At 64.4% G+C, this 226,452-nt stretch carries 220 protein-coding genes, 1 pseudogene and 1 riboswitch (2 of these 222 running past the window's edge); of the genes and pseudogenes, 97 read left to right on the plus strand and 124 right to left on the minus strand.

What is annotated here, in order from left to right; all coding sequences use genetic code 11:
• On the minus strand, positions 1-601 hold the start of the coding sequence (cphA, locus tag R2669_RS03545) for a cyanophycin synthetase (protein ID WP_316898588.1). The gene continues 1,967 nt to the left of window position 1, outside the view; 601 of the gene's 2,568 nt are visible here — the first part of the coding sequence; it begins with the start codon at positions 599-601; its stop codon lies beyond the left edge, outside the window.
• 53 nt (positions 602-654) lie between these two features.
• Positions 655-3,315: a cyanophycin synthetase gene (gene cphA / locus R2669_RS03550; RefSeq protein ID WP_316898590.1), complete on the minus strand. Its 2,661-nt coding sequence runs from the start codon at positions 3,313-3,315 to the stop codon at positions 655-657.
• A gap of 289 nt (positions 3,316-3,604) precedes the next feature.
• Between cphA (R2669_RS03550) and R2669_RS03555 the strand changes: the two genes are divergently transcribed.
• Positions 3,605-5,911, plus strand: coding sequence for a cyanophycin metabolism-associated ABC transporter (locus R2669_RS03555; RefSeq protein WP_430708759.1), 2,307 nt, complete (start codon positions 3,605-3,607; stop codon positions 5,909-5,911).
• A gap of 23 nt (positions 5,912-5,934) precedes the next feature.
• Positions 5,935-6,405, plus strand: a complete 471-nt coding sequence (locus R2669_RS03560) for a cyanophycin metabolism-associated DUF1854 family protein (protein ID WP_316898591.1) — start codon at positions 5,935-5,937, stop codon at positions 6,403-6,405.
• 38 nt (positions 6,406-6,443) lie between these two features.
• Here R2669_RS03560 and R2669_RS03565 read toward each other — a convergent pair whose 3' ends face one another.
• Complete coding sequence (locus R2669_RS03565; protein ID WP_316898593.1) at positions 6,444-7,586, minus strand: serine hydrolase domain-containing protein; 1,143 nt, start codon at positions 7,584-7,586, stop codon at positions 6,444-6,446.
• A 206-nt stretch (positions 7,587-7,792) separates the two neighbouring features.
• Between R2669_RS03565 and R2669_RS03570 the strand changes: the two genes are divergently transcribed.
• On the plus strand, positions 7,793-9,406 hold the full coding sequence (locus tag R2669_RS03570) for an OpgD/OpgG family glucan biosynthesis protein (protein ID WP_316898595.1): 1,614 nt from the start codon (positions 7,793-7,795) through the stop codon (positions 9,404-9,406).
• Positions 9,407-9,455: 49 nt separating this feature from the next.
• Here the strand turns inward: R2669_RS03570 and R2669_RS03575 are convergent, their stop codons facing one another.
• Together R2669_RS03575 and blaOXA are read right to left on the minus strand one after the other, a co-directional pair.
• Positions 9,456-9,899: a hypothetical protein gene (locus R2669_RS03575; protein ID WP_316898597.1), complete on the minus strand. Its 444-nt coding sequence runs from the start codon at positions 9,897-9,899 to the stop codon at positions 9,456-9,458.
• A 171-nt stretch (positions 9,900-10,070) separates the two neighbouring features.
• Positions 10,071-10,886 carry an OXA-60 family carbapenem-hydrolyzing class D beta-lactamase gene (gene blaOXA / locus R2669_RS03580; protein ID WP_316898599.1) on the minus strand — a complete coding sequence of 272 codons (816 nt, stop codon included), beginning with the start codon at positions 10,884-10,886 and terminating at the stop codon, positions 10,071-10,073.
• A gap of 192 nt (positions 10,887-11,078) precedes the next feature.
• Here blaOXA and R2669_RS03585 point away from each other — a divergent pair, with 192 nt between their 5' ends.
• Positions 11,079-12,677 carry a hypothetical protein gene (locus R2669_RS03585; RefSeq protein WP_316898601.1) on the plus strand — a complete coding sequence of 533 codons (1,599 nt, stop codon included), beginning with the start codon at positions 11,079-11,081 and terminating at the stop codon, positions 12,675-12,677.
• A 24-nt stretch (positions 12,678-12,701) separates the two neighbouring features.
• Here R2669_RS03585 and R2669_RS03590 read toward each other — a convergent pair whose 3' ends face one another.
• Genes R2669_RS03590 through R2669_RS03600 form a run of 3 tightly spaced genes read right to left on the minus strand, consistent with a single transcriptional unit; the run spans position 12,702 to position 14,268 of the window.
• A complete protein-coding gene (locus R2669_RS03590) occupies positions 12,702-13,328 on the minus strand; it encodes an FMN-dependent NADH-azoreductase (RefSeq protein ID WP_316898603.1) in 627 nt (208 codons plus the stop codon).
• Entirely contained in the window at positions 13,325-13,774 is a 450-nt protein-coding gene (locus tag R2669_RS03595) for a GNAT family N-acetyltransferase (RefSeq protein ID WP_316898604.1), read from the minus strand. Before R2669_RS03595 ends, R2669_RS03590 begins: the two co-directional genes overlap by 4 nt.
• A complete protein-coding gene (locus R2669_RS03600; protein ID WP_316898607.1) occupies positions 13,771-14,268 on the minus strand; it encodes a carboxymuconolactone decarboxylase family protein in 498 nt (165 codons plus the stop codon). Before R2669_RS03600 ends, R2669_RS03595 begins: the two co-directional genes overlap by 4 nt.
• A 77-nt stretch (positions 14,269-14,345) precedes the next feature.
• On the opposite strand from R2669_RS03600, the gene R2669_RS03605 reads away from it, so the two are divergent.
• From R2669_RS03605 to R2669_RS03615, 3 genes are all read left to right on the plus strand, one after another.
• Complete coding sequence (locus R2669_RS03605; RefSeq protein ID WP_316898609.1) at positions 14,346-14,864, plus strand: MarR family winged helix-turn-helix transcriptional regulator; 519 nt, start codon at positions 14,346-14,348, stop codon at positions 14,862-14,864.
• Positions 14,865-14,969: 105 nt separating this feature from the next.
• The gene (locus R2669_RS03610; protein WP_316898610.1) at positions 14,970-15,638 is read left to right on the plus strand and encodes a PadR family transcriptional regulator; all 669 of its coding nucleotides are present in this window, start codon (positions 14,970-14,972) and stop codon (positions 15,636-15,638) included.
• A 98-nt stretch (positions 15,639-15,736) separates the two neighbouring features.
• On the plus strand, positions 15,737-16,558 hold the full coding sequence (locus tag R2669_RS03615; RefSeq protein WP_147215696.1) for a siderophore-interacting protein: 822 nt from the start codon (positions 15,737-15,739) through the stop codon (positions 16,556-16,558).
• A gap of 13 nt (positions 16,559-16,571) precedes the next feature.
• Here R2669_RS03615 and R2669_RS03620 read toward each other — a convergent pair whose 3' ends face one another.
• A complete protein-coding gene (locus R2669_RS03620) occupies positions 16,572-16,823 on the minus strand; it encodes a hypothetical protein (protein ID WP_316891509.1) in 252 nt (83 codons plus the stop codon).
• A gap of 218 nt (positions 16,824-17,041) precedes the next feature.
• Here R2669_RS03620 and R2669_RS03625 point away from each other — a divergent pair, with 218 nt between their 5' ends.
• Positions 17,042-18,631 (plus strand): methyl-accepting chemotaxis protein, encoded by a 1,590-nt coding sequence (locus R2669_RS03625; RefSeq protein WP_316898611.1) that lies wholly within the window; start codon positions 17,042-17,044, stop codon positions 18,629-18,631.
• A 21-nt stretch (positions 18,632-18,652) separates the two neighbouring features.
• Here the strand turns inward: R2669_RS03625 and R2669_RS03630 are convergent, their stop codons facing one another.
• Entirely contained in the window at positions 18,653-22,204 is a 3,552-nt protein-coding gene (locus tag R2669_RS03630) for a bifunctional diguanylate cyclase/phosphodiesterase (protein ID WP_316898612.1), read from the minus strand.
• 685 nt (positions 22,205-22,889) lie between these two features.
• Here R2669_RS03630 and R2669_RS03635 point away from each other — a divergent pair.
• From R2669_RS03635 to R2669_RS03650, 4 genes are all read left to right on the plus strand, one after another.
• Positions 22,890-23,198: a FeoA family protein gene (locus tag R2669_RS03635; protein ID WP_316898613.1), complete on the plus strand. Its 309-nt coding sequence runs from the start codon at positions 22,890-22,892 to the stop codon at positions 23,196-23,198.
• A gap of 46 nt (positions 23,199-23,244) precedes the next feature.
• Positions 23,245-25,110: a ferrous iron transport protein B gene (gene feoB / locus R2669_RS03640; RefSeq protein WP_316898614.1), complete on the plus strand. Its 1,866-nt coding sequence runs from the start codon at positions 23,245-23,247 to the stop codon at positions 25,108-25,110.
• Positions 25,107-25,427 (plus strand): DUF6587 family protein, encoded by a 321-nt coding sequence (locus tag R2669_RS03645; RefSeq protein ID WP_316898615.1) that lies wholly within the window; start codon positions 25,107-25,109, stop codon positions 25,425-25,427. Before feoB ends, R2669_RS03645 begins: the two co-directional genes overlap by 4 nt.
• A 106-nt stretch (positions 25,428-25,533) precedes the next feature.
• Positions 25,534-25,839: a hypothetical protein gene (locus R2669_RS03650; protein WP_004627974.1), complete on the plus strand. Its 306-nt coding sequence runs from the start codon at positions 25,534-25,536 to the stop codon at positions 25,837-25,839.
• 9 nt (positions 25,840-25,848) lie between these two features.
• Here the strand turns inward: R2669_RS03650 and R2669_RS03655 are convergent, their stop codons facing one another.
• The 4 genes from R2669_RS03655 to R2669_RS03670 form a co-directional block, all read right to left on the minus strand.
• Positions 25,849-26,100: a hypothetical protein gene (locus R2669_RS03655; protein WP_316899068.1), complete on the minus strand. Its 252-nt coding sequence runs from the start codon at positions 26,098-26,100 to the stop codon at positions 25,849-25,851.
• A gap of 96 nt (positions 26,101-26,196) precedes the next feature.
• A complete protein-coding gene (gene fur / locus R2669_RS03660; protein ID WP_147216807.1) occupies positions 26,197-26,652 on the minus strand; it encodes a ferric iron uptake transcriptional regulator in 456 nt (151 codons plus the stop codon).
• Positions 26,653-27,098: 446 nt separating this feature from the next.
• Positions 27,099-28,352 (minus strand): CynX/NimT family MFS transporter, encoded by a 1,254-nt coding sequence (locus tag R2669_RS03665; RefSeq protein WP_316898617.1) that lies wholly within the window; start codon positions 28,350-28,352, stop codon positions 27,099-27,101.
• Positions 28,331-28,786, minus strand: a complete 456-nt coding sequence (locus R2669_RS03670) for a nucleoside deaminase (RefSeq protein WP_316891514.1) — start codon at positions 28,784-28,786, stop codon at positions 28,331-28,333. Before R2669_RS03670 ends, R2669_RS03665 begins: the two co-directional genes overlap by 22 nt.
• Positions 28,787-28,881: 95 nt before the next feature.
• Here R2669_RS03670 and R2669_RS03675 point away from each other — a divergent pair, with 95 nt between their 5' ends.
• The gene (locus R2669_RS03675) at positions 28,882-29,769 is read left to right on the plus strand and encodes a LysR family transcriptional regulator (protein ID WP_316898619.1); all 888 of its coding nucleotides are present in this window, start codon (positions 28,882-28,884) and stop codon (positions 29,767-29,769) included.
• Between the two features lie 77 nt (positions 29,770-29,846).
• Here R2669_RS03675 and ahpF read toward each other — a convergent pair whose 3' ends face one another.
• Together ahpF and ahpC are read right to left on the minus strand one after the other, a co-directional pair.
• Positions 29,847-31,421 carry an alkyl hydroperoxide reductase subunit F gene (ahpF, locus tag R2669_RS03680; protein WP_316898621.1) on the minus strand — a complete coding sequence of 525 codons (1,575 nt, stop codon included), beginning with the start codon at positions 31,419-31,421 and terminating at the stop codon, positions 29,847-29,849.
• 124 nt (positions 31,422-31,545) lie between these two features.
• Positions 31,546-32,109: an alkyl hydroperoxide reductase subunit C gene (gene ahpC / locus R2669_RS03685; protein ID WP_004627987.1), complete on the minus strand. Its 564-nt coding sequence runs from the start codon at positions 32,107-32,109 to the stop codon at positions 31,546-31,548.
• A 399-nt stretch (positions 32,110-32,508) separates the two neighbouring features.
• On the opposite strand from ahpC, the gene glgA reads away from it, so the two are divergent.
• The 12 genes from glgA (at position 32,509) to R2669_RS03745 (ending at position 58,596) form a co-directional block, all read left to right on the plus strand.
• Positions 32,509-34,140: a glycogen synthase GlgA gene (glgA, locus tag R2669_RS03690; protein ID WP_316876954.1), complete on the plus strand. Its 1,632-nt coding sequence runs from the start codon at positions 32,509-32,511 to the stop codon at positions 34,138-34,140.
• 31 nt (positions 34,141-34,171) lie between these two features.
• A complete protein-coding gene (locus R2669_RS03695; RefSeq protein WP_316898622.1) occupies positions 34,172-37,762 on the plus strand; it encodes a maltotransferase domain-containing protein in 3,591 nt (1,196 codons plus the stop codon).
• Positions 37,759-41,253: a maltose alpha-D-glucosyltransferase gene (gene treS, locus R2669_RS03700; protein ID WP_316898623.1), complete on the plus strand. Its 3,495-nt coding sequence runs from the start codon at positions 37,759-37,761 to the stop codon at positions 41,251-41,253. The genes R2669_RS03695 and treS overlap by 4 nt, the downstream gene beginning before the upstream one ends.
• Positions 41,250-43,556, plus strand: coding sequence for a 1,4-alpha-glucan branching protein GlgB (glgB, locus tag R2669_RS03705; protein ID WP_316898625.1), 2,307 nt, complete (start codon positions 41,250-41,252; stop codon positions 43,554-43,556). Before treS ends, glgB begins: the two co-directional genes overlap by 4 nt.
• Before the next feature lie 906 nt (positions 43,557-44,462).
• Entirely contained in the window at positions 44,463-46,763 is a 2,301-nt protein-coding gene (gene glgX / locus R2669_RS03710) for a glycogen debranching protein GlgX (protein WP_316898627.1), read from the plus strand.
• Complete coding sequence (gene treZ, locus R2669_RS03715) at positions 46,760-48,601, plus strand: malto-oligosyltrehalose trehalohydrolase (protein ID WP_316898629.1); 1,842 nt, start codon at positions 46,760-46,762, stop codon at positions 48,599-48,601. The genes glgX and treZ overlap by 4 nt, the downstream gene beginning before the upstream one ends.
• Positions 48,602-48,647: 46 nt before the next feature.
• On the plus strand, positions 48,648-50,930 hold the full coding sequence (malQ, locus tag R2669_RS03720) for a 4-alpha-glucanotransferase (protein ID WP_316898630.1): 2,283 nt from the start codon (positions 48,648-48,650) through the stop codon (positions 50,928-50,930).
• A complete protein-coding gene (gene treY, locus R2669_RS03725) occupies positions 50,927-53,758 on the plus strand; it encodes a malto-oligosyltrehalose synthase (RefSeq protein ID WP_316898632.1) in 2,832 nt (943 codons plus the stop codon). The genes malQ and treY overlap by 4 nt, the downstream gene beginning before the upstream one ends.
• A 132-nt stretch (positions 53,759-53,890) precedes the next feature.
• Complete coding sequence (locus tag R2669_RS03730) at positions 53,891-55,138, plus strand: MFS transporter (RefSeq protein ID WP_206273151.1); 1,248 nt, start codon at positions 53,891-53,893, stop codon at positions 55,136-55,138.
• A gap of 55 nt (positions 55,139-55,193) precedes the next feature.
• On the plus strand, positions 55,194-56,114 hold the full coding sequence (locus tag R2669_RS03735; RefSeq protein ID WP_316898634.1) for an amidohydrolase family protein: 921 nt from the start codon (positions 55,194-55,196) through the stop codon (positions 56,112-56,114).
• A 119-nt stretch (positions 56,115-56,233) separates the two neighbouring features.
• Entirely contained in the window at positions 56,234-56,986 is a 753-nt protein-coding gene (locus tag R2669_RS03740; RefSeq protein ID WP_316898635.1) for a class I SAM-dependent methyltransferase, read from the plus strand.
• A 224-nt stretch (positions 56,987-57,210) separates the two neighbouring features.
• Entirely contained in the window at positions 57,211-58,596 is a 1,386-nt protein-coding gene (locus R2669_RS03745) for a sensor histidine kinase (RefSeq protein ID WP_316898637.1), read from the plus strand.
• 19 nt (positions 58,597-58,615) lie between these two features.
• On the opposite strand, the gene R2669_RS03750 is transcribed toward R2669_RS03745, so the two are convergent.
• Together R2669_RS03750 and R2669_RS03755 are read right to left on the minus strand one after the other, a co-directional pair.
• Positions 58,616-59,122, minus strand: coding sequence for an acyl-CoA thioesterase (locus tag R2669_RS03750; RefSeq protein ID WP_316898639.1), 507 nt, complete (start codon positions 59,120-59,122; stop codon positions 58,616-58,618).
• 131 nt (positions 59,123-59,253) lie between these two features.
• Positions 59,254-60,903 carry a diguanylate cyclase domain-containing protein gene (locus tag R2669_RS03755; protein ID WP_316898641.1) on the minus strand — a complete coding sequence of 550 codons (1,650 nt, stop codon included), beginning with the start codon at positions 60,901-60,903 and terminating at the stop codon, positions 59,254-59,256.
• Between the two features lie 315 nt (positions 60,904-61,218).
• On the opposite strand from R2669_RS03755, the gene R2669_RS03760 reads away from it, so the two are divergent.
• From R2669_RS03760 to R2669_RS03775, 4 genes are read left to right on the plus strand one after another with little or no spacing between them, the layout of a single operon-like run.
• Positions 61,219-62,106, plus strand: a complete 888-nt coding sequence (locus R2669_RS03760; RefSeq protein ID WP_147216047.1) for an ABC transporter substrate-binding protein — start codon at positions 61,219-61,221, stop codon at positions 62,104-62,106.
• Between the two features lie 53 nt (positions 62,107-62,159).
• The gene (locus R2669_RS03765; RefSeq protein WP_316899070.1) at positions 62,160-62,870 is read left to right on the plus strand and encodes an amino acid ABC transporter permease; all 711 of its coding nucleotides are present in this window, start codon (positions 62,160-62,162) and stop codon (positions 62,868-62,870) included.
• Entirely contained in the window at positions 62,867-63,640 is a 774-nt protein-coding gene (locus R2669_RS03770; RefSeq protein WP_316891530.1) for an amino acid ABC transporter permease, read from the plus strand. The genes R2669_RS03765 and R2669_RS03770 overlap by 4 nt, the downstream gene beginning before the upstream one ends.
• 47 nt (positions 63,641-63,687) lie before the next feature.
• Entirely contained in the window at positions 63,688-65,169 is a 1,482-nt protein-coding gene (locus R2669_RS03775) for an AMP nucleosidase (protein ID WP_092975103.1), read from the plus strand.
• Positions 65,170-65,194: 25 nt separating this feature from the next.
• Here R2669_RS03775 and R2669_RS03780 read toward each other — a convergent pair whose 3' ends face one another.
• Entirely contained in the window at positions 65,195-66,112 is a 918-nt protein-coding gene (locus R2669_RS03780; protein ID WP_316891531.1) for a LysR family transcriptional regulator, read from the minus strand.
• A 206-nt stretch (positions 66,113-66,318) separates the two neighbouring features.
• Here R2669_RS03780 and R2669_RS03785 point away from each other — a divergent pair, with 206 nt between their 5' ends.
• Positions 66,319-67,812, plus strand: a complete 1,494-nt coding sequence (locus R2669_RS03785) for a M20/M25/M40 family metallo-hydrolase (protein ID WP_430708760.1) — start codon at positions 66,319-66,321, stop codon at positions 67,810-67,812.
• Between the two features lie 30 nt (positions 67,813-67,842).
• Here the strand turns inward: R2669_RS03785 and R2669_RS03790 are convergent, their stop codons facing one another.
• From R2669_RS03790 to R2669_RS03840, 11 genes are all read right to left on the minus strand, one after another.
• Positions 67,843-69,369, minus strand: a complete 1,527-nt coding sequence (locus tag R2669_RS03790; RefSeq protein ID WP_316898645.1) for a carotenoid oxygenase family protein — start codon at positions 69,367-69,369, stop codon at positions 67,843-67,845.
• 19 nt (positions 69,370-69,388) lie between these two features.
• Positions 69,389-69,829, minus strand: a complete 441-nt coding sequence (locus R2669_RS03795; protein ID WP_316898646.1) for a DUF2141 domain-containing protein — start codon at positions 69,827-69,829, stop codon at positions 69,389-69,391.
• A gap of 224 nt (positions 69,830-70,053) precedes the next feature.
• Positions 70,054-70,275, minus strand: a complete 222-nt coding sequence (locus tag R2669_RS03800; RefSeq protein WP_147216024.1) for a hypothetical protein — start codon at positions 70,273-70,275, stop codon at positions 70,054-70,056.
• 97 nt (positions 70,276-70,372) lie between these two features.
• On the minus strand, positions 70,373-71,164 hold the full coding sequence (locus tag R2669_RS03805; RefSeq protein ID WP_316898648.1) for a phytanoyl-CoA dioxygenase family protein: 792 nt from the start codon (positions 71,162-71,164) through the stop codon (positions 70,373-70,375).
• 125 nt (positions 71,165-71,289) lie between these two features.
• Positions 71,290-72,564 (minus strand): glycosyl transferase family 90, encoded by a 1,275-nt coding sequence (locus R2669_RS03810; RefSeq protein WP_316898651.1) that lies wholly within the window; start codon positions 72,562-72,564, stop codon positions 71,290-71,292.
• A 117-nt stretch (positions 72,565-72,681) separates the two neighbouring features.
• The gene (locus R2669_RS03815) at positions 72,682-73,002 is read right to left on the minus strand and encodes a copper-binding protein (RefSeq protein WP_316898653.1); all 321 of its coding nucleotides are present in this window, start codon (positions 73,000-73,002) and stop codon (positions 72,682-72,684) included.
• Between the two features lie 36 nt (positions 73,003-73,038).
• Positions 73,039-73,527, minus strand: a complete 489-nt coding sequence (locus R2669_RS03820; protein ID WP_316898655.1) for a cupredoxin domain-containing protein — start codon at positions 73,525-73,527, stop codon at positions 73,039-73,041.
• Between the two features lie 41 nt (positions 73,528-73,568).
• The gene (locus tag R2669_RS03825; RefSeq protein ID WP_316898656.1) at positions 73,569-74,867 is read right to left on the minus strand and encodes a multicopper oxidase family protein; all 1,299 of its coding nucleotides are present in this window, start codon (positions 74,865-74,867) and stop codon (positions 73,569-73,571) included.
• A 2-nt stretch (positions 74,868-74,869) separates the two neighbouring features.
• Entirely contained in the window at positions 74,870-76,279 is a 1,410-nt protein-coding gene (locus R2669_RS03830) for a TolC family protein (protein ID WP_316898658.1), read from the minus strand.
• Positions 76,280-76,287: 8 nt separating this feature from the next.
• Positions 76,288-76,635: a hypothetical protein gene (locus R2669_RS03835; RefSeq protein WP_316898659.1), complete on the minus strand. Its 348-nt coding sequence runs from the start codon at positions 76,633-76,635 to the stop codon at positions 76,288-76,290.
• 96 nt (positions 76,636-76,731) lie between these two features.
• Entirely contained in the window at positions 76,732-77,049 is a 318-nt protein-coding gene (locus R2669_RS03840) for a hypothetical protein (protein WP_316891540.1), read from the minus strand.
• 251 nt (positions 77,050-77,300) lie between these two features.
• On the opposite strand from R2669_RS03840, the gene R2669_RS03845 reads away from it, so the two are divergent.
• Positions 77,301-77,804, plus strand: a complete 504-nt coding sequence (locus R2669_RS03845) for an acyl-CoA thioesterase (protein WP_316898661.1) — start codon at positions 77,301-77,303, stop codon at positions 77,802-77,804.
• A gap of 141 nt (positions 77,805-77,945) precedes the next feature.
• On the opposite strand, the gene R2669_RS03850 is transcribed toward R2669_RS03845, so the two are convergent.
• The 5 genes from R2669_RS03850 to R2669_RS03870 form a co-directional block, all read right to left on the minus strand.
• Complete coding sequence (locus R2669_RS03850) at positions 77,946-78,755, minus strand: alpha/beta fold hydrolase (protein WP_316898663.1); 810 nt, start codon at positions 78,753-78,755, stop codon at positions 77,946-77,948.
• 13 nt (positions 78,756-78,768) lie between these two features.
• Positions 78,769-79,101 (minus strand): hypothetical protein, encoded by a 333-nt coding sequence (locus tag R2669_RS03855; RefSeq protein WP_316876984.1) that lies wholly within the window; start codon positions 79,099-79,101, stop codon positions 78,769-78,771.
• Positions 79,102-79,232: 131 nt separating this feature from the next.
• Positions 79,233-79,628, minus strand: a complete 396-nt coding sequence (locus R2669_RS03860; protein ID WP_316898665.1) for a carboxymuconolactone decarboxylase family protein — start codon at positions 79,626-79,628, stop codon at positions 79,233-79,235.
• Positions 79,629-79,659: 31 nt separating this feature from the next.
• Complete coding sequence (locus R2669_RS03865; RefSeq protein ID WP_316898667.1) at positions 79,660-80,442, minus strand: sulfite exporter TauE/SafE family protein; 783 nt, start codon at positions 80,440-80,442, stop codon at positions 79,660-79,662.
• 109 nt (positions 80,443-80,551) lie between these two features.
• Positions 80,552-81,328 (minus strand): NAD(P)H-dependent oxidoreductase, encoded by a 777-nt coding sequence (locus R2669_RS03870; RefSeq protein ID WP_316890133.1) that lies wholly within the window; start codon positions 81,326-81,328, stop codon positions 80,552-80,554.
• Positions 81,329-81,415: 87 nt separating this feature from the next.
• Between R2669_RS03870 and R2669_RS03875 the strand changes: the two genes are divergently transcribed.
• The gene (locus R2669_RS03875) at positions 81,416-82,309 is read left to right on the plus strand and encodes a LysR family transcriptional regulator (RefSeq protein ID WP_316898669.1); all 894 of its coding nucleotides are present in this window, start codon (positions 81,416-81,418) and stop codon (positions 82,307-82,309) included.
• Between the two features lie 23 nt (positions 82,310-82,332).
• Here R2669_RS03875 and R2669_RS03880 read toward each other — a convergent pair whose 3' ends face one another.
• Positions 82,333-82,788 carry a hypothetical protein gene (locus tag R2669_RS03880; RefSeq protein ID WP_147215080.1) on the minus strand — a complete coding sequence of 152 codons (456 nt, stop codon included), beginning with the start codon at positions 82,786-82,788 and terminating at the stop codon, positions 82,333-82,335.
• A gap of 313 nt (positions 82,789-83,101) precedes the next feature.
• Positions 83,102-83,182: riboswitch (cyclic di-GMP riboswitch) on the plus strand.
• Between the two features lie 62 nt (positions 83,183-83,244).
• Between R2669_RS03880 and R2669_RS03885 the strand changes: the two genes are divergently transcribed.
• Positions 83,245-84,099 carry a spherulation-specific family 4 protein gene (locus tag R2669_RS03885; protein ID WP_316898671.1) on the plus strand — a complete coding sequence of 285 codons (855 nt, stop codon included), beginning with the start codon at positions 83,245-83,247 and terminating at the stop codon, positions 84,097-84,099.
• Between the two features lie 123 nt (positions 84,100-84,222).
• Positions 84,223-85,305: a calcium:cation antiporter gene (locus R2669_RS03890; RefSeq protein WP_147215077.1), complete on the plus strand. Its 1,083-nt coding sequence runs from the start codon at positions 84,223-84,225 to the stop codon at positions 85,303-85,305.
• 72 nt (positions 85,306-85,377) lie between these two features.
• Here R2669_RS03890 and R2669_RS03895 read toward each other — a convergent pair whose 3' ends face one another.
• On the minus strand, positions 85,378-86,757 hold the full coding sequence (locus R2669_RS03895) for an FAD-containing oxidoreductase (protein ID WP_316898673.1): 1,380 nt from the start codon (positions 86,755-86,757) through the stop codon (positions 85,378-85,380).
• 165 nt (positions 86,758-86,922) lie between these two features.
• Positions 86,923-87,357 carry a hypothetical protein gene (locus tag R2669_RS03900; RefSeq protein WP_316898675.1) on the minus strand — a complete coding sequence of 145 codons (435 nt, stop codon included), beginning with the start codon at positions 87,355-87,357 and terminating at the stop codon, positions 86,923-86,925.
• 197 nt (positions 87,358-87,554) lie between these two features.
• On the opposite strand from R2669_RS03900, the gene R2669_RS03905 reads away from it, so the two are divergent.
• Positions 87,555-88,064, plus strand: coding sequence for a DUF1697 domain-containing protein (locus R2669_RS03905; RefSeq protein ID WP_316898676.1), 510 nt, complete (start codon positions 87,555-87,557; stop codon positions 88,062-88,064).
• Positions 88,065-88,080: 16 nt separating this feature from the next.
• Here R2669_RS03905 and R2669_RS03910 read toward each other — a convergent pair whose 3' ends face one another.
• Together R2669_RS03910 and R2669_RS03915 are read right to left on the minus strand one after the other, a co-directional pair.
• Positions 88,081-88,941, minus strand: coding sequence for a c-type cytochrome (locus R2669_RS03910; protein WP_316898678.1), 861 nt, complete (start codon positions 88,939-88,941; stop codon positions 88,081-88,083).
• Between the two features lie 91 nt (positions 88,942-89,032).
• Entirely contained in the window at positions 89,033-90,370 is a 1,338-nt protein-coding gene (locus R2669_RS03915) for an aminotransferase-like domain-containing protein (RefSeq protein ID WP_316898680.1), read from the minus strand.
• 86 nt (positions 90,371-90,456) lie between these two features.
• Here R2669_RS03915 and R2669_RS03920 point away from each other — a divergent pair, with 86 nt between their 5' ends.
• Together R2669_RS03920 and R2669_RS03925 are read left to right on the plus strand one after the other, a co-directional pair.
• Positions 90,457-91,059, plus strand: a complete 603-nt coding sequence (locus R2669_RS03920) for a DJ-1/PfpI family protein (RefSeq protein WP_102065820.1) — start codon at positions 90,457-90,459, stop codon at positions 91,057-91,059.
• Between the two features lie 74 nt (positions 91,060-91,133).
• Positions 91,134-91,601, plus strand: coding sequence for a lysozyme inhibitor LprI family protein (locus R2669_RS03925; RefSeq protein ID WP_316898682.1), 468 nt, complete (start codon positions 91,134-91,136; stop codon positions 91,599-91,601).
• Positions 91,602-91,606: 5 nt separating this feature from the next.
• Here the strand turns inward: R2669_RS03925 and R2669_RS03930 are convergent, their stop codons facing one another.
• Together R2669_RS03930 and R2669_RS03935 are read right to left on the minus strand one after the other, a co-directional pair.
• On the minus strand, positions 91,607-92,398 hold the full coding sequence (locus R2669_RS03930) for a 5'-methylthioadenosine/adenosylhomocysteine nucleosidase (protein ID WP_316898684.1): 792 nt from the start codon (positions 92,396-92,398) through the stop codon (positions 91,607-91,609).
• Positions 92,399-92,481: 83 nt separating this feature from the next.
• A complete protein-coding gene (locus R2669_RS03935) occupies positions 92,482-93,168 on the minus strand; it encodes a DJ-1/PfpI family protein (protein ID WP_316898686.1) in 687 nt (228 codons plus the stop codon).
• Between the two features lie 100 nt (positions 93,169-93,268).
• Between R2669_RS03935 and R2669_RS03940 the strand changes: the two genes are divergently transcribed.
• The 5 genes from R2669_RS03940 (at position 93,269) to R2669_RS03960 (ending at position 97,588) form a co-directional block, all read left to right on the plus strand.
• A complete protein-coding gene (locus R2669_RS03940; RefSeq protein WP_316898688.1) occupies positions 93,269-94,204 on the plus strand; it encodes a GlxA family transcriptional regulator in 936 nt (311 codons plus the stop codon).
• Between the two features lie 140 nt (positions 94,205-94,344).
• Positions 94,345-94,503, plus strand: a complete 159-nt coding sequence (locus R2669_RS03945; protein WP_186829213.1) for a hypothetical protein — start codon at positions 94,345-94,347, stop codon at positions 94,501-94,503.
• Positions 94,504-94,508: 5 nt separating this feature from the next.
• Positions 94,509-95,432 carry an SIR2 family protein gene (locus R2669_RS03950; protein WP_316898690.1) on the plus strand — a complete coding sequence of 308 codons (924 nt, stop codon included), beginning with the start codon at positions 94,509-94,511 and terminating at the stop codon, positions 95,430-95,432.
• Positions 95,429-96,361 (plus strand): DUF72 domain-containing protein, encoded by a 933-nt coding sequence (locus tag R2669_RS03955; protein ID WP_316898692.1) that lies wholly within the window; start codon positions 95,429-95,431, stop codon positions 96,359-96,361. The genes R2669_RS03950 and R2669_RS03955 overlap by 4 nt, the downstream gene beginning before the upstream one ends.
• Positions 96,362-96,649: 288 nt before the next feature.
• Positions 96,650-97,588, plus strand: coding sequence for an SOS response-associated peptidase family protein (locus R2669_RS03960; RefSeq protein ID WP_316898694.1), 939 nt, complete (start codon positions 96,650-96,652; stop codon positions 97,586-97,588).
• On the opposite strand, the gene R2669_RS03965 is transcribed toward R2669_RS03960, so the two are convergent.
• Genes R2669_RS03965 through R2669_RS03975 form a run of 3 tightly spaced genes read right to left on the minus strand, consistent with a single transcriptional unit; the run spans position 97,589 to position 98,818 of the window.
• Positions 97,589-97,867 carry a hypothetical protein gene (locus tag R2669_RS03965; protein WP_316898696.1) on the minus strand — a complete coding sequence of 93 codons (279 nt, stop codon included), beginning with the start codon at positions 97,865-97,867 and terminating at the stop codon, positions 97,589-97,591.
• Positions 97,864-98,277: a hypothetical protein gene (locus R2669_RS03970; RefSeq protein WP_316898698.1), complete on the minus strand. Its 414-nt coding sequence runs from the start codon at positions 98,275-98,277 to the stop codon at positions 97,864-97,866. The genes R2669_RS03965 and R2669_RS03970 overlap by 4 nt, the downstream gene beginning before the upstream one ends.
• Positions 98,261-98,818 carry a hypothetical protein gene (locus R2669_RS03975; protein ID WP_316898700.1) on the minus strand — a complete coding sequence of 186 codons (558 nt, stop codon included), beginning with the start codon at positions 98,816-98,818 and terminating at the stop codon, positions 98,261-98,263. Before R2669_RS03975 ends, R2669_RS03970 begins: the two co-directional genes overlap by 17 nt.
• Positions 98,819-98,886: 68 nt before the next feature.
• Between R2669_RS03975 and R2669_RS03980 the strand changes: the two genes are divergently transcribed.
• The gene (locus R2669_RS03980; protein ID WP_316898701.1) at positions 98,887-99,135 is read left to right on the plus strand and encodes a hypothetical protein; all 249 of its coding nucleotides are present in this window, start codon (positions 98,887-98,889) and stop codon (positions 99,133-99,135) included.
• A gap of 5 nt (positions 99,136-99,140) precedes the next feature.
• Here the strand turns inward: R2669_RS03980 and R2669_RS03985 are convergent, their stop codons facing one another.
• Both R2669_RS03985 and R2669_RS03990 read right to left on the minus strand, forming a co-directional pair.
• Positions 99,141-99,686 carry a glycoside hydrolase family 19 protein gene (locus R2669_RS03985; RefSeq protein ID WP_316898702.1) on the minus strand — a complete coding sequence of 182 codons (546 nt, stop codon included), beginning with the start codon at positions 99,684-99,686 and terminating at the stop codon, positions 99,141-99,143.
• Complete coding sequence (locus R2669_RS03990) at positions 99,679-99,864, minus strand: hypothetical protein (protein WP_316898703.1); 186 nt, start codon at positions 99,862-99,864, stop codon at positions 99,679-99,681. The genes R2669_RS03985 and R2669_RS03990 overlap by 8 nt, the downstream gene beginning before the upstream one ends.
• Here R2669_RS03990 and R2669_RS03995 point away from each other — a divergent pair.
• Entirely contained in the window at positions 99,842-101,413 is a 1,572-nt protein-coding gene (locus R2669_RS03995) for an acyltransferase family protein (RefSeq protein ID WP_316898705.1), read from the plus strand. The genes R2669_RS03990 and R2669_RS03995 overlap by 23 nt on opposite strands.
• A gap of 12 nt (positions 101,414-101,425) precedes the next feature.
• Here the strand turns inward: R2669_RS03995 and R2669_RS04000 are convergent, their stop codons facing one another.
• From R2669_RS04000 to R2669_RS04125, 26 genes are all read right to left on the minus strand, one after another.
• On the minus strand, positions 101,426-101,998 hold the full coding sequence (locus tag R2669_RS04000; RefSeq protein WP_316898707.1) for a DUF4376 domain-containing protein: 573 nt from the start codon (positions 101,996-101,998) through the stop codon (positions 101,426-101,428).
• The gene (locus R2669_RS04005; RefSeq protein WP_316898709.1) at positions 101,999-103,240 is read right to left on the minus strand and encodes a hypothetical protein; all 1,242 of its coding nucleotides are present in this window, start codon (positions 103,238-103,240) and stop codon (positions 101,999-102,001) included.
• A gap of 60 nt (positions 103,241-103,300) precedes the next feature.
• Positions 103,301-103,960, minus strand: a complete 660-nt coding sequence (locus R2669_RS04010; protein WP_316898710.1) for a DUF2612 domain-containing protein — start codon at positions 103,958-103,960, stop codon at positions 103,301-103,303.
• 1 nt (position 103,961) lies between these two features.
• Positions 103,962-105,152, minus strand: a complete 1,191-nt coding sequence (locus R2669_RS04015; protein ID WP_316898711.1) for a baseplate J/gp47 family protein — start codon at positions 105,150-105,152, stop codon at positions 103,962-103,964.
• Positions 105,149-105,502, minus strand: a complete 354-nt coding sequence (locus R2669_RS04020; protein WP_316890164.1) for a contractile injection system sheath initiator — start codon at positions 105,500-105,502, stop codon at positions 105,149-105,151. The genes R2669_RS04015 and R2669_RS04020 overlap by 4 nt, the downstream gene beginning before the upstream one ends.
• Positions 105,503-105,510: 8 nt before the next feature.
• Entirely contained in the window at positions 105,511-106,143 is a 633-nt protein-coding gene (locus R2669_RS04025; RefSeq protein ID WP_316898713.1) for a Gp138 family membrane-puncturing spike protein, read from the minus strand.
• A 76-nt stretch (positions 106,144-106,219) separates the two neighbouring features.
• The gene (locus R2669_RS04030; RefSeq protein ID WP_316898714.1) at positions 106,220-107,143 is read right to left on the minus strand and encodes a phage protein; all 924 of its coding nucleotides are present in this window, start codon (positions 107,141-107,143) and stop codon (positions 106,220-106,222) included.
• Positions 107,140-107,451, minus strand: coding sequence for a phage baseplate plug family protein (locus tag R2669_RS04035; RefSeq protein WP_316898716.1), 312 nt, complete (start codon positions 107,449-107,451; stop codon positions 107,140-107,142). The genes R2669_RS04030 and R2669_RS04035 overlap by 4 nt, the downstream gene beginning before the upstream one ends.
• Complete coding sequence (locus R2669_RS04040; protein WP_316898718.1) at positions 107,451-108,065, minus strand: phage baseplate protein; 615 nt, start codon at positions 108,063-108,065, stop codon at positions 107,451-107,453. Before R2669_RS04040 ends, R2669_RS04035 begins: the two co-directional genes overlap by 1 nt.
• Positions 108,062-109,957, minus strand: coding sequence for a hypothetical protein (locus R2669_RS04045; RefSeq protein ID WP_316898719.1), 1,896 nt, complete (start codon positions 109,955-109,957; stop codon positions 108,062-108,064). Before R2669_RS04045 ends, R2669_RS04040 begins: the two co-directional genes overlap by 4 nt.
• Entirely contained in the window at positions 109,947-110,081 is a 135-nt protein-coding gene (locus R2669_RS04050) for a DUF6889 family protein (protein ID WP_316890171.1), read from the minus strand. The genes R2669_RS04045 and R2669_RS04050 overlap by 11 nt, the downstream gene beginning before the upstream one ends.
• A gap of 56 nt (positions 110,082-110,137) precedes the next feature.
• Entirely contained in the window at positions 110,138-110,584 is a 447-nt protein-coding gene (locus R2669_RS04055) for a phage tail assembly chaperone (RefSeq protein ID WP_316898721.1), read from the minus strand.
• A gap of 12 nt (positions 110,585-110,596) precedes the next feature.
• Positions 110,597-111,037, minus strand: coding sequence for a phage structural protein (locus tag R2669_RS04060; protein ID WP_303678316.1), 441 nt, complete (start codon positions 111,035-111,037; stop codon positions 110,597-110,599).
• An 8-nt stretch (positions 111,038-111,045) separates the two neighbouring features.
• Positions 111,046-112,863 carry a DUF3383 domain-containing protein gene (locus tag R2669_RS04065; RefSeq protein ID WP_316898723.1) on the minus strand — a complete coding sequence of 606 codons (1,818 nt, stop codon included), beginning with the start codon at positions 112,861-112,863 and terminating at the stop codon, positions 111,046-111,048.
• Positions 112,864-112,923: 60 nt separating this feature from the next.
• Positions 112,924-113,505: a phage neck terminator protein gene (locus R2669_RS04070; RefSeq protein ID WP_316898725.1), complete on the minus strand. Its 582-nt coding sequence runs from the start codon at positions 113,503-113,505 to the stop codon at positions 112,924-112,926.
• Positions 113,506-113,508: 3 nt separating this feature from the next.
• Complete coding sequence (locus R2669_RS04075; protein ID WP_316898726.1) at positions 113,509-113,880, minus strand: hypothetical protein; 372 nt, start codon at positions 113,878-113,880, stop codon at positions 113,509-113,511.
• Complete coding sequence (locus tag R2669_RS04080) at positions 113,880-114,413, minus strand: hypothetical protein (protein WP_012762633.1); 534 nt, start codon at positions 114,411-114,413, stop codon at positions 113,880-113,882. The genes R2669_RS04075 and R2669_RS04080 overlap by 1 nt, the downstream gene beginning before the upstream one ends.
• Entirely contained in the window at positions 114,410-114,793 is a 384-nt protein-coding gene (locus tag R2669_RS04085) for a DUF4054 domain-containing protein (RefSeq protein ID WP_316898727.1), read from the minus strand. Before R2669_RS04085 ends, R2669_RS04080 begins: the two co-directional genes overlap by 4 nt.
• A gap of 37 nt (positions 114,794-114,830) precedes the next feature.
• On the minus strand, positions 114,831-115,175 hold the full coding sequence (locus R2669_RS04090; RefSeq protein ID WP_316898729.1) for an STY1053 family phage-associated protein: 345 nt from the start codon (positions 115,173-115,175) through the stop codon (positions 114,831-114,833).
• Between the two features lie 10 nt (positions 115,176-115,185).
• Positions 115,186-116,223, minus strand: a complete 1,038-nt coding sequence (locus R2669_RS04095) for a DUF2184 domain-containing protein (RefSeq protein ID WP_316898731.1) — start codon at positions 116,221-116,223, stop codon at positions 115,186-115,188.
• 13 nt (positions 116,224-116,236) lie between these two features.
• Positions 116,237-116,725, minus strand: coding sequence for a structural cement protein Gp24 (locus tag R2669_RS04100; protein ID WP_316898732.1), 489 nt, complete (start codon positions 116,723-116,725; stop codon positions 116,237-116,239).
• Positions 116,726-116,737: 12 nt separating this feature from the next.
• Positions 116,738-118,030 (minus strand): DUF2213 domain-containing protein, encoded by a 1,293-nt coding sequence (locus R2669_RS04105; protein WP_316898733.1) that lies wholly within the window; start codon positions 118,028-118,030, stop codon positions 116,738-116,740.
• A 2-nt stretch (positions 118,031-118,032) separates the two neighbouring features.
• Positions 118,033-118,665 (minus strand): phage head morphogenesis protein, encoded by a 633-nt coding sequence (locus R2669_RS04110; RefSeq protein WP_316899071.1) that lies wholly within the window; start codon positions 118,663-118,665, stop codon positions 118,033-118,035.
• Positions 118,616-120,187 carry a DUF1073 domain-containing protein gene (locus R2669_RS04115; protein ID WP_316898734.1) on the minus strand — a complete coding sequence of 524 codons (1,572 nt, stop codon included), beginning with the start codon at positions 120,185-120,187 and terminating at the stop codon, positions 118,616-118,618. The genes R2669_RS04110 and R2669_RS04115 overlap by 50 nt, the downstream gene beginning before the upstream one ends.
• Positions 120,184-121,593, minus strand: a complete 1,410-nt coding sequence (locus R2669_RS04120) for a PBSX family phage terminase large subunit (protein ID WP_316898736.1) — start codon at positions 121,591-121,593, stop codon at positions 120,184-120,186. The genes R2669_RS04115 and R2669_RS04120 overlap by 4 nt, the downstream gene beginning before the upstream one ends.
• Complete coding sequence (locus R2669_RS04125) at positions 121,562-122,194, minus strand: hypothetical protein (RefSeq protein ID WP_316898738.1); 633 nt, start codon at positions 122,192-122,194, stop codon at positions 121,562-121,564. Before R2669_RS04125 ends, R2669_RS04120 begins: the two co-directional genes overlap by 32 nt.
• Before the next feature lie 312 nt (positions 122,195-122,506).
• On the opposite strand from R2669_RS04125, the gene R2669_RS04130 reads away from it, so the two are divergent.
• Positions 122,507-122,686: a hypothetical protein gene (locus R2669_RS04130; protein WP_316898740.1), complete on the plus strand. Its 180-nt coding sequence runs from the start codon at positions 122,507-122,509 to the stop codon at positions 122,684-122,686.
• An 80-nt stretch (positions 122,687-122,766) separates the two neighbouring features.
• On the opposite strand, the gene R2669_RS04135 is transcribed toward R2669_RS04130, so the two are convergent.
• The 14 genes from R2669_RS04135 to R2669_RS04200 form a co-directional block, all read right to left on the minus strand.
• A complete protein-coding gene (locus R2669_RS04135; RefSeq protein ID WP_316898742.1) occupies positions 122,767-122,940 on the minus strand; it encodes a hypothetical protein in 174 nt (57 codons plus the stop codon).
• A 286-nt stretch (positions 122,941-123,226) separates the two neighbouring features.
• A complete protein-coding gene (locus tag R2669_RS04140) occupies positions 123,227-123,607 on the minus strand; it encodes a phage protein NinX family protein (RefSeq protein WP_316898744.1) in 381 nt (126 codons plus the stop codon).
• Positions 123,604-124,029 carry a hypothetical protein gene (locus R2669_RS04145; RefSeq protein WP_316898746.1) on the minus strand — a complete coding sequence of 142 codons (426 nt, stop codon included), beginning with the start codon at positions 124,027-124,029 and terminating at the stop codon, positions 123,604-123,606. The genes R2669_RS04140 and R2669_RS04145 overlap by 4 nt, the downstream gene beginning before the upstream one ends.
• An 11-nt stretch (positions 124,030-124,040) precedes the next feature.
• On the minus strand, positions 124,041-124,343 hold the full coding sequence (locus R2669_RS04150; RefSeq protein WP_119447613.1) for a nuclease domain-containing protein: 303 nt from the start codon (positions 124,341-124,343) through the stop codon (positions 124,041-124,043).
• Entirely contained in the window at positions 124,340-124,858 is a 519-nt protein-coding gene (locus R2669_RS04155) for a DUF1367 family protein (RefSeq protein ID WP_316898748.1), read from the minus strand. Before R2669_RS04155 ends, R2669_RS04150 begins: the two co-directional genes overlap by 4 nt.
• Positions 124,855-125,265 carry a hypothetical protein gene (locus R2669_RS04160; protein WP_316898749.1) on the minus strand — a complete coding sequence of 137 codons (411 nt, stop codon included), beginning with the start codon at positions 125,263-125,265 and terminating at the stop codon, positions 124,855-124,857. The genes R2669_RS04155 and R2669_RS04160 overlap by 4 nt, the downstream gene beginning before the upstream one ends.
• Complete coding sequence (locus tag R2669_RS04165) at positions 125,262-125,642, minus strand: hypothetical protein (protein WP_316898751.1); 381 nt, start codon at positions 125,640-125,642, stop codon at positions 125,262-125,264. The genes R2669_RS04160 and R2669_RS04165 overlap by 4 nt, the downstream gene beginning before the upstream one ends.
• A 217-nt stretch (positions 125,643-125,859) precedes the next feature.
• The gene (locus tag R2669_RS04170) at positions 125,860-126,072 is read right to left on the minus strand and encodes a hypothetical protein (RefSeq protein WP_316898753.1); all 213 of its coding nucleotides are present in this window, start codon (positions 126,070-126,072) and stop codon (positions 125,860-125,862) included.
• The gene (locus R2669_RS04175; protein ID WP_316898754.1) at positions 126,069-126,386 is read right to left on the minus strand and encodes a hypothetical protein; all 318 of its coding nucleotides are present in this window, start codon (positions 126,384-126,386) and stop codon (positions 126,069-126,071) included. The genes R2669_RS04170 and R2669_RS04175 overlap by 4 nt, the downstream gene beginning before the upstream one ends.
• Positions 126,383-127,426 carry a hypothetical protein gene (locus tag R2669_RS04180; protein ID WP_316898756.1) on the minus strand — a complete coding sequence of 348 codons (1,044 nt, stop codon included), beginning with the start codon at positions 127,424-127,426 and terminating at the stop codon, positions 126,383-126,385. Before R2669_RS04180 ends, R2669_RS04175 begins: the two co-directional genes overlap by 4 nt.
• Before the next feature lie 2 nt (positions 127,427-127,428).
• Positions 127,429-128,520 carry a DNA-methyltransferase gene (locus R2669_RS04185; RefSeq protein ID WP_316898757.1) on the minus strand — a complete coding sequence of 364 codons (1,092 nt, stop codon included), beginning with the start codon at positions 128,518-128,520 and terminating at the stop codon, positions 127,429-127,431.
• The gene (locus R2669_RS04190) at positions 128,517-128,810 is read right to left on the minus strand and encodes a MarR family transcriptional regulator (protein WP_316898759.1); all 294 of its coding nucleotides are present in this window, start codon (positions 128,808-128,810) and stop codon (positions 128,517-128,519) included. The genes R2669_RS04185 and R2669_RS04190 overlap by 4 nt, the downstream gene beginning before the upstream one ends.
• A complete protein-coding gene (locus tag R2669_RS04195; protein WP_316898761.1) occupies positions 128,810-129,163 on the minus strand; it encodes a transcriptional regulator in 354 nt (117 codons plus the stop codon). The genes R2669_RS04190 and R2669_RS04195 overlap by 1 nt, the downstream gene beginning before the upstream one ends.
• Before the next feature lie 168 nt (positions 129,164-129,331).
• A complete protein-coding gene (locus R2669_RS04200; protein ID WP_316898763.1) occupies positions 129,332-129,610 on the minus strand; it encodes a hypothetical protein in 279 nt (92 codons plus the stop codon).
• 73 nt (positions 129,611-129,683) lie between these two features.
• Here R2669_RS04200 and R2669_RS04205 point away from each other — a divergent pair, with 73 nt between their 5' ends.
• The 21 genes from R2669_RS04205 to R2669_RS04305 all read left to right on the plus strand — a co-directional run bounded on the left by R2669_RS04205 (position 129,684) and on the right by R2669_RS04305 (position 141,265).
• On the plus strand, positions 129,684-130,490 hold the full coding sequence (locus R2669_RS04205; protein WP_316898765.1) for a LexA family transcriptional regulator: 807 nt from the start codon (positions 129,684-129,686) through the stop codon (positions 130,488-130,490).
• Positions 130,491-130,506: 16 nt separating this feature from the next.
• The gene (locus R2669_RS04210; RefSeq protein WP_316898767.1) at positions 130,507-131,040 is read left to right on the plus strand and encodes a hypothetical protein; all 534 of its coding nucleotides are present in this window, start codon (positions 130,507-130,509) and stop codon (positions 131,038-131,040) included.
• A gap of 193 nt (positions 131,041-131,233) precedes the next feature.
• The gene (locus tag R2669_RS04215) at positions 131,234-131,437 is read left to right on the plus strand and encodes a hypothetical protein (RefSeq protein ID WP_316898768.1); all 204 of its coding nucleotides are present in this window, start codon (positions 131,234-131,236) and stop codon (positions 131,435-131,437) included.
• Between the two features lie 10 nt (positions 131,438-131,447).
• The gene (locus tag R2669_RS04220; protein WP_316898770.1) at positions 131,448-131,771 is read left to right on the plus strand and encodes a hypothetical protein; all 324 of its coding nucleotides are present in this window, start codon (positions 131,448-131,450) and stop codon (positions 131,769-131,771) included.
• A gap of 7 nt (positions 131,772-131,778) precedes the next feature.
• Positions 131,779-131,949 (plus strand): hypothetical protein, encoded by a 171-nt coding sequence (locus R2669_RS04225; RefSeq protein WP_316898772.1) that lies wholly within the window; start codon positions 131,779-131,781, stop codon positions 131,947-131,949.
• A gap of 24 nt (positions 131,950-131,973) precedes the next feature.
• Complete coding sequence (locus tag R2669_RS04230) at positions 131,974-132,663, plus strand: SGNH/GDSL hydrolase family protein (RefSeq protein ID WP_316898774.1); 690 nt, start codon at positions 131,974-131,976, stop codon at positions 132,661-132,663.
• A 248-nt stretch (positions 132,664-132,911) separates the two neighbouring features.
• Positions 132,912-133,118, plus strand: a complete 207-nt coding sequence (locus R2669_RS04235; protein ID WP_316898776.1) for a hypothetical protein — start codon at positions 132,912-132,914, stop codon at positions 133,116-133,118.
• A 9-nt stretch (positions 133,119-133,127) separates the two neighbouring features.
• Positions 133,128-133,337, plus strand: a complete 210-nt coding sequence (locus R2669_RS04240) for a hypothetical protein (protein WP_316898778.1) — start codon at positions 133,128-133,130, stop codon at positions 133,335-133,337.
• A gap of 112 nt (positions 133,338-133,449) precedes the next feature.
• Positions 133,450-133,641, plus strand: coding sequence for a hypothetical protein (locus R2669_RS04245; protein WP_316898779.1), 192 nt, complete (start codon positions 133,450-133,452; stop codon positions 133,639-133,641).
• A 19-nt stretch (positions 133,642-133,660) separates the two neighbouring features.
• Positions 133,661-134,785, plus strand: a complete 1,125-nt coding sequence (locus tag R2669_RS04250) for a coiled-coil domain-containing protein (RefSeq protein ID WP_316898781.1) — start codon at positions 133,661-133,663, stop codon at positions 134,783-134,785.
• 45 nt (positions 134,786-134,830) lie between these two features.
• Positions 134,831-135,631 carry a hypothetical protein gene (locus R2669_RS04255; protein ID WP_316898782.1) on the plus strand — a complete coding sequence of 267 codons (801 nt, stop codon included), beginning with the start codon at positions 134,831-134,833 and terminating at the stop codon, positions 135,629-135,631.
• Complete coding sequence (locus tag R2669_RS04260; protein WP_316898784.1) at positions 135,624-136,241, plus strand: lambda exonuclease family protein; 618 nt, start codon at positions 135,624-135,626, stop codon at positions 136,239-136,241. Before R2669_RS04255 ends, R2669_RS04260 begins: the two co-directional genes overlap by 8 nt.
• A 2-nt stretch (positions 136,242-136,243) precedes the next feature.
• A complete protein-coding gene (locus tag R2669_RS04265) occupies positions 136,244-136,654 on the plus strand; it encodes a hypothetical protein (protein WP_316898786.1) in 411 nt (136 codons plus the stop codon).
• A gap of 9 nt (positions 136,655-136,663) precedes the next feature.
• Positions 136,664-136,960, plus strand: coding sequence for a hypothetical protein (locus R2669_RS04270; RefSeq protein WP_316898787.1), 297 nt, complete (start codon positions 136,664-136,666; stop codon positions 136,958-136,960).
• 1 nt (position 136,961) lies between these two features.
• Positions 136,962-137,432 carry a DUF551 domain-containing protein gene (locus R2669_RS04275; RefSeq protein ID WP_316898789.1) on the plus strand — a complete coding sequence of 157 codons (471 nt, stop codon included), beginning with the start codon at positions 136,962-136,964 and terminating at the stop codon, positions 137,430-137,432.
• Positions 137,426-138,787, plus strand: a complete 1,362-nt coding sequence (locus tag R2669_RS04280) for a hypothetical protein (protein ID WP_316898791.1) — start codon at positions 137,426-137,428, stop codon at positions 138,785-138,787. The genes R2669_RS04275 and R2669_RS04280 overlap by 7 nt, the downstream gene beginning before the upstream one ends.
• The gene (locus R2669_RS04285) at positions 138,787-139,308 is read left to right on the plus strand and encodes a DNA N-6-adenine-methyltransferase (RefSeq protein ID WP_316898793.1); all 522 of its coding nucleotides are present in this window, start codon (positions 138,787-138,789) and stop codon (positions 139,306-139,308) included. The genes R2669_RS04280 and R2669_RS04285 overlap by 1 nt, the downstream gene beginning before the upstream one ends.
• Before the next feature lie 243 nt (positions 139,309-139,551).
• Positions 139,552-139,836 carry a hypothetical protein gene (locus R2669_RS04290; protein ID WP_316898795.1) on the plus strand — a complete coding sequence of 95 codons (285 nt, stop codon included), beginning with the start codon at positions 139,552-139,554 and terminating at the stop codon, positions 139,834-139,836.
• A complete protein-coding gene (locus R2669_RS04295) occupies positions 139,833-139,985 on the plus strand; it encodes a hypothetical protein (protein ID WP_316898797.1) in 153 nt (50 codons plus the stop codon). Before R2669_RS04290 ends, R2669_RS04295 begins: the two co-directional genes overlap by 4 nt.
• Entirely contained in the window at positions 139,982-140,179 is a 198-nt protein-coding gene (locus tag R2669_RS04300) for an excisionase (RefSeq protein WP_316890244.1), read from the plus strand. The genes R2669_RS04295 and R2669_RS04300 overlap by 4 nt, the downstream gene beginning before the upstream one ends.
• Before the next feature lie 3 nt (positions 140,180-140,182).
• Positions 140,183-141,265: a tyrosine-type recombinase/integrase gene (locus R2669_RS04305; RefSeq protein WP_316898799.1), complete on the plus strand. Its 1,083-nt coding sequence runs from the start codon at positions 140,183-140,185 to the stop codon at positions 141,263-141,265.
• A 180-nt stretch (positions 141,266-141,445) separates the two neighbouring features.
• Here R2669_RS04305 and R2669_RS04310 read toward each other — a convergent pair whose 3' ends face one another.
• Positions 141,446-141,931, minus strand: a complete 486-nt coding sequence (locus R2669_RS04310) for a winged helix-turn-helix transcriptional regulator (protein WP_186829212.1) — start codon at positions 141,929-141,931, stop codon at positions 141,446-141,448.
• A gap of 115 nt (positions 141,932-142,046) precedes the next feature.
• Here R2669_RS04310 and R2669_RS04315 point away from each other — a divergent pair, with 115 nt between their 5' ends.
• Positions 142,047-142,961, plus strand: a complete 915-nt coding sequence (locus R2669_RS04315; RefSeq protein ID WP_316898801.1) for an alpha/beta fold hydrolase — start codon at positions 142,047-142,049, stop codon at positions 142,959-142,961.
• Positions 142,962-143,051: 90 nt separating this feature from the next.
• On the opposite strand, the gene R2669_RS04320 is transcribed toward R2669_RS04315, so the two are convergent.
• Positions 143,052-144,392: a sensor histidine kinase gene (locus R2669_RS04320; protein ID WP_316898802.1), complete on the minus strand. Its 1,341-nt coding sequence runs from the start codon at positions 144,390-144,392 to the stop codon at positions 143,052-143,054.
• Complete coding sequence (locus R2669_RS04325; protein WP_027679497.1) at positions 144,389-145,132, minus strand: response regulator; 744 nt, start codon at positions 145,130-145,132, stop codon at positions 144,389-144,391. Before R2669_RS04325 ends, R2669_RS04320 begins: the two co-directional genes overlap by 4 nt.
• Before the next feature lie 208 nt (positions 145,133-145,340).
• Between R2669_RS04325 and R2669_RS04330 the strand changes: the two genes are divergently transcribed.
• The 3 genes from R2669_RS04330 (at position 145,341) to R2669_RS04340 (ending at position 148,384) form a co-directional block, all read left to right on the plus strand.
• Positions 145,341-147,110, plus strand: a complete 1,770-nt coding sequence (locus R2669_RS04330) for a cytochrome c biogenesis protein DipZ (RefSeq protein WP_316898804.1) — start codon at positions 145,341-145,343, stop codon at positions 147,108-147,110.
• Positions 147,111-147,317: 207 nt separating this feature from the next.
• Positions 147,318-147,734 carry an organic hydroperoxide resistance protein gene (locus R2669_RS04335; RefSeq protein ID WP_316898806.1) on the plus strand — a complete coding sequence of 139 codons (417 nt, stop codon included), beginning with the start codon at positions 147,318-147,320 and terminating at the stop codon, positions 147,732-147,734.
• Between the two features lie 95 nt (positions 147,735-147,829).
• Positions 147,830-148,384: a thioredoxin family protein gene (locus R2669_RS04340; protein ID WP_316890250.1), complete on the plus strand. Its 555-nt coding sequence runs from the start codon at positions 147,830-147,832 to the stop codon at positions 148,382-148,384.
• 34 nt (positions 148,385-148,418) lie between these two features.
• Here R2669_RS04340 and R2669_RS04345 read toward each other — a convergent pair whose 3' ends face one another.
• Positions 148,419-149,222 carry an enoyl-CoA hydratase gene (locus tag R2669_RS04345; protein ID WP_316898808.1) on the minus strand — a complete coding sequence of 268 codons (804 nt, stop codon included), beginning with the start codon at positions 149,220-149,222 and terminating at the stop codon, positions 148,419-148,421.
• A gap of 276 nt (positions 149,223-149,498) precedes the next feature.
• Here R2669_RS04345 and R2669_RS04350 point away from each other — a divergent pair, with 276 nt between their 5' ends.
• A complete protein-coding gene (locus R2669_RS04350; RefSeq protein WP_316898811.1) occupies positions 149,499-150,425 on the plus strand; it encodes an MASE4 domain-containing protein in 927 nt (308 codons plus the stop codon).
• Between the two features lie 57 nt (positions 150,426-150,482).
• Here the strand turns inward: R2669_RS04350 and R2669_RS04355 are convergent, their stop codons facing one another.
• Both R2669_RS04355 and R2669_RS04360 read right to left on the minus strand, forming a co-directional pair.
• On the minus strand, positions 150,483-151,271 hold the full coding sequence (locus tag R2669_RS04355) for a hypothetical protein (protein WP_316898812.1): 789 nt from the start codon (positions 151,269-151,271) through the stop codon (positions 150,483-150,485).
• Positions 151,272-151,334: 63 nt separating this feature from the next.
• On the minus strand, positions 151,335-152,594 hold the full coding sequence (locus R2669_RS04360) for a glycosyl hydrolase family 28 protein (RefSeq protein WP_316875476.1): 1,260 nt from the start codon (positions 152,592-152,594) through the stop codon (positions 151,335-151,337).
• A 280-nt stretch (positions 152,595-152,874) separates the two neighbouring features.
• Here R2669_RS04360 and R2669_RS04365 point away from each other — a divergent pair, with 280 nt between their 5' ends.
• The 6 genes from R2669_RS04365 to R2669_RS04390 all read left to right on the plus strand — a co-directional run bounded on the left by R2669_RS04365 (position 152,875) and on the right by R2669_RS04390 (position 156,672).
• Positions 152,875-152,997 (plus strand): hypothetical protein, encoded by a 123-nt coding sequence (locus R2669_RS04365; protein WP_316898814.1) that lies wholly within the window; start codon positions 152,875-152,877, stop codon positions 152,995-152,997.
• 148 nt (positions 152,998-153,145) lie between these two features.
• Positions 153,146-153,496, plus strand: a complete 351-nt coding sequence (locus R2669_RS04370) for a hypothetical protein (protein WP_316898816.1) — start codon at positions 153,146-153,148, stop codon at positions 153,494-153,496.
• A gap of 138 nt (positions 153,497-153,634) precedes the next feature.
• Positions 153,635-154,786, plus strand: a complete 1,152-nt coding sequence (locus tag R2669_RS04375) for an ABC transporter substrate-binding protein (RefSeq protein ID WP_316898817.1) — start codon at positions 153,635-153,637, stop codon at positions 154,784-154,786.
• 140 nt (positions 154,787-154,926) lie between these two features.
• Positions 154,927-155,391 (plus strand): GNAT family N-acetyltransferase, encoded by a 465-nt coding sequence (locus R2669_RS04380; protein WP_316898819.1) that lies wholly within the window; start codon positions 154,927-154,929, stop codon positions 155,389-155,391.
• A 54-nt stretch (positions 155,392-155,445) separates the two neighbouring features.
• Positions 155,446-155,907: an MEKHLA domain-containing protein gene (locus tag R2669_RS04385; protein ID WP_147217547.1), complete on the plus strand. Its 462-nt coding sequence runs from the start codon at positions 155,446-155,448 to the stop codon at positions 155,905-155,907.
• Between the two features lie 165 nt (positions 155,908-156,072).
• Entirely contained in the window at positions 156,073-156,672 is a 600-nt protein-coding gene (locus R2669_RS04390) for a hypothetical protein (protein WP_316898822.1), read from the plus strand.
• Positions 156,673-156,687: 15 nt separating this feature from the next.
• Here the strand turns inward: R2669_RS04390 and R2669_RS04395 are convergent, their stop codons facing one another.
• On the minus strand, positions 156,688-158,856 hold the full coding sequence (locus tag R2669_RS04395; protein ID WP_316898824.1) for a PTS sugar transporter subunit IIC/EAL domain-containing protein: 2,169 nt from the start codon (positions 158,854-158,856) through the stop codon (positions 156,688-156,690).
• A 288-nt stretch (positions 158,857-159,144) separates the two neighbouring features.
• On the opposite strand from R2669_RS04395, the gene R2669_RS04400 reads away from it, so the two are divergent.
• The gene (locus tag R2669_RS04400; protein ID WP_316898825.1) at positions 159,145-160,215 is read left to right on the plus strand and encodes an FUSC family protein; all 1,071 of its coding nucleotides are present in this window, start codon (positions 159,145-159,147) and stop codon (positions 160,213-160,215) included.
• An 82-nt stretch (positions 160,216-160,297) separates the two neighbouring features.
• Here R2669_RS04400 and R2669_RS04405 read toward each other — a convergent pair whose 3' ends face one another.
• Both R2669_RS04405 and R2669_RS04410 read right to left on the minus strand, forming a co-directional pair.
• Positions 160,298-162,589, minus strand: coding sequence for a LamG-like jellyroll fold domain-containing protein (locus R2669_RS04405; protein ID WP_316898827.1), 2,292 nt, complete (start codon positions 162,587-162,589; stop codon positions 160,298-160,300).
• Positions 162,590-162,798: 209 nt separating this feature from the next.
• A complete protein-coding gene (locus R2669_RS04410; RefSeq protein WP_316898829.1) occupies positions 162,799-163,344 on the minus strand; it encodes a hypothetical protein in 546 nt (181 codons plus the stop codon).
• Positions 163,345-163,734: 390 nt separating this feature from the next.
• Here R2669_RS04410 and R2669_RS04415 point away from each other — a divergent pair, with 390 nt between their 5' ends.
• On the plus strand, positions 163,735-165,531 hold the full coding sequence (locus R2669_RS04415) for a rhamnogalacturonan lyase B N-terminal domain-containing protein (protein ID WP_316898831.1): 1,797 nt from the start codon (positions 163,735-163,737) through the stop codon (positions 165,529-165,531).
• Positions 165,532-165,584: 53 nt separating this feature from the next.
• Here R2669_RS04415 and R2669_RS04420 read toward each other — a convergent pair whose 3' ends face one another.
• Entirely contained in the window at positions 165,585-167,435 is a 1,851-nt protein-coding gene (locus R2669_RS04420) for an HrpF/NolX family T3SS translocon protein (protein ID WP_316898833.1), read from the minus strand.
• A gap of 824 nt (positions 167,436-168,259) precedes the next feature.
• On the opposite strand from R2669_RS04420, the gene R2669_RS04425 reads away from it, so the two are divergent.
• From R2669_RS04425 to R2669_RS04435, 3 genes are all read left to right on the plus strand, one after another.
• The gene (locus R2669_RS04425) at positions 168,260-169,477 is read left to right on the plus strand and encodes a YopJ family acetyltransferase (protein WP_261797217.1); all 1,218 of its coding nucleotides are present in this window, start codon (positions 168,260-168,262) and stop codon (positions 169,475-169,477) included.
• Between the two features lie 195 nt (positions 169,478-169,672).
• Positions 169,673-171,244, plus strand: coding sequence for a XopAC/AvrAC family type III secretion system effector (gene xopAC / locus R2669_RS04430; RefSeq protein WP_316899072.1), 1,572 nt, complete (start codon positions 169,673-169,675; stop codon positions 171,242-171,244).
• A 184-nt stretch (positions 171,245-171,428) separates the two neighbouring features.
• On the plus strand, positions 171,429-172,247 hold the full coding sequence (locus R2669_RS04435) for a hypothetical protein (protein WP_147217529.1): 819 nt from the start codon (positions 171,429-171,431) through the stop codon (positions 172,245-172,247).
• Positions 172,248-172,342: 95 nt separating this feature from the next.
• On the opposite strand, the gene R2669_RS04440 is transcribed toward R2669_RS04435, so the two are convergent.
• Both R2669_RS04440 and R2669_RS04445 read right to left on the minus strand, forming a co-directional pair.
• Positions 172,343-173,083 (minus strand): response regulator transcription factor, encoded by a 741-nt coding sequence (locus R2669_RS04440; RefSeq protein WP_316898835.1) that lies wholly within the window; start codon positions 173,081-173,083, stop codon positions 172,343-172,345.
• A gap of 251 nt (positions 173,084-173,334) precedes the next feature.
• The gene (locus tag R2669_RS04445) at positions 173,335-174,354 is read right to left on the minus strand and encodes a response regulator transcription factor (RefSeq protein ID WP_316898837.1); all 1,020 of its coding nucleotides are present in this window, start codon (positions 174,352-174,354) and stop codon (positions 173,335-173,337) included.
• Between the two features lie 345 nt (positions 174,355-174,699).
• On the opposite strand from R2669_RS04445, the gene R2669_RS04450 reads away from it, so the two are divergent.
• The gene (locus R2669_RS04450) at positions 174,700-175,173 is read left to right on the plus strand and encodes a helix-turn-helix domain-containing protein (RefSeq protein WP_147217525.1); all 474 of its coding nucleotides are present in this window, start codon (positions 174,700-174,702) and stop codon (positions 175,171-175,173) included.
• Between the two features lie 215 nt (positions 175,174-175,388).
• On the opposite strand, the gene R2669_RS04455 is transcribed toward R2669_RS04450, so the two are convergent.
• From R2669_RS04455 to R2669_RS04480, 6 genes are all read right to left on the minus strand, one after another.
• A complete protein-coding gene (locus R2669_RS04455) occupies positions 175,389-176,639 on the minus strand; it encodes an EAL and HDOD domain-containing protein (RefSeq protein WP_316898840.1) in 1,251 nt (416 codons plus the stop codon).
• 8 nt (positions 176,640-176,647) lie between these two features.
• Positions 176,648-177,166, minus strand: coding sequence for a GAF domain-containing protein (locus R2669_RS04460; RefSeq protein ID WP_316898842.1), 519 nt, complete (start codon positions 177,164-177,166; stop codon positions 176,648-176,650).
• Between the two features lie 26 nt (positions 177,167-177,192).
• A complete protein-coding gene (locus tag R2669_RS04465; RefSeq protein WP_316898844.1) occupies positions 177,193-178,746 on the minus strand; it encodes a methyl-accepting chemotaxis protein in 1,554 nt (517 codons plus the stop codon).
• Positions 178,747-179,933: 1,187 nt separating this feature from the next.
• Positions 179,934-180,218 (minus strand): hypothetical protein, encoded by a 285-nt coding sequence (locus R2669_RS04470; RefSeq protein ID WP_147219033.1) that lies wholly within the window; start codon positions 180,216-180,218, stop codon positions 179,934-179,936.
• Positions 180,219-180,629: 411 nt separating this feature from the next.
• A complete protein-coding gene (locus R2669_RS04475) occupies positions 180,630-182,081 on the minus strand; it encodes a P-loop ATPase, Sll1717 family (RefSeq protein ID WP_316898845.1) in 1,452 nt (483 codons plus the stop codon).
• 194 nt (positions 182,082-182,275) lie between these two features.
• Positions 182,276-183,250, minus strand: coding sequence for a restriction endonuclease (locus tag R2669_RS04480; RefSeq protein ID WP_316898846.1), 975 nt, complete (start codon positions 183,248-183,250; stop codon positions 182,276-182,278).
• A gap of 331 nt (positions 183,251-183,581) precedes the next feature.
• Here R2669_RS04480 and R2669_RS04485 point away from each other — a divergent pair, with 331 nt between their 5' ends.
• From R2669_RS04485 to R2669_RS04495, 3 genes are all read left to right on the plus strand, one after another.
• On the plus strand, positions 183,582-184,064 hold the full coding sequence (locus R2669_RS04485; protein WP_316898847.1) for a YcxB family protein: 483 nt from the start codon (positions 183,582-183,584) through the stop codon (positions 184,062-184,064).
• 27 nt (positions 184,065-184,091) lie between these two features.
• Positions 184,092-184,502, plus strand: coding sequence for a hypothetical protein (locus R2669_RS04490; RefSeq protein WP_316898849.1), 411 nt, complete (start codon positions 184,092-184,094; stop codon positions 184,500-184,502).
• A gap of 181 nt (positions 184,503-184,683) precedes the next feature.
• Entirely contained in the window at positions 184,684-185,946 is a 1,263-nt protein-coding gene (locus R2669_RS04495; RefSeq protein WP_316898851.1) for a surface-adhesin E family protein, read from the plus strand.
• Positions 185,947-186,217: 271 nt separating this feature from the next.
• Here R2669_RS04495 and R2669_RS04500 read toward each other — a convergent pair whose 3' ends face one another.
• Positions 186,218-187,045, minus strand: a complete 828-nt coding sequence (locus R2669_RS04500; protein ID WP_316890954.1) for a YopT-type cysteine protease domain-containing protein — start codon at positions 187,043-187,045, stop codon at positions 186,218-186,220.
• Positions 187,046-187,313: 268 nt separating this feature from the next.
• On the opposite strand from R2669_RS04500, the gene xopJ reads away from it, so the two are divergent.
• Positions 187,314-188,366: a YopJ family type III secretion system effector XopJ gene (gene xopJ, locus R2669_RS04505; RefSeq protein ID WP_147219047.1), complete on the plus strand. Its 1,053-nt coding sequence runs from the start codon at positions 187,314-187,316 to the stop codon at positions 188,364-188,366.
• 593 nt (positions 188,367-188,959) lie between these two features.
• A complete protein-coding gene (locus tag R2669_RS04510) occupies positions 188,960-189,811 on the plus strand; it encodes a DUF2242 domain-containing protein (RefSeq protein WP_316898853.1) in 852 nt (283 codons plus the stop codon).
• A gap of 113 nt (positions 189,812-189,924) precedes the next feature.
• Here R2669_RS04510 and R2669_RS04515 read toward each other — a convergent pair whose 3' ends face one another.
• A complete protein-coding gene (locus tag R2669_RS04515) occupies positions 189,925-190,668 on the minus strand; it encodes a response regulator transcription factor (RefSeq protein ID WP_316898855.1) in 744 nt (247 codons plus the stop codon).
• Positions 190,669-190,885: 217 nt separating this feature from the next.
• A pseudogene (locus tag R2669_RS04520) lies at positions 190,886-190,992 on the minus strand (transposase); the annotation flags it as partial.
• Between the two features lie 621 nt (positions 190,993-191,613).
• Between R2669_RS04520 and R2669_RS04525 the strand changes: the two are divergent.
• Positions 191,614-193,029 carry a hypothetical protein gene (locus R2669_RS04525; protein ID WP_147218937.1) on the plus strand — a complete coding sequence of 472 codons (1,416 nt, stop codon included), beginning with the start codon at positions 191,614-191,616 and terminating at the stop codon, positions 193,027-193,029.
• 298 nt (positions 193,030-193,327) lie between these two features.
• On the opposite strand, the gene R2669_RS04530 is transcribed toward R2669_RS04525, so the two are convergent.
• A complete protein-coding gene (locus R2669_RS04530; protein ID WP_316898857.1) occupies positions 193,328-194,242 on the minus strand; it encodes a LysR family transcriptional regulator in 915 nt (304 codons plus the stop codon).
• Between the two features lie 149 nt (positions 194,243-194,391).
• Here R2669_RS04530 and R2669_RS04535 point away from each other — a divergent pair, with 149 nt between their 5' ends.
• Positions 194,392-194,790 (plus strand): RidA family protein, encoded by a 399-nt coding sequence (locus R2669_RS04535; RefSeq protein ID WP_316898860.1) that lies wholly within the window; start codon positions 194,392-194,394, stop codon positions 194,788-194,790.
• A gap of 165 nt (positions 194,791-194,955) precedes the next feature.
• Positions 194,956-195,435, plus strand: a complete 480-nt coding sequence (locus R2669_RS04540; protein WP_316875530.1) for a VOC family protein — start codon at positions 194,956-194,958, stop codon at positions 195,433-195,435.
• Positions 195,436-195,543: 108 nt separating this feature from the next.
• On the opposite strand, the gene R2669_RS04545 is transcribed toward R2669_RS04540, so the two are convergent.
• The 5 genes from R2669_RS04545 to R2669_RS04565 form a co-directional block, all read right to left on the minus strand.
• Complete coding sequence (locus tag R2669_RS04545; RefSeq protein WP_316890289.1) at positions 195,544-196,017, minus strand: DUF4019 domain-containing protein; 474 nt, start codon at positions 196,015-196,017, stop codon at positions 195,544-195,546.
• Positions 196,018-196,044: 27 nt separating this feature from the next.
• Positions 196,045-196,434, minus strand: coding sequence for an outer membrane protein assembly factor BamE (locus R2669_RS04550; protein WP_316898862.1), 390 nt, complete (start codon positions 196,432-196,434; stop codon positions 196,045-196,047).
• Between the two features lie 52 nt (positions 196,435-196,486).
• Positions 196,487-200,674, minus strand: a complete 4,188-nt coding sequence (locus R2669_RS04555) for a YadA-like family protein (RefSeq protein ID WP_316898864.1) — start codon at positions 200,672-200,674, stop codon at positions 196,487-196,489.
• 891 nt (positions 200,675-201,565) lie between these two features.
• The gene (locus R2669_RS04560; protein WP_316898866.1) at positions 201,566-202,876 is read right to left on the minus strand and encodes a chloride channel protein; all 1,311 of its coding nucleotides are present in this window, start codon (positions 202,874-202,876) and stop codon (positions 201,566-201,568) included.
• Positions 202,877-202,946: 70 nt separating this feature from the next.
• Positions 202,947-204,494 (minus strand): FAD-dependent oxidoreductase, encoded by a 1,548-nt coding sequence (locus R2669_RS04565; protein ID WP_316898868.1) that lies wholly within the window; start codon positions 204,492-204,494, stop codon positions 202,947-202,949.
• Between the two features lie 324 nt (positions 204,495-204,818).
• Here R2669_RS04565 and R2669_RS04570 point away from each other — a divergent pair, with 324 nt between their 5' ends.
• Positions 204,819-205,388 carry a cysteine hydrolase family protein gene (locus R2669_RS04570; RefSeq protein ID WP_316898870.1) on the plus strand — a complete coding sequence of 190 codons (570 nt, stop codon included), beginning with the start codon at positions 204,819-204,821 and terminating at the stop codon, positions 205,386-205,388.
• 25 nt (positions 205,389-205,413) lie between these two features.
• Here R2669_RS04570 and R2669_RS04575 read toward each other — a convergent pair whose 3' ends face one another.
• The 3 genes from R2669_RS04575 to prpR all read right to left on the minus strand — a co-directional run bounded on the left by R2669_RS04575 (position 205,414) and on the right by prpR (position 209,738).
• Positions 205,414-206,760, minus strand: a complete 1,347-nt coding sequence (locus R2669_RS04575) for a GGDEF domain-containing protein (RefSeq protein ID WP_316898872.1) — start codon at positions 206,758-206,760, stop codon at positions 205,414-205,416.
• A gap of 221 nt (positions 206,761-206,981) precedes the next feature.
• Entirely contained in the window at positions 206,982-207,680 is a 699-nt protein-coding gene (locus tag R2669_RS04580) for an HD-GYP domain-containing protein (protein WP_316898874.1), read from the minus strand.
• Between the two features lie 111 nt (positions 207,681-207,791).
• Positions 207,792-209,738 carry a propionate catabolism operon regulatory protein PrpR gene (gene prpR, locus R2669_RS04585; RefSeq protein ID WP_316898875.1) on the minus strand — a complete coding sequence of 649 codons (1,947 nt, stop codon included), beginning with the start codon at positions 209,736-209,738 and terminating at the stop codon, positions 207,792-207,794.
• A 195-nt stretch (positions 209,739-209,933) separates the two neighbouring features.
• On the opposite strand from prpR, the gene prpB reads away from it, so the two are divergent.
• From prpB to prpF, 4 genes are all read left to right on the plus strand, one after another.
• Entirely contained in the window at positions 209,934-210,830 is an 897-nt protein-coding gene (gene prpB, locus R2669_RS04590) for a methylisocitrate lyase (RefSeq protein ID WP_316898877.1), read from the plus strand.
• Between the two features lie 46 nt (positions 210,831-210,876).
• Positions 210,877-212,046: a bifunctional 2-methylcitrate synthase/citrate synthase gene (gene prpC, locus R2669_RS04595; RefSeq protein WP_065859522.1), complete on the plus strand. Its 1,170-nt coding sequence runs from the start codon at positions 210,877-210,879 to the stop codon at positions 212,044-212,046.
• 260 nt (positions 212,047-212,306) lie between these two features.
• Positions 212,307-214,904 (plus strand): Fe/S-dependent 2-methylisocitrate dehydratase AcnD, encoded by a 2,598-nt coding sequence (gene acnD, locus R2669_RS04600; protein ID WP_316898879.1) that lies wholly within the window; start codon positions 212,307-212,309, stop codon positions 214,902-214,904.
• On the plus strand, positions 214,901-216,085 hold the full coding sequence (gene prpF, locus R2669_RS04605) for a 2-methylaconitate cis-trans isomerase PrpF (protein WP_316898880.1): 1,185 nt from the start codon (positions 214,901-214,903) through the stop codon (positions 216,083-216,085). Before acnD ends, prpF begins: the two co-directional genes overlap by 4 nt.
• Before the next feature lie 91 nt (positions 216,086-216,176).
• Here the strand turns inward: prpF and R2669_RS04610 are convergent, their stop codons facing one another.
• The 7 genes from R2669_RS04610 to R2669_RS04640 all read right to left on the minus strand — a co-directional run bounded on the left by R2669_RS04610 (position 216,177) and on the right by R2669_RS04640 (position 225,180).
• A complete protein-coding gene (locus R2669_RS04610) occupies positions 216,177-217,295 on the minus strand; it encodes a collagen-like triple helix repeat-containing protein (RefSeq protein ID WP_316898882.1) in 1,119 nt (372 codons plus the stop codon).
• A 304-nt stretch (positions 217,296-217,599) separates the two neighbouring features.
• Complete coding sequence (locus R2669_RS04615) at positions 217,600-219,171, minus strand: SulP family inorganic anion transporter (RefSeq protein ID WP_316899074.1); 1,572 nt, start codon at positions 219,169-219,171, stop codon at positions 217,600-217,602.
• Between the two features lie 124 nt (positions 219,172-219,295).
• Positions 219,296-219,940 (minus strand): carbonic anhydrase, encoded by a 645-nt coding sequence (locus R2669_RS04620; protein ID WP_316898884.1) that lies wholly within the window; start codon positions 219,938-219,940, stop codon positions 219,296-219,298.
• Between the two features lie 384 nt (positions 219,941-220,324).
• Positions 220,325-222,361: a transglutaminase TgpA family protein gene (locus tag R2669_RS04625; protein WP_316898886.1), complete on the minus strand. Its 2,037-nt coding sequence runs from the start codon at positions 222,359-222,361 to the stop codon at positions 220,325-220,327.
• A complete protein-coding gene (locus R2669_RS04630) occupies positions 222,358-223,434 on the minus strand; it encodes a DUF58 domain-containing protein (RefSeq protein WP_316898888.1) in 1,077 nt (358 codons plus the stop codon). The genes R2669_RS04625 and R2669_RS04630 overlap by 4 nt, the downstream gene beginning before the upstream one ends.
• A gap of 12 nt (positions 223,435-223,446) precedes the next feature.
• Positions 223,447-224,409 carry an AAA family ATPase gene (locus R2669_RS04635; RefSeq protein ID WP_316898890.1) on the minus strand — a complete coding sequence of 321 codons (963 nt, stop codon included), beginning with the start codon at positions 224,407-224,409 and terminating at the stop codon, positions 223,447-223,449.
• A gap of 93 nt (positions 224,410-224,502) precedes the next feature.
• Positions 224,503-225,180 (minus strand): TetR/AcrR family transcriptional regulator, encoded by a 678-nt coding sequence (locus tag R2669_RS04640; protein WP_316890309.1) that lies wholly within the window; start codon positions 225,178-225,180, stop codon positions 224,503-224,505.
• A gap of 176 nt (positions 225,181-225,356) precedes the next feature.
• Between R2669_RS04640 and R2669_RS04645 the strand changes: the two genes are divergently transcribed.
• Positions 225,357-226,452, plus strand: partial view of an MFS transporter gene (locus R2669_RS04645; RefSeq protein WP_316898891.1) — the 5' portion only. Its footprint extends 203 nt past the window's final position; only the first 1,096 of its 1,299 coding nucleotides appear in the window; it begins with the start codon at positions 225,357-225,359; its stop codon lies beyond the right edge, outside the window.

Genomic DNA, 226,452 nt, shown 5'->3' on the forward strand with positions numbered 1-226,452 from the left:
TGGATTCGGCCACGGCGCTGGTCATGTCGGTTTCGGCGGCCTGGATGCGGCGCTGCTTGCTGCCCCAGCCGAACTGCACCATCGAGCCCTGCGTGAGGCGGCGGTACGGAATGCCCCGCGCCACGGCGGCGTAGACGATGGAACCGGTGCTCGGCCCCAGGCGCACGTCTTCGTCCAGCTCGCGCAGGCGGTGCAGCGCATCGTCCAGATCGAACGGCTGGTCGTCGCGCGCGGCCAGGCAAAGCTGGCCGGCCAGCTCGAATGCAAGTCGGCCCACTTCTTCTTCGCTGTATTCCACAACGACCTGGTAGGTGCCGGGTTCGAGTGTGGGCTCGGTGTGGCTGAACGTCACCGGGCAACCGGCCGCAGCTTGCAGGCCCAGGGCAGCGGCTTCCAGCGCGTGCGCAATCGATGGCGCATCGGCTTCGTCATCTGGGCGCATCGGGCCAATTGCCGGAAAGCGCGCGCGCAGGCGGTCTTCAAAACCGGGCAGCTCGGCCAGCAGTTGGGATTGGTCCGAGCAGGCCACGATGGCCTCGATGGCCGTATGGCGGCACCAGAGATTTGGGCCGCGCAAGGCCCGGATACGAGAGACTTCCATGCAATCAGCTTTCCGTTGTGCTTTGGGCGTTCTTTCTGACTCAGGCCCGATCGTCAGGTCTTGGATTCGGTGCGGCCCATCCACTGGTGAACCTGCTCGACGGTGCCCTCGATGGCGCATTCGTCGCATTGCAGAACCAGCAAGTCGCCTGCGTGGAGCTGCGAGAGCGCCGCTTCCACGGCATCCCGGCGCTTGCCGCCTTCGACAACGACTTCGGCCACGCGACCGCCGGCCTGTAGCCCCTGCTTGAGCAGCGCGTGCGCCTGGCGGTCGAACTCGGCATCGGCGCGTTTGACGCTGCCGTCTTCGCACAGCAGCACGCGGTCGAACGTCTGTCCGATGACGGTGCCTTGCGCCACCAGGTCTTCATCGCGGCGCTGCAGGCCGGCGCCGAACACAAGGGTGCGGCGTTGCGCGGGGAAGTTGTCCAGCGCAGCCCCCAGGGCTTCCAGTGCCGACGCGTTGTGCGCGTCGTCCACCACGATCGTGGCGCCGTGGTGCTGGAACAGCGTGAAGCGGCCCGGCACATCGACCTGGCCCACGTCGAAGGTGACGATGCCGGCGCGCATCAGGTCGTTCGAAATGCCCAGTGCCCAGCCCGTGGCCACGGCCGCCAGCACGTTTTCAAGCTGGAACGGCACGCGGCCGGCGTAGGTCAGCGGAATGGCGGACACGTCGGCCAGCGCCAATTCGGTCGGGCCGGTGGCGAGCACCACCTTGCCGTCACGCACGAACACGGCACGCTTACCGGCGGCGCGATGCTCGGTAATGGCCGGCAGATCGCCCGACAACGCGAAGAAGATCACATCACCGTCGCACAGATCGGCCATTTCAACGAGACGCGCATCGGCGGCATTCAGCACGCCGACGCCGGTCTTCAGCACAACGTCGATCTGCGTGCGCAGGACGCTATACATGCGGTCTTCGTCTTCGACGTAGAAATCGCCCAGGTGATCGGGCTTGCCGAAGTTGGTCACCACGCCGACCTGGCAGCGGTCATACGGCAGCCCCTGCGAGAGGATCATGCCGCTATCGCTCTCGAACACGGCCGCTTCCACGGCTCGGTTCATCAGGATGCGATGGCAGGCATCCCATGCGGCGCGGTCGGTGCGCGCGCCGGTTTCCACCTGGCGGCGATCGAGGTACAGGCCGTCGCTGCAGCCCAGCCCCGTGTGCCTGCCCGACAGTTGCAGCATTTGCGCGACGAGCTTGGCGACGACGGTCTTGCCGTTGGTGCCCGTGATGCCGACGATGGGAATGCGGCCATCGTCCTGCGCGCCGTCCTTGTCGGAAAACAGGTGATCGACAATCGCGCGGCCCACGGGACGTGGTTCGCCCTGTGCCGGCCGGATGTGCATCAGCAACCCCGGCCCGGCGTTGACCTCGACGATAGCGCCGCGCTGTTGGTCCAGCGGGCGCGAGATGTCGTCGGCCACGAGGTCCACACCGGCAATGTCGAGCCCGACCACGCGCGCGGCCAGCGCCGCATGGGCGGCCACGCTGGGGTGCACCCGGTCGGTCACGTCAAACGCGACGTTGCCGTTGCGCTGGATCAGCACGCTGCGGCCTGCGGGCGGCACGGCGCTGCCGTCGGCATAGCCCTGGCGCTTGAGTTCGAGGCGCGCGGCCGAATCCAGGCGAACGCAGTTCAGCGGGTGTTCCTCGGTGTTGCCGCGGCGCGGGTCGGAGTTGATCTGCGATTCGATGAGTTCTTCGATGGTCGAAGTGCCGTCGCCGACCACCGAGGCGGTTTCGCCCATCGCCGCCGCCGCCACGCGGCCGCCCACCACCAGCAGGCGGTGTTCGTTGCCGGAAACAAAGCGCTCGACGATCACGCCGTTGCCTTCCTCGATGGCCACGGCGTAAGCCGTTTCCACCTCTTCGCGCGTCATCAGGTTCGTGAACACGCCGCGGCCGTGGTTGCCGTCGTACGGCTTGACGACCACCGGCACGCCGATGTCTTCGGCCGCGTCCCAGGCGTCTTCGGCGCTGTCGACCATGCGGCCTTCCGGCACCGGCACGCCGCACGACTGCAGCAGGCTCTTGGTCAGGTCCTTGTCGCGCGAGATCGATTCGGCAATGGCGCTGGTGCGGTCGGTTTCGGCCGTCCAGATGCGGCGCTGGCGAGCACCGTAGCCGAGCTGCACGAGGTTGCCGTCCGACAGGCGGATCGACGGGATATTGCGGTCATCGGCGGCGTCGACGATGCACGCGGTGCTGGGGCCGAGGCAGTGTTCGTCCACCAGGTCGCGCAACGTCTCGACGGCGGCATTCACGTCGTACGGGCGGTCTTCGATGGCCGCCATGACGAGATCACGGGCGGCCAGCAGGGCAGCGCGGGTCACGTCTTCGTGCCACGCACGGACGATCACCTTGTAGACGCCGCGCACGGGCGTCTCGCGCGCCTTGCCGAAACCGCCGGGCATGCCGGCCAGGTTCTGCAATTCGAGGGTGACGTGTTCCAGGATGTGGCCGGGCCAGGTGCCTTCCTTCAGGCGCATCAGGAAACCACCGCGCACGCCGGGGCTGCAGCGGTGCTCGATCAGCGTTGGGAGCCATGTCGAGAGGCGCTCGTAGAACCCGGGAATCGTGTTGGAAGGAAAATCCTCCAGTTCACCAATATCGACCCATGCCTCCAGCACTGGCCGATATGTCCACATATTCGGGCCGCGCAGCGACATGACATCGAGAATCTCAATGTCCTTCTTCTTCATTGAATTTGCTTGGAAGCAGGGGGCGATGTACCCGTGAATTGGTCCGTGGAATCGAACCGTTACCTTTCAATAACGTTACAACGGCGTCGGCGTTGACGTCTTGAGCCCGGAGTGCGTTGTGCAGCGCACCAAATGCCGTGCTGGCGTGGCTATGTATACTTGCGAGCAAAATTTGCAGGCCGCAACAATTGCGACGCCGCGCTCTTGCCTCGATTTATGTTCGTCCTTTTCCCGTTTTGGGCTGTTTTTTGGCCATTTGGACGCGCTTTTTGAATTCTTTGCGCCACTGATGACCGAGTCCTCCCCATCGTCCGCCCCCACCGTCGCCCGCGCTCAGGAACCCTGGAGTGTCGTGCTGGCCCCAAGCCTCGCTCCAGAAGAAACCGTCCTGGCCGGGCTGCAGCTGGATTTGGACGCAAGGCTACATTTTACCCACGGGTGGCTGGCGGTTACGAACCGCCGCCTGGTTGGCCAAGCACCCGGCGAAAAGGATTTCCAAAGCTGGGACATCGCTCCTGGCATGACGCTTGCCCATAGCGACCACGCCGGCGTCGGCACGCTGGAGCTGTCCGACGGTCAGCGCCGGCTGGCCAGCTGGCGGTACACGCTGGGCCGCAACACCGACGCGCTGCGGCTGGCCGACGCCTTTGACGCCCAGCGCAACGCCCTGCTCACCGGCGCCCAGGCCGCGCAGCCCGACGCAGAGGTCTGCCCGACCTGCAAGGCGCCCCTGCCGCCCGGCGAAGACAACTGCCCGCAATGCAGCCGTGAACTGGAGCAGCCGCCCTCGACCTGGGCGCTGCTGCGCCTCTGGCGCTTTGCCCGGCCGTATCGGTGGGAATTGCTGGCCGGCTTCGCCCTGCTGCTGATCGGCACGGCCGCCACGCTGGTGCCGCCGTACCTGACGATGCCCTTGATGGACAAGGTGCTGATCCCCTATCAGAACGGCCAACCCGTCGATTACCGCCTGGTCACGCTCTACCTGTCAGGGCTGTTTGGCGCCGCGCTGGTGGCGTGGGTGCTGGGCTGGGCGCGCACCTATCTGCTGGCGCGCGTGTCCGAGCGCATCAGCGCCGATCTGCGCACGACCACCTACGAGCACCTGCTCAAGCTGTCGCTCGAGTACTTTGGCGGCAAGCGCACCGGCGACCTCATGGCGCGCATCGGTTCGGAAAGCGACCGCATCAGCGTGTTCCTGTCGTTGCACCTGCTCGACTTCGCCACCGATGTGCTGATGATCGCGATGACGGCCGTCATCCTGGTCTCGATCGACCCATGGCTGGCGCTCGTGACGCTCGTGCCGCTGCCGTTCATCGCGTGGATGATCCACCTGGTGCGCGACCGCCTGCGCCACGGCTTCGAGAAGATCGACCGGATCTGGTCGGAAATCACCAACGTGCTGGCCGATACGATTCCGGGCATCCGCGTGGTCAAGGCCTTTGCCCAGGAAAAGCGCGAAGTGACGCGCTTCGCCGAGGCCAACAAGCACAACCTAGCGATCAACGATCGCGTCAACGCGGTGTGGTCGTTGTTTACCCCGACCGTCACGCTGCTGACCGAAGTCGGCCTGCTGGTGGTGTGGATCTTCGGCATCTGGCAGGTGAGCCACGACGCCATCACCGTCGGTGTGCTGGTGGCGTTCCTGACCTATATCAGCCGCTTCTACACGCGCCTGGATTCCATGAGCCGCATCGTGTCCGTCACGCAGAAGGCGGCGGCCGGCGCCAAGCGGATCTTCGACATCCTCGACCACGTATCGAGCGTGCCCGAGCCGGCCAAGCCCGTGCACATCGGGAAGGTGAACGGCGCGATCGAGCTGCGCGACCTGGGCTTCCGCTACGGCAACCGCGCGGTGATCCGCGGCCTGAACCTGTCGATCCAGCCGGGCGAGATGATCGGGCTGGTCGGGCACAGCGGCTCGGGCAAGAGCACGCTCGTCAACCTGATCTGCCGCTTCTACGATGTGTCTGAAGGCGCGATCCGCCTGGACGGCACCGACATCCGCTCGCTGCCCGTCTCGGAATTCCGCCGCAACATCGGCCTGGTGCTGCAGGAGCCGTTCCTGTTCTTCGGGACGATTGCCGACAACATTGCCTACGGCAAGCCCGACGCCACGCGCGAAGAGATCATCGCCGCCGCACGTGCCGCCCACGCCCACGAATTCATCCTGCGCCTGCCGCACGGCTACGACTCGCTGGTGGGCGAACGTGGCCAGGCCCTGTCGGGCGGCGAGCGCCAGCGCATTTCGATTGCGCGCGCGCTGCTCATCAACCCGCGCATCCTGATCATGGACGAGGCCACGTCTTCCGTGGACACGACCACCGAGAAGGAAATCCAGAAGGCGCTCGACAACCTCGTGCAGGGCCGCACGACGATTGCCATCGCGCACCGCTTGTCGACGCTGCGCAAGGCGGATCGCCTGGTCGTCATGGATCGCGGGCAGATCGTCGAAGTGGGCAACCACGATGAACTGCTCGCGCGCGAAGGGGCCTACTACAAGCTGTATCAGGCGCAGGCCCGCAATGTCGACGCTGACACCGATCTGACCAGCGACGGCGAGCGCGTGGACGCCGCCGCGCCGGCTTACGCGCAGTGATCCCCTTTTCTGAAATGACTGCGATGCAAACGCCCGACTTCAGCCTGAGCCGCAACGGCTTCGGCAAGCTTGTCATGACCCTGGCCGACGGCACCGTGCACGAAGGCGTGGTGCCCGTGCGCGCCTTCCCCATCTCCGCCGCCGACGAGGGCTTGAGCCTGATGAGCACCGACGGCCGCGAGCTGGCATGGATCACACGGCCTGCAGCGCTGCCCGCGCCGATGCGTGCGCTGATCGACGCCGAACTCGGCGCGCGTGAGTTCATGCCCGAGATCCGCAAGATCGTCGGCGTATCGACCTACGCCACACCGAGCACATGGACGGTGCAGACCGACCGCGGCCAGACCGACCTCGTGCTGCGCGGCGAAGAAGACATCCGCCGCCTGACCGGCACCACGCTGCTCATTTCCGACAGCCACGGCATCCACTACCTGATCCGCGATCTGCTGGCGCTGGACAAGCACAGCCGCAAGATCCTCGACCGGTTCCTGTAGGCCCGGTTCAACCGCTCAACCGTGCAGCCGCGCAGCCGTTACCGGGGCGCCGGCTGCACGGCGGTCATCACCTCGTTGAGCAGGTTTTCGGCCTGTTTCCAGACCGCACGCTGGTTGTAATCGCCCGCCGTGGTGACGACCACCATGTCGAGCCCCGGCACGATCCACAGGCGCTGGCCGCCGTTGCCGATGCCACCGATCCAGGCGTATTCCGCGCCGCCCGCCACCACCTTGCCGAGCCACCACTGATAGCCGTATTGCAGGCCCATGCCCGTGTCGATGTGCGAACGCGTGGAGTCGGCAATCCACTCCGCGGGCACAAGTTGCCGGCCATTCCACCGGCCGTGCTGCAGCACGAGCTGGCCGATGCGCGCCAGGTCTCGGGGGCGCAGGCGGACGCCGGCAAACGCCAGCGGGCGGCCGCGGTAGTCGTCCACCCATTCCCAATCGGTGATGCCCAGCGGCTCGAACAGTTGCTTGCGCGCGTACTCCGGCAACGGCATGCCGACGCGCTCTGCCAGCAACTGCGCCAGGACCGCCGTGTTGCCGCCGTTGTAATTGAACTGCGTGCCCGCCGACGCCGCCATCGGGCGATCGAACACGTAGTGCGCTTGAGACGTGTGCCAGAACAACCCGAACTCGTCGTTGTTGAACAGGCTCGTCGCACGCCATTCATTCCAGGCCAGGCCGCTCGACATCGACAGCATCTGCGAGAGCGTGATCGCCTCGCGGCCGTCGCGGTTCAGCTCCGCCAGCGCCGGAAACAGCGACAGCACCGGCGTGTCGAGCGGCGGCGTCTTGCCTTGCCCTTGCGCAATGCCCCACAGCAGGCTGGTCACCGATTTGCTGATTGAGCGAACGTCGTGAAGCGTGCTGGCGTCGAACGTGCGCGTGGTGCGGAACAGGTCCTTCACCCGCTCGTCCTTGCCTGCACGATAGACCTCCGCGACCAGGCGTCCATGTCGCACCACGAGCAGGCTGTGGACATTGATATCGGCGTCTGCAACCTTGTGCAGGACGGCACAGAGCTTGCGGGCGTCGAACGCCGCCGCGGCCGGTTCCGCCTCGATTTGCCAGCCGTCGTTCAACGGGGCAGGCGCGTCGCAAGGTGCCGCCTGCGCGCTGCATAACGCGCAGGCCAATGCCAAAGCGATGCCGATGCTGCCAAAGCGTTGCGTCATCCGAGCCCCCAGGTCGATGTGCCGCCAAGTATCGCAACCGGCACTTCAAGGCGCAAACCCGCTGCGACGAACGGTCGATTTGGCCGCTTGGGCCGCCTGGGCCGCGACGGATCGGCCATCCGGACGACCCTTCAGCGCGCGTCGGAACCCCGGCGCGCGTTACCATGTCGGACCATTCTTATTCACCAGCTACATCACAGGCACCTATGGTCACACGTCGAACCCTTCTTGCCTCCGCCTCGGTTACCGTCACGCTGGCGGCGCTCGGTATCACAACCGAAGCGCTGGCCGCCGATCGCGTCAAGCTCGGCGATGCGGCGCCGTTCTCTTTCGATGCGCTGATCGAGCGCGCCCGCACGATGGCCGGCAAGCCGTACACGCCGCCTGCCACGGCGCCGGCTGACATCCTGTCCAAGATCGACTACGAAGCGCACGGCAAGATCAAGTTCGACACCGCCCATGCGCTGTTTGCCGACGGCCCCGGCCAGTTTCCGGTGACGTTCTTCCACCTGGGCACGTTCTTCCGCGCGCCAGTGCGCATGCACGTGGTGGAAAAAGGCGCCGCACGCGAGATCGTCTACGACGAGTCGTACTTCGACATGCCGGCCGACAGCCCCGCGCGCAAACTGCCGCGCGGCAGCGGTTTTGCCGGCTTCCGCTTCCAGGAAAGCCGCCTGGGCGACCAGAAAAAACTCGACTGGAAGAAAAACGACTGGGTCGCCTTCCTGGGCGCGTCGTACTTCCGCGCCATCGGCGAGCTGTATCAATACGGGCTTTCCGCACGCGGCATCGCGCTCGACGTGGCGCAGGCCGGCAAGCCGGAGGAGTTTCCCAATTTCACGCACGTGTGGTTCGACACGCCGGCAGACAACCGCGCCGATTCCGTGACGATCTACACGCTGCTCGACGGCCCGAGCATCACCGGCGCATATCGCTTCGTGATGCACCGCACGAAGGGCGTGGTGATGGACATCGACACGGCCATCTTCCTGCGCAAGGACGTCGAGCGCTTCGGCATCGCGCCGGCCACGTCGATGTACTGGTTCTCGGAAACCGCCAAGGGCACCGCCACCGATTGGCGCCCCGAGGTGCACGACTCCGACGGCCTGGCCCTCTGGACCGGCAGCGGCGAACGCATCTGGCGCCCGCTGAACGATCCGCCGCGCACGATGGCGTCTGCCTTTGGCGACAACAACCCACGCGGCTTCGGCCTGCTGCAGCGCGACCGCGACTTCAACAACTATCAGGACGGTGTGCACTACGAGCGCCGCCCGAGCCTGTGGGTCGAGCCGCTGGAAGGCTGGGGCGAAGGCGCCGTGCAGCTCATCGAAATCCCGACCGACGACGAGATCCACGACAACATCGTCGCGATGTGGGTGCCGAAGGCGCCGGCCCGTGCGGGCGGCCAGTATCGTCTGCGCTATCGCCTGCACTGGCTGGCCGATGAGCCGTATCCGACGCCACTGGCGCGCTGCGTGGCGACGCGCATGGGCAACGGCGGGCAACCTGGCCAGCCGCGGCCGCGCGGCGTGCGCAAGTTCATGGTCGAGTTCAAGGGCGGCCCGCTGGAGAAGCTGCCGTTCGGCACCAAGCCGGAGGCCGTGCTCAGCACCTCGCGCGGCACGTTCTCGTATGTGTTTACCGAAGCCGTGCCGAATGGCGTGCCGGGGCACTGGCGCGCGCAGTTCGACCTGACGGTCGACGGGAAGGAACCGGTCGACATGCGGCTGTTTTTGCGTGTGGACGGCAAGCCGCTGTCGGAGACGTGGTTGTACCAATACCACCCATTCCAATCGCCGGTGGGGCCGGTGGCGTCGTAAACGCCATCGCAGCGCTCAACAAACAAGGCGGGAATTCCCGCCTTTTTCATTACTGGTAGGACAGCGTCACCACCGCCAGCGCTGGCTCCGCCCCCGGCGCGCGCGACAAGGTGAGCGTGCCGTTGTTTGCCGTCAGCAGGTGGGCCTTGAAGCCGCCGAATTTGACCAGGACGTCGGCCTTGCCGTGTGCATCGCCCACCCGCAGGGGCTTGAGCGAAGATGCGGTGCGCGCCTCCACCGACACATCGATCGGCACCACGCGCACCGCTGTCGAGCGGAAGTCCAACACCACCTGATCGCCGGACGCAGATCGACGCGCCTGCAGCCCCGCGCCCGCGCCCGGCGCCTGCAGCGCAGGCTGGACACGGAATCCGGCCTCGACAATGGCGCCCGTGAAATAGATCACGCCGCCTTGGCTGCCGCCCGCAAGCGCGCCACTCGCGCTGACGGCCGCCGCCATGGCAACGGCCGCTGCCTTGTAGACCCTGAACATAAGACCCCCGATGCCCGACCCTTGGGCGATGTGTCGCGTCCGCCCGTTTCCTTTTCCGACGGACCGGCGCAATAGTTTTTTACGATTCGCATCGTCCTCAGGATCGATCTCATTGTGGATTGCGGGCATCCCTGATTGCGGGTCAGATGGACAAAGCTGCAGGCGCGCAGCTCATGGCGCCGGCCACACCGCCAGCGCCTGCATCAATTGCTTGCCCAGCGGAATACGCTTGGCCATATCGCCCTCGCGCGGCATGTCGATGTTCAGTGCAAACGCATAGACGCGCCCGGCACGCTCGACCCAGCCGACCCACCAGCCGATCTCCGGCTGGTATTCGGTGGCGACGCCGGTCTTGGCATACAGCGCGGCATCGCCCTGCTGCTCGATCAGCAGCATGCGGTGGACCATGTCCCACGTGCGCGGCTTCACCGGCAACTGCTTGAGCGCCATGCGGCTGGTGAAGCGTGCTTCTTCGAACGCGGAAATCTCCAGCGGGCCGCGCAGCCAGAACTGGTCGATCACGCTGCCGAGCTGGCGATTGCCGTAGTCGAACGCATCAACGTAGGCCTGCATGCGCTCAAACCCAACGCGGCGCGCGACTTCCTGATAGATCGGCACCGCCGACAGGCGAATCGCCTCGGGCAACGCCATGTCGTGCTCCCATTGCTTGTAAGGCTGCGGCTTGCCGCCGTAGGGCAGCACTTCCTGATCGTCGCGCACGGCCCCGGTGTCGAAGGCGATCAGGCTGTTCGGAATCTTGAACGTCGATGCGGGATGGATGCGCCGCGCGGCGCGTGCCGGATCGACGACATAGGTGCGGTCGGCGCCGATGTCCATCAGCACGAAGGTGCCGGAGACGCCGGCGTCGTCGAACACGCGCTTGAGGTCATTGCGCACGACCAGCTCGGCATGAGCGGTAGCGGTGCCGAGGGCAACGGCGCAGGCCGCGAGGCCAAACGCGAAGGTCTTCGACCAGCGAGAAAACATGAGGGGCTCCATGAAATGAGTGGATGGCTGCCGGCTCCCGTCGATGCGGACAAGAGCCGGCGCTGCGCATCGTAGGGAGCACGCCATGCCGCCGCCAGCGTGCAAGGCACGCCTCACGTCACGCGCGTAACGCCTGTAACAACGAGCTTGGCGCACAATGGCGCCACGTTTTCGCTTCGCCAGATTGTTTGCATGACGCCTCCGCCCCTGCCCGCCCTCCATGTCGAGCTGACCACGCCGCAAACCGTGGATGGGCGGCGCGCGTCGTTCCAGAGCCTGTGGCTGCTGGTGCGGCTGGCTTACGCGCATCGTCTGTCGCCGGAACAACCGCTGGTGCGCCTGGCCGACCTGCGCGGCGCCGTGTCGGACGCCAGCACGCAGCGCATGATGATCAGCCGCGCCTTTCGCGACTGGCAGAACTGGGGTGTACAAGCCGGCTGGGGTGAACAGCGCGATCGCGAGCCGCGCTTCCTCAACGCAGACAAGCGCAGCCAGGGCCCGTTCTGGCTCACTCCTAAAGACGCAGCACGCGTGATCTGCCTGGTTGAAGGACGGATTGCCGATGACACCGATGTGCGCGCCTTCCTTGGTATCGCCGCGCCGGAGCGCAGCCCGGACATCGGCGCTGAACCCAACGCCAGCGCACTTTCCGGGCCCGCGCCCGGCACGCCAAACCCGGCTTTCTGGCACGCTTTTCTGACCGCGCGCCACGCCATGCGCGAAGGCCGCCTGCTGCATGCGCTGAGCACCGGCGCAAGCACCTCCGACACCGAGCGCGGCGGCGCCCTGCTCGCCTTGCGCCACGCCGGAGACGCCGCAGACAACGACTTCCAGCGCGCCCTCGTCACCCTGGGCGAGGCAATGGCCGCGCGCCGGCTGGGCGACTCCACACGCGCCAGCGCCTTGCTCTCGCAACTGCGTGCGCACCGCCGGCAGCGCCACGTGCTGGGCAACGATTACCTCGCCGCCATGGAGCGCATCGTCACCGCATGGTGCGCGTATGACCGGCGCGACCTCGACCTTGCCGCGGGCCTGCTTGCACGTCTGGCCGATGCCGAGCCCGGCCGCAGCCTGCTGCGATATCACCCGCAGATTCGCTTCGAGTGGAACAACCTCAGCGCACTCATCGAGCGCGCCCGCCTGCTCTACGCCGATGCCGACGACATTGCATCGGACGTACGCGCCCGGGCCGCGCAGCGCATCGTCGCGCAGTTCGAAACCGCGCTGGCTGCCGCGCTGGAAAGCCAGGCCTCCGACGCCGTGCAGCAGGTTGCCGCCAACCTCGGCATGACGTGCTGGCTGCTGCGTGATGTGCTTGGCAACGCGGTGCATGCCGACGGCACGGTCGATGCCGTCCGTTGGCTGGCCATGAGCGAATGGCAGGCGCTGCGCAACGGCGGGCCGCTGCAATCGGCGTGGAACGCCATCGCGCTCATGCGCATTGCACGCGCAGACACAAGCCGCACTGCGCTCACGTTGAACGACCTGCGCACGCAGGCCGGACCGTTTGCCGAAGCCTTTGACGCGCGCTACTGGCCGCAGCGCTGGACCGACGTGGCCGCGCTGCGTCTGCGCGAGCACGACAGCGGCCGGCATCGCTACGGCCACGTGCAGGTGAGTGGCTTGCTGCTGGAGCTGGCGTGGTTTGCCCACGCAGATGGCGATCACGTCATCGCACGCACGACAATGGAGCGCCTCTCGCAAACCATGCAAGACCTGGCGCCGCATGATCGCGCGTACTTCGTGCAGGCGCTGAAGGCGCTGACTCACACGGCGGAAGCGGCGCCCTGAGCCCCACCTCCCCTGCGCCAAACCTCACGCCACCAGCGGCACGAGCAACATCCGCGCGGCCAGTTCCTGCCGGAACCGTTCGAAGGCCTGCGCGACGGAATCCGCGCCGCGCGCGGTGTTCTGCAAGCGGATACCTTCCACCTGATGGATGCCCACCGTGGCGAACACGTAACGCAGATACGGCATCAGGAAATCGGTCTGCGCGTGGGCGCCGTCAAAGTTGCCGCCGGAAGCGGACACCACCAACACCGAACGATCCGCCAGCATGCCGACCTTGCCCATTGGCGTGCGGCGGAACGTGCGTTCGGGCCGCACCACGAGATCGATCCACGCTTTCAACGCTGAAGGCACCGTGTAGTTGTGAACCGGGGTGGAGATCAGCACGGCGTCCGCCGCTTCCAGTTCTCTGATCAGCGTTTCCGACAACGCAAGCTCCGCGCGGTGCGCAGCGGTACGGTCGGCATCGGGCATGAGGCTGGCTTCGACGAAACCGGCATCGGGGTGCGGCAGCGGTGTCGCTGCCAGGTCGCGCTCGATGACGCGCAAGCCGCCCACGGCTTCGCCCAATTGTGCAACCACCAACCGGCCTCCACGGCGGCTGTGCGAGCGATCGTCGCGCGGGCTTGCGGTGACGTGCAGCAGTGTGGTCATCGGGCAGCTCCCGGTCGCGTGTTCATGCCAAAGCGCAAGGCGCCCGCGAGCAACCCGTTGCGATAGTAGAAACGATGGCCGAGCACGTTGGACAGCGGCGTGTCGAGCACGAGCCGTGCGCACCCGAGGCGCTCTGCCTCGGCCTTGAGGTGGTCCATCAACACATTGCCGAGGCCGCTGCTGCGCAGGTTGGCATCGGTCACCAGATCGTCGACATACAGGAACGGGCCGTAGACGAGATTCTCCTGCTGCCGATAGCCTGCCAGCGCAACCGGCACCCCGTCACGCCAGACGGCGACGAGCCGATAACCGTCTTCCACCTGCCGGCGCCAGCGCGTGACGAGCTCGTCGGCGTCGGCAAGATGCGGCCGCAGTTGATGCATGACAGGAAAGCAGGCACGCAGCGCGGCTTCGTCCCCAATTGGGCGGATGACGTCCACGATCATGCAGCCTCTACGCCGGCGGCGGCCGGTACCTGCGGCGCAAAGCGCATCGCAACGGCAATCCGGTTCCACGCTTGGATGTTGGCGACGGCGGCCGTCAGGAAGGCGACTTCCGTCCGGGAAAAATGCTCCAGCACGGCGTCGTATTCATGGTCTTCGACGCCGTGCCCGGCGGCGCGGGCCAAGGTGGTCAACGCTTCGGTCCAAGCCAGCGCAGCCCGCTCGCGTGGGGTGAAAACGGCGGGCGTGTCGCGCCAGACCGCCACCAGGTCGAGCTTGGCCGGCGCCACGCGCAGCTTGCGCGCCAGGTTCAAGTGAAACTGCACGCAAAACGCGCAGCCGTTGATTTGCGATGCGCGCAGCTTGACCAGCTCGGTCAGCGGCTTTTCCAGCCCGGAGGCGTCCACCGCCTTGCCGAGCGCCTGCAGCGCCGAGGCCACGCCGACGGCAGTATCGACAAATTCCGGGTAATCCATGCGAGGGGAGAGATCTTCCATGTCTGACTCCTGTTGAGGGTTCGCGTAGGATGAGTGGTAATATCAGTGCTCGAACATCATATTCGAACTCTGATATCATGAGCAAGCGCTCCACGCCTGCGGGCAAGGAAAACGACACGCCACGCAATCCGCCTTGCATTCCCGAGCCCGGCCAGGGCAAGCGCGGTGAAGAAGGCTATCTTGGCTACTTGCTCCGGCAAGCCAGCGCGGCCCAGCGGCTGCGCATGGAGCGCGCCATGGCTGACGTGGGCGTTACCCTGCCGCAATTCCTCGTGCTCACGATGCTCCGCGCCTATCCAGGTATCTCGAACGCCGATCTCGCCAGGCTGGCGATGCTGACGCCTCAGACAGTGAGCGTGATCGTCACCAATCTGGAGCGCAGCGGCGCCATTACACGTCGGCCCCACGCGGTGCACGGTCGCATCCAGCACATCGATGTCACCCCTGAAGGGTCAGCGCTGCTCGCCGCGTGCCGCCAACGCTCGGGCGGCATCGAACAGGACCTGCTGGAGGGGTTCACGCGCGAGGAAGAAGAGGTCGTGCGGCGCTGGCTCGTACACGTCGCCAAACTCGGTAGCGACAAACCGTCTTCGTAATCCTCGCGTTGTTTTTTTCTCTGCTGTCCTTGACTTCCGGATCGCCGCCACTATCATCCGATGTATCTTAAGATATATCTGATGATGTTCTTCAGGAGAATGGCAATGCGCGGTTGGTTCGGACATCACCACAAAATGTGGATCGAGAAACACTTCATGATGGGCCGTCACGGTCATGGCGGACACGGTTTCGGACGTGGCATGGGCGGTTTTGGCGGGCCCGGCGGCTACGGCGAAGGCGATGACGAAGGCGGCAGCCCCTGGCGCGGTCGTCGCCTCAGTTCAGCAGACTTGCAGCTGGTATTGCTGGCGCTCCTCAAAGGCACGCCCCGCCACGGCTATGAGTTGATCAAGGCGGTGGAAGAGCATTCGCTCGGTTTCTATACGCCGAGTCCGGGCATGGTGTACCCAGCGCTGTCGTATCTGGAAGATCACGGTTTGGCTTCTGTCACGGCCGAGGGCAACAAGAAGCGCTACGGCATCACCCCCGAAGGCGAAACATGGCTGGCCGAGCGTCAGCACAGTGCCGACGCCATCCTCGCGCAACTGCGCGCCATGGGCGAGCGCGTCAAGCGCATGAACGAAGCCATGGCGTTCGACCGCGAAACCGACAACGCCGCCGAATGGACGGACACGGGCCACGACCCGCTGCGCACCGCGCGCTGGCGCCTGAAGTTCGCCCTCATGGAAAAACGCTTCGCCTCGCGCGAAGAACAGCAACGCGTGGCAGACATCCTGCTACGTGCCCTCAAGGAAATCACCGGCGAGCGCTAAGCGGCAGGCAGCAATCTGTTCAGCCCCCGGGCGTTGTTCGGTCGCCCGGGCCACCGCGTCAGTCCAGTCGGTTCAGCCGGTTCACTCCGCAGCCATCTATGTTTGCCTTCAATCGCACACAAGGTCTCATGTCGCAGTTGCTCGGTTCCGTCAAACCCGCCACACGCCGCATGCGTGTGCGCGCCATCCATACACTCTCGCCGCGCATGCGCCGCGTGGTGTTTACCGGCGTGGCCGCTACGGATCTCGCTGATCTGGCCGGCGCTGCGCCCGGCGCGGCCATCAAGCTGATGTTTCCGCACGATGCCGCAGGCGCCGGCCGCACGCTGGGGCGTGCTTACACCATCCGCCGCTATGACGCGGCCCGCGATGAACTGGAAATTGATTTCGTCGTGCACGACGAAACGCCCGCCGCGCAACACGGTCCCGCCGCACGGTGGCTGGAGCATGCGGCGCCCGGCGATGAAGTCGAATTTGCCGGCCCCAAGCGCGGGTTCCGTGCCGACCCGGCCGCGCCATGGACGCTGTTGATCGGCGACGAAACGGCGTTGCCCGCCATCTTCGCCATCCTGGAAACGTTGCCGGAGCACGCGCAGGTCCTGACCTACATCGCCATCGGCGACGCCCGGGCGCGCCTGCCGCTGGAAGGCGCCCTCGCCGCGCACCCCCGCAGCCGCAGCATCCACTGGGTGGAAAGCGATACGGCGCACGCCGGCGCGATGATGGTCGGCGCACTCAGCGCCCAGGCCATGCCGGCCGGCACGCCGCAAGTGTTCCTGGCCGGCGAGGCATCCATGCTCAAACAAGTCCGGACGCTGCTCGAAGGTGCCTGGGCCGTGCCGCGCGACGCCATCGACGCCAAGGGCTATTGGACGGCCGGGCTCTCGCGCGAAGAACGCAAGGCGGCCGAGGCGCGCTGAGCCTGGCGTCGCCTTAGGTGGCGACTTCTGCACTGGGCGTGGCACCCCGCACCCAGTCGCGCAGCAGGCGTTGCCCGTAAAGCAGCGCCGCATCCATCGCTTCGCGCGGGGAGCCGAAGGTGCATCCGGGCCGCACCGGCTGCGAACCCGACAACGATTGCCCTTCCGCGCCGCGGAACACCACTTCGACGCGCGCCTCCCAGCCTCGCCCGCCGGCGGGCACCACACGCGGGACGATCTCAACGTCTCCACAGATCTTGTGCACCTCGTTCCTCCGTCTGCAGCGCCTGAACGGCGCATTGCCAGCAAGCTAGCAACGGGCATGCCCATCTGCTCGACGCCGCGAGATTTGATCGAGATCAACTGGCGGTCCAGGCATCACCTTTAGCCCGTCGCCGGCGTGCCGATGCAAGACAGGACAGTGCGTGGCGGCCCACGCGCACCCTCCTTCCGTCCATCCGCGCCGCAAAGCGCGGCACCACCATGCGCAAAAATCTACCGGTCACCCAAGCCGAAACCGCCCTCAACCCGACGGACTACCTCATCTCCCGCACCGATCTCAAGGGTCGCATCGTCTTCGCCAACCCGGCGTTCGTGCGCATCAGCGGCTACACGCAGGAAGAGCTGGTGGGCGCGCCGCACAACCTCGTGCGCCACCCTGACATGCCCGAAGCCGCCTTCGCCGATCTGTGGGCCACGCTGCAAGCCGGCAAGCCGTGGCGCGGCTTCGTCAAGAATCGCCGCAAAGACGGCGGCTTCTACTGGGTGCTGGCCAACGTGACGCCGGTGTTTCAGAACAATGCGGTGGTCGGCTATACGTCGGTGCGTTCCCTGGCTACGCCTGCGCAGATCGCGCGCGCGCAACGCGCCTATACCGCCATCAACGAAGGGGACACCTCGTACACCGTGCGCGCGGGCCGCATTCTGCGCACGGGATGGCGGCGCGCCGTCAATCTGTTCCAGATCGACAGCCTGCGCTTCAAGGTGATCGGGCTGCAAACGCTGATTGCATCGGCGATCCTGATCGGCACGCTGTGGGCGCACATCGCACTGGAAGCTGCCGATCTGCATGGCGCAGCGTGGCTGGTGTTCAGCCGCGACTGGCTGTGGCTCACCGGTGTCGGTTGCGCAGGGCTGGCAACGGGGTCAGGCGTGCTGCTCGCCCGCACGCTCATCCGCCCACTGGAGGAAGCCGCGATGCTGGCCACGCGACTGGCTGCCGGCGATCTGACCACCGTGGTCGAAGCCCGCTCCAACGACGAGCTGGGCGAAGTCATGCGCGCCATGGGCACCATGCGCGCGAGCCTGTCGTCGATCGTGCGCGACATCCAGGACGGCGCTGCCAGCGTCGCGCACAGCACGCTGCAGATTTCCGCCGGCAACCATGATCTGTCCGCCCGCACCGAGCAGCAGGCTGCCGCGCTGGAAGAAACCGCATCGAGCATGGAAGAGCTGACGTCGATGGTTGCGCAGAACGCCGATCATGCCCGCACGGCCAGCGCCCTTGCCGAGGAGGCATCGACGATCGCGGCCGACGGCGGCCAGGTCGTGCAGCGCGTCGTGCAAACCATGGACGCCATCCGCGCCGACAGCCAGCGCGTGACCGAGATCATCGCCACCATCGAAAGCATCGCGTTCCAGACCAACATCCTTGCGCTCAACGCTGCGGTTGAAGCTGCGCGTGCGGGCGAGGAAGGCCGTGGCTTTGCAGTCGTCGCCGGCGAGGTGCGCAGTCTCGCTCAACGCAGCGCGCAGGCCGCCGCCCAGAGCAAGGAGATCATCCGCGCATCCGACCAGTCCGTGCGCGACGGCGTTGATCTCGTCCACAAGGCCGGTGCCACCATGACGCAGATCGTGCAATCGGTGCAGACCGTCACGCAGCTCATGTCGGAAATCTCGGCCAGCTCGCGCGAGCAGAGCAGCGGCATTGCACAGATCAATGCGTCGGTTTCGCAGCTCGATGGCGTCACGCAGCAGAACGCCACGCTGGTGGAAGAAGCGGCGGCCGCCACGTCGGTGCTGGCGCGCCAGTCGGAAGATCTGAAGCACGCCGTCGCGGTGTTCCGCGCGTAGCGCCGCAGCGGCAGCGCTGCCTTACACGGTGAAGCGCGTGTCGCGTTCCAGCAAGGCCGTCACCGCCTCAGGCAACAGCGGCTCGCTGAAGTAATAGCCCTGCAGCACGTCGCATTGGTGGGAGGCCAGGAAGGCCGACTGTGCAGCATCTTCCACGCCTTCCGCGCACACTTTCACGCCAAGGTTGTGGGCCAGCACGACCACCGTCGTGCAGATGGCGGCATCGTTCGAATCGCGGTCGATGTCCTTGACGAAGGCACGGTCGATCTTGATGAGGTCGATCGGCAAGCGCTTCAGATACGCCAGGCTCGAATACCCCGTACCGAAATCGTCGATGGCAATGCGCACACCAAGCTGGCGAATGGCCGTGAGGTCTTCGATGGTGCGTTCGGTGCCTTCCATCAGCATCGACTCGGTCACTTCGAGTTCAAGGAAGCCCGAGCCGAGGCCATATTGGCGCTGCAGCTTGAGCAGCGTCGGCAGCACGGTGCCGCGTTTGAACTGCAAGGGCGACACGTTCACCGCGAGCGTCAGGTCATCAGCCAGGCCGCGCTTGTGCCACTCGGCGCGCTGCTGCGCGGCCTCGGTCAAGACCCAGTTGCCGATCTCGACAATCAGCCCGCTCTCTTCGGCCACCGGAATGAACGCAGCCGGCGGCAGCAACCCGCGCGTCGGATGAATCCAGCGGATCAGCGCTTCCAGCCCGCACACGCGGCCGGTCTTGGTGTCGATCTGCGGCTGGTACAGCAGGCGGAACTGGCCCTGCTCCAGCGCGGCGCGAATCTGGTGTTCCAGGTTCAGCCGGTACGACACGCCGATGTCCATCTCGGGCGCGAAGAATTCCAGGCGGTTGCGGCCGTTCTGCTTGGCGTAGTACATCGCCATCTCGGCATGGCGGATCAGGGTATCGGCGTCCGCGCCATGCGCGGGGTATTCCGCCACGCCGATGCTTGCCGTCACGAACACCTCGTGCCCTTCCACGCGCACCGGCTCGGCAAACAGATCAAAGCCGAAATCGACACCGCGCGAACCGGCGTGCGAGATCACCAATGCAAACACGTCGCCGCCAAAGCGTGCAACGGTGTCCACCGTATCGGCGGCATCGCGCAGGCGCTCGGCCACCCGGCGCAGCACCTCGTCGCCCAGCAGGTGGCCCAGGCTATCGTTGACGACCTTGAAGCGATCGATGTTGACCAGCGCCACATAGAAGCGGCTGCGCTGGCGCGCGGCCATTTCCACCGACTGCTGCACCCGGTCGGCCAGCAGCGTGCGGTTGGGCAGGCCCGTGAGCGGATCGATCGTGGCGTGCTGCGCCAGGCGCGTGCGCGTCATCTCCTGCTCGGTCACGTCGTCCTGGATGCCGACGTAGTGCGTGACCGCACCCTTGGCATCTCGCACGGGCGAGAGCAGGAAGTTGTTCAGGAACGCGTGGCCGTCCTTGCGGAAATTGCGCAGCAGCACGCGGATCTCGCTCTCGTCGCGCAGGGCGGCGCGCACTTCACTGAGCGCAGGCTGCCCCGGCTCCGATGAATGCAGAAAGCGCGCGTTGCGGCCCAGCACTTCTTCTGCGCGATAGCCCGTCATGCGCTCGAAGCCCGGGTTCACGTACACGATCGGGAGGTCGGGCTGCTGCGCATCGGCCACGGTAATGCCCGACGGCACCGATTCGACCACGCGGCGCAGCAAGCGCAATTGCTCGTCGGATTCACGCCGCTCGGTGATGTCCTGCATGGTGCCGAACAGCGCGATGACCTCGTCGCGCTCGTTGCGCTCGATATTGCCGCGCGATAGCACCCAGCGGTGCTCACCGTCGCGGCGGATCATCTCCAGGTCAAGCGAGTACGGCTCACCCTCGGTCACGGCTCGGCTGGCGGCTTCACGCAGGCGGTTATAGCTGTCGGCCGTAAAGAACTGCGCCTGCTGCGCAAAGGCGGGCGGCGCGCCCGGCGGCATGCCCGTCAACACGTACATGCCCGAAGACCACGTGGTCGAATCGCGCAGCACGTCCCAGCGCCAGCTGCCCAGGAGCGCAATCTGCTCCGCCACGCGCAGGTTGGCTTCGCTGCTGCGCAGTTCCTGCTCAATTGCAGAGCGCTGCGAAATGTCGGTCACCCCGCCGACCATGCGGACCGCGCGGCCGTTCTGATCACGATAAAGGCTCGCGCGAATTTCCACTGTGCGCGTGGCGCGGTTGGCGTCGATCACCCGGCAGACGTGCTGCCAGCTGTCACGGTCCGAATTCAGCACCGCGCGCAACTCGCGGGCGAAGGCATCGACGTCGTCCGGGTGTACAAACTGTTGGAAGGTCAGCGTGCGCGACGTGCCCCCACCTGCGCCATCGTCGTCCCCCGGACCCAGCAGCGCGTCGCTGCCAAGCAGCCGATGCAGGCTGGCGTTGGCCCAGGACTCGCCGGTCGCGATATCCCAGTCGAAGATCCAGTCGTTGGTGGCACGCGCCACGCGCTGGAAGCGTTCGGTCAGGCGGTGGACGGTGGCGTCGTGGCGCTGGATGGCGGCGCGCATTTCGTTGAAGGTGCGCTCAAGCAGCGAGAGTTCGTCGCGCGAGGCACCGTGCTCCGGCACGCGCGCAGAAAAATCGCCCGTGGCGTAGTGGCGTGCGGCGTCGACGAGCGCGTCGATGCGCGGCATGACCATCCGGCGCAGCGCCAACTGGATCAGTGCGAGCAGCATCACGACCATCAGGACGATGGCGCCCCCGCCGGCCAGCGTCACGTTGCGCTGCTGACGAACGATGTCGGTGGCGTCCACGCCCCGCACGATCCGCAAATGCCCGCCGGCAGCATGCGGCACCACCATGGCGGCGTAGGCGCGGCGTACGCCGTCGGCGTCGTCCACCAGCAGCGGCTCGCCCGGCTGCTGCCCGGCTGTAGCCAGCAACGGCCCCTGCACCACGGCCGGCACTTGCGCAGCGCGCAAGGTGCCCTGCTTTGACAGCACGTTGCCGTCGGCATCCACCAGATAGACCGGCGCTTCCGGCATGCCATCCACGGCTGCCGCAATCAATGCGCTCTGCCGCACGGCCGCATACGCCACACCGCGGATGGCACCGTCGCTGCCTGCCATCGGGCGCGCCAAAATCAGTACCGCCTGGCTGGAGGCGCGCCCGGTCACGAACGTCGACAAGGAAGGCTGGCCTGTCGCCAGGATCTCGTTGAGGTACGGCCGGTCCGACAGATCGACGCCGAGCTTCGCCGTGTCGGGCGTACATACCAGCTTGCGGTGGGCATCGATGATGCCGAGGTTCGCGAGTTCAGTCTGGTTATGGAAGACGCGATTGACGAAGCTGCTGCACTCTTGCTGCTCCATGCGCAGCGCAGAATCGTCGGCAAGCAGCACCGAGAGAAGCGTATTGGCGTTGGAGAGCACCATGCCGACGCGCGCGGCTGCGGCCTCGGTTTCATGGGTCAGATGCTGGGCAAGGTGATCATTGAGCCGGTCACGGTAGAGCGCCACACCAGCAATCGCCACGACGATGGCCGGCAAGGCGGCCACCGCGGCCAGGGCGAGCAAGCGGCCGCGCAGCGTGGTGGGAAAGAAAGCGTGCTTCGGCACTTGAATGACCGGTAGAGCCTTATGTGGAGAGCGGATGCACTCTGCGGTTGCACGATGCGCGGCTCAAGGACCATCCCTCGGCGCACGATGCAGTTGCGGCATCGTGCCGGCTGACGGCTGACGCAGTGCGCAAGCATTTTGCTTGCAATTCCTATCACACGCAACTTGTGGATAGCCTGTAGTGGGCCCGGCCGCAAATCGGCGCGGCAGGCGGCATGAGGGGCGCCGGGAGCGTCGGTGATATGGCGCCCGGGGCATCGTTGCCGCTGCCCGATCGACGGCACTGCAAGCTCGTGGCCACGGAGGCGGCACCCTTGAGCGAAGGCCGCCCGCAGAGGGCGCGCGCCCATAGAAAAAGCCACCGGATAGCGGTATCCGGTGGCTTCAAGAATACGCTTTGAACGGGGAAGTTCAGCGCAGTTGAAGAATAGGCAATGGTCCCCGGTCAGGCCAATACCCAGGATAGGGTAATTTGGGAAAAACCCTGCATGGGCAGCGGATTTGGCCGCCGACACCGTCTGCGTGTGCGTTCCGCACAACGCCCCGCTCCGCAACAACCCGTCCTCCGAAATATCCATCCTAGCGACCCGGTGCCGCAGTCCGTCACACGGGATGTTGCGTTATAATGAAAACGATTCGCATTTAGCCTCCTTGCCTTACCACGTCACGTTAACGATCACGCACGATGCGGCTTTCCGAGCTTTCCCGCCGGGCGACGGCGGTGGTGGATCACGTTGAAGACCGTGAACCCGCCGATCCCATCAGCCAACGCCTGCGCGAACTCGGGTTCGTAACGGGTGAAGAGGTGCGCGTGGTGGCCGTCGGACCGTTCGGCGGCGACCCGATCGTCGTGCAGGTGGGCTTTACCCGCTTTGCACTGCGCCGCCAGGAAGCTGCCCGCGTTCGCGTGCGCGCCGAGCCGGCCACGCAGCCCGCCGCCGCCATCCAGGCCTCCAAAACGGCCCCGCCCGCCAAGGTGCGCGAGGCGGCATAGCCCGCCTCCCACCGCCGCCGCTTTCCGGCTCCGCTTATCCGGCTTCATGCAGATGCACGCTTCTTCCTCCTCCGCTTCCACCCCCGCATTGCGCGTTGCCCTGGTCGGCAACCCCAACTGCGGCAAGACCGCGCTGTTCAATTTGCTGACGGGCAGCCGCCAGAAGGTCGCCAACTATGCGGGCGTGACGGTCGAGCGCAAGGAAGGCCGCTTCACCGCGCCGTCGGGCCGCCATGTGCAGATTCTGGATCTGCCCGGCGCCTACAGTCTGGTCGCCACCAGCCCGGACGAGGCCATCACGCGCGATATCTGCCTTGGCACGTTCCGCGGCGAGTCGCGCCCCGACATGCTGATCTGCGTGGTCGACGCCACCAACCTGCGGCTGCACCTGCGCTTCGTACTGGAACTGCAGCGCCTCGGCTTGCCGATGGTGCTGGCGCTGAATATGGTTGACGCGGCCGAGCGGCGCGGCATCCGCATCGACCGCGCCAAGCTGGAAGCCGCCCTGGGCATGCCGGTGGTGCAGACCGTGGCCATCAAACGGAATGGTGCGGCCGACCTTGTCGCGCATATCGATCACGAACAACTGCCGGCCGTGCCGGTCGGCCTACCGGCCGATGCGGATCCGCACGTCGAAGTGAAGCGCCTGCTTGATGCCGCCGTGACCATGCCGCGCAGCACGGCCGAGCTGGACGATCGGCTCGATCGCATCGTCCTGCACCCGGTGCTGGGCCTGATGCTGCTGGCCGTGCTGATGTTCTTCATGTTCCAGGCGGTGTTCTCGTGGGCGCAGCCGCTCATGGACGGCATCCAGGGTGCCGTGGAAGCCGTGGGCGTGTGGGTCGGCAATGTCATGCCCGACGGCATGCTCAAGAGCCTGCTGGTCAACGGCATCATCGCCGGCACGGGCAGCGTGCTGGTGTTCCTGCCGCAGATCCTCATCCTGTTCCTTTTCATCCTGTCGCTGGAAGAATCGGGCTATCTGCCGCGCGCGGCCTTCCTGCTCGACCGGTTGATGGCGGGCGCGGGGTTGTCGGGGCGCTCGTTCATTCCGCTGCTGTCGAGCTTTGCGTGCGCGATTCCCGGCGTGATGGCCACGCGCACGATTCAGGACCCGCGCGACCGGCTGGTGACGATTCTCGTGGCGCCGCTGATGACCTGCTCAGCGCGGCTGCCCGTGTATGCGCTGCTGATCGGTGCGTTCATCCCGGTGCGGCAGGTGTGGGGCCTCTTCAATCTGCAGGGGCTGGTGCTGTTCGGGCTGTACATGGCGGGCATCGTGTCGGCACTGATCGTCGCTTACGTACTGAAGTACCTGAAGCGCGATCGCAACGAGCACCCGCTCATCCTTGAATTGCCGTCGTACCGTCTGCCCAGCGTGCGCAACCTGATCGTGGGCCTCGTCGAGCGGGCACGCATTTTCCTGCGCCGCATCGGCACGGTCATCCTCAAGATGATGGTGGTGCTGTGGTTCCTCTCGACGTTCCCGGCGCCGCCGGCCAACGCCACGCTGCCGGCCATCGATTACAGCTTTGCCGGGATGATCGGCCGTGCGCTTGAAGTCGTGTTCGCGCCGATCGGCTTCACATGGCAGATGTGTATTGCGCTGATCCCAGGCATGGCGGCACGTGAGGTGGCCGTGGGCGCGCTGGCGACGGTGTACTCGCTGTCGGCAACGCATGAAGATGCGGCTGCGCAACTGGCGCCGATCATCTCGCAGCAATGGTCGCTGGCCACGGCATTGGCCTTCCTGGCGTGGTACGTCTACGCGCCGCAATGCATCTCGACGCTGGCCACCATCCGCCGCGAGACCAACTCGTGGAAGGTCATGGCGGGCACCGCCGGCTACCTTTTCGCGCTGGCCTACCTGGCCGCCTTCGCTACCTACCAGATCGCACGGGTGCTGACATGAGCGTGTACCACGTTGTCGAAACCGGCGTTGTCGCCACGGTCGTGGCATTGAGCGCGTTGTCGCTGACCGGCCGCTATGCGCCGGCGATGCGCGCCCGCACGGCGGCGCGCGTGGCAGGCTGGTGTGATCGGCCGTCGCGGCCGGGCTGGATGCGCGCCTTCGGGCAGCGCTTGCTCACGCCGGGCGAGGCGCCTTCCTGCCACTCCGATCCGCTGTCGGGCAGCGCATGCGGCAGTGGTTGCAGCGGCTGCGCCTCGGGTGAATCGTCATCCGCCGCGCCGGTTGAACAGCCGATCCACTTCGTGCGGCGCAAATAACAGCCGACGCAACGCCACAACACTCACGGGCTCGCATCACGCGGGCCCGTTTTGTTTTTGCGCAACGCAGGCGTAGACTGGTCCAAACCTGAACGGGGGACGCGTCATGACCGAAGAGCTGCTGGTCCAGTTGATTGCGGAAGTCGAGAAGGAAGACCCGGTGGATTTCGCCAACCTGCCCTTCGACGAGCAGATGTTGCGAGACCTGGTCTGCAAGCTGGTGTCGCGCCAGCTGACGCAAATGGAAAATGCCCACTTCAGCCAGGACGAGGTGATCGTCTCGCTCACGGCGAGCATCGCCAAGCTGGTCCTCGAAAATCTCGTGCTGAATGCGCGCCTGCTGGCACAGCAGGGGCACGGCGAAAGCGCACGCGCGCTGCTGGAGCGGATCTCCCGCCAGGCGAAGGGATAAGCGCCGCGATTACGGCGCCGGCACCACGTTGTACTGCGTGCGGGCCCGCGTCAGCAGGCGCTTGGCGACGGAGAGGCCGCGAATGGCGGCGGCATCGTCGTCCACGGGAAAATCAAACTCGGCGCTCCAATTGCAGCCGGTGTGATCAGGGCGGTGAATGCACATCGCGCGCAGTTGGCACTGTGCGCATTCCGGGTGTTGCTGGACGCAGCGGGCCAGCAAGGTCTTGAGTTCATCTTCGGACTTCAGACGGCGTTGCATCGGCATCTCCTGAATAACAGGGAGTTGGAACCCCGAGCGCGCGGTGAGTTTCGCCATGATCCCGTCGATACTGTTTCAGCAAGTTACCGGGTCACATCACGCATTCAACCCAATCGCGCCGGACACGCCCGCACTTGCCTGACACGCAGGGCAGACGCCGTAGAGCGCAAGCGCGTGATCGCGCAGCACGAAGCCGCGCTCGTTGGCCACACGCTCCTGCCGCGACTCGATGGCGTCGTCGTGAAACTCCTCCACGCGGCCGCACGTCAGGCAGATCAGGTGATCGTGATGCGCGCCCTCGTTCAGCTCATACACCGCATGGCCGGCCTCGAATGCATGGCGCAGCAGCACGCCGGCATCCACCAGCTGATTGAGCACGCGATAGACCGTGGAGATGCCGATGTCGAGTTCCGACGTGAGCAACTGGCGGTACACATCTTCCGCGCTCAGGTGGCGGCCGTGTTCCGTACCGGCGGTGAGGATTTCCAGAATCTTGACGCGCGGCGACGTGGCTTTGAGCCCCGCCCGGCGCAGGTCGGTCGAGTTTGGCATGGCGTTCGTTGGGGCGAGATTTGGGTACAGCAGGCGGGGCGCTACAGCGGGCGAGAACCCAAAACGGCAACGTCGCACGCATGCACGCCGGGTCGCTGAGTTCTTAAAAAAAACGGCATGGCTGGCGGCCCGGAAAGTCGCAGTCGGGAAAGCGGGGTCTGAGTGCTTTCCCGACTGTCGGGCGGCTTGCTACTGCCAAACGCTCTGTGTGTCAGAGCGGTCCCCACAAAAGATCGGTTGCCGGGCGCCAGCCCATGAACCAGCAGGCGCGCAGCGAAATTCGGTTCGATGCGCCGTGCCTTGGAGGATTTGCCCTGGGAGCGAATCCATCGGCTGCAGCGCTGTCGATGGACACACTATAAATGCGAATGATTCGCATTACAAGCATTTTCTTTACGAACTGTGGAAGGCCCCATCGGGAGCATGGTCACTCGCACAGGCAGGTGTTACACAGGCCCGATCGCGCGGGCGTAGCCGCTGGGGGCAAAGCGCAACGTCGTCACCATCGATGCGATCACGATGGCAATCAGCAGCGCCCACGGCAGTTGGAAACCGCCCGTCAGCTCGCGCAGCCAGCCGACTGCGTAGGGAATGATTCCCGTGATGATGAAACCGATGCCTTGCACGAACGCTGCGAGGTAACCGGCAGCGCGTGCGTCGGGCAGGTGGTCCAGCGTGAGCGTCAGGCACAGCGAGAACATCGAGCCGAGCCCACCGCCAATGAGGGCGACCCACAGCGTGGTGCCGGTTTGCGGCGCAAGCAGCAAGCCGACCATACCGATGAGCTGCATGACCAGCACGACCACCAACCACGGGCGCCGGTCGGGCCAGCGGCGCGCAAGCAGCGGTGCAGCCAATGCGCCAATCACCTGGAAGATCGTCATCAGGCCGATCAGGCTGCCTGCGTCCTGCGCGCTCCAGCCGAGTTGACGATAGAACATCGGCAGCCACGCGATCATGCTGGTGTAGCCGCCGTTGGCCGCGCCAAAGTAGATGGCCAGCAGCCATGCGCGCCGGTTGCCGAAGAAATTGAGCACAGGGCCGCGCTGCGCCGGTGCGGCGGCTTCACGCGGGCGAGCCGTCGCCCACAACACGAGGGCCACCAACGCCGGCAGCGCCCACACGCCGAGACCGGCATGCCAATCTGCGATGTGTGTAATGCGCGGGCTGAGCGTCGCCGCGATGCCGCCGCCGGCCATCAGCGAGGCGGAATACAAACCCAGCGCCATCGGCACACGCTGCGGAAACCATCGCTTGACGAGGCCGGGCACCAGCGCCTGGACAATCGCCACGCCCGTGCCGGCCAGCGCGGCGCTTGCGATCAGGGCCGCGCCCTGCCCGGCCCACAGTCGCCACAGGCACGCGCCCGCGATGGCCAGCAGGCTGCATGCCACACCGCGATGCTCGGGCAGCCAGCGCGCTAGCCAGGGCAGGAACAGGGCGACGCTGCCCATGCACAGCACGGGAATCACGGTCAGCAGCGAAGCGCCCTGCAAGCCGAGCCCGGTGCCCGCGCGAATTTCAGCCAGCAGCGGCCCGATGGTCGTGAGGATCGGCCGCAGGTTCATGCCAAGCGCAACCACGACCACCACGCCGAGCCAACCGGCATCAGCGCGCATCGACGGGGCTGCGGCTTGAGGTGACGCGCCGGCGGCGGTGCCCTGTGCGGCCACGTCGCTCACGCTTGATGTGCCTGCCATGCTTCGTAGAGGCCCTGCTCGCCTGTCGGCCGGCACGAACGCAGTTGCAACTCGCCGCACTCCGGTGCTCCGCGCATCTCGGCATACAGGGCAGCGGTCGACATGCCGAAGGGCTCGCCATCTTCGTTCGAATACGCGAAGTACGCCGTGCGAATGCCGCAGCGGTGCATCGCGGCAAAGCACATCGGGCACGGATGGCCGCTCGCGTACATCACCGCACCGCGCAAGTCCGGCGTGGCCAGCGCACGGCTTGCCTCGCGGATCGCCTGCATTTCGGCATGGGCGGTCGGGTCGTGGGTGGCGCGCACCTCGTTCACGGCACGGGCAACGATCTTGCCGTCGCGCACGAGCACCGCGCCAAACGGCAGCCCGCCGGCGTTGACGTTGCCGCGTGCCAGCTCCACCGCCTCACGCATGTACTGCTCATCGGACATCGAGGTTCTCCACAGACGAAATTGCGGGTCGATTATGGTTGCGCCCCTAAACATGTTCAAATTAAATAGTGAAATGATGTTCAGTGGATTTTCAAATGATTGATCTTCTCTTGCTGCGCAGCTTTGTCACGGTCGTGGATACCGGCAACTTCACCCGGGCGGCCGAGCATCTGCATCTGACGCAGTCGACGGTCAGCCAGCAGATCCTGCGGCTGGAGCAGCAATTGGACTGTCGCCTGCTCGACCGCAGCCAGCGCCAGGTGCTGCCCACCGAAGAAGGCGACCGCCTGCTCGGCTACGCCCGCCGCCTGCTGCGCCTGGCCAACGAAGCGAGCGAAGCGCTCAGCCCCGAGCACACCGGGGGCGTGCTGCGGCTGGGCGTGCCCGAAGACCTCGGCAGCGGCGCGCTGATGCCGCTCATCGCCAGCTTTGCGCGCGAGCGCCCCCGGCTGCGGCTGGAAGTGGAAAGCGGCCTCTCTCACCACCTCCTGCGTCTGTATCGCAACGGCGATCTCGACATGCTGCTCGTCAAGCAATGGGGCACTGACAGCGACTGCCATGCACGCTGGGCTGAGCCGGTCTGCTGGATCGACAGCGCCGAGCGGCCGCACACGCTGCCGCTCGGGCCATCGCAACCGTCCTTGCCGCTGGTGGTGTTTCCGGTGGGCGCGCTCTATCGGCAGGAGATGCTGCATGCGCTGGAATCGATCGGCCAGCCGTGGCGCATCACGTATTCGAGCCCGAGCCTGGCGAGCCTGTGTGCTGCCGTCAGCGCGGGGCTGGGCGTGAGCCTGCTGCCGGCCAGCACCGTGCAGGCCGGGCATCGCGTGCTCGGCGCTGCGGATGGTTTTCCGGAGATCGGCGGGCTGGAACTGGCGCTGTTTGCACGACCGGATCTCGACAGCGCGGGGCGTGCGCTGCGCGATCGTCTTGTCGAGATGTGCGCGGCGCGTGCGCAGGCGCTGCAGTCGGCTGCCGGCTGAACGCCGAGGCACCAAAGAAAAAGCCGGACCCGCTTGTCGCGAAGTCCGGCTTGGTACGGATACGGCTCAGTTCAGCTTCAGGCAGCTTCGGCCAGCGGCACGCGGATCAGATGATCGAACGCCGACAGTGCGGCCTTCGCGCCATCGCCGGTGGCGATGATGATCTGCTTGTACGGCGTCGTGGTCGCATCGCCTGCGGCAAACACGCCTTCCGCGCTGGTCTGGCCGCGTGCATCGACGACGATCTCGCCAAAGCGATTGCGCTCGACCGCACCGTCCAGCCATTCGGTGTTGGGCACCAGGCCGATCTGCACGAACACGCCTTCCAGCGCGACAGTGTGCTCAACGCCATCGACGCGGCTCTTGTAGCGCAGGCCATTGACCTTCTGGCCGTCACCGGTGATCTCGGTGGTCTGCGCGTTGGTGACGATCGTCGCATTCGGCAGGCTTTGCAGCTTGCGCACCAGCACGGCATCGGCCTTCAGCTCGCTGGCGAATTCCAGCAGCGTGACGTGGTTCACCAGGCCGGCCAGGTCGATGGCCGCTTCCACGCCCGAGTTGCCGCCGCCGATGACGGCCACGCGCTTGCCCTTGAACAGCGGGCCATCGCAGTGCGGGCAGTACGCCACGCCCTTGTTCTTGTACTCCTGCTCACCCGGCACGTTGACGTTGCGCCAACGCGCGCCGGTCGACAGGATGACCGAGCGGCCTTTGAGCACCGCGCCGTTGGCGAGCGTCACCTCGGCAAGGCCGCCCGGCTTGTCTGCCGGCGTGAGCTTGACCGCGCGCTGCGTATTCATGATGTCGACGTCGTACTGGCGCACGTGCTGCTCCAGCGCGGCGGCAAACTTCGGCCCTTCGGTCTCCTGCACGGAGATGAAGTTCTCGATGCCCAGCGTGTCGAGCACCTGGCCGCCAAAACGCTCGGCCACCACGCCGGTGCGCACGCCCTTGCGGGCCGCGTACACGGCAGCCGCCGCGCCGGCCGGGCCACCACCGACGATCAGCACATCGAACGCTTCCTTGGCGGCCAGCTTTTCAGCATCACGCGCGGCAGCGCCGGTGTCGATCTTGGCGAGAATTTCTTCCACGCCCATGCGGCCCGTGCCGAACGTCTCGCCGTTCAGGAACACGGTCGGCACGGCCATGATCTGGCGTGCCTCGATTTCGCCCTGATACAGCGCGCCGTCGATGGCGACGTGCTGGATGCGCGGGTTGATCACGGACATCACGTTCAGCGCCTGGACCACGTCCGGGCAGTTCTGGCACGTGAGCGACATGTAGGTCTCGAAGCGGAAATCCCCTTCGATATTGCGAATCTGCTCGATGACGTCGGCTTCGAGCTTGGGCGCATAGCCTCCCACTTGCAGCAGTGCCAGCACGAGCGAGGTGAACTCGTGGCCAGTCGGGATGGCGGCAAAACGCACGCTCACATCGGCGCCGGTGCGGCGGATCAGGAACGACGGTGCGCGCTCGGCGGCATCGCGTTGCTCGGTCAGCACGATCATGCTGGACTGCTCGGCCACGTCGCGCAGCAGGTCCATCATGTCGCGGGAGCCCTCGCTGTCATCGACGTTGGCGACCAGCTCAATGGGCTGCACGAGGCGTTCGAGGTAGGCCTTCAGTTGGGCCTTGACATCAGCATCCAGCATGACGACTTCCTTTATTCGTTTTGATTCAGTGACAGGGCGCGGCACATGCCTGCGCCCTTAAGCAAACGGCCGGCAGAGCCGGCCGTTTTTCACGCTGCATTTCTGCAGCAACAGCCTTGACTACTTAGATCTTGCCGACCAGGTCCAGCGACGGCTTGATGGTCTTCGCGCCTTCGTTCCACTTGGCCGGGCACACGTTGCCCGGGTTGTTGGCGACGAACTGGGCAGCCTTGAGCTTGCGCAGGGTTTCCTTCACGTCACGGGCGATGGCGTTGTCGTGCACTTCCATCGTCTTGATCACGCCTTGCGGGTCGATCACGAACGTGCCGCGCAGTGCCAGGCCTTCTTCCGGAATGTGCACGCCGAATGCGTTGGTCAGCGCGTGCGTCGGGTCACCCACCAGCGGGAACTGAGCCTTGCCCACGGCCGGCGACGTTTCGTGCCACACCTTGTGCGAGAAGTGCGTGTCGGTCGTGACGATGTAGACCTCGGCGCCAGCCTTCTGGAATTCAGCGTAGTTGTCCGCTGCGTCTTCCACTTCGGTCGGGCAGTTGAAGGTGAATGCGGCCGGCATGAAGATCAGCACGGACCACTTGCCCTTGAGCGACTCATCCGTGACTTCGATGAACTTGCCGTTGTGGAACGCTTGGGCCTTGAACGGTTGGACTTGAGTATTGATCAGCGACATAGTGGTTTTCGGTTGGGTTGCTTGGTTGACAACGGAGTGGATCGTATCGTCGATCAGTGCATTGCACAAGTTGATTGATATGATTTCGTCGATTGTTTTTTTCTATTGCGCGGCCAGCTCGGCCTTCGGAGCCTGAACCGGCCCATCTCCCAACGTGCGCCCGCACGCATAGACGAAATTACACAGCGCACCCGCAGGTTGCACACGCTGCACGTGCCACTGCCGCGCGTACATCACGTACAGCCCAGGCCGCGCCAGCAAAGACCCCCTGCCTTGTCAGCGTCTGTCTGACTGGCATAGGTCTTGCGCGAGGAGGTCGATCGCAACCCCCTCCGCCATGCATCGGCGCCTCCGCTGTTGATCAGCTGGACGGCCCGGCAGGCGAATTCCCTCGGGAGCATGACCTTGTCGCTGAACGTTCTCTTCGTCGCTTCTGAAGCTGTGCCGCTGGCCAAGACCGGTGGGCTCGGAGATATGGTTGGAGCGTGCGCGAGCGCGCTTCGGCGCGCCGGCATGAAAGTCACGGTGATGCTGCCGGGCTATCCCGACGCCATCGCCCAGCTGCAGCACACGCACACGGTGTGCGAATGGACCGACCTGCCTGGCGGCCGCGCGCGCCTCTTGAGCGGCCGCATGGGCGCACAGGGCATTCCGGTCCTGCTGTTCGACGCACCGGCCCTATTCGCGCGGCCGGGCAACCCATACCTGGACGACCACGGCGAGCCGTACGAAGACAACGCGCTGCGCTTTGCGGCATTCAGCCAGGCGGCTGCGCGCGTGGCCGGGGGCGTGCCGGGCGTGCATCGCGCTGACATCGTGCAGGCGCACGACTGGCACGCGGGGCTGGTGCCGCTGTTCGTCAAGCGGGCGCAGGTGCCGGTGAAAACGGTGTTTACCGTCCATAACCTTGCGTTCCAGGGCAATTTCCCGATGCACGTGGTGCCGGACATTGGCGTGCCGCCCGATGCGGCGCACGAAGCCGAGTTCTGGGGCCAGTTCAGCTTCCTGAAGGCGGGCCTGCTGTGGGCCGATCGCATCACCACCGTGAGCCACGCCTATGCGCGCGAAATCCTGTCCGAAGCGGCAGGTTGCGGCATGCAGGACCTGCTGCGCGCACGCCAGCAAGACTTGGTCGCCATCCTCAACGGCATCGACAACGATGTGTGGAACCCCTCGAAGGATCCGCTTCTGCCGCAGCCGTTTGTTGCTTCCAACCTGAGCGGCAAGCAAACCGCCAAGCGCGTCCTGCAGCAACGCTTCGGCCTGCCGGAAGACCCGAAGGCGCCGCTCCTGGCCGTGGGCAGCCGCTTGACGCATCAGAAGATGGCTGACGTGACCTTGCAGGCGCTGCCGCAGCTGCTCGAATCCAACCCGCAATTGCAGGTGGCCGTGCTCGGCTGCGGTGAACACGCATACGAGACCGGCATGGCCGAACTGGCGGCGCGCTATCCGCGCCAGGTGGCCGCGAAGATCGGCTACACCGAGGCCTATGCGCACCTGCTGCACGCCGGCGCCGACATCCTGCTGCATGGCAGCCGCTTCGAGCCGTGTGGCCTGACGCCGCTCTATTCGATGCGCTACGGCACGGTGCCGATCGCCTCGCGCGTGGGCGGCCTGATGGACACGATCACCGACCATGGCTCGCCCGAAGCGGCGCTGCACGGGGCCACAGGTTTCCTGTTTGACGGCGACACCGCCGACGCCATGGTCGCCGCCGTGGAGCGTGCGCTGCATGTCTTCGCCCAGCCGCAGGCGTGGCGCATCCTGCAATACAACGGCATGACGACCGACTTCGGCTGGTCGCAGCCGGCCCGCGAATACATCGCGCTGTACCGCAACCTGGTACCTGCTGCCACACCCATGCCCGCCGTTGCGCTTGCGCAGACGCCGGCCGCAACCGACGCGCTGCACACGCCCCGCCCCGAACAACCTGTGCGTACGCCGGCGCGGCGACGCTCGACGGCGCTGTCCGACGAGATCCGGGCGCACGCGGTGGCGCGCGCAGCCAGTGCCGAAAAAATCCGTGCCTGACCGCGCCTGACGCCCTGCCCCGCTTTCACGCATGCCCGAGACCAAGTCGCCCAAGCCCGCCTCTTCACGTAAAAACACGGCCGCACTGAAGGCGGCCAAGCCGCCCGGCAGCAAAGCCCAGTCGGTAGCGAAGCCGGCCGCCACGCCCACCGCAGCCCCGCCGGCCGCCGTCGAGCCTGCGTATGCGCCCGCCATCTGCTACGTCCATCCATTGCAGCTGGGCAGGCTCGACCGATGGGATGGCGTGCTCGATCGCATTGCCGCACTGGGTTTTGACCATGTGTTGATGGCGCCGCCGTTTGCCGTGGGTGCGGCCGGCAACGTCTTCGTCACGCGGGACCATGCGCAGCTGCATGCAGCGCTGGGCGGCGGGCCGGCCGACGCCGCGCTCGGCACGCTGGCCGAAGCCTGCCGCGCGCGCGGGCTGACGTTGTTGCTCGACCTCGTGATCGACCGCGTTGCCATCGATGCGCCGCTGCGTGCCGACCACCCCGACTGGTTCGCCAGCCACGCCGAAGACGGCGACGCGCTCGACCCGCGCCTGCCGCCGTCGCACCTCGAGGTGGCTTCGTTCCGCCACGACGACCCGCGCACCGCCGACGCCATCCTCACGTGGTGGACGCAGCAGCTGCGCAACTGGGCCGCATTGGGCATCGGCGGATTCCGCTGCGAAGCGCCGGGCCGCTTGCCTGCCGAACGTTGGCGCACGCTGATCGCCGACGTGCGCAAGGAGGCCGATGCCGTCCGCTTCCTGGCGTGGACGCCCGGCATGGACGGCGCGGCCATCGACGCACTGGCGGGCGCCGGCTTTGACGCGACGTTTTCGTCGCTGCGCTGGTGGGATTTCCGCGCCGGCTGGATGGTGGAAGAACACGCGCGCCTCGTCGCCGTCGCACCGCCCATCGCCACGGTGGAAGCGCCGTTCGGCACGCGCTACGGCCAGGCGTTTGGCGACGCGATGATCCGCGAACGGGCCTACCGCCGTCTCCTGCACGTGGCGGATACGCTCGATGCCGGCTGGCTGATGCCGCTGGGCTTCGAACGCGGCGCACTGCTGCCGATGCTGGCCGAGCGCGGTGACCCCTCCGACCAGCAATGGATCGACGCGCACGCCGCATTCGACCTGAGCGATGCAGTGCGTGATGTGAATGCGACCATCCGCGCCGCACGCCAGACGAATACCGTCGCGCCGCACGCCGAACTGCGCATGCTGACCGGCCCCGACGCGCCGGCCACCGCCCTCTTGCGCGCCGATGGCCCGGACCTGCGCGCAGGCGATGCCGCCACGCTGACGGTCATCAACCCCGACCTCTACATGGGCGTGTCGGTGCATGCCGACCACTTCCTGCCCGGCGTGGCCGGCGGCTTTACGCGCGGCGTGGCGCTCGATCTGCTGACGGAGCCCGTCGGCAGTTGCGACGACACGCTGCGTGCCAACGCCCGGCCCTTGGCCGAGATCGATCTGCTGCCCGGCGATGTGCAGGTCTGGCGCGTCTTCCGCAATGCCCCGGTGCGCGCTCCTGCGGCCGCCAAGCCCGCCAAGAGCCCGCGCGCCAAGGCCGGCGAAGCGAAGGACCCTGTCAACGCAGCCATTGCCGCGCCGCGCATCGGTATCGAACAGGTGCAGCCCTCCGTTGAAGACGGACGCTTTGCCGTCAAGCGCCTGGTGGGCGACGACATCGTGGTCGAGGCCGACGTGCTGATGGACGGGCACGACAAATTGGCCGTCCACCTGCTGTGGCGTGCACAGGATGAAGAGGCCTGGCAGCACGTGCCGATGGTGGCCCTGGGCAACGATCGCTGGCGCGGCGCATTCCGGCCGGAACGGCTGGGGCGGCACCTGTACGCCGTTGCTGCGTGGCGCGATGCCTTCGGCACCTATCGGTCTGAGCTGGAGAAGAAGCATACGGCCGGCGTTGACGTGACGCTGGAGCTGGAAGAAGGCGCACGGCTGGTCGCACAGGCAGCCGAGCACGCCCCGCAGGACGCAGCCGCCGAGGCGCTGCACAAGCTGGCCCGACTGCTGGCGGATGCCGATCACGCGCACCGTCTCAAGCTGCTGCTGGACCCGGTGACCGCACAGGTGATGGCGCAGGCCTCGCACTACCGGCCCTTCTATGTCGAAAGCGTGGCGTACCCGCTCGACGTGGAACGTGCTGGCGCAGCGTTCGCGAGCTGGTACGAACTGTTTCCGCGTTCCGCGTCGGATGACGAACAGCGGCACGGCACCTTCGACGATGTGATCCGCCGCCTGGGCGCCATCCGCGGCATGGGCTTCGACGTGCTGTACTTCCCGCCCATCCACCCCATCGGGCGCACCAACCGCAAGGGACGCAACAACAGCCTGCGCGCGGAGCCCGACGACCCGGGCAGCCCATACGCGATCGGCGCTGCCGAAGGCGGGCACGACGCCATCCATCCGCAGCTCGGTACGCTCGAAGACTTCCGCCGCCTGATGCGCGCGGCGCGTGAGAAGGGCCTGGAGCTGGCGCTGGACTTCGCCATTCAATGCTCACCCGATCACCCTTGGCTGCGCGAGCACCCCGGCTGGTTTGCATGGCGCCCCGACGGCAGCATCAAATACGCCGAGAACCCGCCCAAGAAGTACGAAGACATCGTCAACGTCGACTTCTATGCCGACGACGCCAAGCCCGGCCTGTGGACGGCGCTGCGCGACGTGGTGATGTTCTGGGCAGACGAAGGCGTGCGCCTGTTCCGCGTCGATAACCCGCACACCAAGCCGCTGCCGTTCTGGGAATGGATGATCGGCGAGGTGCGCGCGCGCTATCCGGATACGGTGTTCCTGTCGGAAGCCTTTACGCGGCCCAAGGTGATGTACCGGCTGGCGAAGGTCGGCTTCTCGCAGTCGTACACGTACTTCACGTGGCGGCACACCAAGCAGGAATTCATCGATTACCTGACCGAGCTGACGCGCACGCCGGTGCGTGAATATTTCCGCCCGCACTTCTTCGTCAACACGCCCGACATCAACCCGGTGTTCCTGCAGACGTCGGGCAGGCCGGGCTTCCTGATTCGTGCGGCGCTGGCGGCCACGCTGTCGGGCCTGTGGGGCGTCTATAACGGCTTCGAGCTGTGCGAAGGCGCCGCGGTGCCCGGCAAGGAGGAGTACCTCGACTCCGAGAAATACCAGTTGCGTGCGTGGGACCACAACCGCCCCGGCAACATCGTCAAGGAAATCGCCCTGCTCAATCGCATCCGGCGGGCCAACCCGGCGCTGCACTCGCATCTGGGCGTGACGTTCCAGCCGGCCTCGGGCGACCAGATCCTGTTCTTCAGCAAATCGACGCCGCCCGTGCTGCCGGCGCGGTTGGAAACCTCGCAGGCCGAACTGGCCAACGCCCTGTCGCCGGACCGCTTTGGTGACAACACGGTGTTCGTCGCCATCAACCTCGACCCGCACCACGCGCACGAATCCGACATCGAACTGCCACTGTGGCAATGGGGCCTGCCCGACCACGGCGCGCTGATGGCCGAGAACCTGGTCAACGGCCAGCGCACGGTCTGGCGCGGCAAGTGGCAGCACATCCGCCTTGAACCCGAGCAGCCGTTTGCCATCTGGCGCGTGCGCCCGGCCCTGCCTTCGGAGGAAAACCCGTCATGACGCGCAATCCGACCGCGCTGCTGGTGGACGACGCGCTCTGGTACAAGGACGCCGTCATCTATCAGCTGCATGTCAAATCGTTCTGCGATTCCGACAACGACGGCGTCGGCGACTTCCCCGGTTTGATCTCCAAGCTCGACTACATCGCCGAGCTGGGCGTGGACGTCATCTGGCTGCTGCCGTTCTATCCGTCGCCGCGCCGTGACGACGGCTACGACATCGCCGAATACCGCGGCGTCCACCCTGATTACGGCACCATGGCCGACGTGCGCCGCTTCATTGCCGAAGCGCATGCGCGGGGCCTGCGCGTGATCACGGAACTGGTCATCAACCACACGTCGGATCAGCACCCGTGGTTCCAGCGTGCGCGGCGCGCCAAGCCGGGTTCTGCGCTGCGCGACTTCTACGTGTGGTCCGACAACGACAAGAAGTACGCCGGCACGCGCATCATCTTCATCGACACCGAGCCCTCCAACTGGACGTGGGACCCGGTCGCCAATGCGTACTACTGGCACCGTTTCTACTCGCACCAGCCCGATCTCAACTTCGACAACCCGCGCGTGCTCAAGGCCGTGATCGGCGTGATGAAGTTCTGGCTGAACCTGGGCGTGGATGGTCTGCGGCTCGATGCCGTACCGTATCTCGTGGAACGCGAAGGCACGTCGAACGAGAACCTGCCCGAGACGCACGAAGTCCTGCGCAAGATTCGCGCGGCCATGGACGGCGAATTCAAGAACCGCCTCCTGCTGGCCGAGGCCAACCAGTGGCCGGAAGACACGCAGGAATACTTCGGTGCCGGCGACGAGTGCCACATGGCGTTCCACTTCCCGCTGATGCCGCGCATGTACATGGCGATCGCGCGTGAAGACCGTTTCCCGATCACCGACATCATGCGTCAGACGCCGGAGGTGCCGCCCGGCTGCCAATGGGCCATCTTCCTGCGCAATCACGACGAATTGACGCTCGAAATGGTGACCGACGCCGAGCGCGACTACCTCTGGGAGGTCTACGCCAGCGACCGCCGTGCGCGCCTGAATCTGGGCATCCGACGCCGGCTCGCACCGCTGCTCGAACGCGACCGCCGCCGCGTCGAGCTGATGAACAGCCTGCTGTTCTCCATGCCCGGCACGCCCGTCATGTACTACGGCGACGAAATCGGCATGGGCGACAACATCCACCTGGGCGACCGCGACGGCGTGCGCACGCCGATGCAGTGGTCCCCCGACCGCAACGGCGGCTTCTCGCGCGCCGACCCCGAACAGCTCGTGCTGCCCGCCATCATGGGCTCGCTGTACGGCTATGAATCGGTGAATGTGGAAGCGCAGAGCCGCGACGCACATTCGCTGCTGAACTGGACACGCCGGCTGCTGGCCACGCGCAAGCGGCATCGCGTGTTCGGCCGGGGTTCCATCCAGTTCCTGCAGCCGTCCAACCGCAAGGTGCTGGCGTATATCCGCGCGCTGGAAGGCGAGGCGCCCATCCTCTGCGTGGCCAATCTCTCCCGCGCCTCGCAGGCTGTGGAGCTGGACTTGTCCGCCTTTGCGCAGCGCGTGCCGGTGGAACTGATCGGCGGGACGGCGTTTCCGCCCATCGGGCAGTTGTCGTATCTGCTCACGCTGCCGCCGTACGCCTTCTATTGGCTGGAGCTGCGCGAGAACGAGCCGGGGCCGACCTGGGCGCAACCGGCCGCCGAGCAGCTGCCCGAGTTCACGACGCTCGTGCTGCGCGCGGGGCTCGATGCCCTGGCCGACACGCGGCAGCGCGAGGCGCACCGCCAGTTGATCGAACGCGAAATCCTGCCGACGTATCTGCCGAAGCGCCGCTGGTTTGCCGCCAAGGACAGCGTGCTGCGCGGCGCGAAGTTTGCATGGGGCGCGACCGTGCCTGTAGATGCGGCATCCACCAATCGCCCGCTGGCCGGAGCAACGCGGCCCGAGGTGTTCTTCAACGAAGTGGCCGTCACACTGGGCAGCCCCGACGGCACCGAGCGCGTCGAGCGCTACCTGCTGCCGCTTTCCATCGCCTGGGAATCGTCCACGCTGCCGGCACTGCCCATTCAGCTGGCGCTGGCGCGCGTGCGGCGCGGCCGCCATGTCGGCTACCTGACCGACGCCTTCACCACCGAGACCTTCGCCCGCGCGCTGCTCACCAACCTCGTGCGCGGTACCACATTGGAGGCCAATGACGGCACCGTGCGGTTCGAGCCCGAGCCGCACATCGCAGAACTGGCAGAGCCCGCTGTGTCGCCCGAAGCCGGCAGCACACGGCCTGCGCCGCTGCCGCTGGCGCCCGACACGCCCATCCAGTGGCTCGCGGCCGAACAATCCAACAGCTCGCTGGTGATTGGCGAGTCTGTCATCGTCAAGCTCATCCGGCGTATCGCAGCGGGCGTCCACCCCGAGGTGGAGATGACGCGCCACCTCACGCGCGTGGGCTATGCCAACACAGCGGCGCTGATCGGCGAGGTTTCTCACCACGCTGCCGACGGCGAACGTTCGACGCTGGCGGTCATGCAGAGCTTTGTGCCCAACCAGGGCGATGCCTGGACATGGGCGCTGGACTACCTGCGGCGCACCATCGACGAACTGGCCGTGCAGATGGAAGGCGTGACCACGGGCGATGGTGAATCGTCTCCGGTGGCCGTCTCGGAAGCGCGCGTGGATACCGACGAGGCGCTGGCCGGCTACGTCAACTTCATCGGCGTGATCGGCACGCGGCTGGGCGAACTGCATGCCGCACTGGCGGCGCCCACCGAAGACCCGAACTTCGGTGCGCGCATTGCCGACACTGACGATGCCGCCTACTGGATCGCCCGCGTGAGCGAACAGCTGACCCGCGCGCACGACAACCTCATGGCTTGGCAACAGCAAAACCCCGACAGCCCGCGGCAACCCGACGTGCAATGGCTGCTGTCGCAACACCAGTCGCTGCTCGACGCCGCGCGCGCGCATGCCGAAGACGGCCTGGGCGCCACGCTGTCGCGCATCCATGGTGATTTCCACCTCGGCCAGGTGCTGGTGGCGCAGGGCGATGCCTTCCTGATCGACTTTGAAGGCGAGCCGTCGCGCCCTGTGGAAGAACGCCGGCGCAAGACGAGCCCGCTGCGCGACGTCGCCGGGCTGATGCGCTCGCTCGACTACGTGGTGGGCGCCATGCGGCAAGGCCCCGAGCACGTGGCCGGGCCCGCGCAGGAGCGCCGCAACGTCCTGCTGGAGCGCTTCCGCGCTGCGTCCACCGAGCGCTTCCTGGAGGCGTACGCCGCTGCCATTCGCGGGCCCGATCTGAACGCGCTCGATCAGCCCGTGATCGATCTGCACCTGCTCGATCTTTTCCTGCTGGAAAAGGCCGCGTACGAGGTCAACTACGAAGCATCCAACCGTCCGACCTGGCTGCCCATTCCGCTGGAAGGCTTCACGCGGGTGGCACGTCGCCTGCTGCATGCAGAGCCACCACCGCCCGCTGCGGAAGACTCGACCGGAGGCCCACCGTGACCGCGCTCGACTTTGCCACCCCAACCAAGACCGCCACCGAACCCGAGGCGCCGATCGTGCCGCCACCGGGCGTCGACCAGATGCGCGTCGATGCGCTCACGCATGGCCGCCTGGGTGATCCATTCGCCGTGCTGGGCCCGCATCGCCTGGACACCGAGGACGGCGCGCGCTGGGTCGTGCGCGCTTTCTACCCGGGCGCGCGCCGCGTGCAGGCCATCGACTCGCGCGGCCAGATCATCACGGAGATGACGCAGGTCGGGCGTACGGGGCTGTTCCACGGGCCACTGCGCGCCGATGCGCAGGACGTGTATGGCCACCCGGAGCTGTATCGCCTGCGCATCATCTGGCCTGCGGGCACCGGCCATGAAGCCGTGCAGGAAACCGAAGACCCATACGCCTTTGGGCTGCTGCTGGGCGATCTGGACCTGCATCTGCTGAACGAGGGCACGCACTGGGCGCTCGCAAGCTGCCTGGGCGCGCAGGCGATGCGCATCGACGGCATCAGCGGCGTGCGCTTTGCGGTGTGGGCACCGAATGCGCAGCGTGTGTCGGTGGTGGGCGAGTTCAACCAGTGGGACGGCCGTCGCCACCCCATGCGCCTGCGCCATCAGGCCGGTGTGTGGGAACTGTTTTTGCCCAGCGGCCTGGGCGTCGGCCCCGGCGCGCGCTACAAGTTCGAACTGATCGGCGCCGACGGCCGGCTGATGGTCAAGGCCGACCCCGCCGCCCGCCAGACCGAACCGCCGCCCGCCACCGCCTCGGTGGTGGCCGACCCGGCGCCGCTGCGCTGGAACGACGACGCGTGGATGCAAACGCGCGCCGAACGCCAAAAACCCGACGCGCCCATCAGCATCTATGAAGTGCATGCCGGCTCGTGGCTGCGCGATCTGGAAGACGGCGGCCGCAACCTGCAATGGGATGAACTGGCCGACCGGCTGATTCCGTACGTCACGGCGCTTGGCTTCACGCACATTGAACTGCTGCCGGTGGCGGAGCATCCGTTTGGCGGCAGTTGGGGCTATCAGCCGCTGGGGCTGTTTGCGCCCTCTGCGCGCTTTGGGGCGCCGGAGGCGTTTGCGCGCTTTGTGGACCGCTGCCACCAGGCTGGCCTGGGCGTCATCGTCGACTGGGTGCCCGCGCACTTCCCGACCGACGCGCACGGGCTGGCGCAATTTGACGGCACCGCGCTGTACGAACACCAGGACCCGCGCGAAGGTTTCCATCAGGACTGGAACACGCTCATCTACAACTTCGGCCGCAACGAAGTGCGCGGCTTTTTGATCGCCAGCGGGCTGGAGTGGCTGGAGCGCTTCCATATCGACGGCCTGCGCGTGGATGCCGTGGCGTCGATGCTCTATCGCGACTACTCGCGCCGCGCCGGCGAATGGGTGCCCAACCGCTACGGCGGCCGCGAAAACCTGGAGGCCGTCGCGTTCATCCAGCAGATGAACACGGTCGTGCACGAACGCTGCCCCGGCGCCATCACCATCGCCGAAGAATCGACCGCCTGGCCCGGCGTGACCGCGCCCGTGGAATTCAACGGCCTGGGCTTCGACTACAAGTGGAACATGGGCTGGATGCACGACACGCTGCACTACATGCAGCGCGACCCGGTGTACCGCCAGCACCATCACGACGGCATGACGTTCGGGCTGGTGTACGCGTTCTCCGAGCACTTCATCCTGCCGATCTCGCACGACGAGGTGGTCCACGGCAAGGGCTCGCTGCTGGGCAAGATGCCCGGCGATGAATGGCAACGGCTGGCGAACCTGCGCGCCTATCTCGCGTTCATGTGGACGCACCCGGGCAAGAAGCTGCTGTTCATGGGCAGCGAGTTCGGGCAGGTGGGCGAATGGAACCACGATGCCTCGCCCGAATGGCACCTGCTGGACGACCCGCGGCACCGTGGCGTGCAGCGGCTGGTGCATGACCTGAACGCGCTGTACCGGAATGAACCGTCATTGCATGCGCGGGACACGGCGCCCGAGGGGTTTAACTGGGTGATTGGCGACGACCGCACCAACAGCGTGTTTGCGTTCCTGCGGCTGGATGGCGAAGGGCGGCCGATGCTGGTGGTGGCGAACATGACGCCGGTGCCGCGGGAGGGGTATCGCATTGGCGTGCCGCCGGCGGACGGGGCCACGCACTGGCGGGAGGTGCTGAACACGGATGCTGCCGTGTATGGCGGCAGCGATTTCGGGAACGGCGGGGCGGTGGATGTGGACCACGTGGCCGCGCATGGGCAGGGGCAGTCGTTGGTGTTGAGGCTGCCGCCGTTGGGGGTTGTGGTTTTGAAGGTTTGATTTTTGTTTTGGGTTTTTGTTTTGGTGTTGGTGGTTTGCCTTTCTTTCATCCCCTGCCGGGGCTGACTCACTTTCTTTGTCTTGCCAAAGAAAGTAAGCAAAGAAAGGCGCGCCCGAGATGGCGAAAGACTCCTTGAATTTATGTCGCAGAGAGGGGAAGGGAAAAACTCGCTTCGCTCAGACAGTTTCCCTTCCTTTTTCCTCTCTGCAACAGAAATTCAAGGCGCCATCTAGGGCAGGGTACGGCTACACCGTCGTGGCACTAGCGTTGGCGTGGGAGCACGCGGCTTCGTGCGCCATGTTCTTGCTGTGACTGGGGGTTCTGCAGTTCAACTTCGAAGTTCAGAACGCGTACATCGAAGTTGTGAACGGGTGCTTTGGAGTTGAGAGACTTCGACTTTGAGGTTCTGAACCTGGACTTTGAGGTTCTGAACTCGGACTTTGAGGTTCTGAACCTCAGCTTTGCGGTTCGGAGACTTCGACATCAAGGTTCTGAACGCCGACGTTGAAGTACTCGAACGCCAACGTTGAGGTTCTGAACTTCATCGTTGAGGTTCCGAACGCCAACGTTGACGTTCAGAAACCCAATCCCGGGGCTTTGAGCCTCGACAGAAAGAAGCACCCAGCGCCACGGGCGGTGCCGAGCCGGTTTGGCCGTCCCTGCCCTAGATGGCGCCTTGAATTTTCGTAAGCGGGCGGAAAAAAGAACGGGAACTGTCTGAGCGCAGCGAGTTTTCCCGTTCTCCGCCCGCTTACGAAAATTCAAGGAGGGGGTCGCCATCTCGGGCGCGCCTTTCTTTTGCTTACTTTTCTTTGGCAAGACAAAGAAAAGTAAGTCGTGCCCGGCAGGGTACGAAACAAGGATGCACCACCAAGCCAAAAAGACGCACAACGAAACAGCCTCTAATGCTCCGCTTCCCCAAAACCCTCTCCCCCGGCAAACCCTTCCCCCTAGGCGCCCAATGGGACGGCCTGGGCATCAACTTCGCCGTCTTCTCGGCCAACGCCAGCAAGATCGAACTCTGCATCTTCGACCCCACCGGCCGAAAGGAACTGACCCGCTTCGCCCTGCCCGAATGCACCGATGAGGTCTGGCACGGCTACCTGCCCGGTGTGGAAGCCGGCCTCGTCTACGGCTACCGTGCCTACGGCCCGTGGGAGCCGCAGCACGGCCATCGCTTCAACCCGCACAAGCTGCTGCTCGACCCTTACGCCCGCCGGCTGGTGGGCTCGCTGCGCTGGTCCGATGCGCTGTTCGGCTATCGGCTCAATTCCAACCGTGGGGACCTTTCGTTCGACCGCCGCGACAGCGCCCCCGCCATGCCCAAGGCCGTCGTCACCGATGAGTCGTTCAACTGGGGCAACGATGTCCGCCCGAACACGCCGTGGTCGCGCACGGTCATCTATGAGGGCCACGTGCGGGGGATGTCGATGCTGCGCGAAGACCTGCTGCCCCCCGAGCGCGGCACGTTCAGCGCGCTCGGCGATAGCGTCTTCATTGACCACCTGCAGCGGCTGGGCATCACCGCCATCGAACTGCTGCCCATTCATGCCTTCCTGCAGGACCAGTTTCTGGTCGAGCGCGGCCTGCGCAACTACTGGGGCTACAACACGCTGTGCTTCTTTGCGCCCGAGCCGTCGTACCTGTCGGCGCCATCGCTGCATGAGCTGAAGGTGGCGATCCGGCGGCTGCATGCGGCGGGCATCGAGGTGTTGCTCGACGTGGTCTACAACCACACGTGCGAAGGCAGCGAGCTGGGGCCGACGCTGTCGTTCCGCGGGCTGGACAACGCGAGCTATTACCGCCTCGTGCCGGGCCAGGAGCGTTACTACATCAACGACACGGGCTGCGGCAACACGCTCAACCTGTCGCACCCGCGCGTGCTGCAGATGGTGATGGATTCGCTGCGCTACTGGGTCAACGCATTCCACGTGGACGGCTTCCGCTTTGACCTGGGCGTCACGCTCGGGCGCGAGGGTAACGGCTTCGATCAGGGCTCGGGCTTCTTCGATGCCATACGGCAAGACCCCGTGCTTTCCACCGTCAAGCTGATCTCCGAACCTTGGGACGTGGGCCCTGACGGCTACCAGGTCGGCAACCACCCGCCCGGTTTTGCGGAATGGAACGACCGCTTTCGTGATGGCATCCGCCGCTTCTGGCGCGGTGACTCGGGCCAGCGGCCCGACCTCGCCGCGCGCCTGACGGGCAGTGGCGACTTGTTCGACCGCCGTCACCGCCGGCCTTGGGCATCGATCAACTACGTGGCCTCGCATGACGGTTTCACGCTGCACGACTTGGTCAGTTACGCCGACAAGCACAACGATGCCAACGGCGAAGACAACCGCGACGGCCACAACGACAACTGCAGCGCCAACTGGGGCACCGAGGGCCCCACCCAGGACCCCGCCATCCAGGCCCTGCGCGAACGCGTGACGCGTGCGCTGCTGGCGACGGTGTTCTTCTCGAATGGCACGCCGATGCTACTGGCGGGCGATGAATTCGGCCGCACGCAAGACGGCAACAACAACGCCTATTGCCAAGACAACGCCCTGTCGTGGCTCGACTGGTCATTGCTGCAGAAAGACCCCGGGCAGGCGCTCGCGCGCTATACGGCGCGGCTGATCGCGCTGCGCAAGGCAAGCCCCGCGCTGCGCTGGCCGCATTACGTGCACGGCAACACCGAGATCCTGCCGGGCGTGCCGGACATCGCCTGGTTCGATGAGCGCGGCCAGGTACTCTCGCCCGACGCATGGAACGACAGCGAGGCGCGGGCGTTGGCGGTGCGCCGCGCCTGCATCGAGACCGTCGACGCGGAGGCACGCCCGCATGTGGCTCTGCTGCTCATCAACGGTGCGGCGACGGACCTGACCTTCACGCTGCCCGAGCCGGCCATGGACTGGCTGCTCGCCATCGATAGCGCAGCGCCCGACGAAGACGCTCGGCCGCACAGCGACGGCACGCTGAAAGTAGCGGGGCGCAGCGTTGTGCTGCTGCTGGCCACGCAGCTCGCCACGATCGCGCAGATTGCCGGGCAGCCGGACGCAGACGCCAGCGGCGAAACCCTCGGGCAGGTTCCCGATACACAAAACGCACCACAGAGCGCACCACAGAACGACACGCCCGAACAACCTGCGACCGACGACGAGCGCGCCGCACCGACCGCCGGCCAAGCAGCCAGCGATGACAATGGAGACGCCACGCGATGACCGCACCCGCCCCCCGGTTTGCACACGACATGCCGTTCGGCGCCACCGTCCTGGCTGATGGCAACACCCGCTTCCGGCTGTGGGCACCGGACGCGACCGCCGCCTGGATCGACCTCGACGATGCGCGGGGCGACGGAGCCATCCGCATGGATGCCGAACCCGACGGCTGGTACGCAGCGGTCGCCCCCGTGAGTGCCGGCACGTGCTATCGGTACCGCATCACCAACCGCGACGGCGTGACGCTGTCGGTGCCAGACCCGGCCGCACGCGCGCAATGGCAGGACATTCCCGGCCCGAGCCTCGTCGTCGATCCGCAGCGCTACCGCTGGCAGCACGCCGATTGGCAGGGGCGGCCCTGGCACGAGACGGTGCTGTACGAACTGCACGTCGGCGCGCTGGGCGGCTTCAAGGGGGTGCGGGGGCGGCTGCCGGAACTGGCACGGCTGGGCATCACGGCAATCGAGCTGATGCCGGTGGCGGAGTTTCCGGGCGCGCGCAACTGGGGCTATGACGGCGTACTGCCCTTTGCGCCTGACGCCAGCTACGGCACGCCGGACGACCTCAAGGCGTTGATCGACACCGCGCACGGGCTCGGCATGATGGTGTTTCTCGATGTGGTCTACAACCACTTCGGGCCCGACGGCAACTACCTGCACCACTACGCGCGCAGCTTCTTCCGCGACGATGTGCATACGCCCTGGGGCGCCGCCATCGATTTCCGCATGCCGCAGGTGCGCGAGTTCTTTATCCAGAACGCGTTGATGTGGCTGATGGAATATCGCTTTGACGGCCTGCGGCTCGACGCCGTGCACGCCATCACCGAGCGCGATTGGCTGGGCGAACTCGCCGCCCGCGTACGGCTGTCGGCCGAGCCTGGCCGGCATGTGCATCTGGTGCTGGAGAACGAGCAGAACGCCGCGTCGCTGCTGCGCGATGGCGATACCCATGGCGACTTCGATGCGCAGTGGAACGACGACGGCCACAACGTGCTGCACGTGCTGCTGACCGGCGAACGTGAAGCGTATTACGCCGCCTATGCGGACGCGCCCGCGCAGCGCCTGGCGCGCGTGCTGCAGGACGGCTTCTGCTACCAGGGCGAGCCGTCGCCCATCCACGAAAACGCGCCGCGCGGTGAGCCGAGCGCGCACTTGCCGCCCACCGCGTTCGTCCTGTTCCTGCAGAACCACGACCAGATCGGCAACCGCGCCTTTGGCGAACGGCTGACGCAGCTCGCGCACCCCGATGCGTTGCACGCCGCGCAGGTGCTGTTGCTGCTGAGCCCGCAGATTCCGATGCTGTTCATGGGTGAGGAATGGGGCAGCACATGCCCGTTCCAGTACTTCACCAGCCACCACGGCATGCTGGCCGAAGCCGTGCGGGAAGGCCGGCGCAGGGAGTTTGCGAAGTTCGCGGCATTTGCCGACCCGCACCAGCGCGAGCGCATCCCCGACCCGAACGATGAAATCACCTACCTCGCCTCCTGCCCCGGCGAGGCCAACCTGGCCGAACCGGGACAACTCAACACACTGAACCGCATGCACCGCCTGCTGGCGCTGCGTCACGCAGAGATCATCCCGCGGCTGCCCAATGCACGCGCGCTCGATGCGGTTGCACTGGGCCACGCCGGCGCCCTGGCCCGCTGGCGCATGGGCGATGGCAGCGTGCTCACCATGATGGTGAATCTGTCCGATCAAGCCGTGGCGGTGCCTACGGTGCTGGCCGGCAGCCCTGCCGATCTGCTGCACGAATCACGCGAGGGCGCCGCCGCCGCGCTCATCGCGCATCGCCTGCCGGGGCGCGCCTGCGTGGCCTTACTGCACACGCCGTCGTCCACCTGACATCGGACAACCGCAACGCACCAACACACCAACCCACCAACGCACCATGGACCGCACCAGCAACGCCTCCGGCACGCAGCGCACGCCGCTTCAGCAACTGGCCACCGATGCGGGCCTGCTGGTCGACTGGGAAGACGCTGCCAGCCGCCCCATGCGCGTGGCCGACGACGTGCTGCGCGCCGTGCTGCACACGCTGGGCCTGCCTGCCGGCACGCCGGCCCAGGTGTCGGAAAGCCAGGCGCGCCTGCGTGCGGAAGCCGAAGCGGTGGCCATCCCCCCGCTTGTGACGGGCGTGGTCGGACAGCCGATCGTGCTGCAGACCTCGGCGCCGCAGGCCGCGTTGCTGGACGGTCAGCCCTATCGGGTCGACTTGGAAAAGGACGGCAGCGCCGAGGGCAAGATCAGCGTCAGCGCAAGCGAGCACCATGCAACGCTGCGCCTGGGGCCGGTGCACGCCGTGGGCTACCACCGCCTGACCATCGACGCCGGACCAGGCGCCGTGATCGAAGCCACGCTCGCCATCGCCCCAGCGCGTTGCTATGGCGTGGCCGACGCGCTGCGCCAGCACGATCGCCCAGCCGACACCCGCGTGTGGGGCGCCTCCGCGCAGCTCTATGGCTTGCGATGCGAGGCCGAACGCGCCGCCAGCAGCGCGGGCCTGGGCGACTACACCGCGGCGGGCACGCTGGCGCGCCACCTTGCACAGCGCGGTGCGGATGCACTGGCGCTCAGCCCCGTGCACGCCATGTTCACGGCCGACGCGCGTCGCTATTCGCCGTACTCGCCGTCGAGCCGCCTGTTCCTGAACGCATGGATGATCGACCCCGCCGCGCTCTTCGGAGACGAAGCCGTGCGGCAAGCCGTGGTCGACTGCAACCTCGTCGCCGACTATGCCCGGCTGGAAGCCGCCCAGCTCATCGACTGGCCGGCCAGCGGCAACGCCCGCATGACGGTGCTGCGTGCGCTGCACCACCGCCTGTTGCAGGCGCCGCTCGGGGACGCCGTCGCCCAGCGGCTGCTGGACGATTTCCGCGCGTACTGCATCGATGGCGGCGCCAGCCTGCGCGACCACGCGCATTTTGAAGCGCTGAATGCGCACCTTGGGCCTGCGCATTGGAAGCAGTGGCCCGCGCAATATCAGGATCCGAGCTACCTGGGCGTACAGGCCTTCGCACGCGAGCATGAGGACGCGGTGAACTTCCACCTCTTCCTGCAATGGGCGGCCGCCCGGCAGTGGGCCATCGCGCAGCGCACCGCGGAAAGCGCCGGCATGGCCATCGGCCTCATCGCCGACCTGGCTGTGGGCACCGACAGCGCGGGCAGCCACGCATGGGCCCGGCAGCGCGACTTGCTGATCGGCGTGACGGTGGGGGCACCGCCCGATGTGTTCAACGCGCAGGGCCAAGGCTGGGGGCTGACGACCTTCAGTCCGCGCGCCATGCGCACACAGGGCTTCTCGGCCTTCATCGAGATGCTGCGGGCGGTGATGGCCGTGCCCGGCGGCGTGCGCATCGACCACGTGCTGGGGCTCATGCGGCTGTGGGTCATTCCGGATGGCGCACGGCCGCTCGACGGCGTGTACCTGCGCTACCCGATGCAGGATCTGCTGCGGCTGGTGGCGCTGGAATCGTGGCGCAACCGCTGCATCGTCATTGGTGAAGACCTTGGCACCGTGCCGCCAGGGCTGCGTGAAAAGCTCGCCGACGACGGCCTGCTCGGCATGCGCATCCTCTGGTTCGAGCGTGAATACACGCGCGACGATGCGCCCTTCAAGGCCCCGCGCACGTGGGCGCCGGCGTCCGTCGCGATGACGAGCACGCACGATCTGCCCACGCTCGTCGGCTGGTGGATCGGCAACGATCTGCGCTGGCAAGCCCAGCTCGGCCTGCTGCCCGCCGGCATGAGCGAGAGCGAGGCGCACGCGCGCCGCATGGACGATCGCGCCGCGCTCGTCGCCGCCTTTGCCGAGCACAACCGGCTGGTGCTGGCCGATGGCGGGGTGCCGATGATCGGCGTGGCGCCGCTGCAGGCTGCGCTGGAGCAGGCGCGTGCCGCCAACGCGGCGCAAGCCGACGTCATCCTGCAAGCCAGCGCGCAGGACTTTGCCACGGCGGCCACGGTGTTCACGGGCGCCGCCAACACGCCGCTGGCGCTGGTGCCGCTGGAAGATTTGCTTGGCCTTGTCGAGCAGCCGAACCTGCCGAGCACGATCGACACGCACCCGAACTGGCGCCGCCGTCTGCCGGCGCCCGCCCCGACGCTGCTCGACGCGCCCACGGTCCAGGCGCGCCTGTCAGCGCTGACCAACGCGCGCATCGGCATGTCATGAGCGAACAGACCACACCCCTCACAACCCCCGCGCCCGTCACCCTCCAACGCGTGCCGCGCGCCACGGTGCGCCTGCAACTGCACCGCGACTTCACCTTCGACCATGCGCGCGCGCTGCTGGACGACTTTGCGGCGCTCGGCATTTCGCATCTGTACACGTCGCCCATCACCACGGCGCAACCGGGCTCCACGCACGGCTATGACGTTGTCGACCCCACACACGTGAACCCCGAGCTGGGCGGGGAACCGGCGCTCGAACGGCTGGTGGATGCACTGCATGCGCGCGACATGGGGCTCGTCGTCGATATCGTGCCGAACCACATGGGTGTGGGCGGCGCACACAACGCGTGGTGGCTGGACGTGCTCGAATCCGGCCCTGACAGCGCGTACGCCAACTTCTTCGATATCGAGTGGCAGCCATCCAACCCGGCGCTGCGCAACAAGGTGCTCGCGCCGTTCCTGGGTGAAAGCTACGCCGACGCGCTAGCCAGCGGCCGACTGCAACTCACCTACGACGACACGGCGGCGCGGTTGGCCATTGCGTATTACGACCACCGCTTCCCGATTGCGCTGGCCGACTACGCCACGCTGCTTCGCGCCGGCAATGCCGACACCGCCACGCATGCGGTGGCAGACCGCTTTGCCGCGCTCGGTACCCATCGCTCATTGCGCACGCGCCGCGAACGTGCCGCCGAAGCGCGCGACGCGCTGCGCAACCTCGCCACCACCGAAGCCGGCGCCGCACATATCGCCGAAGCCGTACGCACGCTCAACGCGCAGCCCGATCAGCTCGATGCGCTGATGGCGCGCCAGCACTGGCGCCTGACTCACTGGTGCACCGCCAACGACGAGATCAACTGGCGCCGCTTCTTCGACATCGGCTCGCTGGCCGGCCTGCGCATGGAGCGCGCCGAAGTCTTTGAAGCGACGCACGCGCTGCTGTTCCGGCTCTACCGTCTGGGCTGGATTGACGGTGTGCGCATCGACCACGTTGATGGCCTGGCCGACCCGGCCGCGTACTGCCGCCAACTACGCCGCCGGCTGCAGGCCGAACACGCTGCGCGCCCCGCTGACCGGCTCACGAATCACCCGTGGATCGTCGTCGAAAAGATCCTCGCCCCCGATGAAGCCATGCGAACCGACTGGGGCGTGGACGGTACCAGCGGCTACGACTTCATGAACCAGGTGGGCGCCCTGTTGCACGATGCACATGGCGAAACCGCGCTCACGCAGGGCTGGCTGGAATGGATTGGCGCACCGGTGGCTGAAGCGCCGTTCTCGGCGACGGCTGTACCCGCACGTCGCCAGGTCCTGCATGCGCACTTTGCGGCGGAACTCGATGCAGCCGCGTCGGCGTTGCATGCGGTCGCGCAGCAAGACCGCAGCAGCCACGACGTGACATGGCACGCCATCCGACGCGCGCTGGCCGAGGTGATCGTCCACTTTCCGGTGTATCGCACCTATGCGAATGCGCAGCAACGCGATGCGCAGGATTCGGCCATCGTGCAGACCGCCATGTCGGGGGCGGCAACCTGCCTGCGGCGCGTTGATCAACCGGTGCTCGGCCGGCTCGACGCCTGGCTGGGCGGGCAACCTGCCGGGCAGGACAAGCTGCGCCAGCTCGCATTGCGGCGGTGCCAGCAGTTGTCGTCGCCGGTGGCGGCCAAGGCGGTGGAAGACACGGCGTGCTACCGCTACGGGCGGCTGCTGTCGCGCAACGAGGTCGGGGCGGACCCGGGCGAGTTCTCGATGAGCGCCAACGCGTTCCATCACGCCATGCAAGCGCGTGCCAACACCTGGCCGCACGCCATGCTCACCACCGCCACGCACGACCACAAGCGCGGTGAAGACGTGCGGGCCCGGTTGGCCGTGCTGTCGGAACGGCCCGCGCAATGGCTGGCCGCCGCACATCAATGGCGTACGGAACACGCCGCATGGATTCGCCATCTGCAGACCGGCCCCGCCCCGTCGCCGGCCGCGCAGTGGATGCTGTATCAAACGCTGGTCGGGATCTGGCCGGCAGATCTCGACTGGCATGACGCCGATGCCGTGCGCGAGCTGGCCGAGCGTGTCGCGCAGTGGCAAGAAAAAGCCCAGCGCGAAGCCAAGCTGCGCACCGACTGGTTCGCGCCCGATGCGGACTACGAAGCCGCCAGCCGCGATTTCGTCTTGACGCTGCTGACGGGCGAGGCCGCACTGGCCTTCCTGCCTTCTCTCTCGGCCTTCGTGCAAAGCGTGGCACCGGCTGCGGCGGTCAACAGCCTCGCGCAGACCTTGCTGCGCACCACGCTGCCCGGCGTGCCCGACCTGTATCAGGGCGCCGATTTCTGGGACACCAGCCTGGTCGATCCCGATAACCGCCGGCCGGTCGATTACGCTGCCCGCCACCGCGCATTGCGGGCATTGCACGCGCACGCCGGCCATAGCCTCGCGTCGCTGCTCGGCCACTGGACCGACGGCCGCATCAAGCAAGCCGTGCTGGCACGTGCGCTCGCCTTGCGCGCCGCACTGCCAGCGGTGTTCGAATCGGGCGATTACCAACCGCTGGCCGTGACCGGCAGCGGCGCACAGCATGTGTTGGCGTTTGCGCGCACGCATGGCGCCGACGCGATCGTAGTCATCGTGCCGCTGCATGCCTCCGCGCTGCTGGGCCACGCCCCCACGCCAACGTTCGCGGACGGTGCATGGCGGGACACCACCGTCTGCCTGCCGCCGGCGCTCTCCCACACCCCGCTGCACAGCGCATTCGACGGCCAGACGCTGCAGAGTCCGCGGCTGGCGCTCGGCCAAGTGCTGGCGCACCTGCCGGTCGCCCTGCTGCACAGCTGATCGCCGATTTCCTCCGCTCGGGTTAACACCGACTGCACCGTCTCCTGCTGCGCCCTAGAATTCCTCTATTCATATAGATGACTAGAGCAATGCGTGATGAACACGCCGCTCACGTCACCCGGAGGAGACCGCATGTTCGGCTGGTTCAAAGAGATTTCAAAAGGGGAAAAGCGCACGTTCTGGGCCTGCTTTGGAGGCTGGGCGCTCGACGCGCTGGACGTGCAGATGTTCAGCCTCGTCATCCCGACCATCATCGCAGCGTGGCACATCGGCAAGGCCGAGGCCGGGCTGGTGTCGGGCGTCACGCTGGTGGCGTCGGCGCTGGGCGGCTGGATTGCCGGGGCGTTGACGGACCGCTTCGGCCGCGTGCGCACGCTGCAGATTACGGTGCTGTGGTTTTCGCTGGCCACATTTGCCTCGGCCTTCGCACAGAACTTCGAGCAGTTCCTGGTGCTGAAGGCCATCCAGGGCTTCGGCTTTGGCGGCGAATGGGCGGCAGGCGCCGTGCTGATGGCCGAGAGCATCCGCGCCAGCCACCGCGGCAAGGCCATGGGCACCGTGCAGAGCGCATGGGCCGTGGGCTGGGGCGCGGCGGTGCTGCTGTATGCGCTCACCTATTCCTTTATCGAGCCCGACCTCGCTTGGCGCGTGATGTTTGCTGCGGGATTGCTGCCGGCGCTGCTCATCATCTACATCCGCCGTGGCGTGAAGGAACCCGTACCGGCCGCCAAGCCGGATGCGAACGCCAATGCGATGCCGATCTCGCGCTTTCCGCTGCTCGACATCTTCCGCCCGCAGGTGCTGCGCATGACGCTGATCGGCGGCCTGCTCGGCGTGGGTGCACACGGCGGTTACTACGCGCTGATGACGTGGCTGCCGACGTACCTCAAGACGGAGCGCCATTTGTCTGTGCTCGGCACGGGCGGCTACCTGGCGGTGATCATCTTCGCCTTCTGGTGCGGCTGCGTGGCCAGCGCATGGCTGCTGGACGTGCTCGGCCGGCGCGGCAACATCCTGCTGTTTTCGTGCTGCTGTGTGGTGACGGTGCTGGTGTATCTGCTGGTGCCGCTGTCGGACGGGGCGATGCTGGTGCTGGGCTTTCCGCTAGGCTTCTTTGCGGCGGGCATTCCCGCCAGCATGGGCGCGCTGTTCAACGAGCTGTATCCGCAGGGCGTGCGCGGCACGGGCGTCGGCTTTTGCTACAACTTCGGCCGCGTGGTGTCTGCCGCGTTCCCGGTGCTGGTGGGCAAGATGAGCGCCTCGATGTCGCTGGGCACGGCCATCGGCATCGACGCGGCCATCGCGTATTCGATCGTCGCTGTGGCGGTGCTGATGCTGCCCGAGACGAAGGGCCGCGATCTCGCTGCCGTCACGGTCTGAACGCCCATCACAACATCATGACGACGCACTCGATCCGTCGCCGCCAGGAGACCCCATGCCCACTCGCCGCGCCTTCAACACCGGATTGCTTGCCATGCTAGGTTCCACCGCCCTTGCCGGCTGCGCCGCCACCGGCAACAGCGACGCCACGCGCGGCGCCCCTGCCCGCATCACCGCCATCGATACGCATGCGCATGTGTTCGAGCGCGGCTTGCCGCTCGCCAATGCGCGCCGCTATGCCCCCACGTATGACGCGCCGCTGCCGGCCTACCTGGCGCAGCTCGATGCGCATGGGGTATCGCACGGTGTGTTGATCCAGCCGAGTTTCCTGGGCGTTGACAACAGCTACCTGCTGGCCGCGCTCAAGCAGGCGCCGCAGCGCTTGCGCGGTGTGGCCGTCATCGACCCGGCCGCGCCCGAAACGCTGCTCACGCAGATGAACGCCGAGGGCATCGTCGGCATCCGCCTGAACCTGATCGGTGCGGCGGACCCGCAATTGAAATCGCCCGTGTGGCAAGCCGCGCTGGCACGCCTGCATGCGCTGGGCTGGCATGTGGAACTGCACGTCGAGGCACGCCGCCTGCCAGCGCTGCTGCAGCCGCTGCTGGAAGCGCAGGTGAACGTGGTGGTCGATCATTTCGGCCGCCCCGATCCCGCACTCGGCGTGGACGACCCCGGCTTCGCCGCATTGCTCGCCGCCGGCCGCTCGCGCCGCGTGTGGGTGAAGATTTCCGGCGCTTACCGGAACGGTGCCAACGGACGCGGCGAAGCCATCGCCCAGGCCGCCATGCCGCGCCTGAAAGACGCACTCGGCCTGGACCGCCTGGTCTGGGGCAGCGACTGGCCGCACACGCAGTTCGAATCGCAGATCAACTACGACAAGATGTGGGCCTTCGCCGGCGTGCTGCTGCCCAGCGCAGCGGACCGCAAGCAGGTGCTGGTCGACACGCCTGCGCAGCTGTTCCGCTTCGTTTGACCACGCAATAGCTGCAACGCGCTCGCGCGATACCCCGTTTCGCGAATCACGAATTTCGCCGCGCGGGCCGCGCTCCTACACTAGCCGCTCCTCGTCCCCACACGCCATAAGGAGCAGCCATGCAGCAGCATCGACTCGTCGACCAGCAATTCGGCCAGGTCGCCCAGGCCTACCTGACCAGCGCCGTGCACGCACAGGGCGCCGATCTGGACGCGCTGGCCGCGCTGGCGCAATCCGTGCCGCACGCCAAGGTGCTCGATCTGGGCTGCGGCGGCGGGCACGTGAGCTTTGCCATGGCGCCGCACGTGGCCGCCATGGTGGCGTACGACCTGTCGGAAGACATGCTGGGCGTGGTGGCCGCCGAAGCAGCGCGCCGCGGCCTCGCGCAATTGCACACGCAAGCGGGCCGCGCCGAGACCCTGCCGTTTGACGATGCCGCGTTCGACATCGTTGCCACGCGGTTTTCCGCTCACCACTGGTACGACGTGCGCAAAGGCCTGGCCGAAGCGCGCCGCGTGCTCAAACCCGGCGGCACGCTCGTGGTCGTGGATATCGTGGCGCCGGAAGTGCCGCTGCTCGACACACTGCTGCAAACCGCCGAGGTGCTGCGCGATGCGTCGCACGTGCGCGACTACCGTGTGTCCGAATGGCAAACCATGCTGGCCGAGGCGGGTTTCAAGCCCGGCACGCCGCGCACCTGGAAACTGACGATGGCCTTCGACAGCTGGATCGCCCGCATCCGCACCCCGCAGGTCCGGGCCGATGCCATCCGCGACCTGTTCGACCGCGCCGCCGACGAAGCGCGCGCGTACTTTGCCGTGGCGCCAGACCATTCGTTTGCGATCGACGCGATGCTCGTCGAGGCGACATGAGGCACGTGAGCGGCTTTGGCGCCTTGATCCCCTCTCATCCTTTTTGTCACACCCGTTAGAGGGGTACCGCGATGCGACGCCATTTCAGGGTTCCGCTTAATCCTGAATGAAAAAAATGTGATATCGGAACACGTGTACGAACGCGGGGTTGCCGGTAGCCTTCCGGGTTACCGTCGACTCCGGTCGGCATTGGCGCGCGGCCACTGCGCCGACTTCCGATTTCCATGTACGCCCTGTTCCCTGCCTTCGTCTCGTCGCTCTTCCTGTTCTACGGCGTCTACGTCGTGACCACGCGCGGCCGCACGCGCGCGAGCCTGGCGTTTCTCGGCATGACCACGCTCACGTGCCTGTGGCAAGGCATCTGGGCGTTTCTCTTCCAGACGCATGACGTAGGCACGGCCCAGGTGCTCGCCAAGCTCGGCTGGATCGCCATCCTGGTCATGCCGACCATGCTGTATCACTTTGCCGTGGAAGTGGCCGAAGCGCCGGGCGAGCGGCACTGGCTCCTCGCCGCCTATGCGCTGGACGCTGCGTTGATCGCGTTGCTGTTGACCACCAACCTTGTCATCGATGGCGTGCATCAGTTCCACTTCGGTTTCTATCCGAAGGCGGGCGTGCTGGAAGCCGTGCATATCGCGCAGACAGTCGCGCTCGTCACGCGCGGCATGTGGGTGCTCTACCGCGAGCAGCGACATGCCACCGCCGAAAAGCGCAAACGGTTGCTGACGTGCCTGTTCGGCGTCGGGCTGATTTCACTGGCGGCGGCCGACTACGCGGTCAACTACGGCATGGCGTTCTACCCGCCGGGTGTGCTGCCCCTGGCCATTGCGCTGGGCATCATTGCCGTGGGCGTGGTCAAGTTCGACCTGATGCGCCCTTACGCACTGGCCGCCACCGTTGCACACGAAGTGCGCACGCCGCTGACGACCATCCGCCTGCAGGCCGCCGAAATCGCCCGCGCGTGGCCCGACGTCTACCGCGGCTATCAGCTCGCCATCGACAACGGCCTGTGCCAGCCGCCGCAACATCCGGCCATGCTGGATCGTCTGTCCAAACTGGCGGGCGCCATCACGTCGGAAGTCGCGTCCGCACACAGCGTGATCGAAATGGCGTTGGCCTCCGTCACGCTGGAGCGCCTCGACCGGCGCACCTTTGCGGCCCACTCACTGCGCGAATGCGTGGAGACGGCCGTGGCGCAGTATCCGTTTCAGGCCGGCGAGCGCGAACGCGTGCACGTTGAGGCCTTCAACGCCGACTGGCGCTTTGTGGGCTCCGACACGCTGCTCGTCTATGTGCTGTTCAACCTGCTGAAGAACGCGCTGCATGCCATCCAGATCGCGCGCAAGGGGCACATTGAAATCTCCGCCCGCCAGGATGGCGACAGCTACGTGCTCGTCGTGCGCGACAGCGCCACCGGCATTCCGCCCAGCGTGCAGCGCCGCATGTTCGACCCGTTCTTCTCCACCAAGCATGTCGGCAAGGGCTCGGGCGTGGGGCTGACGTTCTGCCGCCGCGTCATGCAGGCATTCGGCGGGCGCATCCAGTGCGAATCCGTGGTTGGGGAATACACGCTGTTCTCCATGCGGTTTCCCCAACCTCCTGCTATCTGACGTTCACACCTTCAGAGCGTCAGGACACCTGCGCCAGCTCCGGCAGCGTGTCCAGCTCGTACGCCTTCACGCGCGTGCGCACGTGTTCCGGCAAGCGCTGAATCACGCGCTCGGCGTTGGCGCACACCACCTGCTGATACCCCAGCGACACCAGCCGCCCGCCTGAAACAAACCGGAACACCATGTAGAACGAGCACGGCTGCACCCGGAAGGTGTTCAGGTGGCATTCCACGCGCTGAAACGGAAATGTCTCTTCAACGAATTCCTGATGCGCCAGCTTGGTCACGAAGATCACGCGCCCGCTCATGAGCAGGTCAGCGTCAATGCATTCGTGGAACCAGCGCTCGCGCACCACGCCCTGCCACTCGAAATACCGGGCGAAATACGTGTTCGCGTAGGCGTTGGAATCCTTCAGATAGACATCGAAGGCGTGCTGGAACGTCTGCTGCGCAGAAATGGCTTCGGGCAGCTCGGCATTGCGCAGATAGTGGTCGACGACTGTGGCAATGGATTGGCCTGTCGGCATCGCATACTCCAAGAATGGAATTGGCTGCTGGCGGCAGCCGCGCATGCGCGGTGGTCCGCGCATGTGTCCATTCTTCCGAGGCACCTGCCGTTGCGTAACAAGGCAATGCCGTAGCCCTACGAACGGGCGGCCTACTCCCCGCTCGCAACACTCCGCAGCCCTGGCGGACTCTGGTGAAAGCGGAATGTATTGCGCCCGCTGCGCTTGGCATCGTAGAGCGCCGCGTCCGCCCATTCGAACAGCACGTCCAGGGGTTCGTCGGCGGGCGTAAGCGTGACGGCGCCGGCTGACAGCGTGACGTACGGCGCCGCGATGGAGGCAGCGTGCGGCTCGGCCCGTTCGGCCACCATCGCCACGGCACGGGCCACGGCCTGGCGTGCGTCGTCGCGGCTCAGGTCGAACAGCATGGCGACGAATTCTTCGCCGCCCACGCGCGCGATGAAATCGTCAGGGTGACGGCACGCCATACCCAGCGTGTCGGCCACCATGCGCAGGCATTCGTCGCCTTGCAGGTGGCCGTAGGTGTCGTTGTATTGCTTGAAGCAATCGATGTCGAACAGCGCCAGCGTGACGGGGCGATTCTCCCGGCGGGCATGGTCGAACAGGCGGGGGGCCTGTGTCTCAAAAAAACGGCGGTTGAACAGCTGCGTAAGCGCGTCGCGATTGACATCGTTCTCGAGCACGCTGAGCTTGGCCTGCGTACGCTGCAGCTCGCCGCGCAGTGCATCCTGGGCGCTGGCCATGCCCGCACGCTGCATCTGCTCGACCGTCACGTCGCGCAGCAACAGGAACACGCCCGCGTGGCGTCCGCGCGCGTCGCTCAGGCCTTCGAGCGTGACTTCCAGCGTGCGGCCCGTTTCGGGCAGCCAGACTTGGTGGCGGTTGGGCAGACGCGTCCGCTCGAATTCGCGCAGGATGCCCGCCACGTTCAGCACGGCGGGCGGCATTGCATGCATCTGGGCGCTGGGCAGCAGATCGCGCGCGGCGGCGTTGATGCTGGCAATGGAACCATCGCGGGCCAGCACGATGCAGCCGTCACGCATGGCATCGGCGATCTTGCCCCGGGCATAGGAGGCGGTATCGCGCAGGCGGGGCCGCAACACGATCCAGCCGAGCAATGCGGTGCTGACCGCAAACGTGGCGGGGGTGAGGTCGCCGCCGATCGCCGTCGTCCAGTGCTGCAGATAGGCCAGATGCGCGACCAGCGGCAGCAGTTGCCCGATGACCAGCGCCAGGCGCACCTGCGTGCGCGACGACATGTACAGTCCGCTTGCGGCTTCGCCGGGAGGCAGCACCAGCAGCACAAGGCTGATGGCCAGCAGCACGTAGTTGTAGGCGGTGCCAACCCAGAAGACCTGCCCGTGATCGAACACGGCGCGCCGTACGCCGTCAATGACGACGAAGCGCGCATCGAGCCATACCAGGTGGTGCAGTTCGTTCGTGGCGACCAGCCCGATGAACACCGCAGCCACAACCAGCGTCAGCACCCAGCCCGCGCGCACCAGCGGCAGTGCATTGAATTCGGGCCGTATAAGGCCGACGACCATACGCAGCCATGCGGCCGGCACCATCATGATGCCGAGATAGGCAACCTTGGCCCAGCCCACACGCACGGGCATGTCGAAAGTCACGACTTCCATGAGACGCGCGCCGCTCCACAGCGCGGTGCCGATCGCCAACAGCATGAAAGCGGAGACTTCCGTGTCGTCACGGCGCGGCCATGACAGGCCGATCAGCGCGATCGAGACGAGCGCAGCGCACGCCAGTGCCGCGATCAGCATGATCGGCACGCCCCGCGCGCATGGCGATGCCGGCGGATGACGACGCCAGCCGTTTGGTCCACGTGTATTCCCCGTCCGTTCGTTGTTCTTGCAGTGTATCGGGCACTGTTGTCGGGTGAATGATTGCGTGGTGCGCACCCGATCACCTCCCCCTTCATCGGCAGGAAATGTAAAAACTGAAGGCCCGGGCGGCTTTGCGGCGCATGGCGGCGCCGGTTGCGACCGGGACGCGTATATCGATCTGCCAAGGAATTCGTTTGCGCGGCGCAGCAATCACCCTACGCTTGAACCCCTAAAAATCATCAGGGGGTTGTCATGCAAGCAAGCGTTTCGGGCGCATTCTCGTTGCCGGGTCTGGCGCAGGCGCTGGCAAAATCGTCGCGCCAGGCGGTGGGGGTGGTCATCGGGGCGGCGCTCGCGGTGGCGGTGCTGCACGCACCGCAAGCCCACGCCGACAAGCTCGACGACATCAAGAAGGCGGGTGTGCTGCGGGTGGGCGTGTTCGACGCCAATCCGCCGTTCGGTTACGCCGATGCCAAGACCGGTCAGCCTGTTGGCTTGGATGTGGATTACGCGCAGGAAATCGCCAACAAGCTGGGCGTCAAGCTGGAACTGCGCGCCACCAACCCGGCCAACCGCGTGCCGCTGCTTACGTCCGGCAAGGTCGACATCGTGGCCGCCAACTTCACCATTACCGACGAGCGCAAGAAGCAGATCGAATTCAGCACGCCGTACTTTGCCAGCGGCCTGCAGTTCATCGCCAAGAAGGGTGTGCTGAAGCAGCCGGACGATTTGAAGAAAGACGGCATCCGCCTGGGCGTCGACAAGGGCACCACGCAGGAAACCACGCTGCGCGACGGCTATCCCAACGCGCGCGTGATCGCCTATGACGATTCCCCGCTCGCGCTCACCGCACTGCGCACCGGTGCCATCCAGGCTTTTGCGCAGGACGGTGCCAAGCTGGGCGCGCTGCTGGCCACGCTGCCCAATCGCAGCGAGCTGGAGATCTCGCCTTTCGTGCTGACGCGCGAGTACATGGGCATCGGTGTGCCGAAGGGTGAAACCAAGCTGACGGCCACCATCGACCAGATCCTGCAGGGTCTCGAGAAGGACGGCACCGCCGGCCGCATCTATGACCGCTGGTTCGGTCCGAAGAGCGCCGCCCCGCTGCCCCGCGACTTCATCATCGGCAGCACCAAGTGAGCTTGAGCCTGCCGGCACTCCTCCAGCCCCTGCCGCCGCGTTATCTCGGCTGGATGCTGGAGGGCTTCGGGATGACGCTGCTGGTGTCGGCGGCTGCCATCGCGGGCGGGCTGGCCATTGCCCTGCTCCTGACGGCGCTGCGCGCGAGTGCTCAGCCGTGGCTGCACTTGCCGGCCCGCGCGCTGGTGGCCTTCCTGCGCAAGACGCCGTTATTGGTGCAACTGTTCTTCTGGTATTTCGGCGCGGCGCAATTGCTGGGCGAAGACGTGGTCGGTGCCATCACCGGCTGGGGCGGCATCGCCGTGGGTGCCTGGCGGTTGCCTGCGCCGTCGTTCGAATTTGTGGCGGCGGCGTTCGGCATCGCGCTGTACGCCGGCGCGTTCTTCTCGGAAGAGCTGCGCGCCGGCATCCGGGCCGTACCGCGCGGGCAGCGCGAGGCCGCGCTGTCGCTGGGCTTCACGCCGCGTGCCGCCTTCCTGCGTGTGGTGCTGCCGCAGGCGCTGCGCGTGTCGGCGCTGCCGCTGCTGGGGCAATGTGCCAACACCATCAAGAACACCTCGCTCGCCATGGGCATCGGGCTGGCTGAGCTTGCGTATAGCGCGCGACAGGTGGAAACCGACACGCTGCTCGCCTTCCAGGCCTTTGCCGTGGCAACCGTGCTGTATGCCGGGGCGATCCTGTTGCTGCAATGGGCCGCGCCCCGGGTGCTGCGGCGGCTCGGCTGGGCATCGACGTCGACGCTGCCGAACGGAGCGCCCTCGTGACGACGGAAGCCGTGCTCCTGCACCTGCGTTACCTGCTGATCGGTCCGTATCCGAATGGCCCGCTGGCGGGCGCGGCGCTCACCTTGTGGATGGCGCTGTGGTCGTGCGTGGTCGCCACGGCAGTGGGTGTCGGTGCGGCACTGTTGCTCGACCGGCTCGACGCCATGCCAGCGCTGCGCCGTCTGGCGCGTCTGCTGCGCCGGCTGCTGGCCACGCTGCGCGCCATCCCGGTACTGATGCTGATGTTCTGGGCGTACTTTCTGGTCCCGATGGCGCTGGGCGTGGCGGTGCCGGAAACCGCCACGGTCGTCGCCGCGCTTGCCGCCGTGGGCGCTGCCTACATCACCCAAAGCATGGAGGCCGGCTTGCGCGCCGTCGGTGCCGGGCAGCGCAACGCGGCGCTGGCGCTGGGCATGTCGCCCACACAGGCGTTGCTGACCGTGGTGCTGCCGCAGGCGTGGCGCATCATGCTGCCGTCGCTCGCCAATCAATGGGTGTCGACGGTCAAGGACACATCGCTGGCCTACATCGTGGGCGTGGTGGAATTGTCCACTGCCGCCAGCCAGGTCAACAGCCGCACCGTGGCCTACCCGGCCGAGGTATTCGGCGCGGTGGCCGTGCTGTATTTCCTGCTGTGCACCGGCATCGAGGCCTTGCCCAATGGGCTGCGCGCGGGCCCCCGCACGCCGCTCGCGCAACCGGCCCACATGTCGACCTGGCAACGCTTTTTGCGCTGGCGTGAACGCCCTGTTTCAGATGCCGTGACTTAGGTCACACCACTATCTTGGCTTCACAAAACGTCGGTATCATCGAACACATGACCGATACCCGCGCCACAGCCCATCTCTATCCCGCGCACGACCTGGCGATCTGCACCGACGCCAACACCGCCGTCGAGCGCATCACGGCCATCTACGAGCGCTCCGCGCAGGCAATCCGCGACCGCTTCCACGCCTTTGCGCGTGGAGAGGACTGCAGCGAAGACCTCTCCGCCTGCTACCCGTACCTCGGCATTACCGTCGACCCTAAAACGCTGGTGAGCGATGCGCGGCCGGCATGGGGCACGGTGGCGTATCCGGGCGTGTACGGCACGACGCTCACGCGGCCGGACTTGTTCCGTGATTACTACCGCGTGCAGATCGAGCGCCTGCTGCACTATCACAACAGCCCCGTCGTGGTGGGCGTAAGCAACCGGCCGATTCCGCTGCCGTTCGTGGTCGAAGCGTCCACCGTGGACATCACGCCGGAACAGGCGCGCGCGCTGGGCGGCGCGTTCACGCTGCCCGACCTTGCGCAGATCGACGATTCCATCGCCAACGGCACATACCGCCCGATTGGCGACGAACCGCAACCGCTGTCGATGTTCACGGCCGAGCGGGTCGACCTGGCCCTGCAGCGCCTGTACCACTACACCGCCACGCACCCGAAGCACTTCCAGCGCTTCGTGCTGTTCACCAACTATCAGCGCTATGTCGACGAGTTTGCCGCCCTCGGCCGCAAGCTGATGGAGGACGGCAACGACGAGGGCTACATCCGCTTTGTCGAGCCCGGCGACACCGAACACGAACTCGGCACGCCGGCACCCGATGATTCGCACCGCATCAAGGGCCTCCCGCAGATGCCCGCCTACCACCTGGTGCGCGAAGACCGCCTGGGCGTGACGCTGGTGAACATCGGCGTGGGCCCGTCCAACGCCAAGACCATCACCGACCATCTGGCTGTGCTGCGTCCGCACTGCTGGATGATGATCGGCCACTGCGGCGGCCTGCGCCGCTCACAGCAGCTGGGCGACTACGTGCTCGCCCACGCCTATGTGCGCGACGACCACGTGCTCGACCAGGACCTGCCCCCTTGGGTGCCCGTGCCGCCCATCGCCGAGATCCAGGTGGCGCTGCAGGAGGCTGTGGCGCGCATCACGGGGCTCTCGGGCGCCGACATGAAATCGCGCATGCGCACCGGCACGGTGGTCTCCACCGACGACCGCAACTGGGAGCTGAAGTACCAGGCGCTGTACAGCCGCTTCAACCAGTCGCGCGCGATTGCGATCGACATGGAAAGCGCGACCATTGCCGCCAACGGCTTCCGCCTGCGCGTGCCCTACGGCACCCTGCTGTGCGTGTCGGACAAGCCGCTGCACGGCGAACTGAAGCTGCGCGGCATGGCCAACCTGTTCTACCGCCAGCGTGTCAGCCAGCACTTGGACATCGGCATGGAGGCCGTGCGCCTGTTGCGCGAAAGCGGCGTCGAGGCGCTGCACTCGCGCAAACTGCGCAGCTTTGACGAACCCGCGTTCCGATAGCGCGGGTGAGCGCCGATTACGCCGGTTAGCGCGGGGGCTGCTCCGGCAGCCCCTCGCGCAGGAAGTCGAGAAACACCCGCACCACCTCGGGCAAGGTGCGGCCCGCCAGGGTCTGCAGTTCCACCGTCCGCCCACGCATGCCGCGCTCGCGGATCTCCGCGGCATGCAGTTCACCGCGCCGCACGCGCTCGCGCACGGTGATTTCCCCGGCAATGCCCAAGCCGCCGCCTTGCAGCACGAAACTCAACAGCCCGTCGAAGCGGTTGCTGACCAGCACCGGCTCGAACACGAGCCCGCGTTGACTGCAGCCCATGTCGAACAACTGGCGCACCGTGTTGTCCGGCCCGGAAAGCGCGATCGGAAATGGATGCATCTGCGCCAGCGTCACGCTGCTGAACTTCGCCAGCGGGTGGTCGGGCCGCATGATGGCAAACACCGAGCCACGCTGCTGATACGCCACGCGAATGCCGTGCACGGCGGCGCGGCTGTAGGTCAGGCCGATGTCCACATCGCCACGCAGGACAGCCTCGGTCACGCGCATGGGCTCTTCGGCGCGCAGGTCGAACTGAATGCCCGGATGGCGCTCGCGAAACGCCACGATGGCGCGCGGCACAAACTCGATCGCAAAGCCATCGGAACACGCAATGCGCACGCGGCCGCGCTGCAGCCCTTGCAGGCGTTGGATATCCGAGACCACGCGCTCTGCCTCCAGCGCCCCGCGCAAGGCATGCGCGGCAAGCAGTTCGCCGGCGGCGCTGGGCCGCATACCGCGCGGCTGACGCTCGAACAGCGGCACGCCCAACAGCTCTTCAAGCATTGCCACTTGGCGGCTGATGGCCGAGGCGCTGACATGCAGTCGCGCGGCCGCCTCCGTCAACGAGCCAGTCCGCACGACCTCCAGAAAATAGCGGAGGGACGTCTCCTGCAGGCGATGAGATGACATAGGCGACGTAGGCGCAAGGCCCTTCTGCTTTGCATGAAACGCAAAGATATCCCAAGAAAATTCTAATGGTCAAAAAGGTATGGGTTGCGCAGACTCATGCGGAACTGTTCGACCAGCGGAGTGTCCTGATGCCCCTTCAGCAAGCAGCACGTCCATCTGCCGTCCCCCGCGTTTGCCGTCGCCTCCTGGCGTTGGTGCCGGCCCTCATGCTCGGAGCTTCCGGCCTCGCTTGCGCCGCCGAACTCTTTGCTGCAGACGCCGAACGCCATGCGCAGGGCACCTACCGCGAATACTTCGAGCTGCTCTCCCTGCCCAACGACGCCATCGTGCCGGAAGACGTCCGCAAGAATGCCGACTGGCTGGAGCAGGCGTTCCGCAAGCGCGGCTTCACAACAAAACAGTTGGCGAACAACGGCAAACCGATGCTCTACGCCGAGCTGCCGAACCCGGATGGCGCGCGCAAGACGGTGCTGTTCTACATGCACCTCGACGGCCAGCCGGTGATTCCCGCGCAGTGGGCGCAGAAGAGCCCTTGGACGCCCGTGCTGAAGCACAAGACCGCACAAGGCAACTGGGAAGAGATCGACTCCGCGCAGCTCTTCAGCGGCCCGCTGGATCCGGAATGGCGTGTATTCGGCCGTTCGTCCGCCGACGACAAGGGCCCGATCATGATGATGCTGGCCGCCATCGACGCACTGAAGGCCAGCGGCGGCCAGCCCGCCGTCAACGTCAAGATCATTCTCGACAGCGAAGAAGAGAAAGGCTCGCCGTCGATCAGCAAGGTCATGCAGGCAAACCGCGAGCTGCTGCGCTGCGACGCCATCGTCATCCACGACGGCCCGATGCATGCGAGCAACCTGCCGACGCTGGTCTTTGGCAATCGCGGCGCGGCCGAAGCCCGGCTCACCGTCTACGGCGCCAAGGTGCCGCTGCACAGCGGGCACTACGGCAACTACGCCCGCAATCCAGCCCAGCAGTTGGCGAACCTGCTGGCATCGATGAAGAACGACGCGGGCCGGGTGACGGTGCCGGGCTATTACGACCACGTGAAGATCAGCCAGGCCGACCGCAAGATCATGGCCGCCGTGCCCGACGACCAGGCAGCGCTCAACAAGCGCCTCGGCATTGCCCATGCAGACAAGGTCGGCGCCAATTATCAGGAGGCGATGCAGTACCCGTCATTGAACGTGCGCGGCATGGCGTCTGCGGCGGTGGGCGACAAGGTGGCGAACATCGTGCCCGACAAGGCCCTCGCCGAACTGGACCTGCGCACCACGCCGGACTCCAGCGCGGCCTACCTCGGCAAACTCATCGAGCAGCATATCGAGCGCCAGGGCTACCACCTCGTCAAGAACGCCCCGACCGACGAAGAGCGCAGCCGCTACGACAAGCTGGCCACGTTCACGTATCAGAGCGAAGGCGCGGATGCCGCGGGTTCACCCATCGACTCGGCAGTGGGCACATGGGCCTACAAGTCGCTGACCGACACCTTTGGCGCGAATCCGGCGCCGGTCCGCATCCGCATGATGGGCGGGACGGTGCCGACCGCAGAAATCGTTGGCGTGCTGCAGGTGCCGTTCGCGATCATTCCTCTGGTCAATGCCGATAACAACCAGCATGCCGCCAACGAGAACCTGCGGATGGGCAACTACGTGAGCGGCGTGCGAACGATCTACGGCCTGCTAACGCACCCGCTCTGACGGGCGGGCGCTTTAAGCCCTTTAACCCCTTTAAGCCGCGCGGAACAATCCATGCAGCCCGAGCGGCGCCACGCCGTTCAGGCTTGCCATGGCGACGGGCCCCGCTGAAACATTTTGCGCATCGAACGCCGTCAGCCTGGTGCTGCCGGCATCCACATCGAACACCGTGCCGATCAGCCAGCCCTCGCCTTCACGGGCGCTGGCCGATGCCGGCACGAACACGTGTTCTTCCACCAGCGTGCGGTGCCCGAAGCGGTACTGCTGGACCCGCCCCGAATCCGTATCGACGCGCATGACGGTGTCAAAGCCGTGCACGGCCTGCGGATTGCCATTCGACGACGGCGCCGTGTGAGCCACCACGAACAGCGCGCGATGACGCTGTGCGGTGCGCCGGGAGTCGATCTTCGGAAATTCGGCAACGTGGTCGGTGCTGAACTGCTCGGCGCGGCCCGTTCGCAGATTCAGTTGCACTTGCGTGAGACGCGCGCCGGGCGATGGGCGAATCTGCCCGCGCATCAATTCACGCAGGGACGTGGTGACGACCGAGGCATCGTCCGAGCGGATGTAATCGAGGTGAATCTCCTGCCCATCTGCCGACGACCACGCATTGCCCAGGTGGAAGACGAAGCCCGCCGGCAACTGCAGCCAGCGCATGCGCGTGACGTCGTCCTTGTCCAGTACCAGCACGCGCATGCCCAGCTCCGGCCGCCACACATGTGAATCGAGAAACGACATGCCGGCGTGCGAGCGTTCAAGGTCGTACACGAACGGCGGCAGCAGAAACACCAGGTGGCGCTGCGTCACGGCAAAGTCGTGCACCATCGCCACGTCTGGCACCTTGATGGACTCCACGCGCTTGAGCGCACCGTCCGCGCCTATGCAATAGACGGTGAGCAGACCGGCCGCGCTGCTCACGCCAAAATTCCACAGCGTGCCGTCAGGTTCGACCCTGGGATGGGCGGAAAACGGCATGCCCCTGTAGTCGTCGCGCCAGGTCTGCACGCCTAGCGTACGCAGTGAATCCGGATCGACACGCGTCGCCGAGCCGCCTTCCCACAGCGCGAGCATCTCGTCGCCGTGCATTACCAGGCTGGTGTTGGCAACGTTGATGCTGTCGGGCGAGGCCACCGGCTCCATCTCGGGGTTGGCGGTGCCGAACGTCGCCCGCAACGGCCGGCCGGCGGTGGTGTCGGCGATGAACTTGTCGGTACGCACGAACACGCCGCGATGTGTCACGCCCTGCTCGCTGATGTCGTAGCGCTGGATCATGCCGTCGCCATCAAACAGATGGTGATAACGCACACCGCCGATCTCGTGCCGCGCTGGGCCGTTTCGATAAAAGGCGCCGCGCAACGCAGGCGGGAAGACGCCCTCCACCTTCAGCGCGCGGGTCGGCATGTCGGCGTTGACGCCCTGGTAGCCCGCCAGCCACGGGTATTGCGCGCGTGCCACTGCAAACCCGGCGGCCCAAGCGTCCGGGGTGGCGGCCATTACGTCGGTCAGAGTCAAGCCAAAGGGTGCGGCGCCCAAGGCCGCAATGAAGGATCGGCGTTGCATGACGGGCCCTCGCTCAGCATCAGTGCAAGTGAATCGTCACGCGCTGGTCGCCCTGCACGTCGATGGCGGCATCGTCAAATGCGGGCGGCCCGAAACGGCCACGTGCATCACGGCTGAAGCCGTAAGGCTCGATGGGAATGCCGGCCGGGTTGGTGCCAAGTTTGCCGTCGTTGTTGGCGTCATGGAAGACCGACAACGCGTAGCGCCCCGCCGGCAAATCCGGATAGATGAAGGTGACGTTGCTGCCGGACACGCTTTCGAGCGCGGCAATGTCGGCACGGACGGCCGAATCGGGCTTCAGCCAACCGGTGGTGTCGCGGAACATCGCGGCGCGCACCGCGCCTTGGCGCCCTTGTGCGCCCTCCACCACAACAGTCAGCGTCGCGGCGGATGCGCTTGCGGCGAGCGTCATCGCTAGTAGGGCCAGCGCAGTACGCGGCAGAGAAAACATGGCTGTCATGAAAGTCTCCTGAGTGGCCGGCGATGCGTTGGTCAGCCGGCGGTCAGGAGGCAATGTAGGGGCGCGCGCTGTACCGGTCAGCGCGCATGCGACGAAGTGCGGGCGCCGGGGCGCAAACGGTCGCTTGCGGGCGATGAACGGATCACGAGCATTGGAACGGATCACGCCGGACGTGCAGACTAAAACGCCCGCCGGAGGGGGCGGGCGTGACGTGGTGTCGGCGGCTAATGCGGCAAGCTCGACAACCGGTGGTCGGCCAGCAGCACGCTGGCGCTCAAGGCAAGCTGCGCGGAGATGAACCCCTCGGGCATTTCAACGTCTTCCCAGTCGCAGACGATATGGCCAGCGCGGCAAATCTGGAAACGGGCCGTCCAGCGATGATCATCGCGTTGCAGCGGATCAACGAAGATGACATGCGCACCATGTGTCACTTCCTGAATCGGCATTGTGGTTCCCCGTTGTTGATCGTTGGAGGACCACCTTAACAAAGGCACGTGACACAAATCTGTCCGCCGCTCACCTACAAATGGGGGAGGGCGCACCTCAACCGACCAGCGGATCGGGACGCGCAGACGAGCGCGTACCGGGCAGCGGATGGTTATCGGGGCCGTAATACGTAAACACTGCCGAGAATTTGACCGCGCCAGTTTGGTTGGCGCGGGCCGCATGGAAGGTGTTGCAATGAAAGAGCAGCACGTCGCCGGGCAGCAATGGCACGGGGCGCGCTGTGTCGATCAGCGCGCGGTTTTCTGGCAAGTCCTGGCGCAGAAACAGCTTGGCGTCGAACCGGTCGGCGGGCAAATCGAGCGTGTGGCTGCCGGGAATCACCCACAGACAACCGTTGTCGACCGTTTCTTCCACCAGAGCCAGCCACGACGACACCAGCTCATTGCGCGCGAACGACCAATAACGGCTGTCGCGGTGCCAATGCGTGGCGGTGCCAAACGCCGGGTGCTTCGTCATCACGCAGTTGTGGTGCGCGAGCGAAAGATGCACAGGGCTCCCAATCAGTTGCGCAATCGCGGCCGCCACGCGCGGGTCGCGCGCCCATTCCGTATAAGGGGTGCCGCGAGAATCCGCGTCGAGCAGACGGCGCACCGTGTGGCCTCCCTCGGCCTCGCGCGAAAGGGGGGCCCCGGCATAGCCGACGTCGGTTTCCAGCTCCACCGGCGCCGCAGCGCGGGCCAGCCCGTCCTGCGCGGCCGCAAGCAACGCCGCGCTCACCTGCTGGCTGACAAACCCGCGCAACACGACGTAGCCATGCTCCTTGAAGAAGGCTTGCTGCTCGTCGGAAAGCGGGTGTGCGTGGGTGGCAGTGGGGGCAGACGCGGACATGGCGGAAAGAGCGTACGGAGACGGCGAAAGAGAACGAGTGTAACGCGCCGCCGTATGCGTTGCAGGCCCGACATCCGGCGGGCCTGCGCAGGATCAAACGCGATATGCGCGGTCCTGCTGGGGCCCTACCAAAACGCCTGTTGGCCCGACAGGCGGAAATACTTTGCGATCACCATCAAACCGAGCAGGCGCTCCTGGTCTCGGTTCATGAATTGCGCCACCCACTGATTGGCGTTGCGCACGATCGCCAATGCATCACCAGGATATTTACTGTAATGCTCCATTTTCTCCTGAAGGTCGGAATAATCGTCCTTCAGCAGGACATAATGGACATCCGGAATCAACCGCCCTTCCATGAACCACGTTTCATACCGGGGGCGTCGCATAAAGCAAAGCGAATTGGATGCCATGATCCATTTCAGGTTCGTTGCCACGTCGTTCCCCTCGACGCTCACAATAAACTTGTATTGCAGTTGCTCCGCAATCGTCATGGGCGCTTTGTAAGTCGCCTTCCCAATCTCCGATTTTCGTGTGTCGCCGATGTTGACGTGCGGCAAATCATGGCACCGCTCCACGAAGGCTTTGCGGTGTTCCTGATGACAAGGGCCACGAAACACCGCCATGGGTTTCTTGTCGTGGAAGTCGATCGTGTCGCGCGCCAGCGAAAAATGCCGGATGGCGTCCAGCTTCAAGAGAATCCCTTTATGCGACGTGCTCTTGATGGGACGGCTCTTCACGAACGCGGGGTGGTTCGGCTCGGCCGTGACGTCTCCGCAGTCGTAGTCGAAGCTGTAGCCCGGGCCGAAATAATCCATCAGATCGACAAGATCATAGAAATAGGTGCTGCCTATTTCACAATCCTTGTCGACAACCGTGCTTGTCGAGGATTTCAACAGGAAATTCGAATACTCGACAGCGTTGCGGCTCGGCTGGAATGTCTCTGAAATCGAATTGTAATAACTCAATCGATCAATGACATTCTGCATGGCATGACGTCCGCCTCTGCTCTTCAGAAGCGCCTCTGCCCTTCCATTTTTTGTCGCAGGGGCCAGAAAATGGCTGGAGGCATTTGAAAAGTAATACCAGAATTTTCTTGCAGAGACCCTGCTCAAGCGGTATTTGAAATGACGCATGAACCAAAAGATGCAGCGGAAATTTAAACCGGGAGCGCCGCTTTTCGGGTGAATGTCGCAGCCCCACGCGCAGATAAAAAGTGGCGAGAGGCCTACTTTTTTGCTCGCCGCCGATGCTTGGTACTGCCGGTCGCGCTGCCGTTCACATAGCGCACCGCCCCTTTTCCTATCCGCATCCGCAGCGGGCCTTACTTTACCGTAAGAAACTTGCGTCTCATTCCGTTTCTGGTGGGGCGAGCCGCGTCCGCCGGTGTCGGGTCTGTTCACGGCCGCTTGGCCGTTGTCACGGCGTCACAGTTTCCTTGCAGCGGGGGGGGGGGAGGCCGGCCCGTCACGCAGCGCCCCCGGCTCCGGAAGCGAGCCGGTGGCCCTTCCCCCCTCTTGTTACTGCACTTCCAACGCGGTCACGGTCAGTGCGCCGTTGACCTTCTCGGCGACAAAGTGGACTTTGCTGCCCACCTGTACTTTGGCGAGCATTGCCGGATCCTGGACGCGGAACACCATCGTCATGGCGTCCATGTCGAGATTGACGAGCGGCCCGTGCTTGATGGTCAGCTTGCCGGCAGCGGTATCGATCTTCTTGATCTCACCCTCAGACATCGGGGCGGGAGTGGTGACGGCAGGCGCGGAAGCGCCATCTTCGGCCGCCTGGGCGAACGGTGTGCCGGCGAGCAGCGCGGCGAGCATCAGGGCGTGACGAAACATCTTGGGCTCCTTGTCGAAAGAGGTGTTGAAGAGAGATCAGGACTTGGTGCCGCGCACCTGCACGGCGCCGCGCATGCCGGCCTCGAAATGTCCGGGCTGCAGACACGCAAACTCGACCGAGCCGCTGCGCGTGAAGTGCCAGACGATCTCGCCGCGCTGGCCCGGGTCAACGGTGACGGCGTTGCCGTCGGCGTGCTCCATTTCGGGGTGCTTGCGCATTTGTTCGGCGTGGGAGAGGAGGTCGGCCGGTGTGCCCAGCGTCATCTCATGCCGCACGCGGCCGTTGTTGACGACCTCGAAGCGGATCGTCTCGCCGCGCTGGACGATGATCTGCGCGGGCGTAAAGCGCATGGTGTCGGCCATGTCGACGCGCACGTTGCGTGTGATGCGGGCGGCGTCGCCGGGTTCGCCGATGGCGGCATCGCCATGGTCATGCCCGCCGGCGTGATCGCCGGATGCGTGCGCGATGGCGGCCATCGACATCAGCGCGGCCAGGAAGGTGGAACGGATCAGATTGCGTTGCATGTTCGGTCTCGGTTTCGTATGGGATGTGGATTCAGCTTCGATCAGTCGTCGATGCCGGTGCCGGTGTATTCGTAGGCGACGGTGCCCTTCGGGTGCTTGTACCAACCGGGGTCGGCGTAGCTGTTGCGCGGCAGATCGCGGCGCACCTTCATCACCGTGAACATGCCGCCCATTTCAATGGCGCCGAACGGGCCCTGCCCCGTCATCATCGGCAGCGTGTTGTCGGGCAGCGGCATTTCCATCTCGCCCATGTCGGCCATGCCGGCCTGGCCCATGCCCATGTAGTCGGGCACCAGCGCGTTCATCTTCTTGGCGAGGTCTTTCTGCTGCACGCCGATCATGGTCGGCACGTTGTGCCCCATGGCGTTCATCGTGTGGTGCGACTTGTGGCAGTGGAAAGCCCAGTCGCCGGGGTTGTCGGCAATGAATTCGATGGCGCGCATCTGGCCTACGGCAATGTCCGTCGTCACCTCCGGCCAGCGCGCGCTGGGCTGAACCCAGCCGCCGTCGGTGCCTGCGACTTCGAAGGTATGGCCATGCAGATGCATCGGGTGGTTCGTCATGGTGAGGTTGCCCATGCGGATGCGCACGCGATCGCCCAGACGCACGGGCAATGGGTCGATGCCGGGGAAGACGCGGCTGTTCCACGTCCACATGTTGAAGTCGGTCATCTGGGCAACGCGCGGCGTGTAGGAGCCGGGATCGATGTCGTATGCGGCGAGCAGGAAGACAAAGTCGCGGTCGACGCGGTGCTGCGCCGGGTCTTTCGGATGCACGATGATCGAGCCCATCATGCCCATCGCCATCTGCACCATCTCGTCGGAATGCGGGTGGTACATGAAGGTGCCGGACTTCTTCATCTCGAACTCGTAGACGGAGGTTTTGCCGGGCGGAATGTGCGGCTGCGACAGACCGCCCACGCCGTCCATGCCGGCGGGCAGGATCATGCCGTGCCAGTGCACCGTGGTGTGCTCGGGCAGCTTGTTGGTCACGAAGATGCGCACACGATCGCCTTCCACGCATTCGATCGTCGGACCGGGGCTCTGGCCGTTGTAACCCCAGAGGTGGCCCGTCATGCCAGGGGCGAATTCGCGCTCGACGGGCTCGGCCACGAGGTGGAACTCCTTCCAGCCGCCGCGCATGCGCCACGGCAGCGTCCAGCCGTTGAGCGTGACGACCGGGTTGTAGGGCCGGCCGTTGGGCGGCGCGAGCGGCGGCTGCGTGGCGGGCTTCGATTGCAGCGGTGCCTCGGGCAGCGAGGCGGCGCCGGCGCGCGAGACCATCGCTGCGCCCAGCATGGCCACGCCCGTGCCGCCGAGAAATTGACGTCGGGAAATCATGTTCAATGTCCTTGGGGAGAGGTCGGCGCAGGGGCTGCCGCATTTGCTTCAGCCGGCGGCAGCTTGCCGCCCAGCGCCATCTGCAAGTCGGTCTGTGCAATCCAGTAACCGCGCAGCGCGTCGATGTAGCCGTTCACGGCATTCACCTGCTCGCGCGCATCGGCCAGCAGTTCGAACACGCTCGCGAGCATGCCGTTGTAGCGCAGCAGCATCTCGTCGGAGATGCGCTTGCGCACGGGCACGACCTCATCGCGGTAGTGGCGGGTGAGGTCATATGCCGTCTGGCAGCGCACATACGATTCGCGCACTTCCGAACGCGCACGCACAGCCGTGTCGGCAAGCTGGTCGGCCGCCTGCATGTAGATCGACTGCGCGCGCGCCACGCGGGCACCGCCCCAATCGAACAGCGGGATCTCGATGCTGATCTCGTAGCCCGTTTCACGTGGCTCGTTGGATTTGCTGTTGCGCACGTAGCCGAGATCCAGCACGTTGATGAAGCGCGTGGCCTGCGTGAGCCCCAGCGACGATGCCAAGCCCTCGACCTGCAACTTGCCGGCCTGGATATCGAGCCGGTTGCGCAGCGCGTAGGCTTCGATCTGCTGCAGTTCCGGGCGATCCTTCGGCAGGTCGGGCAGCCGTTCCGGCAGCTTGAAGTCGGTATCTGCGCCCCACACACCCAGCAGGCGGATCAACGCCTCGCGTTCGGCCTGGGCCTGCTGACGCGCGCGCGCCAGGCTTGCGGTGGCGTCCGCATAGAAGGCGTGTTCACGGGCGCGATCGAGCTTGCTGAAGTTGCCGGCAGATGCCAGGCGCTTGGCGAACTCGGCCCCGGCTTCGGCAGCCTGCTGAACCTGCTCCGCATAGCGCGCGGATTGCTCCGCCGCCACGGCATTGACGTAGGCGCGGCGTGTGTCTGCGGCCACCTGCAGCATCTGGTTGGCGACCAGCAGCTTGGTCTGCTCGAAGTAGCGGCTTTCGATGCGCGTGGCCATCGGCAGCGTCAGCAGGTTCAGGAACGACAGCGAGAACGTGCGTTCGATCGAGAGGTCGTCGCCGCTGCGCGTGCGCTTGAAACTGAAGCCGGGATTCGGCAGGCGGCTGGCCTGCACGAGCGCGGCTTCCGATAGCCCCAGCTCCGCATACGAAGCCTGCAAGCCACGGTTGTTCAGCAGCGCGATCTGCACGGCGCTGTCCATCGTCAGCGGCGGGGCCAGCAGCTCGCGCGTGCGTTGCGCGGCGCTGTCGCGTGCTTCCGCTGAACGCTGCCAGGTGGCGTCCTTGCCCAGCCGCTCGCGCGCCACATCGGCAACGCTCTTGAAACCGCTGTCTTGCGTGATGGTGGCGCAGCCGCTCACCAGCAGCGTGGCCGCCAGGGCGCACAGGGCCAGGCGACGTGTGGAAAGTTTGAGCACGGCGCCTCCTAATGGTGATGCATGCCGGGCATGGATTCGCCGGCAGGCTTGTTGGAGGGAGCGACCGGCGCACTCGCGGGCATGGCGTGCCCTGCGTGGCCGCCCTGCGCGGAGGCACCGGACTTGGGCTTCGGGCTTACGGCCGCGTTGGTCTCGCGCCAGGGTGCAGGACCGCTATCGCGATACGCGTGGTAACTGTCGAATGTGCGGGGCACGGTTACGGCCGGCACAGCGGCGTCCGCATTCAGTGGATCAGACGGAGATGCCATCGGCGCTGACGCAGCGCCCTGCGCCAACACCCATGGCGGCGCCAGCGCCAGCAGCGTGGCGGCCACGAACCATCGTGTGAGAAACATGAGAAACCTCGATCAAGCGTGATGACGTACGGCCGCATGCGGCACATGGAGCCGTCAAACCAGATGCCAGCCCGTTCTATGGACGGACTGGTGGCGTCAAACGCGAATCGAGGGTGGACGTTGCAGCGCTTCGGGAATGAAGCTGCGGAAGGAAACAGCCAAGCCGCGCGGCGCAGCGGCCGGCAGCTTGATCAGCGGCATGCCAAGGCTGGCAGCCAGGGGAACGACCGAACCGAGCGAACAGGCCGCGCAGATCGGGCAGGTCTTGCAGTGCGACTGTGCCGGCGCTTTCGATTCGTTGCCAGCTGCCGCGGCGTCTTCGTGCTCATGGCAGGCATCGGACATGACGGCGTCGTCATCCGGCGTTGCCATGGCAACCATCGCATCATCCATTGCACCGCCGCGCGCCATCATGGTCGTCGCGGCAAACCCTTGCAGGGGCAGTGCCAGGACAACCAGCCAGAGCAGGAGGCGGGTGAGGAATCGATACATGGAAAACAGGACGGGCTGAAAATCGTTTGCCGCGGAAACCGGTAGTGTAGCGCGATGCCATCAAATTTCGCGCAATGCAGCACAAGATGGGTCGAGCGCGGCACAATGACGCCCTGCTGCGTACCCATTTCTGCGCACCCTGCTTTTCCCATCATTCCAGCTTCAACGCCCCCATGAATACGCAATCCCACCAGCTCAGCATGACCGTGCTGATGACGCCCGACATGGCCAATTTTTCCGGCAACGTGCACGGCGGCCACATCCTCAAGCTGCTCGATCAGGTCGCCTATGCGTGCGCGAGCCGCTACGCCGGTCGCTATGTCGTGACGCTGTCGGTGGACCAGGTGGTGTTCCGCCAGCCGATTCACGTGGGTGAGCTGGTGACGTTCCTCGCGTCGGTCAACTACACGGGGCGCACGTCGATGGAAATCGGTATCAAGGTCGTGACGGAGAACATCCGCAACCAGGTGGTGCGCCATACCAACAGCTGCTACTTCACGATGGTGGCTGTGGATGACGACGGCAAACCGGCCGACGTGCCCCCGTTGGCGCCGGCCAACGCAGAAGAACAGGAACGCTTCGAAGCCGCGCAGCAGCGCCGCGCCCTGCGGCAGGAAATGGAAGCCCGGCACAAGGCGATCAAGGCCACCTACAGCACGCCGGTTTCGGGCGCCTGAGCGGCCTGCCTACGCAGTCAGCAAAGAACCCCAGGCCGCGTGGTATCGCGGTCGCGCATCGTTATCCACAGGCTTACCCACTGTTTCTGTGGATAACGCGCGCCGCCCGTGTTGCGCAAACGCGCTCCGGCTCGATGCGGCCTACGGCTGAGGGAGCCCGCGCAGGAACACGAGCATCGCGACGTTGAACAACGCGGGGCGCTGCAACGGCGCGAAATGGCTTACGCCCGGCAGCAACACGAACTGTGCATCCGGAATGGTGTGCGCCAGATAGTGTGCGTGCTCGGGCCGGATGAACTCGTCGTGTTCGCTCTGCGCGATCGTCACCGGCACGCGCGTCGCGGCAAGTTCCGCGGCCGTTGCGTTGGGCTGCGTCTGCATCATTTCGGTGACGGCCGCGACGAATGCATCGAAATCGTCGGGTGTGGATGAGAGCGCGGTGTAATCCTTTCGGTGGCGCTCGAAGCAGCGATCGATGACGGGCGTGGGCGAAAAGGGCCTGACGCCGGTCGGGTCCATGTTGCAGCCGAAAAAGAACACGCCCGTGGCGCGTTCGGGCGTCTGCATGGCGAGGGTCAGCGCGACGCAAGCGCCGTCGCTCCAGCCGATGAAGGCGGCGCGGTCGATGTGCAACGCATCCATGACGGCCCGCACGTCGGAAGCCATGCGCGTGTAGGCGTAAGGTTGCGCATCGCGTGTGCTGCGGCCGTGCCCACGGCTGTCAATGACGATGGGCCGGTAGCCCCCGCCCGTGAGTGCCGGAACCTGATACCCCCAATTGCCGCTATGGCCAAGCCCGCCGTGCAGCAGGATCACAGGCGTGCCGGCGCCGAAGGTGGCGTACCAGATGCGGGCGCCGTCGTGCTCGACATGGCCTTGCTCGACGGCGGTGGGCAGCGGTTCAGCGCCGTGGGCGGCAAACCGCGTCAGATCGTCATCGAAGGCGTCCACGTCGATCGGGGGTTCAACCTGCGTAGCCCAGCGCTGCGAACTGCTGCTTGAACCACCAGTAGCAAAGCGCCGCAGCCGCCGCAAAGATGGCGACGAGCACCCAGCCAAGCGGCGTGAGGCGCTTGCGTTCGGCGTCACGGTAGGCCAGCTTGTCGCCGCCCACCACAAACGCCAAGCCGAACACCAGACACGCCGGCACCAGCACCATCGCCTTGAGCGAGTACCGCACCGTGGGCGCGCCAGCCTGTGCCTCGTGCAGCGGCCCGAGGATGAAGAACCAGCCGATCACCGCGCCGACGATGAGCACCAGCACGCCGCCAAGGCGGGTCTTGAGATCTTGAGACATGGGGGTTTCCGAGGGATGAGTCGACCAGCGCCATAAACCGGCGCCATCGTGATCCCGCGAGAATAGGCAAGGCGCATCAGTCATGCAACTTGTGTTAAGCCCGTTAACACAAGCGGCAAACCCGACGCAGATTAGCGCCCTTCTTCGATCTGGATGCCGAGCTCATTGAGCACCTCGCGCGCCGATCGAAATGCTTCGATGGCCGCCGGCGCACCCGCATAGATGGCGCTATGCAGCAGCACTTCGCGGATCTCCACCGCCGTTGCGCCGTTGTTGATGGCGCCGCGCACATGACCTTTGAGTTCGGTGCTGCGGCCCAGCGCGGCAAGCATCGCGCAGGTGCACAGGCTGCGCGTCTTGAGGTCGATGCCGTCACGCTGCCACGTGCTGCCCCAGGCGTGTTCGTTGAGCCAATCCTGCAGCGGTGCCGAGAAGGCATCCAGCCCGCTCATCGCGCGTTCCACGAATGCGTCGCCCATCACCTGGGCGCGGCGTACACGCCCTGCCTGCTTGTCTTGTTCCGACACGATGCCCTCCTCGTCTTGAAAACCAGGTCGATCAGGCCGGCTTGACCAGCAACATCATCAGCGCGGTACCCAACAGCACTGCGCAGAAGGCCAACCGCAGACGCCGCGCTGAAAACCGATACGCCAACGCCACACCCCACGACACGCTGGCAATACCACCGGCGGCCAGCGGAATGCCCGTTCCCCAATCCACATGGCCGGCATGCGCATACGTTGCAAGTGCGATGAGGGAGCCGGGCACCACCAGCGCGAGCGCCATGCCCTGGGCGCGTGTCTGCGGCATACCGAAGAACGTCACCAACGCCGGCACTACCACCAGGCCGCCGCCCACCGTGAAGATGCCCGACATCGCCCCGCTTGCAATGCCCATCAATGGCAGCGCGGCCGCCGGCATGGCATGCGGAGCGGCGGGCGCAGGATCAGCAGCATTCGGTTTCTCTTTGATCTGTGAAGCGAAGTACAGCGCCAGGACGATCAGGAATACGGCAAACGCCGTATGCAGGAGGTGCGCGTCCAGCCCCGCCGCAAAGCGCGCGGCAACGTAGGTCGCCGCCATCGAGAACACGCAGATCAGCGCGACGGAACGCAGATGCACCGGATGCCGCTGGTGATACCGCCAGAAGCCGATCAGCACATTGGGCGCAATCATCACCAGCGCGGTGCCCTGCGCCAGGTGCTGGTCCATTCCGTACAGGTAGCCGAGCACAGGGATGGCGATCAGCCCGCCGCCAATGCCGAGCAAACCGCCTGCAACGCCAAGGCCCATGCCGAGCAGCAAATTGACCAGACCCGTGAGAACCGCGTGAGACGCCATGCCGACAAGAAAGGAGGGACGAGAAACAAACGCGGCGGCGCGCTGTATCCGCTACAGCGCGCCGCCGGAAGTGAAGCTCGGATTGTAGCGCCCGCCGTTACGCCGGGGTTTAGGCAAGATGCGCAGCGAAGCCCGATTTTCCCGGCGCGATTTCCGCCCGCAGCGTGAGTGCCGGAATCTCGTAATCACCGGCGTTCTGCCGACGGAACGGGATCGGCGCAGTGGTGAACAAGGTGTCGAGTCGCTCGCCCAGCGCGCGCGTGGTCTGCGCAAAGCGCGCCTCGTCCATGCGGCCGGTGCGGTAGCTCACGAACGGCGGCACCACATCGAAACCGGGGTAGTACAGGATGCCGTGCTGGATCGGAAACAGGATGTCGTCGATCGGGCCGTTGATGCCGCGCGGGCTGTAGTGCGACTCCCAGCCGCCGGTCGTCACGATCAGCATGGCGCGTTTGCCGGCGAGCGTGCCTTCACCGTAGCGGTCGCCCCAGTGGGTGTCGGAGTGCTCGCCAACGCCATAGGCGAAGCCGTACGCATAGACGCGCTCGACCCAGCCCTTGAGGATGGCCGGCATCGAAAACCACCACAGCGGAAACTGCAGGATCACAGCGTCGGCCCAGCGCAGCTTGGCTTGCTCCGCGGCGATGTCCGGGGCCTGCAGGCCGTTCTCGAAGGCGTACTTGGAATCCAGCGACGGGTCGAAACGCCGGCCAACCGGCGCAACGGTGCTGTCACTGGCATCGAGCACTGCCTTCCACTGCATGGCGTACAGATCCGATACCTGCACGGTGTGGCCGGCGGCCTGCAGACGCTGGACGGCAAAGTCCTTGAGGGCACCGTTGAGCGACTTGGGTTCGGGATGGGCGTAAACAATCAGAACATTCATGGTGGCAGCTCCAAATGAGGAATTGGCTCCAGAATGCGGTCCGGCCAGGTATATTGGAAATGAATTGTTCATATTCCAGGCATAGCCATGAATAATCTCAGACGGTTGGACCTGAACCTGCTGGTGACGCTCGATGTGCTGCTGACCGAGCACAACGTCACGCGTGCGGCGGAGCGGCTGAACTTCTCGCAGCCTTCCGTGAGCGTGCATCTGGCCAAGCTGCGTGCCATCTTCCGCGACCCGCTTTTGCTGCCGGGCCCGCGCGGTATGCGCCCCACCGCCCGCGCTGAAAGCCTGCGTGAACCGCTGCGGTTGGCGCTGGAAGCACTGGAGCAGGCGGTCGCGCCCGCCAGCCCGTTCGACCCGGCACACGCCGCCAACACCTGGCGCGTGGCCGCCACGGATTACGGCGAATCCACCATCGCGCTGCCGGCGCTGAACACGCTGCGATCAAGCGCGCCGGGCACGCGGCTCGCCATACTGGAGCTGGTCCCTACTCGCCTGGAAAAGCAAGCCGAGCAAGGGGAGATCGATCTCGCGTTCCACACCACAGAGGGCGCACCACCGGGCCTGCGCCGCCGTACGCTGTTCACTGAACGCTATGTGCTGATCGGCCGCGCGGGGCACCCGCGCCTGAAGCGCAAGCCCACACTGGCGCAGTTCTGCACGCTCGATCACGTGATCGTGTCGCCCGATGGCGGTGGCTTCTTCGGCGTGACAGACGAAGCCCTGGCGGCAGCCGGTGCCACTCGGCGCGTCGTGCTCTCGGTGCCGCACTTCCTGTTTGTGATGACAGCGGTGGCGAGCACTGACATGGTCGCCATGCTGCCCGAGCGGCTCGTGCGCGGCGCCAGCGCGCTGCAGGTGGTCGAACCGCCGGTGGAGGTGCCCGGCTATGAGATGTCGATGCTGTGGCACGAGCGCGTGCATCGAGACCCCGGGCATCAGTGGTTGCGGGATGTGATTGCAGGCGCGGTCTGAAGAACCGCGCCGCCACCGTTCCCCTACTTGCACTGCTGTTTCTTGATGGACACGTCAGTCAAGTCGGCGGCGGTGTAGAGCGCCGGCACGTTCGGGTCGCCGGCAATCGTCATTGCCGCGTTCAGGTTCGCCAAGGCCTGGAGGTGGCCGGCCTCGCCGCTTGCAAAGCGCTGCTGTTCCGATTTCGATGCGCCGTACATGCCGTTGCACAGCAACGCCTTGCGGAAGATTTCCAACACCGCGATCCGCGCAAAGTATGTCTCGCGCCGCTCGGCCGCTGTGGCGGGCGCGTGGTTGATCTTGGCGTAGTGGTGGGTGCACTGGGCGCCGAGAATCGGGTACGCCTCCTTGATGCCGTCACATGTTGCGACGGTCGCGGGCGGCGCAGCCAATGCGGCGGCAGCCGCCAGCGATGCAATCAGGGACACCAACGCCAACAGCGCGATGCGGATGACGGGCACATTCGAGCGGATGTTCATTGCAGGTTCTCCTCAGTCAGTTACGTGAACAAGAAACACAGCGGCAACCGATAGCGCTGCGTGAACTGACGATACGGGGGAGCTCTGTGGCGGCGGAATGCACCAGACGTTCTGGCGCAGGCCAGGGGAAACGTGGCATGGGAGAAACGGGCCAAGCCGCCCGAGGTGCATTTGGCGTCGACGGTTGATTGCCATGGCAATGCGCAACGTGGGCTGCAGACAACGCTTCACGCGGCAGCCGGCCCGTTTGCGCAATCTCCGTTTGCCCGCTCCGCGCGGCCCCGGTAGAGTCTTCCCCCAATGGGTTCACACCCAGAGGTCTGGGCAAAACCGGAGTGATCCGGCGACGCAAAGCTATAGGGACTTCGCTGGACGAAGTCAGCCAGTTGCCCGCCAACCCGCAACGGGAGCGGGCCTGATGACATACGCAACGAACTGCGTGGTCGGGGGCACATAATGAAAACGATACAAACGGGGGGGCGTTCGCCCACATTCGCCACGCTGGCCGTGGCATCGCAAATGGGCAACGCAAAGCGCAGGTTCGCACGGGCCGCCTATGCCGCATTCGCCCTGATGTCCGGCGCGCTGATGGGCGCATCGCATGCCAGCGCTGAAGGGCTGCTGGTGCCGTCGTACATCTATCCGTCAGGCACAGGCGCAACGCAGTGGAGTGCGCTGGCCACAGCGGCAACGTCGGTACCCACCACGGTCATCCTCAACCCGAACAGCGGCCCGGGCACCACGCAGGATGCCAACTACGTTGCTGCCGTCGCCAAGGTCCGTGCCGCAGGCGGCAAGGTGATCGGGTACGTCTCCAGCTCGTACGCCAACCGGTCGTTGTCGGCCGTGGTGCAGGACATCAACACCTACCAGGCGCTGTACCAGGTCGACGGCTTCTTCATCGACGAGATGACCGCCGACAGCACGACCGCGCACATCCAGTTCTATCAGTCGGTCTACAACTACATCAAGGGGTTGTCGCCCAACTACACGGTCACGGGCAACCCGGGCACCAATGTGCCGGAGATCTACGCCAGCCTGCCGGTGGCAGACCAGATCGTGGTGTTCGAAGACAGCGCCAAGCACTACGCCAGCTATGCGCCGCTGGCGTGGCAGGCCAACTATCCGAAGGCGCGCTTTGCGCACATCGTCTACGCCGCGTCGGCCACGCAGATGCAAACTTTCGTTCGCAACGCGTCAGGCAAGGGCGCTGCTGCGGTGTTCATCACGAACAAGACGTTGCCGAACCCGTATGGCGCGCTGCCGACTTACTGGAGCCAGGAGGTGTCCGCCACGGCCGTTGCCCCGTGACCGCGCGGGCGTGACGCACGCCGCATGTGCGGGCTGATGCTCCGCACATGCTTTATATTCGGGGCCACACTGCATCCCCCCTTCGCCGCCTGCCGGCGTTGAGGCAACAACAAGGAGAACCCCGTGGCCCTTTCTTCCAACAAGCTGCCCCCCTGGACTGTCGCCGCCCCGCTGCTCGCGTGGGTGGTGCTGGTCGGCGGCTCGTTCATGACGCCCCCCGGCTGGCTCATCGCACTGATGGCGCTGGCACTGGCGGGGGCCGTCTTCGCTGCCGTCCACCATGCCGAAGTCGTCGCGCACAAGGTGGGCGAGCCCTTCGGCACGCTCGTCCTGGCAATTGCCGTGACCGTGATCGAAGTCGCGCTGATCGTGTCCGTCATGCTCTCGTCCGGGCCAGAGAAAGCAGGCCTAGCGCGCGACACGGTGTTTGCCGCCGTCATGCTGATCTGCAACGGCATCGTCGGCGTGTGCCTGTTCGTGGGCGGCCTGCGCCACCGCGAGCAAGCGTTTCAGGCACCGGGCGCCACCGCCGCGTTGGCCGTGCTGGCTGCGCTGGTCACGCTGACCATGGTGCTGCCCAACTACACCAGTTCCACGCCGGGCCCCGTCTTGTCTTCGTCGCAGTTGGCCTTTGCCGGCGTGACTTCGCTCGTGCTGTACGGCTGCTTCGTCATCGTGCAGACCATCCGCCACCGCGACTACTTCCTCGTCGACAGCGCCAATGAAGACGTACACGCACCGCCGCCGCCCGCACGCGTGGCGGCGCTCAGCGCGGTGTTGCTGATGGTGTCGCTGGTGGCCGTCGTCGGGCTGGCGAAGGTGCTGTCGCCTTCAGTGGAAGCCGCCATCCTGAATGCCGGCGCGCCGCCCGCCACGGTCGGCATCGTCATCGCCGCGCTGGTGCTGCTGCCGGAATGCCTGGCAGCCCTGCGCGCCGCCAATGCAGACCGCATTCAGACCAGCCTGAACCTCGCGCTGGGCTCGGCGCTGGCGAGTATCGGCCTGACCATCCCGACCGTAGCCGCCGTGTTCATCTGGATCGGCCGTCCGCTCGAGCTGGGCCTCGGTCCCAAGGAAATGGTCCTGCTGTTCCTCACGCTGATCGTGTCGTCGCTCACGCTGGGCAAGGGCCGCACGACCATCCTGCAAGGCGTCGTGCATCTGGCGATCTTTGCGGCGTACCTGTTTCTCTCGATCGTGCCCTGAGCAGCGCGCACGGTAGCGAGTCGAAGTGTTGGGCGCCCTGGGCGCCCTTCTTTTTTGGCGCCACGCCCGGCGCTACTCCACCGGCTCCATGCTTTGCAGCAACGTGGGAATCAACTCCGACACCGTCGGGTGAATGTGCATGGCGCGGCTGATGGTCGTGTACGGCGCCTTGGCATACATCACGTCGAGAATCGAATGCACGGCCTCGTCGCCGCCCACGCCGAGGATCGACGCGCCCAGGATTTCGTGCGTCTGCGCATCGACCACGACGCGCATGAAACCCTGGCTCTCGCCCTTCTCCACTGCGCGGCCGACGCGCGTCATCGGGCGGTTGCCGACCAGCAGCTTGCGCCCTGATTGCTTTGCCTCCGAGAGCGACATGCCGACGCACGCAAGCGGCGGGTCGATGTACATGGCGTAGGCCTGAATGCGGTCCGACACCTTGCGCGGGTCGTCGTCCAGCAGATTGGCCGCCACGATCTCGTAATCGTTGTAGGCCGTGTGCGTGAAGGCGCCGCGGCCGTTGCAATCGCCCAGGGCCCAGATGCCCGACACGTTGGTGCGCAACTGATCGTCAACGACGATATTGCCGCGCTTGTCGATTTCCACGCCGGCCTTGTCGAGGCCGAGATCGTCGGTATTGGGCACACGCCCCACGGCCATCAGCAGATGCGAGCCCGACACCTCGCGCGCGCCGCTGCCGCACTCCAGGCCGACCACGACGTTGGCGCCGTCGCGTCGCACGCTCAGGCAATCGGCGTTGACCTGCACGTCGATGCCTTCCGCTTCCAGAATCTCGCGCACCGCCTGCGATACGTCTTCGTCTTCACGCGCGATCAGGCGCGGGCCTTTCTCGACAATCGTCACGCGCGAACCGAAGCGGCGGAACATCTGGCCGAACTCCAGCCCGACGTAGCTCCCGCCGATCACCACAAGGTGATCGGGCAGAAAATCCACGTCCATCATGGTGGAGTTGGTGAGAAACGGCACGTGGTCGAGCCCTGGCATGGAGGGCACCAACGCCCGGCCGCCAACGTTGACGAAGATGCGTTCGGCTTCAAGCAGCTCGTCGCCAACGCGCACCGTGCGCGCGCTTTCGAAGCGGGCATGGCCCTGGAAGACCATGCAGTGCTCCAGGCCGCGCACCCATTGCTCTACGCCATGGCTGGAACGTCCGGAAATCTCATCCTTACGGGCCTTCACGCGCTGCATGTCGACGGTGACACCGCCGTCGATCATCACGCCGTATTCGGCCGCACGCTGGGCCATGCGCGCTGCATAGGCGCTGGCCACCATGGCTTTCGTGGGGATGCAGCCGGTGTTGACGCACGTACCGCCAAAGCGGCCGCGCTCGACGATGGCGACCTTCATGCCGGCGCCCGACAGGCGCGCCGCCAGCGGAGGGCCGGCCTGGCCGGTGCCGATGATGATGGCGTCGAAGCGTTGCGTCATGGCGCTCTCCTTCGTGTGGTTGCCGACGGCAGCCGTCTCGCTATGGTAGGCGCCGCACGTGGCAACGGCGAGTCGCGACGACAGGTTTTGCCGACCGCGCCGTCGCCGGAAGGAAAGCAAGAAAGCGGCCGGTGCGCTCAGTGGCGAGCGCACCGGCGCATCAGATCAGTGGTGGTGATGGTGCTTGCCGTGGCGACGGTAGCCGCGGCCGCGGTCGTCGCGGTCGGAGTACGAATTGCGCTGCACGTTGCCGCCCAGTGCTGCACCCGCGCCGCCACCCAGGCCGGCGCCCACGATGCCGCCCGTATGGCCGCCCATGGCATTGCCTGCAGCCGCCCCCACGCCGCCGCCCAATGCGCCGCCCACGATGGCGCCCTTGCGCTCGCGGCCGTTGGCCGTCAACGCGCCGCCAGCGCCGCCGCCGATCGCCCCGCCGATCACCGAGCCGGTCTGCCCGCCGAGCGCGCCGCCCACGGCCGCGCCGCCAGCGCCACCCAGCGCGCCGCCCAGGGCATTGCGCAGGTCATCCGCCGCTGCGGGCAAGGCCGTCAGGCCGGCGAGCGTTGCCACAATCACGGCCGGTGCAATTTTCTTCAACATGGTGTTCTCCTTATGCGCAAATGCAGGATGCGGCACTCGCCTCAATGGGGGGCCGATCCGGGCTCGATGAGTTCGGAGCGGAGAATACAAGCCGCCCAACGGGCCGGGTTAAACACATTCGTCAATCTCGTAACAGAATGTTGCCGATTTGAGCCCATCCGTAAGCCGTTGATAAGACACACAGAACAGGAGAACCCATGCCCAGCTACATCGCCTTCCTCCGCGCCGTGAACGTGGGCGGCACCGGCAAACTGCCCATGGCCGAGTTACGCGCAATGTGTGAATCCATCGGCCTGACCGGCGTACGCACCTACATTGCCAGCGGCAACGTGGTCTTTCAGAGCCGGCTGGCGGAAGCGACCATCAAGTCGAAGCTGGAACGCTGCCTGGAGGACTACGCCGGCAAACCCGTGGGCGTACTTGTGCGCACGGGCGCCGAGCTGGCGGCGGTGCTGGAAGGCAATCCGTTCAAGACGGCGGCGCCCAACCGGACAGTCGCGATCTTCCTGGACACCCCACCGCCCCCCGATGCATTGGCCGCCGCCACCGGCCTTCGGACGGAAGAGATGGCCCTGGGCACCCGCGAAATCTACGTGCACTACGGCGACGGCATGGCCGATTCCAAACTGAAGATCCCCGCCGCCAAGACGGGGACGGCGCGCAACATGAACACCATCGCCACGCTGGTCGACTGGGCCGCCGAATAGCGGCCCTCAGCGCCCGTCATTGCGCTGCCGATTTGCGCTTGGTCATGTGGTGAAAATACGCCAGCAGATCGTTGAGCTGCGCATCGGACAGCGTCTTCTCGTCGATGGCCGACATGCGTGCGTTGGGCCACCAGCGCAGGGATTGCGGATCGCGGATCAGGTGGCGCAGTTTCTCGTCGCCGAGGTATTCCACCGGGCTGTACGGCACGTTCAGATCGGGCCCCAGGTTGGCATCGCCGGCGCGATTGAGGGTGTGGCACGAAAAGCAGACGCGCTGGAACGTGGCGAAACCGCGCATGACCGGGCCGTCTGCGGGCAGCCCCGCGGCGGGCCGGATGGCCGCGAAGCGCTCGCCCGGCAGCGCGGCCACGTCGATGCGCACGATGCTGTAAGTCCACAGGCTTTCGTTCACGAGCGACGCCTTGGCCGGCGGCGCCGTCCAGATCAGCCGGAACGGGCCAATGTCCTGGCCCTTGAGCGTCGGCCACGGCGCGGCGGGGTCTTCCACGGCCAGCCAGGCGCGCGGGCCGTCGGCGCGATCGCCCAGCAGCAGGCGCATCGGCAGGTGCGAAACGTAGCCGTCGCTGGCGGCGGTGGTGGCACTGGCCTCGGGGCTGACCGCCTGCCCTTGGAACAGCGCCGTCACCGGGATCGCCTTGAAGGTCAGGCGGGCCTTCAGGTTCTGGTCTTCCACGGTCACGCTGGTCAGGTGCGGATCGCGCAGCAATGCCTCGCGCGACAGCGTGCGGTGCTCGGTGCCGATGTTGACGGTCAGCGTCGCGCCGTCATCGGGGGCATCGGCCGCATGGGCGGCGCTGCCGAACGCCACGCATGCGCAGAGCGTCCATCCAGCGATCGTCGCAAGCCAGGTCTTCATGGGGTCTCCTGTCGGCACATCGGGCCGGAAATCGGGTCATTTCGTTGCGACGAGAGTGTAGGCAAGCGCACGAGGTTTGGCACGGTTTTCGTTATCGATCCACCTGCGCCTGCACGTGCTGCTTGACGGTCTGCAACGCGGCGTCGAGCCGGTCGAGCGCGACGGAGCCCAGCGCCAGCCGCAACGCATGCGGTACCTGCTTCGATGTCGCAAACGGCTCTGCGGTGGACACGGAGATGCCGTCCTGCTGCAGCGCCACGGCAACGCGGTCGGCGCGCACCTCGGGCGGCAGCGCAAGCCAGACAAAGTACGAGGTTGGATGCGTGACCAGCGTCAGCCCGGCCAGCGCCTTGCGGGCAATCGCCTGACGGGCTGCCGCATCGCGCCGTTTCTCGGCCTCCAGGCGCTCGACGGTGCCGTCGTCCAGCCATGCGCAGGCGAGGCTCGTGACAATGGCCGGGGTGTTCCACGTCGTGGCGCGGATGGCGCGTTCCAGCTGCGGCATCCACGCTGCGGGCGCGGCAACGAAGCCGAAACGCAGGCCGGTGGCCACGCTCTTCGAGAGGCCGGAGATGTAGACCGTCGATTCCGGCGCCAGCGCGGCCAGCGGCGCGGGCGGGTTGTCTTCCAGAAAGGCGTAGGCCGCGTCTTCCACGGCGAGCAGGCCGTGGCGACGCACGATGGCCGCCAGCTGGCGCCGCCAGCCGATGCCGCTCACCCAGCCGAGCGGGTTGTGCAGGGTCGGCATGACGTAGACGGCGCGCACACGGCGGCGTGCGCACAACCGCTCCAGTGCATCCAGGTCCAACCCTTGCCCGGCGGCCGGCAGCGGCGCCAGTTCCAGATGCAGCATCTCGGCGACGACCTTGAAACCGGGATACGTCAGCGCGTCCACCGCCACCACATCGCCGGGCTTGAGCAGCGCCATCGCCGTCACGGCCAGGCCGTGCTGCGCGCCGTCAACCACAAGTACGTTGTCCGGCGCGACAGGCAAACCGCGCTGTGCCAGATGGCGCGCCAGGCAGGCGCGTTCATGCGCGCGGCCGCCATGCGGTGCATAGCGCAACAGCGCCTCCAGATCGCCTCCGGCGGCCAGCTTGCGCAGTGCGCGGCTCAGCAGCCGGGCTTGGCCGGGCAGCGACGGGTAGTTGAAGTTCAGGTCCACCACGCCGGCAGCCACGGCCTGCTGGTCGATACCCAGCCCGCGCGGCAGCGTGTTTTCGCGCACGAACGTGCCGCGCCCCACTTCGCCGCTCACCAGGCCCATCGCTTCGAGTTCGGCATATACGCGCGTGGCCGTGACCAGCGCAACGCCGTGGCGCTGCGCCAGTTGCCGGTGCGTCGGCAGGCGTGTGCCGGGCGGCAGATGGCCGCTGCGGATCTGCGTGGCCAGTTCGTCGACGAGCGGCTGGTAGCGGGCCTGGGTCATTTCCGGGGTGTACTAAGGACAATTTTTTGATTGTATTGCCCCACGCCCCTAGCATGCGGTCTATCTAAACGCGGCTGCACACGATCATGCACATCGCCATCCTGACCTTCGACGGCTTCAACGAGCTGGATTCGCTCATCGCCTTTGGCGTGCTTCACCGCATCAAGAAACCGGACTGGCGCGTGAGCCTGTGTTGCCCGCACACCGAAGTCACGTCGATGAACGGCGTGACGATGCATGCGCAATCGATGCTGGAAGACGCCCGCACCGCAGATGCCGTGCTCGTCGGCAGCGGCATCCGCACGCGCGATGTGGTGGCCGATCCGGCGTTGATGGCGCGGCTGGCGCTCGATCCGTCACGCCAGTTGATCGGCGCGCAGTGCTCCGGCACGTTGGTATTGGCCAAGCTGGGGCTGCTCGGCAGCGTGCCGGCCTGTACGGACCTGACCACCAAGCCCTGGGTGCAGGAAGCCGGCGTGGAAGTGCTGAACCAGCCGTTCTACGCCAACGGCAATGTGGCGACGGCAGGCGGCTGCTTTGCCTCGCCGTACCTGGCGGCATGGGTGATTGCGCGCACGGAAGGCATTGACGCCGCCGCAGAAGCGCTGCACTACGTCGCGCCCGTCGGCGAGAAAGAAGCCTACGTAGAAAACGCCCTGCGCAACCTGCGGCCTCACCTGCCTGGCTGATCGCGGGGGCGCGAGCAGGCCGATAGACTGGTCGGCCCTTCACGCATCGCAGATACGCGATCAGGAGTCACTTCTTGAATACGCTGACGACACTGAAGACGCTCGCCCTTCCTGTTGCGCTGCCCGTTGCCGTGGCGCTGCTGGCCCACAGTGCCGGCGCGGTTGCCGCCGAAAGCGTCGCCAACGGCGTCAAGCGCCGTGCGCCGCAGGGCATTTCCACCAGGCTGTATGCCTGCGTCGACAAGGCGCCGGACAACGCCGACGCGATCGGCGCATGCCTCTCTGCAGAGAAGGCCGCGCAGGACGAGCGCCTCGACCGCACGTACAAGACGCTGCTCGGCACATTGAACGGCAAGGCGAAAGACGCACTGATGAATTCGGAGCAGGCTTGGCAGGACTTCCACACCAGGACTGCGGCCTTTGAGACTGCCATCTACGGCAAGGGCAAGCTCGACGATCTGCAGCGCCTGGAGAACGAAGTCTTCCGCCTGAGCGAGCGCGCGAACGCGCTCGACAAGTACCTGGCCGCGAAGGGCCAGTAAGCCGTTCAGGCGTCGGCCGTCGCCGACAACCAGTTGCGCAGGATCGCCACGCTGTAGCGTGAATCCACCTGCGCGATGAACTGCGCGAAGTCCACGCTGGCCGCGTCATCCGCGCGGTCGGAAATCGTCCGGATCGCGGCAAACGGCACGCCCCACTCGTGGCACACCTGCGCCACCGCGGCGCCTTCCATCTCGACGGCCAGGGCGTCGGGCAAGGCCGTGCGCAGCACCGCGCTCTCCGCCGAGGTGCAGACAAAGCGGTCTCCGCTGACGATCAAGCCGCGATGCACCTGCGGCGCCGCAATCCCGAACGCCCGCATCACATCGGGGCCAAGCAGCGCATGCGGATCGGCCAGCACGGTGCCGGCGCTTTCCGACAGTCCGCTGGCGAGCGCCGCATCGGCGGGAAAGCGCGCCATGCCGGTCAGCGGAATCTCCCAGCGCGGGAACAGCGGCGACGCGTCAACATCGTGCTGCAGCAGTTCGTCCGACACCACGACATCGCCCACTGCCACGCCCGGCGCCAGCGCGCCGGCCACGCCGGCAAACACCACCGCGCGGACGTTGAACTGCGTGATCAGCACGGCCGTGGTGGAGGCGGCCGCCACCTTGCCGACGCGCGACAGCACCACGACCACCGCGTGGCCGTCCAGCCGGCCCGTCCAGAAATCGCGGCTGCCGATGTGGATGCACTGTGCATCGGACAGGCACGTCAGCAGTTCGTTGATCTCTTCATGCAGGGCGGCAACGATGCCGATCGGGCCACGGGCGTTGGGCTGGGAAGACGGTGTGTTCATGCAGGATGCGGCGCCGGTTTGGGACGTGGATACGTCGAAAGACGCCATTGTCGCCGCAATCCGGCTCGCCCCGGCGCCTGCACTCAGAGGCGCTGCGCCGCGAGTTGTACGGCGTCGTGGCGATCCGCACGCAAGCGGTCCAGCCGCGACGTCACCGCTTCGAGGATCTCCGGTGCTGCGCGCTCAGGTCGGCCGCAATCGAACGGCGGCGCGGGGGCGTATTCGATACCGAGCTGCACGGCCTGCGCATGTTCGGCACCGGCAATGTCCGCCATGACGGTCAGCGCCATGTCGATGCCGGCCGTCACGCCGCCGCCGGTGATGAGGTTGCCGTCACGCACCACGCGGGCTTCGTCCACGGTGGCTCCAAACGCAGGCAGCAGGTTGCGCCATGCCCAGTGGCACGCCGAGCGCTTGCCCTGCAGCAACCCCGCCGCGCCCAGCACGAGCGAGCCGGTGCAGACGGACGTGACATAGCGGGCGCCATCGGCCAGGCGCCGCACCTGGCGCACGAACTCTGCGTCTTCCATGGCTTCGATCACGCCAAAACCGCCGGGCACGCAGATCAGGTCGGCATGCGGAATATCGGCCAGCCGCTGCACGTTCGAGATCGTGAGACCGCCGTCGGCATGGATGTCGCCACCGGCCGCGGATGCGACCACGCATTGCGCGCCCGGCAGCCGCCAGAACACTTCGTACGGACCGGTGAAATCGAGCTGGGTAACGCGGTTGTACACCGCAAAGACAACGATGAACGGGGAAGTCGTCATGGTTTGGCTCTCCTGAAAGTGATGCGATTGCGGGTTGACGCTTCACAGGATCGCGCTCTATCGTGTTGGCAGCAATGACCAGTCTCCCACTTTTTCTGCCATGGCCCATCGCATCGCTGTGCTGATCTTTCCGGACTTCCAACTGCTCGACGCCGCAGGCCCGGTGGCGGCGTTTGAAGTCGCCAGCCGGTATCGGGACGACCACTACGCGCTGCGCACGATTGCCGCGCAGGCCGGCCTTGTCCGCAGTTCTTCCGGGGCGCGGTGGGACGCCGACGCTCTGCCCCCGGCCAGCCAGGTCGATACGCTGCTCATTGCCGGCGGCGACGGCGTGGATGCCGCCATGGCCGAGGCGCGCACGCGCCGCTTTGTGCAGCGCTGCGCGGCCCGCGGCGCGCGCGTCGCCAGCGTGTGTTCGGGCAGCCTGCTGCTGGCCGCCACAGGTTTGCTGAACGGCCGGCGTGCCACCACCCACTGGAGCCGCAGCGAGCAGTTCGCGCGCACGTTTCCGCAGGTGCAGCTCGAACCCGATCACATCTACGTGAACGACGGTCCGATCTGGACCAGCGCCGGCATCAGCGCCGGCATCGACCTGGCGCTTGCGCTCATCGCCGAAGACCTGGGCGAGCGCCTGGCACGCGCCGTGGCGCGGCAGCTGGTCGTGTATTACCGCCGGCCCGGCGGGCAGTCGCAGTTTTCAGCGCTGAATGAGATGGATTCGGCACGCGGCCGCTTCAAGCCGCTGCTCGACCACGTGCGCCGCAACCTGGGCGCACCGCATCGCGTGGGCGATCTGGCCGAGCACGCCTGCATGAGCCCGCGCCATTTCGCGCGCGCCTTCCAGTTCGAAACCGGTCTCACTCCTGCAAAAGCCGTGGAAAAATTGCGCGTTGAGGCGGCCCGCGCCGCGCTGGAAAGCGGGGCCGTCTCCATGCAGCGGGTGGCCGCCGAATGCGGTTTTGGCGATACCGAGCGCATGCGGCGCAGTTTTCAGCGCTTGCTGGGCGTGCCTCCATCATCGTTGCGCGCACGCTAACACGCTAAAACCCGCGCCACTCCGCCATCTGGCCTCCTCAGGTCCGAACTTTGCGTCCAAGCCCGGCGCCGCCCGATATCGATAAGAAAGGGCGGGAGCCACGGACACACGCAACGTAAGGAGCCAAGGAGGAGATGCAAATGGACACTCGGGAAATGCTGGCCATCGTGGGGGTCACGCTGGCTGTGATTACGGCGTATTCGCTGGCCCGCGACCTGACCGACGAGCCGCTGGGCCTGCGGGCGCCGCAAACCGGCCTCGTGCACGTGCAAGCGCAGGTGAGTGCGCCGCATCAGTGACGCGCATGGGGCGCAAAGGGCAACCGGCATCCCTGATCGAATGGCCGCCGCGCCTGGTAGAAGACATCGCCCGGCGCCGCGCGGTGCTCTTCTTCGGGTCGGGCATTTCGGCCAACGCCCGCTCTGCCGATGGCACGCGGCATCCGCCCACCTGGGCGGAGCTGCTGTGCCTGGCCGCAGACGCCATTGCCCCCAGCGCACCAAGACTGGCGGAAGAGGTGCGCGCCTTTGTCGCGCGCGGCGATGTCCTGACCGCTGCAGAAATCGTGCGCCGCGTCCTGGGCCAGCGTCGGCTGACCGCGCTGTTGCGCCGGGCGCTGGTCACGCCGCGCTTTGAAGCGGCACCCATCCACGACGCATTGCTCGCGCTCGATTTCCGCATCACGCTCACTCCCAACTTCGACACGCTGTACGAAGCGCGCGCCCGTTCGCACGGCACAGCGCCGGTCGTCGTGTGCGACTACAGCAATCCCACGGTGGCGGCGCGCGTGCGTGAAGACTGCAACCTGATCATCAAGACGCACGGCTCGATGAGCCATCCGGCCTCGCTGATCTTCTCGCGGTGCGACTATGTGCGGGCGCGAGCGCACTACCGGGCCTTCTACGACCTGGTGGAGGCATTGTTGCGCACGCACACGTTTCTGTTTATCGGCTGCGGCATCGACGATTCCGACATGCGTGCACTGCTCGAAGCCTACGGTGCTGAACACCCCGAAGCCGAACGCCATTACTTCGTGACCGCAGCCGACACGTTCTCCGACATCACCGCCGCCGTGCTGGAAGACGCACTGAACGTGCACGTGCTCCGCTATCAGGCGCAGGCAGCGGACCATTCAGCGCTGCTTGCGGCTGTGCACGCACTCGGCACGGAGGTCCAGCGCGAGCGCACGGCAATGCGCCGCCATCAGCCTCGCGGCAATCAGCGATGACAATCCGTATCGGCATCTCGGGTTGGCGCTATGAAGGGTGGCGCGGCGTGTTCTATCCGGAAGATCTGGCGCAGCGCCGCGAGCTCGAATATGCATCGCGCCAGTTCGACACCATCGAGATCAACGGGTCGCACTACTCGCTGCAATCGATCACCAGCTGGCAGGCCTGGCATGACACCGCGCCCGACGGCTTTGTTTTTGCCGTCAAGGGGCCGCGCTACCTGACCCACATGTTGCGCTTTCGGGACGAGACCGCGGTGCCGGCACTGGCCAATTTCTTCGCCTCCGGGGTGCTGGCACTGCGGCGCAAGCTCGGCCCGTTCCTGTGGCAATTTCCGCCCAGCTACCGGTTCGATGCCGAGCGGTTCGAGCGCTTTCTTTCGCTGTTACCCCAGGACACATCGGCTGCGCGTGCGTTGGCGCGGCAGCACGACGGGCGCGTCAAGGCTCCGTGGTTTGCCACGCGCGATCAGCAGCCCCTGCGCCATGCGGTGGAAGTGCGCCACGACAGCTTCTGCACACCGGAATTTGCCGCGCTCCTGCGCCGGCATCACGCTGCGCTGGTGGTCTCGCATGCGATCGCGGATTGGCCGTACTTTGAAGACGTGACGAGCGATTTCGTCTACCTGCGCCTGCACGGCGCCGACGCGCTCTACACCGGCGCCTATGCCGATGCCGCGCTCGACCGCTGGGCCGATCGCATCCGCCATTGGGCCGCCGGCAGCGAGCCGCCCGATGCGCAACGCGTTGGAGCGCCCGCCAGACAGCGGCGCAGCGGCCGCGACGTCTATTGCTACTTCGGTATAAGTCGTCGAACGGCTAATTTCCTTTTATTTTCAAACAGTTACCGAAAGAATGTACGGCCAAAAATAGGTGCACAAAAGGCCATATACGTCCTAATAGAATCAAACACTTACGCGACGTTTTGAACAGGGCTAGTCGACTCCCGGCTCACGTTCGTACGAGTCGCACGGATAGCTGCTGTTCCGCAGCCCGCGATCGCATCCGACCACCACTGCATAAAACTTGTTCGACGGGTGCCCCTCCAGACCAATGATCGCGTGCGAGCACGTCACGCACGACCGCCCCCACGATGGACGCGGCCCGTAGTGTTGTGAGTCCGGTTGCGGAGGTGAACCACATACGCCTTCTTTCATACTGTACAAATATACAGTATTCGGCTGCCCTATCATGGGCGCACGAAGAGGAGACGCCGCATGTGCTACTCAGCCCGCATCGAGGCCGACTATCGAAAGTTCGTGAAGGAATACGGCGCCATCATGTCGCTGGACGACTTCACGCGCATGATCATGGAGTACTTCGCCGAGCCGAAGCGCATCAGGCTGCCGAAGGCGATGACGGCACCGTTCTTGGAATCGCCAGTGACGGATGAGGAAAAGAAGATCGCCGCAGTGCTGCGCGAGCGGATGAAGACCGACGAGATCGAGCTGCTGCAGGAACTCGCCAAACAACGGGAGCGGCTGGAAAAGGCGCAGCAGTCGCTGGCGGTGAAGGCGACCAAGAAGGCAGCGGACGACGAGCGCATCGCGACCAACAAGATCGCTACCATCGCGGGGAAGTTGGACGACCTGCGCACCACCGACATCAAGCCGCGCGATGCGCGCATCTTCCCTGGCTGGTATGCACCCGTGATGGTCTGGGAGAACGGCCGCCGCGTCGTGAAGCCCATGCGGTACCAGTGCCGCCCGGTCGGGAAGCCAGCGTTCTACGATGAGAAGTACCCGGGCACGTACAACGCGCGCATGGATAACCTGCGTGGATTTTGGAAGGGCCAATACGGACACACGCACGGGGTTGTGCTGGTGGACGCTTTCTACGAGAACGTGTCCGGGCCGGAGGGCAAGAACATGGTGCTCGAGTTTCGACCAGAGCCACCGGAGACAATGCTGGTGGCCTGTCTGTGGTCTCACTGGCGCGCCACGAAGCCGGGCGAGAAGGATCTGCTGTCGTTCGCGATCATCACCACGGACCCGCCGCCGGAGATCTCAGAAGCGGGCCATGACCGCTGTCCGGTACCGATCAAGCGCGAAGACCTCGATGCGTGGCTGAATCCCGACCCGAACAACTTGGACGCCATGGACCGCATCCTAACGGACAACGGCATGCCGCACTTCGGGCACAGCCGCGCGGGGTGATCACTGGCACGCGGCCAGCGCCGCGCGCAAGCGCGTTTCGTACCCCTCGCGCAACTTGATCTCGGCCAGCGCCGCCTTGTAGAAATAGAAGTCGCTGGCCGAATCGGGCACCGCGGCCAACGGCCAAGGCGGCACAGCAACGTCGGGCGCCTTGCACTCGACGGGTACAGGTACTTTCACGTCGACCGGCTTTTCGATGACCTGCGGCGCGCTGGCGCAGCCGCTCAGCAGCAGGCAGGCCACGCCCAGCATGATGCACAACAGGGCGGCGCGGATCATGGCTGACTCTCGGCGTAGGTAACGCGCAGCGCGTGCAACGATGCACAGGCATCCACTCCAGGCTGCTGCGCCAGAATGCGGCCGGCGGCGATGCTGTATTTCGACTGCACTGCTTGTGCGGCCTTGTCGGCTGCCGCGGCCGCCGCCTCGCGCGCGACGGCTGCCTTCTGCATGTCGGTGACTGCTTGGCTCTGCCGCGCCAGCGAATCGCCCAGCGCTTGGTTATCGGCCTTCGCCTTGTCCAGATCGGCCTTCGCCTGCGCCAACTGCGCGCGCGCCGTGTCGCGCTCGTGCTTGTAGACCATGCTGACGGTGGCGGCCATGCCGATTACCAGCAGCACGGCCACGATCAGGATGCGCTGCACGCTACCGAACAGCCAGTCGGCTACCTTTTCAATGACCATCAGCATGGTGGATTACCTCGTTGGGGGTGAACTGGTAGCCCTCGATCGCATACCGCTGCGCGATCCATAGCGGGAAAGGCATGTCGTGGATACCTGCGTCCTTGCCGGTGTGGTGCTGCTTGCAGAGCAGCAGCCCGTTGACGGTCATGTCGTCGACGAACAGGTAGGGGTCTGCGGGCACCATGTACTGCGCGGCCGGCTTGCCCGGCACTGCTGGCGCCGTGACCGTCTTGGCATCCTTGAAGAAGCCGTCCCAGTCGAACGCAGCTGCGCGCTGGCCAAACTCGCCGGCCTTCGCCTGAGCGGCGACCAGTTCCCAGTTGATGAGATTGGCGAGAGAACGCTCAATCGGGTGGTGATGCGCCTCCAGCGGATGGCCGCTTTCTTCCGCAGTCGCGTTGCATATGAAGCAGCGGCCGCCTTCGCGCTCGATCAGGGCCTTCTTCGAATGCAGGAACAGCGGCGTCGTGACGCGTGCCTCGTGGCCCGGCAGCAGCACGTCGACGGCCAGCGTATCTTTCTCTTCGTGGGTATCGGTGACGGCCATTCGGCCCTCCATGGCAATAAGAAAGCCGCCCGAGGGCGGCTATACTGGACTGAGTGAACGGAGGATGTATGCAGAAGCTTCGATTGATGATTGGCGAATCGACTCCAATCAGCGCGGATCTCGGCGAAGACTGGGCGAGCGTCAAGGTCACGATCTCAACCGCAAATGGCGAGCAGGAAACGACGGTGCACCGCCGCCCAGACGGTACGTTTGGCTTTAGTTTGGCTTCCTACGGTGGGGGCGGCGGCCCTCTGTCAGCCCACGGCGCTATTGGTGGAGCCGGAGGCGCCGCTGCTGGTAACCCCTCGGCCAGCTAGATTTTTCAGACGTGCAGCGCCGCCTTCGCGCGCTCCCAGAGTGCGCGGCGGTCGGCTATGCCGTTGGTACCGCCGTTGATGCAGCGCGTGAGCCCTACGAAGTCGCCGCGATCAGCAAAGCGGTTCAAGTTGTTCTTCAGCCAGAACCAAGCAGCCGATGCCGAGGCGTGCACGGGCGTCTCCAGCAGCTCGGGCTGCGCGATTAGGTCGATGCCGAGCGCTGCGCCGCACGCGGCGTAGTTGGCGCGTCCCGTGATTTGGATGAGCCCGCGCCCCATGAAACGCTTGCCATCGCCGGGCTGCGTGTTGCCGAGGTCTGCCCTACCCTCGTACCGGACCTGTGCCGGCGTCGGACCCCAGATCTCGCGCAGGTAGCGCAACTGGCCCGACTCATGCCCGACCTGCGCCAAGAACGCAGCGGCGCGCGTTGGTGTGTTGATCTGGCGGAACAGCATCACGTCGGCCAGAATCGGCGCGAACACATCCGCGCGCGCACCGGCCAGCGGCATGATCGCGTGCAACTGCTCGGCTGTGACAAGCGGCTCAGCCATTTGGGCCACCCGCAGTGATCTTCCGCGCATCGTCTGCCAGTTCGGCAACAATCTCGGGCAGTTCTTTGTCCTTGCGCTTGTTCAGGAAGTTGAACACCCAGCGAACGATCGTCCAGCCTGGCAGCCCACACGAGAAGTAGATTCCGCCCAGAGCCATGGCCCCGTTGGTCGTGGTCATCCATTGGGCGAGCCCCAAGTACTGGATCGCAGCAGCGCCACCGCACAGGCTGGCCACCACCGTCGAGATCAAAGCAACCGCCCATTCGCCACGGTTCTTCGGCAATGTCATCACCATCACCACAATCGTCGCAAGCACGCTCGCACCTCCCGCCACGGCGGCCGGGCCGCCCAAGGCTTTGAAAGCCGCGGCACCCGCTGCCCCTGCTGCCGCGCTGCCGCTTATTGGTTCGGACATTCAGACCCCCAGAAATGAAAAAGCCCGCTCAGGGCGGGCAAAGTGTTGGAATTTTGTTGCGGTGCGGTGCGGTTACAATCTCGACCCGGTGAACAACCACGCGGCGCCATGGCAATTTACCGAGCCCGCACGATCTACACTCGCGACCAGGCCAAGTGCCTCGCTCCACATGAAAAACGAAAATCTAGCCTTCGTGCAGGCTTTGCGCGGGATCGCTGCTCTGATGGTGGTGCTGCTCCACGTTTTGCAGCTGCAAGCCCTTCCCATTGACGATAAGGGCCTATTTCAATGGCTAGTTGGGAGCGGAAGCGCCGGTGTTCCCATGTTCTTCGTCATAAGCGGTTTCATCATGGTCTACTCGACTAAAGATGTGAATCCAAATGCCAGATCAGCTTTCACTTTTGCCGTGAAACGGTTCTCCCGAATCTGGCCAACGTATGTCGTGCTCACGATCGCATTCTGGGTAATTGTCAAACTAGCAGATCGGACGATCGGGGCCGTGTTCCCGTATTCATTTGGAGCAATGATTCGCTCCATCGCCTTCATCCCGCTTGGTTTGGACTCACAGCCGGCCCCAATTCTCGGTGGATCCGTTCTGCATCCAGGTTGGTCTCTCAACTACGAGATGTACTTTTACCTCTTGTTGACGGTCTGCATGTTTTTCGGTCGATTCATGTGGCCGTTGCTGCTTCTGATACTTTCCGCAACGTTGCTAGGCCTACCACTGATGAACGGCCAACTGCCTGCGCTGGATATGTCGAGCAAGTACGGATTCACGTCATATCTGGCACTTGTCTCGTCGCCGCTTATTTGGGAATTTGCTGCCGGGGTCCTAATCGGGCTGCTTTACCTTTCCAGGTTCAAGATCGAAAACAAGGGGTTGGCCATCTTTCTGTGCTTCTTCAGTTCCGCTGTCGTCGTTTGGGTTTTGCTATCCAAAGTGGCGTGGGGAATGGGTGTGAACGGCTGGGGATGGTCTCTCATTCTCATGTTCCTTTGCTTCGCCATTTGCAGCAAAACCATCAGCATTCCCGCACCTAAGTCACTGGTTTGGCTGGGTAACGTCTCCTATTCCCTTTATCTAGTTCACCCTTTCTTCATCAAGCCAGTTTTCGACATTGGCTGGGAAACCCCCTATCGGGAGGCTTTGCGCGATCCCAGCTTTGCGCTTGTAGTGGTGGCGGCTTCCATTGGTGCGGCGGCGCTCTCTAGGAAATATCTGGAGCTTGGCCTGAGCGATTACCTCCGCTCGAAAATTCTGGCCATCGCCAACACGTCGCGCTCGGAATCAAAGGCGGCGGGGGCCGCATAATCCGCTTCGAACTCAGCCCCAGGCGATGGACAGCGCGACTTGTGGATCGGTGGCCGCGCTGATCTTCTCCCTCAGGTCCGCGCACTTCCGCTGCCGCGAGAGTCGGAATGCAAGCCAGTCTGTATTGACCTGTTGGACTTGGGCGGCCGTGTGGTCCGCCAGCGACCAAACTGCCCCGTTTGCGCACCATAGCTGCGTGACCCACGATGAAGCTTGCCCCTGCGACGCTAAGGCCGCATTGAGCAGGTTGCGTTGGTCATTGTCGTTGGAGCCGTAGTTGCGAGCGCTTCCAAGCGCGGATGACGTGAATCCTCCGATGAGATCAGTTGCGCACGCAGCGTTAATTTTGTCGATCTGCACTGCCTGTGCCTGCGCCAAAGTGATAGGCAACGTCGCAGAGAACTTCACGCCGTCATAGCCCCATCCGGCAGATGGCTTCGGCTGGGCATTCGTCACATCAACCAGTTTCGCAACGAAGTTCGAAGAAAATCGCTCACTGATAAGGATTTCTTTCCCGTCAGCATCCGCCGCCGGACCGATGATCTCCACGACCACGCCGTTTTCGATGTACGCGTAGGTTTTCATTTATGCATACTCCCACACAACGACTGCACCGCCAGTGCCAGCGACGCCGGGCGCAGCAGCCGACGATGATGCGACAAACACGCCATTTGCACCTTGACCTCGCGAAGATCCTGGCATCGTGGAGGCGATTGCAAACAGGCCGGCAACAATGTTGGTAGATGCCTGAATAGCGCCGTTCACCTGCAATATCTGCGTGTACAAAATTCCAGATCCCGAAGGGGCAGATGGTGACGCCCCCCCCGATGCGTTGTTTTGCGTGGCTGAGACGGATCCGAAAGGTGAACCGCCGCCGCCGGGACAAGTCAGTAGCGCTCCGAAACTCGTAGTGCCACCAGTACCGCCTGCGGTGCTAGTGGTGCCTGCGGTGCCGCCAGCTCCGATCGTTACCGACACACCCGAGAAGCCTGATGTATAGCGCGCCTTGGCATATGCTCCCGGCGCACCCTGGCCGCTGATACCGCTTTGTGTGGAAGACGTCGCAGGAACACCGCCAGAACCACCGCCGCCGCCAACCGCTTCCACCACCACGGAGTTCGTCCCCGTCGTCGGCGTGTAGGTGCCAGACGATGTGATCACTTGGACGTTGAGCAGCCGGCCAGTTGCTTGCCCCAGTTGCATCGCATGCTGGCTTTGCGTGGCCGGGGCGACTTGCTGCGCGCCGCCCGCGCACTCCATCAGCACGCAGATAGGGTTGCCGCTATTCACGCCAGCAATGGTCAAGCGCATCAGCACGGCGGTTCCGTTCAGCGCCAGCTCGCCGCCCTGCAGGGGTTGCAGGCCGAGCCCGTAAATGGGAATCGCGGTCAGGCCGTCCGGGGCGTAGGTCGATGCGCCGGTGTTGGCGTGAGCGATCTTGACCTGCTGGACGACGCCATCGACCCACGTGCCGGAAGTGAGCGGCGGGACGTTCACTGCTGTGTAGGCATTCGCCGCGCCGGTATCGGCGAGGATCACGCTCGTCTTCGTTGCGCTACGGATGGCCGTAACTAGGTTCGCCTCCAACGTTGCCGTCGTGCCATCGTCAGTCGAATTCTGGCCTGAGTAGTCCGCCGCAAACTGAGCGAGGACGGCGGCCATGATGCTCGACTGGCGCCAAACCTTGTTGAGTTGGGCTGACTGTGCGACACCAGAGCTAAAGCCATTCGCGATCACCGAGGAGATCAGTGCAGCATATTGCGCTTGCGTCAGGACGTTTGCCGATCCGCCTGTGGCGAACGGGAGAAAGTCGTTTTGCAGGGCCAATTCGGGCTCCAGAAAAAGAAAAAGCCGCAAGAAGGCGGCTTGTTGCGATGCAGTGGCTGATTAGGCCGATACGGCCCAAGAGCCTGTGTCGAATCCGGCTATGTACTGGTTGGAAACATCGAAACCGAAGAGCGGCGTGTTATTGGCGGACGGAACCAAGTAGTTGGCGTGCACGCCCTCTGGTTTGAGTGGGAGATAGCCGCCCGAGAACAGGGCGCGCAGCAGCGCGCTCGGGATAGCCCCAGAGACGCCCACCGTCATCGTCATGTCCTGGTTGTCCTGGATGAAGATGTAGCTTCCGGACCCAGCAAACAAATTGGCATATGCGGCGGCGGCCCCCGGGATCGTCCCATCCCAGCTGTTTGCTGCGATCTTCGCCCGGATTAGTGTGCGGAACGTTGCATCATCCAGCGATGTGAGCCCCGTGCTCGGATCAAACGGGCCCCGCCAGTTACCCTGATCGAACCCCAAACCAGCGGTATCGAACGAGAAGTAGACGCTCAATGGCGTCTTGACCTGCCGCTTGATGCCAGCCCACAGCCCGACCGCATCCAACTGGACGCCGACCGCCTGATCCAGGTCGAAGGCAGCCGGGATCGACTGCGCAAGATTTATCTGATCGGCGAAGCACTGGGCGACGATGGACATCATCGCCATGAACTTCGGCTTGCCAGCGTGCTCGGTGGTGATGAGGGCGGTGTAGTCAGAAGCCTGTGCCATGTCAGGTCACTGTGATCGTTACGGCGGACGACGGCGTGAGCATTTGTCCCGCATGATTGAAAGCCAGAGGCACGTCAGGCGTCCCGGCGCCCCCGGGGCCGCTCAGCGTAAAGGACGTGATACGGAAGGTGTTGCTACCGGCCACGGACTTCGCCGCCGAGAGCGCCGAATCCCACTCAACCGTTCCGCCGGGCGCACCACCGATGGCCACTGCATTCACGTAGGCGGCCACCGCGTTCTGGATGGCCGTACCAATCGACGTCGTATAGCCAGCCAGCGCCTTGAGAGTGATTGCGCACGTAATGGCGTCGTAGGTCGGGCGGTAAAAGCTGATCGGATGCGCGATGCCGTAGGCGTCCGTCACGGAGACTGTCGTCGTGCCGTATGTGCCAGTGCCGGGAGTCTTCTTCGCTGCGATAGCTTGCGCAATGGCCGTAGCGTCGCCGCCCTCGACTACCAGGTAGATATTGTTCCCCGGAATGCCATTGGCGTCTGCAACCTTCGTGTCGTTCTCGTACGGAGTCACGCGAGTGACGCCAGGAACCGCCCATACGGCGCCAACCGTCCCCTCCAGCACGGTGCGCGACGGCAGCGCCGTCGATACTGCTTGTCGGGCTTTCAGTTGTGAATCCGTCTCAACGGGGGCGCCCGCGGCTGCCGCCGTAAGGTTCGTCACCGTCTGCCACCCATAGGTAGGTGTCGCAATCTGGTTGACCGTGCCGATGCCCGCTTGGATGGCGCCTACGGTCTGACACGTCGCCGTCACCGTGATCGTGCCGCTCGGCGGGATGGTCACACTTGCCGGCAGGCTCCACTTGTTGCTGTTGGAGTCTTGGGTGACGCCGTTGGTGATGACAGTGCCGGCGATGCCGACGATAACCTGATCGACTGTCGAATTAGTCGGCGTGTTGCGCTTCAGGCCGTTGATCTTGACCACGCTGGACAGGCCCGCGTTCTGCGCCGTGGCAGGCGAGAAATTGCTGTATGCCGCGAGAATCGATGCATTAAGGTCGTTGATCGGCGTCGCTATGCCCGCCACTAGAAACTGGTAGTCCTGCGAATCGCTTCCGAGGTAGACGTCCGATCCATAGATGCCCTGGTACTTCTCGATGACGTACTGCAGCACATCCGAAAACGCGGGCGCACGGATGCCCGACGCGTCGATAACCGGCGCGACAGAAGTGATGGTCATAGCGAGGTCGAAAAGGTGGTTTGCCCGTACTGCGTATTGATCGTTGCTGTCACGGTCAGCGCGCGCGCCTGCGAATCGACCGAACTGGCATAGCTGACGATTTCCGTCACGCCTTGCGTCCCAAGGATGCGATCCCTTATGGCCGCGTCGTACTGATCTTTCGTGTACTTGCCCAGCACCTGCGTATTCCAGGGCGTGCCGTCGGTGACATCAAGAAACCACTCACCGAGCGTCAGGCGCAGGCGCGTCTGCACTGCCTGCGCAACTGCTTCAGCCTGGTCCCGGTAGAAATCGCCCTGCTGGTGCCCCCAGACGTAATCGCCGTTGGCGTCGAGCTTTCGGTACCGCATGGGAATCCTTAGTTGACCGCGCCGGTGTTGCCACTACCAGGCTGCACGCCGTTGTGGGTATGAGTCTCGTCAATGCGGTGGCCGTTGGCAAAAACTTGCCCCGTGAACTGGGTCTTGCCATTGATCGCGCAAGCAGTGGATGCGCCACCGGCGTTTTGGATGGCGATGGTGCCTGTAACCGTCACGCTGGGCGTCGTGAGCGTCATCCCATTGGGGGCCACGCAGTTGACGACCTTGCCGGCCGGGTCGACCTCAACATACGTCGATCCGTCGTTGCTGCGCAGCTGGGCCGTGCTCGTGCTGATACCGCTGATCTTGGTGGCCTGCGAGAAGAAGCCCACAAAGGCGAAGCCGTCGCTCAGGTCGTGGATGCGCGGGTCCATAGGAGCCTGCACGCCACCGGACTGCCACCACCCATCAATGCAGCGCGCCGCGAACACGACCAGGCATTCATCACCCTTCGCGACCGGAAACGTCAGCGTGCAGCCGCCGCCGCGCGGGAAGTGCACCGGCACGTCCACGAGCAGTGGCAGGTTCACAAACTGCGCGGCCCCGTCCGGCGCATGGACAATGCCCTTGATTGCCAGCTGGACCGTAGCCGTGACCGCCCCAGCGTTGAACGACTGGATGATCCCCGGCATCGACGTCCACAGGCCCGAGCGCAGTCCGTCGAGCGCTACACGTAGCGCTTCCTCTGGGTCGTCCCAACGTTCTCGGCTATCCACTGGTCACCGCGTTTGTGTAGGTAGACGTCAGCGGGGCCGTGCCGTTCACGCCCGCGCAGATCATCTCCGTGTAGAAGTCTTGGCCACGCGTGTCGCCCGATTGGCTCATAGCGTAGACCTTGTAGAAGCCGTCGTCGTCCAGACTCGGGAAGTAGTTCGTCGCCGTGTAGTCGGTGCTGAGCGCCGCCTGCTGGATGCTCGAGTTGTTGATCTGCACCCGAGTCCCCGGCTTGATGTTCGGATTCAGAAGCGACTTGACGATGATGCCGTCCACGGTCTGAATCGGATTCCCGATCATGCCGGTGGCGGACGTCAGCACGATCGCCTCGCCGGGCACGAACCCGTTAATCGGCACCATCTGCAGTTGCCCGTTCTGCACGGACCAATGCGTGCCGCTGGCGCCGGCCAACTGGCGCATATAGTCGCGCGTCATGCCGTAACAGACCTTCCCGCGCGGCATCTTTGTCGGCGCGAAGGCGGGTGTGAAGCCCGCGGCGATTCCGTACTGCGCCATCGACTGCAATAGCGTGCGGTAATAGTCCGACTGAGACCACCCAGCGGCCAGCGTCGTGTTCGCTATCGACCAGTTGTAGGCCTCGTCCCCGTCTGCCGCGATCAGGTCGATGAAAGTGGTTGTCGCGTTCTCGCGACCCCTGCGCACCTGCTTGATCGCGCCGGAGAAAATCAGGCCGAAGTTGTCGCCATAACCGGCCTGAAGGAATACCTGCTTGAACTCTTTCTGGATGCTCTTCGCCGTGGCGTCGGTTACGTTGTACACACGAATCGTCGTGTGCTTGGGGCTTTGCGTGGTGGCGCTAAAGATCCGAAACGAAACATGCAGTTCGGACAGATCGCGAGCTTTCCCGGTTGCATCGCCCACGATCAGGCTGACTCGACGAATCCACTGTTGCGTCATGAGGGAATCACACAGTAGAGATGCGAATCGGTACCAAGGTTGGTGAATGTCGGCGGGGCGTCAGCCCCATCCGTCTGCACCCAAAGTTCGAAGCTGAACGCCTTGTAGGCGTATTGCGCAAGCAGGTTCACACCTGTCACCAGCGGGATGCCAGACAGCAATGGATTGCCGCTTACGTCGGCGATGTCCAGGAACCAACTGCTAGCGGCATCTCGCCAGGCCAGCGAGAACTGATATTCGACGCCGACCAGCGTGATGTTGAACGTCTGCGGCTGGGCCGTCAGCGGGATCTCGAAAACGCTAGCCATCAGTTCAACCCCAAGGCGGATGCGCCCCTGTACAGCAGACTGGTGTTCGTCGCCTGCGGCTGCTTCGTTCCGGTGTTGGTGGACTGCCCGGTCTTCTGCGGCATGGCTTGGTTCTCAGCCGGCACCAACTGCGTCGTGGTCGTCTGGACAATGATCACTTCGCGGCAGTGCAGCGTCGCGACGCAGGCGTTCTCGGTCTTCGCGTCGGTCGTCACGTCGAGCGACTGAATCAGCATGTTCTGGTACTTGCGCTTCCCAGTGGAGATGCTGAACAGTTCGCGGTTCTTCTGCAGCTTCAGCAGCCGCTCGTATGCGTACGACGAATAGTTGCCAAACTGCAGCGACGTGATCGACGCAATGCTGCTATTCGTCCAGCCGATCGTAATGGTCAGTTCTGACGGCTTCTTGTAAGCGTGGTCGGAGATCTGCGCGCCCTGCTCCACGGGGTGATCCGTGATGACCAACTCGTCGTGGTGGTGCTCCTCCAGCGTGATGTACGCGCTAAAGGTGCCCAACGACGAGTTGATCGAGCGCTTCGGCATGAAGATGGCGCTGATCAGGTCCGCGCCAGCGACTGCCGCCAGCGCGATCCCGCTTGTGACGAGACTGGTCATTGAACTGCCGTCCTCATGTTGCGCACCAGCCGCTGGTTCACACCGTTCTGGGCCTGCGACACAGCTTGCGCGGTCGCCTGCGGATCACCGCCGCCGGTGACGTGAATCGTCGTCTCCTGCGTCAGCGTCACCGGTGCAGCACCGCCGCCTTGTCCACCATTCGACCTCACGGCAGAGGCGGACGCGAGTTGTTCGGTGCTGTACGGGTTGCGCCCGTTCTCCACCTTGATGATCGCGTCCATCAGTCCCTGCATGACGCGCGGGTCGTTGACGTTCAGCGTCGCGTTCGAATCCACGCCGAGGCGCTTCGATACGCTTTCGATGTATGACTGCGTGTCGTTCTCGCTGGGCGGCGCGAATTTCGAGATGATCGCGCGCACGCTGTTGATGCCGCGCTGCGCATACAGGCGCAACTGGTGCGCCAACGCCATCAGGCCGTCTTCGGCCGTCTGGAAGACAGCGAAGCGGCCATTCGGACCGGCCTCGCGCGTGGCGCCCGCCTGCCCGACGTAATTCAGATTGCCGGGGTTGTTGTTGCGGATGCCGCGCGGCTGACGAGCGCTGCCACCGGACGCCCCCGGCGCGGGGGCAGGGGAAGCCGGTCCTCCAGGGACAGTCGGAGCGCTTTGCGGGGCACTAGGCACAGGAGCGGCAGGCTGCTCCTGATCGCCGTAAGGCTTGCCCTGTCCGCCCAGGAACTCGCCCACGGCAAACTTGAGGCGCTTCCAGTCGCGGTGCCAGATTGCATTAATGGCGTCGACCGCAGCAATCGCCCGATACATCATGTCCGACAGCAGATCCTTCAGCCACCGGATTCCAGCACCGGCCGCCTTGATCCCAGGTTCCCACTGTTCCCAGTCGATCAGGCTCTTGCCGCCTTCCTTCCAGACCTTGTAGTCGTCGTAGAGGGCGAGGATGGCCGTGCCGACCGCGACGATGCGGCCGATCGGCGTGGCCAGAAAGCCCGCCGACAGCAGCTTCCACGCAAGACCCAGCGCCGCAACGGTCTCGATGATCGTCTTGACCGTACCGTCCAGACCATTGAACCAGTCGACTACGGCGCCGATGGCCTGCATGCCGCGCAGTGCGAGCGTACTGACGACATCAGCAACCAACAGAACGCCGCGCGCCACCTTCTCGACGATCTCCGCTACCCGGCCGAAGTTGTCGACCACGCCATCGCGGAAGCGGCGCAGATCGCCCGACAGTTTGCCGGTAAGGGTAGTCGCGACCTTTTGGCCGAGGATCACGAACGCGGCGCCGAGCGAGCGCACCTCGTTCATGAACTCGTGCGACGACTTCGCCGCTTCCTGCGAGTCCATGCCGGCCTTGGCCAGCATTTCGCGGTACTCGTCGCTGAACTGGCCCATGCCTTCGCGCATGGCCATCAGCGTCTTCTCGTCGATGCCCAGCGCTTGCGCGTAGGCGTTCGAGAGGTAATACGGCATCTGCGCAAAGCGCGCGCCGAGATCGCTCATGATCTCGGTGGTGTCCCGCAGCGCGCCGTTGGCGTCGCGCGTCTGCACGCCAATGCTGTGCAGCAGGCCTTCGGCGCCCGGGCTGTTGCGCATGAAGCGCGCGAGGCTTTCCAGAGAGCCGACGGCGGCCTGGGCGGTCGACCCCATTTGACCGGCGGCAAAGTCGAGTGCCTGGATGTTCTCGACCGTCGCCTTCGTGCGCAACGAGGCGAAGTACAGACCTTCCATCTGGTCCGCAATCTTCGCCACGCCCGCCACCACGGCAGCAGCCGTAGTCGCGACTGCTGCGCCGAGTTTCACCACTTTGACGGTGGCGTTCTCGACGCCGTCGACAAAGCGCTTCTGCCCTGCCTCGTCGACCTTGAACCCAAGGCCGACCAGGAACTCGCGGATCGTATCGACGTTACTGGCCATTCTTCTGCTCTGCGAGTCTGTGGGCGATTTGAGCGTTCTCGGCCTTCACGTCGAGCGCCTCATTCATCAGCGCGATGTCAGCGAGGTCGACAGTGCCGTCCTTGAGGCTTTCGTATCGGCACATTCCGCTTACGACCGGCCGCATCAACCAGTCCAGGCCGTCAGCCAGAGAAGCCCACGCTATGCCGTCGGGTTCGTCGGTTGAGCGTTCGCGAGGAACCCGGACAAGAAAGGGCCCAGGCTGTGCCAGATGACTTTCGCGACCAGTTGCACGGTTGTGCCGAGGTCGATTTCCTCGAACATCAGCCCGGCGCCAGGCGTGTACACCGGCGCCCAGTTGTTCATCTTGTTGATCTGCACCACGGCCAAGCACGTGTTCAGTACGTACTCGAAGTCCGCGTCCGCCATGTCCGCAAGGGCTTGCGTCAGCGGCTCGACTGCTGCGGCGATGGCCGTCAGGTCGTCCGCCGGCGCGCCATCCTTGGCCGACTTGGTGAACTGCAGGAACACCGGCAACAGCTTCGGCAGCACCGGGCCGACCTTGCGGGACACGTGCAACTGCTTGAACGTGTCCAACTTGGCCGCCCGGTACTGCTGGCCGCCGATCTCAAATTCGATCGTCTGCATCTACGGCTCCGATCAGTAGGTGCCCAGCACCGAGTCGATCTTCACGGCATCGAAGACCCACGACACGATGTCGCCGTCCTTGGCGTACTTCATGTCCGGCTTCTTTTTGAACGCGCACTCGCGGCCGACATGGAGGTCTGCCGCTGCCGAGTTCGTGATCGTGATGATGTTCTTGCCCCACAGCGACGCGCTGATGGCCTGAGCGTCATACATGGCCATCAGTTTCTGGTTCTGCGGGCTGGTCTTGAGCAGCCGAATGGTGATCTGGCCGGACTTGTCGGCATGCAGGCTGTGCATGCCTTCGCCGTCGGCGCCCACCGTCATGGTGTTCTTGTCGTTCGCAGCGTTCACATCGACGCCTTCCTCGGCCACAGCGTTGCCGTAGCCGAGGGAAAGCGTGCCAGTCGGGCCGACGAGCGAGACCGAAACGTCTTTGAAGCTATACGCGGGCATGGTTCACCTTATCGTTGGACGTTGACGGTCAGTGCGATCGAGTGGATCGCACCAGCCTCAAGGGCTGCGACCTGGAATGGCACGGACTTGCGCGCCTGGCGATCCGACAGCGACTGCGACGAGATCGGCGGCGTGTACACGTAGTAGCCCTTGGACAGCGTGTCGCCCTGATTCAGCGCACCGAAGCCGGCCTGCTGCCACACGCCCGCCGCCAGATAGCCGTTGTTGACGGCAGCGGCACAGGACGACTCGATCGTCGCGGCCAGTACCTGATTCCCGGCATCGGTCTGCGGAATCTTCGTCTGGCTGGTGTACAGCGCGTTGTACAAGTCGGTTTGCACGCGATTGCGGAACCAGATCGCGTTGTAGATCGAGTCGATGAAGATCCCGCTCGGCGTGATGCCGTTCTGGATGATCGCCGTGCTGTTGTCGTAGTTGACGTAGTAGTTGTAGTTCTTGCCGTCCAGCGCGTTTGCCTGCGTCGTGTTGATCGACTCGGCAACAACACCCGGCTCCGTCTTGTACATCAGTGTGATGGTCGTCCGGTTGCCGTTGAAGTTCACGGTCAACAGGCGGCCCAACATCGACGCCACAGCGTACGGGCTGGTGCTCGACCACTGCGCGAAGCTGTACTTGTAGCCCAGCTGCTTGAGCAGGTAGCCGATGTCGGTCGTCTGCGTTGCGTCCACCGCGGCGGCTTCCTGCGACGTGATGCCGTACAGGTGGGCTTGGTCGGCCTCGATGTACGCGGCCACGGCCAGATGCTGGTTGTTCGTGACGGTGGTGTCCGCGAACGAGATGCCAAGGAACTGCCGACCGAAGTTCGTCACCATGGCGGCGACAGCATCCACCGGCTGTTCAGCCGCAACGCCGTTCACCGGTGCCGAGGCGACGCCAGTCGTCAGGCCCAGTAGTGCCGAAACATCCGTGCCGGAGCCCGGCGCCGTGGCGTACGTGATCGACGATGCATTCACGCCGCCCGACAGCGTTGCGCCCGACAGAGTGATGTTGGTCGACGACTTGGCCAACGTGAAGCTGTTGCCGGCAGAGCCCACCGAGGCGTACGTCACGGAGACGACGCCCAGCGTGGTCGAGTACTTGCACTTGCTGATGTTGACGTCGGCCGACGCTTGCAGGAAGGCCTGCAGGTTCGCAGCGGTCTGCGCGGCGGTCGTGCCGATCAGCACCTGATTCCCGGTCGGGTTGGCGCTCACGAACGTGATGGCCGTGCCGCCCACAGTGACCGTGTCGTTTGCAGCCGGATTACCGGTCAGCGTAATCGTGCCGCTGGCGGCCGTGCCGGCGCCGGTCGTGGCGCTCGTGATCTCGAAGCGGCTGTAGTTGGCGTTCCAGACGCAGCTACCAGCGGCGCCGAGCGCTGTGGAAATGACCGACGCCACGCCGTTCAGGTTGGTCTGCGCCGTGAAATCGAGGGCCGTGACGTTCTTGACTACGCCATCGATCGTGATGCTGAACGCGCCATTCGAGATGATCGCCCAGTTGGACATGGCCTGCGCGGCGGCGGCGATCAGGCCGCCCTTCAGCTTGGCAGCCGTGGCGGCCTTCGCCCAGCGGCCGACCAGCAGCGATTGGGGCTGCGGTACCTGGTTAAAGTACAGCGCAGCGGCCAAATATTCGGGCGCGGTCAGGCCGAAGTCCGTGCCCACAGCGGCCGCCGACGCGTACGCGCGGAAGCGCTCGCCCGTGTCGATGACCGACGATGCGCCCAGGATCAGGCCCGTGTTCAGGTTCGCACCCTGCGCGGCCTGGGGCGACATGTTGATCGATACGTTGATGAGCCGCGAGACCGGCAAGGTGTTCGGCATGGACCGCTCCAATGAAAAAGGCCCGCACAGGCGGGCCTATCGAAAGGGATAAATCAGGGGTTACGGCGTAACGCTGACTGGTGTCGTCACGGCGGGCGTCTTAATCGTCGCGCCGGCCGACAGAATGTTGAGCACCGGATACGTGCGGGTGATCTTCCGACGGAAGACCAGCGTCACGTCATACCGACGAATCCACTGCTGGTTCACCAGTTCCGGCACCGCGCGCATGTCGCCCTCGCTCACCGACTGGATGTCGTTTGTCTTCAGCTGCTCCAGGTTCTGCGGAATCGCCAGCCCATCAAGCAGCAGTTGTGCATACTGCATCGAGCTGGGGCCGTAGAACGTGGTCAGCACATCGATCGTCTGGTGACGGATGTATGTGTCCGACCCGTTGCCTGCTGGGTTGTGTGCGATGGCCGGCCCGGCGTCCAGTGGCTGCGCAGAAATACCCAGCGCGCACCAGTTGACGGTCGGCTCGGGCTGCTTCGGCACCGTCGGCTGCCAGCGTGGCCGGACCATGGAGCCAGGCAAGCCAGTCACTCCGACGATCAGCTGCTGGAATACCGCGTCTAGCGCGGCGTCTTCGAGCGGGGGCGTCGCGACAGCTGGGGCAAGGTATCCGCCGGTCGAGCTGTCGTTCATTGCTTACCCCGAAAGTTGCTTCATGGTGCACGTCGCCGCGACGAAGCCGCGGCCATACGTGCTGTAGTCGTTCACGTTCGTCACCGTCCACTGCAGGCCCTGCCAGTTCACGACGTCGGCGTCATAGCCTGCCTGCCCGTCGATCAGCTTGAATGGAGTGTGGATGGTGATTGTGTCCTCGATGTGCGCGCCCTCGGCGACGCGCTGCAACACCGAGCCGTTCAGGCTCGTCACGACACCGAAGAACCCGGTCGTCGTGGGTGTGTCAACTGCAATTCCGTCGTTGCCCACGGTCTGCGCGTTGCGCGTGACGCTCAGCGTCGTATCCAGAAAATCCGGGTCGAGCAGTACGTCGGTGACGTCGAGAAACGGCATTACTTGTCCCTCACCACATAGGTGATCGCCTGCCTGTACTGACCGGTGTCGATGAGCGGCTTCGCGTTGCTGTTGTCCGGCGCGTTTCCGGCGGCTCGGCTGGCCAGTTCTTTTGCGGCGCCTGAGCGTCCTCGACGCGCTCGTGCGCGCAGCGTTGCTTCCGCAAGCGGCACAAACGGCCCCTCGGTGATCTTCGCGCGCACCGCATTCTGGCCGATGATCCCGGCCTTGTTCAGCGCCTTGGTGACGCCAGGCGCCTGTCCAGACAGCGCGGCGCTTACGCCACCGCCCAAGGCATCAGCGATGGGCGCCTGCGCATCCTTGATTCCCGGCACCAGGTGAGGCCGCGCCGGGATGTTGTTAACGGGCGAACCGGTCTCCATGATGTAGCCGATCGCCGCATTGTTGATGGGCTCGTCGTCCCTGCGCTCGCCGCGCGCCTCAGGCACACCGACAAGCACCTCTTTGGCCGCCAGATCAGCGATCGACTTGATGACCGCGCCCAGCTTGTCGACGGTCATCTTGACGGTCATAGCTGCATGCCTCCCGCGCCCATCGTGCGGGCGATGGTCATGAAGCGGACGCCGTACGTGGTCAGGTTCCAGAACCCGGCATCAGTCAGCGCGACGGCGCCCGTGTCGTAGGACACGGACACCTTGTCGACCGACTTCGACGCCGTCGGCCCCTTGACCTCTCCCGGCACGCCACCGACAGCGGCGGCGGCCTGGTCGCGCTGCGCCAGAACGAGATGATGAGCTGTCACAAGCTCGATGCCCTGATCCGTCAGGACACCCCAGCGGTCCGGGTTCACGAGCGAAACCGCGATGCCCATCCAGAACGTGATGGATGCATCGGTGTACTTCGCCGTGTCCGTGAACTCGGGGAAGTCGGTGCGGAAGTCGGTTAGCGTCATAGTCCGATGGGAGATGCCCGAACGGGCATCTTACCCCTTACTTTTTGCTGGTTTGCTTCGCGTCCGCAGCCTTCTCGCGCTCGGCGACAGCGGCTTCGCGCGCAGCCAGCTCGGCGTCGCGCTTGTCCGCAGCCTTCTCGCGCTCGGCCAACTTCTCGGCCAGTTCCTGCAGGCCCTTGGCTTTCGCGTCGAGTTCGGCAAGCAACTCGTCAGCGGCCGCAGCCGCATCAGGGTCGACAGCCGGCTCTTCGCCGGTGTGCGCCTTCACGAACCAGTGCTCGGCGACTTCCTTGTCGACGGTGTGATTGCCGACCGGAAAGTCGACATGCTTGCCGTCTTCACCCAGCAGCTTGAACGCCTTCTTGACGTAGATCTTCGGCATGCCTTTCTCCTTAGATCCCGTCGCGATAGCCGATCAGCTCGGGGTACACCACTTCGACCACACCCATCCGGCCGAAGTAGGTGGTCAGCTGGCGGATGTCGCGGTACTCAAGCGGCGTGCGTTGCAGCGGCACCATCGGGAAGCGGACTTTGTCCTTTTCCTTGGTGTAGGCCATCATGCGGTCGGCGTTGGACGTGCCGCGCTGGTAGAGCCACTTCAGCGGCTGGATGTTCAGCGGGCGACCGTTGATGGAGTTCGAGATCGTGTTTTGCTTCAGGTATTCCAGCACGCTGATGTTGCCAGCGCTGGACACCTTCATGCTCACGATCGCGCCGAACTTGGCCGGCGGCAGACGCAGCTCCGACGGGCAGTATGCGTAACCCGACGCAGCCCACACGCTGGTGAGCAGCTCGTTCACATCGGCCAGGATCTGGTCCGGCGTGGCGGTGCCCCAGCCACCGGTGACAGCGTTCGACAGGTTGGTCACCAGCGTGTTGTTCACCAGGCCGGTAACGCCCAGAACGGTATCGCCGATGTACACCTGCTCATCGACGTCCATGTTGTGCTTGAGCTGCATGCCGGCGAACTTCTGCTGATCCACCGGACGGCCCAGCTTCTGGGCCGATTCCAGTTCGGGGATCGTCCAGCCGATCTGCATGCCCCAGAGGGTCAACGGGTTGGCCGTCTTGCCGATGTCCAGCGCGATGCCAGCGATGGCGTTGGCGTCCTTGCCGATCCAGCTCTTGCCGTTGGGCGATGCGCCGCCAGCGGCCGCGAAGCTGGAGTTGGTGAACGACGACGTTTCGTCGGCGATCGACACATCTTCGCGCAGATCGATGTCGCGCGACCACGTGACCGAAGCCAGCGGCATGTGCAGCGTCTGATCCAGGCGTTCCAGTTCGCCGATCAGGAAGGAGCCGGTGCTGTCGATGGTCTGCGCATCGAAGGTCAGCATGGCATCGCGCGTGCGCGAGCGGATGATGGCGGGAGCGCCGGCAATGGCAATGCCTGCAGCGGCCGCGATCAGCGATTGATTGTGTTTGCTCATTCTGAATGGCCCCTTACAGGTTGAACTCGATTTCGACGTTGCCCGAGGCATCGCCGGCATTGCGGAATGCCGCGCCAGCCAGCACAACCGTGTTGGTGCTGTCGGATGCCGCTTCGATGCCGCCGATCACCTTCGCGCCCGACGCAGCAGCCACACGGACGTAGACGGTGCCGCCGTCAGCCGGCGTGCCAGCGTTGCACTGCACGGTCATGTAACCGCGGCGCATCACGTCGCCCACGCCGGTCGTCGGCGGCGTCGAGGTGCCCAGCGGGTCTTGGCTGCTCTTCGTCGGGAACGGGCGCACCAGCAGGCCGATGATGACCGAGGCGGCGTCACCCGACGCCACCGGGCGGATCTTGCCGCTGACCTTCTTGACGGGGATGCCGTACGAAGCGAACGGGAAGCTCGAGTCGAAAATGCCCGGTTCAATGGTGGCTTGCGACGGACGCGAAACATCACCAGGAATGCCCGAAGGCATGCGATACAGGTATGCGTTGCCCATGTACGGGACTCCTTAGTTGGCGGAACCTTGACGGTCCCAGAATTTGCGGTTGGCCTCGTTGATCTCGGCGACAGTGCGCGCCTTGCCGAAATCCTTGGTGGTAATGCCCGTCTTCGACGCGGCGCCATTGTTCTGCACCTTCACCATCTCGCTGGCGCCCATGAACGCGGCGTTCACAAGAGCGGCGGGCATCTTCTCGAAGTCGGCGGTCAGGCCGCCCAAGAAGTTGCCGATCAGCGCGCGGCCGGCGTCGGTCTTGTACGCCAAGTCGAGCGCCTTGCGCTGGCACTTGCAGAGCGCAGCTGCACGGTCAGCGGTTGCCATCTTGGCGTCGAGCGTCGGCAGCTTGATGCCCGGAGCGAGGATTTCAGCGCGCGACGGGATGCTGGCTGCGGCGTCACCGGTGTACAGGTCGACGTCTGCTTGATTCAGCTTGCCAGCCGTTTCGGCATTGAGGATTTCGTCGTTGGTCTCGTCATCCTCGTCGTCGTCATCGCCGTCGCCCGTTTCCTTGGCCTTTTTCAGCTCTTGGATGTCGGCGTCCATGGCCTTCAGCTTGGACAGGATCTGCGTCAGGGCGTCGCCCGTCTTGCCTTCCTTCTCTTCGGCCTCGCGCTTCTTGCGCTCTTCCTCGGACTCCTCGTCCATGGCTTCGGCTTCTTGCGCCAGCTCTTCGGCGGACTCGGCGTCCTTGGCCATGAAGGCAGCACGCAGGCGGTCTGCGAAGCTGCGCTTGCCCTTGGGCTTGCTGTCTTTCGTCTTCATCTCTTCGGGTTCCTTATCGCCAATGGCGCAACGCGGGCCGCATCGGCCGCGCTCCACCAGGGCTACGTGGTTGACAACGATGTTGCGCTGTACCCCGCGCCCGGGTGATACCTGTTCGTAGTCCGCCTCGTAGCCGAGGCTGACTTCTTCGATGTGCTCGTCCTGCACGGCCTTGATGGCGTCGGGATGTTTGATCAGCAGGTCCGCAATCAGCAGGTCATCCTCGATGCCGGTGCCTCGGCGCGGGTTCAGCATCACCCCCTGCGTGAGCGCGGCGTAGTTGTCCGGCTGCACGAAATCGTCGGGATGGTCGAGCGTGGCGTCCTTGCCCATGCACGACGCCATCGTCTCGTCGCGGAAGACCTCCTCCGGCGTCCGGCTGATGCGGATGAGGCCATCCGGGCCCGGCTCGACCGGCACCTCGCCGGGGCCGTAGATCATCTCGCCCGTGCGCGCGACGGGCACTTCCTCGCAGAGCAGGAAGCCTTCGGGCGTCAGCGAGCGCTTCGGGCCAAGCTTCTGCACGGTGTAGAAGCGCATGTTCAATCCTCGGGAATCACTGGTTCCGGGTAACAGCGGCAGTTCGGAAACTGCCCGGCGTGCCCGGTCATGCCGTCCAGCTCGGGCGGCTTATGCCACGCCACGAACTGGCCATTCATCTTTCGGTGCGACTCGCGCACATCGCCGTCGCCAGACGTCCGCCAGATGTAGCCGGACGATCCGATGTGTTCGGCGCGGGCCTGTGTCAGCGCGGTAGCCGTGCGCGTCACTTCCGTGCGCGCGATCAGGTCTGCGCGGCTCTTGGCCACGTCGCCGGATTCCTGAATCGCTTTCGAAATCTCGCGCGCTCGGCTGCCGTCCTCCAGACCTTCGATCGTCAGGCGATGCACGCGCTCGGCTGCCTCGATCGGGATGGACTTGATCAGCCCCACCTGCTCAGCCATCAGCGCGCGCATGGTTTCGCCAGTGGGCGCCGTGCGCAGTTCCATCTGGATGGACCGCGACATTTCCTGCGCCTGCGCCATCCATGCCTGCGCGTCGCGGCGCTCGACGTCAGAGAGCATCCGCGCGGCGGTCGCCTCGGCCCACGGTGTCAGGGCTTCGGCGTACCGTCGCAGCAGTTGCTCAATCGTCGGAATGACCGCGGGATCGCCAGGCGGAAAGCCATTGACCAACGCGCCCACCTGCTTTGCGACCTGTCGGAGCTGCGTCCGATACAGCCTTTCCGCGCCGTTCGTTTTCACCCGGCTTACCGCCTTCTTGCGGCGGTCGGTCGTTCGGGTCATCAGCATTGGGCAGTTCCATTTCGGCGGCCGGCGGCGGCTCGTTCTCCGCCTCCTCGATCTGGTCGTCGGTGATGCTCGTGAACACGCCGGTGCTGTGGCTGGCGTGCCGCAGTTCCTTCATGGCGGTCGACGTGTCGACCAGGCCGGCATCCAGTGCCGTCACAACCGCATCCGTGGTCGTCTTGGCGTTGTTCGCCTTCTCGGTGTCCGACAGCTGCCAAAGCGACGTGAAGCTGAACGCGAAGCCCTCGGGCGGCTTTGCACCGAGTTCCGAGCGCAGCAGCACCTCAAACAGCCGCGTCATTGGGCTGCGCAGGCGCCGCTCCTGCTGCTGCTTGATGTTGTCGTAGTACGTGCGCAGGTCGCTTTCGCCCGTCGAGTTCAGCCCGGCCGGCGACTGCCCGAAGAGGCGCACCAGCGGGATTTGCAGCGCGCCCGAGAGCTGCTGCCCGAACTGCATCAGGACGTTGTCCAGGCCAGAGAACTGGTAGGAATCGACCTGCATGTCGTCGGCGGCGTCGATGAGTGTCATGCCCTCGTTCGACTGGAAGCGCCGGATCATGTCCACGTTCTTGCCGAGCGCCTCCAGCGCTGGGCCGCCCATGGCGATGATCTCGCGCAGCTTCTCGACCTTCAGCGTGCGCAGATGGGCCTTGTAGACCAACTGCGCGGCGCCCACGGTCGTGCTGTCGAAAGCGACAAGGCGATCAATCAGCCGCTCAATGACCGACTGGCCCCACAGGTTTTCCGAGATCTTCTGCCAGTAAGGCAGCTCAACCCCGTCGATTCGCAGCACCCGGCTGTAGTGGATGCGCTGGCGCGGCAGCGCCATGCTGTCGGCCACCACGTCGTAGAAGCGCGGCATGCCCATGTCCGGGCCCATCTCGGTGACCAAGTCATTGAGCGTCGGCTGAACCAGCCAGCGGTCCAGGACGAAAAGCCCCTTGAACTGGTCGGGGCCGATCGAATCCGGCCGCAGCGGCGTCTTCGGGTCTTGCCCATCGATCAGCATCACTGCCAGCGCGCCGCCGTACAGGCGAGCCCACTTGATCGTGTCGTTGATGCGGTCCCACAGCGCCATGCGCTCGAAGCCGGCCGTCAGCTTGTCGCGATCGCCCGGGTCAAGCTCGGCGTCAATGTCGACGCCCGCGCGGGTCATGTCGTCCGCAACCACGTCCACGGCCTGCCCGACCACCCACGAAGAGCGGTACATGGCCTCCATCTGCACGCGGTTGCGCGAGATGAAGTCAAAGCCGTAGCTGTACTGGCTGGCCTGGTTGTTGGTACCCAGGCCGACGCGCGCCTCGAAGTTCTGGAAGCTGTCGCCCGCGATCCAGCGTTTCGCGCTGGCGGACGCTGCCACGTTGGCCCGGTGCTCTCGGACCTCGGCTTTGCGTTGTTTGCGGTTCATTGTGCGAGCTTCGTCCAGACGTCCAGTGATCCAGCATCAGGCGGGAAGCACATAACAAAGGCATCCGCCAAGTTGGGCGACGGCACGGGGCCGCCTTCCCGGTTGGGCTTGGCCAAATCCTTCTTGCTTTCCACCTTTACCCGACCGTTCTGGTCGTAATCCCGCTTTGGGGTCGATAGTTCATCGATCAGACGCTCCAGGTACGGCGTCTCGCTAGAGATGCTGATGAGCTGATCGTCAGAGTAGGTTTCGCCGTTGCGCACGGCGTTGAATGTGTTTCGAAACCGGTCAGCGACCAACCACCAGGCTTGCGCCTTGATGTTAGAGAACATGTCGCTGTTCTTGATACCCGGCTGGTAATTCCGGTCAGGCTCGTACACCGCGCCACCAGCGTTGAACTTGCTGTAGCGCACGAGGAACGTCTCACCTTCATTGCGGCGCGCCTCGTTGATCTCGGCGAACTTGGCGCCAACGGATGCGCCAACGCCAATCGAGTCATATGTGACGGCAGCCTCGCGCTCCTTTGCGACGTTGTAGGTGCGCTTGCAGGACTTGAGCAGTTCGTCCTCGCCGGCCTTCCACTCGTCCGCCCACTCCACTACAGAGCCATGGGCGTAGACGTTGGCGCACTTGTCAGCGCCGCTATCAGCAACGTCGAACCCTACGCGCTTGACGCCGCGCGGCGCGAATCCGAGCACCTTGTGCGCATCGATCGCGGCCATGATCCACGAGCGCTTAATGATCGAATCGTCGTCATCGTCACGCGGCACACCCAGATAGACGTGCTCGTAGCTGTCATAGTCCTCCGCCTTCGCCGACTCGATGATTTCGAGCATCGTGTCGGAAAGGAACGGGTTCTCGACGTAGTTGATTTGCCGGACAACCGTCTTCGGCGGCGGGTTCGTGACGAAACGCCTGTAGACAAAGTCTGTCGACAGGCGCGGGTTAAAGATGATCCAGAACTGGGAGCCCGACTTGCGAAGCGTAGGGTTCAGGATCTCCCACTGCTCTTCCGTCAGGTTGTGGGCTTCCTCAATCCAGCAAACGTCGATGCCCTCCATCGACTTGATTTCATCGATCGAGCGCCACAGGCCGTAGAACAAAAACTCGCTGCCAGTGGCGACGTTGATGATCTTGTCGCGCTGGATGTCAAAGCGGTGCTGCAGGCCAAATCGCTCGATCTGCACCTTCAGCAGCGAATAGACCGATTCGGCGATCTTGTTCTGAAACTGCCGGGCGCAGAGAAACCGGATTTTGTAAGTGTTCGTCAGGAATACGGCAAAGCCTGCCGCATCCCAAGATTTCGAACTTGCCCGCCCTCCGTGAAGCACACGGTTCCGGGCCGGAGATGTCCAGAATTTGCGTAGCGCCGGGTTAAGCGTCGCCTTCTTCGTCTGAGCCTGCATAGAAGTGATCCAGCCCAGCGGGCGCCTCCGTGCCGCCGCCGTCGTGGGCGCCTGAGATGCCGTACGCCTCGCGCTCTAGGCCGATCAAGGTTTTCAGGGTTTCCGCCAGCTGTTTCATGCTGGTCACACGGCCCGCGCTTGAAATGACCTTCTGATAGAGGTCGTTGCGCTTGTCATTGCCGCGGTCATCAGGCTGACGGAGCATCTCGCCAAGCTGCTCGAACAGCTCGCGGTTCTCGGTGACGCACTCCAGTTCGCCAAGCAACGCCATCGCCAGGCGCCTGGATCGCGCAATGTCGCTACGGTGAGCCAGACGAATGCCGGCGATCACCTCGGCGTTGGCCTCAACGATCAGCCGGTCGGTTACCGCCTGTTCGCTGGTAACTTCAGTGGTAACCGTGCGCGTGGTAACCAGCGCATCAGCCTTTGCCTGTATGCGCTTGGAGAGATCGCGCTCCCATCCGTCACGCTTTGCCCGCTTGGAGATCGCCACATGCGAAATCCCCTGCGAGGCAGCAATCTCACGCACCGACAGGACGCCGGCGCGGTAGTCCGCTTCGATACGTTCCCAGTCTGGCGCGATCTTCTTTTCTTGCGCCATTGCTATGTCCTTTGGCTCCCCAGAAAGACAACGCCCGCCGGCCGAAGCCAAGCGGGCGCCGAAGACTGCCTTTCGGGCAGCAGGAGGAGAGCACCATGAAACGGGTTGAGGGTTTCCCTCACCCAAACCGCCAGCCCGTTCGCCTGTCGGGTCAATTCCCTGTTGGCGCGCTTATCCCGTGCGGGCAGCCTGCGGTTTGGGTGAAGCGGCTGGCTGCTCTGGGCCGGCCAGCACGATATGTATCGTTATTGCTTTGTGGCGTCTTTTTATCCATCCTCGCTAATGGCAGATGCCATAACTGAGGAGATACACATGGGCCTTAACACCAGCGAACGCTATACGATGGCAGTTGAAGTGGTGAAAGCAGGATTGACTCATGGCACCATCAAACTCCATGGAGCGCTGAGCGATCCAGAGGGTCACGCAGAGCGAGATGCGAAGTACCTAGTCAGGTTGATCCAAGACATCGTGAACGGCTTGGACGCGAAGTAGCGACAACTAGGGGCGTTGCGGCGCCTGCCAGAAGGCCAGCCACACGCCCCACCAGAGGTACATCATGGTCGGGGCGAACATCAGTCGGCGTCCTTGGTGAACAGGGATTCGGCGCGCAGCCGGGCCAGCGACATGCGCGCGACCTTGCTGGCCTGCTCGCGCTTCTCGGCGGCTGCTTCCTCTTCCTGCTTCCGCTCCAATACCAGCATGGGGTCGCGGTAGCAGTGCGACGGGAGAACGGTGAAAGTGTCCATGGGCGCCAGAAACACAAAAGCCCGCGTCGTGCGGGCTTGATGGGCAATTCAGGATTACGCAGGGCGGTTACATACGCCACACGGCGCGGTTATTGGCCGCTCCGGCCTCGGTCGTTCTCGAACGAATCCGCTGGGCCCAAAGCAAAAACCCCGCTCAGTGGCGGGGTCTGTTTGGCGCTTCGTCTGAGGACACGCATCCCTCCGAATGGATGCTGTCGCGGTCAGAGCCGGAAACGCCGCAAGGGCTTCAGTAATCTACGCGCAGGATAGTACAGGTGCGTGGAGTTTACAAGGGCTTTTCGATGTCCGGCACCTCTTCCCCAAACTTACTCGCGACGTAGGCGCGCATGGCGGCAACCAATGGTGAGGCGCTCTCAAAAGATGGACCCTCCGCATTGGTAAATGCCTCCCACCTGTCCTGAGTCCTATCCGGTGAATCAGCCGGAAGAAACAGCAGGCTGACAAGACCACGGTCAATGAGCGGGCCAGCGTCATCCCATCGCCGATGATACTGCGGGCATGGTTTTACGCTGGCGAACTGGCCCATTTTGAGCCAGTAGGTGCCACTGTTCGGGTCCGGCGCGGGATGAGCAGGCGCCAGAACCTCGCCCTCCGCGCGCGCTACCCACAGATCAAGCAGCGCGCCCTCCAGTTCCGCCACCTTCATACCGTTTCCCCTTGCGTCATCCGGCGCACAGTTTCCGCCATTGTTACACGCGCCACCTCCCCGTCAATCACGTGCGCCGCGATCGAATGCGCCTTCGCCAGCCGGACCCTCCAGTGCTTGAGGGTATGGTGCGATGCGCCGTACTTGCGCACGAGGATGCGGCAGACGATCTCGGGCGGAAACTGGTGGACGTAGTGCAACTGCAGCAGGCGCTTCGAGATGGGATCCGCGATGCGCTGCCAGGCGCGCTCGACCAGCCAGCCGTCCTGCACGTCGCGCGGGATACACGGCTCGGCCACCATGCCCTTCTCGGCGTCGCGCAGAGCCGTGGCCAGCTTCGCCCATGACGCGCAGCACTGCGGCCGTGATTGCGGATCGCGCACGACGCGGGCCCAGTTCTCCAAGCGCTGTTCAATTCCCATTCCCCGCTCCCTCAGACTTTGACCAGACCTTTCTTCTTCAGCACCACCAGCGACCGGATATGCCCCAGTAACCAGTCCATTTCTACCTCTTCGCGCGTCACGCCGGGCGGAGGCGGCCTTTGGCCGTCGTACACCGCATCGCAGGCGGTACAGGCATAGGCGCCGCACAGGTCGTCGGACTTGTGCCCCATGCCTTTGCCGCCGGCCGAGCCACGGTAGTGCGACCAGATCGTGGTAGCCGGATCGAACGTGCAGGCGCCGGGGATGCGCACAAGGCAGTCTTCGCCCCGCGCCGATTCGCGGATCTTGCTCATTCGTCGAACTCCGACAGGATCGAATCCATCATCTCGTCCGCCTTGTCCTTCAGATGCGGCCACAGGTATGCAGCCGCATGTCCGCCGCGCAGGAAAGCCATCACCTTGTCGTGGAACTCGGCGAACTCACCCTGCTCCGCCGCCGCGTAGCTGATCGACTTGGGGATCGGGACGACACCGCCCTTCGGGCCGGCGGCCCAGATCACCCAGCCAGCTCCGACCTTTATCCAGCTCAGGTAGGCGTCGAAATCCGTGAAGCGCTCCTGTGCGTCGAACACGGCCTGCTCGATCGCGAAGTGCCGACGGTGATAAGGCCCGCTCCGCGCTTTGTGCGTGACGATCTCCACCATCTCGCCCGGCTCCAGGTTGAACAGGCCATTCACGAAGCGGCGCCACTGCTTTTTCCCCTTCTCGCCCAGCCCGTCGATGGCGCCGAACAGCACGCGGCGGGCCGCGTCACGGTCCACCTCGGGGATTGCCACGGGCGCCTGCTTCACCAGGGTGATTTCGCTCATCGTCCAGCCTCCTGAAAAACGGTCTTGATGGCGGCGGCCACAGTGCGCCGGTTGGTCGAGTCGGCAAGTTCGGCGCCCAGCGCGAGCGCAGCGCCGATGGCCCGGTATTCGTCACCCGAGCAGCCCCACTTGCCGGCGGCGTTGCCGCGCTTGAACACGCCGCGAATGGCTTCCAGGCCCTCGGCGGCAATGCCCTTCTCGCGGTCAGTCAAGTCGCGCGACAGCACAGCGGCGAGGTTCACGGCAGCAGCCAGCGTGTGCGCGCCATGCTCGGTGCCGGTGCCTTCCTTGAAGCCCTCCAGCGTGCCCAGCGGCGTCAGTTGCAGGTCGGTCTTCATTTCCTGCGACAGGCCGAACACCAGCGGTAGGCCCGAGGCGCGCGGGCGGTAAGCGCTGCGCTTCCTCATGCGGCCTCCCGCCGGTGACCATCAGCATTGCGGCCAAAATAGATGACTGCTGGGCGAGGCTTGTATTGCGGTGGTGCGATGACTGCCTTGAGAAGGCGGCGCCAGTTGGCTGCGGTATTCAGCACAGCCGGCCCATCTACGCCGTCAAATTGGTCGGCTGGCGTCGTCATTACGGTCATAGCGTCAACCACATGCGCCGGCACCGCGATGTTGATGCCTGCGTTGTAGTAGCCGAGATGCGCACGCACCGTTTCCTCGTCATAGCGGCCAGCCGTTGACGTGCGAAACGTGTAGCCATTGTTTTCAGGGCGCCACAACAGGATGTAGCGATTGCTCTTTTGCGTGTGATGCACGCTGATGACATAGAAGTCGCTCATGCCGCCACCCGCGCCAGCCGTACGCGATTCCACCGGCAGCTGTCCGCGCGGTGGCCGAAGCCCCCACACATGCAGCAGTAGCCGTTCCATTGCTGCGCAATGATGGACAGACGTGCTATCTCATCTGCGAGCCGCTCAAAGGCTTGCACCAAGAGTTGGGCGCTTTCTGCGAAGCGGTCACAAGCTTGCGACAACTGCGTACCCTTTTCTGCGTCCATCACACGATCCCCTTTTGCCTAAGCCACTCAACCCGCGCATCGGCCACCTGCTCCATTGCCGGCGAATACGCCTTGCAGTGCTTCTTGAGCAGCGCCACGTAGCGAACCGATGGCAGCTTTTCCTCCGCGCACTTGCCGCGCCCCATCAGCGCAGCGCCGCGGTCCTCCTGCAGCGAGAACTTGGTGCAGTCCACGCAGCGAACGTCGCTCATGCAGCCCTCCCGATTGCCTGTTGCAGCATGCGCAGCGCCATGCCGCTCTTGACTTGGTCCGTGGTGAAGCGCAGGACGCGCCAGCCGAGCACTGCGGCCGCCGAATACTTCTCGCAGTCCGCCGCGAAACCAGCGCCGCGCGTATGGCGCCCAGCCGACCACGTACCGCCCTCGATCTCGACCGCCACCATCCGGGCCGGATCGGCGAAGTCCATGCGCCAGCGGCGCGGCGGCGCGAACCGGTACTCGCGCTCGAAGCCGTCAATGCCAGCGGCCCGAAGGTGCAGCGCGAAGGTTTCTTCGCCGATGCTCATGCCGCCCTCGACATCTGGCCCGGCAGGCAGCCGTAGAAGAACTGGTGCGCACGCTCGTGCTCAGCGATGTTCATGCGAGCAGCAGCCGACACTTCTTTCTCGATCAGCGCTGCGTCACCAGCCGCCTTCAGGACGCGCCAGCGGTACACGAAGCGGTTTTCGCCTTCGCGCTGGTGCACGCCCAGCTCGGCACCTTTTGCAGAGACCCCCTCGGGCGTCTCGTGCCATCCGGCGGCAGGAGCGGCTGACGCCCCCGCGCCCGCAACGCGACCAGCAGGCTCACGACGCACCCACGTGCGCCAGGCAGCCGACCAATCGACCTTGCGTGCATTGGCACCGCCTTGCGCGTGCCAATGGTCCCGGAACTGTTCTGCGACCTTGCGGACATGCTCTGCCGTCCAGTCGGGCCGCTCTTGCAGCGCCCAATCGCCCAGCGGCTTGGGCAGAACCCAGTCGAGAGGCAATCGGGATGCCTTGCTCGGTGAGCGCGGCGCAGGGGAAGCTGCGTCGCTCCCACCTTTGTTTTTCGGTAAGGCTTGAGTAGAGGTGTTCTCTTCTTCTCTACTCTCCTCTTCTCTATCGTGACTCTGCGTGACACCGCGTGACTCGTCGTGATGTTCACCGTTCTCGCGTGCCAAGCGCTCGCGTTCACGCTGCTCGCGTTTTCGCTCGGCGGCTGATTTGGCGCCGGTTTCCGGGTTGCCTGCATCCTCGCGCTTGGGCTGCCGGCGATCCCAGCCGGTCAGCTTGTTACCGTCGAGAACGCGGCCCTGCATGGCTTCTCGGATGCTGCGAATCACGTCTTCCGACACGTCTAGCGCGCTAGCGATGTCCTCGTCCGTGACATCCGTGACACCTCGCGTGACAGTCCGTGACTCGTCGTGACATTGCGTGACACCCTGTGACGCATCCACCAAGAGATGCACATACATCGCAAGTACGCGCGAGATTTCCTGTCCGGAAATGCGGGCAACGGTCCGAAACTTCGGATCGTTGGGCATGTCGTGCCAGAGACGAAGCCAATCAATGCCAGCGGCCATTCCTATGCAACCTCCAGCACCAGACCAGGCTGGCGCGTGCGCTCTGCTTGGAGGGCGATGTACTCAGGATTCAGTTCGGCGCCAAGCCAGCGGCGGCCGAGGCGCTGCGCAACGCTGGCGACAGTGCCCGAGCCCATGAACGGATCGAACACAATGTCGCCCGGCCGGCTTCCCGCGAGGATGCACGGCTCGACCAGCGCTTCGGGGAACGTGGCGAAGTGCGCGCCGCTGTACGACTGAGTGGCGATCGTCCACACGGAACGCTTGTTGCGCGTCTCGCTGTAGTCGACGTCCTCGCGGTCGGGGCGGTGCTGTCCCTTCTGCCCGTGTTCGCCGGCCGAGTACTTCGTCTCGCGTGCAAAGCTGTTGCGCTTGGAATAGCGCCCAGTGAGCTCGCGGTGCGCACTGGCGGACGTGTCCCAGCCGGCCGGCGTCCGAACCCGCGCCTTGGGCTCTGAGTCGAATCCGTGCCCGAAGCCGACGCCCGTCGGCGTGGCGCCGTAGGTCGCCGGCTCCCTGATCGCTTCCATGTCGCACAGATAGCGATCGCTCTTGGCCATCAGGAACAGATATTCGTGGGCCTTGGTGCAACGATCTCGCACGCTCTCCGGCATCGGGTTCGGCTTGTTCCAGATGATGTCCTGTCGCAGCCACCAGCCGGCGTCCTGAAGTGCGAACGCGAGGCGCCAGGGCTGACCCATCAAATCCTTGGCCTTGATGCCTTCGTCTCGGATCTTGCCGGTGCCGCTGTTCTTCCGCTGGCTAGCCGCAACTTGACGGGCGCTGAGGGCGGATACTGCGACACCGCTGTACGCCCGGCCTTGTGAGCCCCACGAACCGGCATAGCTGTCGCCCATGTTCAACCAGAGCGTGCCGTCATCGGCAAGCAGCTCGCGGCATAGGTCGAAAACCTCGACCATGTTGCACAGAAACTCGCGCAGCGTCGGCTCCAAACCAAGCTGGCCAGAGACGCCGTAATCGCGCAGTCCCCAGTACGGCGGGCTGGTCACGATGCACTGCACGCGCACGCCGTCGGCGATCAGCGAACGCATGACATCGCGGCAGTCGCCCTGATAGCAGTGGTCGAGTTTCATTGGAAAAGGCTTTGTTGCTTCGCCGGCACCTTGACGGCTTGCACCGTGCGATTCATGACGCTGCACTTGCGCTCACCAGCCAGCACCAGGCGCCCCGCGGCGATGAGTTCGTTGCGCCGGCCCGAGACGCTGGATTTCTCCATGTGCAGCGCTTTGGCGATCTCTGCAATGGTGGCCGTGCCGGCGCGCTCGACGTATTCGGCGATGCGGTCGCACTGCAGCTTGCCGACGTTGCGGCGGCTGCTGGAGTGGTAGGCCTCGATGGAGGTTTCGGTGACTTGGGTGCGCATCAGGCGGCCCTCCCCTGCAGAAGTTGCATCAGCAGCTCGACCTTCTTCTCGGCTTCTTGGCGGCGCTCGCGTTCAGCGTCGCGTTCACGCTCGGCATCCGACTTGATCTGCACCAGCGTGCAGCCGAGTTGATAGGCCAGCCATTCGGGATAGATGCGGTTGCCGACGAGTTCGCAGAACGCGGCAACCTGATCGGCCTGCAGCGTTGCGTCGCCTTTCTTCATCCGGGAGAAATAGCCGGCGTCGAGTCCGAGGGCGAGATAGATTTCTTTGTCTTCGAGGCCGGAAGACGAGCAGGCCAGCGTGAAAGCGGCGCCTGCAGTCTTCTGACGACGAACCATCTCGATGGGCATGTCGTTCGGCTCAGCGCGTCGCGACAACGTGAGTTCGCCTTGGTCGGCAACCGGGAACAATGCTTTTGACGCCACTTGACTAACCCTCGGAGCTATAAAAAAACGATGATCTGGTCATCGTTGAGGCGCCTCTCTTGGGCGCCGCCGCACTACTGAAACCTGATGCTGCTACTTACTTTTCTTGCCCTTTGCTCGCCGCTGCCGTACACCACCGGTAGGCGGCTGCACGTCGTCGCTCGCGTCCTGGCTGTATCGGAATCCTTTGAGAAACAGCGCGGGATAAGCGAGCTTCACCGCCGGTGGAATGCCGCGATCGCGCCAGTTGTGCACGCGCTGGACACCGCCTTTGCGGCTGTCATAGCCAAGGAGCTTGGCGACCGTTGCCGGACCGCCAAGGCTTTGGATGATTTGCCAGTCAGGATGGACGGCGCTTTGTTTAGGGCTCATGCCCTGATTAAACACCACGTTTAATCAGAAGTCAAACGCCATGTTTATCAACAGGTTGTTTACGTGTGAGACCATGCCGCCCATGCACGAGACCATGGTTCGCCTCTACGAGGCCGCACGAACACTCAAGGGATTGACGACTCAATCGGAGGTCGCAAGAGCCTTCAACTTCTCTCAGCAGCGGATCAAAAACTGGGAGGCCAGAGGCATGTCGAAGGGCGGCATGTTGAAGGCCCAAGAGGTATTTGGCTGCAGCGCGACTTGGCTGGAGACTGGGAAGCCACCCATGGAGACTGTCAAGAGAAAATCTGATGCAGATCAGATTGAAATAAGCCTTAACGAGCACCCGGAAGCGCCCTCTTACAATTCCGGCTCAGCACCCGCGAGAACGCTTACAGGCGTCAAGGTGCGTCCGATTGTTACTTACGAGAGCCTGGAAGAACTTCCCCAAGAGTCGACGGTTCTCATCACGAGGATTGATGTGGAGCTGTCTGCTGGGAATGGGAGGGAGACCTGGCACATTGAGGAAAAGGAGCCGTTGCCATTCCAGGCGGACTACATCCGAAGCCTCGATGCCAAGCCGAAGAATTTGGTCGCCGTGAAGGTCAACGGTGACAGCATGGAAACGCGGTTGTTCGACAAGGACACCGTGGTCGTCGACACGGCCGACACACGCGTACCGGCCAACGGGGGCGTGTTTGCTCTGGTGTATGCCGGGGAGTTGTTGGTAAAGCGGCTGTTCCGGCTGCCGGATGGCGGCATGAAGATCGTCAGCGACAACGCCACGCGCTACGCGCCTGTGGACGTCGGACCCGAGCACGTCGAAAACGTAAGCATCATCGGCCGGGTAAAGTACCGGTCGGGTACGGGCGACTTCTGATTCACTTGGAGGGAGTATGAAAAAAGCCAGCGCCGCGGCGTTTGCTGCGCTCGCGCTTGCGGGATGCGGCGATGATGCCAGCCGCTCAACAGCAGAAAAAGCGCCAGAAGTACCCGCACGGTTTGCCTGCAATGAGGAAGGCGTAAGACCCTACCGACACGACATGCTCTCGATCTCGGATGAGGTCGAGGTGTGCAATTCGATGCAGGCCTCTGAGGGAAAACTTCCCTCGGTCCAGTTCTTCCAAGACATGTCTAAGGCCGTCGCAGCCTTCAAAATAAAGGGCAGCAAAGACGACGCGCGAGAGCTGTCCTACCAACTTATGAACGTCATTGAGGCGCGCGGCCAATCCAGCGCCGACGACGCCACCAAGTACAAGACCATCGACATGGTATTCAAGATGTTCAATGGTTGGAACGGCCGGATTACCCCGCGCGACGTGAACGTCTTCCTGCGCAATAGCGGCTCCTTGGCCCACAAGCTCAGCGACGATGGCCTGATCCAATCCATGGCGATGGTGATGGAAAACAAGAAGGCCGCCGGCCTCTAGCGCGCCCATTTATACCTAAGCGTCACACACCACTATAAAGCCCGCCTCGCGCGGGCTTTTTGTTGCCCAAAAACTACACACCACGTTTGCTAACCACGAAAGAAAATTAAACGTCGTGTTTGACAACAAACTAAACATGGTGTTTAATGAACTCCATCGACGCACCACACGGTGCCAACAGATGGAGAGCGAGATGGAGCAACTCAATACGACCCACCCGATCCCGCGCGACGTTCTGCGCAAGCCGATCGTGATTGGCGCGTTTCTCGACGGGTTCTTGGTCGATGCGCTTGGCTGCGATACCGAGGCCGAAATCGCCAGCGCTAAGGAAACGCTGCTCTCCATCTATCGCAATGCCGTGGTCATGCGCAAGACCGACCACGTTCCGGCTTTGTGAGGTGATCACCATGATCGACATCCTCAGCCAAGACGAAAAGCGGATCGGTGACCTGATCGTCAACGATCCGACGTATTGCTCCAGCGACCAAGGCTACGACCCGCAGCCCTACATGGCCACGCTGATGCAGTACCTGCGCCGCGGCGATTTCTCGCCAGCAGAGATGGAGCGAACGCTCAACCAACTGACTGCGCAATGTCTGCGCGACGTCAATTGGACGCTCACGAACCAAGCCAAAGAGGAAGTTGACGCAGCCGACGCCCTGACCGCCGAAGAGGAATCACGCGGCCGGCTGGAGCGCTCGCTCGGCATGTCCCTCCCCCATGCAGCGTGAGGCGTCCATGGACTTCAGCCTTTCTCCCGAGCAATACGCGGAACTCGCTCGCTACACCGTGGTGATGGTCATCGTCGGCATCGGTGCCGGCTGGGCGCTCGCCCGTACGTGCCGCGAAGAGTTGCCGCAAGACGAAGAGCAAGACGACCAGCGCTCGCAGCGCCGCGGCCGGTACTGACCAACAAAAACACCGAGGTAGACGATGAAAACGAATCTGATCGCGGGCGCTGTGCTCGCTTTGGCAGCCCTCTCGCTGCAAGGTTGCGGCGGCGGTGGCGACGGCGCGGATAGCGCTGCAACCAGCGCAGCAGCGGCGCCTTCGCCGAAGCCCGCGCCTGTCCTGATTGAGGAATACGGCGACTCCACGACGTACGGCAATGGCCTGTCCACCAGCGAGCCCGCCGTGTTACAGGCCTTGCTGGGCGACGTTGCCATCGTGAGCAACCAAGGGCGCGGCGGCTGGGATTCGGGCATGTTCTACAACCTGCCGTGGTCGAAAACGATGGCCGATTCAAAGGCTCGCGTCGTGACGATCAACGTCGGCATGAATGACGCCTACCCGAGCCACGCCATCAGCGTCGACCAATACGGCCAGTTCCTAACAGCGCTTGTGCAGACCGCGCGCGGTGCCGGCAAAACGGTCGTGCTGTACGAGCCGAATCCGTCTTGCGACCCGCTGCGCGTCGATCTTCCCAAGTACGTCGCAAAGCTCAATGCCGTAGCCGCCGACCAGGACGTGCCGGTGGTGCACCACTACAGCGTGATCTCGGCAATGCCGGACTGGCAAAAGCTGATTCCTGATTGCGTCCACCCGTCGCCCGCGCTCTACGCGCAGATCGCACAGATGAACGCCATTGCCCTTGCGCCGATGGTCAAGGCGCTGGCGCAGTAATCGAAGACGAGCGCGCGCAGAAGCGGCGCTATTGATGAGGGGATGACTATGAAAACGACGCCTTACGGCTTTTTTGGATGCAGTGCTCTGGCTCGTTGGTTGCCCTATGTGCGGTGGGAGAACCCAGTTGCAGCAAGAAAGATCGCGGCGAAGTTGATAGCAGGGACGTATTAACCGCCGCCACTGAACAACCAGCAGGGGATGAGATGCAAGTCGAACGTAAGTGCAAAAACTGCGGCGCCAAGTTCATGGCCCGCAAAGCGGACGTGAACCGCGGATGGGCTCGCTTTTGCTCGAAGTCGTGCAAGGCAAAAGCGCAGGAAAAGCGCACGGGCCAATACAGCCAGATGCTGCAGAACCTCGATAACGGCAATGCCTACAACGGTTACGACGCTGATATGGACGCGGCCGGGCACATCTTCGCGTCCGGCGTGTTCGGCCACGGGCAAAGCTAGGAGTCTGAAATGCGTGTATCCGACACCGAAGCCGCGCAGCGCGTGGCAGACAACGACAACTTGGTGGGGGAGTTGGTGGAGGCGTTGCGGGGATTGCACGACGCCATCGACAACTACTTCGGCCCTAGTAAGGCAGGGCCAATGTGGCCTAAGTATCTAGACCCCGAGATGTACGCTGCTCGAGCCGCCCTCGCCAAAGCCCAAGGAGCGCAGCAATGACGCCGCTCGAACGCTACCACTGGCAGCGCAAGAACCGCCGCGTTGCTTACCTGATCTTCGCCGGCCTGGTGGTCTTCGTCGCCGCGCTCGGCAAGTTACACGGGAGCCTGTGATGCGCGTGCCCACACCAGAGATCGTCGACTACCACGAGTACCGCACGCTGGCCGAGGCATTCGGGCCTGGTGCACAGCTCGCCACGCAGCCCACCTGGAAGGACTGGGCAGCAGCAATCGCCACCGGCATCGGTTGCGGCGCAGTGATGGCGTTTGTCGTCGGCTGCGCGGCCGGCGCCCTGATTCGATAACAACGAGGAGCACACCAAGATGACCGAAGCCGAGAAAACCACTGCGCTCACATTGCCGGAGCGCGCCGCTATCGCGCTGGGAACCGCCAAGCATGAAGCCAATCTGCTGGCGCTGGCGAAGAAGCACGCCGACATCGTGGAGATCAAGAACCCTGCCGGCCGCGAGCAATGCCACGGCGCCATGATGACGTTGGCCAACGCGCGCATCGCCATCTCCAAGGCCGGCAAGGAGGCGCGCGACGACGCGACGAAGTTCTCGAAGGCTGTGATCGAGGAGGAAAAGCGCCTCATCTCGATCATTGAGCCAGAAGAAGACCGGCTGCGCGGCCTGCGTGACGCGTGGGATGCGGAGCGCGAGCGCGAAAAGCAGGCCAAGGCCGAAGCCGAGAAGTGCCGTATTGCCGCGCTGCAGGAGCGCATCGCCGAGATTCGCGGCGCGGTCGCCGCTGCGGCCACGTGCAAGCCCGATCTGGTTCTTGAGCATATCGGCGACATCGAGCGCATGGTAATCGACGCCTCGTTCGAGGAATTCCAAGGCCAAGCCCAGCTTGCCAAGGACGAGACGCTGGACAAGCTGCGCGAGATCCATGCGCAGGCCGTCGCTCGCGAAGAAGAAGCGGCGCGCATGGCCGCCGAGCGCGAAGAACTCGATCGCCTGCGTCGCGAAGAAGCCGAGCGCCAAGCCCAAGCTGCAGCAGCACGCGCTGAAGAGGAGCGCCGTCTGGCGGCTGAACGCGAAACCCAAGAAGCGCAGTTGCGCGCCGAGCGTGAAGCGCATGAGCGCCAGCTGGCCTCCGAGCGCGCCGAAGCTGACCGCATCGCCCGCGAGAAGCTGGCAGCAGAAGAAGCCGAACTACGCGCACAGCGTGAGGCGCAAGAAGCGGAAGCGCGTCGTCTCGCTGAAGCGCGCGCCCAGCTGGAACACCAACAGCGCGAGGCCGAAGAGCAGCGCAAGCGCGAAGAAGCGCAACGCGCGGCAGCGGCACAGGCAGCCGACGAACAGTTGCGCAGCGCCGCCCATCTGCTTCTGGCGGCCTGCAAGGCAGCGCTGGCCGAAGGCCCGGACATGTTCTGCGCTGCGCAGCTGCGTGCGGCCATCGACGCCGCCGAAGTGGTCGACGCCGAGATGCCTAAAGCAGCTTAACCATCACCCATTACACCCGGCCGAGTCTCGGGTTAGGAGTCCATCGTGAGCGAAGTAGCAGCCATCCAGCCGCAACAGTTTGACCTTTCCCCGCGCAATCTGCAGGAGGCCATGGAGTTTGCCGGACATCTGGCGGATTCCTCGATCGTGCCCAAGGATTTCCAGGGCAAGCCCGGTAACGTGCTTGTCGCGATCCAGTGGGGCATGGAGCTTGGACTCAAGCCCATGCAGGCGATGCAAAACATCGCCGTGATCAACGGTCGACCCTCGCTTTGGGGTGATGCGGTGCTAGCGCTGGTTCTGGCATCCCCGGCTTGCGAGTACGTCAACGAATACGACGAAAACGGCACGGCTGTTTGCGTGGTGAAGCGCCGCGGGCACGCCGAGCACGTCGAGCGCTTCGGCGACGCCGAAGCCAAAACGGCAGGCTTGCTGAACAAGTCTGGGCCGTGGACGCAGTACCCGAAGCGAATGAAGAAAATGCGAGCCCGCGCATTCGCGCTGCGAGACAAGTTCAGCGACGTACTGAAAGGCATCCCCATCGCCGAAGAGGTCATGGACATTCCGGTTGAGCGCGACATCACTCCCCGCAACGCTTCGCCATCGCAAATCGCCCAAGCGGCGCTGCCGAAGCCGGCTGAGCGAGACGACCGCCTCAACAACATCATCGCCGACCTGGAGATCGTCGCCAAAGAAGGCGGCGCCGATCCGCTTGCCGATGCCTGGGGAAAGTTGACCAAGGATGACCGCAAGGCCATCGGTCCCGACGAGCTGGCACGCCTCAAGGCACTGACCGGCGAAGCGGCACAGACCGATGCTGAAAATCAGGAGCAAAGCAATGGCTGATCAGCGCACAGAAGAGTGGCACCAGGCCCGTGCAGGCAAGCTGACCGCCTCGTGCTTTGTCGACATCATCAGCACCACCAAGGGCGGCAAGCCAACTGCCGCACGCGGCACGCTTATGCGCAAACTGGCTTTCGAGCGCATGGCTGGCACGCCCGCGCATGAAATCGGTGGCCGTGCGCTGACGTGGGGCACAGAGGTAGAAGAGGCGGCCGTACAGACCTACGAACTCGTCAGCGGCAACATCGTCGAGCGCAGCCCGTTCCTTTTGCACCCGCGCTATAACTTCATCGGTGCCTCGCCGGATGGTCTGGTGGGCGCTGTCGGCGGCATCGAAATCAAGTCGCCGCATGACGAGGCCGTGCATATCAATACGTGGCTCTGCGGGATGCCAGAGGAACACATGCCGCAGGTGCAGGGAAACATGATGGTCACCGGCCGCGCCTGGTGGGACTTCATCAGCTACGACCCGCGCCAGTGTGAGCGCCTTCGCCTGTACGTGCAGCGCATTCTGCGCGACGACGGCTTCATCAGCGAGATGCTGGCCGCCCTGCTGCAGTTTGAAGCAGAGCTGCAACAGATGGTCGCCGAGCTTGAACGTAAGAGCGCCTGACCATGGCCAAGAACTTCAACGCAGCCGGCATGAAAGCCGCCAATGAGAAGAAGCGCGAGGCTGCGCGCAACGCAATCATCACCGCATTGCGCGCGGCTGGATCCAAAGGCCTGACGCAGCGCGACCTAGTGGTAGCGGCAAACGTCTCCGATCACACCGTGCGCGCGCACATGCCATCAATCCGCGCAGAGGGCCACGCGCATGTTGGACCGTGGGAACTGCACGGCACGAAGCTGATGCCGACCTACATCTACGGCCCAGGCGTCGACGCCAAGCGCGACGACTACATGCACTTGCTCGCCGACATCACGATTGTGGACGTGGAACGCGAAGCACGTCGTGAAGCCGAGCGCCGGCATCAAAAAAGGCAACGAGACTGGAAGCCGCGCCGCGCAGAGGCGGCTTGGTTCTGAGGGGAAGACATGGACAAGAACAACGGTGGGCCGAATCAATTTCCTCCGCTTGCTGATATGGGGAAGCTTGAGCGACTCCATATCGATGTGACTGATAGGATAAATGACATGCTCATCACCTTCCAAGATGCCAGCTACAAGGTAGGGCTTGAGCGCGGAAGGAAGGAAAGCGAGAAAGCTTGGCCTGCTCTGCGGGACTTGGTTTCCGGCTTGAACGAAACATGGTGGTCATCGTGGCAAACCACGTCGCATTTCGGCGACGCGCTCAATAAAGCCGCTGAACTGCTGCGCGCACGGGAGCAATGACATGGACGAGAAGCAGATGCGCAAGGCATACCAAAAATGGGCCAAGGAACAGGGGCATCCGTTTCACGACATTGTGGTTCTTCGCGGACCAGCTAGTTCCGATCCGGAATTGATCGACAGTTTCAGCGAAATGGCTGAAAAGGCATGGCTCGCCTGCTACCAGCACTTGGCTCCGCAATGGCAGCCGATTGAGACGGCGCCGCGTGACGGAACCATGATCATGCTCGGTCGCCCAGCAATTGAAGACTGTGACGCGATCAGCGTTCCCGGCTTCTGGATGGATGCAGTTGATGACGGCATCGATTTCATGGGCGGCGACGCAGGCTTTGTGGACGTGAACTTTCAGCAGTTCAGCGGTGGACGCACTTTCGGTGATCTCGCATCCCAATATGCCGCCAATCAGCCAACGCACTGGATGCCCCTACCCGCAGCACCAGATGCCGCCCGCGAACTGGAGAAGAAGACATGCTGAGCGAAGAGACAATCCACGATTTGATGTCGAAGACGATGAACTGCGACTACAAGCAGGGAATTGCTTTTGCCAGAGCTATTGAGGGGGTACTACAGAAAAAAGGTGATGCGGCGATCCCCTTTTCAGAATGGAGGCTGAACGTCAAAGCTGCGGCTGAGCGCCTGATGGGGTGGCGTCTGCCCGACGATTTCAACCCAGATTGTTTCGTCACGTTTGACCGTGAGCGGGCCATGAAAAACGGAAGTTGGCCTACAGGGACGAACTTGCTTTCGACGGTGCAGGCAGAAGAAATGCTCAAGTTCGTTTTTGGCGAACAGCCCTGCTCCCTGCGCGCGCAGGCTGATGCGCAGCCATTCCAGGCACGTGTTCAGCCGTGGATGATGGCGTGTTTCGGTGCGGAAATCTCTGCTGACAAGCAGGAGCGCAATCACCGCTTCCTTGAAGAGGCGTTAGAGCTGGTGCAGGCATGTGGCGCGACGGCCAGCGAGGCACACCAGCTTGTCGATTACGTCTACGGGCGTCCCGTGGGTGAAAAGCATCAGGAAATCGGCGGCGTCATGGTGACACTGGCAGCACTATGTCTCGCGCAGGGCGAGGACATGCATGCCGCAGGTGAGACAGAACTTGCGCGCATCTGGACGAAGGTCGATCAGATTCGGGCCAAGCAGGCAGCGAAGCCAAAGCACTCGCCATTGCCGCAGCACGTCCCCGCACCAGAAGCGGCGCAGGCGTTGAGCGATGAGGAAATCCGAAAACTCGCGGTCAATTACTGTCTGTTCGAGTCTGAGGGGCGGCACTACAACATTCTGCGGTACGAGATCGAAGAGGACTTCTTCAACTTCTGCCGTGCGCTACTCACCCGCGCCAGCGCCGCGACTGTGGCCGAGGCGGCGTGCAAGACGTGCAACGGGTCTGGGTTCATTGACGACGGAGAGATCACCGGTTCCGGTGGAGTCGAGTATGAGAACGGCCCCGTCAAATGCATCACCGATTGCCCTAACTGTGGTGGGAAAAAGCAGGCCGAGCCGATGGGGGATGAGCGCGAGGCCGCTGAAAGCGCATATAACTCGCCGGAATTTAACTACGAGCGAGGTCCGATCGGCTCGCACGACTGGCGTTTCTATTCGGCCGGATGGCGGGCACGTGCAACTCGCGCCGCCCAGTCCGGCCAGCGGGCGGGCGTGGCGGAGGATGCGCGAGACGCGGCGCGGTATCGCTTTATCAGGGCCACCACAAAAGCGGTTCGCAATGACGATGGATCGGGCCGCACCGAAGTAACGCCGGAAGAGTTTGACGCGATCACGGACGCCGCAATCGCCGCCGCGCCCACACCGGCAGCGCAGGGAGGGGTGTGATGGGGTTGTCTGCTCACCAATCGCCGCGCATGAAAAACGACGAGTGGCTTACTCCTCCAGAGATCATGGAGCGACTCGGGAGATTTGATCTTGACCCCTGCGCGCCAATTCTGGAGCGACGCCCCTGGAGCACAGCGGCGCGTCACTTCACGGTGCAGGACGATGGCTTGTCGTGCATGTGGAATGGCCGCGTCTGGTGCAATCCGCCGTTTGGGCGTGAGGCTGTCAAATGGCTGCGCAAGCTGGCAGAACACGGGAACGGTATCGCCCTCATTCCGGCGCGCACCGAAACAGCGATGTTCTATGAGTGCGTATGGGGCGTAGCGGATGCGGTGTTGTTTATGAAGGGGCGTCCCCATTTCCACTACGTCGACGGCAGCCGGGCACCCTTCAATTCCGGAGCGCCGATCTGCCTTGTTGCTTACGGAGAGCCGAACGTGAAAGCACTGGAAAAATCGGGCCTTGGTTTCGTTGTCCGCGCAGCGGCAGCACTGGCAGATGCGGGAGGGCGGGATGAGTGATATTAAGCCGTTGCGTTGCCCCTTCTGCGGAAAGTTACCCAAGGTTATTCCTACGCGACCCGACTTAGATGGAAACGCATGGGGCGCGGTGATTTGCACAAACCGCAAATGTGCCGCGCAACCAGAAGTAAGGGATGGAGCGAATGTTTCAGATGAGCGCGGTTCAGATGCTTACAAAGCATTGGCCGTTAAGCGCTGGAACCGCCGCGCGCCAACAACCAAGGACACTGGTGGGGAGGGGTGATGAAGATCGTATTTGACACGCTAGGCGGCAATTTTGAGGCGTGCCGCGAAGCCGAGTATTGGTGCGAAGCGCGAGGTATAGCAGTAGGCGTTATGGAACGCGATCAGCCGCGCGGCCTACTTGTTGGCAGCTATCACATTGCCAAGTGGCACAACCTAAGCGGCCCAGAGCGCCGAGAACTCCAAGGGAAGATGACCGGAGACATGCGGCATGGCCCCGTAACGATTGAGTTGGTTGGCAACGAAGAGGATTACCCGATCATCCCTGAGGAATACCGGGCATGACCCAACAATCAGCCCTGAGCAGGATATTGGAGACGAGCGCGAAGGCTTTTATACCTGCGGCGCTCGGCAGGAATAATTGGATGAAAGACGAAGCACAGCGCGTCATCGACACGACGCGGAAGCATTGGGGTATTGGAGCAGCGAAATGAAAAAGCGCTTGGACGAATGGCTGAAGAGCCAGTTTGACCCGCCACCGGCGATCCGCACGGCACGGCTTTGGATCCGAGACGGCAAGATTTATCCGCCACCGGTGAAGGTCGGCAGGGCCTACTATGTAGACCAGGATGCCAAATTCCAAGGCGCCATCACGCGGCCCTCTCTCGCTCAACGAATTCCGCGATAGACCATGGCGGCCCGACCACGCATTCGCAAACGCGCGCACTTCCCGCCGAACCTGCACGAGCCGAGGCCCGGGTACTTCACCTGGCGTGACCCGCGCGACGGCAGGACGCATGTTATCGGCAGGGTGCCCACAGCACAGGCCATCCACGAGGCGATCGAGGCGAACTTAGTGGCCGAGAAGGGCCTTGTGCGCAAGTCTCTGTCGGATCGCGTCAGTTCGTCGTCGGAGACCATCGCCGACCTTGTTGCCCGGATGCCGCTCGATGGTTACAAGCAGTCGTCTCTCTACACGATCAAGTCAGCCCAGAAGATCATTACAGACGAGCTTGGCCACATTCTTTGCGACGAATTAACAGCCAAGGACGTCGCGTCAATGCTCGATGAGATGAAGGCGCGCGGCGTCCAGCGCATGGCGCAGACAGTGCGCTCGCGGCTCATGCAGGTGTGTCTTAAAGGCGTGGCTCTCGGCTGGATGCAGTCCAATCCTGTAGAGGTGACCGAAAAAATCCGTGTGAAGGTACGCCGGCGTCGACTGACTCTGGAGACCTTCCAGGCGATTCTCGCCAAGGCCCCGGAAGTTCTGGACTATCTGGAAAACGCGATGCTGCTCGCCCTGGTGACCGGACAAGACCGCTCTACCATCGCGAGATGGGAGCGCTCAGCGATCAAGGGTGACGTAATTATCGCCTCCCGTTCAAAGACCGATGTCCAGATCGCCATCCCGCTGTCACTGCGCATGGACGCCATCGGCATGAGCGTGGAAGACGTGCTGGCGCGCTGCAAGGGAACTGGCGTCGTCAGCCGCTATCTGCTGCACCAGACGAAATCATGGGGCCCAGCAAAGCGAGGCTCGAAGATCCGCATTGGGAGCCTGACCAACGGATTCCAGAAGGCCCGTGAGCTGGCCGGCATCACCGGGGACGATGCCCCCACTTTTCACGAAATTCGCAGTCTGTCCAAGCGATTGTATGACGCCCAGGGCGGCGTCGATACCAAGGCTCTCCTCGGACATTTGAGCGACGCCACCGCGGCGATCTATGCGAACAGCAGAGGCGCAGAGCCGATGAAAGTGCGCGTTTCCTGCTGATCCGGTTTTGAACAAATTTTGAACAGTTGATGAACACTCCGCAGAGCCATGCGGGTTTCAGGTCAATGCTCTCTACTACTTCGATAACGACAAAAAGGTCGAAGCGCCGTCCGATGCGCGACGCCTGCTCGAACGGCTGCGTGCCGAATGAGATGGCGGCTCGCGTCTGAGCGCTAGCGCTCAGCCCGCCTTCGCCCGCTGGCGCTTCGTCTGCTTGACGGCCACGGGGTGGACGACCGCCGTATCCTCCGGTGCCAACGCGCGCCCGTCCTGCGCGCGGAGCTCAAGGCGGGGCACCGGCTTCCCCGTTGCCTTGTCGACGAGGACAACGTGCGCTTCGTCCGGCGCAAAGCAGAACGCTTCACCCCACTGCCGCAGCGCCACGAGCAATGGAAACAGCGCGCGCCCTTTCTCGGTCAGCACGTAATCCTGATACGCGCTGCCGTCAGACGCCGGCACCGTTTCGAGAATGTCGTGCGCGACCAGGTTGCGCAGGCGCACCGCCAGGATGTTCTTCGACAGCCCCAGGCTGCGCTGAAACTCGCCAAAGCGGCGCAGGCCATCGAACGCATCCCGAACGATCAGCAGCGACCACCAGTCGCCAATGGCGTCCAGCGGCCTGGCGACACCGCAAAGAGAGTCCGCGTGGCTCGTACGTTTGACCATCTGTATCGCGCTTGCTGTGCGCCCTCATATTCAACGTGGTTGCAATATAAAACCTCGACTGCTATAACGCAACGGTTTCATGTTGAAACTACTTGAAGCAAGGAGGAAGCACGACATGCGCGTTGATACGTTTGACGGGATGTACCCCTATACCCCCCGCTTTACCGATGCACCGGGCTTCGCGATGCATTTCGTGGACGAGGGCCCCGCCGATGGCGAAGTCGTGCTGTGCCTGCACGGCGAGCCCACATGGGGCTTCCTCTTCCGGCACCTGATCGCGGCGCTGCGCGGCACCCACCGCGTGGTGGTGCCCGACCACATGGGCTTCGGCAGGAGCGAAACACCGCCATCACGCAGCTACTGGCTGCAAGACCACATCGACAACCTTGAGCGCTTCGTGCTCGCGCTGGACCTGCGCGGCATCACGCTCGTCATGCATGACTTTGGCGGGGCCGTTGGGATGGGGCTCGCGTCACGGCATCCGGATCGCATTCGGCGCATCGTCAGCGTCAATGGGCCGACGCCGTTCGGCCAGGCGACGCTGGGTGAACGCCTGGCCGCCAATGCAGCGGTGTCGCCGTGGTTTCAGTGGATCGTGCGGGCCGAATCGGAGGGGCGTCTTGAAGTGGTGCTCGGTGAGCTCGGCTTCAACATCCTCAGCACCTTGAAGCTCAACGGCTTTGAGGACCACCGGCTCATCAACGATGCGTGGTTGCGGGCGTACGGCGCGCGCTTTGCAACGCCGGCTGACTGCGCTGGCGCCATCGGCTGGGCCAAAGGCGTTGCGACCGGCGCCCATCGCTTTGAAATGCCGGACGCCGCAGCGCGCCGTGCCATCGCCGCCAAACCCGCCATGGCGATCTGGGGCATGGCAGATCGCACACTGCATGCGGAGCATTTCCTGCCGCTGTTCAGCGCGCTATTTCCGGGTGGGCCGGTGCATCGGTTGCCCGGCGTTGGGCATTACAGCTTGGAAGATGCGCCCGATGCGATTGCCAATCGTATCGCGACGTTTCTTGCGCAAACGTGAGGACGTAGCGTCCGCCGACTTCCACCCCGCACATATGCACAAAACGCAGCGGGCCCAACCGCGTCGCCGGCACCTGAGCGCCGGCTGCGCTCAGTCGCGTTGACCTGGCACCACCGCCTGACCAAGCCTGACTTCCGCCACCAGACCACCGCCTTCGCGATTGCGCAACGTGAGCCCGCCGCCCGCAGCCTCCGCCAGCTGCTGCGCAATTGCCAGACCCAACCCCGTGCCACCCGTTTCGCGGCTGCGCGAATTCTCCAGCCGCACAAACGGCTGCAACACCGCCTCGAGCTTGTCTTCGGGAATGCCCGGCCCGCGGTCGCGCACCTCGATCACCACGGCGTCGCCGTCGCGGCGCACATCCAATTCCGCCGCGCCGCCAAACTTGATGGCGTTGTCGGTCAGGTTGGTCAACACGCGGCGCAATGCATGCGGGCGCGTGACGATCGCGCCGGTGGCATGCTGCTCCAGCGTGACGGGCTTGCCGGTGTCCTGATAGTCGTACACCAGGCTTTCGACAAACGATCCGACATCGATGCGTGAGGGCTTTTCACCATCGCCATGCGCGCTGCGCGCATAGGCCAGCCCCTCGCGCACGAGCGTTTCAATCTCGGCCAGATCGCTCAGCAGCTTGCGCTTCTCTTCGGAGTCTTCGGCCAATTCGGCGCGCAGCTTCATGCGTGTGATGGGCGTCTGCAAGTCATGCGAAATGGCGGCCAGAATCTGCACGCGCTCTTCGACAAAGCGGGCAATGCGCTGGCGCATGGCGTTGAACGCGTGCGCCGCGCGCGCCAGTTCGGTCGGGCCGTTCTCGTCCAGGGGCGGCGTCTGCGCGTTGGGGTTGAGTGCATCGGCGGCATCGGCCAATGCCACCAGCGGCCGGATCGACAGCCGCACCGCAAACCAGCAGCACACGATCAGCAACAGCAATTGCACCACCAGCACATACGGCAGCCACTGCGCGATGGGCGTCATGCGCGGATGCACGTCAATGGTGAGCGTGCTGCCGTCGCTGAGCGTCAGGTGTGCCTGCAGCTGCTTGCCGTCGCCGGGAATCGACTCCACCGTCACGGGAAAGCGGCCGCCGCTGGCCTCGCTGATGCGCGCGGCGATGTCCTTGCCGCGCTGCGTCATCTCCGGCACGCCGGGCAAACCCGGGCCGAGGATGTACTGATAGTTGCCGCGGTTCAGACGCGGCAGCCACTGCGGGCGCTCGTCGGCAGGCAGGCGGTCGAGGATGGCGATGGCCGTGGACACATCCGTTTCCAGCGTGCCGAGCATCACCTCGCGCGCGCTCATGTAGCGCTCGGAAAACAGCACGGCAAACGACAGCGCATACGCCACCACCAAACCCGCCAGCAGGATCACAAAGAGGCGCGAGCCCAGCGTCCGTGGCCATGCCCGGGCGCGCATGCTCAGGGTTGCGGTCATTGGCGTGCCTCCTTGATCTCCACCGGCTTGGCAAAGACGTAGCCTTCGCTGCGCACGGTCTTGATGTACGCCGGATCGCGCGCATCGTCATTCAGGCGCTGGCGCAGGCGGCTGACGAGCAGGTCGACGGATCGCTCGAACATCTCGGCCTCGCGCCCCTGCGTGAGGTTGAGCAGTTGGTCGCGGTTGAACACGCGCATCGGGTGGTCGACAAACACGCGCAGCAGCCGGTATTCCGCGCCGCTCAGCGCAACGATGGTGCCTTCGGCATCGATCAGGTGGCGCGCGGTGGTGTCGAGCTGCCAATCACCAAAGGCCAGCATCTGGCCCGCTTCGGAAATCTGCAGGTTGGGCGGCAGCATGCGCGTGCGGCGCAGCACGGCCTTGATGCGGGCAAGCAGTTCGCGCGCGGCAAACGGCTTGGCCAGGTAATCGTCGGCGCCCATTTCCAGGCCGATGATGCGGTCGGTCTCGTCGTCGCGCGCGGTCAGCATCAGCACGGGCGTCGCCTTGTGCTTGCCGGCGCGCAGTTCGCGGCACAGCACCAGGCCGTCGTCGCCGGGCAGCATCAGGTCGAGCACGATCAGGTCGACGGTGTTGGCCTCCAGGAACGCACGCATGTGGCGCCCATCGGGCGAGGCGGTCACACGCAGGCCGTTCTTGGTGAGATAGGTCGAAACGAGTTCGCGGATCTCGCGGTCATCATCGACGATCAGGATGTGGTCGACGTGGGCGTCCATGGGAGTGACCTCGGCACGATGGAAGGTGGAAGGAAGGCGCCATTTTGCGCCTCTCCGAGTGACGCAGCGAGCCCGTGTTGTATCGCAATGCATCTGGCGGATGCGTTTGTACAGTTCGATACAAAGTCGCCCCTGCGGCGATACATGCCAGCTACGCGCGCGGCGTCTGATGGAGGCCATCCCGATCCCTTGCGGAGGAATGTCCACCATGAGCCTGCTGATACTCGCCTACCTGGGCGGCGCGCTGACCATCCTGAGCCCGTGCATCCTGCCCGTTCTGCCGTTCGTGCTGAGCCGTACCAACCAGCCGTTTGTGCGCGGCAAGCTGCCGATGCTCGCCGGCATGGCGCTCACCTTTGCCGGCTTTGCGACGCTGCTGTCGGCCGGCGGCGCGTGGGCGGTGCGGGCCAATGAAGTCGGCCGGTTTGCCGCACTCGCGCTGCTGGCCGTGTTCGGGCTGTCGCTGCTGTGGCCACGGCTGGCCGATCTGATGGCCCGGCCGGCGGTGGCGCTGGGCAACCGGCTGGCGGGGCAGGCATCAACGGGCGATGCCTCGGCAGACCCTTCGGTGGCGGGCTCGCTGCTGCTGGGCGTCGCCACGGGGATGCTGTGGGCGCCGTGCGCGGGTCCGATCCTCGGTTTGGTGCTGACCGGCGTGGCGCTCAACGGCGCGAGCGTGTCCAGCGCGCTGGCGCTGGCCGCCTACGCGGCGGGTGCGGCTACGTCATTGGCGGCAGCGCTGGGGCTGGGCGGCCGCGTGTTCACCGCCATGAAGCGCTCCATGGGCCTGGGCGAGTGGGCGCGTCGCATCATGGGCGCAAGCGTGCTGGGCGGCGTGGCGCTCATCGGCCTCGGGGCCGATACCGGCTTGTTGGCGCGCCTGTCTTCCGGCGGCACCACGCAGCTTGAGCAAGCGCTGGTCAACGGGCTGGGCGTGAACCGGCCGGCGCCGCAAGGCAGCCTCAACGTGGTGTCCGAAGCCCACGCCGCACCCGTGGCAAAACCCAGCGGTTTGCCCGTGGAGGGCCGCCTGGCCTCGTTCGACGGCGCGGTGCAGTGGCTCAACTCTCCGCCGCTCACGGGCGACCAACTGCGCGGCAAGGTCACGCTGGTCTATTTCTGGACGTACTCGTGCATCAACTGCATCCGCACGCTGCCGTACCTGCGCGCGTGGGCCGACAAGTACAAGGACCAGGGCCTGACCGTGGTGGGCGTGCATACGCCGGAATTCGCCTTCGAGAAGTCGCCCGAGAACGTCGCCCGCGCCGTCAGCGGCTTCCGCGTCAATTTTCCGGTCGCCATCGACAGCAACTACCGCATCTGGAACGCCTTCCACAACAGCTACTGGCCCGCCGCGTACTTTGTCGATGCGCAAGGCAACATCCGGCACCACCAGTTTGGCGAGGGCGACTACGCCACCTCTGAACGCGTCATCCAGGCCTTGCTGGCGGAGGCAGGCAACCAGCAGGTGGCGGGTGGCGTTGTCGTGCCCGATGCCCCCGGGGCGCAAGCGGCACCGGACCTGAACAACATCCGCTCGCCGGAAACGTACGTCGGTTATGCGCAAGCCACCGGCTTCGCATCGCCCGGCGGTGCGCAGGTCGGCACATCGCACGCATACAGCGTCGGCAAGCTCGGCCTCAACGATTGGGGCTTGTCCGGCCAATGGACCATCGATGCCGAGCAGGCCACGCTCGACCGCGCTGGCGGCAGCATCGTCTACCGCTTCCACGCGCGTGACCTGCACCTCGTGCTCGGCCCCGCCGCCGACGGCCGTGCCGTGCGCTTCACCGTCACGATCGACGGCAAGGCCCCCGGCGAGAGCCACGGCGCCGATACCGATGCCAACGGCAACGGCGCCGTCACGCAAACGCGCCTCTACCAGCTCGTCCGCCAGGCCGGCACGGTGGGCGAGCACACCTTCGAGATCCGTTTTCTCGATGCCGGGGCGCATGCCTACGCCTTCACCTTCGGATGAGGCCGCCCTTTCCTTTTGTACGCGTTTGTATCCAGCCGCGACACAGATACGTACCCAGACAAAACGGCCCTTCCGCGCTACTTCAGGGATACGTCGGCCTTCTCTAATACGTCTCGTGGCCCCGGCAACCAGCGAACACCCAGCCGCTGACGCCGGGACGCAAATCCAACCCTCAAGCCTTTCCCCTTCATCAAAAAGGAGATCACCATGACCCGCATCGAAAACGTTCTGTACACCGCCAAGGTCAACGTCACCGGCGGCCGCGACGGCCAGGCGCACAGCGACGACGACCGCCTGAACCTGAAGCTCTCGCCCCCGGGCAGCAGCGGCCGCGGCACGAACCCCGAGCAACTGTTTGCCGCAGGCTGGTCGGCCTGCTTTATCGGTGCGATGGGCCGCGCGGCCAGCCAGATGAAGATCAAGCTGCCGGCCGATCTGGCCTTGAACACCGAAGTCGACCTGGGCACCACCGACGACGCGTTCTTCCTGCAGGCGCGGCTGAACGTGAGCCTGCCCGGCCTGGACCGCGACGTGGCGCAAGCCGTGGTGAAAGCGGCCCACCAGCTCTGCCCGTATTCGAAGGCCACGCGCGGCAACATCCACGTCGAGCTGAACCTGGTCTGACGCACCACACCTGACGCACCCCACGGCCCGCCGCCCGCCGCAGGCTACCTGCAGCCGGCGGGCCTTCGCTCTCAACCTTTCACGGAGTCCACATCATGCGCACAACGTTCCGCGCCGCCCTCGCGGCACTGGCCATCGGCGCCGTCTACTTTGTCGGGACGGGCGCGCCCGCCTTCAGCCAGACCGCAGCCACCGGCGCCGCCGCGCCAGAATTCACGGGCATCAACCAGTGGCTGAACTCGCCGCCGCTGTCCATGAAAGACCTGCGCGGCAAGGTCGTGCTGGTGGATTTCTGGACGTACTCCTGCATCAACTGCCTCAACACGCTGCCGCACGTGAAGCAGTGGTACGACAAATACAAGGATCAGGGCCTGGTCGTGGTGGGCGTGCACACGCCGGAATACGCGTTCGAAAAATCGACCACCAACGTGCAGGAAGCGCTCAAGCGCCTGGACGTGCGCTATCCGGTCGCGCAGGACAACAGCTACGCAACGTGGTCGGCCTTCCACAACCAGTTCTGGCCCGCGCTGTACCTGATCGATGCCGACGGGCGCATCGTCTACCAGCACTTTGGTGAAGGCCGCTACGCCGAGACGGAAGCGGCCATCCAGAAGCTGCTGGCCAATCAAAAGCCGCAGAAGCCCGCGTGATGGCGCGGTGTGAAACAACCCGCCCCAGCAGTGCTTACGAGCGCCAGCGGGCGGGACGTTTTTCCAGGAAGGCGTCGATGCCCTCACCGGCGTCTTCTTCCATCATGTTGCGGGCCATGACGTCGCCTGCGTACGCATAGGCATCGGCAAGCGGCATCTGGCGTTGCCGGTAGAACATCGCCTTGCCGTAGCGGATGGCGGTGGGGCTTTTCGACACGATGTCCGCCACCTTGCGGGCCACCGCGTCATCCAGCTCCGCCGCCGGCACGGCCTCGTTGATGAGCCCCCAGTCAGCCGCCGTGGCGGCATCGATAAAGCGGCCCGTCACGAGCATGTCGAACGCCCGCTTGGCAAGCACGTTGCGCGACAACGCCACCGCGGGCGTCGAACAGAACAGGCCGACGTTGATGCCCGACACCGCAAAGCGCGCCGCGTCCGAAGCGATGGCCAGATCGCAACTGCCGACCAACTGGCAACCTGCCGCAGTCGCCACGCCATGCACGCGCGCAATGACCGGCACCGGCAGCGCCTGGATCGCCTGCATCACCACGCTGCAGCGCGCAAACAGCGCCTGGTAATACGCAAGCTCCGGCGTGCCGCGCATTTCACGCAGATCATGCCCGGCACAGAACGCCCTGCCTTCGGCGCCGAGCACCACGCAGCGCACCGTCGCGTCTTGCGCAATGTCGTCCAGCACGCGCTGCAGCGCATCCAGCATGGCTTCAGACAACGCATTGAACTGCAGCGGCCGATTCAGCCGCAGCGTGACGACGCCGTCGCGGTCATCGCGCAGGATGGGCTCGTCGGTGGCGGTATGGGTGGTGGGATGAGGTTGCATGCGCACTCCTTTGCAGGGTGGTGCCGTGAGGTGGGCACCAGTCTATCGCTGCGGAGCGCGGGCCGCACTCGGGCGTTCCCCGTAACACCCTGCTGGCCGCCACCGGCACCCGGCCTGAAAGTTCTACCCCTTTCGCCGCGTTGACATTGGGTGGCCGGCTGACTATCACGCGTCTATAGCGAGGGTTGCCCGGGCAACGCAATCGCCGCACAGTCGCACAGCAAGTCACACCACAAGCGAACGAGTGACACCGTCACCGCAAAGGGGGCCAACGTGATGTCGGAAACGCTGGACATGCAGCGAGGCTTGTTGCTGAGCCTCTCTCCAGGACGCCGGACGTACTGGATGGCGCAGGCGGTGGCGCTGCTGTCGCTGGTGGTGCTGGTGTCGGCCGTACCGTTCGCCAAGGTGCAACTGGCGCATCTTCCGTCGTTCGTGCCGCTTTACGAATCGGCCCTCATCCTCAATGACCTGATTACCGCCGCGCTGCTCTTCGGACAGTTCGCCATCACGCGGTCGCGCGCCATGCTGGCGCTCGCCAGCGGCTACCTGTTCACGGCTGCCACGGCGGTGGGGCACTTGCTGTCGTTTCCGGGGCTGTTCGCTTCCGGCGGCCTGCTGGGCGCGGGGCCGCAGAGCACTGCGTGGATCTACATGTTCTGGCACGCGGGCTTTCCGCTGTTTGTCATCGCTTACGCCGTGCTCAAGAAGCGCGAAGAGCAGGAGCCCGGCCGCTTCCCGGTTCATACGCTCACGCGACAAACGGCGCTTGGCACCGTGGCGGCCGTGCTGGGCGCAGCGGCCGCCTGTGTGGCGCTGGCCACCGCCGGCGAGCACCTGCTGCCCGCCATCATGGCCGCCAACCGCTACACGCCCACCATGTGGATCGTCGCAGGCAGCACATGGTGCTTTTGCGTGGTCGCGCTGCTCGTGCTGTGGCGCAGCCGCCCGCACCTGACGCTCGATATCTGGCTGATGGTCGTGCTGTGCGTGTGGATCTGCGACGTGGCGCTCAGCGCCGTATTCAACGGCGGGCGATATGACCTCGGCTTCTATGCCGGCCGCGTGTTCGGGCTGCTGGGCGCGAGCTTTGTGCTGCTGCTGTTGCTGATCGAGAACACGGTGCTGCACTCACGGTTGGCAGCGGCACGGGCAGAGCTCAGGCGGCTGGCGGCGAGCAATATGGGGGATCGGGAAGGCTGACTGCACCTGCCGGTCCGGTCTGGCGAGAAGCCAAATGTGAGTGACCAACGGAGGTACTTACTCCTGCAACGTCCCCTTTGCTTCTCGGCCGCCCCACCGCATCGCATAGCGCCTCACCACCCCGCGCAACACCCCCACCATGTACTCCTGGTGCCTCGCTTCCTGTTCAGGATCACGCCAGTGCGGCACCGGATACCGCTCACCCTGCAAGTTCACGCCCTGCGCATCGGCCGCCCGCTGCCGCCACTCCTGCAGCACCTGATCGAGCTGCGCGTCGTCGTTCTGGTACCAGGCCTGCACCGCCCGATCGCCCAGCAGGCGCTGCCGCAGGCGGTCACGCTGTTCGCGCCAGATGGCGATGCGTTCGATATCCACAGTGGCGGGCTGCATGTCGCTGCTCAGGTGCTGGGCAGCCAGCAACGCGTCATGTGCCTGCATGTACGCCTGATAGCGCTCAGCCAACTGCAGGGCGTCCGCCAGCGCGGGGGGCGGCAGCGTACTTTCTAAATAGGCTTTCAACTGGCCGGCCCGATCCTGTTCGGGCTTGAGCAGGAACGTGTTGAACACGTTCAGCAACGCGGTGTCCACAACCAGCGTCTGCTGTTCGGTGATGGTGAGCGCAGGAGCGTCGCCCACTCCGGCCGACGTTGTGATCGGCGTACGGTTGGGCGCCGACGATGTGACAGCGGCGGCTGATGCGCGCGGCTCAGCCGCTGCAGCGCTTTTTGAGTCGGGCAACCGCGTCGTCATTACGCCAATCGACAGGCCGACGACGGCCGCAAGCACCGCAGCGGCGCTCAGATACAAGCCGCGCCGGTCGCGCGGGGCTTCAGTCCGGACTCGCATTGAAGGCGCCCGCGCCATGCACGACCGTGCGGCGCCGCCGCATGGCGAGGTACATGTTGCCGATCAGAACGAACAGCTCGGCACGCTGCCCGACATCGTGAAGCTCGACGTGGTCACGCCGGTGCCCGACGGCACATCGTTCGACTTGTAGAGGCCGACATTGGCGTACTGGTCACCGCTTTGCGCCGTGGCATCCAGGCTGACGTTGGCCAGGTAGGCATTGACCGGGAAGCTCGCGTTGCGGCCGGCGATCTTCGTGTACGCACCCGACACCGATTGCGTGGAATACGCGCCGTTGACGACGATGTTCGACAGCGACGGGCTGCCGCCGGTCGTGCACGCGTTGTAGTTCGTGTCCATCACGATCAGGTGCTTCACGCCGGTCATGCAGGTATTGACGTAGCTCACCTGCTTGACGGTGAGTGAACACGGCCCCGTCTTCACGTTGATGCCGTTGTTGTTGGTGGACTGCGTGCCGCTCAGGTCATTCCCATACACGTAGTTGTTCGTGAACAGGATGTTAGACACGGTGTTCTTGTCGATGCTGCCCACCGAGAGGCCATGCGTGCCGTGCAGCCGCGTGTTCGACACCGTCACGTTGGAGATGTCGCCCGAGTTGGTCTTGACGGCAATGCCATCGTCGCCGGCTTCGATATCGGATTGCGTGACGGTGGCGTTGGTCAGGCTGTCGATGTCGATGCCGTCTGCGTTCTTGCGCGTGGCCGGCGTGCGGATGGACACACCCCACGCGGTAAAGCCGTTGCCGCCCTCCACATAGAGGTTCGGGTGCGCGGCCTGGGCCAGCGTGACGTTGTAGACGGTGAAGTTCGTGATGTTGCTCGCCTGCACCAGGCGCGGCGTGCCGGTGATGATGTCGCCACGGCCATCCACCGTGCCCGGGCCCATGAGCGATGCATTGGCGCCCGTGAACGACAGCAGGTTGGCGTTGCTGCTGTAGCTGTCGTTGCCGAACAGCGTCACGCCGGAATTGATCACGAGCCCCGCCCCGCTGATGGACAGGCTGCCCGTGTAAAACGCGTCATTCGAGCCCGAAGCGGCCAGCACCACGCTCTTGCCGGTGCCTTTGCAGTTGGTCAGTGCCTGCTGAATGACGCTGGTGTCGTCAGACGAAGACGGCGGCGGCGACGCACGCTGCGCGCTTGAATAGCGCGCGTTGATCGTCGTACAGATGCCCGGATACGTCGGCTGCGTGACAGTGCGGCTGTCTCCCGTGGCCAACGTCTGTGCCCCAGCGGAGCCCGCAGCGCCGGCAGCCAGCAAGGATGCGGTCAGGATCAACCCGGCCTTGGTTTGCATGTTCATCGATGTCTCACTCTTGTCTTGGTGTTCGGCACCGGAAGGGCAGCGTTTCGGTGCCACCTGGGCAGACCGCACCCGTGCCTGAAGATATATCAGAGGTAATCCATTGGTATACCAGTGAGGAAAGTTGAGCATTCAACCTGAAGCCGGCTCGATGGGCGTTTCGCCGCCGAAGACTTGTCCGCAAATACGAATGCACGCCGCCATATCGCCGCCTGAAGGGTGACGCCACGGGGGCGGTTGCCTAAGATGCCGCCCTCTCGGCTGGTCGCTACAAGCCGCCATGCCGGGCCCGGCGGTCATGCACAACACCACGCGCATGACCGCCAACCCTGGCCGCCACTCCGTGCAATCCACTCCCGATGTCGAAGATCAGCAGCGCGAACGGTATCCCGCCACGGCATGAAAGCGCGCCCGGCGCGTCGCACGCAGCGGCCTCGGCGCGCGTTGCACCTTCGCCCGCCTGCGTACCGCGGGTGCCCGGCCCGGGACTCACGCAATTGCCCAAACCCGCCGCCACACGCCAACCCGCCCCGCCAACCCGGGTCAAAGCCTTGCGGACGCTGGAAACGCGGCAGCGGCTGCACCGCTTGCGCAAGGAACTCGGCAAGATCGACCCACCACCCGCCTGTGCCGAAGACGCCCATACCGACATCCTCGCGGCCATGGCGCGCGCCGGCCTGGGCGGCTGGACATTGCCGGCCCTGTCCGATGCGGCCAATCTGCGCCACGCGGATGGATCGGTGATGGTGTCGCTGGTGTCGCACACCATCGTCTTCAACGCGGGCGGCGCGTTCCGCATCATCGACCTGCTGCCGCCTGGCAGCGTGTACTTCGAGTTGGCCGGGCGCGACGGCGCAGCGTTTGTGCTGCCGTGCGTCTGTGCCCCCGTCGCGGCCGATTAACGCACGGCGCCACTGCGTTTGGCAGCTCGTCCCGGTATCTCAAAAATTCTCGCCTCAGGGTTATCCGCCATTTCGGCCGGCGCTCACCTTTTCGACACTCCTGCCACACCACCAATAAAACAAGGGGCGGAGACAGGTATGGACCGGAGGCAATTCGTACGGAGTTCAGTTGCACTGGGCGGCGCAATGATGCTGTCGCCCATGGCGCGCGCGGCGGAAGCCGGTGTGTTTGCAGACAAGATCGTCTTTGGGCAGACGGTCGGGTTCGACAGCGTCTGGGGCGGGCTGTACAAGAACTACACCAACGGCCTGCTGGCGGGCTTTGAACAGGTCAACGCCCAGGGCGGCGTGGCCGGGCGCAAGCTGGTCGTCAAGCGGCTCGAAGACAACTACCTGCCCGACAAGGCCGTGGCCAACGTCAAGACGCTGGTGCAGGAAGGCGTGTTCGGACTGGTATGCATGGGCGGCACCGGCAACACCATCGCCACGCTGCCGCTGCTGGAGCAATACCGCCTGCCGATGGTGGGCGCCATGACCGGCGCCACCGCCGCGCGCAAACCGAGCGCACCGCTGTTCCATACGCGCGCCAGCTACGCCGACGAAGTCACGAAGATGGTGCAGCACGCCACCACCATCGGGCTCAAGCGCGTGGCCGTGGTCTACCAGGACAACCCCTTCGGCTCCGGCAATGCCGACGCTGCCAAGGCTGCGGCCAGCAAGTTCGGCGCGCAGATCGTCGCGCTCATCCCGCACAACGCCAAGGGCGACGACATCGACATGGTGGTCGACAAGATTGCCGCGGCCAATCCGCAGACCACGCTGCTGTTCACGTCGCCCACCTCCGTGGCCGACATGCTCACGCGCTATCAGGCCAAGCACGGCCCCGTGCCGCTGCCGCAGCCGTGGATCCTGTCGGTCACCACGCCCAAGACCGTGTTCGAGAAGGCAGGCCCGCTGGCCCACGGCGTGGCTGTCACGCAGGTCATGCCCGGCCCCAACGCGCGCACGCAGCCGCTCGTGCGCGCGTTTCGCGAAGCCAACGACAAGTTTGGTGACCACGGCAACCAGACCTACGAAGCGGTGGAGGGCTTTCTCACCGCCCGCGTCATCGTGGATGGCCTGCGTGCCTGCGGCAGCAACCCCACGCGCGACGGCTTCATCCAGGCGCTGGAAGGCTTCGGCACACGCGACTTTGGCGGCGTGCGCGTGCACTACGACCGCAACAACCACGCAGGGCTCGACTACGTGGACGTCACCATGATCGGCAGCAGCGGTCATCTGGTCGGCTGAACCGCGCGCACCTTGTGCCGCGACGCACACCGGTGGCAACATGGCGCCATGCAACGCGTGGCCGGCCAGCCAGCAGAACCCGCCCCAGAGGCGGGTTTTTTGTGGCTGGCCGCCCACATAACCAGGAGCACGTGAAGCCCATGACAGAGATCCGCCCCGCGCAGTTTCCTGACGACATGGCCGCCGTGCAGGCCATCTTCCGCGAATACGTTGCCAGCCCCAGCGTCAGCCTGGATTTCCAGGACTACGAAGCCGAGTTTGCCGACCTGCCCGGCAAATACGCCGCGCCGCGCGGGCAATTGCTGCTGGCCTGGAAGGCCGATGCCGTGGTCGGCTGCGCCGCGTTCCGGCAGGTGGATGCAACCACGTGCGAGATGAAGCGCGTCTACGTCCGCCACGCCGCACGCGGCGAACAGCTCGGCCGCCGCCTCGTCGAGCATCTGCTGCAAGACGCGCGGGCCGCCGGCTATGCCCGCATGTGCCTGGACGTGCTGCCCGAGTTCAAGGCCGCGCAGCAGCTGTACCTGTCGCTGGGCTTCACGCCGGCACCGCCGGTGGCGTTCAACCCGGTGCCGGGCACGCTGTTCCTGGGCCGTGCGCTGTAGGGCGCGGTTGCTAGAATTTCGCCCGCCCTTCCCGAAGACGACCGATACAACGCGATGACGGTATCCCTCAGCCTGGACCCGCAGTTCTTCACCCTCCTCGCCGACAGCCACCAACGGCTGGTTGGCGCACCGCTGGTCAACAACACCATCACGCCCGCAGATGCGGCCCGGTGGCTCTACGAAGACGCGCCCTTCTGCGTGCTGGCACACAACACCGACGCCGACCCGCGCTTCATCTATGCAAACCGCGCCGCGCAGCGCTGCTTTGAATACGATTGGGACGGCATCACAGCGTTGCGCTCGCGTTTTTCGGCCGAGCAGCCGAACCGCGAAGAACGCGCGCAATTGCTCGAAGCGGTCCGCACGCGCGGGTTCGCCACGGGGTATCGCGGCGTGCGCATCTCGCGCTCCGGCAGGCGGTTCTGGATCGAGGGCGGCACGGTGTGGAACCTCATCGACAGCGCTGGCGTGTACCACGGGCAAGCCGCCACCTTCCACCAATGGCATGACGTGTGATTTGCGGGGCCAAAGCGCACGCACACGAACAGATCGGCTTAGCATTCAGCACGCAACACAACAACAACGTACGTTTCAAAGGGGTAGGAGTTGTCGAAAAAGATCATCGCTCTTGTCTTGGCCTGCGCTTGCGGCATGGACCAGGCGGCCTTCGGACAAATCTCGATGGAAGCGCCCCTGACAGACGCGCCGGCAACCGAAGCGCTGCAGGCCGAAGTCCTCCAACCGGGCGCACCTCAAGCCGAAGCGCCCTCACCAGAAGCCCCGCAAGCGCAAGCGCCCTCCCCGGAGCCGATGCCAAAGGCTGAGCCCGTCGTGAAGGCCGAACAAAGCTATTGGGAAGCCGAAGGGCTGAGCGCGCGGATGCGCAAGGCGCGCGCGATCACGCTGTATCTGCTGGACCCCGCCATGGCATCGCTCAAGGCCGTGGACGAAGCGCAACTGAAAGACAGCGGCTGCGAATACAGCACAGAAGACGCCGCGCTCATCGCCAACTTTGTTGATTCCATTGAGCGCAGCAGCGCGCGCAGCAACTCGTTCGTGCTGCAGTTCGAACCTCGCGAAGCCGTCTACCTGGCGCTGGGCGGCGGCAGCGAAATGAAGCTGCTGTTCGAGAAGCCCTACCAGAACCAATCGGAAGTGCTCGGGCAGATCAACGGTCAGCCGGTCACGGTCAGCAAGAGCCTGGTGGAAGGCTTGTACCGATGGGCCGCCAAGGTTGGCCACGTCCGCCGGTGCGAGAGCTTTGTGGGCAGGTATCGCTAGGCCGCCCACGCACCCTCATGCGTGCGCCCACGGCCGCAGGTGGGCATCCAGCACAAACTGCTGACACACGCCCGGCGCCAGCGGGCGGCTGAAGAAATACCCCTGAAACCGGTCACAGCCCAGGGCCGACAGGCGCTGGAGCTGCTGCTCGGTTTCCACCCCCTCCACCACCGTCGACAGGTTCAGCGTGCGGCTCAGGCTGGCAATGCTGCGCACGATGTGCTCGTTGATGCTGCCCGCGCTCACGTCGGCCAGAGAGCGGTCGATCTTCACCGTATCCAGCGGCAGTTCGCGCAGGTAGTGCAGCGACGTATGGCCCATCCCGAAATCATCGAGTGCGACTTTCACGCCGGCCTCGCGCAGCTGCTTCAGGTTGCCGATGGTGTTGATGTCCGGCAGCAGCATCGTCGATTCGGTGATCTCCAGTTCGAGCTGCGTGGGCGACAACCCTTCGCGCTGCAGGATGTCGAGCACGTTCCGGCACAACGCGCAATCCAGCAACTGCCGCGGCGACAGGTTCACGGCGATCACGAAATCCTCGGGCAAGACACCGCGCCAGGCCGCACGCTGCCGGCATGCGAGCGACAGGATGCGTAGACCCAACTGATCGATCAGGCCAATGTCATCGGCCAGCGCCACGACAATCGGCGGGGCCACGCGGCCCAGCACCGGATGCTGCCAGCGCAGCAGCGCCTCGGCGCCGAACACGCGGCCGGTGCTGCAATCCACCTGCGGCTGAAACTCCAGAAAGATCTGCCCTTCCTTCTTGATGGCGTCTTCCAGGTCGCTGGCCAGCGCCACCGCCATGCGGCCTTCGTCGCCGGGCAGGTCCAGACAGCGCCGGCCCTTCAGGCTCACCTCAGGCGAGTCTGCAATCTGCAGCAAAGACGCAAGCACCTCCTGACTGCGCCGTGCGGACAGAACATCCGCCATGCGGACAAACGGCAGGTAAATGGCCGCCCCCACCACCAGGCCGATGAGCTGCACCACCGCGCCCCACACCGAGCCCGTGGCTGCATAGCCGCTGAACAGCGCCGGAGTCGTCCATGCCACGGGGTAGCTGGTCTTGGGCAGCAGGTCGGCAATGGTGGCCGCATAGGCGATCAGGATCTGCACCAGCGGCGTAAGCAGGAACGGAATCGCATAGACCGGGTTGAGCACCACCGGCAGCCCGAACAGCAGCGGCTCGTTGACGTTGAACAGCGCCGGCAGCATGGCAACCACCGCCATCTTGCGCTTGCGCTGCGTGCGCCTGAAGACGAGCAGCGCGAGGATCAGGCTGAGCGTGCCGCCCGAGCCGCCCATGCGCGCAAATACCGCGAAGAAGTGATAGGTAAAGATGAACTGCGGCTGGCCGCCACTGGCCACTGCCCCCGCATTGGCCTGCGTGGCCGGCTCCAATACGTGCTGGTGAACGGCATACAGCGCATTCGGCCCATGAATGCCGAATAGCCAGAGCACCTGCGCCGCGGTTTCGTAACCGAGACCAAACAGCAGGCTGTTGGCCACTTCCGAATACGGCGCCGCCAGCAGCGCGCCGAATGCCGCCATGAGCTGCGGCCAGCCCGCCCACGCCATGCCGGCTTTGAGCAGCGCAAACGTCAGGATCGTCAGCATGCCGGCCGGCATGACCGACAGCACGTCGCCCACCAGAAGATCGTTGCTCAAGTGGTGAGATGGAATGCGCAAACCGCGGATGCTGCATAACTTCAGAAACAGGCTGCCGCCCAGCGATGCAACCATCAAGGCGCCAAACATCCCCTGCCCCAGCGAGAGCGACGCCATCGAAGAGGCATCCGCTTCCGGCGCGATGAGCGTAAAGAAGCACGACACCACCACCACCGCCGCCACGGTCGGGTTGACCACCCGATGCCCCGCGCGCTGGTTGTGCTGCTGCGCCAACACATCGGCAAACCCGAACAACGCAACCAGCGAGCCGATGCCGATCGTGCCGGCCAGCACGCTGTCGCAAAAGGCATCCAGCCCCGGGCCGAAGGCCTGCAGCAGCAGGTGGCGCATGCCAGCGGTGGGCGGATTGCGCAACAGCAGCGCCACCGCGGCCACCATGATGAGCGGCAACGAGAGCGCCAGCCCGCGCCGGATGGCAATGAAATACGGCCCACGGTCGAAGCGCTCGGCAGCGCTCAACAACCTCAGCCAGGGCGATAGCGCCTGCGTCGTCATAGGGCTCGATCTTGTTCAAGGTGGATCGGAAACTCCCGGGCAGCCCGAAGCGTTACCGATGGGGCTACGCATCGTAATCGACACGACGCGGCGCGCGCTGAAGCGCAACCCCTGGTGCAATACGCAAAAAAAGCTCACCGGCCCATGGCAAGGTTTGTGCGATACCTAGGGGAAACCCGAAGTCTTGGGGTGTCCATCGCCTCCGGCGCGCACCACAACAAGGCATCGGCACCAACGTGGCGCCCATCCCATGTACGTCGCGCCCCAGAATCTGCAACGATCTTGCTTATGTCGATTTCCCTTCGTGCGCCCCGCACCGTGAAACTGCCTGCACCCTTTCTGTCCCTGCTCCGCCTCGTGCGCGACCCGCACCGGCGCTATCGGCATGCGCGGTACATCCATGCCACGCGCGTCGGCCTGGGCGTGCTGCTCTCCATTGCTGTCACGTCGGGCTTTGGATGGCCGCATGGCGAGTGGGCGACCATCTCGCTGCTCATCGTCATTGCCGGCCTGCAGCACCACGGCAACATCCGCAAGCGCGCGGCAGAGCGCGCGTGGGGCACGCTCATCGGCGCCGTGGCGGGCCTGCTGATCATCGTTCAGCAGACGTGGCTCGGGCACTTGCCGCTCACCTACGCGCTCACGGCCATCGCGTGCGGCATCTGCGCGTATCACGCCATCGGCAAGGGCGGCTATATCGCGCTGCTGGCGGCCATCACGCTCGTCATCGTGGTCGGCCATGGCGACAACAACCTGCTCGACGGCGCCTGGCGCACGCTCAACGTGCTGGTGGGGATTGCGATTGCGCTGCTGTTCTCGTTTGCGCTACCGCTGTATGCCACCTATTCGTGGCGCTACCGGCTGGCCGATGCGCTGCGCGAATGCGCGCGGGCGTATGCCAACCTCGGCCAGGCCGGTGAAGCCTCAGGCGAGCGCAGCAAGCACCTCGGCAAGCTGAATACGCTGCTGGTGCAGTTGCGCTCGCTCATGCCGTCGGTGTCCAAAGAGATTGACGTGCCGCTGGAGCGCCTGGAGAACATCCAGCGCAGCCTGCGCATCTGCATCAGCACGCTCGAACTGCTCAATGCGACGCACGGGACGTTGGGTGCGCCGGGTGCTGGCACGTTGCCCGGCGTGGGTGCACGGCGCATCCGCGACACGCTGATCGGCATGTCTCGCGCGTTGCGGTTTGGCACCGTGGCGCGCTTGGCCCGAGCGCGCGCAGCCGACCCTGCCGAGGTGAGCCCCGCGGCCGGCGCGCCCACGGTGGAAAGCGCGCTGGCGGAGGGCTTTGCCAACGAGATCGAGAACCTCCGGCGGCAACTGCTGGCGATTGCGCCGCAGTGGAATATCGGCTGAAGCAAGGGCGCCCGGCCAGGCGCGCCCCCTGCGACTTGCCTCGGCTGTGTTCTCCACCAGCGTCGGGCAATGTCGCATCACCTCACTTGGCCAGCGCCGCCACCTCCGCCGCACTCAACGCGCCCGCTTGAACGCGGAAGCCCTGGATGCGGCCGTTGAACGATGGATGCGCCCAATTGCGGCCCAGGAAGGTGACCTGGTCGCCAACCTGGCGGGGCGACAGCAGCATGTCGTCGGTCTTCCCCACCTCGGTGCCGTCAACGTACAGGCGGCAGGTGTTGCCCTGCAGCGTGACGGCCACATGGACCCACCGACGAATCGGCATGGCCCACGGCGCCGCTACAACCTGCGCGTCGTTGCCTCCTGCGCCGAAGATCCCGAAACGCAACACGCCACTACTGCCCGACTGTGGGGCGATGAACATGGAGCTGAATCCATCCTGCCCCGAGAAAAACATGCAGGTGTCCCAGTGCAGTCCATTCGCGTAGGCCCAGAAAGCCACGCTGAAGTCGTCGAGGTCACTGAATACCCCTGACGGCAATTGCAGGCCGGCCTTCTGGCCGTCAAACGCGATGGCCTTGTCGCCGACACGCCCGTCGCCCCAGGTGGCGCCGTCCAGCAGCGTGCCCTGCACCAAGGTCGTGGTGCCGGCGGGGGTGAGCAGTGCGCCGACCGTGCCGGTGCCGTTCGGATCGTTCAGCGGCAGCGACAGGCGGACCTCGCCAGGAACGGCGATGCGGGCCACGTTGGAGCCGGCGCCCGAGGCACCGGCGCCCTGGGCGGTGATCTGGTAGAACCAGACGCCGTTGGGCGGGATATCGGTATAGGTGAGCAGCTCGCTGGCCGAAACGGTGCCCAGCAGGTTGAAGGGGCCGCTGGCCTGGCTTGCGCGCTTGACCGCATACGAGGTCGCCCCGACGCTGCCCCACCACGACAGCACGACGCGGTTGCCGCGCAGGTTGGCCGTGAGGCCGGACGGCGGCTTCATAGGGCCTGCATAGTCCGCGCGACGATGGATCAGCGTCGGCCACATGACGTCATCGCTGCTGCCGCCGTACTTGGGCTCGACCAACTTCACGATGCGCGAGACGTTGGGCGCCGCCAGCCCCATGCGGTTGACGTAGTGGTTGTAGATCGGCTCCCAGGCGTTGCGGCCATGCTGGAACGACTGGTTCACCTGCGTCCACAGAGACGTGTGCGGCTGCGACGGATCCTGTTCGCGCGCATAGGGCATGGGATAGGTCTTGCCGTTCTCGTCCAGGAGGTTGGAGCGTGCAACGTATTCAGCGGCGGCGAGGAAGCGGTTGTTGTGCATCCCGTAGAGATCGTCACCCTGGTTCCACGCCATCTCCAGCAGGTCGCCGCCCAGCGACATGCCCAGCGTCGAGTGCCCCTGGTCCCGGCCGCTCTCCTCCCACTGCCCGAAATGGCCCGGGTGCATGAAGTACACGCCATGCACGATGGAGCCGTTGCCGAACATCTTCAGCGTGCCGCGGTTGTTGCCGGCGTAGTAGTCAACGGCCAAGCGATAGAGGTCGGGCCGGTCGCAGAACACGCCGATCGACAGCGCACCGCACAGCGATGCCATGTCCCAGTTGGCGTGAGACCCCAGCGCCGCGTTGTTGAGACGGTTTTGCGAGATGCCGGCGAAGACGTTGAGCAGCATGTCCTGAAAGCGCTTCAGGCTCGCCGGCGCCCAGCCGGAGTAGGTACGCAGGATCTCGCCAATCTGCGCCAGCTGGTGGCCCTGTATGCCGGCCAGGATGATGAAGGTGTGGTCGTCATGGGCGGTCGAGCCGGGCGGCACCGTGCCAACCTCCTTCAGCGTGTTCGCCCACGCGTCCAGGAACTCCACGGCCTTGTCGGCATAGCGGTTGTCCTGCGGGTCGGACAGCTTCCAGCGCAGGACCAGGGTCCAGGCGTGCCAGATGTCGCCGTACAAAGCGTACTTGGTACTGTCGGCCCGATAGACCGCCGGCTGCGGATTCGGCTTGGCGGTCAAGGAGGCGTTGGGCTCGGCGCACAGCTTGTTCCACCAGCCCGTCCACGGCTCCCGGCCTGCCTTGATGAGCGCGCGGATGCGGGCGGCGTCGTCTTCGGTGACCAGCAGCCCCGGGTGGCGGAAGACACCACTCTCTGAAGCCGGCACAGCCTCAGGCGCTGGCGTCGCAGGTGCCGGAGCGGTCGTGGCCTGGCCTCCCCCGGTCTTTTCCTGCGTCGGACCCAGCCCCTGCGCAGAGGCGTCATCGACACCGCCGCCGCACCCCGGCAGCAGCGGCAGCATGGGGAACAGCCCCAGCCCCAACGTCAACGCGCGACGTAGAGGATTGGGTAACTCGTTAACGTTTGCGTACTCCACCGACTTTTTGGACATCTTGATTGACCCGACTGTTTTTTGTAGTGGCGCAACCGTAGGTCAGCGTGCGAAGGCGCGTCAACGCAATCGCCAAAACGATGAGGATTTTTGAGTGTTCAGACGCCATCCTTTACGCGTTTAGCGGGCCGGCATCACACGACGCGCCCTCCACCGCCGGAAGCCATCGAGGCCCACCCATCCAAAGCAGGTGGGCGCAGGCATGCGGCTCAATCCACAAGTTCTGCAATTTTGTCCACTTCAAGTGTCTTGCCGAACTTGTTCTTCAAGCCGTGCCCCCAGGCATGAACATGCGCGCCGGGCGTGAGGTAGGAAGCCAGTTCCGTCGCAGCGTGGGGCGGCATACGCAACGAGGTCCCGTCATCGAGCAACGCGCCGCGCAGCTCACCCTTCGGCCCAAACAGAGAGAGCTTGACCTCCCCCGCAGCCTCCATCGGCCGACGCGCACCGGCGCGTTTGGGCGGCTGATCGCCCTTGGCGGGCGGGCCTTCATCGAGGATGACCTTGCCGCTCTCGGTGGTGAGCGAGATCGCCGCGATCATGTCGGCGCCTCTGGGCTTCACCCCGCGTATGCGGATCTTGTCGCCCAGCGCAACATACCGGGCAAGGTGCCGCGACAGATGGGGCGGCACATGAACCTGCCGAAGTGTGCGACCACCCAGTACAAAACCATCGACATCGCCTTCAGGGTTGAGAAGGAAATTGCGTACCGTGCCACGGACTTCCGGAAGACTCTCAGGATCGATCCAATGCATTGCGTGTCCTCGCTGTGGGATGGGTTGGACAAAGGAAATAGGCGCGCTACCGGCATGGCATCTGGCCAACCGCGCCCTTCTGCGGCGGCGCAACGATCATGCCCATGCGCTATCACGCACGGATGTCGGCGTCCCGTTCACCGCCGCCGGCGCAAGCGCACCGATTTCTCAATAAATCTCAGCAACGCATGCCGGTCTGGGGCCATGTGGGTAGACTCGGCCGCAGCCATAGTTCACGCGCCTACGTGACGAAAGTGGTCGGGAGCCCCGGGGATTGACCACCTCGGGGCTTTTTTATTTTGAGGGGTGCCCATATCCGCCCTCTTCCAGCCGATGTGTCGGTGCCGGCACGCCGTCGTTGCGCAAAGGCTGCAGCTGTCTGACAAGTCCATGCCCACAACACCATCTGTGCTCGATACCCCCTGGGCCAAGCGCCTTGGCCTGAAGCAACTCAGCGCGCTCGCCCTTGCGCTACCGCTGGTCTGTCTGCAGCTTGCAAGTGCCGAGCCTTTGCACAATCGCGCGGCGCCCTGCCGGATCGGCAATGACGCACCCATCGACACGGATCACGGTGCCCGACCGAGCTGGCGCCCCGTGCAGGTGGGCCAATTCGGCGTCAGCGCAGATGCCAGCGCCTACACCGTCGACACCGGCGCCGGGCTGGTCTTCAAGATCCGGACGCGAGGCGCCAACGGTGGTGACCGTGGCAAGGGCGACATCGTCTCGATGCTCTGGCATGGCGTGCAGTATCAGGACCCGCGCAAAGGCAGCCAGGTGAACTCCGGTTTTTCCGGCCTGTATGACCGAGATGAGCGCGTCAATGTGGAAGCCGCACGCGTGGGCAATGACGCCATCAAGATCACCGTCAGCGCGGGGGCATTGACCCACGTCTACATGGCGCGCCGTGGGCAGCCCAACATCTACATGGCGACGTATTTCACCGCTGAGCCCAAGCCCAACCTCGTGCGCTTTGTCGTTCGGGTGCCGCACGCGCGCCTGCCCGATGGGCCGCCATGCGCAGACATCACCACCGCCGTGCGCGGCGTGGAAGCCCATGACGTCTTTGGGCTGGCCGACGGTCAAACCCGCTCCAAGCATTACTCCAACATGCGCCTGAAAGACTGGCAGTACTTTGGCGCGACGGGCCCCGGCGTGGGCATGTGGATGGTGCGCGACAACAACGAGGGCGGGTCAGGCGGGCCGTTCTACCGCAGCCTGCTCGACCAGGGGGCTGAAGACCAGGAGCTGACCTACATCGTCAACTACGGTGAGAACCAGACCGAGCCCTACCGCATGGGCGTTCTCAACAGCTACGTTCTGGCCTTTACCGACGGCGAGCCACCCACGGAAGTCGACACCCGCTGGTTCAAAGACATGGGCCTGCCCGGCTACGTGCCCGAGAGCGATCGTGGCGCACTGGAAGCCCGCTTCACCGGGTTGACTGAAGATGCGCCGTACACGCTGGCGCTCAGCAACGCGCATGCGCAGTATTGGGGCGATGTCTCTGCGAAAGACGGCCACGTCCACGTCCACGTGCGCGGCATGCTGCCAGGCCAGTATCAGGCGACGCTGTACCGCAACGAGCTGGAGGTGAAACGCTTCAACGTGGATGTGCAGCCCGGCCGCACGACGCCATGTGCATGCGGCGGTGTCGATCATGACCCGCAGCGCGATGCCGTGCTGTGGCGCATCGGCACCTGGGACGGCACCCCGCGCGAGTTCCGCAACGGCGACAAGGTCACGGTCATGCATCCGTCCGACGTGCGGATGCAGCCGTGGACCGGCCCCGAATACATCGTCGGCCGCTCCACCCCCGCCAACGATTTCCCCGCCTACCAGTGGAAAGCCATCAACGGCACGCTGGTTGTGCACTTTCACCTCAGCCAGCGCGAGATTGCCGATCACCGGTTGCGCATCGGCATCACCACGGCCTTCGCCCACGCCCGCCCCAGCATCACCGTCAACCAGTGGAGCGCGCCCGCGCCGCAACCCGCAGTTGAGCCGGCCACGCGCAGCCTCACGGCCGGCTCCTATCGCGGCAACAACGCCACCTTTGCGTTCGACATTCCGGCGTCGGCTTTTGTGGCGGGCGTGAATGAACTGAAGATCAACGTCGTCAGCGGCAATGCCGGAGACGGTTTCCTCAGCCCCGGTTACGCGTTCGACGCCATCGATCTGCTGAAGTAACAGCGCAGACGGGGGCCGCCACCAACCGCAGCGGCCCTCGCTGCAAGCGCGTCTTACACGACGCTGTCTTCTTCGGCCTCGTCTTCGGGCTGCTTGGGCTGCACTGGCGGCTGCATGGACGGCTGTGAAGCCGAGGCCTCCACCGTCGCGCTGTCCTCGCCCACCTCCTGCGAATCATCCTGCCCAGCCGGCGACTGCGAGGGATCTTCCAGGCGCGCCTTCAGGCCGGCCAGATAGTTCTCGGCGTGGTCCTGCGCTTCTGACACACCCAGATTGATGCCCGCGTTGATGGCCTTCTCGGCAACGATCTTGGTGATGCCTTCCTTCATTGCCAGCCGGACTTCCGGGCCGCCGATGTTGCCGATGGCCGCAGCCGCCAGATTCAGGCCCGCCTCTTCCAGCGCCTTCTTCACGTTGCCGCCGCTGACCATTGCATGCAGGATGTTGCAGCCTTGGGACTCGGCTTCCAGCGCCGTGGATGCTGCATCCGCAAGTTCGCCAATACCGGGAATGAAGCTCAGCGCGCCCACCGCCATGGATGCCCAGTCCAGCAACTTGCCCTCCACCTTGAGCGCGGCATCGATGGCGTGCATCAGGAAACCGCCGTTGTGCTTGGGCGACTTGATCTCGGGCTGGTCGGCCGTGCCCATCAACATGCAGGCCACGGCCATCTTGTCTGCGTCGGTCTTGGGCGTGTGGGTCTGCGGCTTCTGCACGGTCTGGTTGGCCTGCGACAGGTTGCCGTAGAACTTCTGGAAATCGCGGCCGGCGATATTGCCCGAATCCACCGTATGGCCACCGCCGAAATCGAAGAACCCGTGGTGCGTCTTGTAACCCGTGATGGCGTTGTTCATCAGGCTGAACAGCACCGGGTCTTGCAGCAGATGCGTCGCTGCCTGGCGGACGCTCGGGTCGAGCTGCTTGTTGTTGGCCATGCTCGACAGCTTGTCTCGCGTGAGATCGCCGTCGCCAAAGAAGGCTGCCTGGTTGCCGTTCATCGTCTTGAGCGTGTTCAGTTCGGCCTGCGTCAGGCTCATGGCTGACGACGCAGCTTGCAGGAAGTCCGCCTTCTTGACCTCGCCCCCGCCGGTCAGCTTGTTCCAGGCGTCCTTGTGGTCGAGGAAGTATTGCGCCGCTGCAATGACCTGCGGCGGCGTCTTGCCGGTCTTGGCGTCGCCATCAACGATCTGCTTGAACTCGTCTTCGCCCAGGTTCTTCGTGAGGTTGTCGGAATACTTGTAAAGCTCGCGCAGCGCATCGCTTTCCGACATGACGGAAGGCTGGCCATTCGCATTGCCATCCGACGGGATGTAGTTCTGCTCGAAGCTCTTGGCCTGTTGCTCGTTGAACGCGCTCACCTGTGCGTGTTCCGCCGTGAAGGCATCCAGATCCTTGGCCTTGATCTTGCCGCCGCAACGGCCGTCACCTTGCGATCCGATGGCGGTGAACAGGCGTTCGTCTTGCGCCAGGCCCTGCAGTGCTGCCTTCAGGTCAGGCGGCGTCGAAGGGTCGTTGATCTTGTCCTGCAGGCCATCCCAGCTGAGCGGGCATTGGTCTTTGTGCCGATCCAGGACCGACACGATCTGCACTTCCGTCTGGCTGAGCGTGCCGCCATTCCACGTCACGGTGGATTGCGACGGCCCGGCCTGCTGTGAAGACGCTGCATTGGCCTGCTGGGGCGCCGCGTTGGGCTGCGTCGCCGCATGCCGGTTACCGCTGTTCTGCGTGACGTCGTCGTCATCGCCATCGTCGTCATCGTTGTTTCCGGAAGCGAGCGACGCGGCCAGCTTGGCGCTGATGCCCTGGTAAAGGCTCAGCTGCGTCTGGTCGGATGGGCCTTGCTGGCCTGGCAAGCCGGCCATGCCGGCGGCAGACGCTAGCGTATCGACGGCTGCATCAGCCATATCGCCGCGGCTTGCATGCCTGGCTTCGCGATTTGCTGCGTTGGATGAAGACATATGAACGGACATACCTGCTCCACTTGTGTCGTTGCGACCTGTGGCAAAGCCGGTATTTCGCGATCGGGTACGGATCACGCATGCCGTCATGCCTCGTATGGATCGCGTTTCCCTTCAACAGCCCACCGGCTCAACACAACAACGCTGGTCGAGTGGGCACGAATTGGCGCCCCGCATTGCAATGCGGATGCCTGGAAAGCCAGCGTAAGCGTGGGAAAGGTCAGCAGCGGCAGCCCGGCCGAAAACATGGCGCGGCATGCGAAGTGGTTGGAATTCGAAACTGCAGCGGGTGCGGCCGGACGAGCGATGGAATCGTCGTCGAATGGCTGGGTTCAAAGCGCTGACGTGCGTCACTATCCGCGTGCCTTCGGCTCAAGCGTCATGCGTTCGGGCGCGCGCGCACGGCGTTGCTGTGCAGCCCTATTCTGAAGCGGCAGCGACGTTGCTCGCATTGCCTCTCACGCCAATTTCTTGCGGTGCGGTCAAACCCACAACGCCTCAGCCAGCATGAACGTCAATAACGCCACTTCGTCCCGAAGTACGACGGTGCCGACCAGCAGTGCGCCCAGCACCTCTGGCGCGCCTACTACCGGTTCACCGGATCGTGTGCGTAGAGCGCCTGCCGATGCCCCCGATATGCCTCCGCCGCGCAGGCAACGGCTCAATACGGCACAAGGCTCTGGCAGGCCGGCATTTCGGCACGTGCAACTCGGCAGCGTTGCGGCACAGCCCCCCATGAAGCGGGCACGTCCGCTTCGGCCCCGCCCGACGTGCCCCTGCTCGACAATCGTCCGACACTGGAAAGAATGGGCATTGAGCACCCGTTGCTCGGCCACTCTTGGTACGGCAATCCCGCGGACAAAGCCCGAGCGGCCGGCAAGCGGCCCGTGGTCGACGCACACGACAGAGCACAGCCAAGTCGGACCGCAAGCGGCCCTCAACTGACGTCAGCGCAACAGGCGGTCATCGAACAGGCTCGAGCGCGGGTCCGACAGTCCCTGCAAGGGCCGCTGACTAAGCTGCAGCTGGCGCTGGACAGAAATCTCGATCTGGAGGTCGCCAAGTTCCCGATCAAGAAGGTGGACTGGGCCCTGGCGCCGCTGCTGATGGCGGCAGAGAATGCGCGCAATCCGGGGCTCAACCTGGTGGCCCTGCACATGGAAACCGCCGAGACCGCGTCCGATGACGACGACAAAGACGAGCTTCCGCCGCTCGCGAATTCGCACAATTTCGGCGCCTTTATTGAATCCGCGCCACCCGGGCGATACAGGGCCATCGTCAACGACGGCGCGCATACCAGAGCGGCCGACATCCGAAAGGACACGCAAGGCACCACCGTGATCGTGGTTGATCCCTTGCGCAAGGAAAAGGACGAAGCCGAGTACGACCAGTACGCGGACAACATCAGCGCTGAAGCCGGTGAGCACGCAAAATGCGCGTTTATCCCCGTGGACTTGCAGAAATCCGCCTTTGGCTGCCGGATCTTCTCGATGTCGCTGGCCCTGAAGATGCACGCGCGAGAAGGCGATTTTTCAGCGCTGCATGACGCGTTACGAGACGGCACAGACCCGGTACCGTTGGTGTCGCGCGCTAAGACCACAGAAGAGCTGGGTGCGTTGCTCGTGTTGGACGGGGCACCGCTGATCGACGCCCGCATGATGAAGCACAGCGACGCCGCCAGTTCGGTCCGACGCTACGTTGCAAGCCATCCGGATCAGGCGACCACGGAGGTGAACAAGCGCAAGGAGACACTACAGGACAGAACGAACCGGCACCTCAAAGAACGCATCATCTTGGCTCGCGTGGACGCGAATGGGACCGTGCCCTCGTCGCCGACAAAGAAAGCACGGCTGAGCACGTCGATCGAGCACAAGCGCATCTCGATGATCCTGCGCACGATGGCTTATCTGGATACGGCACCGCCTCAAGCCGTGGCACACATGGCGCAGCTGGTGTCGCGCGCCAGCCAGGAACTGTCTAAGCAATAGGGCCGGGCGGTACTTCTCAGCCCGGGTGGCGCCTTCGACGCCGTCGCTTTGCTGCGCAATTGCACGTGGGCGATTCGTCTTGGAAGCAGGAGTTTCGTATTCCTGTCCGGAGCACGATGTGGTCTTCGATTAATTTTTAGCTCGATATAAAAGCTGAGAGTTTCATCGATGCATACCAATCTGAATCCATGGGATATGAGCGCGTTTAGCCAGCACTATGGCGCGCTGACAGAACATCATCCAACGCAAACGCCCGAGGGCAGCCCGCAAGCCGATCGGTCGTCGCGATCGTCTTCGGCACATTCGGCGGAGATTCAGGAATTGAGGAGCCTGCAGGAAACGCCGCGGGCCGCAATTTCCCGCTCACGCCACAGTGAGCCTGGCCTTCAGCGGCGCTCTTCTTTGCCGAGTGGCGACAGCGTGCGGTTGCGCTCTGAGTTGGCCGCTTGGTGCGAGCGTACTGAGGCGAAACCCTCATTGCTTGCCAAACTGGGATGTTGTGCGGCGCCTCCCGCAGTAGGCGGACGTCGCGAACAGCGCCGCGAAGCCATGGAGCGAGTCTTGCGTTGCTTGGACGCAGGAGAAGCCGGAACCCACTTGGCGCTCAAGAACCTGAACCTGTCGCAACTACCGCCGGGACTGCATCGCCTCCCGCACCTGCGCAATCTCGACGTATCGGGCAACGAAAATCTGACGCGCCTACCGGAAGAGCTGAGCCTTTGCAAAAACCTTGAGCGGATCAACGCTGATGACTGCTCCATTTCGGCTCTGCCGTCTCAAATCGGCGCGCTCAAAAATCTGAGGGAAATCTCTCTGGCGTTCAATGAACTGAGGACCCTTCCCGATTCGATTGGCCAATGCAGCAGCCTGACTTCGATTTCGGCACCCGGTTGCAAGATCAATAAGTTGCCCGCCAGCCTTGCCAATCTGGCGCAGTTGAACAAGCTGGATGTTGCATCCAACCCGGAACTGCGCGAATTGCCGCACCAGATCGACTTGGAACAGGTCGCTGTGTACAGCACAGATACACGGTTGGCTTTGATGAACCGAGTGTTCAAGGCACCCACGTTCGACCCCGAAACCAGGCAGACGTTGTCGTACCACGCGGCTGTGCTACATGACCAATGGAGCGGGCTATCGCGCCATCTATCGCCCGACGCGCGAGCACGGGTGGATCAACTGCGTCAGGGCGCATCGACCACACTTGCCAGTGAGGATCACGATGCATCGGCTGCGTGGAAGACCGCCGCAAACAAGGTCAGCAGCTGGGCAGAAAAAGGGTTGCCGATCACGCTTGACCGGATCTGCAAACTGAACCAACTGCTGCTCCCGGAAGAGGATGACGACGAGGCAATCGGCGGCCAACTGCGCGAGGTCAACGTGCAAGCTGCCGATGGCAACACATGGACGAACCACCGTTATCCGCCCCCGGAGAGCCTGAAAGATGAGATGGCGGCGTTTTCGGAATGGCTGCAGAGAAGCGAACAGCAATCGCATGCGCGCGATGCCCTGGGCCATGTCGAATTTGCCGCACAGCTGCACCAGCGTTTAGCGAGTCTGCATCCTTTTCAAGACGCAAATGGCCGCACAGCCCGTCTTGCCATGGACTGGGCACTGCAGCGGCACGGCTTGCCGCCTGCCCCGCCTGTGGGTGAAGCCAGCCGCCTTCCGGCGTCTTTCTTGGGAGGAAGGCGCGTCAGTCCCGAGAAGGTCGTACTCGAAGCGCTGGAGGGAATGGCAACGGTTGTGAGCGAAGTACGCCGGTAAGCCTGCATGCCGGTCCGACCGTGGCCGAACACCAGCACGTCCAGTGAATTGCGCCCGCAGGGCACAAGCGCGATCCGTCTCACAGCTTCACTGGACCACGCGGAAAAGGATAGAGACACGGGCCTTTCCTCACTCCTGACAATACTGTCATGCGGGCGGCACACAATCGCATGGAAAAGCAAGAATGAAACCCACCGGAATCACCCCAACTTTTTCGAAGGGCAACGTATCGGATACAACGCCCGTCTCAGAGGCTGCCGTACCCAGGCAAGAACACGAACCACGGCGGCGTGGTGGGCAACTGAGTGGTCTGCTCTCGCGCAAGAAGGCTTCCGAAGCAGTCGGCCCCTCGGAGCCACGTTCCACGGGGTCCCGTGCGAACGTGGTGGATGCGACTCATCGAGAGTTTGTTGCGGCCCAGATTTACAAGGCCCAGACCATGTATCACGCCACGACCGCGCAAAGCAAACACTCCATTCAGAAGCGCGGGTTCTCTGCGCATAAAAAATCAGGCGGCGCCACTGCTGAACTGACAAGCCAAGTAGCCATGTCCGAGCAGTTCAACCAGAACGCGAAGACGCACCACTACGCCTTTACCGACGTCCAGAACGCAAAGGCATTCCACAAGAACAATCTACGGACGTCTGATTCGGCTGCAATCGTGAGGTTCTTCAAAGACCGCACGCCCTTCGAGCGCGACCCCGATTTCTCATTGCCTGCTGCAAGAAGAACGTCAGCAGACATACCCGCGAGGCAGATCCTGAAGTCGCGCAAGAGTCCGCCCACGGCCGGGGAAAGCGAAATGATGCGCCGCGCTCTGGCGCACGAGGGGGTCGATGTCACCCAAGCGGAAGCGGGTCGGCTGTTGCGAGAGGTTCAGTCTGACTCTGAAGACGATTTTCCGGCGACGCCAACCGACCGGAAGAAGCCTTTCTGGCAAGAGACGCGAGAAGGAAATGCCGACCTGAGCCGTGAAGATTTCATCAAGAGTCGCAATGCGTAACGCGTGACAGCCAGAGCAACGTCATTGCGCCCCCAAACCGCTCTCTCGACAGCAGGCCATGAAGACCCGTTAGGCGGCATGCCGGCACGCACACATCAAGCCGCCAGCTTCACCGTCTGCGTCACCGCTTCCGACTGCGCGCCTGCCGGGTCGACAGTCAGTTGATAACCACGCGAGTAGACCGTCTTGAGCTCGACGCCCGTCCCCTGGCCGAAGCCCAGCTTCTTGCGCAGTTTGTAGATGTGCTGTTCGATGGAGCGCTCTGCAACGCTCGCGTCTGTGCCCCACACGGCAGAGGCGATCTGCTGGCGTGACAGGAACGACCCGGACGAGGAGAACAACAGCCAGGCCGTGGCAAATTCGCGCGCGGTCAGGCGAATCGGCGCGCCGTGCAGCGTCACCGTGCGGGTCAGCCGGCACAGGCGGTAGGGCCCGGCCACCAGTTGCGTATCGATGGCGACCTGCGTCGATTTGCCGGCCCCGCGCAGAATGCGCTGCACGCGCGCGCACAACTCCTCGGCGGTGAAGTGGCCGGAAATGACGTCGTCAATGCCGGCGTCGAAAGCGCTGAGGATCTCGTGGCGGCTGGCAAAGTCGCCAAACACCAACGTGGGCCGGCACATATTGGCATTGCGCTCGCGCCCGGAGAGCAACAGCCGGGCAGCCATGCCGAACTGCTGCGCATCAATCATCACCAATGCGAAAACATCGGTGTGGCCGGTGCGCATGAGCGCGGTTGCGTCGTCAAACCGCACGCACGTGACGCCGTGCTCCGAGAGGCAAGCTGTTACATACGAAAAACTGGTTGGATTGGTGGTGAGTACCGCAAATTTCATGACAAGCCCCGACGGTGCGGGGCTGATCAACACGTCTACCCCGCTGTTGTGTTTCGCAACAGCATAGCGATCACAACGTGTTGAGCTATCCCTATGACTAGCGATGCGGCGTGCCGACGTTTGCAAGGTGCGTCCACGCATCAGGCAACGTCACCCGACCAGCGTCTTTTTGAAGAACCGATTTGAGGATGTTTGAATTTTCGGCAACCAAACCGTTGCCCGCGCGGCACACCTGCGTGTGCGCAACTGCATTATTTCGGTAGTCCGCCGGCTTCGAGCGCGGCGAGGCCGATTGCACTGCGTGAGTCGACACCCACCTTTCTCATGATGTGCCCCACGTGGGTGCGCACCGTCCAGTAGCTGATGTTCAGGGCCAGGGCGATCTGTTTGTCTGACATGCCCTTGAGCATCAGGTGGCAGACCTCGCCTTCGCGCGCGGTCACGCCAAACCGCTGCTGGAACCACGCAGACGAGCCGACCACCCGTGCGACCAAGTGAATGCGATACACCGGCGCGGCACAGCTGTCCTCCCCCGGCCGCTCCACGCAAAAGCCGAACCCGTTCCACTGTGCGTCGCGCGAGCCGTTGGCCACCGCAGCCAATTCGACATAGAGCGCGTCGCGCTCCTCACTGCTGACGCCGGCCAGGATGGAGCGTGCCTTCGCGTTCGGCTCGGGTGGCGACGTGCCGTTCAGCTCGAACGTGGGCATGTGCATGTCGGTATCGGCGCCGACCTCCTGCCGCTCCTGAATCGCGCGAAGCTGCTGGGCATTCAGCAGATGCGGCTTCAGGAGGCTGAGCAGCAGGATCTCCCTGTCGCCGAAACGTTTCTTTGGGTCACTGGTGCTGAACCGATAGTCCAGCAGCATGCCGTTGGCGTCGGGCACGCGCAGGCTGATGCCCGGATACGCGTGATGCCGGCAGAGGTAGTCGGTGAAGTACTCCGAGCGGCTCCATTCCGCGCGGGAGATCTTCCGCTCGATCACCACCGGTTCAAAGCTGTCCTGGAGCAGCTCCGCGATCGGATCGAACGCATGGAAATAGTGCCGGTACTCCACGCGCATGCCCTGGTCCCGGCCCCACAAGGCGCTGGAATGCGGATGGTGCGCACCGCCCGGCCACCAGAACAACTGCGCCATGAGATCGACATGCAGCAGCGACCCGAGCTTCCGGATCAGCTCGGGGCGTTCGACAAGGCCGTGGCTCGAGGGCTCATGAAGACGCCCCGTGATATCGAGCAGCGCGCGCAGTTCTGCTGTGGAAAGGTCCATCAATGGCTTGGCCGGCTTGCTAGCGGGTGTTGAGTCTGGGCATTCGTTGTGGTGATCCGATCACACGCGTCAGTACCAATACAAACAGGACTATCGGCATAACGGCGCAGGGCTATAGCCGGTGCACTTTCGTGGTGCCAGCGCGGCCCGTTTCAGGCCAATGCAGGATTTGGCCCACCCCGTGGCACGCCTGCCCCGCACTGACCATCGCTATCCATAGCGATGGTTGCCGGCCGCCCGATTTTGCGATAGTGCGCCTGCGGAGGACTGCATTCCGGCAATGAACCGGCACCCCGTCAGCCTTAACCGAAGTTGCATCGTGCTTTTTTTTTGGGGGGGACCCGCATGCCAGCGCCATTACTCACGTCGACGAACCTGCCGGACTTATACAGCACCGGCCTTCCATCGACCGCCATGGTTGCGCGTTGGGACGCGGCGCCCGCACCGCTGGCCGTCATCTTTCTGGATACGTCGCTGCTGAACGACTCCACCTGGCTGCCATCGCAAACCACCTTGCAGCCGATGGCGCTGGAAGACGTGCAGCAAATGCTGAGCGGCGCCTTGCAGGCGCCCGTGCCGGCCAGCGGCGTGGGGCCTGACACATTGCTCGCCCATGTGGAGCCCAGGCCGCTCACCCGCCGCCAACGCGACATTCTTCAAGAGGTGGCCTGCGGCTGCTCGAACTCCGAGATTGCCGAGCGGCTGCACATCAGCGTTGAGACTGTCAAAACACACGTGCGCCAACTGCTCGCCCGGCTGGGTGCACGGAACCGCACAGAGCTTGCGACGATTTATCAACGCAGCCAGCAAGTGGGCTAAGCCGCACTGTTTTGCGTCTGCTGTGTTCCGGCCTGCCGCATCAAGCAGGCGACAGCCGGGCCAGGCCAAACCCGGCAAGGAAGCACGACAAAAAAAACGCCCGCTAGGTGAGCGAGCGCAAAGGTCCACACCGGAGGGGCGATGGGACGCAGGGAAACTGTTGAACACCGGCGAACGGTTCACGGGTTCAAGAGTTCACGGGTTCCACCGGGGTATCAGGCCCGAACATCCAGGGCGACACCCAGCGTCGCCTGGCAATGCAGTGCCATGACCGTATGCCCGGATAGCCCGAGCTGAACCAACGGCGGCGGCGGGCCGCAGTCGAGATCAAGCGCCTCGGCCACGCCAAGAAACTGCCCGAGCATGCCGTCACGGGTTGCAATCGCTTTGCGTATCGCTTCGGGGGCCGAACTCTGGGCCATGAATTCCTGTTGCGCCTGCCCTGTCAGCACATGCAGCAATGAATACACACCGGTTTGGTATGCGGCGTCTGCCAGCGCGTAGTTGCCCACGGCCACAGCCTTTGCCAGAAGCTCCATAAAGCGGGCCCGGACCGCCACCATCCGGAAGAGCGGGTTGGTTGCCAGATCCGTCCCTGCCCCGCCCACGAACAGCAGCAGCTCTGCCCAACGGCCCAGCGTTTTCGTGCCGACCCGCATGATGGCGTCGCGGATCGTGATGGCGCTGCAGCCGCAGTCTCCATGCGCGGCGGACTGCGCGAGCTTCATCAGCCGCGTCAGCAGGAGCGGGCTTTTCTTCACCAGGCTCTCAAGCTGCGCAACCGATGGGTCTTTCGTCAGAAGCTGAAGCAGCGTGAACAGGCTGTTCGTAGACTCCGGCAACCGCCGCTGCGCCAGCACTTCTGGCCGCGCAAAGAAATAGCCCTGGAACAGGTCGAATCCCAAGTCGCGCAGCAACAGATGTTGCGCCGCGGTCTCCACCTTCTCGGCAAGCACCTTGAACTGGTGACGCCGCGCGGCGGCCAGAATCTCGTCAATGGCCGCAGGCGTTGCCGCACTGACGTCCACCTTCACAACGTCAACCAGGTCCAGCATTTCGCGCGGCACAGAGGTGATGTCGGTCACATCATCCAGGGCAAGCCGATAGCCGTGCTTTTGCAACGCCCTGCATTCGGCAATCGTCGCCTCATCAAACTGCACGGTCTCCAGCAGTTCGAGCGTGAACCGCTGGGGCGGCAGGATCTCCAGCAGCGCGAGGTTGATGGCGTGCTGGCCGATGTTGACGTACCCGCCCAGATCGCCCAAGACACGGTCGACGCCAAACTCGCTGACCGTGTTCAGGATGACATTGCTTGTCGCCAGGGTGCCGTCGGAGAACTCCGCCCGCGTACAGCGGGTGGTCCCCCGAAACAGCAGCTCGTAGGCGACCAACGCGCCGGCTCGATCGACAATCGCTTGTCGCCCGATCAGCGCGTGGCCGCCATCGCTTTCCGCTTGCGCTTCCATCGATCCGCTCACAGCAGCGCAGCGGCCGACACGCTCGCGTCCGCCTGCGACGTGATGATGTGCGAGCAGAAGTGGGCCAGGTCTTGCAGCACGGCAATCTGCGCGGCATCGATCTGCCTGGGCACCACATCGAGCACGCACAACGTGCCCAGCGCGTAACCGGCTCGATCAACGAGCGGTGCGCCCGCATAGAAGCGGATGAACGGGTGCCCCGTCACCAAGGGGTTGTCTGCAAACGTCGGGTCGGCAGCGGCATCTTCCACGATGAACGGCTCCGCCCCCAGGATGGCGTAGTTGCAGAACGCCCATTTGCGGGGGGTCTCGCGTGTGTCCAACCCATGGCGGGACTTAAACCACTGGCGCCGATCATCAACAATCGAAACCAGCGCCATGGGCACGCCCAACGCATGGCAGGCCAGCCGCGTGAGCCGGTCGAACTTCGGGTCGTCGGCGGTGTCGAGAATGCCGCACGCCAACACTGCCTCTACGCGCTCACTTTCGCGTGCGCCTACTGGGTAGTCGCTCATTCGTGTCTCCTTGGGGGGCCGTCTTCTTATGCGACCTGGAAGCTCTGCACCGAGTGCGCGAGCGCCTTGCCCTGTTCCTCAAGCGCTTGGGACGCGGCCGCAGCCTCCTCAACCAGCGCGGCATTGCGCTGTGTCATTTCATCCATCTCTGACACGGCAATGTGGACCTGCGCGATGCCCTGGCTTTGCTCGGCACAGGCCGCCGCAATCTCTTCAATGAGCGTCGTCACGCTGGCCACGGAGGTCGTGACCGATTCCATCGTCTTGCCCGCACGGTCGGCAACGATGGCGCCTTCCTTGACGTGCGCGCGTGACGTTTCGATCAGTTCCTTGATCTCCTTTGCGGCCGTGGAAGAGCGCTGCGCCAGGGCGCGCACCTCGCTGGCCACCACGGCAAACCCGCGGCCCTGCTCGCCCGCGCGTGCCGCTTCCACCGCAGCGTTCAAGGCCAGGATGTTGGTCTGGAAGGCAATGCCCTCGATGAGGCCCGTGATCTCGCCAATGCGTGCAGAGCCATCGCTGATCTTGTTGATGACGCTAACGACATCGCCCACGTCGGTGCTGCCCTGTTGAGCGATGCTGGACGCGTTCGTTGCCAGCGCTGCCGCCTGCTGTGCATGGGCCGCGTTCTGTTGCACGGTCGTGGTCAGCTCTTCCATGCTCGATGCCATCTCTTCCAGCGCAGAGGCTTGTTCCTCCGTCCGGCTGGAGAGATCAACGTTGCCGCTGGCAATTTGCGTGGAGCCTGCGGAAACCGAGTGCGCAGCTTCACCGACCTGGCCGATGAGGGTGCCCAGCCCATCGCAGATCGTCTTCATGGACGACAGCACACTGCCGGGATGCGCCACGTCAAAACTGGCATGCGGGCGGAAGTCACCGCTGGCGATGCGTGTTGCGGACTCCGCCAGCGCGACCGGTTCAGCACCGAGCGAACGCAGCAGGCTGCGAGCAATGGCCCAGCCCAGGATGCTGGCAAGGGCAAAGCCAAACAGCCCCGCACCCACGCCCACCCAGACACCCGAGGCGGCATAGGCTTGCGCGCTTTCCACGGACTTTGCGGCGCGTCCGTTTGCGTAGTCTTCAAATTCCCGGACGGCCGTACGCAGCGCCGCCAGAAGCGGTATGCAATCGCGGTTGATCATCTGCACCGCTGCGTCGTGCTGACCTGCCCGCGCGAGACGCACGATCTCCACCACGACGGGCCCGTACTTGGTTTCAACGGTACGAATGGCAGCGATCATCTTGCGGGCCGTGTCTGTCACGTTCGGGCCGTTCTGCGCTTCCGCCTCCAGCTTTGCCAACTGCTGCTCCACGTCGGCATGCGCCTTTTCGACTGCCTGCAGTTCTCTTGCGCGGGCCGCTTCGTCCGAACTCAGCACGGCGTTGCGCGCGGCAATCGCGCGCTGGTTCACCGCAGACCGAATCGAGTCCGCAAGCTTGGTCCGCAGATAGATGCCGCGCTCAAAATCCCGGAACTGGTTTCCGAGCGCGTTCAATTGATAACAACTGATGGCAGCCACAACCGCCACCAGAAATGCCAGCGCCCCGAATGCGCCAATCAGTTTCGCCTTTACCGTCATAGAGCCCCCCGCTCAAAGTGCTTCTTCATGAAGCTTTGTTTTGCTGGAGCGTAAAGAGGCTCTGCCACGCTTGTCGGGGCAACTTTGTCTAGTCCGAAATAGTTGATCTTTGCAGAACGCGCGGTGGACCGCGCCTCGCGCGCGGCTTTGTTGCGCTATATAACAACTTACCGGCCCGCAGCACGGCCGCGCGCTTCGTTCCTGCACCCCACTGCGGTGGGGCGCAGGTAGAAAACCCCGCTTCAATGTGAACGCAAGCGAGCGCAGGACCCAGAGACCGAACTACTCCATTTGAGGTACATGGCCGGCATGAACCGTTTTCATCGACTCGATGAAATTCGCTTCATCAGCCGGCGGAGCGATATACGGACCGCTTTTTGGAGGCGAAAAATACATTGCGCGCCATATAACATTACGCAATGCTTACAGGGCCCGTACACGTGTGTTTTTCCGGAGACAAGGCCCCATGCGGGTTTCCCGGGCGCGGTGCCCGCCAATGTGAGCGATCCCTCGTATCGACGCTTCGGGCGTAAAGCTTGACGCTCGGCCCTCTGAGGCTGACGTTCCACCCTCAGATACTGAAGCTTCACCCTCAAACACTGACGCTTCACCCTCAAACACTGAAACTTCACCCTCAAACACTGAAACTTCACCCTCAAACACTGAAGCTTCACCCTCAAACACTGGCGCTTCACCCTCAAACACTGAAGCTCCACCCTCAAACACTGAAGCTTCACCCTCAAACACTGGCGCTTCACCCTCAAACACTGAAGCTCGACCCTCAAACACTGAAGCTCCACCCTCAAACACTGAAGCTCGACCCTCAAACACTGGCGCTTCACTCTCAAACACTGACGCTTCACCCTCCGAGCCTGGCGCTCGACTCTCAAAGCACCGACTCATCGGACCTCTGACAGTGGCGCTCCACCCTCTGAGGCTGGCGTTCGACAGTTTTAGCTCGGCAGCCGACCCTCAGACCTCGGCACGCGAGTGTTTGAGCTCGAAATTTTGAATGTCTGAGAGCGGCGCTTGGGTGGTGGCGCTCGGCGTGTGGGCCTCAGACCGTGGCGGTCGGGCCTTTGAGGGTCATGTTCCGCCTGCTGAGGTCGGCACATGAGGGTTGCGGGTTGGGCGTTGCGCCCGATGCTAGCGCCCCCGCCCGTCGCGGGTTCGCTTGTACTGCTGTTTTATTTATTGTTGTTGCGGTTTGCGCGGTCCAGCACCTGCAGCACTTCCCACCGGAACAGGTCGACTCCCACGCCATCCAACGCGGTCAGCATGAACGCCCCAATGGCGTCCATAAACCCGGCCTGGTATTCGAGGGCCTTGTTCTTGACGTGGAACTCGTAATGAAAGCGCAACGTATGGGGCTCGAACAGCCGGTGCACCTTCATGTTCATCCGCGTTTTGTGCAGATATTCCTTCGCGGCCAAGGCGCCCTGCGCATACAGGAGGTTGTCATCGACGTTCATCGGGCACCTCCGGACGGAGGACGTTGCGCGATGCAGGTGGAGCAGCAATTTGCGGGGCGATGCCCGCGTGGGATGGGTACGGCTTGGGTCGGTTGATCCATTGTCTTGCCTCTGGTTGAGTGAGGAGCCACCCACCTGGGAGGGTGGGCGGGCACACGACAAGGTCTGCAATACCGACGATCCATCAAGACGGCAGGGCCGAAGCCCTCCCTGCCGAGGCCCGCCCGTAGGGGCGAACGACAGCAGCGGTAGAAACTTGATGTTTCTTCCGGACGGATCGATCGAGATTGCAGTCTCGGCTGCGGTTGTTGCCGCAGCGGGGAGGAGTCTAGCGGCAAGCAGATAGGCGAACAAGAGGGAAACGGTGCACTAGGTACTTCGCCGCGCAGCCGCCCCCATGACTAAATCACATCAAACGTTCTTTAGCTTCAAAATTTGTCGAAATACGGGGTGAATTTCCCAAGAATGCCCCTGATCGACGTTAGTTTTAGCTCCTAGCAGCGCGGGATTCTCCGCGAACATCACGTGATCGTACCCCCCATCCGGCCTCTCCTTTCTCGCCGTAAGGAAACCAATCTGGAAAAGAAACCGCGCAACTTCACGAGCGGATGGCTTTCCAAGGACACCGGAAATCTGCGGACTAACCGCCTGAAGAACTCTGTTATTTATAGTTGAAAGCAATTTGTCTGTTGTAAATCTCTCCGGCTGGCCTACAAACGCCGTAATAAGATCCTCCAGCTGGGGACATTGCGATTTAAATTCCGCAATGGTGTCATCAATTCTCTTCCTGCCAAATTCCTCAAGCTGATCGTCAATGTCCTCAAAATTTATTTTTGACCTTCTCGCAGCATTAGCAGATTTTGCCGATACCTTTCCAAGCTCAACAACCCACCTCGGGCGATGGCGCGAAAGGGTATATAAGATTGTTGTCGGCGGACGAGTGGCATCTCGCCCCCATGGCATCGGATCGTCAAAGACCAAGGCGATAAGTTGCCTATTCCTTTGAAACTGATTTCGGTCCAGCTTTTTCTCAACAGCATCCCAAGCCCCGGTTCGCTTTAGGTAGCCTTCGACTCGCCTTGATAGCAAACCATAGTAGTCATCAAGAGACCAGTTCAGATCAGAAATATACTGTTCCACATGAGACAAAGCCTCGAAATCTCTCTTTATCGTTGCCCAGACATTTGGTCGTATCGCCAACCTAAATCTAAATTCAGGTATTAAATTACATATCTGCCTGATGGCAACAAAGAAGCTAGCAATCTTTACCTTGTGGATTTTCTCATTTTCAAAATTCTGATCAAGATCATCAATTACAAACCACACCTCGCTTCCGGCCTCACTCCACCTTTTTAGTACGGCCTCTGGATTTACCAAAAGGGGCTTTGTTCGCTCAATCGGGATCGCCGATGTTTTAAGTCGATCCACGATAGACGATACAAATGATCGCTGCCTAAATCCATTATTTTCCGCTTGTTCCACCAATGATATTGCGTCATCCTTGAAAGCAAACGAAATATTTGCACCAATCTCATTTGCCGCAAGGCGAAGCAAGCTAGCCTTCCATCCCCGGACCCATCGATCGGAATCCGCTGAATCAAATTCGGGTGAAACTGAAGACGCTGTTGTATTAATAACCAACGGGGGCAGTGGCCTCTTTGACAGACGCTCCGCTATAAGGCGAAGCACACCCGATTTCCCCTCACCCTTATAGGCTCGGATAATGGATATTTGCTTTTTTTCATCCAGGAACGATTGCACCTCTGGACGCTCTACAGCGTAGCTATGAAAAATATCGTCCGCCTCATCCTCTGACGCCTCATTCCCGAAAAGCGAATCGTCTGACAGATCTATCGTAGTCACAGGCTCCTCACATTGGCTCGACGTCTGTGTACCCCTCGCTGGATAGCGATCGGAATGCAGAACGTACGGTTGATTTGCAATCGTCGACACATAGTGCCAGTTGTGGGCCTCTTCTTGGAAGGGGCACCAACTTGTATCGTGATGGCGTTTTTCCCACTGCACAGCACAATCTCTCCCCAGGATGGCGCTCCTTGTCACCGCTGCCCCATCTGCAACGTATACCGACAACCCTTCCAGTAATTGCTGCACCCCCAAAACGCCCCACTCCTCCCATTCCGCGCCACCAGCTTCACCCCGCAAGCCGGGCACGAAGGCGTCCGGTAATCCCCCTCAAACACCTTCGCCAGCAGCGCGGCCTGCTTGTCTTCGGCCAGCGCGCAGATGCGTTCAAGCACCGCCGGGCCGTCCAATAGCTGGATACCGGCCAGCTCTGAAAACTCCTGCACCGGGTTGCCGACATAACCGGACAAAGACCAGAACACGCCCCGCCTGACCTTGTGCGCCAGCATGGAGCCGCCCAGCGCCCGCACCTGCTCCACCTTCACGGGCTTGGACCACGCCTTGCACTGGACCACCGCCACGGGCGCATCCAGGCCGGCCTTGTACAGCGTGGCGTCAATGCCGCCGTCTGGGCCGTGCGGCACGGTCTTCACGGCAAACCCCATCTGCTCGTAGTACTGCACGCACAGCAGCTCGAACCGCTTCCACTCAAGCGACTGGATGGCCTCCAGCGTCCAGCTCTGGGGCGTGGCGGGTTCTGCCGGCGTGGGGGCTGGCGTGGGTGTGGTGGTGTTGCGCGTGGGGTTAGGCGAGTCAGCCGGGTTGGGTGTGTTGCTGCCCGCTGCATTGCGGGCGGGCTGGGGCGGTGCCTTCGGCGGGCGGGCTCGCCCGGTGGGTTCAGTGCGCGGGGGCCCGAGCCGCGCATCGGCCTGCCGGCTGCGCTCCCGCAGGTACGACAGCACGGCAAAGAAGCCGAGCAGCAGCGCGGGCATCCAGGCCAGCCCGCGCGCCAGCATGCCGACGGCGCTCAACAGCGGGTTGGCGCCAAACGCCGTCGGGAGGATGTTGTGAAAAATCAGGTAACTGGCCGCCGAGCCAATGGCCAGCATCCACCATGGCAGCGCCAACAGCATGTCGCTGGTGGATGCTTGTTTTCTCCTCCGCCCCATTTACCGCCCCCGGCCTAATGCTTTTTAGATATTTAGGACTAGGCGCTTTCTCTGATAATCCGATTCAAATCAGGGCGCCGGTTTTTAATTGGGAAACAGCATAGGCGATGCGTTGGGATTGCGCTGCCCCCGTTGGTGGGGTTTTGGGTGGTTTTTTTGGGTGGTGGTTGATAAATATCGAAGCCCGGCGCCAGATTTATATTTGATAGAAATCTGAATTAAAAATTGCGCATATGGGTGGCGCGAGCGACGGCCTTTGGCTACGCGGCGGTTGGCACTTACTCCCGCAAATACTCTCGGGTACGATGCGGCACCTCTTCCGCGCATCGTTATGGCTATCCGCTTCCAAACCACAGAACAAGACATGGTTGCCGCGTACCGGCTGCACTACACGACGAGCCGCAAGAAAGCCGCGTGGGTATTCGGTGCGTTTGTGCTGGGGCTGGTCGGCTATCTCACGACAGAAAACACCTATGCGGCCGCACTGGCCGGTGGCGCTGCGGGCCTCGGCTTGGCGCATGTGGCGATCCTCTATCTGGTCGTTCCAAATCGCGCCCGGCATTTGTATCGCCAGCAAAAGAATCTGCACACCGAACATCAGGTGTCGTGGGACGACCAGTGCGTCTACATCCGCTCAGAGAGCTACAACGAGAATCTGCGCTGGGCCGACCTCGTGAAGGCCAAAGAGAACGATGCCTTGGTGCTGCTGTACCGGTCTGATTACAACCTCAGCATGATTCCGAAGCGGAGCTTCTCCGGTGCAGAGGCGTATGCGGAGTTTCGGGGGCATTTGGTGCCTCGGTTTTTGGGGTGAGCGCGAGACTTGCCGGAACGAGCGGACGTGACCACATATCAATTGCCCGCTGATGGTTCATCCCTCTGGGCGGGGATGGACGACATCGAACTGATCACGCCTAATGGCCGTCATCACATCCACCTGCGCTACGAAGGCGAACCGCCACACGGCGACTCGTATCACTCGATCCAGATTAATGGTGTACCCGCCCCCGGTTATGCGTGGGGTTGCGACTTTGCCTGCACGACAGACTCACGCTTGCTGGCAATGAGCTGGATGGAAAAGCGCATCGAGCGCAGGACTGCGGTGTTCGATCTGGAGGAAAGGCGGTATTTCGTGCTGCCTTTTTATATGAGCAACTTTTGCTTCCGGTGGCCTCGCTTGGAGGGTGTAGGGCTGGCATCTGAGCAACGTTCTTATTTGTTCAACGGCAACGAGAACTGGCTGACGTACTAGCTGTAACACACCTGATATGCGCATGTACCAAAGATTCCGAGTCCGAAACCCCGTTGCTTTTCTCCTTTGCGCCTTTGCTTGCCTTCATGCACAAGCCACCTCTTGGGAACCCATCGCCGCCGTACCAACGTCGTCATATCTAGTCGAATCCGCGCATCGGATTGGGGACCGCGTCTACCTCATGGATCGCTGGCAATCACCGCAAAAGACCTATTCGTTAGAAACGTTGGGACCGGTGGAGTTTGATTGTGCTAGCCGACAGATGCGACGGCCGTGGAGTGATGTCACGGTACGCGGGCAGTACACGACTCGCTCATATGGAGACGAGTCGTTTGATCGCTACGCGCCTTCGCGTTTCAAGCCGGTGGCGGACACAGGATTCGAGCGCCCTCTTCTGGACTGGGCCTGCCACCTGGACTTGCCGCAAGAGCGGCTGGTTAACGTGGCACGCACTGCGTCCAATGACCTGATCCAAGTTGATGTCGCAAGCATCAAACGATCAGGAGCGATGACTTCGTTCTGGACGCGCCACGACTATCCAGAAATCGACGTCGATCCTGCTTATCACGCCCCATACGACTCCAAGCGCCAGCATGTTCAAGTGAACTGCAGCGCAGAAAAGTACCGGATCTTGTTTGGGTATGACTTCACCCCAGATGAAGCCGTCACGGACGCGATGCCGGAGAACACAAGCGCGGATGAGCCCCTCGACGCGGCAGACGACTACGCGCGTGCCATCAAGACAATTGCCTGCGGCAAGCCGCTGAATGCAGAAACGTTCTCTGGAATTGGCGGCAATACGATCCGGCCGAAAACACCTTTGAGCACCGCCCCCGTTGAAGCAGCCAGCGCCATTCCACCCGAGGTTCTTGCGGAGGTCCAAAAGCTACAGGCGGTCCTGCCGGTACCCAATGTTGCAAGAGGGGCAAAACTGACAATGATAGGAAAAGGCGCAAAAGCGTCCAACACCAACCCGCCAGTCGTTCACCTAATTCAACCCAAGAAGGACGGGCGGACGCACATCCATTCGATCTATCGGCAGAACGTCACGATGGATCACGAAATGGCAGGCTTGGTCGAACTCAGTTCTAAATTGACCATCGGCGCCCCGGGAGCAACAAGCACATTCATCACAACTGCTTTGACGCTAGATGCCCCCGCATGGCGGCCCAATACCGAGATTGTTTTTTCCTCGGAAAGCAGCGGAACCGGCGCGCCCCTCAAATTCAAGACGACCTGCACCATCGGCGAGCCCTTGGCGGCAAACGCCATCCACCCTGCGTTGGCAGGCCGCGCATGGGCGCTTAAGTGCAATCACTCCTCTCAAGGTGCAAGCGAGGGCTACTACGTTGAGGAGCTGGGCTACTTTTTGACGATGCGGACGGTGTCCAAGGAATTCTCGGTCACTGACTACAGCATCCAGAGTTTGTCTGTTGAGCGGTGAATGTGTGTTTCACACTCAGCCGCCTGACAAAGGTTGTGTCGCCCCGCAGCCAACCGGCCCCACCGCCGCCTGTTGGCCCTATTCGCCGTTGTACTCGTAGCTCGGAACTCCAAATGGGCCGCCGCTACGGAACAGCCCCCTGCACAGACGCATAAAAAAACCCGAAAGCCGGGGGCCAGCTTTCGGGTGACGCAATGACTGATCGACGGATCGTTGATCGATCAGCCGTCCCCACGCGCTTCCATAGCACCGTGTCAACCGCGCTTCGAATTCAGGGGTATGCCTGCAAAACCCGTAACTCTGGAACCGGGAATCTGCTGGAGTACGCCTGGATGATGCTGCGCAAGCCATCCTTCAGTTCGGAGTGGCGAAGACGGTACTCACCATGGTTTGGATCGAAAACGTGAACATGGTTGCCCGATTGATGTGTGGCGATCGCATGGTTATCGCCGTTGGTTCGCATGATGACGAACACGTGCGATGCGTTGGCTTGGGCGAACATGTTTGCCAACGTCTGCATTGCCTGTTCTTCGTGGCTGATTACATCGACGACGACATCAGCTCCAAGCCGCACGCCGTAGTGCTGGAACGCAGGCGCAAACCATTCGCTGTACGGCCGGCCTTGGCCGCGAATCGCCAATTCATGCTGACGGTAGCCTTGTTGTTGAGCGCTAATACCCTCAAGCGTTTGAACCTGACTGAAATGCTCCATTCTTCCGTGGCTTGTCAGCGACTCATTCGCAATCGAATGAAGCCAAGCGGCCGAAAATACAACGCAAGCGGCTCTCACGTCCCCGACTTGAGCAAGCGCAGACGCTTGTTCAAACGGGGCATGCCTTGCGCGCTGGCTCCTGTCCGATGGGGCAGAAGCGCAAGCACCGCCTACCGGAAGCTTCGCCCGCAAGCGAAGTCCTGGGCTGCTCACGTGGTGAACAGTCCTGCTGTCGCGAAATGGTGCCTTGGGTAGCGCCCCGCGCTGCACGTTCGGGGCGTGTGCGGTTCGAGCTGACGGCTCTGACGGCATGTTCGATGGCGCCTGGCGCTGCGGCGAATCCAGCGACGGCATTGAAATGCCGTTGGCCGTGGACTGAATTTTCATTGGTTTGATGTGGCGTACGTCAAACAGCGCATTTTCGCCGCGCGACAGCCTGTCGCCCCGCCAGATGCGAAGCTGCAAATCCAGATACGAATTAACGCATTGGTAGCGCCGTCTGAAGCGTTGTCACGTTGTTGCGGCGCCTAACAAGCGACTGGCCGGCAAGCGCGCCCGTTTTTGCTTTCTTTTCTGGAACAACGGTTTCGTCTTTGCACTGCCCCCAGAGAGGGTTGCGTTCATATCATGGGTTATTTCGGTGAAAGGAGTTCCCATGGGATTGTGCGTTTCAAAACCTCGAACAGGCGGGGGCGATTATCAGTATGGAGGCGGGCGGCAGCCGGCCGCAGGAACTTCCACGGCCCAAAGCACAGACTCATCCCCTGCCCGCAGTCCGTCCTCATATCATCTCGAAAACTTGCCCAGGCGCGCCCGGCGCAAAGCGCGAGCACTGGAAGACGCTGTCAAAAATTCAGCTGTCCAGCATACCCATCCTCAATTGGCCGCATATGCCGACGCAGTGTTGAGAGCTGCAGGTACAGATGGCGTCAATCCAGAAATATCAACGCTCGACGGCGAGAACATCGAAACGCTAGCGGCGACTTACAACGCAAGACACCCCGATCTGAATCTTCAATGCTTTGCTTGGGCGCAAGTCTTCCTTGAGAGGCTCTACACGTCGAGGGAACCGGCATGGCGTGCATTGTTCCGACTGACCACCCAGAACCGGCATAGGATCGCAGCGGATATCAGAACGCACCCTGATGGGGGAAAGACCGTACTACTCCTGGAGTCAGCACTCTCCCACACCTGGGATAAAGATAAGAAAGAATATAACTTTATTCTTGGCCTTCAGTCGTTGCAGAAAAATATTGAAACGCATTTCAGCAACTGCAAAATGGCCGTCATCGATGTTGAGGCGCAAAAATCCAAGATCGGATGCACACTGTTTTCATTAAACTTTCTGCTTAACGCGTACCAAAAAGACGACTTATTTAATGCCCTTCATGAAAGATTGAATGAAACCGGAAGGTGTTTTGAAGGTCACGAATCCGAGATCATCGGTGGCATGGAATACATTGAGGGAACGAAAATACTCCCGCCAATCTTCTATAAGCATGCGCAGTCGCGCGGAACCATAGATGACTTTGTTAAGCACCAACCCCATCTTCAGAATAACAATGTAAGCACCAGCCGTTCTGGCCCCCGCGAGACGCTTCAGGAGCGCGTTCAAAACTTCCGCGTGACCCGGGGGGAACGGTCCTACAGCATGTCGATCGAGGCGTCGCGCATGCGAAAGATCCGGAAGGCGATTGAAGACTTGTGATGTTGGATCGCGCCGGAGCAGCGCTCGCTGCCTGCCGAGAATCTTCTGGAGTACGCGCTTCGGCTGCCAATAAAAAAACCCGAAAGCCGGGGGGCCAGCTTTCGGGTGACGCAATGACTGATCGACGGATCGTTGATCGATCAGCCGTCCCCACATCAATTGCTGTAGATGAGCCCACGCGCCGCGCCGTTGACGTAGATGCGGCCGTACGTATTCCAGTCGCCGGCCATCACGCCGGAGTCGCCAAACTGGTGGGTGTCGTCGTTGAAGCACCCCTACCAAAGTGGGGTATCGCGCACTGAGTGCGATAAGACACGGCCCGCCGAAACGCGTCAATGCAATGTGTTAACTGCTGAGGTTTCTTGAACGTTGGGCTCGAACCGTCTGTTGGTCTTGGCTTTGCGGGGCCGGAAGCGCCGTGTTGGCGCCCGCAGAAAGGGCGCACGCGCAGGGTGACGTGTCACCGGACAAACTTATAATGACGCCCGGCCACCCGCCCACGCCACCGCCTGCCGCGCATGAAACTTGCGCCGCACCTGCAGTGGCGCCACCGGGCCGCTACACCATCCGGCCGAGCCCTTTTACCCAACGCCATGCCCTACCGCTTCCGTCCGTTGTCCGTTTTGTGTGCTGCTGCCAGCATCGCTGCCGCTCTGGCTGCGTGCAGCTCTGCGCCCACGCCGCTCTATCAGCAGGAGCAGTTCGATGCGGCGGCAAGCCCGTATGCGCGCACCTTCCACGCCAAATCTGACGCGACGTGCGAGGCGGCGCGCCGCGCGCTGCTGAGCCAGGGCTATGTGGCGAGTTCGCCGCGCCCAGACACCATCGACGGCAGCAAGAATTTCCAGCCGAGCAACGATTCGCACGTGGTGATCTCGTTCCACGTGGTGTGCGCAGAGGCCAATGCAGACGGCACCTCCAGCACGGCCTATGTGAACGCGGTGCAAGACCGCTACACGCTCAAGAAGACGAGCACATCGGCAAGCGTGGGGTTGAGCATCCTGGGCTCGGTGTCGCTGCCCATCGGTTCGGGTGACGATTCGATGGTGAAGGTGGCAAGCGAGACGATTCCGGCTGGCGTGTTCTACGAGCGTTACTTCAACCTGGTCGACCACTTCCTGAAGGTCGACCCGGCGCGCAAGGACCACAAGGTAGCCAAGGCGGCAGAGAAGGAACACGTGGCCCCGCTGCCCGAGCCCGCGCCCACGCCGCAAGGCGAGCCGATGAAGATGACGACGCCGGTGGTGCCTACGCCTGCCGCGCCGCCTGTGCCGGTGGCGGCGCCGGCTTCGGCTCCTGCGGCTCCGGCTGCTGCGCCGGCACCGAAGGCGCCTGCTGAGGCTGCACCGGCATCGGCGCCTGCAGCCACGACACCGCCGGCACCCACGCCCAGTCCGGCACCTGCATCCGCACCCGCTGGTGCGACAACCGGCGGCGCGAACTGAGCGCAACCGCCTCTGAATAAAACGCGTTCATCGAGGAAACTGCATTCCTCGTGGCGGTAGCCGCCAACGACGCTGCTGTAGCGCGCGTGGCGGCATCAGGCAGGCACTCCCCTTCAGGCTGCCAGTTGCATTGCAGACGCAATATTCGTCGCCTGCCTCTCTTCCTGATGTACCACCAGCTGATAGCCGCGCGCGTAGACCGTCTTAAGCTCGACCCCCGTGGCCTTTCCGAAGCACAGCTTCTTGCGCAGCTTGTAGACATGCTGTTCGATGGAACGCTCTGCAACGCTGGCGTCCGTTCCCCACACGGCCGAAGCGATCTGCTGACGTGACAGAAACGCCCCGGAAGACGAGAACAACAGCCAGGCCGTGGCAAATTCGCGGGCGGTCAAACGGATGGGCGTGCCGCGCAAAGTCACCGTCCGGGTAAGCCGGCACAAACGGTACGGCCCGACCACCGCACGCGTGGCGGACTCGGTTTTCTGACTCCCGTGCTCGGCGCTGCGCAGGACGCGGCGTACACGCGCCTTCAACTCCTCGGCGGTGAAGTGGCCGGTGATGAAGTCGTCGACAGCGCTGTCAAAAACGGCCCGCATTTCGGCGCGTTCGACAAAATTGCCGAACACCAGCGTTGGCCAGCACATATCGGCGTTGCACTCGCGCCAGGACAGCACGAGTTTGCCGGCCGTACTGAATAGCTGTGCATCGATCATCAGTAAATCGAAGACCTCACTGCGCCGCGCACGCAGCAATGCCAATGCATCGTCGAATCGCTCGCACGTCACGTCCTGCGCTGAGAGACAAGCCGTCACGAACGCAAAGTTGCGGGGATTGCTGGTAAGGATGGCGAATTTCATGACATCTCCCGACTCATGCGGTGCCAATCAATGCGGCCGCGCTTGTTTTCTTTTATCCAGCATAACTTTCACAATTCCTTCACACATCCCTCCCAAGAGTGATATTCCGGTGTGGCAGCAATTACTCTGCGAATCGATGCATTTGTCATCAAATTGACATCTATTTGAAATATTTAGGCGCGAATCACGACCACGGCGGCCGCAGCTCACGGAAGCAGCGCGTGCCATTGGGCAAGACGCCTGGCGCCAGATCGACGGCCTCGTTACGTACTACGGCCTCCTCCCGAAACTTCCCCGCAGCGCGTCGAAGAACACGATCGGATACGAGATTTCGCTATACCGGATCGGAGAGTTTCGTTAGGTTCCCCTGCCCTTCGCGTCATCCGTGATCTTTATCGACACTCCAACGTACTGTGGAACGTTCACCTGCCATATGGCGCATACCTCGACGCCGTAGGCAGCGCTTGCCGCAGTCACGGTGTACAGAATTGGAGTCTCGAAACGATGAAAATCAATCCAACCGGCAACGTCGCCATGCCGACAGTTGCTGAGCAGAGTCACACTCCCGGGAATGAAGTTCACGTCGCATCAGCGGGCGCATCACGGTCTTCCGTGGCGGAAGGTAGCCCGTTGCATGGGCTTCGCCGCACGCGCAGCCTTCCGGCGCGGCTCGGTGCCGCTTTGTCCGACGACTCAACAGAAACGAAAACACGCCGAGGGGCCGGCCGGAGGCTGGCAACAGCCAGTCAACGCTCCGTCGCGACGGGACCGCACGCTCGTAGCCCCGGCGTAGGCGGAATCAGGACACCCGTCGCTCGCGCCAGGAGCGAACACAGCGTCGACATCGGTGATGCGCACGGAACAGTTCTCCAGGACGGCACGCAAGACGCGTCGATACCATTGGCAGCATCTTCGCAAGCCGGCGTCATGCAACGGCTATGGAACATGGCCGACATACGCACACTGTTGAGCCCAGCCGACGATCATGAATTCATCGCGGCATTGCGGACCCCCACGGACGCGACCGATGGCGATGGCGCCCGGTTGGATCGCCTGGTAGGCCACGTTTCGGAGTTGAAGAGCCATCTGGATAGCGCTGGGCTCGATGGCGCGCTGGCAACGCGATTCAAAGCGCGCCTTGATGAAGTCGGGGTCACGCTCAAAGCACTGCAAACGGATAAATCCCTGGGCGAACGTGCCGCGAAGGTTATCGGTATTAATGCCATGCTGGCGCCGTTGCCGTTGATGATCCCGCTCATGACGAAGCCACGGCAACAGAAGACTGAAGCGGAAATTGTGGCGCTGATGGCCAAAGCAATGGTCGAAGCCATCGGCATGATCCGCACGCCGACGACAGACAACAATCTCCTGAAAGACCGGGCCATGGCGCGCTACTACGCGAACATGGTGCAAGCGGTAGAGTTCGCCCTGCCTACGTTTGTCAGCAGCCTGAGATTCCTCAACGACAGTCCGACGTTCAACATTGCGGCCGGGGCCGTATCGACCGGTGCACTGTTTGGCGGCTTTCTGTCGAAAGAAATTCGGGACAAGTACAACGTCTGGCGCACCGGGTCGACACATCCGGACTTGCGCAAGGCAGGCGTGGCGCTCTCTTCCGAAACGAAAGCCGCGCTGCATGCAGTGAGAAACGCGGTCGAGATGGACCAGCAGATGCTCAATGGCGCCAAGGATAGGTTTATAACCGAGCACGGCCGCGAGCTGAGCCCCCACTTGAGCAAGCAGGTGGCGATCGCGGTAAGCGCCTATCAGCGCATTGCAGACGAACTCGCCGAGTGCATCGGTCTTCCGGCCGCCGAGGGGCACGCACAGAATAGCGACCGCTCCGCAAAACTCGCGCTCGCTCTATTCTCGACCGCGGTTTGCACAGCAACGACGGTTTTAATGCTGCCCGACAAGATTGGAACTGTGGACCTCGCGTCCGACGCTGCCTTTACCTCCGCATTGATGTTCAGCTTGATGGCGGACAAGAACGTGAGCCGCAAGGACGCCTTGGAAGAGTTCAAAACTTTTGTTGGACTGAGCCTGGTCATGCTGGCGGTACTCGCGGCCAACAAAGCAGCGAATGACTTCATGGAGCGCGGCGTAAGTGGACTGTTGGTCGGTTCGATCGCGATGAGCGCACTGAACTTGACGATGCCGGGCCCAGTCGGGCATGCAGCTGCGCGTGGAATCGAGGCACTCATGAACATGAGCCCGTCGAATATGTTGAACGGACTGAGAAGCATTGGCGATCGCGTGTTCCAGATGTTTGCTGGCGAGCAAGCACGACCCCTTCCTCGAAGCACTGTGAGGTTAGAGGAACTCGACCCCGACCTTGAGGGGGCGCTACCAGCCCGATAAAGGCTCGTCCTTGCGTCCGGCGCGATGATCTCGCGGGCGTACCTCACGCTGGGAACAAGCGGGCGAGCGCAAGAAGAGCCCCTTCGAAGGCAACCCGAATAGCGTGCCCATGCTCGAGATCTGCAGGAAGATCGAACGCAAAGTGATGGACATGCGCGGTGAACAGGGCGGGGGTATCGAACCGGCGGCAGAACACAGTTATGGCCTGTAGGCAACTCAAAGCCATTGCGTCGGCCAAAGGCATAGGACGCTGACTTTTCGCCCACTTGTCCATCTTCTTTCTTGGCCCCTGGCGCGCTCACCCACCCCACGGCGCATGACGCGCCATCAATTCATCCACCCAACCCATGAACGCCCGCAGCTTGGCGCTGACATGCCGGTTGGGCGGAAACACCAGGTACATCGGCATGGGGGTGAGGCGCCAATCGGTGAACAGCGGTACCAGTTCACCGCGCGCCACGTGGGGCTCGCCCATGTAGTGGGGCAACCAGATCACGCCCATCCCGGCCACGCCGGCGGCAAGGTAGGCATTGCCGTCATCGAGCGCAGCGGCATAGCGCGCCCTCACGTTGAAGGTTTCATCGTCACGCTGCAGCGTGAGCGGCCGGAGCTTGCCGCTGAGGGTGCTCAGAAAACCGACGATGCGGTGGCGCGCATCTTCCAGCTCGCTCGGGTGCTGGGGCGTGCCGGCCTCTTCCAGATAGCGCGGTGCCGCATACACCCCAAGGCGCAACGCACCCACGCGGCGGGCCTGTAGCGAGGAGTCGGCAAGCTCGCCGCCGCGGATCACGCAATCGACGTTGTCGCCAATCACGTCGACCATGCGGTCGCTCGCGCCAATGTGGAGCTGGATGTCGGGATAGCGCGCGTGGAATGCCGGCAATTCGGGGGCGAGGATCAACCGCGCAAATGGGCTGGGCACATCCACGCGCAGGCGCCCCCGGGGTGCGGCCGATGCGGTGGAGAGGCTGGTGTCGGCATCTTCAAGATCGGCCAGCAGGCGCACGGCGCGCTCGTAATACGCAGCGCCATCCGCGGTGACGTTGACCTGCCGCGTGGTGCGGTTCAGCAGCTTGACGCGCAAGCGCGCCTCCAACTGCTGAACGAGCTGCGTGACGGTGGTCTTGCTGATCTGCAGCGTCTGCGCTGCCTTGGTAAAGCTGCCGGCCTCCACCACGCGGACGAAGGCCTGCAGTGCATCGAATCGGTCCACGTCGGGCCCCGTTGCAGGAAGGATTGTTTGGCAACAGCAAACAGTGATTGTAGGCATGCGTGGTTTATCCACGGCGTGCGAATGCTTACAGTGCCCTGGCTGCGCAGCCCATTAAGCCCAACCCTTTTTACCCAGCAAGGAAGCGATTCATGTCTGCACGCGATGTTGTGTTTCCGGCCGCGCGCCAAGCGCTGTATGAGCGAAACCGCTATTCACCGGCCATCCGCTCCAACGGCTTCTTGTTTGTGTCTGGCCAGGTGGGCAGCCGGCCAGATGGGTCACCCGAGCCCGATCTGCAGAAGCAGGTGGCACTAGCCTTCGAGAACCTGAATGCAATCCTCTCCGGCGCCGGCTGCACGTTCCAGGACGTGGTGGATGTGACGGTCTTTATCGTCAATCCCGAAACGCAGTTCGAGCCCATCTGGAAGGTGGTTGGGGAGCATTGGGGCGAGGCGCCCTACCCCACGCTCACAGGCATCGGCGTGACGTGGCTTTACGGCTTCCAGTTCGAGATCAAGGTGATCGCCAAGCTGCCGGAGCCGGCATGACGCATGCGTCAAACCTACGAGAATCAGTACATATGGCGGCTGCAGGAGTGTGAGAGAGTGCACCCACGGCAATGGCACCCACGTCACCATCACTGAACGGCAAGAGCACCGCTGTGGGATGCCGCGACCGCAAATGCCGGTGCCCGCCCCCTTGAGGAGACATGCATGGTCAGCAAGAACACGATCTGTCTGTGGTACGACCGCGATGCGCTGGACGCGGCCAACTTCTACGCCAAGACCTTCCCGGACAGCAAAGTGACCGCAGTCCACCGCGCGCCGGGCGAGTACCCCGCCGGTCAGGAGGGCGACGTGCTGACGGTGGAATTTACCGTGGCGGGCATTCCGTGCCTGGGACTGAACGGCGGCCCGCAGTTCAAGCACACCGAGGCGTTCTCGTTCCAGATTGCGACCGACGACCAGGCCGAGACGGACCGGCTGTGGGACGCCATCGTCAGCAATGGCGGCCAGGAAAGCGCCTGCGGCTGGTGCAAGGACAAGTGGGGGCTGTCGTGGCAGATCACGCCGCGCGCGCTCACGGCGGCCTTTACCGACCCGGACCGCGCAGCGGCCAAGCGCGCATTCGACGCGATGATGACGATGCGCAAGATCGACATCGCGACGATTGAGGCGGCGCGGCGCGGTTAAGTTCACCGTTCATCGGTTGCCGCATCTGCATTGCCGGGCGTGTGCGGCTCGGCAATGCAGACCGATGCCCGGATCAGCCAGACCGCGTGGGTGTGCGGGACCACGCGGTCACTTCTTTGCTTGCGTCACGGTCTCCTGGTTCTGACGCGCGTCATAGCCGGTGAAGTACCAATGCCCGTCTGCACCCAGCTGGAAGCTCACCTTCTCGTAGACGATGCGGCCATCTGCGAGCCGCGTTGCGTAGTCGACGTTTGCATACAGGCCATCTGGAACGTCTTTGACCTTTGTATAGGTCAGCCGCGTGACGGATGCCCAGCCGCGCTGGCTGACCGCCCCGACCGACTTGCGCGCTTGCGTGAGCCCGCTGGCAAAGCGATCGGCCGTGTAGAAGCCGCGCACGAAAGGCGCCGTCTGCTGCCACAGCGCGGTGTAGTCGCCCGCGTCAATGCGCTTGAGCGCGAGCGTGGCGTTGCCGAGCAACTCGTCTGCGGAGTCGCCCGCTTCCGCGCCGTGTGCCAGCACGCAAGCGGCGGCAAGGGCGCCCGCCGCAACGATCTTCAATGCGCCGTCAAGACGTTTCATCCAACACTCTCCTTCTGACCGGTCTGGTTACTGTGCAGGCTTTGCTGGTGCAAAGGTCTCGCACTGCGGGTCGGCCCATCGGGTTTTGGTCACGCGGCTGTCGTCGTCAAACTGGATCTGGTACTGACACGTGACGGGCTTGTCTGCGCTGCGGAAGTGGAACAGGTAGTTCCACACACGCACACGGAACACGCTCTCATGAAAATGCGGCACGCCGATCAGCTCATAGACCTGGCCCTTGGTCATGCCGGGCTCGACCATGCGCAGGTGGTCAACGTTGGGGAACGAACCCTCGGGCGTCATCGCCGCGTCTGGGTTGGGGAACGCGGTATCGGTGGGGCCGGGGCCCGCGCATGCCGCAAGGGCGAAGATGCACGAGAACGTTGCGATGCAGGCGGGAATTGAGCGCTTGTTCATATCAGGAATCCGAAAGAGTCACGTTGCGGTGGTTGCTGTGCTGCGGTTGGCCTCACCACTGATACCCGGCACCGACCACGGCGCCATACGTTCCGCGCGTGTTGGTGGAGACGGCGGCCTTGTAGATCCAGCGGTTGTTTTCCGACACCGTCGAGATACCGAGCGCCTGACCCGATTGGCCGTTGTACACACTGCCTGCCACCGCGACCATGCTCTTGCCCGGGCCCGTCGGTTGCGGCAGGCCCGCCATTGCCATGGCCATGGCAGTACCGCCATCGGCATCGCGCCGGTACGAATCGATGCTGTTGCGCAGGCCGGCGACCTGGTTGTCGGTGTAGTTGTTGGCCTGCGTGATGGCGTTGTTCAGCTGTGACACGTTGACGGCATCAGTGGGCGCCGTGCCGGCAGCCACGTTGATGACCTGCCGCGACAAGGTGGAGGAGCCCACCGACACGACATCTGTGCGGCCGCCGTCATTGCTGCCAGCACCAATGGCCGTTGACCCGCTGCCCGTGGCGACTGCGCCGGTACCGACGGCGGTGGTGTTATTGCCCGTTGCTTGCGAGTTGTTGCCCAACGCCGTGCTGTTGCTGCCCGACGCCACCGAGCCCGTGCCGCCCGCCGAAGAGTTCGGGCCCGGCGTGGCCGGCGGCGTGTTGTTGGTCGTGCCGTTGGGCGAGGTGGACGTGAACGTTCCGCCGTTGTTGTTGATGTACGTGGCCAACTGTTGCTGGACGGCCTGCAGCTGCGACACGTTGACTGCATCCGAACCCAGGCGGCCGGCAGCCACGCCCGTGATCTGGCGATTGCCGACGTTCAGCTCACCCGACGACGTTTGCGGCGCTGTCAGCCCAAAGGCCATGTAGTTGGTCAACGCGCCTACCGAGGTGAGCGAGCCCGCGCCCAGCGCAACGCTGTTGGCAAACGTGGCGGTGGCGCCGGAGCCCAGTGCCATGGCGTCCACCGCGTTGCTCTTCGCGCCCGAACCGATGGCGATGCCGCCGGCCAATGCCGCGTTTGCGTTGGCGCCCTGCGCGATGGACTGCGCGCCGTTTGCGGTCGATCCGCTGCCCAGTGCAATCGCATCGGCCTGGCCGGAGGTCGATGCCTGGCCGATGGCGATGCCGCCCGGCGCGGTTTGCTGAACGATCGCGCCGTTGCCGATGCCGACGCCGTTGTCACCGTTCACCACCGTCGTCGGCCCAACTGCCACCGACTGCGAACCGACCGCGAGCGAATCGGCCGCTGTCGAGTTGGCGTGGAAGTACAGCGTGGGCGTAACTGCGAACGATTGCAGCGCGCCGGTCAGCTGGCGGATCGTTGCCGCATCGTGCTGGCCCGTGCCGTCGGCCACGTTCGTCAACTGGCGATAGGTGTTGCCTGCGGCGCTGCCGAACGACACGGCGCCCAGCAGCGTCCCGTCAGCCGTGTTGAACGGAACGGCCTGGCTGCCGGCGGGAATCGAGCCGACACCGGAGGCAATGGCGCGATCCGAGATGGCGCCCGAGCCGATGGCCACACCGCCTGCCACCGACACCGTCGACAGCGAACCCAGCGCAAGTGCGTTGGCCGTTTGCGCCTGTGCGCCGTTGCCAGCTGCAAGACTGGTGGCGCCGGCGGCCACCGCGAGCGGCCCGATGGCCACGCTGTCGGTGCCGGTGGCCTGGCTGTCGGCCGCCGTTGAATTGGCATGGAAATACTTGATGCCGCCGCCGTTCTGGATGTTGTTGATCGTGTTGCCGAGGTTGGTGACGTTCTGGTTGGTCGCGAAGAGCTGCGAGCCATTCACCGCATCCGTGCTCGTGGCGTTCAATGCGCCCGGCGCAACGTTCGTGATGATGTTCGGGCCCGTGCCGCCGTGGTTGGCGCTGAAGGCGCCCGTGCCGCCATTGGCGGTCGGGTCCCACAGCAGCGCGTCGTTCTTGGTTTGCGTCAGCTCGGTTTGCACCGATTGCAACTGGCTCACGTTCACGGCATCCGTTGCGGCCGAACCGGCGGCGACGTTGGTGACGCGGCGCTCGTTGCCGGCGGAGCCCACCGAGACCTCGCCCACCGGCGACGTGCCGGCCAGCGGTGCCGTGCCCGGGTTGTAGGCGGCGGCACCCAGGTTGGCGGTGGTGGTGGAGTTGGCGCCGAGTGCGACGGAGTTGGCGGCCGTGGCCTGCGCGCCATTCCCCATGGCTACGCTGTTCGCGCCGCTGGCCACTGCAAGCGGCCCCACGGCCACGCTTTCCGTGCCGGTGGCTTGGCTATCGGCCGCCGTGGAATTGGCGTGGAAGTATTTGATGCCGGCGCCGCTCTGGATGTTGTTGACCGTGGTGGAGATGCCATCCACCGCCTGGTTGGTGGCGAAGAGTTGTGAGCCGTTGACGGCATCGGTCGAGCTGCCGCTGATCCGTCCGGCTGCTACGTTCTGGATCTGCCGCGGCGCAGCCGCCGAGCCGACGCTGACGACATCGCCTGCCGCCGGCGTGCCGCCTGCGAACGTGCGGGTCGTTCCTGCGACCACGCCGTTCGGCGTCTGCACGGCGGCCGACACGGTCGACGCATTGCCGAGGACGACCGCGCCGTCCAGGCCGCCGGCTACCGTCACGCCGTTGCCAACGACGAACGCGTTGTTCGCATTGATCGTGTTGTTGTTACCGAGCGAATACGAACCCGAGCCGGTGATGGTGGTCGGATCGCCGATCGCCCCGGAATTCGCACCGCTGACGACGTTGCTTGTGCCAATGCTCACGCTGTTGGCGCCCGTAGCCTGCGCGCCCAGGCCCATCGCCACGGCGTTCGTGCCAGATGCCACCGCGTTGTTTCCGATGGCCGTGCCCGATACACCGGACGCTGTTGCGCCGCTGCCCACGGCTGTTGCGCCACTTTGCGAAGCCACCGACGCGTTGCCCACCGCCACGCCAAAACCGCCCGAGGCCGCCGACAGAACGCCGACGGCAATCGACCCCGTGGCTGATGCCTTGGCGTTCAAACCGATCGATGTCGTGCCGTTTGCAGTCACGCCGATGCCCGCGTTCGTGCCGATCGCGATGTTGTCGTTGCCGGACACCAAGTTACCCGCGGATGCGGCCAGCGTGCCGTCATACGTGACCGTTCCGTCGCCCGCGCCCATCGCGACGTTGCGCGTGCCGGTGACGCCGGACCCCGCGCCACGCATCGCGCTCGCGATGCCGCCGCCAACTGCGGTGTTCTGTGCGCCGCTCACGAGCGTGCCGGTGGCGATACCGACGGCCACGGAGCCGGTGTTGCCGGTGGTTGAGCCCGCACCCGCGCCCTGACCCGCCGCAACGGTGCCGTCGCCGATGGCAAGCGCCTGACCGCCGAGCGCGAGTGCCGTGTTGCCGCTGGCTTTTGCGCCGTTACCGACCGCGGTGGCGGCGGCATTCGTCGCCTGTGCGTTTGCGCCAAGCGCGACGGACGTCGTGCCGGACGCGGTGCTGGTAGCACCGATCGATATCGAATTCGTGCCGCTCGCAGTGACATCGGTACCGATGGCGATGGACGAACCGCCACTCGCGCCCGTACCCCCGGTGCGTGCGCCCAAATAAATGGCGTTGGTGCCTGAGGCCACCGCGCCCGAGCCCACGGCGACCCCGTTGATTTGCGAACCGGCCGCCCCGCTACCCACTGCGACGACACCTGACGCCGACGCGTTGGAACTGGTGCCCACTGCAACGGTGTTGTCTCCGATGGCCTTCGCCAAGGGGCCGACGGCCGTCGACAAGTTGCCGCTGGAGACGCTTTGCACACCAATACCGATGGCCGAGTTGCCGTTTGCCGTAACGTCGGTGCCGATGCCGATCGCCGACGCAGCGCTCGCACCGGTACCCGCTGCGCTGCGCGCACCCAGGTAGATGGAATTGGTGCCGGAAGCAATCGATTGATAACCGACAGCCAGCGCATTCAGCCCCGTACTCTGGGTGTTGTAGCCAAACGCTGTAGAGCCGCCTTGGCTGGCGACGGCCAGATAACCCGCGCAGGTCGAGCTACCGCTGTAGGCGTAATACGGCGCTCCGGAACAGTTCACCTGCGCCAGTGCCTCTTCCGGCACCGCGGCGCCAAAGACGGCGACCGCCGCCGCGATCAGCGTCATCGCGCCGCTGGCGGAGTTCAGGCTGGAGGCGCGCCCGATACGCTGGACCGTGCCGCCCTTCCCTTTAGCCTTATCCAGCTCCGACGCCGCCACCCAGGCGCCCAGCGCCTCATTCCAGATCGTTTTGTAGGACTTGTTCATTTGGATTCCACCGTGCTCGCCAAGAGCGCAAGAAAAAGAGAAAAACCGGGTCAGCCATTACGCGGCACACATCACAAGGACGAACGCGCCCCAGGCGCCCGCAAAAACTGCGGGTTCCCGATTGATTGGAACTGCCAGAAATTCAAAAGCCGACCACCACGCAGCTTTAAAAAGGACGCAGCAACTCGCCGCCCCGATACGGAGCGTCTTCAATACGGCAGGAGTTAAATGCTGGTCCGCTGAGCCGAATTGTTCAGTGGTCAACGGCTTGGCCCGTTAGGGCGCGAAGAATCAGGGCGGATCGAACGGCCACTTGATGGCGACATGAATGGCGTGGGCTGGGCGTGGATAGACACGTCCCTGGTGCCCTGCATCAGCCCAATCGTTTGCGCTGACCGTGTAGCTCGTCGTACTCATGGCTACCGTACCCCCGGTAGATGCGGCTTTTTTATTGACGTAGGAGCGCCGACTCAATGCACAAACCCGTCTTGATGTGCAGGGGCTGAGCGAGCGCAGAGGGAAAACTGTAAATTCTGAACAAAAGTAGACGACTTTGCGAATGGTGTCTAGATATTTAGGACTAGAAATACCGAGGTTTTTACAATTGGAACGGCCCAGTATGCCTAGTTTGGTAAACCAATTGATTTAGATATGCTCGCCATTGGAATTTGTTAACGCACGGAAATATTTCTAGAGATCGATTGATGGATTGATATATCCCCGACTGCGCAAGGGTTAATAACTGCGCGGGCATTTCAAATAGAACTTTGCGCAAAAAAAAAAGAGCGGCGCGCCCTTGTCGGGGTGCGCCGCTCTTTCATTGAGCACGGATTGGGGTATTTGGACGAGCGCTGTGCGGGCAGTGTGGGTTCGTGCCGCTAGCGAGCGTGTCTACTGCGCAGCCGGCCGCGGCACCGACGCCCGGAACCGGTGCGCAAGCGTGTGATAGAACGACGGCGTCAGCATCTTGGATACCTGGCTCGACAGCAACGCCACGGCCATGAGCGGCAAGACCATCTCGTGGCCGTCGATCATCTCCATCACGATCACGAACGATGTGATGGGCGACTGTGTGACTGCCGCCAGGTAGCCGACCATGCAGAGCGCAGCAAGGCTCGGCAGCGGGATTGCCGATGTCACGAGCGCCATGACGTTGCCAAGCCCTGCGCCAATCGCCAGCGACGGCGCGAAGATGCCGCCCGGAATGCCGGACAGGTACGACGCGATGAGCGCGCCGAACTTGAGCACCGCATAGAACGGCGAGAGCGCTTGATGGGTTTCCAGCAGGCCCCGTGCTTCGGCATAACCGCTGCCGAACGTGGTGCCGCCTGACACCAGGCCGATCAAAGCGATGGCGACTCCGCACAGGAAGGCGAACCAGACGGGTTGCGCCTGTCGGATTTCAACCAGCCGCGCAGGCATCCAGCGGGGGATGTTGAGCAGCAGCCAGCAGAACACGCCGCCCGCCACGCCACAGATGACACTCGCGCCAATCACCACAGGCACCAGCGCCAGATGGAATTGCCCGATGGCCTGGATGCGCCCGAAATACAGATAGTTGCCTTGCAGGCCCAGCGCGACCACGCCGGAAAAAATGATGGCGGTGATGAGCGTGCCGCTATTGCGCGCCACGAAACTGCGCGTCAGTTCTTCAATGGCAAACACGACGCCGGCCAGTGGCGTGTTGAACGCCGCCGCAAGCCCCGCGGCCGCGCCTGCGAGCGTGAGCTGCCGCTCGATGTGCTTGCTGCTCCGACGATAGCCCCGCCGCATGGCATACATGAGCGATGCGCCAATCTGCACCGTGGGCCCCTCTCGCCCGATCGTGAAGCCGCAGAGGATGCCCAGGAACGAGACGACGATCTTGCCGAACATGATGCGCAGGGAGAGCAGCGCGCTGGACAGCCGCCCATCCTCCAGCGTCGCAATGACCTGCGGAATGCCACTGCCCTCGGCCCCCCGAAAGAACCGGCGCGTCAGCCAGATGGCCAGTGCCGCCCCCAGCGGCGTGATGACGATCGGCAGCCAGAACGCGTGCGACACCATGTTCCGAAAAAGCTCGAAGCCAACGTCGATGAGCTTGGCGTAACCAACGGACACCAGCCCCACCAGAACGGCACCGAGCCAGAAGATGCCGTAGTTTGCCCAGAGTCTCCTGGCCCGACGCGCTGATTGATCTGCGATGTGGAGAGGAGAAAACATGGGGGCTGGCGGGTGCGGTTGGGGGAAGCGCAGATTATAGGACCGGCGGGCAAGACGGCCAGCCGCCCGGTTACAGCCAACGTCCGGCAAACCACCGCATTGCGGCCTGCGCCAGCGCATCTTCGTCGACAGCGTCCTCGCCTGCCCACGCGACGATGCCATCAGGGCGCACGAGCACGGCGCGCAGGCCGAGGTTGTCGGTCGCGTCGCCAGCGATATAGGCGACGCGATCGCTCAGTCGCCTTGCCAGCGCCTTTAGCGGCGCGCCTGCGTTGAAGTCCAGCAACAGGCCTTTGCCGGTGCGCAGGTGTTCGCCAAGGCGGCTGCCATCGGCCAGTTCAAAATCGGGCGCGCTGCGGCCGACCAGCGGGTGGCCGTCGCCGAGGTCATAGCGCAGCGAGAGGCCCCAGATACGCCCTGCGAAGTAGGTCGCGCCATCGGGCGTCTCGATCAGATCGCGGATGATGGCGCCGAGCGCGCGCGTTCCTGGGGTTGGCCGCATGAGCGCAACCTGGGCGCGCGACCAGTCGAGAATCTGCGCGCCCACCGGGTGCCGTTCGTGCGTGTAGGTGTCGAGCAGGCCATCGGGCGCGTCGCCACGAACGGTGGCCGCGAGCTTCCACCCAAGGTTCATGGCGTCGCCCATGCCAAGGTTCAGACCCTGCCCGCCGAGCGGCGAATGTGTGTGCGCGGCATCGCCGGCGAGCAGCACGCGGCGGTTGCGGTAGGTGGTCGCCTGAAACGCGCGGTCCGTCCAGGTGGTGACGAGCTTGAGCGCGGTGATGGTGACATCCGCACCGGAGATTCGCCGCAACACCGCTTGCACGTGTTCCAGCGTAATCGGCTGGGTGCGGTGAAACGCGCCGCCATCAAAGTCGACCATCGCGATGGTGCCGGGCGGCTGGTAAGTGAACATGCCTGTCGGCGTGTAGTAGCGGCCCGGCACGAGCGCGTGTGGCTGCGCCAGCTCGACTTCTGCGGAGTAGCCAGTGAACTCCGGCTCCGTGCCGATAAATTCGAAGCCGGCCGTTTTGCGCACCGTGCTGCGGCCGCCATCGCACCCCACCAACCAACGTGCGCGGAAGGCCTCGCTGCCCGCGTAAATGGTCACGCCCTCGTCCGCCTGTTCGAAGCCGGTCACACCCGTGCCTCGCCGGACCTCAGCACCCATTGCGGTAGCGCGCTGGGCGAGCACGGATTCAATGTGGGCCATGTCGCTGGCCATGTGGGTTTCGGGCGGACTAGGCAAGCGATACTGCCACTGCGCGCCATGCACATCGATCTTGTCGTGGAAGAACTGGATGCCTGCAAAGTGGCCGCCTGGGCGGCGCACGTGCTGCATCCAATGCGCAGCGGACGCGTTGCGTTGGCTTTGTGCAGCGTGTGCGCGGGGCTGTGCCGCGATGTCAACCAGCAAGCCGCGACGGTAGAACGCTTCAATGGACAGAGATGACAGCCCGCGCATTCCGAACGGAAGCTGCTTCAAAGGCGAGTGTGGCGTTGCGGCTTGCTCGAGCACCAGCACCGAGAGACGGGCGAGGCGAAGCTCGCAGGCGAGGAACAAACCAACCGGGCCAGCGCCGGCAATGACAACGTCGTAGAGGGTGGCGTCGTGCATGAACTACTCCTGTGTGGTCGTTCGACCGGAGCGGCTCATCGTGGCTAGATTCCAGAACCGCACGGACGAACAATAGGCGCCGGAATGGCGTCGGATGTTCGTCGTGGGGACTAGTGCACGAGGCACGGCCAGAGCTTCCGCTGCGCGCGATGCACGTGCAGGGAAGGACTTGGGCTTACCAAACCAAGTCTGCCTTTTTAGACGAGGTCGTAATGTAGCGCCGCGGTTGTCAGCCCGCAACCGAACGCCCCGCCGGCTGTGGTGAATCCACACAGGTGTGCGTGATAGAGTCGACCGCCCTCCCCTCCCGGATCGTGTAGCCCTATGTCGACATTCGCGCTGGTTCCCAAGCAAACGGCATTGTTGGTCATGCACTACCAGACCGACATCATGGCGTTGTTTCCCTCGGTCGCGCCCACGCTGCTCTCCAACACCCGCACGCTGTGCGACGCCGCGCGCGCCCAGGGCGTGAGCGTCTACTTCGCGAAGTTCCACTTCAGCCCCGGCTATCCGGAAGTCAGCCCGTTGAACAAGAACGGGCAAGGCGTCAAGCAACTGGGGCTGTTCGTTGAAGACCGCATCTCGCCGGAACTCGGCCGGCAGCCCGATGAACCGATCATCATCGCGCACCGCGCCAGCGTGTTCTACGGCACCGATCTGCAGGTGCGGTTGTCCGCCAAGGGCATTGATACCTTGATCATGGTGGGCGTGGCGTCGACAGGCGTGATGCTGTCGTCCATTGCACACGCGAGCGATGCCGACTACCGCCTGTTCACCGTGAAGGATTGCTGCTACGACCCCGACCCGGTCGTGCACGACCATCTGTTTGCCACGGCGTTTGAGTCGCGCACGACGGTGCTGTCGCTGGCCGATGCGCTATCGATGCTGGAGTAGTCGCAACAAGCCTGGAGCGCGCGCTTCAGACGCTGACCACCTTGTTCTTGCCGGCGCGCTTCGCCTGATACATGCCACGGTCGGCGCGCTGGATGGCCGCCATGGGCGGTTCATCCTTGCCGACTTCCGCCACGCCGGCGGAGAAGGTGATGAACAGCCGGGTGTCGCCTGCCGCAAAGAAGCGCTGGGTGAGCGCGCACTGCAGGCGGACGATGGTCTGCACGCCTTCTTCCAGCGACGTGTCCGGCATCAGGATCACAAATTCCTCGCCGCCAAAGCGGGCGAGCGTGTCCTGCGGGCGCATCGATTCTCGCGCCACCTGGGCCAGGTGCGACAGCGCATCGTCGCCAAAGCTGTGGCCGTGGGTGTCGTTGATCGACTTGAAGTCGTCAATGTCGAGGAACGCGATGGAGAGGGCGGTGTTCTGGCGCGCTGCGCGGGCAACCTCGCGCTCCAGCGCCTCTTCCAGACCCTTGCGGTTGAGCGCGCCGGTCAGCAGATCGTGACGCGCCGACGCCGATGCCATGTCGAGCGCCTTGCGCAGTTGCGCGACTTCGGCGGCGGCCTCTTCGGCCTTGACCTTCATGGCCGACAGCACGTCGCGATTGCGGGCCGACTCCAGCGACATCCAGCGGGTGGCCGACAACGCATCCTGAATGGCCGGAGCGATCTCGGCAATGCTGCTGGCCGATTCGATCTTCTTGGCGCAGGCTTCCATCTGGCGGTGATGCTCGCCCGAGGTTTCAGCGGCGACGGACAGGCGCTCCATGAAGGCAGCCAGCAGCCGCTTCATCTCTTCCTGCGCCTCGATCGATTTGGTCTTCAGCGAGCTTTGCTTCTGGATCACCTCCATGAGCCGGCGGCGCAGGTCATCCAGCCGGCGCAGGCTCACGGGGGCTTCGCTGGCCTTCATCAGGGCTTCGATCTGGCCGCGCAGCCAGCGGTCGTCCAACGACAGCTCGGCGATGTTCTCGAACACCAGTTGCAGCAGGCCCAGCAATGCCCGGCGGATCTCGCTCTGGTCTTCGGCCGCCAGCGACAGCCGATGGTTGAACGTCGAGAGCTTGGTGTTCAGGTGGGCGAGACTTTCGAATTCGGAGCGGCAGGCCCGGATCAGCGCCCAGGCGGCGGGGCCGATGCCGGCATCGTCTTCACCGAGCACCGGCAGGCAGCATTCCACCGTACGGGCGAGCTGTTCGCACAACTCGCGCACCAGCGCCATCCGGTCGGCGTCCTGGGCGTCTGCGTTTGGCTTGTTGCCGGCGATTTCGTAATAGATCGAGGCGAAGTTGTCTGGCGTGGGCGCCAACCTGCGTGAGGCCAGCAGCCTGAGGGCGTGCCGGGCGGTCTCCGAGGGATTGTTTTCTGTCATTCCGAACTACAGGTTGGCGAGCAGGGTTGGAGCGCGATTCTCCACGGTTCCGGCCCGACCGAAAAGCCGTCCAAAGGGTTATGTGGGCATTGCGCTGCAGGGCGGCGGCTCACCCACTTCTGTGTCGCGGCAAATACTTGCGCGAAGAGCGTGACCCCGCCTTGGAGATCGCCGCGCGCGGTGTTGCGGCGCCAGCGATGATGCGCGGGGCCGCGCGCCGGTCATCCGAGCGTCTGGATATGCCTGAGGAATGCAGGGGATTCGCCCCGCGCAGCATAGAACCGGATGACGCCCGACACGTCGCCGTACTGCTGCACCAGGCTTTCAGCTGCAGCCCGAACGCGCCGGACCCCCGACACGTTCTTCAGGAAGCATTCCACCAGCGTAGGGTCGAAATACCGGCCGCTCTCGTCGGCCAGCGTATCGATTGCGTCGTCTTCCGGCATCCCTTCGCGGTAAACACGCGGCTCCAGCATGGCGTCAAACGCATCTGCGATGGCGACGATGCGTGCGGAAAGCGGCACGTCTTCGCCCGCAAGGCCGGCCGGATAACCACTGCCGTCGAAATGCTCGTGATGATGGCGCGCGACGGTCGCCGCCATTTGCAGGAGCGGGTCGGTCGTGCCCGCAAGCAGGTCGGCACCGATGTTCGAGTGCCGTTGCATGATCTCGTGCTCGGCGTCGGTCAGGGAGGCGGGCTTGAGCAGAACGTCGTCCGGAATGCCGAGCTTGCCCACGTCGTGCACGGGCGCCACAAGGTAGATATGCCGCTGCTCGGCATCGTCCAGCTCCAAAACGTTTGCCAGATACGCCGCAACAGCGGCCGTCCGGATGAGATGGCCCAGGGCCGATGGGTAGCGCGCCCCGCCAGCAAGCGTCAGGCTGGCGAGGATGATGTGGGGGCGGCTTTGTTGTGCCATGGTGTTGACCTTCTGTTCGCGCACCTGTCGGTACGCAGTGAGGCTCGATGGAGCATTGCACGATAGTCACCCCGCCCGTCGACCGCAACACCCACGCCGCTGATTATTGATCTAGCCCATCTGCAGCCGCCGCCACAGCGTCGTCTTGCTGATGCCAAGCGCCGCGCAGACCGCATCCCGGTCGCCGCCGTGTGCCGCCAGCGCTGCGCGTATCTCGTCCGCTTCCACGCCCCGGCTGCGTTCGCGCAGCGTGAGTGCCGCAGGTTTGCCGGGCGCGGCGTGGGCAAACACTTCAGGGGCAATCAGCCGCAGCACGTCGTGCGTAACGGGGCCGGCCTCTTCGGTATAGGCGAGTTCAACGGCAATCCGTTCGACCACGCTCTGCAGTTCGCGCACGTTGCCGGCCCAGGTGTAACGCCGCAGCGGCTCGGCAATGCCGGCCAGCACGCGGGCGGCCTCTTCCGTGTCGGCAATGCGCAGCAGCAGGCGCGGTTCGCGGCGCGCGGCTTGCACGAGCAGTTCTGCGGCCAGGGGCATCACGTCGTCGGGCCGTTCGCGCAGCGGCGGCAGCGCAATGCTGAGGATGTTGAGGCGGTAATACAAATCTGCGCGGAAGGTGCCTGCTTCCACCGCATCCGTCAGCGCTCGGTGCGTGGCGGCCACCACGCGGATATCAACGCGTGTGGGCTCGGTGGAACCCAGCCGCACCACTTCGCGCTCCTGCAACACGCGCAGCAGGCGGCTTTGCAGCGGCAGCGGCATCTCGCCGATTTCATCGAGGAACAGCGTGCCGCGGTGCGCCGCTTCAATCAAGCCGGTCTTGCCGCCCTTGCGTGCACCGGTGAACGCGCCCTCTTCGTAGCCGAACAGCTCGCTTTCCAGCAGCGCCTCGGGAAAAGCGCCGCAATTGATGGCGACAAACGGAAAATCGCGCCGCGCGCTGAGCTGATGCATGCCCTGCGCGACCATCTCCTTGCCCGTGCCGGATTCGCCCAGCACGAGCACCGTGGCGTCGGACTTGGCATAGCGGCGGACCAGCGTCCGCACGCGCTCCATGGGCAGCGATTCGCCGACCAGGTCTTCCAGACGGTAGCGCGCGCTGAACTGCTGCGGGCGCTGGCGCGAGCGCAGCGTGCGGTCCAGCCGCTCCACCGCGCGGGATTCCTGGAAGGTGAAGACCGTGCCTTCAGCGGCGCCCGCGCCAGCGCTCGCCAGTGGGCCGCGGTGGATGACGTAGTTCACGCCGCGCACGGTGCCAAGCGTGTCGCCATCGCTATCGGGCAGCAAGCCGAGCAGGTTGGGCGCGATGCTGAGCAGCGGTTGCCCGATGGCCTGCTTGGCCTCGATGCCAAGCGCCGTGGCCAGCCGCTCGTTGATGGCTTCCACGCGGCCCTGCGCATCCAGCGCGACCACGCCGTCGCGCAGATGCTGCAGCAGGTTGTCCAGCCGCTGGCGGCGCAGCGTTTCGCGGCGCGTGGCCTGTACGACTTCCAGCGCGGTATCAAATGCGGCACGCACCGAGTCGCGCGAATACAGGAACACGGCGTTCATGCCGGCCTGCGTCGCCAGGTCCGTCACCAGGCCGGGGCCGACCACCACGCCCACGCCGCGGTCGCGCAGGTCCAGCACGCAACTCTCTGCGCCCTGGCGCGAGGTGTACGAGGCAAACACCACGTCCATGCCATAGGCGGCGACAAAACGGCGCACCTCTTCGGGCGTGTCGCCGTGGGTGACAAGCGCCACCGATTCCGCATCGCGGCGGGCGCGAGCCAGTGCATGCATCACGTCAAAGCCCGTCGGGTTGATGACGACCACCGGCAGGGACAGACGCGGCTTCAGATAAGCGCCGTTGGAGCCGCCTGCCACCACCACGTCGGGACGCTCGGGGCCGGCCGCGTCGATCTCGCGCACGATGTCTTCAAAGCCGCGCGTGATGACGCGCAGCTCGGCGCGGTGGTTGTACTCGGCGGCAATGTCGAGGAAGAGATCGCTCAGGCGGCTGATACCGCAGGCCCAGATGCGAGGGCGGTCGGTCAGGTCGGTTGCAGTGGGGCTCATGGTGCGGCGCGACAGGGAACAACAGCAGTCCGGACATTATGCGCCGCGCGTTTCCATATTGAAATCGCAAGTTTCATTTTTGAAATGGAGTGCGCGCGGGCGGCAACGTCACACCCATACAAATCAAGGGGTTACGTCAACCCGCACGGGTGGCCCGCTTCCTGCTCTCCTAGGCCGTTCTTTCTGGAGCCACACATGAGCACAACGCAACGACACCCCACCCGCGCCGGCGCCAAATTCCGTGCTGCGGTGGCTGAATCCCAACCGCTGCAAGTGGTGGGCGCCATCACTGCCTACGCCGCCAAGATGGCCGAGCAGACCGGCTTCAAGGCCGTGTACCTGTCGGGCGGCGGCGTGGCGGCCAACTCGCTGGGCATTCCGGACTTGGGCATCAGCACGATGGAAGACGTGCTCATCGACGCCCGCCGCATCACCGACGCCGTGCAGATTCCGCTGATGGTCGATATCGACACGGGCTGGGGCGGCGCCTTCAACATCGCCCGCACCATCCGCTCGTTCATCAAGGCCGGTGTGGCCGCGGTGCATCTGGAAGACCAGGTTGGCCAAAAGCGTTGCGGCCATCGCCCGGGCAAGGAAGTGGTTTCCACCGATGAAATGGTCGACCGCGTGAAGGCCGCCGTGGACGCCCGCACCGATGACGACTTCGTCATCATGGCCCGCACCGATGCCGCCGCTTCCGAAGGCATCGACGCCGCCATCGAGCGCGCCGTCGCGTACGTGGAAGCGGGCGCCGACATGATCTTTCCGGAAGCCATGAAGACGCTGGACGACTACCGCCGCTTCAAGGCCGCCGTGAAGGTGCCCATCCTGGCCAACCTGACCGAATTCGGCAGCACGCCGCTCTTTACCACCGACGAGCTGCGCAGCGCCAACGTCGACATCGCGCTGTACTGCTGCGGCGCCTACCGCGCGATGAACGCAGCGGCGCTCAATTTCTATCAAACGGTGATGCGTGACGGCACGCAGAAGGCGGCCGTGGAAACCATGCAGTCGCGCGCCGATCTGTATCAATATCTCGGCTACCACGCGTACGAAGACAAGCTCGACGCGCTGTTTGCCGCACAGAAATAACGCCTCCGCATCCAAACCAATTCAACGCATCCAAGGAGACCACACCATGAGCGAAGCCGATAACAGCACGCCGAACGCAGGCGCCTTCAAGCCGAAGAAGTCCGTGGCCCTGTCGGGCGTGACGGCCGGCAACACCGCGCTGTGTACCGTTGGCCGCACGGGCAATGACCTGCACTACCGCGGCTACGACATCCTCGACCTGGCCGGCGCGTGCGAGTTTGAAGAAGTCGCCCACCTGCTGGTGCACGGCAAGCTGCCGAACAAGGCCGAGCTGGCGGCCTACAAGGCCAAGCTGAAGGCCCTGCGCGGCCTGCCCGCCAACGTGAAGGCCGCCCTGGAATGGGTGCCCGCCTCCGCCCACCCGATGGACGTGATGCGCACCGGCGTGTCGGTGCTGGGCACGGTGCTGCCCGAAAAGGACGACCACGCCACCCCCGGCGCGCGCGACATCGCCGACCGCCTGATGGCCTCGCTCGGTTCGATGCTGCTGTACTGGTACCACTACAGCCACAACGGCAAGCGCATCGAAGTGGAAACGGACGACGACTCCATCGGCGGCCACTTCCTGCACCTGCTGCACGGCGTGGAGCCGCCCAAATCGTGGGTCGATGCCATGCACGTGTCGCTCAACCTGTATGCCGAGCACGAGTTCAACGCATCGACGTTTACCGGCCGCGTGATTGCCGGCACGGGCTCGGACATCTACTCCGCCATCACCGGCGCGATCGGCGCACTGCGCGGCCCGAAGCACGGCGGCGCCAATGAAGTCGCCTTCGAGATCCAGAAGCGCTACGACACCCCGGACGAGGCCGAAGCCGACATCCGCCGCCGCGTGGAAGCCAAGGAAGTCGTGATCGGTTTCGGCCACCCGGTGTACACCGTGTCCGACCCGCGCAACAAGGTCATCAAGGAAGTGGCGCGCAAGCTGTCGAAGGAAGCCGGCAACACCAAGATGTTCGACATTGCCGAGCGCCTGGAAACCGTGATGTGGGACATCAAGAAGATGTTCCCCAACCTGGACTGGTTCAGCGCCGTGTCGTACCACATGATGGGCGTACCGACCGCGATGTTCACCCCGCTGTTCGTGATCGCACGGACGTCCGGCTGGGCGGCGCACATCATCGAGCAACGCATCGACAACAAGATCATCCGCCCGAGCGCCAACTACACCGGCCCCGACGACCTGAAGTTCGTACCGATCGGCAAGCGCCCGTAAGAGAAACGCCACCGCACGCACTCAGACGGTTTGGCCTTTGACGTTCCTGCCCTATGCGGCGCCTTGAATTTCTGTTGCAAGGAGGAAAAAAGAAGGGGAACTGTCTGAGCGCAGCGAGTTTTCCCCTTCTCCTCCTTGCGACATAAATTCAAGGAGGGGGTCGCCGCATCGGGCGCGCCTTTCTTTGCTTACTTTCTTTGGCAAGACAAAGAAAGTGAGTCAGCCCCGGCAGGGGATGAAACAAGGGATGTACCACTACCATGAACACCACCCACCGCAAACCGCTCCCCGGCACAAACCTCGATTACTTCGACGCACGTGAGGCCGTGGAAGCCATCCAGCCGGGCGCCTACGACAAGCTCCCCTACACCTCCCGCGTCCTCGCCGAGAATTTGGTACGCCGCTGCGATCCAGCCGCCCTCACCGACTCGCTCAAACAGCTCATCGAACGCAAGCGCGACCTGGATTTCCCCTGGTTCCCGGCGCGCGTGGTCTGCCACGACATCCTGGGCCAGACCGCGCTGGTCGACCTCGCTGGCCTGCGCGACGCCATTGCCGACCAGGGCGGCGACCCCGCCAAGGTCAACCCGGTCGTGCCGGTGCAGCTGATCGTCGACCATTCGCTGGCGGTGGAATGCGGCGGCTTCGACCCCGACGCCTTCGCCAAGAACCGCGCCATTGAAGACCGCCGCAACGAAGATCGCTTCCACTTCATCGACTGGACCAAGCTCGCGTTCAAGAACGTCGACGTGATCCCGGCGGGCAACGGCATCATGCACCAGATCAACCTGGAGAAGATGTCGCCCGTTGTCCAGGCGCACGACGGCGTGGCCTATCCCGACACCTGCGTCGGCACCGACAGCCACACGCCGCATGTCGACGCACTGGGCGTGATCGCTATCGGCGTGGGCGGCCTGGAAGCCGAAAACGTGATGCTGGGCCGCGCCTCGTGGATGCGCCTGCCGGACATCGTGGGCGTGGAGCTGACCGGCCAGCGCCAGCCCGGCATCACTGCCACCGACATCGTGCTGGCACTGACCGAATTCCTGCGCAAGCAGAAGGTGGTGGGCGCCTACCTCGAGTTTTACGGCGAAGGCGCATCCAAGCTGACGCTGGGCGACCGCGCCACCATTTCGAACATGGCCCCCGAGTACGGCGCCACCGCGGCAATGTTCTCGATTGACGACAACACGCTCGACTACCTGCGCCTGACCGGCCGCAGCGACGAGCAGGTCAAGCTGGTCGAGACGTATGCCAAGACCGCGGGCCTGTGGTCCGACACGCTCAAGAACGCCGAATACGAACGCGTGCTGCGCTTCGACCTGTCCAGCGTGGTGCGCAACATGGCCGGCCCGTCCAACCCGCACGCACGTGTGGCCACGACCGACCTGGCCGCCAAGGGTATCGCCGCCCAGTGGGAAGAAACGCCGGGCCAGATGCCGGATGGCGCGGTCATCATCGCGGCCATCACGAGTTGCACCAACACCAGCAACCCGCGCAACGTGATTGCCGCGGCGCTGCTGGCGCGCAATGCCAACCGCCTCGGCCTGACCCGCAAGCCGTGGGTGAAAAGTTCGCTCGCGCCAGGCTCCAAGGCCGTTGAGCTGTATCTGGAAGAAGCCGGCCTCAAGCACGAACTGGAAAAGCTCGGCTTCGGCATCGTCGCGTTTGCCTGCACCACGTGCAACGGCATGAGCGGCGCGCTGGACCCGAAGATCCAGCAAGAGATCATCGACCGCGACCTGTACGCCACGGCCGTGCTGTCGGGCAACCGCAACTTTGACGGCCGCATTCACCCGTATGCCAAGCAGGCGTTCCTCGCATCGCCGCCGCTGGTGGTGGCCTATGCGATTGCGGGCACCGTGCGTTTCGATATCGAGCGCGACAGCTTCGGCACCGATGCCAACGGCAAGCCGATCCTGCTGAAAGACCTGTGGCCGACCGATGAAGAGATCGACGCCATCGTGCGCGCTTCCGTCAAGCCCGAGCAGTTCCGCAAGGTCTACATCCCGATGTTCGAGCAGCGCAGCGCGTCGGTTGCCAACGTGAGCCCGCTGTACGACTGGCGCCCGCAGAGCACCTACATCCGCCGCCCTCCGTATTGGGAAGGTGCGCTGGCCGGCGAGCGCACGCTCAAGGGCCTGCGCCCGTTGGCGGTGCTGGGGGACAACATCACGACCGATCACCTCTCGCCGTCCAACGCCATCCTGGCCAGCAGCGCCGCCGGTGAATACCTCGCCAAGATGGGCCTGCCGGAAGAGGACTTCAATTCGTACGCCACGCACCGCGGCGATCACCTGACCGCGCAACGCGCGACGTTTGCCAACCCGACGCTCATCAACGAGATGGCCGTGGTGGATGGCGTGGTGAAGAAGGGCTCGCTGGCGCGTATCGAGCCCGAAGGCAAGGTCACGCGCATGTGGGAAGCCATCGAAACCTACATGGACCGCAAGCAACCGCTGATCGTGATTGCCGGCGCCGACTACGGCCAGGGCAGCTCGCGCGACTGGGCCGCCAAGGGCGTGCGACTGGCCGGCGTCGAGGCCATCGTGGCCGAAGGCTTCGAGCGCATCCACCGCACGAACCTGATCGGCATGGGCGTGCTGCCCCTGGAGTTCAAGCCAGGCACCACGCGGCTCACGCTCGGCATTGACGGCACCGAAACCTTCGACGTGATCGGCGAGCGCAAACCGCGCACCGACCTCACGCTCGTCATCCACCGCAAGAACGGCGAACGCGTGGAAGTGCCCGTCACGTGCCGCCTGGACAGCGACGAAGAAGTCTCGATCTACGAAGCCGGCGGCGTGCTGCAGCGCTTCGCACAGGACTTCCTTGAGTCTTCGAAGGAGGCCGCATGAACCACCCCGCGCAAGTGAAGATTCCCGCCACGTACATGCGTGGCGGCACCAGCAAGGGCGTGTTCTTCCGTCTGCAAGACCTGCCGCCGGCCGCGCAACAGCCCGGCGCGGCGCGTGACGCGTTGCTCATGCGCGTGATCGGCAGCCCCGACCCGTATGGCAAGCAGATCGACGGCATGGGCGGCGCCACGTCGAGCACCAGCAAGACGGTGATCCTCAGCAAGAGCACGCGCCCCGACCATGACGTGGATTACCTCTTCGGCCAGGTCTCCATCGACAAGCCGTTTGTGGACTGGTCGGGCAACTGCGGCAACCTCTCCGCCGCGGTTGGGCCGTTCGCCATCAGCAACGGCCTGGTCGATGCGAGCCGGGTGCCGCAAAACGGCGTCGCGACCATCCGCATCTGGCAGGCCAACATCGGCAAGACCATCATTGCGCACGTGCCCATCACCGACGGTGCGGTGCAGGAAACGGGCGACTTCGAGCTGGACGGCGTGACCTTCCCGGCGGCGGAAGTGCAACTCGAATTTCTCGACCCGGCTGCCGAAGAGGAAGGCGACGGCGGCGGCGCGATGTTCCCCACCGGCAACCTCGTCGATGATCTTGATGTGCCCGGCGTGGGCACGCTCAAGGCGACGATGATCAACGCGGGCATCCCGACGATCTTCATCAACGCAGAGGCCATCGGCTACACCGGCACCGAGCTGCAGGACGCCATCAACGGCGATGCGAAGGCGCTGGCGATGTTCGAGACCATCCGCGCGCACGGCGCGGTGCGCATGGGCCTGATCAAGAGCATTGAAGAAGCCGCCACGCGGCAGCACACGCCGAAGGTGGCGTTCGTCGCGCCGCCGAAGGACTACGTGGCATCAAGCGGCAAGAAGGTCGGCGCAGGCGATGTGGACCTGCTCGTGCGCGCGCTGTCGATGGGCAAGCTGCACCACGCGATGATGGGCACGGCAGCGGTTGCCATCGGCACGGCAGCGGCCATCCCGGGCACGCTGGTCAACCTGGCAGCGGGCGGTGGAGAACGCGGTGCCGTGCGCTTCGGGCATCCGTCCGGCACGCTGCGCGTGGGCGCGGAAGCCAAGCTGGTGGACGGCGAATGGACGGTCACCAAGGCCATCATGAGCCGCAGTGCGCGCGTGTTGATGGAAGGCTGGGTGCGCGTGCCGGGCTGAGCGTCACCAACAAAAAAGCCGTTCAGCGCCAACGCATGAACGGCTGGAAGATGGGCCAGCCTTTGCTGGCCTTCTTTTTTTCGGCTGCGGCTCAGCGCGACAGCGCACCGCCAACGGTGGTCAACGCGCCGCCCACCGCACCCGTGACAGGTGACAGCGGCGTGGTGGCCCCCGTCGACGTAACCGACGTGCCGACGCTGGTCACCAGCGAACCGATGGGCGCCGTGGCTCCGCCCGTGGAAGTCGCCCCACCCAGTGCGCCCGTCACCGCACCGAGCGGATTGCTGCCGCCCGTGGCGCCGCCCAGTGCGCTCGTGATTGGCGCCAGCGGGCTGGCCGTTGTGCTGCCGCCGGACAGCGGGCCGCCCAACGCGGCCACGGTGTTGCCCGTGGCGGTCACCACGCCGCCAAGGCCCGACACGACCGGCGCGTTCGTCGCCGTGAGCGACGTGCCCACATTCGCCACCCCGCCGCCCACGGTCTGCAGCAGGTTGGTTGCCGGCGCGCCCAGGCCCGTTGTGTTACCCAGCGTCTGCGTGGCGGTGGTCACCTGCGAGGTCAGCGGCACCACAGCGGAACTGACCTGCTGCGTGACCTGTTCCACCGGCCCGGTCGACAAGGCCGTGCCGAGCGTGCCGCCCGCGCCGGCCACCGCCTGCCCCACCTGCGAAACCGCACCGCCGACCGGTGCCGTGACCGGCGAAAGCGGCTGCAGCGGTCCGGTGCCAAGACTGCTCACGAGGCCGCCCGTGGCATCGACGGTGTTGCCCACTTGCGTCACCACGTTGCCGGTACTTGAGACCGTGGTGCCGATCGGGTTCGGGTTGGTACCGATGCTGCCCAGACCCGACTGCACGCCGGTGCCCAGCGCCGACACCGTCTTGCCTGCGTTGTCGACCACGTTGCCCAACCCCGATGCTCCCGGCAGATTGCTGCCGCCGATGGTCGAACCGAGCCCGCTGACGGCACCGCCCGTGGCCGTTAGCACGCCGCCGCCCTTGTTGGCCACGTCGCCGGTGGGTGTGGTCGATGCGGTGGTCGTCGTGCCGCCCGAGCCATTGGAACCTGAGCCGCCACCGTTGTTGGCCGAACTGCCGCCGTTGCCGGAGGTGCCGCTCATGTCGCCCGAGCCGGAGCTGGCGCAACCGCCCAGCACAAGCAGGCCAACCAACGCCGCCGAAACCAGTGTCCCTCGTTGCCATGTCTTCATGTCTGCCTCCCGTTTTAAAAATGCGCTTGATAATGCGCACTTTTGCCTGATTCGATCCTTTATCGGTGCGCCGTCGGACTCGCTGGATAGCGCGTTCAAATCCAGTCTATTAACCGAGTCGATGGCAATTGCAAACATTGTCAAACGCCGGCGATCCCCGTCCTCAAGCCAACCGCGGGCAGCAAACGTCCGCCAGACGCAGTGTCACCGTGGCGCAAACGTTCGCTTGGCAGCAAGGGTTTCCGATTATGTTTGGAGGCAACGCTCCAAATTACTCAAATTGAGTTAAGCCTCCGAGCACACGTTATCTCGTTGCCGTTCGCATAAATGGCAGCCGCGGCATACGGAGCCCGGCAGCACGCTGCGGCACGGTCGCATCAAAGTGATGGCGTTCGATGACGATGCCGCGCGTCGGCGCCGCTTCGATGAAGTGCTCGACCATCTCGCGCACGTCGGGGTCGATGTAATCGGCTCGGGCGGCGTCGACGATGAGCGTGGCGTGATCGGGCACCTGCGCCAGATAGCGCTTGAGCGGCACCTTGCCCATGAACGACACATCCTTGCGGAATGTCAGCAGGAAGTGGTCGTGATGGCGCGCCATGACAATCGTGCGGCGCAGGTTGGCGCGAATCGCCAGCGCGATGCTCAGCGCAATGCCGATCACGATGCCGATCAGCAAATCCGTCAGCAGCACGCCGACGATGGTGGCGATGAACGGCGCAAAGCGGTCCCAACCCTCCCGCGCCACCGCCACGAACAGCGACGGCTTGGCCAGCTTGTAGCCGGTGAAGATGAGGATGGTCGCCAGGCACGCCAGCGGGATCAGATTGACGATGGCCGTCAGCGCAAACACGCTCGCCAGCAGCAGCGCGCCATGCACGACAGCCGACCAGCGGCTCTGCGCGCCGGCGTGCACGTTGGCCGAACTGCGCACGATGACGGAAGTGATAGGCAGCCCGCCCAGCAGGCCTGCCACCATGTTGCCCACGCCTTGCGCCTTCAGCTCACGGTCCGGCGATGCGGCACGTTTCTTCGGGTCGATCTGCTCGACGGCCTCCAGGCACAGCAGCGTCTCGAGGCTGGCCACGATGGCCAATGCCACGGCTACACGCCAGACATCCGGATTGCCGAGCGCCCCGAACGTGGGCGACTCCAGCGCATCGAGAAACGCCCCGAACGACGCCAGCGATGGCAGATCGACACGGTGTTCGGCCGGCACAGCGATGCCCGGCGCCACCACCTCAAGGAGCAACGTCACGCCAATGCCGAGTGCCACCACAACCAGCGGTGAAGGCAGTGCGCGGACCACGGTAAAGCGGCGCAGCATCGGTGTGTCCCAACCGATGAGCACGGCGGCTGACAAGAGCGTCACCAGCAGCGCTGGCAAGGAGATCGAGCCCCACGGCGTGGCGATCATGCCCGCGCCCGCCACGCCTGCAGCGCCGCCCTCGCCTGCCAGCCCGAAGGCCAGCGGCACCTGCTTGATGATCAGCAGCAGCCCGATCGCCGCCAGCATGCCCTTGATGACCGACGACGGCACATACGCCGCAAATCGGCCGGCGCGCAGCATGCCGAATACAAACTGCAGCGCGCCCGCCAGCGCCACGGCCACCAGAAACGCCGAGAAGCCGCCCAGCCGGGCAATACCATCCACGACGATCACGACAAGGCCGGCAGCCGGGCCGCTCACGCTCAGTTGCGAGCCGCTGAGCAACGCCACCACCAGGCCGCCGATCATGCCGGAGAGCAGCCCCGCGAGCGGGTCGACGCCCGACGCATTGGCAATACCCAGGCACAGCGGCAGGGCGACGAAGAAGACGATGAGCCCGGCGAGCATGTCGCGCGGGAAGAAAGCCGGTGAGGTTGGTGTCTGCATGGTCTTGGAGTTGTAGGAACTGCGCACGCGCGAACGCCTGCCTGCGGGCGGAGGCACCGCCGGCATGCGTGAGGAGAGAGGAAACGTCGGGAAACGGCGGCCGCCGCCACCGCCGTCAATCGGGCTACGCGATGGCCTCGGCTGGCATCAGGATGTCGCCGCGGGTAGCGTGTTCCGCATCGGGATCGCCCGATGCCAGCACGCGGATATGCCCGTCGGCCAGGCCGAAGATCCACCCGTGTACGCGCGGCGGTCGTTCTGCATCGCGCACGATGGGGCTCTCGCGCAGACAGCGCACCTGTTCGAGCACGTTGAGTTCGGCCAGGCGATTGACGCGCGCGTCCAGATCGGGCACGGCATCGAGTTCTGCACGGTGGTGACCCGCCAGCGCACACAACGGCGCAATACGGCGCGCCACGTGCGGCAGTCCGTCGGGCGGCGGCAGCAGTGATGCACGGACGCCGCCGCAGCCGTCATGCCCGCACACGATCACGTGGGCGACCTTGAGCACGCGCACGGCATATTCGAGCACGCTCATCGTGTTGTCGTCCGCCGGGCAGACGAGGTTGGCGATATTGCGGTGAACGAATAAATCGCCGGGGTTGGAATGGGTAATGGTTTCAGCCGGCACGCGGCTGTCTGCGCAGCCGATCCATAACACCTGGGGTTGTTGGCCTTGGGCCAAACGCGAAAAGAATTCAGGGTCGCGCGCGGCTGTTTCGTGCGCCCACGCGACATTCTCGACAAGCATGCGTTTCGGTCGATGCATTGGTATGGCTCCTGCGGAATCTTCGAAACCGCTGCTGGCCGCAAACCCAGTTGGGTGGGTGTTTTCGGCAAACGTTGCAGTGCAGCGGAAACGTTACGAAAACCATCGTATGAGAAAGGTTCCCGCTGTGCCAGTGAGGGCATCGACGTCAAATCGGATCGAATATGCACCGATAATGCGCACAGACTGCGTAACCGTGTCGCACCGATTATCTGCAATCGGGAAACTGCGTGCAGTTATTGCACTGCCGGAGTTATCTATCCGAAATATTTAAACCCCGGATTGGAAAATATTCCATCACAGGTGAATGACCCGCGCGCCCGATTCGCTGGGTGTTTGCCCGCATTTGGGGCACGTTTTCTAAGCCGATCAACAGCTTGCCCGCTAGCTCAACCGAACTTGCGCCACGACTTCGCGCCACTGCGTGAACCGCCGGGCACGCGCTTGCGCATCGCCATCGTCACGACCATAGCGCAGGGCGACGTAGCCGGCGGCGGCATTGCGCAAAGCCTGTGCCGCTTGCGGAAATTGCGCGGCAGCACGCTCGGCGTAGGCCATTGGGCCCTCCGCCGGCCCACGCGTGCAGCCATGCCGCGCCAGCCGATCACACAGGCGCTGCCACTGGGCTTGCACGGGGTCCGGCTTGGGCTTGCGCTGCTGCCACAGAAGCGGCAGCGCGGCCAGCAGGAACAAGCCCGAAACGCCCCACAGCACTGCGCGAGGGTCAGCCGCATCCAGCCCCAGCCACGCGAACAGGCGCGCCTGGCGGTTGCGGTCGTAGCCGAGCACCCAACTGTTCCAGCCGCTGATGAGGCCATCGAGCCCCCAGCGCACGCTGCGCAGCCAGCCCGGTTCTTCTGCACGGCGCGAGCGGAATTCGTTCGCCGGCACGGCGGCAGCCAGGCCGCGTTCAACGCGTTGCGGCGCGACGGCTGCGGTCGGGTCCACACGCACCCAGCCGCGCCCGTCGAGCCACACCTCGGCCCAGGCATGCGCATCGGACTGGCGCACGATGATGTCGCCGCTCACGGCATTCACCTCGCCGCCGAGATAGCCCACCACCACACGCGCCGGCACGCCCGCCGCGCGCATCAAGAAGACGAAGCTGCCCGCGTAGTGCTCGCAGAAGCCGCGGTGCGTGCGGAAGAGGAAATCGTCGATCTGCTGATCCTGCAGCGGCTCGGGTTCAAGCGTGTAGGCAAACGGAGCGCGACCGAACAGCTTGAGCGCGGCCGATACGCGGTCGGGCGGCGGCAGCTCTGCCCATTGCGCCGCCAGCCCACGCGCCTGAGGGTTGCCCGCCGGCAATGCCAGCGCCATCTGCTGCGTAAGCGGGTCAAGCGCGGCCGCGTCGTCCGCGCGATTGCGCGCAGGCAACCGCGAGCGAGCGTGATAGCGCACACGCTGGTCGAGCGGTTGCGTGCTGATGAACTCGCCGTCGATGCTGCGGCCGGTGCCGTCGCGTGCCTCGATCGACTGGCCGCGATCGAGCGCAAACAGCCAGCGCTGGCGCGTCGGTTCGAGTGTGATGTTGTAGTCGAACACACCGGGCGCACCGCCGATTGCGTCCGCAGAATTGGGTACGCTTTCCGGCGCGGGACGTTGCCGCATCGATGCAGCCGTCCACGTCTGCCCATCGAAACGCCACAGCACCATGCCGCGCCAGTAGAGCGTGTCGAGCGGTGGCGGCGCGCCGACAAAGTCGACGCGGAAGGCCAGATCGTCCGACAGGATCAACTGGCCGACGGAGCCGGGGGCCATGCGGTCAGACAGGCCGCTGACGGCGGTGTCGGCCGTTTGCGGCAGGCGCCACAGCGGATGATCGAGCCGCGGAAACAGCAGGAACAGCACGGCCGCGCACGGCAAACCCATGAGCACCAGGCGCGCCAGCACACGCGCCGGCGACACGCGCGCACGCGCCTGCGGATGCAGCAGCAACAGCCAGTTGCGCAGCAGCAGCGCCACGGTCGCCAGCATGGTCGCGGCCAGCCACGGCGGCTGGTCGAACAACACCTGCGAGAGCAGCAGGAAACAGCACAACTGCGTGACGAGCACGCCGTTGCGCACCGTGTGCGATTCCATCAGCTTGAGCACGAGAAACGCGCCAAGCAGCGCCACCGACAAGTCCCGCCCGATGTTCCCGCCCGTGCGCATCGAGAGCGCCAGCGTCACGACAAGCGTCGCCACGCCCGTCAGCCCCAACACCCACTTGCCGGGCAACGGCGCGCGCCGCACCCACAACAGCGCGCGCCAAAGCAGCAGCACGCCAAACACGGCACACGTGACAAGCGGCAGCGCACGCAGCAGCGGCGCGAGCACGACGGCAAGCTGCGCAATGAGCCAGCCATGCTCGCGGTGCGTCAACGCGCGGGCGGAGCCGAAGGCGGCTGCTTCGGTGCCGATGGTGGCGGTCGTCGTCATGCGGCTTCGCCTTCCGGCATCGCAGGCTTGCCCCACAACGCCAACGCACGCAGACACGCATCCCGATGCGCGGCACCGCGCGCCGGGCCGATGACAACGCCCGGCAGGCTCAGCGTGTATTCGGGCTCATCGCCAGCGGGCGCGTGCTCGGCGGCCAGCACCCAGGCGCACAGCCGCGACAGGCGCTGCTCCACGTTCATCGACGGCGGCAGCGCTTCCCACGCGAGGACGCATTGCGCGTGACGCACTTGCTGGCCGGTGCGGCTCATCCAGGTGTCCAGCCGTGCGCTGTGTTTCCACGCAATGCTGCGCAGTGCGTCGCCCGGGCGGTAGGTGCGTAGCTGGTCTGCAGCTTCTTCGACATGGGTGCGCGCGGCGCGCGTGTCGTCTTCGTCGCCAGGGTCCGGCGCGAAGCTGGCGGGCAGCGGCGGCGCAGCGGGTTCCGGCGCGGGATAGACGAGCAAGGTCAGCGGCGCATCGGCATAGCTCCACGCGCGAAACAGGCCGAGCGGAAAACGCGTGGACACCGTCAGGCGCGGCAGCTTGAACCAGCCGCGCGGCTGATCGGCGAAAGACAGCGCGGCCACGATGGCGTCCTGCGCGTCGAGCGAGGTTTCCACGGCAGCGGCTTGCGCGGCGCTCACATCCACCCCCACGCGCGCCCACGGGGTGACGTTGGCCAACGCGACGCCCACATTCAGCGCATGCCCGGCAAACACGGCTTCGCCCGCCGCGCCGCGCACTTCGAGATCGACGAGGTTGCGATGCGTCTGCCACATGGCGGACGCCGCCACGCCGGCCAGCACGAAGGTCAGCAGAAAACCCAGGCTTACGTTGTAGTTGAGCGAGGTGAGCAGCATCACCACGAGCAGCAGCGCAAAGCCGCCGCCGGCTGTGGTGGGGAGGATGTAGACGTGATTGCGGTCCAGGCGGATACGGCCTTCGCGTGGCGTGCGCGGCCGCTGCAGAAAGCGTTGCACGCGTGCCCGCGCAAAGCGCACGCCGGGCAGCATCGCCAGGCCCGTACCGAGCAGACGCAACGGCGCGAGCAGCCGGGATCGCAATCGCGCCATGGCGCTGCCTACTTAGGGAATGGCGACCGTATCGAGCAGCCGCTGCGCCAGCGCGGTCGCCGACAGCGTGCCGCCCGTCGGCAGCAGGCGATGCGCCGCCACGGCCTTGAACACGGCTTGCACGTCCTCGGGCAGCACCGCATCGCGGCCATCGATGAGCGCCCAGGCGCGCGCAGCGGCCAGCAACGCCAGCCCCGCACGCGGCGACAGGCCCATCTGCACCTGCGCATCGGTGCGCGTGGCATTCACAAGCGCGAGCACGTAGTCCACCAGCGCCGGCGCCACGTGGACGGCATCGGCGGCCGTCTGCAGCGCCACGACTTGCGCAGCCGCCAGCACGGGTTCGATGTCTTGCGGTGCACCGCCGCCCAGGTACAGCGCGCGCTCCGAGCTTTGGTCGGGATACCCCAGCGACAGCCGCATCGTGAAGCGGTCCAGCTGCGACTCCGGCAGCGGATGCGTGCCGATCTGGTTCAGCGGGTTCTGCGTGGCGATCACGAAGAACGGCTCGGGCAGCGGATACGTCGCACCGTCATGCGTGACCTGCCCTTCGGCCATCGCTTCGAGCAATGCGCTTTGCGCCTTGGGCGTGGCGCGGTTGATTTCATCGGCCAGCACCACCTGCGCGAACAACGGCCCCGGGTGGAATTCGAAGGCGCCCTTTTCTTTCACGTAGATCGACACGCCGATCAGGTCGGTCGGCAGCAAGTCGCTCGTGAACTGCACGCGCTGATATTGCAGGCCGAGCGTGCGGGCCAGCGCATGCGCCAGCGTGGTCTTGCCTACGCCCGGCAGGTCTTCCAGCAGCAGATGCCCGCGTGCCAGCAGACACGCCAGCGCCAAACGGATCTGCAGCGGCTTGCCCAGCACGATGCGATCGAGCGCGCGCTGCGCCTGCGACAACGCGGCCGGCAAGGTCAGCGGCGTGGCGGGCGCCGTGCGAACGGGAGAAAGCGGGACTTGGTTGGGCGTCATCGAGGTGCAGCCGAAGCAACAATGCCAGCGAGTGTAGCGGCATCGCACGACACCCGCGCGCCCATGTCTTGTCTGCGTGAGTGCGCTACAACATCAGTCCGGTTTGCGCGCGGGGATAGCCGCATCGAGCAACACGCGTGCCGTGCGCGGCAGGCTCTTGATGAGGCGCGGTGCATCGGCGCCGAAGGTCTGGCTGGCGGTATAGCCTCCTTCGATCAGGAAAGCAAGGTCGTCGGCCAGCGCATCGGGGTCGGTCGCGCCGGCGGCCTTGGCACGGTCCCGCAGGCGGCCGAGCAGCAGCGCCTTGTTGCGCTGGACAAACTGCCGGGCAGGATGCGTCATGTCCGGAAACTCCGCCGCCACATTCACAAACGGGCAGCCCCGGTAGCCGGGGCGTGAGGCGCGTTCAGATACATCGATAAAGAACTGCAGCAGTTGCGCGCGCGCATCGTCGGGATGCTTGGCCACGCTGGCGTTGAAGTAACCCCAGAAGCTCTCTTCGCTGCGCTCCAGGTACGCGAGGACGAGGTCGTCCTTCGACTTGAACTGCCGGTAGAGGCTCATCTTGTTGACGCCGGCCTTCTCCACCACGGCTTCGACACCCACGGCCCGCACGCCTTCGTAGTAAAACAGTTGACGCGCCGCCTCGAGCAAGCTCGCGTGCGCGTCCTCACCGCTGATACGGCGCGGCGTCGGCTTGGGTTGATCGACGGAGTCAGCGGTTGAAACGGTGGAAAGTGCGCGAGGTCCGCGACGGGCAGCGGTGGCCATGGTGGTACTCCTGCAGGCGCGGCGGGAGGCAAATCCCCAGCCACGCCGGTGTCATTCGAATGCTGCTTGACATGTTACCGAGCGGTACCTACTATCGCAACCACGTTGTTACCGACCGGTAACGAATACGACATTGTCGCCCCCACAAGAATCGAATCGAACGAATCGGACACCTCATGCAGCGACTTGCCCGCCTCATCGCCCCACGTTTCCACTACAGCTGGATTGCGCTCGCAGTGGTGTTCCTGATCCTGCTGTGCGCGGCCGGCACGCGGGCCACGCCCAGCGTGATGATGCTGCCGCTCGAGCACGAATTCGGCTGGAGCCGCAGCACGATCTCGCTGGCCATCTCGATCGGTATTGCGCTGTACGGGCTGACCGGGCCGTTCGCGGCCGCATCGATGCAGTATTTCGGCATCCGCCCGACGGTGCTCGGTGCGCTGGCGGTGCTGGTGGCGGGCACGGCACTGTCGGCGATGATGCATGAGCCGTGGCAGATGGTGCTCCTGTGGGGCGTGATGGTGGGCGGCGGCACGGGCGTGGCGGCCATCACGCTGGGCGCGACGGTGGTCAACCGCTGGTTCACTTCGCATCGCGGCCTGGCCATGGGCATCCTGACGGCCAGCTCGGCGACGGGGCAGCTCGTGTTCCTGCCGATGATGGCGGCGGTGGTCGAGCATTACGGCTGGCGCCCGGTCGTGCTGATCGTGGCTAGCGTGCTTGCGCTTCTGCTGCCTGTCGTGTGGCTGCTGCTGCCGGAATCGCCCAAGAGCGTCGGTCTGCGCACGTACGGCGAACCCGCCGATGCGCCGGAAGCCGATCACGGCCCGCGCGCGAACCCCATCACGCTAGCCATGCAGACGCTCGTGCAGGCAGCCCGCAAGCGCGATTTCTGGCTGCTGTTTGCGAGCTTCTTCATCTGCGGCGCGAGCACCAACGGCTACATCGGCACGCACTTCATCGCCATGTGCGCAGACCACGGGTTCTCCGAAGTGAAGGGCGCAAGCCTGCTCGCTGCGATGGGGATTTTCGACCTGGTCGGCACCACGCTGTCGGGCTGGCTGTCCGACCGCTACAACAGCCGCGTGCTGCTGTTCTGGTACTACGGCCTGCGCGGGCTGTCGCTGATCTACCTGCCGTATGCGTTCGGCTTCGAGTTCTTCGGCCTGCCGGTGTTCGCCGTCTTCTACGGCCTGGATTGGATTGCCACCGTGCCGCCCACCGTGCGCCTGACCAACGACGTGTTCGGCAAGGCCGCCGCGCCGATCGTAT

It is taken from the genome of Ralstonia edaphi (assembly GCF_958350185.1).
Classification (GTDB): domain Bacteria; phylum Pseudomonadota; class Gammaproteobacteria; order Burkholderiales; family Burkholderiaceae; genus Ralstonia; species Ralstonia edaphi.

Coding starts and splice junctions, on each gene's coding strand:
- cphA (WP_316898590.1), bottom strand. CDS start 3,315: ATGAAGAAGAAGGACATTGAGATTCTCGATGTCATGTCGCTGCGCGGC.
- R2669_RS03555 (WP_430708759.1), top strand. CDS start 3,605: ATGACCGAGTCCTCCCCATCGTCCGCCCCCACCGTCGCCCGCGCTCAG.
- R2669_RS03560 (WP_316898591.1), top strand. CDS start 5,935: ATGCAAACGCCCGACTTCAGCCTGAGCCGCAACGGCTTCGGCAAGCTT.
- R2669_RS03565 (WP_316898593.1), bottom strand. CDS start 7,586: ATGACGCAACGCTTTGGCAGCATCGGCATCGCTTTGGCATTGGCCTGC.
- R2669_RS03570 (WP_316898595.1), top strand. CDS start 7,793: ATGGTCACACGTCGAACCCTTCTTGCCTCCGCCTCGGTTACCGTCACG.
- R2669_RS03575 (WP_316898597.1), bottom strand. CDS start 9,899: ATGTTCAGGGTCTACAAGGCAGCGGCCGTTGCCATGGCGGCGGCCGTC.
- blaOXA (WP_316898599.1), bottom strand. CDS start 10,886: ATGTTTTCTCGCTGGTCGAAGACCTTCGCGTTTGGCCTCGCGGCCTGC.
- R2669_RS03585 (WP_316898601.1), top strand. CDS start 11,079: ATGACGCCTCCGCCCCTGCCCGCCCTCCATGTCGAGCTGACCACGCCG.
- R2669_RS03590 (WP_316898603.1), bottom strand. CDS start 13,328: ATGACCACACTGCTGCACGTCACCGCAAGCCCGCGCGACGATCGCTCG.
- R2669_RS03595 (WP_316898604.1), bottom strand. CDS start 13,774: ATGATCGTGGACGTCATCCGCCCAATTGGGGACGAAGCCGCGCTGCGT.
- R2669_RS03600 (WP_316898607.1), bottom strand. CDS start 14,268: ATGGAAGATCTCTCCCCTCGCATGGATTACCCGGAATTTGTCGATACT.
- R2669_RS03605 (WP_316898609.1), top strand. CDS start 14,346: ATGAGCAAGCGCTCCACGCCTGCGGGCAAGGAAAACGACACGCCACGC.
- R2669_RS03610 (WP_316898610.1), top strand. CDS start 14,970: ATGCGCGGTTGGTTCGGACATCACCACAAAATGTGGATCGAGAAACAC.
- R2669_RS03615 (WP_147215696.1), top strand. CDS start 15,737: ATGTTTGCCTTCAATCGCACACAAGGTCTCATGTCGCAGTTGCTCGGT.
- R2669_RS03625 (WP_316898611.1), top strand. CDS start 17,042: ATGCGCAAAAATCTACCGGTCACCCAAGCCGAAACCGCCCTCAACCCG.
- R2669_RS03635 (WP_316898613.1), top strand. CDS start 22,890: ATGCGGCTTTCCGAGCTTTCCCGCCGGGCGACGGCGGTGGTGGATCAC.
- feoB (WP_316898614.1), top strand. CDS start 23,245: ATGCAGATGCACGCTTCTTCCTCCTCCGCTTCCACCCCCGCATTGCGC.
- R2669_RS03645 (WP_316898615.1), top strand. CDS start 25,107: ATGAGCGTGTACCACGTTGTCGAAACCGGCGTTGTCGCCACGGTCGTG.
- R2669_RS03650 (WP_004627974.1), top strand. CDS start 25,534: ATGACCGAAGAGCTGCTGGTCCAGTTGATTGCGGAAGTCGAGAAGGAA.
- R2669_RS03655 (WP_316899068.1), bottom strand. CDS start 26,100: ATGCAACGCCGTCTGAAGTCCGAAGATGAACTCAAGACCTTGCTGGCC.
- fur (WP_147216807.1), bottom strand. CDS start 26,652: ATGCCAAACTCGACCGACCTGCGCCGGGCGGGGCTCAAAGCCACGTCG.
- R2669_RS03665 (WP_316898617.1), bottom strand. CDS start 28,352: ATGGCAGGCACATCAAGCGTGAGCGACGTGGCCGCACAGGGCACCGCC.
- R2669_RS03670 (WP_316891514.1), bottom strand. CDS start 28,786: ATGTCCGATGAGCAGTACATGCGTGAGGCGGTGGAGCTGGCACGCGGC.
- R2669_RS03675 (WP_316898619.1), top strand. CDS start 28,882: ATGATTGATCTTCTCTTGCTGCGCAGCTTTGTCACGGTCGTGGATACC.
- ahpF (WP_316898621.1), bottom strand. CDS start 31,421: ATGCTGGATGCTGATGTCAAGGCCCAACTGAAGGCCTACCTCGAACGC.
- ahpC (WP_004627987.1), bottom strand. CDS start 32,109: ATGTCGCTGATCAATACTCAAGTCCAACCGTTCAAGGCCCAAGCGTTC.
- glgA (WP_316876954.1), top strand. CDS start 32,509: ATGACCTTGTCGCTGAACGTTCTCTTCGTCGCTTCTGAAGCTGTGCCG.
- R2669_RS03695 (WP_316898622.1), top strand. CDS start 34,172: ATGCCCGAGACCAAGTCGCCCAAGCCCGCCTCTTCACGTAAAAACACG.
- treS (WP_316898623.1), top strand. CDS start 37,759: ATGACGCGCAATCCGACCGCGCTGCTGGTGGACGACGCGCTCTGGTAC.
- glgX (WP_316898627.1), top strand. CDS start 44,463: ATGCTCCGCTTCCCCAAAACCCTCTCCCCCGGCAAACCCTTCCCCCTA.
- treZ (WP_316898629.1), top strand. CDS start 46,760: ATGACCGCACCCGCCCCCCGGTTTGCACACGACATGCCGTTCGGCGCC.
- malQ (WP_316898630.1), top strand. CDS start 48,648: ATGGACCGCACCAGCAACGCCTCCGGCACGCAGCGCACGCCGCTTCAG.
- treY (WP_316898632.1), top strand. CDS start 50,927: ATGAGCGAACAGACCACACCCCTCACAACCCCCGCGCCCGTCACCCTC.
- R2669_RS03730 (WP_206273151.1), top strand. CDS start 53,891: ATGTTCGGCTGGTTCAAAGAGATTTCAAAAGGGGAAAAGCGCACGTTC.
- R2669_RS03735 (WP_316898634.1), top strand. CDS start 55,194: ATGCCCACTCGCCGCGCCTTCAACACCGGATTGCTTGCCATGCTAGGT.
- R2669_RS03740 (WP_316898635.1), top strand. CDS start 56,234: ATGCAGCAGCATCGACTCGTCGACCAGCAATTCGGCCAGGTCGCCCAG.
- R2669_RS03745 (WP_316898637.1), top strand. CDS start 57,211: ATGTACGCCCTGTTCCCTGCCTTCGTCTCGTCGCTCTTCCTGTTCTAC.
- R2669_RS03750 (WP_316898639.1), bottom strand. CDS start 59,122: ATGCCGACAGGCCAATCCATTGCCACAGTCGTCGACCACTATCTGCGC.
- R2669_RS03755 (WP_316898641.1), bottom strand. CDS start 60,903: ATGCTGATCGCGGCACTGGCGTGCGCTGCGCTCGTCTCGATCGCGCTG.
- R2669_RS03760 (WP_147216047.1), top strand. CDS start 61,219: ATGCAAGCAAGCGTTTCGGGCGCATTCTCGTTGCCGGGTCTGGCGCAG.
- R2669_RS03765 (WP_316899070.1), top strand. CDS start 62,160: ATGCTGGAGGGCTTCGGGATGACGCTGCTGGTGTCGGCGGCTGCCATC.
- R2669_RS03775 (WP_092975103.1), top strand. CDS start 63,688: ATGACCGATACCCGCGCCACAGCCCATCTCTATCCCGCGCACGACCTG.
- R2669_RS03780 (WP_316891531.1), bottom strand. CDS start 66,112: ATGTCATCTCATCGCCTGCAGGAGACGTCCCTCCGCTATTTTCTGGAG.
- R2669_RS03785 (WP_430708760.1), top strand. CDS start 66,319: ATGCTCGGAGCTTCCGGCCTCGCTTGCGCCGCCGAACTCTTTGCTGCA.
- R2669_RS03790 (WP_316898645.1), bottom strand. CDS start 69,369: ATGCAACGCCGATCCTTCATTGCGGCCTTGGGCGCCGCACCCTTTGGC.
- R2669_RS03795 (WP_316898646.1), bottom strand. CDS start 69,829: ATGACAGCCATGTTTTCTCTGCCGCGTACTGCGCTGGCCCTACTAGCG.
- R2669_RS03800 (WP_147216024.1), bottom strand. CDS start 70,275: ATGCCGATTCAGGAAGTGACACATGGTGCGCATGTCATCTTCGTTGAT.
- R2669_RS03805 (WP_316898648.1), bottom strand. CDS start 71,164: ATGTCCGCGTCTGCCCCCACTGCCACCCACGCACACCCGCTTTCCGAC.
- R2669_RS03815 (WP_316898653.1), bottom strand. CDS start 73,002: ATGTTTCGTCACGCCCTGATGCTCGCCGCGCTGCTCGCCGGCACACCG.
- R2669_RS03820 (WP_316898655.1), bottom strand. CDS start 73,527: ATGCAACGCAATCTGATCCGTTCCACCTTCCTGGCCGCGCTGATGTCG.
- R2669_RS03825 (WP_316898656.1), bottom strand. CDS start 74,867: ATGATTTCCCGACGTCAATTTCTCGGCGGCACGGGCGTGGCCATGCTG.
- R2669_RS03835 (WP_316898659.1), bottom strand. CDS start 76,635: ATGTTTCTCACACGATGGTTCGTGGCCGCCACGCTGCTGGCGCTGGCG.
- R2669_RS03840 (WP_316891540.1), bottom strand. CDS start 77,049: ATGATGGCGCGCGGCGGTGCAATGGATGATGCGATGGTTGCCATGGCA.
- R2669_RS03845 (WP_316898661.1), top strand. CDS start 77,301: ATGAATACGCAATCCCACCAGCTCAGCATGACCGTGCTGATGACGCCC.
- R2669_RS03855 (WP_316876984.1), bottom strand. CDS start 79,101: ATGTCTCAAGATCTCAAGACCCGCCTTGGCGGCGTGCTGGTGCTCATC.
- R2669_RS03865 (WP_316898667.1), bottom strand. CDS start 80,442: ATGGCGTCTCACGCGGTTCTCACGGGTCTGGTCAATTTGCTGCTCGGC.
- R2669_RS03870 (WP_316890133.1), bottom strand. CDS start 81,328: ATGAATGTTCTGATTGTTTACGCCCATCCCGAACCCAAGTCGCTCAAC.
- R2669_RS03875 (WP_316898669.1), top strand. CDS start 81,416: ATGAATAATCTCAGACGGTTGGACCTGAACCTGCTGGTGACGCTCGAT.
- R2669_RS03880 (WP_147215080.1), bottom strand. CDS start 82,788: ATGAACATCCGCTCGAATGTGCCCGTCATCCGCATCGCGCTGTTGGCG.
- R2669_RS03885 (WP_316898671.1), top strand. CDS start 83,245: ATGAAAACGATACAAACGGGGGGGCGTTCGCCCACATTCGCCACGCTG.
- R2669_RS03895 (WP_316898673.1), bottom strand. CDS start 86,757: ATGACGCAACGCTTCGACGCCATCATCATCGGCACCGGCCAGGCCGGC.
- R2669_RS03900 (WP_316898675.1), bottom strand. CDS start 87,357: ATGTTGAAGAAAATTGCACCGGCCGTGATTGTGGCAACGCTCGCCGGC.
- R2669_RS03905 (WP_316898676.1), top strand. CDS start 87,555: ATGCCCAGCTACATCGCCTTCCTCCGCGCCGTGAACGTGGGCGGCACC.
- R2669_RS03910 (WP_316898678.1), bottom strand. CDS start 88,941: ATGAAGACCTGGCTTGCGACGATCGCTGGATGGACGCTCTGCGCATGC.
- R2669_RS03915 (WP_316898680.1), bottom strand. CDS start 90,370: ATGACCCAGGCCCGCTACCAGCCGCTCGTCGACGAACTGGCCACGCAG.
- R2669_RS03920 (WP_102065820.1), top strand. CDS start 90,457: ATGCACATCGCCATCCTGACCTTCGACGGCTTCAACGAGCTGGATTCG.
- R2669_RS03930 (WP_316898684.1), bottom strand. CDS start 92,398: ATGAACACACCGTCTTCCCAGCCCAACGCCCGTGGCCCGATCGGCATC.
- R2669_RS03935 (WP_316898686.1), bottom strand. CDS start 93,168: ATGACGACTTCCCCGTTCATCGTTGTCTTTGCGGTGTACAACCGCGTT.
- R2669_RS03940 (WP_316898688.1), top strand. CDS start 93,269: ATGGCCCATCGCATCGCTGTGCTGATCTTTCCGGACTTCCAACTGCTC.
- R2669_RS03945 (WP_186829213.1), top strand. CDS start 94,345: ATGGACACTCGGGAAATGCTGGCCATCGTGGGGGTCACGCTGGCTGTG.
- R2669_RS03950 (WP_316898690.1), top strand. CDS start 94,509: ATGGGGCGCAAAGGGCAACCGGCATCCCTGATCGAATGGCCGCCGCGC.
- R2669_RS03955 (WP_316898692.1), top strand. CDS start 95,429: ATGACAATCCGTATCGGCATCTCGGGTTGGCGCTATGAAGGGTGGCGC.
- R2669_RS03960 (WP_316898694.1), top strand. CDS start 96,650: ATGTGCTACTCAGCCCGCATCGAGGCCGACTATCGAAAGTTCGTGAAG.
- R2669_RS03965 (WP_316898696.1), bottom strand. CDS start 97,867: ATGATCCGCGCCGCCCTGTTGTGCATCATGCTGGGCGTGGCCTGCCTG.
- R2669_RS03970 (WP_316898698.1), bottom strand. CDS start 98,277: ATGCTGATGGTCATTGAAAAGGTAGCCGACTGGCTGTTCGGTAGCGTG.
- R2669_RS03975 (WP_316898700.1), bottom strand. CDS start 98,818: ATGGCCGTCACCGATACCCACGAAGAGAAAGATACGCTGGCCGTCGAC.
- R2669_RS03980 (WP_316898701.1), top strand. CDS start 98,887: ATGCAGAAGCTTCGATTGATGATTGGCGAATCGACTCCAATCAGCGCG.
- R2669_RS03985 (WP_316898702.1), bottom strand. CDS start 99,686: ATGGCTGAGCCGCTTGTCACAGCCGAGCAGTTGCACGCGATCATGCCG.
- R2669_RS03995 (WP_316898705.1), top strand. CDS start 99,842: ATGGCCCCGTTGGTCGTGGTCATCCATTGGGCGAGCCCCAAGTACTGG.
- R2669_RS03990 (WP_316898703.1), bottom strand. CDS start 99,864: ATGACCACGACCAACGGGGCCATGGCTCTGGGCGGAATCTACTTCTCG.
- R2669_RS04000 (WP_316898707.1), bottom strand. CDS start 101,998: ATGAAAACCTACGCGTACATCGAAAACGGCGTGGTCGTGGAGATCATC.
- R2669_RS04010 (WP_316898710.1), bottom strand. CDS start 103,960: ATGGCACAGGCTTCTGACTACACCGCCCTCATCACCACCGAGCACGCT.
- R2669_RS04015 (WP_316898711.1), bottom strand. CDS start 105,152: ATGACCATCACTTCTGTCGCGCCGGTTATCGACGCGTCGGGCATCCGT.
- R2669_RS04020 (WP_316890164.1), bottom strand. CDS start 105,502: ATGCGGTACCGAAAGCTCGACGCCAACGGCGATTACGTCTGGGGGCAC.
- R2669_RS04025 (WP_316898713.1), bottom strand. CDS start 106,143: ATGCCGGGGATCATCCAGTCGTTCAACGCTGGGGCGGTCACGGCTACG.
- R2669_RS04030 (WP_316898714.1), bottom strand. CDS start 107,143: ATGACGCAACAGTGGATTCGTCGAGTCAGCCTGATCGTGGGCGATGCA.
- R2669_RS04035 (WP_316898716.1), bottom strand. CDS start 107,451: ATGGCTAGCGTTTTCGAGATCCCGCTGACGGCCCAGCCGCAGACGTTC.
- R2669_RS04040 (WP_316898718.1), bottom strand. CDS start 108,065: ATGACCAGTCTCGTCACAAGCGGGATCGCGCTGGCGGCAGTCGCTGGC.
- R2669_RS04045 (WP_316898719.1), bottom strand. CDS start 109,957: ATGGCCAGTAACGTCGATACGATCCGCGAGTTCCTGGTCGGCCTTGGG.
- R2669_RS04050 (WP_316890171.1), bottom strand. CDS start 110,081: ATGTGCCGATACGAAAGCCTCAAGGACGGCACTGTCGACCTCGCTGAC.
- R2669_RS04055 (WP_316898721.1), bottom strand. CDS start 110,584: ATGCAGACGATCGAATTTGAGATCGGCGGCCAGCAGTACCGGGCGGCC.
- R2669_RS04060 (WP_303678316.1), bottom strand. CDS start 111,037: ATGCCCGCGTATAGCTTCAAAGACGTTTCGGTCTCGCTCGTCGGCCCG.
- R2669_RS04065 (WP_316898723.1), bottom strand. CDS start 112,863: ATGCCGAACACCTTGCCGGTCTCGCGGCTCATCAACGTATCGATCAAC.
- R2669_RS04070 (WP_316898725.1), bottom strand. CDS start 113,505: ATGAACGACAGCTCGACCGGCGGATACCTTGCCCCAGCTGTCGCGACG.
- R2669_RS04075 (WP_316898726.1), bottom strand. CDS start 113,880: ATGCCGTTTCTCGACGTCACCGACGTACTGCTCGACCCGGATTTTCTG.
- R2669_RS04080 (WP_012762633.1), bottom strand. CDS start 114,413: ATGACCGTCAAGATGACCGTCGACAAGCTGGGCGCGGTCATCAAGTCG.
- R2669_RS04085 (WP_316898727.1), bottom strand. CDS start 114,793: ATGACGCTAACCGACTTCCGCACCGACTTCCCCGAGTTCACGGACACG.
- R2669_RS04090 (WP_316898729.1), bottom strand. CDS start 115,175: ATGCCGAAGATCTACGTCAAGAAGGCGTTCAAGCTGCTGGGTGAAGAC.
- R2669_RS04095 (WP_316898731.1), bottom strand. CDS start 116,223: ATGAGCAAACACAATCAATCGCTGATCGCGGCCGCTGCAGGCATTGCC.
- R2669_RS04100 (WP_316898732.1), bottom strand. CDS start 116,725: ATGGGCAACGCATACCTGTATCGCATGCCTTCGGGCATTCCTGGTGAT.
- R2669_RS04105 (WP_316898733.1), bottom strand. CDS start 118,030: ATGCGCTTCTACACCGTGCAGAAGCTTGGCCCGAAGCGCTCGCTGACG.
- R2669_RS04115 (WP_316898734.1), bottom strand. CDS start 120,187: ATGAACCGCAAACAACGCAAAGCCGAGGTCCGAGAGCACCGGGCCAAC.
- R2669_RS04120 (WP_316898736.1), bottom strand. CDS start 121,593: ATGCAGGCTCAGACGAAGAAGGCGACGCTTAACCCGGCGCTACGCAAA.
- R2669_RS04125 (WP_316898738.1), bottom strand. CDS start 122,194: ATGGCGCAAGAAAAGAAGATCGCGCCAGACTGGGAACGTATCGAAGCG.
- R2669_RS04130 (WP_316898740.1), top strand. CDS start 122,507: ATGGGCCTTAACACCAGCGAACGCTATACGATGGCAGTTGAAGTGGTG.
- R2669_RS04135 (WP_316898742.1), bottom strand. CDS start 122,940: ATGGACACTTTCACCGTTCTCCCGTCGCACTGCTACCGCGACCCCATG.
- R2669_RS04140 (WP_316898744.1), bottom strand. CDS start 123,607: ATGAAGGTGGCGGAACTGGAGGGCGCGCTGCTTGATCTGTGGGTAGCG.
- R2669_RS04145 (WP_316898746.1), bottom strand. CDS start 124,029: ATGGGAATTGAACAGCGCTTGGAGAACTGGGCCCGCGTCGTGCGCGAT.
- R2669_RS04150 (WP_119447613.1), bottom strand. CDS start 124,343: ATGAGCAAGATCCGCGAATCGGCGCGGGGCGAAGACTGCCTTGTGCGC.
- R2669_RS04155 (WP_316898748.1), bottom strand. CDS start 124,858: ATGAGCGAAATCACCCTGGTGAAGCAGGCGCCCGTGGCAATCCCCGAG.
- R2669_RS04160 (WP_316898749.1), bottom strand. CDS start 125,265: ATGAGGAAGCGCAGCGCTTACCGCCCGCGCGCCTCGGGCCTACCGCTG.
- R2669_RS04165 (WP_316898751.1), bottom strand. CDS start 125,642: ATGAGCGACTTCTATGTCATCAGCGTGCATCACACGCAAAAGAGCAAT.
- R2669_RS04170 (WP_316898753.1), bottom strand. CDS start 126,072: ATGAGCGACGTTCGCTGCGTGGACTGCACCAAGTTCTCGCTGCAGGAG.
- R2669_RS04175 (WP_316898754.1), bottom strand. CDS start 126,386: ATGAGCATCGGCGAAGAAACCTTCGCGCTGCACCTTCGGGCCGCTGGC.
- R2669_RS04180 (WP_316898756.1), bottom strand. CDS start 127,426: ATGGCCGCTGGCATTGATTGGCTTCGTCTCTGGCACGACATGCCCAAC.
- R2669_RS04185 (WP_316898757.1), bottom strand. CDS start 128,520: ATGAAACTCGACCACTGCTATCAGGGCGACTGCCGCGATGTCATGCGT.
- R2669_RS04190 (WP_316898759.1), bottom strand. CDS start 128,810: ATGCGCACCCAAGTCACCGAAACCTCCATCGAGGCCTACCACTCCAGC.
- R2669_RS04195 (WP_316898761.1), bottom strand. CDS start 129,163: ATGCCCATCGAGATGGTTCGTCGTCAGAAGACTGCAGGCGCCGCTTTC.
- R2669_RS04200 (WP_316898763.1), bottom strand. CDS start 129,610: ATGAGCCCTAAACAAAGCGCCGTCCATCCTGACTGGCAAATCATCCAA.
- R2669_RS04205 (WP_316898765.1), top strand. CDS start 129,684: ATGCCGCCCATGCACGAGACCATGGTTCGCCTCTACGAGGCCGCACGA.
- R2669_RS04210 (WP_316898767.1), top strand. CDS start 130,507: ATGAAAAAAGCCAGCGCCGCGGCGTTTGCTGCGCTCGCGCTTGCGGGA.
- R2669_RS04215 (WP_316898768.1), top strand. CDS start 131,234: ATGGAGCAACTCAATACGACCCACCCGATCCCGCGCGACGTTCTGCGC.
- R2669_RS04220 (WP_316898770.1), top strand. CDS start 131,448: ATGATCGACATCCTCAGCCAAGACGAAAAGCGGATCGGTGACCTGATC.
- R2669_RS04225 (WP_316898772.1), top strand. CDS start 131,779: ATGGACTTCAGCCTTTCTCCCGAGCAATACGCGGAACTCGCTCGCTAC.
- R2669_RS04230 (WP_316898774.1), top strand. CDS start 131,974: ATGAAAACGAATCTGATCGCGGGCGCTGTGCTCGCTTTGGCAGCCCTC.
- R2669_RS04235 (WP_316898776.1), top strand. CDS start 132,912: ATGGCCCGCAAAGCGGACGTGAACCGCGGATGGGCTCGCTTTTGCTCG.
- R2669_RS04240 (WP_316898778.1), top strand. CDS start 133,128: ATGCGTGTATCCGACACCGAAGCCGCGCAGCGCGTGGCAGACAACGAC.
- R2669_RS04245 (WP_316898779.1), top strand. CDS start 133,450: ATGCGCGTGCCCACACCAGAGATCGTCGACTACCACGAGTACCGCACG.
- R2669_RS04250 (WP_316898781.1), top strand. CDS start 133,661: ATGACCGAAGCCGAGAAAACCACTGCGCTCACATTGCCGGAGCGCGCC.
- R2669_RS04260 (WP_316898784.1), top strand. CDS start 135,624: ATGGCTGATCAGCGCACAGAAGAGTGGCACCAGGCCCGTGCAGGCAAG.
- R2669_RS04265 (WP_316898786.1), top strand. CDS start 136,244: ATGGCCAAGAACTTCAACGCAGCCGGCATGAAAGCCGCCAATGAGAAG.
- R2669_RS04270 (WP_316898787.1), top strand. CDS start 136,664: ATGGACAAGAACAACGGTGGGCCGAATCAATTTCCTCCGCTTGCTGAT.
- R2669_RS04275 (WP_316898789.1), top strand. CDS start 136,962: ATGGACGAGAAGCAGATGCGCAAGGCATACCAAAAATGGGCCAAGGAA.
- R2669_RS04280 (WP_316898791.1), top strand. CDS start 137,426: ATGCTGAGCGAAGAGACAATCCACGATTTGATGTCGAAGACGATGAAC.
- R2669_RS04285 (WP_316898793.1), top strand. CDS start 138,787: ATGGGGTTGTCTGCTCACCAATCGCCGCGCATGAAAAACGACGAGTGG.
- R2669_RS04290 (WP_316898795.1), top strand. CDS start 139,552: ATGAAGATCGTATTTGACACGCTAGGCGGCAATTTTGAGGCGTGCCGC.
- R2669_RS04295 (WP_316898797.1), top strand. CDS start 139,833: ATGACCCAACAATCAGCCCTGAGCAGGATATTGGAGACGAGCGCGAAG.
- R2669_RS04300 (WP_316890244.1), top strand. CDS start 139,982: ATGAAAAAGCGCTTGGACGAATGGCTGAAGAGCCAGTTTGACCCGCCA.
- R2669_RS04305 (WP_316898799.1), top strand. CDS start 140,183: ATGGCGGCCCGACCACGCATTCGCAAACGCGCGCACTTCCCGCCGAAC.
- R2669_RS04310 (WP_186829212.1), bottom strand. CDS start 141,931: ATGGTCAAACGTACGAGCCACGCGGACTCTCTTTGCGGTGTCGCCAGG.
- R2669_RS04315 (WP_316898801.1), top strand. CDS start 142,047: ATGCGCGTTGATACGTTTGACGGGATGTACCCCTATACCCCCCGCTTT.
- R2669_RS04320 (WP_316898802.1), bottom strand. CDS start 144,392: ATGACCGCAACCCTGAGCATGCGCGCCCGGGCATGGCCACGGACGCTG.
- R2669_RS04325 (WP_027679497.1), bottom strand. CDS start 145,132: ATGGACGCCCACGTCGACCACATCCTGATCGTCGATGATGACCGCGAG.
- R2669_RS04330 (WP_316898804.1), top strand. CDS start 145,341: ATGAGCCTGCTGATACTCGCCTACCTGGGCGGCGCGCTGACCATCCTG.
- R2669_RS04335 (WP_316898806.1), top strand. CDS start 147,318: ATGACCCGCATCGAAAACGTTCTGTACACCGCCAAGGTCAACGTCACC.
- R2669_RS04340 (WP_316890250.1), top strand. CDS start 147,830: ATGCGCACAACGTTCCGCGCCGCCCTCGCGGCACTGGCCATCGGCGCC.
- R2669_RS04345 (WP_316898808.1), bottom strand. CDS start 149,222: ATGCAACCTCATCCCACCACCCATACCGCCACCGACGAGCCCATCCTG.
- R2669_RS04350 (WP_316898811.1), top strand. CDS start 149,499: ATGTCGGAAACGCTGGACATGCAGCGAGGCTTGTTGCTGAGCCTCTCT.
- R2669_RS04355 (WP_316898812.1), bottom strand. CDS start 151,271: ATGCGAGTCCGGACTGAAGCCCCGCGCGACCGGCGCGGCTTGTATCTG.
- R2669_RS04360 (WP_316875476.1), bottom strand. CDS start 152,594: ATGAACATGCAAACCAAGGCCGGGTTGATCCTGACCGCATCCTTGCTG.
- R2669_RS04365 (WP_316898814.1), top strand. CDS start 152,875: ATGCCGGGCCCGGCGGTCATGCACAACACCACGCGCATGACCGCCAAC.
- R2669_RS04375 (WP_316898817.1), top strand. CDS start 153,635: ATGGACCGGAGGCAATTCGTACGGAGTTCAGTTGCACTGGGCGGCGCA.
- R2669_RS04380 (WP_316898819.1), top strand. CDS start 154,927: ATGACAGAGATCCGCCCCGCGCAGTTTCCTGACGACATGGCCGCCGTG.
- R2669_RS04385 (WP_147217547.1), top strand. CDS start 155,446: ATGACGGTATCCCTCAGCCTGGACCCGCAGTTCTTCACCCTCCTCGCC.
- R2669_RS04390 (WP_316898822.1), top strand. CDS start 156,073: ATGGAAGCGCCCCTGACAGACGCGCCGGCAACCGAAGCGCTGCAGGCC.
- R2669_RS04395 (WP_316898824.1), bottom strand. CDS start 158,856: ATGACGACGCAGGCGCTATCGCCCTGGCTGAGGTTGTTGAGCGCTGCC.
- R2669_RS04400 (WP_316898825.1), top strand. CDS start 159,145: ATGTCGATTTCCCTTCGTGCGCCCCGCACCGTGAAACTGCCTGCACCC.
- R2669_RS04405 (WP_316898827.1), bottom strand. CDS start 162,589: ATGTCCAAAAAGTCGGTGGAGTACGCAAACGTTAACGAGTTACCCAAT.
- R2669_RS04410 (WP_316898829.1), bottom strand. CDS start 163,344: ATGCATTGGATCGATCCTGAGAGTCTTCCGGAAGTCCGTGGCACGGTA.
- R2669_RS04415 (WP_316898831.1), top strand. CDS start 163,735: ATGCCCACAACACCATCTGTGCTCGATACCCCCTGGGCCAAGCGCCTT.
- R2669_RS04420 (WP_316898833.1), bottom strand. CDS start 167,435: ATGGCTGATGCAGCCGTCGATACGCTAGCGTCTGCCGCCGGCATGGCC.
- xopAC (WP_316899072.1), top strand. CDS start 169,673: ATGAGCGCGTTTAGCCAGCACTATGGCGCGCTGACAGAACATCATCCA.
- R2669_RS04435 (WP_147217529.1), top strand. CDS start 171,429: ATGAAACCCACCGGAATCACCCCAACTTTTTCGAAGGGCAACGTATCG.
- R2669_RS04440 (WP_316898835.1), bottom strand. CDS start 173,083: ATGAAATTTGCGGTACTCACCACCAATCCAACCAGTTTTTCGTATGTA.
- R2669_RS04445 (WP_316898837.1), bottom strand. CDS start 174,354: ATGGACCTTTCCACAGCAGAACTGCGCGCGCTGCTCGATATCACGGGG.
- R2669_RS04450 (WP_147217525.1), top strand. CDS start 174,700: ATGCCAGCGCCATTACTCACGTCGACGAACCTGCCGGACTTATACAGC.
- R2669_RS04455 (WP_316898840.1), bottom strand. CDS start 176,639: ATGGAAGCGCAAGCGGAAAGCGATGGCGGCCACGCGCTGATCGGGCGA.
- R2669_RS04460 (WP_316898842.1), bottom strand. CDS start 177,166: ATGAGCGACTACCCAGTAGGCGCACGCGAAAGTGAGCGCGTAGAGGCA.
- R2669_RS04465 (WP_316898844.1), bottom strand. CDS start 178,746: ATGACGGTAAAGGCGAAACTGATTGGCGCATTCGGGGCGCTGGCATTT.
- R2669_RS04470 (WP_147219033.1), bottom strand. CDS start 180,218: ATGAACGTCGATGACAACCTCCTGTATGCGCAGGGCGCCTTGGCCGCG.
- R2669_RS04480 (WP_316898846.1), bottom strand. CDS start 183,250: ATGGGGCGGAGGAGAAAACAAGCATCCACCAGCGACATGCTGTTGGCG.
- R2669_RS04485 (WP_316898847.1), top strand. CDS start 183,582: ATGGCTATCCGCTTCCAAACCACAGAACAAGACATGGTTGCCGCGTAC.
- R2669_RS04495 (WP_316898851.1), top strand. CDS start 184,684: ATGGATCGCTGGCAATCACCGCAAAAGACCTATTCGTTAGAAACGTTG.
- R2669_RS04500 (WP_316890954.1), bottom strand. CDS start 187,045: ATGAAAATTCAGTCCACGGCCAACGGCATTTCAATGCCGTCGCTGGAT.
- xopJ (WP_147219047.1), top strand. CDS start 187,314: ATGGGATTGTGCGTTTCAAAACCTCGAACAGGCGGGGGCGATTATCAG.
- R2669_RS04510 (WP_316898853.1), top strand. CDS start 188,960: ATGCCCTACCGCTTCCGTCCGTTGTCCGTTTTGTGTGCTGCTGCCAGC.
- R2669_RS04515 (WP_316898855.1), bottom strand. CDS start 190,668: ATGAAATTCGCCATCCTTACCAGCAATCCCCGCAACTTTGCGTTCGTG.
- R2669_RS04525 (WP_147218937.1), top strand. CDS start 191,614: ATGGCCGACATACGCACACTGTTGAGCCCAGCCGACGATCATGAATTC.
- R2669_RS04535 (WP_316898860.1), top strand. CDS start 194,392: ATGTCTGCACGCGATGTTGTGTTTCCGGCCGCGCGCCAAGCGCTGTAT.
- R2669_RS04540 (WP_316875530.1), top strand. CDS start 194,956: ATGGTCAGCAAGAACACGATCTGTCTGTGGTACGACCGCGATGCGCTG.
- R2669_RS04545 (WP_316890289.1), bottom strand. CDS start 196,017: ATGAAACGTCTTGACGGCGCATTGAAGATCGTTGCGGCGGGCGCCCTT.
- R2669_RS04550 (WP_316898862.1), bottom strand. CDS start 196,434: ATGAACAAGCGCTCAATTCCCGCCTGCATCGCAACGTTCTCGTGCATC.
- R2669_RS04555 (WP_316898864.1), bottom strand. CDS start 200,674: ATGAACAAGTCCTACAAAACGATCTGGAATGAGGCGCTGGGCGCCTGG.
- R2669_RS04560 (WP_316898866.1), bottom strand. CDS start 202,876: ATGTTTTCTCCTCTCCACATCGCAGATCAATCAGCGCGTCGGGCCAGG.
- R2669_RS04565 (WP_316898868.1), bottom strand. CDS start 204,494: ATGCACGACGCCACCCTCTACGACGTTGTCATTGCCGGCGCTGGCCCG.
- R2669_RS04570 (WP_316898870.1), top strand. CDS start 204,819: ATGTCGACATTCGCGCTGGTTCCCAAGCAAACGGCATTGTTGGTCATG.
- R2669_RS04575 (WP_316898872.1), bottom strand. CDS start 206,760: ATGACAGAAAACAATCCCTCGGAGACCGCCCGGCACGCCCTCAGGCTG.
- R2669_RS04580 (WP_316898874.1), bottom strand. CDS start 207,680: ATGGCACAACAAAGCCGCCCCCACATCATCCTCGCCAGCCTGACGCTT.
- prpR (WP_316898875.1), bottom strand. CDS start 209,738: ATGAGCCCCACTGCAACCGACCTGACCGACCGCCCTCGCATCTGGGCC.
- prpB (WP_316898877.1), top strand. CDS start 209,934: ATGAGCACAACGCAACGACACCCCACCCGCGCCGGCGCCAAATTCCGT.
- prpC (WP_065859522.1), top strand. CDS start 210,877: ATGAGCGAAGCCGATAACAGCACGCCGAACGCAGGCGCCTTCAAGCCG.
- acnD (WP_316898879.1), top strand. CDS start 212,307: ATGAACACCACCCACCGCAAACCGCTCCCCGGCACAAACCTCGATTAC.
- prpF (WP_316898880.1), top strand. CDS start 214,901: ATGAACCACCCCGCGCAAGTGAAGATTCCCGCCACGTACATGCGTGGC.
- R2669_RS04610 (WP_316898882.1), bottom strand. CDS start 217,295: ATGAAGACATGGCAACGAGGGACACTGGTTTCGGCGGCGTTGGTTGGC.
- R2669_RS04615 (WP_316899074.1), bottom strand. CDS start 219,171: ATGCAGACACCAACCTCACCGGCTTTCTTCCCGCGCGACATGCTCGCC.
- R2669_RS04620 (WP_316898884.1), bottom strand. CDS start 219,940: ATGCATCGACCGAAACGCATGCTTGTCGAGAATGTCGCGTGGGCGCAC.
- R2669_RS04625 (WP_316898886.1), bottom strand. CDS start 222,361: ATGACGACGACCGCCACCATCGGCACCGAAGCAGCCGCCTTCGGCTCC.
- R2669_RS04630 (WP_316898888.1), bottom strand. CDS start 223,434: ATGGCGCGATTGCGATCCCGGCTGCTCGCGCCGTTGCGTCTGCTCGGT.
- R2669_RS04635 (WP_316898890.1), bottom strand. CDS start 224,409: ATGACGCCCAACCAAGTCCCGCTTTCTCCCGTTCGCACGGCGCCCGCC.
- R2669_RS04640 (WP_316890309.1), bottom strand. CDS start 225,180: ATGGCCACCGCTGCCCGTCGCGGACCTCGCGCACTTTCCACCGTTTCA.